The following is a 230,686-nucleotide window of genomic DNA, read 5'->3' on the forward strand; positions in this document are numbered from 1 at the left end:
ATCGCGTGTCATCGCCTCGCGTTTCAGATGTTTGATAAACTGAATACCGCTGCCACCGGGTAACATCCAGTCCAGCAAAATCAGATCGGGCCAGGGTTCAATCAGCTTGCCAACGGCGCTGTCATAATCTTCCGCCTCGATTGGCTGATAGTCGTTCTGCTCCAGAACAAAACACAACATTTCACGGATGGGGGCTTCATCCTCCACAACCAAAATGCGCTTAGCCATTATTACTCCTGCTGATTATGACGGATGTCACTGAGATTCGCGGCGCCATTATGCGTCAGATTTGTGACACTTTTATGAAAAACATAACCTGCCTGTAACCTCACTGGTAATCATTTATGACAGCGCAGCGACAATTTTTTGCTTTGGCCGCAGAGCCAGTATAATCGCCGGGCGAATCACAACGGCAGGGACTCATCATGCGCATCATTCATACTGCGGACTGGCATCTGGGGCAGTTCTTCTACAACAAAAGTCGGGCAGCCGAACATCAGGCATTTCTCGACTGGCTGTTGATCCAGATTGAACAGCATCAGGTGGATGCGTTGATCATCGCAGGCGATCTGTTTGATACCGGTACACCGCCCAGCTACGCCCGCGAAATGTTCAACCGCTTTGTGGTGGCGCTGCAGCCCAGCGGCTGTCAGCTGATTGTGCTGGCGGGCAACCACGATTCCGTTGCCACGCTGAATGAGTCGCGTGAGCTGCTCGCCTGTCTCAATACCCGGGTGATCGCCACCCCGCAGGAGAAGGATGATGTGCTGCTGCTCAACACCCGCCAGGGCGAGCCGGGCGCGCTGCTGTGTGCGATTCCCTATCTGCGGCCGCGCGATATCCTGCGCAGCCGGGCGGGTCAGTCGGGACGCGACAAGCAGACCTCGCTGCTGGAAGCGATCGCCCACCACTATCAGCAGCGATTCACCGCCGCCCAGGCGCTGGGCCATGCACTGCCGATTATCGCCACCGGCCATCTCACCACCGTCGGCGTCAGCCAGAGCGATTCAGTGCGCGACATCTATATCGGGACGCTGGATGCCTTCCCGGCCAGCGCGTTTCCCGCGGCTGACTATATCGCACTGGGGCATATTCATCGCGCCCAGCGCGTCGCGGGCAGCGAGCATATCCGCTACAGCGGCTCACCGATTCCGCTGAGCTTTGACGAGCTGGGCACAGAAAAAAGCGTCTTCCTGCTGGAACTCACCACCAGCGGCCTGCAATCAGTCACGCCGCTGGTGGTGCCACAGGCGCAGCCGATGCAGGTGCTGAAAGGATCGCTGGCGCAGATTGCAGAGCAGTTAAATGCCTTCAGCACGGCAGAGCAGGAGAAGCCGACCTGGCTCGACATCGAAGTCACCACCCAGGAGTACCTCAGCGATCTGCAGCGTCAGGTAGAAACCCTGACCGCCACGCTGCCGGTCGAAGTCCTGTTGCTCCGCCGCAGCCGTGAACAGCGGCAACAGAGCCTGGCGCGGCTCGACAACGAAACCCTGAGTGAGCTGAAGGTGGAGGAGGTCTTTGCCCGCCGGCTGGCGCTGGATGAGGAGCTGCAACCAGAGCAAATCGCCGAGATGACCACCCTGTTCCGCCAGACGCTGGCCGCCATGGAAGAGACCCAATGAAGATCCTCACGCTACGGTTCAAAAACCTCAATGCCCTGCGCGGTGAATGGTTCATCGACTTCCGCGCCGAACCTTTTGCCAGCAACGGCCTGTTCGCCATTACCGGTGCCACCGGCGCCGGTAAAACCACCCTGCTGGACGCCATCTGCCTGGCGCTCTATCACCAGACGCCGCGCCTGGGCGCGATTTCACAGAGCCAGAATGCGCTGATGACCCGCGACTGTGCCGAATGTCTGGCCGAGGTGGAGTTTGAGATCAAAGGAGAAGCCTGGCGCGCCTTCTGGAGCCAGAACCGCGCGCGCGGCACTGCTGACGGCAAACTTCAGGCACCGCGCGTTGAGCTGGCACGCTGCGCCGACAACATCATTGTTGCCGATAAAGTCGGTGACAAGCTGAAGCTGATCGAAACCCTCTCCGGGCTCGATTTTGAAAGGTTTACCCGCTCGATGATGCTGTCACAAGGCCAGTTCGCCGCCTTTCTCAACGCCAAAGCCAGTGAGCGCGCGGAACTGCTTGAGGAGCTGACCGGCACCGAAATTTACGGTCTGATTTCCGCCGCCATCTACGAGCGCCACAAAGAGGCAAAAACCCAGCTGGATCTGCTGCGCAGCCAGGCGGGAGCGATGGCGCTGCTGGATAGCGACGCACGCGCCGCGCTGCAACAGCAGCTCACCGATCTGACCGATGCGGAACAGCAGCTCAGCGCGCACTATCAGCAGGCGCAGCAACAGCAGCAGTGGCAACAGCAGGCGCAGCAGTTACAGCAGGAAGATGCGCAGGCTGACGTCGCGCTGCAGCAGGCCCAGGCCGCATCCCTGGCGGCAGAAGCCGATCGTCATCGTCTTGCACGCAGCGAACCGGCTGAAAAGCTGCGGGTAAAACTGCAGCAGCGCGACGCGTTACGCACCGATCAGCAGCAGGTCGTGAGCCGCTGTCAGCAACTCACGGCGGCGCAGCAGCAGGCGCAGAGCCAACAGCAGCAGCATCAACAGCACTACGCGACGACCCAAAGTGCCCGCCAGCAGGCGCTGCAGGAACAGCAGCAGCAGGAAAGTCTGCTGACAGAACAGGTTCTGCCGCTGGATCAGCGGATCAGCGCACTGCAGCAGCAGCTTGCAGAGCAGCAGCAGGAAAATGCCCGACAGCAGCAGCATGCTGATCAGACACAGGCCAGCCTGGCAGAGCAGAAGCGCCAGGTTGAGACATGGCAGCAGGCGATTGCCGAACAGCATCAGTTACGCCAGCAGCTTGCCGATCTCGCCCAATGGGGCGCTTCGCTGCCGGTGTGGCAGGAGAACTTTGCCCTGCTGGCGCAGCGTGAAGCGACCCTGGCCGGACTGGCGCAACAGCGCGAGCAGCAGCAGCGACAGATCGCTGCCCAGCAGGCGGAACAGCAGCAGCAGGCAGAACAGGCGCTCCCGCGCCAGCAGGCGGAGCAACAGGCCCGCCAGGCGCTCTCGCAGGCGGAGCAAGTACTAACTTCGCTACAGGAACAGCGTCCGCCTGCCGCACTGCGTCAGGCATTAAGCCAGTTGCAGAACAGCCGTCCGGCTCGTCAGCAACTGCTGCTGCTTTCAACTCAGTGGCAGCCGCTGCACCAGCAGCTGGGCCAGCGCCAGCAGCGGCTGGCTACGCTCGCAAAAGCGCATCAGCAGAGTGAAGCGGAACTCCAGGCCCTGCGCGAGACGTGGAAACGCGAGAAACAGCAGCTGGATGATGTCGAAAAAATCTGCGCGCTGGAGCAGCAGATTGTCGATCTCAGCGATTACCGCGCCCGGCTCGCCGCCGATCAGCCCTGTCCGCTGTGCGGCTCCTGCACGCATCCCGCCGTTGAGGCCTACAGCACGCTGGAAGTAAGTGCTAACCAGCAGCGCCGGGCTGCACTGCAGCAACAAACCGAGGCATTGCGCGAAGCGGGCACGGCAAAAAGCGAACAGCTGAAACAGTCAGCCGTGCAGCAGCAGACCCTGCGCGATGAGATTGCGGAGATGCAGCAACAGCTCGATCGGCTTGAGCAGCAATGGCAGGCGCTGAGCAGTGAGCTGGCACTTACCTTCCCGCTCGCCGATCGCGATGCCTTAACCGCGTGGGAGCAGCAGCAAAGCGAACGTGAAAGCCAGCTTGAGCAACAGCGACAGGCGCAGGAAGCCGCCGAACAGGCGCGTCAGGCCGCAAAAGATTACTATCTTCAGCAGTCACAGGCCTGGCAGCAGCATTTGCAGGCAGAACAGCTGGCGCAGCAGTCGCTGTCCAGCCTGCAACAGGCGCTGGATGCGCTGCAACAGCGTCAGCAGCAGGAACAGCAGGCCATGGCGCAATTGCAGAGTCGTCTGGAGCAGCAGTTCAGTGCACACAACCTTGCCCTGCCCGACGCTGCCCATCGCGATGCGTGGCTGACAGAACAGCAGCGGCGCTGGGAGCGCTGGCAGGAAAGTGAGCGGTTGCTCGCTAACCTGCAACCGCAGTTGTTAAAGGGGGAAACCCAGCTCACTGCCCTGCAACAACAGGCAGAACTGGAGCAGCAGCAGCTCACTACCCATCAGCAGCAGCAAAATCAGAACCAGATGCAGCTCAGCGAGATGCGCCGTGCCCGTCTGGTGCTGTTTGGCGATCGCGAGGTCACCCTCGCCCGTCAGCAGATGCAGGCCCGCGTTCAGCAGGCTGATGAACAACTGGCACAGCAGCTCACCGCCCTGCAACAGGCACAGGCCGAAGTCAGTCGCCTGCAGGGTGAGCTTTCGGGACTGGAAAATCAGCGGCAGACGCTCAATAGCAAACTGGCAGAGGCGGAAAGCGCGCTGCAGCAGGCACTGGAGAGCGCCGGATTCGCGGATGAAGCCAGCCTGCGCGCGGCGCTGCTGGATGAGCAGACCGCAGTGCAACTGCGTCAGCAGTTGCAGCAGCTCGATCAGCAATGCCAGCAGCAGCAGGCGCGACTGGCGGATCTGCGTCAGCGGCTCAGTCTCCATCAGCAGGCGAAACCCGCTGCGATGCCGGAATCCGCCGAGGCGCTGGCGCAACAGCTGGAGCAGTTACGGCTGGCACTGCGCGACAACGCCAGCCAGCAGGGTCAGATTCAGCAGCAGCTACAGAGCGATGCCAGCCTTCGTGTGCGCCAGCAAAGCCTGATGACGCAGATTGAACAGGATGGTGTGACGCTGGCGCAGTGGAGCCTGCTCAACGATCTGATTGGCTCCGCCAGCGGCGATAAATTCCGGCGCTTCGCCCAGGGCTTAACGCTGGATCACCTGGTGGCCCTGGCTAACCGTCAGCTCGATCGGCTGCATGGCCGCTATCTGCTGCAGCGACGGGCGCAGGATCTGCTGGAGCTGGATGTGGTCGATACCTGGCAGGCCGATGCGGCGCGCGATACCCGCACGCTGTCGGGTGGTGAGAGCTTCCTGGTGAGTCTGGCGCTGGCGCTGGCGTTGTCGGATCTGGTCAGCCACAAAACGCGCATCGAATCGCTGTTTCTGGATGAGGGTTTTGGCACGCTGGATGCGCAGACGCTCGACACCGCGCTGGACGCACTCGATGCACTCAACGCCAGTGGCAAAACCATTGGGGTGATCAGCCACGTGGAAGCGATGAAAGAGCGCATTCCGGTTCAGATTAAAGTACGCAAGATGAATGGGCTGGGTTACAGCCAGCTGGAACTGCCGCAGGGATAGCGGGCGCCAGGGCGGTAAATTCTGGTTCTGTCGACAGTCGGAGTAATGCCATAGCATTCATGATGCCGGTCTGTAGACTGTCGGCAGCATACCGGAAGATCTTTAAGGAAAGTTGGCCAGTTAAATGAATTTAATTAATATAACGATGAGAATGTTGCCGGGGGTGATTATTGCATTGTCGCTCAGCGCCTGTCAGCATCCTGTGGCAAAGCAACGGGATAGCGTGGCAAACCTCTGTCAGCCGTCGAAAGATCCTGACAGTCAATCCTGTCACTGGACTAATCAAATGCAGCCAGTACTGAACCGGCAGTTCAGCGATGCGGCGCGTTACGCCGGTCAGCAATGTCTGGTACGGATGGAGTGGCAACCACACAGCAGACATTATGCGGTGACCCAGACGCAGGGTGATGAAGCGCTCTGCCTGCGCGCCTGGCAACTGGTCGCGCAGACCCGCGATCTGCCGCCGCCGCCGGAGCCTGGACAACCGGCGTGGTTCGGCTTTGCGCCGCGCGGTTAGCTGGCCAGACCTTCCTGACGCCACTGGCGCGGACTGATGCCAAACCAGCGACGAAACGCGCGTGAAAACGCGCTGACTTCCGAGTAGCCCAGCAGCAGCGCCATCTCAGAGATGGGCAGCTGCTTCTGCTGCAGATAGTATGTCGCCATTTCGCAGCGCACCTGATCGACCAGCGCGGTAAAGCTGCTGCCCTCTTCGCGCAGCCGCCGCTGCAGTGACCAGCTCGACAGTCCGAGCTTATCCGCCACCTCTTCCAGCACCGGCTCACCCTGCATCAGCGATAAATTAACCTGCGAACGCGCCTGCTCAATCATGCTCTGCTGTGACGTCCCACGGTTAAGCCGTCGGATCGCATCCTGCATCACCATTAACAGGATCGGATCGCTCTCCGGCATGGCGCGCAGCAGATCGCGCTTGGGGATCACCAGTGAATTAAACGGCTGATCGAACCAGACCGGCGCATCAAACACTTTGCAGTGATCGTGCCACTGGCCGGGACGCGGATGTTCAAAGTGGACTTCGCGCGGTGCCCAGTGTCTGCCCGCCACGTGGCGGATCAGATTCATAAACATCCCCAGCGTCAGCTCTGCATCCTGTCGGCGCGACAGGATCGCGCCATGTCGCACCTGATAATCCAGCCGCCAGCACTCTCCCTTATCCACCAGCCGGGTTAAGGTGTCGTGCTGATGCCAGGGAAATGCGTTGACCACATTATGCAGCGCCTGTTCCAGCGTGGCGGAGCACAAACCGATGTAGCCGATCAGGCCTAATGACTGCGGTTTAAACTGCCTGCCGTAGTGCAAACCGAAGTTATCAAAACCGGAGTGACGCGCCGCCTCTTCCAGCACCCGACAGTAGTTAACCAGCCCCAGGCTGAGCGTCGGACTGGCCAGGCGCTCCGGATCGATGCCGCTGATGCCGAAGATACGATCAACATCGCCGCCCTGGGTATGAATAAAGTCGCCTAAGCCGGTCGCCGCCGCTGCCAGCACGCCGTGATTGCCTGCCCCCGCCGCTGCCGAGCAGGCCGCAAACGCATCGGGCTTTATCAGTGTCGGATTCATGGTCGCCTCAGTCAGAATTCAGGTGGATCACCCGTTACTCCTATCCGAGCAATTTCCATACCAGGTCCCTGATGCCCGACGCGCCGCCTGCGGGCTGTCCGGGCGGCGTGCAGGTTACGCGCAGGGCACTGCGGCGGCGCAGCGGCGCCCGCCGCTGGTGCATCAGACGCCGACCGGCAGCTGCTCACCTTCCAGATAACGGCGGCAGAGGCGGACCGAGTGGCTGGCCCACGCCGATCCCAGGCTGCGCGCCATTTCGGTTTCGGCATGTGATCCCACCCACGCGGTGAGCTGGATACGACGCTGGATTAACAGCGCGGGCAGCATGGCCATCTCCGCATCGCTGATATGCGCCACCTGCTCATAGCCGCGGATCCAGTGATCGATCCACTCTGGCGCGCGCGGATGATGCTCAACAAAACTGATCGCCGCCGCCAGATCGTGCAGATACCAGCCTAGCCCGCAGTCATCGAAATCGATCACCCGCGTTTCGCCCTTGTGCAGCAGCAGATTGGTCAGCCGCAGATCGGCGTGGATCAGGCCATAGCGATCCGATCCTTTACCGAATTGCGTCATCGCCGCGCCGACCTGGCTTATCGCCTGCTCTACCACGCCGTGATCGGCAGGATTCAGATTCGGCGCATCCTGCCAGCGTCCCCAGTGACTCTCTGCGCTGGTCATGGTGTGGTGATCCCAGATGATGCGCTGGAAACCCGCAGGCGGCTGCCACTGTTTACTGTGCTGATGCAGCCGCGCGGTGATCTGGCCGAGCTGCTGAAAAGCGCGGGGATCGACGTCGGTGGTCGGCATCTCTCCGTCGATCCAGTGAAACAGCACCACGTAGCGTTCACCGCCCTCCGGCAGCCGCAGCGTCAGCACGGTTTCGCCCTCTTTGTCCGGCACCGCTTCCGGCACCATAATGCCGGTTTCGCGCAGCGCATTGAGCCACAGCAGTTCGCTGACGATGTCGGCTTTTTGATGATAATCGCCGCGATGCAGTCGCAGCGCATAACGCCCGCCTGCCGCCTGCAGCAGAAACGTGGCGTTCTCTGAGCGGCACAGCAGGCTGAGCTGGCCCTGCAGCGCGGCGGGATAACAGGCCAGCGCCTGCTGCGCCATCAGGGTGAGTTGGGAATCAGTCAGGTTGTCATATTGTTTAGCGCTCATCAGTCCGGCTCCTTGTCACTTGCGTTATCTCAGCATGCGTTGCCAGAAGGTGAGCTGCTTGACTCCGGAAGAGACAAAGTTGACCGCAGCGTGCAGCTGGCCCGGTTGTTGCCTGTGAGTTGACCGTGGAGGACAGAAGTCACTGCGCCCGCGTCAAGTCGTGGCGAGTAATGCAACGGCATTATCCCCTTACTGTAGCGTAATGGCGGTGTAACGCCGCGTGAGACCAACAACGACGGGGATAACAGTATGACAAACAGACTCAAGCCCACTCTGGGCACCCTGCATCTGTGGGGGATTGCGGTTGGCCTGGTCATTTCAGGCGAATATTTTGGCTGGAGTTACGGCTGGGCCGTGGCGGGCACGCTGGGATTTCTGGTCACCACCGCGTTGATCGCCACGCTCTATACCTGCTTTATTTTTAGCTTCACCGAACTGACCACCGCGATCCCCCATGCAGGCGGGCCATTTGCCTATAGTCGCCGCGCCTTTGGCGAAACCGGCGGACTGATTGCCGGTCTGGCGACGCTGATTGAGTTTGTCTTTGCGCCACCGGCGATTGCCATGGCGATTGGGGCTTATCTCAACGTGCAGTATCCCGAACTGAACCCGAAGACTGCGGCGGTCGGGGCTTACCTGGTGTTTATGACGCTGAATATTCTCGGCGTAAAACTGGCGGCGATGTTTGAACTGGTTGTGACGGTGCTGGCGGTGATTGAACTGCTGGTGTTTATGGGTGTGGTTTCACCCGGCTTCAGCCTGGCGAACTTCGCCGCACACGGCTGGGCAGGCAGTGACAGCTTCGGACTGCCCGCCTTCTCCGGCATTTTCGCCGCCATTCCTTTTGCCATCTGGTTTTTCCTGGCCATTGAAGGCGCGGCGATGGCGGCCGAAGAGGCGAAAGATCCGACCCGGACCATTCCCCGCGCCTACATCAGCGGAATTCTGACGCTGGTGGTGCTGGCGATAGGTGTGATGCTGATGGCGGGCGGCGCGGGCGACTGGCGCAAACTTGCCGATATTAACGATCCGCTGCCGCAGGCGATGAAAATGATTGTCGGCGAACACTCTAACTGGATGCATATGCTGGTGTGGATTGGACTGTTTGGCCTGATTGCCAGCTTCCACGGCATCATCCTCGGCTATTCACGGCAGTTTTTTGCCCTGGCACGCGCGGGCTATCTGCCGCCTTCTCTGGCCAAACTTTCGCGTTTCCAGACCCCGCATCGGGCGATTATTCTCGGCGGCGTGCTGGGTATCGCGGCAATTTACAGCGATGGTGTGATTAATCTGCAGGGGATGACGCTGACGGCGGCGATGATCACCATGGCGGTATTTGGCGCGATTGTGATGTACATCATGAGTATGCTGAGCCTGTTTAAACTGCGCCGCAGCGCGCCGGAGATGGTCCGCAGTTTCCGCGCGCCGGGCTATCCGATTGTTCCGGGCATCGCCCTGCTGCTGTCGGTGGTCTGTCTGCTGGCGATGCTGTGGTTTAATCCGGTGATAGGCGCGCTGTTTTTCGCCATCATGCTGGCAGGCTATCTCTACTTCCTCGCCACCAAAGCGCAGCGCGATCGGGCGCCGCAGGACAGTATGCTGGTCGGCGAATAAAAGCGGCGCGGGTGAGTGCCTTGGGTTAACGATTCAGCGCCGGGTCTCTCTGGCGCTGAATCGTCAGCGGATGCTCGGGTAACTCAGCCGTTAAGCGGCCAGAGCCACGCCGCACCGCGTACGCCGCTGGAGTCGCCATGCTGCGCCTTCAGCACCGGCGTTTCACACTCCCCGCCAAATACCCACTTCTTCATCAGCACCGGCACGGTCTGATAGAGACGATCCACATTGCTCATCCCACCGCCCAGTACAATCACATCGGGATCGATCAGGTTTACCACCTGCGCCAGCGATTTTGCCAGCCGCAACTCATAGCGGCTCATCGCCAGTTCGGCGATCGGATCCTGCTGCGCCAGCAGCGAGGCGATCTCCGCACCTTTGCGATGTACGCCGCTCAGCCGCTGATAGTCGATACCAAAACCGGTGCCTGAAACAAAGGTCTCAATACAGCCCTGCTGCCCGCAATAACAGGGCACTTCCTGACGGTAGCGCAGCTCATCCTCATCCATCCACGGCAGCGGATTGTGGCCCCACTCACCGGCATTGCCGTTGCCCCCGATACGCGACTCACCGTTGATCGCCACACCGGCGCCCGATCCGGTGCCGATGATCACGGCAAACACCAGCGACTGTCCGGCACCGGCACCGTCGATCGCTTCCGACACCGCCAGGCAGTTGGCGTCGTTGGCGATACGCACTTCCCGGTTCAGCGCCTGCGCCAGATCTTTATCCAGCGGCTGACCGTTGAGCCAGGTGGAGTTGGCATTTTTTACCCGCTTACTGTAAGGCGAAAGCGTGCCGGGAATACCTAGGCCGACCGTGCCGGTTTCGCCGGTTTTCTGCTCCGCCAGCGTGACCAGATCGACAATCGCCTGTACCGTTGCCTGATAGTCATCACGCGGGGTATTCACCCGGTGGCGGAACAGCTCCTCTCCCTTATCCGACAATGCGATCACTTCTGTCTTGGTGCCACCCAGATCTATGCCTATGCGCAAGATTACGTCCTCGTTATTCGTTCAGGTGAGAGATACAGTAAAAGGCGTCTGCCGGAAAGGCAATGAAACCACTCCGATGTTTCGCTATCATGCGCGCTGACTCTCGCAGACTTGTGCGCCCGATCGCGCCACGGTAAGGAATCCCGATGTTGTGGTTTAAAAATATGATGGTTTATCGTCTGAATCGTGACATTCCACTGTCCGCAGATGAGATGGAAAAGCAGCTCGACGCCTTCACGTTTTCACCGTGTGGCAGTCAGGATATGAGCAAGACCGGCTGGGTCTCGCCGATGGGCAACCGCAGCGATGCGCTGACCCATGAAAACAAAGGCCAGATTGTGATTTGCGCCCGCAAAGAAGAGAAAATCCTGCCTTCGCCGGTGGTGAAACAGGCGCTGGAAGCGAAAATCGACAAGCTGGAATCTGAGCAGAGCCGCAAGCTCAAAAAGACCGAAAAAGATTCGCTGAAAGATGAAGTGCTGCACAGCCTGCTGCCGCGCGCCTTCAGCCGTTTCAGCCAGACCTACCTGTGGATCGACACGGTCAACAACCTGATTATGGTTGACTGTGCCAGCGCAAAAAAAGCGGAAGATACCCTGGCGCTACTGCGCAAAAGCCTGGGCTCACTGCCGGTGGTGCCGCTGACGCTGGAAAGCCCGATTGAACTGACCCTGACAGAATGGGTACGTTCAGGCGAGCTGCCTGCCGGATTCGCCCTGATGGATGAAGCGGAGCTGAAAGCGCTGCTGGAAGATGGCGGCGTTATCCGCTGCAAGAAACAGGATCTGGTGTGCGATGAGATCGCCAACCACATCGAAGCGGGTAAGCTGGTAACCAAACTGGCGCTCGACTGGCAGGAGCGCATTCAGTTCGTGCTGGCCGATGATGGTTCAGTGAAGCGTCTGAAGTTCAGCGACACCCTGCGCGACCAGAACGACGATATTGACCGCGAAGATTTTGCACAGCGCTTTGATGCGGACTTTATTCTGATGACCAGCGAACTGGCCGCACTGACCAGCAATCTGGTAGAAGCGTTGGGCGGCGAAGCCCAGCGTTAATCAGCCACCGGCAGAATCATCCTGACAGACGATATTTGCCAAAAAAAGGGCCGCTTAGCGTTAATGCTGCTCAGTTAAGATTAGATTTGTAAAAGGCTGTCACGGTCAGACGTGGCAGCCTTTTTTTCCGGGCGAGCGAGCCTCAGTGCGGGCCAGCGCACCTCTGCTGCTGCCGGGCCGTCCTCGCGCCGCTCACGCGGTACCTTCGGCTTTGACGTCGTGCCGACGAACCGTTCGGGGATCGGCCCTCCCTGGCCGGCCCCGAACTGTCCACGCTTCCCGGCGTGGACTTCTGGCCCGTCGTCACGCCTCAGCGCTGCGGATAGCCCTTTCAGCAGCAGAGGCGCGCTGGCCTCAACTCTCGTGCCCTTTTTAACAATACACACTGAAGTTTCAGAGCAGGCCGGGGCCGGGCTGGGGCAGGCAATCCGCAGCGCTGAACAGAATGAGTCTGCCAGGAGAGCCCGCAGGACGCGGGCGAAAGGCGGGGCGGCACAGGATGTGCCATCCCCGGCGGTCCGTCAGGCAGAGGAATGGAGTGAAGGAACCGCGCAGCGGCGCGAGGACCGCCAGCCCCAGCGCGGCACCAGACTGCGTTATCACCTGTCGCTTAACTGACTGGCATTAGGGTATTGGGTGGGATTTAATCTGTTTATTTAAGTTGCAGGATGGCAAATAAATTTCTGCCATCCTGCCGGGTTATGTTTTATCAACGGCACACAGCGGATTCATAAGGGTCCGCTATTCCGCGCACAATTTCCGCTGGCCTGCACGCAGAAAAGCGCTGACCAGAACCAGCCACAGCAGACCGCAGATCAGGTTCACCACACTGAAGCCGCCGGTGCCGTAACTAAAATACGCGGTTTTGGCTGCTTCAATGCCCAGCGCGATGATCAGAATACTCACCATGCCGAGCATCGCTGCCACGCTGCCTTTTCCGGCGCTGCTGGAAAAAAGCGTCATGCGATAAAGTCCGGCACTGACCAGCCCGGCACCGAAGCCGTAGAGGCTAATTCCGGCAGTCAGCCACAGATAGCTTTGCGGATTTAGCACGGTAGCGGTTACTGCGATTGCCAGCCCGCAGACCACCGGCCAGGCACCGAGCCGTAACGGCTGTTCAATGGGCAGACGGCTGGATAAGCGTCCCAGCGTCAGGTTGCCCGCAATCATGGCGGCGAAGACCGGCAGCTGTAACAACGCATAGCCGATGCGGCTGAGTCCCGCATCGTGGATTAATATCACCGGCGACAATGCGACCCATGCGATGCAGGGCACGGTGACCAGCCCGATGGCCAGCGAGCCGCGCATCACCTGACGATCCTTCAGCAATGCCGCGTAACCGCTGATAATCGATCGCAGCGACAGCGGTTTCTGCCGGTCACCTGCGGTTTCGGGCATTGCATACCACAGACCTGCCAGCGCCAGCGCCGCAATAGCGCCAATCAGCCAGAACAGGGTGCGCCATTCACCCACGGTAAGAAAAGCCGCGCCCGCCAGCGGACCGGCCAGCGGGGCCAGCAGGGCGACGTTGGCCATCAGCGCCATCATTTTGATACTGAGCGATTCCGTAAACGCCTCCTGCACCGCCGCGTAGCCTACCGCGCCAATAAAACAGAGGCTGACGCCCTGCAGAAAACGCAGCAGGACGAACTGCTCAATGCTTTGCACCCAGTGCGTCGCCACACACGAGAGCATAAAAAAGGCCACGCCGCTAAGTAGCACCGGACGCCGCCCGATACGGTCAGAGAGGGGGCCAAGCAGCCATTGCAGCATAATGCCACCGGCCAGATAGGCGGTGAGCGAAGTAGAGACCCACTCCGGCCCGACCTTAAATTCCTGAGTCACCAGCAGCATGCCGGGCTGGATCATGTCGTGAGCGATATAGGTAGCGAACTCAAACAACACCAGCGACAGCGGGAAGATCAGATGTCGTCGGGTCAGTTGCGCGACCGGTTCGAAAGAAACCATTACGGATACCTGCGATAAAGCCATTAAAAAAGCGGCCACCAGGGTGACCGCATAATTTCAGCGTGACGGTGTAACGCTTATCGCCAGCGGGCGATCGGGTTATTCAGCGTTCCGGCGAACTTGAGGTTCTCAGCGGGATCGGCGAGGTTTATCATCTGCTGGTTATTCGCCAACTGCAGGCGGTTCAGACAGGAGCGGGTAAATTCCGGCGCGAACATGTCATAGCGCGCGAACTTAGTGGCATGCTCCGGGTGCGCCTGCTGGTAATCCTTCACGCACTGCGCCACCGCCTGCCAGAACGCTTCCTCCGGCAGCGTTCCTGACTGATGCAGAATCGCGCTGATAAAGCGGAAGATGCAGTCAAACACATCGGTGAATATCGAGAGCAGCTTCAGGTTCTCCGGCACATCCACCGCCAGACGCTGCACGCCTTCCGGCAGCACCGCATCCGGATTCATCACGGCGATCTCTTCGCCGATATCCTTCATGTATGCACTGACCGGCACGTTGTTCTCCAGCAGCATGATGAGGTTTTCACCGTGCGGCATAAACACCAGGTCATGCTGATAGAAGCAGTGCAGCAGCGGGCTGAGATAGCAGGTCAGGTAGCGTTCTATCCACTGCTTCGCGGGCAAACCAGAATCCGCTATCAGCGCTGGCAGCAGTGCCTGCTGATGGTGATCGACGTGCAGGAAAGAGGCCATGGTCATCAGACGCTGGCCGGGCTGCAGGCTGGCCGCAGGATTATCCCGCCACAGCGCAGCGAACATCTTTTTATAGGCGGAGTCGCCTTTGATCGCCTGCTCATAGTAGCGGTTGTGATAGCCGACCGCCGCGACTTCTCGCAGGATGCGGAAATCACAGCGATTCAGCCACGCATCGCCAGCAACCAGTTGTTCCAGCCAGCCGTTTATCGCGGGCGTTGTCGCCATATAGTAGGGGGACAGTCCGCGCATAAAGCCCATGTTCAGCACCGACAGGGCGGTTTTCACGTAGCGCTTCGCGGGCTGGCTGCGGTTAAAGAAAGTGCGGATCGACTGCTGCGCCTGGTAAGCATCGTCTCCGGTGCCGAGATAAACAATATCGTGACTGGCGATGTCCGCCGCAAACACGGTCAGCAGCTTGTTCTGCCACTGCCACGGATGCACCGGCATCAGGATATACTCCTCAACCGCCAGCCCTTTATTCACCAGCTGCGCAGTAAACTGCTCCAGGGTGGTGTCGCCCAGTTCATCACGCATCAACTGCTCATAGCTCAGCTCGCTGAGGCTGGAGAAATGGGCGTTGCGGCGATGAACCGCGACCCAGATGAGGTGAACGGGCGCGGCGGCCTCGGGCGCATACGCCAGATAATCATGGGCATCGAAGCCAATACGCCCGTTGTTGGCAACAAAGCAGGGATGGCCTTCGGTCATCGCCGCTTCCACCGTCTGGAAATCGGCTGAGACCAGCGCCTGGCTGTCAGGATTATTCTTCTGCAGCTTATAAACGCTGCTGCACAGCGTGCTGCTGATCTCTTCCATGTAGGTCGCCAGCAGTGCCTGTGTAATACCGATCTCCCCGTTAAACTCCACGATAAATTTCAGCGCATCCAGCGGCAGATCACGACCGTTCTCCTGCTTGCGCAGTGAGCCGGCGTCGATTTCCCAGTGATCCAGCGCCAGCCGCGACGCCCGGAAATGGTAGCTCGCTTCACCGCCTGGCACCGCAAGCTGATAGCTGCCGTCGCCCGACTCCTGTGGCGTAATGATTTTCTCATGCGCGAACTCGGCAATCGCTTTACGGATCAGCATGCGGTTTGCCTGCGCCCATTGGTCGCCCGTCAGATGTGTACCGTTCATCAGCGAAGAGGGGGTGTTCATAGTCTGCGACTCCTGCAGTAACGCGTGTTGATAATCTTCCCGCTGGCAAAAGGCCAGCCAGGCGGTTTTATGACCCATGTCGATGGTGTGCTGATAGCGGAACCCGGCACGCTTATTCAGCACGTGAATCTTCTCATTGCGCACATCTGGCTCTACCACCACGCGGCGCACCTCGGGGCGGCTGAACATGTAGTCCATCACCAGCGTGAAGACCTGCCAGCTGAAGGCTCTGATCGGCTGGCTGGCGGGGGCAATCAGAATATGCATGCCGTAATCATCGGGTGCGGCAGGATAAAATTTGCCGACCTCATCGTCGCAGGCGCGATAGCACTCAATCAGGCAGACCGGCTTGTCGTTGCAGCAACCAATCAGCGCAGCATGGGGATCGGCTGCACTCAGCGTCTGATAGAACTCAGCGACCTGATTCAGGCTCTGCTGCTGCATGCCCCAGAAGCGGGCGTAATCGCGGGTGACCCAGCGATGAATCAGCGGCGCATCGCTGGCGAGCATGGGCCTCAGGGTGAACTGGCCTGCGGGGCGGGCGGCGCTGAACAGTGTTTGTGAACTCATCTCAGTGCTCCGATTTAGCCGGGAAGGTCTGGAAGGCAATCTGACGCTCGATCGGGTAGACCTCGCGTCCTGTCAGTTCGCGCAGCAGCACCGAGTTGCGGTAGCAGGCCATGCCGAGATCCGGCGTAACAAAACCGTGGGTGTGCAGTTCGGCGTTCTGCACGAAGATCTGATTGTGATAATCGATGCTGTAGTTGCGCTGCACGTCGTAGCGGCCTTTGTCATCCCAGCGCAGGCGGGCGTTGATGCCCTCTAAAAACATCGGTGGCTGGTAGTGATAGCCGGTCGCCATCACCAGTCCTTCGGTGCGACGGGTGAAGGTGCAATCCTGCTCCTCCTGATGCAGCGTCAGCTCGAACTCTCCCTGTGGCAGCCAGCGCATAGCGGTCAGCGCCGAGTGAGTAAACAGGTTAACGTTCAGATCGCCATCGAGCTGTTTTACATACATCAGGTCATAAATGTCGTTAATCAGGCTGCTGTTGATGCCTTTGTAGAGATTCTTGTGGCGCGCATTCAGTTCGTCCCGGGTGCTGGTGGGCAGCGCGTGGAAATAGTCGACCCACTCCGGCGAGGTCATCTCCAGCGTGAGCTTGGTGTACTCCAGCGGATAGAAGCGCGGCGCGCGGGTGATCCAGTTGAGCTGATAGCCAAAGCGGTCGATATCGGTCAGCAGGTCGTAGTAGATTTCTGCCGCGCTCTGGCCGCTGCCCAGCACGGTGATGGAACGCTTCTGCTGCAGTTCCGCTTTGTTGACCAGATAGTGGCTTGAGTGCGTCAGGCGCTGGCGGTGCGGCTGGCTGCACTCCGGCATCCAGGCTTTAGGCCCGGTGCCGAGGATCAGATGTCGTGCCAGATAGTTCTGTTTCTGACCATTCCGGGTGTCGGTCACCTGGAGTTGATAGACGCCAGCCGCCTCATCGTAGCTGACATACTCAACGTGGCTGTTCCAGCGCAGATTAGAGAGCCGTGAACTGGCCCACTGGCAGTACTGATTATACTCTTTGCGCATCAGGAAGAAGTCTTCACGGATATAAAAAGAGTATAATTTCCCCTTTTCCTTCATGTAGTTAAGCAGGCTGTAAGGGCTGGTCGGATCGGCGAGTGTCACCAGATCGGCCATAAACGGCGTCTGCAGATGGGCATTTTCCAGCATCATGCCGGTGTGCCAGTCAAAGCCCGGGTTCTCATCCAGGAAAAGACCGTTCAGTCCCTCAACCGGCTCACTCAGACAGGCCAGACTCAGGTTGAAAGGGCCGATACCGATACCAATAAAATCGTAAACGGAATTATTCATTTCAGAGCTCTCACTGTTTCGCCGCGTTCAGCGCAGACGCACGTACCTGCTCGCGGCCATAGTGCGCGATCAGGCTCAGCACATCTTCGATGTCGGCGATGGTCGTGGTGGGATTTAACAGGGTGAATTTCAGGTACTGACGCCCATCGACTTTGGTTCCGGCAATCACTGCGTTGCCGGAGCGGAAGAGCGCTTTACGGATAGCGGCGTTGATTTCGTCGATCTGTGCGTCGCTGGCGTTTTTGCCGGGCACGTAGCGGAAAATCTGGGTGGTCAGCTCAGGCGCGTGCAGCACTTCGATAGCAGGATGCGCAGTTAACCGCTCATGAGCCGCCTGTGTCAGCTCTATCAGCGTATCGAAAGCGTCTCCCAGCGCCGCCGGACCCATCACGCGAAGGGTCAGCCACATTTTTAGCGCATCAAATCGGCGGGTGGTCTGAATGCTTTTGTTGACCAGATTCGGCGTGCCTTCCTGCTGGGCGCTGAGCGGATTCAGGTAATCTGCATGGTGCGTGACATGCTTCAGATTGTGGCTGTCCCGCACAAAGAACGCACCGCAGCTGACGGTCTGGAAGAAAGATTTGTGATAATCGACGGTGACCGAATCAGCCCGTTCAATGCCATTCAGGCGTGAGCGATGATTCTCTGAGACCAGCAGCCCACAGCCGTAAGCGGCGTCAACGTGCATCCACAAACCATAATTGTCACAGAGACGGGCAATCTCCGGCAGCGGATCGATGCTGCCAAAGTCCGTGGTGCCGCTGGTGGCAACCACAGCAATCGGGATCAGCCCTTCACTGCGACATTTCTCGATCTCCTTAGCCAGGCACGCTGCGTCCATACGGTAGTGGGCGTCGTGATCAACGGCGATAACTGCGTCATAGCCCAGCCCTAAAATCGCCATCGATTTCTGGATGCTGAAGTGGCTGAGTTTTGAGGTAAACACTCGCCATTTCGACGCGGTCTCAGGCAGGCCGCGATGCTTAATCAGATGCCCCGGATGATGTGCCGCGCACCAGCTATCACGCGCCAGCAGCATTGCCATCAGGTTGGATTGGGTGCCACCGCTGGTGAAGATCCCATCAGATCCGGCAGGCAGGCCGATGCGGCCAAGCGTCCAGTCGATCACCTTCTGCTCAATCAGCGTACCGCCTGCGCTCTGATCCCAGGTGTCGACCGAGCTATTCACCGCCGCCATAATCTGCTCAGCCATCAGAGAGGGCAGTACGACCGGGCAGTTCAGGTGCGCCAGATATTTAGGGTGGTGAAACCAGACGGCGTCACGCAGATAGAGCTGACTCAGCTCTGTCAGAGCGTCATCGTTGTTACCCAGCGGACGATCGAGATCGACCTCACTGAATTCCGCCGCCAGTTCATGGGGCAGGATACCGCTGAAAGGCTTCTCAACGCCGGTAACGGTACGGGTCATCAGCGCCAGCACCTCCTGAGTCTGCTGCGACCAGGCCGCCAGTTGCTGATCGTTAAAAATAGCCGTTTCGGCACCGCTGGCATTGGATGCTGGCGCGAGATCCTGTGCCGCCTGAGTGGATGAGCGTAAAAGCATGTTCAGTTCCTGTGCGTTAATACCAGTGACCCTGCCGACGTAAGGTCAGCAGCGTTGGATGTCCGCTCAACAACTCCAGTAAACATAAAACTAACTAACCAGATAAAAACCCTGACCATTAAATGGATTAGTGTTTTCACCTTAAAAAGAGTAAATACCGCATATTATTTGTGGATTTGGCAGCGTTAAACGCTTTGTTATATGCGGATGAGAGTGTAAATGTTAATCATTATCATTCAAATGTTTTGTTGTTAAATTTTATTTATTAGTATGTCTAATATTGAAAGTGTGATGTTGATCACTTTTCTGGATCGGAATAATCCTTTTTTTACTAGGTTTAGCGCCAGCAATTCATTCAGAACTCATCTGCGTGTGTTCCATGTTGGAAACATTAGCTTTGTGGGTTAGAATGTTTCCAACATGGAAAGTTTGAGAGAAAAATGCATATCATCTCAAGAGGGCCGTTCAGGGAAGCGGCAATAATTTATCCAAATCATGCCTCCGCACTGGATGCGGCTTATCTGGTCCTAAGGGACGAAAACTTTGCCACGCCAGATGCGCTGAAAATTCGCTTTCAGAGCCTTGACCGCATGAAGTACCGGGAAAAGTGGTGGGTAATCGATGTGGGCGGAAACAGCCTGAGAATCATGTTTTATGCTGACTTTGATCGCGGCAAAATTTTTATCAAACACATCGTGACGCATGCGGAATATGACAAGCTGGTGAAGAAGTACCGGGAGAGTAAAGAATGATTACCGAAGCAATCCAGGCGACCAATGACCTGGTCAGAATTGTTCCCTTTCTGGGAGGCAGTACCGATAAAAGGGACTACGAGCAGGCGCTGGAACTGGTTGAATATCTGGTTGAGCACCAGCCGGACAGCCCGTTAGTAGAGATACTGTCTGATAAAGTCGCCCGATACGAAAACAGCGCCCCTGAGTTCGCTGCGTTTAACGCGCGTACTGATGCTATTCCGCGCGGAGTAGCACTTTTGCGAGTCATCATGGATCAGCACGGCCTGACTCAATCCTCTTTTGCGGATGAAATAGGGCAGCGCTCTTATGTCAGTCGTATCCTGCGTGGTGATCGTCCTTTGACGGATAAACATAAAGCCCGACTGGCAGCGCGTTTTAACCTGCCGTTTGAAGCATTCGCTGAATAACTTAGCCTGAACTTATATGAGTGCGGTTTTTTTTCTGGAAACTGAATGATGAAGGTATTCCGCAAACAACCAGAAAGCGCTCATTGCCCTTTCTGGTTGCCATTAAGCGTTACTATTACCCTGCATTCGTTTCTACAGGCACCTTCTTTTTAGCCGTAAAGTTATAAATCACTAACAAGCCAAAAATGCCGGTGATAATCATAGTAATGGTTCCCTTATCCATAAAGTGAGCCATATTACCCAGCAGGATGCCGGTGACGCCGAAGTCGGTATCCGAGAAGGTGGTGTTGGTCAGCCCTATCTGTCCGAGTACCGGCAGCAGGGCGACAGGCAGGAAGGTGATTAACAGGCCATGAGCAAAGGCACCGCAAATCGCACCACGCTTGCCGCCGGTCGCATTACCAAACACGCCAGCCGTAGCGCCACAGAAGAAGTGAGGAACCACACCCGGCAGAATCAATACCCAATGCAGCTGACCGAGAACAAACAGCCCCACCAGGCCACCGACAAAGCTGGAGATAAAGCCAACCAGCACCGCATTCGGGGCGTAGGGGAAGACAATCGGGCAATCCAGCGCCGGTCTGGCTTCCGGAACCAGTTTTTCTGAAAAGCCGGTAAAGGCAGGGACAATTTCAGCCAGGATTAAGCGCACACCCTGCAGAATGATAAAGACACCCGCCGCGAAAGTAATGGCCTGGATAAAGGAGTAAACCAGGTAGTTCTGACCATTGCTGAAATTAGCCTCTACATAGTCTTTACCGGCAGATACCGACAGGATTAAGTAGATAATCATCATCGTCAGAGATATTGAGATGGTACTGTCGCGCAAAAAACTGAGGTTTTTTGGCATGTTCATCTCTTCGGTGGATTTAGATCCTTTACCTACCAAAGAGCCGATCCAGCCTGATAAGACATAGCCAATTGTCCCGGTATGCGCCAGCGCGACATGATCGCCACCAATGATCTTACGCATATAGGGCTGGGCGATTGCCGGGAAGGTGGCCATCAGAATGCCCAACAGCAGTGACCCGGTGTAAATAAGCTGAATACCTTCAAAACCGGCAACCGATAAAATAATCGCGATCATACAGGCCATATAAAACGTCACATGCCCTGACAGATAGATATATTTCAGTCGGGTGAAGCGGGCGACAACGATGTTGGCGACCATGCCGAAGGCCATGATCATCGTGGTAGGCGCACCATATTTTGCCAGAGCGATAGAGACCATCGCTTCGTTATTAGGAATGATGCCCTGAACATCAAACGCATGTTTGAAAATGTCGCCCAGTGGCGTCAGTGAACCGACCAGAACGGTCGCACCGCCTGCCAGCACCAGGAAGCCCAGAATAGTTTTTACCGTGCCCTTGATAACATCAGGAAACGGCTTCTTCTGCGCAATCAGTCCGAAAAATGCCACCAGTCCGACTAATATAGAGGGCACTTTCAGCACGTCGACGACGAACTGCAAAAGATTTTGAGTAAACATATTAACCTCGAGGGTAAGGTGTTTATCTAATTATTAGCGTCACTTTTTCTCAAAATACTCACGTATTTTCTGCTCCACTTCTTTCAGGTCAATGATGTTATTAATGATGATGACCTTCTGTTCAGGAAGGTTTGCGCTATAAGCAATGTCTTTGGCCATAACAAAAACATCTGCCACATCGGGGGTGACAGAGCCGAGATCCGAATGTTCCACTTCAGCTTCAACACCGATCGTTTTAAGCACTTTCTTGATGTTCATTTCCATCATGAAGCTGCTGCCTAAACCTGAACCACACACCGCCATAATTTTCATATCAAACCTCATTAACTAATGATTAAAAGTCGCGTTTCAACGGGCAGACTAAACGCCTGATAAAATCGTCATGAGCGCTTCTTTGCTGCTCGCATTGAATATCTGCGCCATGATCTCTTCATCGGACAGCACTTCCGCCAGCTGGGAGATCATTTCGATATGGCTATTACTGTCCGGTGCGGCAAACATGAAAATAGCCTTTACCGGATCGTTTTCTTCGGAGTCAAATTTCAGTGCTGTACCCAGCAGCACAATCGACAACCCCAGTTTGTGTGCGCCTTGTTCCGGGCGTGCGTGGGGCATGGCAATCTGGGGCGCGATGACAAAAAAGGGGCCGATCTCCTCTTTTTGCTGAATAATCGCATCAATATAATCCTGCGATATTGCGCCCTCACTGAGCAGAGGACGTCCCGCAATAACTAACGCTTCCTGCCAGTCAGTCACGCTTTCGACGTACTGGATTTTCTCGTTATTTAACCACTTAGCCAGGTGTGACATCGTCTTACTCCTCCTGTTTAAATGCGCAATAAAATTTAACTAAACGCATAAACCGTGTGGCGTTTGCCTGCTCCCGGTTACGCATAACCCATCTCATATAAAATTTTCTCAACCGGAACAGGGCCTGTTATGCATTCCGATTTTTCATAAATTCCTGAGTATGTACAGTCAGTTTCCCTCAAAACCCCCGTTATCACTTTTTTAGATAAACTTTCTGTCAGCAGAGCGAGACAAAAATCGAATGTAGTAAAAGGAGGTAACATCCTTAAAAGTCATGATTTTCATGTAGTTATTAAAAAAATATTTTCTCATTGTTCAGATGGGGTTATATTTCACAACGGTCATCACATCTGTACATGTTAAAGGTGTCTAGTCATCCTGATGATGTCCTTCGACGTGTACGGACACAACATGTAAAGTTAAAATATTGCTTATCAGGCTTAACATCAGTGCCAATTTGATAAGTTGATCACATATTCAGCTAGCGGAAGTGGTACTCATCCGGCAATGTCAGGCAGAACTGTACTGACACGGATTAGAGGGAGTCTGTCCTTCACTCAAACGGGAAGAAAGCCAATGGTTGATGGCATTACTGAAAAACAAAAAGAGGTTGTTGATTACATCCTCAATAAAATTAAGGATGATGGCCTTCGACCCGGAGAGAAACTGGATACCGAAATATCAATTGCCAAAAGTATCGGCATTACTCGCGCAACGGTGCGTGAAGCCACACGCATTCTGGTGGAGCAGCAGAGAATTTACCGGGTTAAAGGGTCGGGTATTTTTGTCGGTTCCACGGAGATGAGTAGCCAGGCGAACCGATATCATGTGCTTTCACCTTTTGATTATCAGGCGCAAAGAAATGGTCATAAAGGTGTAAGAAAAATCATATCGGTCAGCATAATCAAGGTTCCTTCTGCTGATATCGCTCAGGCGCTGCGTATTAAAAACAGCGATCAGATCTATAAAATTTTACGCCTGATGTGTTTCGATGACATCCCGGTAGCTCTGGAACATATTCACCTGCCGGTTAATATGTTTAGCAGCATGGAGTTCAGCAAGCTGGAACTATCAAAATATGCCTACATTGAAGAAGTTACCGGTAAGAAAGTGCAGCTAAGGGACCAGCATTTAACGGCCGTCAATCTTACGGATACACAGTCGCTTACTCTGCTTAATTTAGCAGAAGGGGATGCTGTCATTCAGCTTAATGAAACTGTTTATCTCGACGACGGCGTTCCATGTGAAGTGAATGTGGCGCTTATCAACACCCGATTTTTCCCGTTGAAACAATATTCGCAACGGCCTTAGAAAAATAATCTTGTTTCTGGGCTCAATGCTTTGCTGTGCCCGGATATGACCCTATCAGACAGATTCCTGCCCGGTTTACACCTCTCATTACAGTAGAGGATCTTAATTCCGGATAATGTATAAGGTCCTGTAAATCATCTGGCAGTTGCAATGAGTTATCTCTGACTCAATTGCATTCTTCATATGCTTATTTATCTATCTGGCGACCCGTGCTTCAACATCCTGTGAAGAATGTATTTCAATGCCATGAATTCAGGCTGTCTGAAATTTCTGCAGTCGCGGCTAACAACAGCTGTCATCTCTCCATACGTAAGACGATTTTCTGCAAACCTTTGCCATCAAACCGATTTTACTCACCTTAATATCAGGCAACGAATAGCGTTATACGCAAAATATCTACCTGATTCTCTGTTTCAGTGCCCGTTTTCCCTCTTTCACTTCTCACTGTTCTCCATTATGACGAAATCAATAATGCATAAAACAATATGATGTTTTACCAATGATCGACTGCGCAGCACACTGGTCTGCAACCGGAATGAACAAGGACCAGGTGAATGGCATATCGATTAAGTCTGTTAGATAAAGCGCCCGTGCTGCAGGGTGAATCACCCACCGCGGCGCTGCAGCGCACGCTGCAGATGGCGCAGCGGGCAGAGGAGTGGGGTTATCACCGCTTCTGGCTGGCGGAACATCACAACACCGCGCAGCTGGCCAGTCCATCACCTGAGGTATTGATTGCCTGGATCATTGCCCAGACCCGACATATTCGCGTCGGATCGGGCGGGGTCATGTTGCAGCACTACAGTCCTTATAAAGTGGCAGAGAACTTTAATCTGCTCGCTTCGCTGGCGCCGGGCCGCATTGACCTCGGCGTGGGCAAAGCGCCGGGCGGACTTCCACTCTCCACCCATGCGCTGCAACAGGGTGTTGATGCCGCTAAAAAAGGGAGCTTTGCCGAACAGCTTCAGCTGCTGGATAGCTGGCTGAAGCCCGGTCAGGCTGATCCTGACGATGAGGGTTTAGCCGCCACGCCACTGCCGCCACGTCCGGCGAACCGTTTTCTGCTGGGTGCCAGTGAAGAGAGCGCCCGGCTGGCCGCCAGTCTGGGCTGGCAGTTTGTCTTTGCCGCTCACCTCAATGGCGACCGCCAGTTGCTGGAGCACGCACTGAGTACTTACTCCCGCCTGAGCCAGGGTCAGCGCGCCCTGGTGGCCGTGCAGGTGGTGGTGGCCGACTCACCCGCCGGGGCTGACCTGCTGGTAGCCAATCTTCGTCACTACCATGTAGCGGTGAAAGATGGCCCGAGCGTCAACGTCGCCAGTCTGGAACAGGCGGAGCGCTATGTGCGTCAGGGTGGATACCGCGATTATCAGATTGAGCCTCGCACGCCGTCACTTCTGAAAGGCACGGCGGCGCAGGTTCATGCACAGCTGGACGCGCTGCATCATAATTTTGACATTGATGAGTTTGTTATCGACACGCCGATTACCGAGCCGGTTGCACGTCTGCAGTCACTTGAACTGCTGGCCACGCATCATCTGGTCGCAGCCTGAATCCCCGTCAGTGGAGAGTCATCATGAACCCTGAGTCACAACTGATTGAATGGCGACGCGAACTGCACACCTGGCCGGAGCTGTCGGGTCAGGAGTTCGCCACCACCGCGCGACTGCGGGGCTGGTTGCAGGCGGCGGGTATCCGGCTGCTGGACTATCCACTGGAAACTGGCCTGGTGGCAGAAATTGGCAGCGGAGAGACAGTGATCGCGCTGCGCGCCGACATCGATGCGCTGCCGATCCATGAGGCGAGCGGGGTGCGTTTTCACTCCCGCCATCCTGGCGTGATGCACGCCTGCGGTCATGACCTGCACAGTGCGGTCATGCTGGGCGCGGCGTTAAAGCTCAACGCACAGCCCGATCTATTACCTGGCCGGGTGCGCATACTGTTCCAGCCCGCTGAAGAGATAGCACGCGGTGCGCGTCAGTTTATTGAGGCGGGGGTACTGGATGAGGTGCAGGCTATCTTCGGGATGCACAACGAGCCTTCGCTGCCCGTCGGCACCTTTGCCACCCGCAGCGGGGCGTTCTACGCCAATGCTGACAAATTTATTATTCGCGTCACCGGCAAAGGCGCACATGCCGCGTATCCGGAGCAGGGTGTCGACAGCATTGTGACGGCCAGCCAGATTATCCAGGCGTTACAGGGACTCACCAGCCGCAGTTTCAGTGCCCTGGACAGTCTGGTACTGAGCATTACCCGCATCGACGGCGGCAAAAGCTGGAATGTATTACCCGGCGGCGTTGAGTTTGGCGGCACGGCCCGAACCCACGATTTACAGGTGCGCGCCGAACTGGAACAGCGGGTGCGCACGCTGGTTGAGCACTTCGCCGACGCCAATGGCGCGCAGGCAACCCTGAGCTGGCATCCTGGCCCGCCAGTGCTGATCAACGATGCGCACTGGGCGACCTTCAGCAGCGAAGTGGCGCAGCAGGCGGGCTATCGGGTGCAGACCGCCGATCTCCATCTGCTGGGTGAGGATTTTGCCTTCTATCTGCAACAGGTGCCGGGGGCGTTTGTCAGCATCGGCAGCGCCAGTGACTTTGGTCTGCACCATGCCAGCTTTACCCCGGATGAGGCGCTGATTGCGCCCGCCGCCGACTACTTCGCCCGACTGGCCCGCCAGGCGCTGCAACATCTTAACGCGCGATGTCGGGAAGCCATTCTGAACTGAATTCATCTGCAACCCGCTAAAGCACGACGGTTCTGACCACCGTCGTCGGGCATCGCTACGACTAAAAAAGAGAGAGCATCATGACCACAAGACAACTTCGGCTGGGTACCATTCTGCATGGCGCATCGGGAAACATGTCCGCCTGGCGCCATCCGGCGGCGCAGGCCGATGCCAGTATTAATCTGGATTACGCCAAAAAAATCGCCCGCAAGGCGGAGCAGGGCAAACTCGATTTTCTGTTTGTCGCCGACGGGTTGTTTATTAATGAAAAGTCGATCCCGCACTTTCTGAATCGCTTTGAGCCGCTGACGCTGCTCTCAGCGCTGGCGGGCGTCACTGAACATCTGGGGCTGGTTGGCACGGTATCGACCTCTTACAGCGAGCCCTTCACCGTGGCGCGTCAGTTTGCCAGCCTTGATCACCTCAGCGGCGGGCGTGCGGGCTGGAACGTGGTGACGTCACCGCTGGAAGGCTCGGCCAAAAACTTCTCGCGTCAGCAGCACCCGGAGCACGCATTGCGTTACCGCATTGCCGATGAGTATCTGCAGGTGGTGAAAGGATTGTGGGATTCGTGGGAGCAGGATGCTTTTGTGCGTGATAAGGCCAGCGGACAATTTTTCGATCCGGCGAAGCTGCACACGCTCGATCATCACGGTGATTTCTTCCAGGTACAGGGGCCGCTGAACATCGCCCGCACGCCGCAGGGTCGTCCGATTATCTTCCAGGCGGGCGCGTCCGACGACGGTAAAAAACTGGCGGCGCGTCATGCTGACGCCATCTTCACCCATCAGCCGACGCGTGAAGAGGCGCAGGCATTTTACCAGGATGTGAAACAGCAACTGGTGGCGAATGGCCGTCAGCCAGACGATTTGCACATCTTCCAGGGTGTCAGTGTGATTGTTGGCGATGATGCAGAGGACGTGGAGCGCCAGTATCAGACCACGGCGGCGCTGGTGTCGATTACCGATGCGCTTAACTACCTCGGGCGTTTCTTCGACCATCACGACTTCTCACAGTATCCGCTGGATCAGCCGTTCCCGGATATCGGTGACATCGGTCAGAACAGCTTCCGCAGCACCACCGACGAGATCAAACGCAAAGCACAGCAGCATGGGCATACCCTGCGCCAGGCCGCGCTGGAAGCGGCAACACCACGCCCGCTGTTTCACGGCACGCCGGAAGAGGTGGCGGATGGCCTGCAGCTCTGGTTTGAAACCCAGGCTACTGACGGCTTCATCATTAATGGCGGCACGCCCGATACCTTTGAACGTTTTGTCGACCGCGTGGTGCCGATTTTGCAGGCTCGCGGCCTGACGCGCCGCGACTATCCGGGCAGCACGCTTCGTGACAGCTTCGCCCTGAAACAACCCGTTAATCAGTTCACCTCACAATAAGAGCACAAGCCATGAACAAAACATCGCGTCTTATCGCCCTGCTTATTCTGGCGGCCAGTAGCCATGCGCTGGCTGAAGATACCAGCGTCTCCTATAACGGCCAGCGCGTCAGCCTTGAAGCTAACAAAGCGCCGATCAATACCGTGAAGAATCCGGAGGCGATCGCGCAACTGCCTGCGGGTCACCATTTTGTGGTGCCGGGTTCTTTTACCGTGGCAGTCGCAGCGCTGAACTCCCCGCCGTTGACGGTGTTTTCCGATGACAATAAAACCCTGCTTGGCAGCGAAGTGGATATTGCCCGGCTGGTGGCTGACAGCCTGGGATTAAAACTCAACGTGGTGCCAGCTTCATGGGAAGACTGGCCGCTGGGCGTGGCCTCGGGCAAATATGACGCGGCGATCTCCAACATTACCGTGACCAAAGATCGTAAAGAGAAGTTCGACTTCGCCACCTACCGCAAAGATTCACTGGGTTTTTATGTCAAAACCAGCAGCCCGATAAAGTCACTGACCAAAGCAGAAGATATTGCCGGGCTGAGGATCATTGTGGGATCCGGCACCAATCAGGAGGCGATTCTGCTGGCGTGGGATAAAGAGAATCAGGCAAAGGGACTGAAAGCTTTTACGCCGGTTTATACCAAAGATGATGCCGCACAGACGCTGGCGCTGCAGGCTGGCCGGGCTGATGCCTACTTTGGTCCCAATGTGATTGGTGCCTGGAAAGCGGCACTGACCGGTAAAACCCGTCTGGTCGGCAGCGTCGATGGCGGCTGGCCCAAAGCGGCGCACATTGCCGTTACCGTGAAGAAAGGCAGCGGCCTGGCGGAACCGATCAGCACCGCGCTGAACGGCGTGATCGGCAACGGTGACTATCAGAAGGTGCTGAACCGCTGGGGTGAAGGTGTTGAGAAGATCGATCGTTCTGAAATCAATCCCGCCGGGCTGGGCGACTAAGGAGCTGACCATGAGTGAATCCACTTTTCGCGAAGTTTCACCCGACGCGCCGGAATTGCAACCGATCCTGGGCGGCCTGTTTGGCGAATATTCCGCACGCTATGGCGACTATTTTTCCCGTCGTAACGAGCTGGAACAGGAGCTGACCGAATGGTATCTGCCGCCGCAGGGGCTGTTTATCGTGCTGGAGCGTGACGGCGAGATCATCGCGATGGGCGCTTATAAACCCTATGACCCGCAGACCGCCGAGCTGAAGCGCATCTGGACCCGCAGCGATCTGCGGCGTCAGGGGCTGGCGCTGGTGGTGTTACAGGAGCTGGAGCGTCGCGCCTTACAGGCGGGATATCAGCGGCTGTTTCTCACCACCGGCTTCCGTCAGCCGGAGGCGGTGCGGCTCTATACCGGTCACGGTTATCAGCCACAGTTCGATCTCAGCGGGGATCTGGAGCGTTATGGCCAGCCGCCGCACGACGGACGACTGCGTTTTATCAAAGTGATCGGCGTCTATAACGTCGCCGCGGCAAGTTAAGAGGTGACCATGAGCAAACATCAACATCTGCAGGTGGTGCCGGCACGCTACCCGGCACGCACGGCAGGGGCTATCGTTGCGCTGTTTATTCTGGCAGGCGTGGTGCAGTCAGTGGCCTTTAATCCGCGCTGGGAATGGAGCGTGTTTGCCCGCTGGTTCTTTGACCCGGTGATCCTGCACGGTCTGGGCCAGACGCTGCTGCTGACGCTGCTGGGTACGATATTCAGTCTGTTTCTGGGTGGTCTGCTGGCGCTGGCACGTCTCTCCTCATCGTGGCTGCTGAGCACGCTGGCATGGGGTTATATCTGGCTGTTCAGGTCACTGCCGCTGATTGTGGTGCTGATCATTCTTTATAACTTCTCCTATCTCTACGACACCCTGTCTGTCGGCATTCCGTTTACCGGCCTCTCCTGGGGGGCGTATCAGACGATTAACGTGCTGGGGCAGTTTCAGGCAGCCGTTATCGGTCTGACGCTGGTGCAGGCGGCCTACAGCGCGGAAATTATTCGCGGCGGGATCCTCGGCGTCGATCACGGTCAGGTGGAAGCCGCGTCCGCGCTGGGTCTCTCCGCCACACGCCGCACCTTCCGCATCATTCTGCCGCAGGCGCTGCGCGCCATTATTCCCACCGCGTTCAACGAGATCATCAGTCTGGCGAAAGGCACATCCGTGGTTTATGTGCTGGCGATGCCGGAGCTGTTCTACACCATCCAGATGATCTACAACCGCAATCAGGAAGTAATCCCACTGCTGATGGTCGGTGCCGCCTGGTATCTGATTATCACCACCGTGTTGTCCGTGATTCAGTACAACGCCGAACGCTGGATGGCCCGCAGCGTCACCCGTGAACCGCAACCGTCGCGCTGGCGACAATGGCGCAACCGCGTCACGCCACTTCATCCGACCGAGGAGATCAGCCATGTCCGAAGCCATTGATTACCGCAACTCACACACTACCGGTGCCATCAGCATCACCGGCGTCAGTAAACGATTTGGTAAACATAAAGCGCTGGATGATGTATCGCTGTCACTGGCACCGGGGTCCGTCACGGTGATCCTCGGGCCGTCCGGCTCCGGTAAATCCACGCTGCTGCGCACCATCAATCATCTGGAACGGGTCGACGAAGGATTTATTCAGATTGATGGCGACTACATCGGCTATCAGCAGCGCGGCAATAAGCTGTATGAACTGAAAGAGAAGGCGATTCTGCGCCAGCGCATCAACGTCGGCTACGTGTTCCAGAACTTCAATCTGTTCCCACACCTCAGCGTGCTGGATAACCTGATTGAAGCGCCGATTGCCCATCGTCAGTTAACGAAACCGGAAGCGATACAGCGTGCGGGCGAACTGCTGGATATTGTAGGGCTGCGGCATAAAGCCGATGCGTGGCCGCGTCACCTGTCGGGCGGGCAGCAACAGCGCATCGCGATTGCGCGTGCGCTGATGCTCAATCCACGGGTCATGTTGTTCGATGAGCCGACCTCGGCGCTGGACCCTGAACTGGTGGGCGAAGTGCTGGATGTAATTAAAAAGCTGGCGCGTTCCGGCACTACGCTGGTGATTGTGACGCATGAGATCGGCTTTGCCCGGGAAGTGGCGGATAACGTGGTCTTTATGGTGGATGGCCGGATTGTGGAACAGGGCAGCACCACCCAGGTGCTTAATAATCCGCGTCATGAGCGCACCCGCCGTTTTCTGGCGCGCGTGTTATGAGGGCATTAACGTTAACGATTCTGACGCTGCTTCCGGCGCTGGCCTGTTCTGCGGCAGAGAAGCTCGATGTCCTGCAAAACGAGACGCCGATTCATGCCCCGGCCAATCCGCAGGCTATTGCTCAAATTCCGGACAATTACCGCTTTATTGAACCGGGCACCCTGACGGTCGCTACCTCGGCGACCAACTCGCCGCCGCTGTCGCTGCTGGCGTCTGATAACGTCACGCGGATCGGCAGCGATCCCGATATCGCCCGACTCCTTGCTGATAGCCTGGGGCTGAAACTCAGGCTGGTTCCGGCTTCCTGGGAGGACTGGCCGCTGGGCATCAGCGCCGGACGCTATGATGTTGCGATGTTCAATATTGCCGTGACCGAAGAGCGCAAGAAGAAGTTCGACTTTGCGACGTATCGCGCCGACAACCACGCTTTTGCGGTGAAAAGCGACAGTCATATCAGTAAGATTAATAGTCCGGCGGATATTGCCGGTAAGCGGATTATCGTCGCCTCGGGCACCAATCAGGAGCGTATTTTACTGAGCTGGGATGAGCAGAACCGGGCTAAAGGTTTGCCTGCGGTAACGCCGATTTACCTGACTGATGATGCCTCCGCGACGCTGACGCTACTGTCGGGACGGGCAGATGCGATGTTTGGCCCTCACTCGATGGCGGCCTGGAAAGTGGCGTCACGCGGACAGACAAAGCTGGTTGGCAGCGGACCGTTTCGCGCCTGGGTAGCCGTGACCACCAAAAAGGGCAATGGCCTGGCACCCGCGCTGCAGGCTGCGCTGGATGGCACCATCGCAGGCGGGCAGTATCAGCAGGTGCTGGCACGCTGGGGCGAACAGGATGAGGCCATCACTCAGTCCACGGTGAATCCACCCGGCATTGTTTACTGAGTCTGCAGAACCGGCTCGCCTGCTGCGGCCGGTTCTGCGGACTTCAACCTGATGAGCACAGAATTGAACTACACTCTCCAGCGTTAGTGATTTATCCTGCCCGCCTGTTTCCGTAAAATCCTCACTGCGTGGCGGATTAATTGACCTGGAAGCCCCATGAAAATCAGATTCCTTTCTGCCAATGAGCAAAAGCTGGCGGAGGTGCGCAAAATACTCGAACCTGTCGGGGTCGAAGTTCTGCCCATCGCCCGTCGCATCGAAGAAATTCAGACTGAAAACGAACTCGACCTGGTACGCGACAAACTGACCAAAGCCTTTTCGCTGATTGGGCGACCGCTATTTGTAGAGCATACCGGCCTCTATCTGGATGGCCTCAATGGCCTGCCCGCCGGTCTGACCCGCATCTTCTGGAACCGCCTGGACGCTGAGCGCTTTACCGCGCTGGTGCAGGGGCTCGACAGCCAGGCCGTGACGGCCAAAACGGTGCTGGGCTACTGCGATGGCCGCAAAATGTACCAGTTTTCGGGTGAACTGCGCGGCACTATCGCCGCGAAACCTGCCGGAACGCGTGGCTTTCAGTGGGACTGCGTCTTTATTCCCGAAGGCTATGAGCAGACGTTTGCTGAAATGGGCGAACTCAAGAATGAGATCTCGATGCGGCGCATCGCGCTGGATCGCTTCGCCACCTTTTTAAAAACCTCGCGGGGCATGGCATGAAACCTGAACTCAAACGCGCCTATGATTCCGGCAAACTGATTCTGTTTGCCGGTGCCGGTATTTCGCGCAATTTTGGCCTGCCCGAGTGGCATGAACTGATTGCGCATCTTGCTAATGAGCTGGGTTACGATCCAAAAATCTTTAATACCTATGGCACGCACCTGTCGCTGGCGGAGTATTACAAACAGAAAAAAGGTTCGCTTGGCCCGCTGCGCAGCTGGATGGATCGCGAATGGCATCGCCCCGATATTGATGTCCGCTCTTCTGAAATTCATACCATGATTACCCAGGGTAACTTTTCGCGTATCTACACCACCAATTACGATCGCTGGCTGGAAGCGGCGCATGAAGCGCACGGCGTACCCTATTATAAAGTGGCAAACGCCGCGGACCTGGTTTCTCTCACTGAAGATAAGCGTCACATCATCAAGCTGCACGGTGATTTTGATGATGACACCTCAATCGTGCTCGATGAGAGCAGCTATTTTGAACGCCTCTATTTTGATTCGCCGCTCGACATCAAACTGACTCACGATGTGATGGGCAACTCAGTACTGTTTGTCGGCTACAGCATCAGTGATTTCAATATTCGCCTGCTGTTTTACCGTCTGACCAAGATGTGGGGCCGCACCGGGCTGGCAACCGCCCGGCCAAAATCGTACCTGTTCACTAACCGGAACAACCCGGTGGCCAAAGAGGTGCTGGGGCAGTGGGGGATTGAGGTGATCGTCTCGGAAGAGGACGATCCCCGTAAGGCATTGGCGATGTTTCTTGAAGAGCTGCTGGTGTAGCCGCCGGCCCTCGCGGCGGAGAATGTGTCAGGAAAAATGAAAAAAGCCTGTGCCAGGTTAAGGTTAGCCCGTGCACAACCGATAAACTCTATTCTCTGCTGGCAAAGCAGGATCGGCATGATATACTGTATGCATACACAGTACCTGAGGGCGAGAAGATGGCTGTTGAAACAAAATTTGTAGTAGTCAGAAAGGGTGAAGAGAAGATGACGTTTGCCAATAAGAAAGAGGCCGATGCCTACGACAAAATGCTCGATATGGCCGAAGCCTTCACCGACTGGCTGTTACAGCATCAACCTGCAATGGAAGAATCTCAGGCGGAAACGCTGGGCCTGCTGATTGCAGAGCAGAAAGATGCCGTTCAGCGTATTCTGCGCACCAGCAAACTGCCAGAAACGGCAGCAGCAGCCGTCTCTCAGCCAGAAGCTGTCTCAGACGATAGCGCGGATGAGCCGCAGGAAGAGCCTGCTGCAAAGAAAGTGCGCGCCGTTAAAGCCGCGTAATCTCAACAGCGCCGGAAGCGAACCTTCCGGCGTTGCTGTTTCTGAATAGCGGTTTGAGCTGTTCTCCTGCTAACTTCTTACAGATAGTCTTCCTTCCACTCTTTTACCCTGCATAACGGGCTCTGACGCTCAACAGAACGATTTCACACATTAAGGGCTTTCCGTCCGATAAATCAAAACATTGTGATAGTGACAAAAGCGTTCAAAGCGGTGTGTTTTTAATCGCTAAATGGCAGTTAATGAACACTGCAGTCCATTAGTCGATTTTTCAGACGACCTTCCTCGCATGACCATCTTCCTTCCATAACGTGAGTTTTCATTCCACTGAGCGTCATACCCCTTTTGCTGCCCGGAACCGCACCCCGGGCTTTAATACTGGTCTCGTCCGGCGGGTATCGCCACACGCAGGATGCCTGGGTGACTGAACTCAACACGGTAGTCACTTTTTAAGTTAATAAGAGGATTTCGATCGCTGTCACGCTTTTTGCCCTGACAGATTGAGGTCACGACTAAAACTGATAGAGTTCCCGAACTGGATTGTTACTGCTTAGGCAGGCAAAACCTGACTTCTGGCCTCTGTCGGATGTCAGGTTTTTTTGTTTCTGGGGTTCCGATGAAAATCGCCAAAATTCTTAATAACAACGTGGTGATGGTTCAGGATGAGCAGGGACGCGAACAGGTCGTGATGGGGCGTGGACTGGCTTTCCAGAAGCGCATCGGTGACAGTCTCAACGCTGCGCACATTGAGAAGGTATTTGCGCTGCAAAGTGATCTGCTGGTACGTCGTCTGGAGGAGTTGTTACACCAGATCCCTCCTGAAGTGATGACCACCTGCGACCGCATTATTGATCTGGCAACACAACGTCTGGGGACATTGCAGGAGAGCTTGTATATCACGTTGACCGACCACTGCTACTTTGCCATTGAAAGGCAGAAAAAAGGTCTGGCAATTAAAAATGTGTTGCTATGGGATATCAAACGCCTCTACCCCAAAGAGTTCGAACTGGGTCAGGAGGCCAGGGCTATCATTTCACGTCGTCTGAATGTCGAACTGGCGGAGGATGAAGCCGGCTTTATCGCGCTACATCTGGTGACGGCGCAGCTCAATAATGAAATGCCGGAAGTGATGCATGTCACCCGGGTTATGCAGGAGATTCTGCAACTGGTGAAGTATCAACTGCAGCTGGAGTACATCGAATCGTCGCTGAGTTACCAGCGTTTTGTCACTCATCTGAAGTTTTTTGCTCAGCGGATGCTGACGCGTACCGTGGTGAACGATGACGATGTATCGCTGCATACAGCAGTAAAAGATAACTATCCCAAAGCCTGGAAATGTGCGGTGAAAATCGCGCAGCATCTGCAACAAAGCTATCAGCGTGAGCTGACCGCGGAAGAGATTATGTTTCTCGCCATTAACATCGAACGGGTGAGAAAAGAGGGGCAATAAGCTCTATAAACCGGATTGTTACTGCTTAACGCAGGCAAAACCTGAGCGCGAACTCTGAAAGGAGGACGTTCTCAGGTTTTTTTCATTTTTGGCTCAGTTAACTGATGTCCGCAGGCATCGGTTGTAAGGAAATCGAGATGGAATATCACACGCTGGCACAAGATATCCTCAGCCATATTGGTGGCCGGGAGAACATCGTAAGTCTGGTTCATTGTGCCACCCGGTTACGCTTCAAACTGAAAGACAACCATAAAGCCGATGCTGAAGGACTGAAGAAAAATCCGGGCGTTATTATGGTCGTTGAAAGCGGCGGGCAGTTTCAGGTGGTGATTGGCAACCACGTTCATGATGTCTGGCAGGCTGTGCGTAGTGAAGCTGGGCTGGCTGATGAGCTTTCTGCAGCAACAGAAGGGGAAAAGACCGGGGGTAATGTTTTCAACCATCTGATCGACATTGTGTCAGGTATTTTTACCCCGTTTATCGGCATTCTCGCCGCCTCAGGGATCCTAAAAGGTTTACTGGCGCTGGCCGTGGTCTGTGGCTGGCTTTCTGTTGAAAGTGGAACTTATAAAATCTGGTTTGCAACCAGTGATGCCCTGTTTTTCTTCTTTCCTTTGGTGCTGGGCTACACCGCCGGGAAGAAATTTGGCGGCAATCCCTTTATTACCATGGTGATTGGTGGGGCGCTGACCCACCCGACGATGATTGCAGCTTTTAATGCCAGCCAGCAGTCCGGTGAAATGACGGACGCGTTTCTCGGCATCCCTGTAACCTGGTTTAATTACAGTGCGTCCGTTATCCCGATTATTCTCGCCGCGTGGGTAAGTTGCTGGCTGGAAAAGCAGAGCAGCCGGCGACTTCCAGCCTCCATGAAAAACTTCTTTGCGCCACTGATCTGTCTGAGCGTCACCGTGCCGCTGACCTTCCTGGTGATTGGCCCACTGGCCACGGGCTTAAGTCAGATACTGGCGAACGGCTACCAGTGGATTTATGCGCTGGCACCCTGGCTGGCTGGTGCTGCCCTGGGCGCGTTGTGGCAGGTCTGTGTGATTTTTGGTTTGCACTGGGGACTGGTGCCACTGATGATCAACAATCTTGCCGTACTGGGGCATGACTCAATGCTGCCTATGCTGTTGCCTGCTGTCATGGGCCAGGTTGGCGCGGCGCTGGGGGTGTTTCTGCGCAGTCGGGATGCACGACAGAAGATGCTGGCGGGTTCATCCGTGACCGCAGGGATCTTTGGTATCACTGAACCGGCTGTCTATGGCGTTAATCTGCCGCTGCGCCGTCCCTTTATCTTTGGCTGCGTGGCGGGCGCTATTGGCGGTGCCATTGTCGGCCTCAGCAGCACCCACGTTTATTCATTTGGTTTTGCCAACATCTTTACCATCGCACAGATGATCCCACCTGGCGGTGTGGATTCCACGTTATGGGGCGGTATTGCCGGGACGCTACTCGCGCTGATACTGGGTTGCGGCATGACGCTGGTAGCGGGCATGCCCCGAAACACGGCGCCAGACGCAACGCTCCCGATTACCCCTGGCGAAGATGACATTCTGTCACCGATGACGGGCACCGTTCTGGGGCTTGGTCAGATTCCCGATCCAACCTTCGCCAGTGGCCTGCTGGGACAGGGTGTGGCCATCATCCCTTCTGATAATAAAGTCATTGCGCCTTTTGCGGGTGAGGTGGCCTCCCTGTTTCAGACCCGACACGCCATAGGACTCCTGAGTCACAGCGGGATTGAGCTGTTGATCCATGTGGGTATCGATACCGTCAGGCTCGACGGCAAACCTTTCACGGCACATGTAAAAGTGGGCGACACATTCAGGGCCGGCGATCTGCTGCTGGAGTTCGATCGTCAGGCCATTCTTGATGCCGGATATGACCTGGCAACACCGATCATTATCACTAACAGCGATGAGTATCCTGAGGTGATGACTGTGGCAGGGACCGCGGTCACTGCAGGTACGCCTTTACTCAGCGTCACTCGTCAATAAAAGGAGAACAGGATGAAAACTTTCCCGGATTCATTTTTATGGGGCGGTGCTGTTGCCGCTAATCAGGTAGAAGGCGCATGGCGTGAAGAGGGCAAAGGCCTCTCGACCTCTGACGTTCAGCCACAGGGAATTTTTGGCCCGGTATCGGAGCGCGTTGAGGGCAGCCAAAGCCTCAAAGACATCGCGATCGACTTTTACCACCGCTACCCGGACGATATCAGGCTGTTTGCAGAGATGGGGTTCAGCTGTCTGCGGGTTTCAATCGCCTGGACGCGCATCTTCCCGAACGGTGATGAGCAACAACCCAACGAGGCCGGTCTGGCCTTTTATGACCGGCTATTCGACGAGCTGGCCGCACACCACATCACCCCAATTGTTACATTGTCACATTATGAGATGCCCTGGCACCTGGTGAAGCAGTATGGTGGCTGGGGTAACCGTCAGGTGATTGGCTTCTTTGAGCATTATGCCCGCACGGTGTTTGCCCGCTACAGGAAGAAAGTCAGACTCTGGCTGACCTTTAACGAAATTAACATGTCGCTTCACGCGCCGATGACCGGTGTGGGTCTGCCGGAAACCAGCAGCAAAGCTGAGGTGTATCAGGCAATTCATCATCAACTGGTCGCCAGTGCGCTGGCGGTGAAAGCCTGTCGCGAGATTAACCCAGACGCCAGCATTGGCAATATGCTGCTGGGAGGGTTGGTCTATCCACTCAGTTGTAAGCCTGATGATGTGCTGGAAGCGCTGCAGGAGAACCGGAAATGGCAATTTTTTGGCGATGTTCAGTGCCGTGGTGTTTATCCGGGCTATATGTTGCGGTTCTTTCGTGAGAATAATATTCAGCTGGATATCACGGATGCCGATCGTCAGATACTCCATTCGACCGTCGATTTTATCTCGTTCAGCTATTACATGTCCGGCTGCGTTACCGCCGATGAAGCACTGAATCAGCAGATGCGGGGTAACATTCTGAGCATGGTGCCAAATCCTCACCTGCAGAGTTCTGAATGGGGCTGGCAGATTGACCCGGTGGGCTTGCGGACCTTACTGAATCTGCTGTGGGATCGTTATCAGAAGCCGCTGTTTATTGTTGAGAACGGACTGGGCGCCAAAGACATACCGGATGCAACGGGCGTCGTGCAGGATGATTATCGCATTAGCTACCTCAACGATCATCTGGTTCAGGTGCGTGAGGCCATTGACGATGGCGTGGAGGTCATGGGTTATACCAGCTGGGGGCCAATCGATCTTGTCAGCGCATCAAATGCCGAATTGTCTAAGCGTTACGGTTTTATTTATGTTGACCGCGATGATACCGGGGAAGGTTCGCTGGCCCGCAGCCGGAAGAAAAGCTTTTACTGGTATAAAGAGGTCATTGCGACCAACGGGGCTTCACTTAAAGAGTAATTCCCGCACTCAGGAGTAGATCACAACGATCGCGATGTACTCCCGGTTAGCAGTTAAAACAGCCTGGCTCAGGGCGTCTCGCGGGTGGTAACCTGATAGCGGGTACTTCTGCCTCCGCCTTCGAGCCGGTAAAGGCAGCCTTTTTCAACCAGATCGGCCAGATGACGGGTCGCGGTGGCTTTACTCACTTTGGCGACCTTCTGATACTGGCTGGCGCTGATCCCCAGTTCGAAACCCTGCTCGCCGCCATCCAGCAGCCGGTTCAGCACTTTCACCTGTTCCGGACTCAATCCCATTCCCTGATGCCGCAGCCAGAAACGCGCTTTCATCTGAGTGCGATCGATGACGTTCATCGCCTGTTGCAGACTCTCATCCAGGATATCAAGAAACCACACCAGCCAGTGGGTGATATCCAGGCCGCCTTTCTGCGTCTGCTCAAGGATGCGGTAATAACCGGCGCGCTGCGTCAGAATGGCGGGTGACATGGCATAAAGCCGGATGCTCTGACTGTCGGCCTGCGCCAGCGCCAGATCGGTTAACGCACGCGTGATACGACCATTACCATCATCAAAAGGGTGCAGGGTGACAAACCAGAGGTGGCAGATGGCGGCGCGCAGCAACGGGTCCAGCATCACATCATGCTGACTGCTGTTGAACCACTCAATAAACTGCGCCAGCTGCGGCTCCAGTCCCTGTCGCGGCGGCGCTTCAAAATGCACCGTGGGACGATCGATGCGACCTGAGATGACCTGCATCGGCTCACTGCCGCGCAGTGTGCCGACGCTCAGGCGCTGCACCGTCCACTCATCGGCCGGGAAAAGCCAGCGATGCCACTGACAGAGACGCTCAGGCGTCAGCGGCTGGCTGCGGTTGTTGATGGCATCGAGCATCATGGCAGCCAGGCCTTCTGAACGATCGGAGACCGGATAGGGCTGCTCTTCCGTCACGCCTAACCGACGCGCCAGCGATGAGCGGACCGATTGCACGTTGACCCGCTCCTCTTCAATCGCGGAAGAGGAGAGGATATTGCTGAGCAGGGTATCCAGCGTCTGGGTTTCACTGTCTGAATGCAGGCTGGCACGGCCCAGCAGCAATCCGCGCTGCTGCTGCAGATGGCGCAGGCGCGGTAACAGCACGGCGTCCTGCCACTGAAAACGGGGCCAGTTCGGCTGTTGCCAGATCCAGGTAACGCTCATAATCGGCTCACGCTAAGGGTGGATGAGCCGAATAAAGGAGGTTATTCGGCTCACAGAATGAGTCGATAATAGCGAATATTTGGCTCACAGGCCAACCCGGCTGAAGTGAGGGCAAAAAAAAGGACACGAAGGTCCTGTTTGCTTAGCGGGAGAACTGCATAAAGGTGTCTGAATAGTAGTGAACGATCCAGGCGACATACGCCAGCCAGACAACCATCCCGACAGCTAATCCTGATTTACCGATCATTGTTCTATCTCCACTGCGATAAGGGGGCTACAGCAACTGTTGACATAAACTGACAGTAATGGCGGGCACCAGTATTGTTGCAGATCAAAAAAAGGCCGTTCATTCGCAGCGCCATAATCCCTTTGCGATCAACTTCCCGTAATCACGCGCTGTGAGACCCCCATCACGGCGGGGAAATGGCCATTAAAGTTCAAAAAAACGCCGCCGATAGATGATCTCAGGAGCACCATAACTACAAGGAGGTATTGAGCCAGGTAAATTTCAGGGGAAGCACTATGGTCAGTCAGTTAACACATAAGAAAAGAATGAGTACCCGTGCCCAGATGCTGATCATGGGTGGTTTAACGATAGTGCTGGGATTTACCGTGACGATTGGGGTTCTCAGCTGGCAATCCGGTAAAGAGCAGAAGGCGCTGGCCGAACAATATCTGCAGCAGATTGCGCAGAGCCGTGCCTTACAGGTGCAGCAGGAATTGAGCCATGCCCGTGATGTCGCGAGTCACCTTGGACAAAGTCTGATTGCCTTGCCCCACGTTGGCATTACCGATCGCAAAGCGGCCGATAAGGTGATGGAGTATGCGCTGCGTGCTAACCCTGACTATCTGTCGATGTCAGTGATATTTGAACAGAATGCGTTTGATGGCCGTGATGCCGAGTTCGCTTCACAGCCGGGTCAGGCACCGCAGGGCCGTTATGCCTTTTTTGTCGATCGTGACGCATCAGGTACTTACTCGATGCATCCGCTGCTCTCCTATCTGACACCGGGTCAGGGTGATTACTATCTGATCCCGCAAAAAACACAAAAAGATACGCTCACCGAACCCTATAGCTATGCCTATAACGGCGTGCCAACATTGCTCACCTCCGTCGCCGCCGCGATTATCGATCAGGGCACCTTAAAGGCGATCGTTACCTCTGACATTTCACTGGCATCACTGCAACAGAAAGTGAATCAGATCAAACCCTGGCAGGGAAGCGGCTATGCGCTGCTGCTTTCTCACGGCGGGAATGTGGTCTCTTCGCCGGTGAAAGATGAAGCCGGGAAGCCCTGGAAAGGCGAAAAAGAGGGTTTTACGTCAAAAGTCGTCCAGCGATTTGATGCCGTGCTGGGTGAAGACGCTTTAGTCACCTGGCAGCCGGTGATGATAGGTAACAGTGACAAACCCTGGTATCTGGGCGTGGTGGCACCGGTCAGTCAGGTGATGGCCGCCTCAAACCGGCAGCTGATGTGGGCGGTGATCCTGATGGTCGTGAGCGTTCTGCTGGTCGGGACGGTGCTGGGCATGCTGTTCAGCCGTAAAGTGCTGCGTCCGATTGGTGGCGAGCCGGCTGAAGCGGCGCATATTGCGCTGGCCGTCGCCGATGGCAAGCTGGATAACGCGATTGTGGTGAAAAACGGCGATCGCAGCAGCCTCTTTTTCGCTCTGAATACCATGCAAAGCCAGCTCCGGCAGATTGTCGGGCAGATTAAAGATTCCAGTGAATCAGTACGCCAGGGAGCGGGTGAAATTGCCAGCGGAAACCTCAATCTGGCGTCACGCACCGAACAACAGGCTGCCGCACTGGAGCAGACCGCAGCCAGCATGGAGCAGATCAGCGCCACGATTCGCCTGAATGCCGATAACGCGCAGCAGGCGACCAGCCTGACTGAAAACGCTACCCACATCGCCAGTCGTGGTGCCTCGCTGGTGGGTGAGGTGGTGCAGACCATGGCGCAGATCGATGACAGTTCGAAAAAGATCGGCGACATTACCACTATGATCAACAGCATCGCCTTCCAGACCAATATTCTGGCGCTGAACGCGGCTGTAGAAGCTGCACGCGCCGGTGAGCAGGGACGTGGTTTTGCCGTGGTGGCCTCTGAAGTGCGTAATCTGGCCCAGCGCAGCGCGAACGCGGTGAAAGAGATCGGCGCACTGATTGAAGAGTCGAGCGTGCGGGTCGAGAGCGGCGTCCGGCTGGTAAATGATGCCGGTAAAACCATGCAGGAGATGATGCAGGCGGTGAATTCGGTGCAGGGGATTATCGGTGAGATTGTCACAGCATCAAGCGAACAGGCGCGTGGCATCAGCCAGGTAACGATTGCCGTCAATGAAATGGATGGCGTCACCCAGCAGAATGCCGCGCTGGTGCAGCAGATGTCGGCTGCCGCCAGTTCGCTGGAGGATCAGGCGCAGCAGCTGTCACAGACGGTAGAGCAGTTTCATCTGGCGTAATGAGGCGTATGTTTCCTGATCCAGACTCTGCTTCACAAAATAAAAAACTCGCCGCTGGCGTAATGCTGATCAGTTAAGATTAGATTTGTAAAGGCTGTCACGGTTAAACGTGACAGCCTTTTTTTCCGGGCGAGCGAGCCGCAGTGCGGGCCAGCGCACCTCTGCTGCTGCCGGGCCGTCCTCGCGCCGCTCACGCGGTACCTTCGGCTTTGACGTCGTGCCGACGAACCGTTCGGGGATCGGCCCTCCCTGGCCGGCCCCGACCTGTCCACGCTTCCCGGCGTGGACTTCTGGCCCACCGTCACGCCTCAGCGCTGCGGATAGCCCTTTCAGCAGCAGAGGCGCTCAGGCCTCCACTCTCGTGCCCTTTTTTAACAATACACACTGAAGTTTCAGAGCAGGCCCCTGCCCGGTACCAGACTGCGTTATCATCTGTCGCTTAACTGACTGGCATTAGCCGCTGGCGGGTTTATTTTTATCACTGTTCCGTCAGCCGCACACCGCTGCTGGCATCAAACAAGTGCATTTTATCCGGATTAACGGTCACCGGCAGCGTGCCGCCAGGCACGGCATCGCTACGGCCGGTCAGTTGCATATGCAGCGGGAAACCCTGCCAGTTCAGATGTAGCAGGGTCGATTCGCCGGTGATCTCAACAATATTGACCACCGCGGGTTGCCCGCTGGCATCAAAAATCAGATCGTGCGGACGTACGCCAAGCGTGACCGGCTGATCGGCCTGCTGCTGTGCCGCACTGTGCCAGCGACGCGGTAACGGCAGCCACTGCTCGCAACAGCAGACGCCAGGCAGCCCATCGCGTGTCTGGAAACGGGCATCCAGCAGATTCATCGGCGGTGACCCGATAAACCGCGCCACGAAGGTGTTAACCGGGCGGTCATAAATCGCCAGCGGTGCACCCTGCTGCACAATGACCCCTTCTTTCATCACCACAATCTGATCTGCCAGCGTCATCGCCTCGACCTGATCGTGGGTAACATAGACCATGGTGGTTTTGAAACGCTGATGCAGCGACTTGATCTCGGCCCGCAGCTCCATGCGTAACTGCGCATCAAGATTAGAGAGCGGCTCATCAAACAGAAACACCTGCGGATTGCGCACCATGGCGCGGCCCATCGCCACGCGCTGCCGCTGTCCACCCGACAACGCTCTTGGATAACGCTGCAGCAGCTGATCGATGCCGAGAATGCCGGCAATGCGGGCGATTTTGCTTTTTTGCTCCTCGCGCTTCACCTTTTTCACCTGCATGTGAAACGCCAGATTCTCCGCGACGGTGAGATGCGGATAGAGCGCATAGCTCTGAAACACCATGGCGATATCCCGGTCAGCAGGATCGAGATCGTTAATGCGTTTTTTATCCAGCATGATCGCCCCGTCAGAGACGGTATCCAGACCGGCAAGCAGCCGCAGCAGGGTTGATTTGCCGCAGCCGGAGGGGCCAACCAGCACAGTGAAACTGCCATCAGGGATGGTTAAATCCAGCGGGTGCAGCACGCTCTGTTTACCGTAGCGCTTCGCCACCTGTACAAGTTCAACACTGGCCATGGTCAGCGCACCTCATTTGATAGTTGGAGTTGTTGCCAGCTGGGATAGCGGCGCGGAGAGCTGCTTATCGCCTGTGATGCCACTTCAATGCCCCAGCGCAGCGCCGTGTGCGATGGCTGGTGATAGAGCAGTGCAGTAAGAAAACCGGCATTAAAACTGTCACCGGCACCAATGGTATCTACCACCGTCACCGGCTGGGCAGCAGCATACTGCACAGAGGCGGCAGACCAGAGACGTGCGCCCTCTGCGCCACACTTAATCACACAGCCGCCGCGACCACTGAGCCGGGCCGCCAGCTGTTTACCGCTTTGATCCAGCAGTTCTGCGCCCGATAAGCCCAGCGCTTCCACCTCATTCAGCAGCAGCCAGTCACAGTCCGCTAACCAGTTGCCAATCTGTAAGCGAAGCCCATCGCTCCAGCCCGCAGGCGGCCAGCCGGTATCCACGGCGACACAGAAGCCACGCTGTTGCAGTGCGGCCAGCAGCGCCGGGTAGTGATCATAGAGTTCCAGACAGAGAAAGGTGCCGCACAGCAGTACGATGTCGCCCGGCGTCGCCTGCGACGGCAACTGGACCAGCACATCGTCCGCGGTCAGCACGGTAATATGGCCGTGATTGCTGAGAAACGAGCGTTCGTTATCGGGATGGGTCACGCCTACCGTCAGCGAGGTCTCACAGGCATAGCGCGGCCAGTATGCAGCGCTATGAGGAAAGTGACTGGCGAGCCAGTGACTGAAGCCATCGTCGCCCTGATTGGCAATGGCCCGATGCGGCACCTGCATCGCCTCCAGCGCCAGCGCACAGTTACCTGCGGACCCACCGGGACGTAACTCGCTGTGCTGCAGCATCACTTCCGTGCCGCGCTGCGGCCAGTCGCTGAGCGTACTCATGATTAAATCAACATTTATATTGCCCACCACATAGAGGGTGGGCGTGAGGGTAGTGACCATAATTATCCCTTACTTCCGCCGCTGGTGAGACCGCTGACCAGCGTCTTCTGCAACCAGATGGCAATAAACAGTGGCGGCACCGAAGCCAGAATGCCGATAGCCGCGATCAGCCCGTCATCGGTCGCGCGTCCAGCGGTAAAACCGGCAATGGCGACCGGCAGGGTCTGTGCCGAAATATTGCTGGTAAACAGCAGCGCGTAGAAAAACTCATCCCAGGCGAGCAGCCAGCCGAACAGCGCGGCAGCGCCCAGCACCGGCTTTGCCAGCGGCAGCGTAATGCGCAGCAGAACCTGCCAGAAGCGCAGGCCATCAAGCCGTGCTGCCTGTTCGATATCACGTGGCAGTGAGTCGAACTGGTTCTTCAGCATCCAGGTCAGAAACGGCAGGATCAGCGAACAGTAGACCATCACCAGGCCGGGACGAGTGTTGAGCAGTCCCAGTTGTTGCAGCAGAAAGTAGAGCGGCAGCACAAACGCCACGGGCGGCACCATATAGATCGCCAGAGCGCCGGAAAGCCAGGCATCACGACCACTGTAGCGTGAGAAGCTGAACGCCGCGGGTATCGCCAGCAGCAGCGAGATCGCTGTGGCCACCGTCGCTACCAGCAAACTGTTGCCCAGCGCGTGCAGAAAAACGTTGCCGGGCTGATTCGGTGCCAGCGAAACCAGCCCCTGATAGCGACTGAAATCCCACTGACGCGGCAGCCACTCGAGCGGCACGCGGGAGAGATCGCTGGCAGAACTGACACTCATCAGAAACAGCCAGCCCATCGGGGCCAGAATGCTGACGGCGACCAGCAGCGCAGCCCCGTAACGCAGGACCCGTCGCAGTTTAGTTTTCATAAGCGGTACTCCGGCGGCGCTGATGCCATAACATCAGCAGATAGAGCGTGATCAGCAGGGCGCACATCAGGGTCATCAGTATCGCGTAGGCGGCACCGCTGCCGGCACGCAGATAGCTGAACGACTCCTGATAAACGAAAAAGCTCAGGGTTTTGGTGCTGTCCACTGGGCCGCCGCGCGTCATCACGTAGATGATGTCGAAGATTTTGAAAGCATCGATGGTGCGTAACACCAGCGCGACGCCGAGCGGTGCAACAATCGCCGGGAAGGTAATCGCCCGGAAACGCCGCCAGGCGGAGGCACCGTCCAGTCGTGCCGCTTCAAACAGATCCTCGGGGATCGACTGCAGCGCCGCCAGCACCAGCAGGGTGACCAGCGGATAGTTTTTCCAGATATCCGCAAACATCACCGCATTGAGCGCCGCCTCCGGCGATCCCAGCCAGCTGCGATAACCGTCAATGATACCGAGCTGGCTGAGCAGGGCATTGATGCTGCCGTAGTCAGGGTTGAAGTTGAGCCGCCACATCATGGCATTGACGATGGTCGGCAGCGCCCACGGCAGAATCACCAGTACACGCAAAACGTTGCGCCCGATGAATTTCTGATTCAGCAGCAGCGCCACCAGCACGCCGATAATCCCTTCAACGGTGACAGACACAAGGGTGAAATAGAGTGTGCGCCAGATCGACGCCCGAAAGTCGGGATCGCTAAGCGCATAGAGATAGTTTTCCAGCCCAATCCAGGCAGGCGTTTCACCACTGCCAATCAGCGCAGCATCGGTAAAGCTGAGCCAGATGGTACGCAGCAGAGGCCAGGCGGTTAACAGCAGCATCACCAGCAACATGGGTGCCAGCAGCACCCATGCCTGACGCTGTTCGCGTTGACGCAAACTCAGCATCGTGACTCCTTAACGCAGCCGGGCGGCGCTTTTATCAACCGTCGCCATCGCGTCCTGCACCGGGGCTTTACCCAGCAACACCTGCTGTAACTGCTGCTGCAGCTGGTTCGACAGACGGGAATAGTCAGCGGTCTCCGGACGTGACAGCATCACGTTTAGCGATTTGTCCGCCGCAGCAATCAGGCTCTCCTGATCCTTTTTAACTGCTTCATCCTGATAAGAGGATTTCCAGATCGGCAGGCTGAGCTTCGCATACTGATTCTGTACCGGCTGTGAGGTCATGTACTGAATGTACTGCCACGCCTCGTTGGCATGGGTGCTGCCTTTGGTGATCCCCAGCCCCATTGAGCCGTTCACCGCACCGACTTTACCAGGTGCATCGCCAGGCGCAGGCATGATCCCAACGTCGCCCGCCACTTTGCTCTGCTTCGGATCGTTGGCCATGTTGTACATGTAGGTCCAGTTCAGCGCGAAAGCCGCATCGCCATTAGAAAACGATTTACGCACATCCTCTTCCAGATATTCACGCGACGCCGGGTTACTCAGGCCCTCATCAAGCGAGCTTTTCATCAGGTTAAGCGCCTTGAGTGAAGCCGGGCTGGAGAAGTTAAGTTTGCCGTTCTGATAGAACTGACCACCAAAGCCTGAAACAAGCGTGGTGTAGTCACACACCAGCGCCTCAGCCTGGGACCAGCTCCAGACCAGCGGCCAGGTGACAATCTTTTTATCCTTGATGATCTTCGCGTCATCCAGCACCTGCTGCCAGGTCTGTGGCGGCGTGGTGATGCCCGCTTTAGCCAGCATCGCTTTGTTGTAGTAAAGGTATTTAGTGTCGAGGATCCACGGCATACCCAGCGTTTTACCTTTGTAAACCACGGTGTTCATCGCGCCCGGGAAGACCTTCTCTTTATCCTCTGGCGTAATGCGTGCGCTGACATCCTGCAGCAGATCGAAACGGGCGAATTCCGCTGGCCAGATGGCATCGAACAGCACCACATCATAGCCATTGCCGCCCGCGCCACGCGCCGCCACAATCTTGTCGTGCAGCGCCTCATAAGGAACAAACTCCAGATTGACGCTGACATCCGGGTGCTGCTTCTGAAAATTTTGCGTCATCGCGCGGATATCATTTTCGCTGTAAGCCGCCTGGGTCATAAACAGGGCATTGATCTGGCTGGCCGCCGCCGCGCTGCCTGCGCTTAACATCAGTAAGGCGGCAAAACCGGCTTTTAGTTGGGGTGTGTAACGCTGTGACATGGTCTTCTCCACTGTGCAGCAACAGGCTGTCGGTTAATTAAATCAATTTGATTGATTTAATCGGGGGCGTAATTTTGGTCAGTGGGTGAACTGACCTGTCTGAATCTAAGCAAACGGCGTGCCACAGTGCCGGAGGGCATAGCAACAAAGCCGTAACAACGCTGAAACTCAGACTGCGCTTTTATGGCAAAATTGCCTATCCTGATGCGCGAGAATTGCGTGCAGCATCAAAGATATTGTTTGCCCGAATGCATTCGGAGACCAATACTGTCGGGTCCCGCTGAAATGGAAAACAACATGAAAACCTCGGGTACCAACCTTGAACATGCGCGGGCGCACAACCGGCGTGTGGTGATTGAAGCTATTCGTCTGCACGGTGAACTGACCCGTGCCGAACTGGCCCGCATGACGGCGCTGACGCCGCAGACCGTCTCGAATATCGTGGCGGAACTGGAGCAGGCCGAACTGCTGACCAGCCGCCAGCCGCGCCGCAGCGGGCGTGGTCAGCCCTCAATTCCGGTTACGCTCAATCCCACCAGTGCCTGGTCGATCGGCATCCATCTTGATCACCAGACGCTGCTGCTGGTTCTGGTCGATCTCAGCGGCGAAGTGCGTTTCCGCCGCCTCGTTCTGGTGCAAAAGCCTCAGCCTGCTGCCACCCTGGCGTGCATTGCCAGCGTGCTGGAGGAGATGCGCGCCTTCCTGGGTACTCAGTGGCAGAAAGTGCTGGGGATTGGCGTGGTGATGCCTGGGCCTTTTGGTGTGGAGGGCATTTCATCAGTGGGGCCGACCACGCTGAACGGCTGGGAGCAGGTCGATATCGAGGCTGAACTCGCCACCATTAGCGGTCTGCCGGTGACGCTGGAAAATGATGCTACGGTCGCCGCCATAGGCGAACGCTTTCACGGCACAGCGCGCCACCTGAACTCCTTTATCTATCTCTATATCGGCACCGGCCTGGGCGCGGGGATCTTCACCGATGGTCATATCTATACCGGCCACGCTCATAATGCGGGCGAAATCGGACACATTGTGGTCGAGCCGGGCGGTCGCGACTGCTACTGCGGAAATCAGGGCTGCCTCGAGCGCTACGTCTCGCTGCAGGCCGCTTATGAATTCTGCGGTCTCGATCCAATGCGGGCGCTGCCCGAAGATCTGTTACAGATTGAACCCGCGCGTTTTACCGCATGGATTGAGAATGTGACGACGCCGTTACGTCAGGCAATCAATATTCTGGAGTCGGTGTTTGATGCTGAGGCGGTAATTATTGGCGGGATGATGCCTGCGCCGTTGCTGGAGCAGATGGTGCAGCGATTGCCGCCGCTTTATCAGTCGGTGCGCGGACGCTATCTTAACGATATGCGACTAAAAATTGGCATGACCGGCAGCGATACAGCCGCTCTCGGCGCCGCCGCTTTACCGATTTTCGATGAATTTAATCCGAAGTTTCAGGTGCTGATGAAGTAGGCAGGGAAAAGGGCGCTGCTGCAGGCAACAGCGCCACAGGCATTAACCCGGGTAGATACCGCGATCTTTACGCGCCATCAGAATACGCTCACAGGCCACGATATAGGCCGCGGTGCGCAGCGAGCAATCTTTCTCCTTCGACTTTTCCCAGACGTGTACCATCGCTTCCGTCATGATCTTGTCTGAGCGACGATTGATCTCATCTTCGCTCCAGAAGAAGCTGGCCATGTCCTGAACCCACTCGAAGTAGCTGACGGTCACGCCACCGGCATTACAGACCACGTCCGGCACCACGATAATGCCGCGGGTGGCCAGCATGTCATCGGCATCCGGATAGGTCGGGCCGTTTGCGCCTTCCAGCACGATTTTGCAACTCAGGACTTCAGCACGCTCACGGGTAATCTGACCTTCCAGTGCCGCCGGGATCAGAATATCCATCCCTGTGGTCCAGAACGCCTCTTTATCAATGCTCTGCGCACCAGGGAAACCGGCAATCTGCTTATTGGCGATCTGCCATTCGGTCAGGGCAGCCATGTTGATGCCATCGGCATTAAACAGCGTCGCGGTGTGATCCTGAATCACTACCACACGAGCACCCGCCTCATCAAACAGGCGTGCCGCTTCGCTGCCGACGTTACCGAAACCCTGGACCGCAACGCGTGCGCCTTCAATTTCAATACCTGCACGGCGTGCCACTTCGCGTCCGGTAATAAACACGCCGCGACCGGTGGCTTTTTCACGCCCCAGTGAACCGCCCAGATGAATCGGTTTGCCCGTGACAACGCCGGTAATCGTTGTGCCGTGGTTCATGGAGTAGGTATCCATCATCCACGCCATCACTTTGCTGTTGGTCCCGACGTCTGGCGCAGGAATATCTTTTTGCGGCCCGATGATGATGCCGATCTCGCTGGTGTAACGGCGGGTCAGTCGCTCAAGTTCACCGTCGGACAGTTTGAACGGATCAACGCGGATACCGCCCTTAGCGCCGCCATAAGGCAGGTTAACCGCCGCACATTTGATGGTCATCCATGCGGAGAGCGCCATCACTTCATTAAGGTCGACATCCGGATGGTAGCGAATACCGCCTTTTCCTGGGCCGCGCGAAAGGTTGTGCTGAACGCGATAGCCTTCGAAATGGCGAATTGAGCCATCATCCATCTGGAGAGGAATATCAACAATCAACGCACGTTTTGGATGACGCAAAGTATCTATCCAACGTGAAAGATCGCCCAGATAGGGCGCAACCCGGTCGATTTGCTGTAAATAGGTGGACCAGGCAGATGTGCTGCTTTCAGACGCATAAGATAACTTATCCATAAAAAACCTTTCTTAATGAAGTTATTTATTGTGTGGAGCCGTGGATTGAGAGCGCATTGCATTGCGCCGACATAATCTAACACTACTGAAACAAATAAGATGTGGCATCAGCCATGCCACATCGCTGTAATGCCCTGTTTTGGGGCAGGGTGAGTGAATAGATTAGTATTGCTGACCCCTTACAGACGAATAAAGATGCGCGTGGAGTGCGTATTTTCTGCATAGGACAGGAAATATCGCTATCTTTCAAATCTTTGAGGGCGTTCAAAAAGTTAAATAATTGATCGTAACCATGTTGACTTTGCTGCACCAATTAAGTGCATGAGAATAAGTAATCAAAGGATTACATAAAGTAATGGATTGAACGTTAATAGCGCAGGCTAATCAGGTATTTAGAAAGGAGAGAGGGTCAGGGCTGGGGAAGGGAGAATAACGGGCCAGCGCAGTGGCTGGCCAGAATGAGTTTTACTGATGCAGAGCCTGCTCGGCTTCTTTCAGTTCCTGGCGAGCGTCAGCCAGTTTATCTTCGCGCTTCTGGATCTTGCTGGCGCTGCGGCCTTCAGCTTTCGCTTTAGCCAGTTCCTGTTCGCGTTCCTGTACCTTCAACTTTTTCTCTGCCACTTTTTCCTGACGCTGCTTTAACAGACTGCTTTCGGTACAGTTCTGATTTACTTCGCTCAGCGCTTTTTCAAGGCCGGCAACCTGATGGGTATTATTGTGCTGGCGGGCAAAAGAGAGCTGGGTCTCAATCTCCTGCTTTTTGGCTGCACAACCGGTCAGGTCAGAGGCCGCGTGAGCAGCAGTAAAAGTGAGTGGTAACAGGAGAAGGCTGAAGGTCAGTAAGGTCTTTTTCATCTTAGTCTCGTCAATGAGTCAGGGTTGTGGCACCAGTATACGGAACCACCTTAAGAGATTCTTAACGAAAAAAATTATTTACTGGCGCGGAAAAACAGGGGTAAAGAAGGCGCTGCCTGCTGTCAGGCAGCGCTGGAGGCGTTGGATTGGGCAAATTGCAGGTTACAATCAGGTCCACTGAGCATTACCGGATGGCCATCCAGACTCTGCTGTTCAAAATAGTCCTGCATCTGCTGGCTGATGCCGGCACCACACCACATCACATGATGCTGATGGAGGTCGGTTTTAACGGCTGGCAGCCCGGTTGCACGCGAGTCAACCTCGACATTAAAGCCCATCGCAGTAAGACGAATGGCTTCAAGCCAGATTTCGGTTTTATCAAGTACGCTCACCGCTTCCAGAAACAGAGGAATAGAAGATTCGTTTCGCGATGAGGCGCGCATGACTTTATCCGCCTGCTGCTGCACGGTTTGCTCAAAACGGTTGAGGCGACGTGACGCTCCCCGACGGAGATCGGCGTAAAGCCAGGCGCTCAGTGGCCGCAGCAGATTAATGACGAAATCATCACCGCTATAGTGGCTGGACATCGTGTGCATCTGGCGTGAAAGCGACAGCGGTGTGCCAAATTCCAGTTGCCAGAGCAGGTCGCCTTTGCGCGCCGCCCAGCCATAGGTGGTGACCGTCGAAGCAGCCTGCTGACCTTGCCAGATTTCGTCGAGCGTCGCGCCAGTGGCTGTTAAGCCAACCAGGGTCTGGATTTCACTGAGGTGATGATCACTCCAGCGTTCCTGATACTGCTGCGGCGTCAGTAATCCCTGCTTCATCCAGCTCTTCAGGTTAGCGGGATGGGTGCCGGTTATGGCGCAAACAGTATCGGTGGTATAAGAATGCATATCGTGCCCTCTGTAGAGGGGAAGGCCGCCGGGATTAACCGGGGATGAACCACCACTATGAACCTTATAACAGCCAATTAACAGAGGCAGAGTTAAGGCAAATCGGCGCTATGTGCCTGTGACGCTACGCTTATTCGTTGTTATTCTCCGATTAAATTTATGCTGATCAGCAGGTTAAAAGCGCTGCGATCAGGCAATAAAAATACTGTTTATTTATTCAGTAAATATTCTTTACGCAAATATACCGGGAAATCGGTACTTTTAAGCCTCTTTTAAGAGCATGCCGACTCTTATCCCCCTTACATCCTCCCGCTAAATCGCTAAAATAGCGGGTTCTGATGATCAGGAGAAAGAGTGTCCAATGCGTTATCGTTTTAGTCTCGCCGTTGTAACGGTTGCTGCTGTACTGACTGGCTGTGCAAAACATGCCGCCAGCGATGCGCCAGATGAATTTGCTGCTGGCCCAACGCAGATTGATGTCTCACACATCAAGACCCGCGCAGATGATGGCTCCAGTGTATTCCTGACTGTAGATGGTAAAGACGCCGGCAGATTGCCTAACGGCGAAAGCATGCTGCTGCATGTTCCGGCCGGAAAACACCAGGTCGGTGGCTATGTACCCACTCTGTTTGGTATGGGTCGGGTGACCATTGCACCGGTAGAAGTGACCACGTCACCGGAAGATGTTAAAAAAGTGGCTTATACGGTCACACGCAACAAAGCGACCTTTGTTGAGAACAAGGACGAGCAGGGCTGAGTGGATGACGGCGGAGAGCTGCGCTCTCCGCTGGAAGGGCTGGCACTATAATCCCAGTTCGCTCAGTGAAGGATGGTCGTCAGGGCGTCGGCCCTGCGGCCAGTGAAACAGCCGCTGTTCTTCACTGATTTTCAGATCATTGATGCTGGCATAACGCTGCTGCATTAAACCTTGCTCATCAAAGGCCCAGTTCTCGTTGCCATATGAGCGATACCACTGCCGTTGCTCGTCATGCCATTCATAGGCGAACCGCACCGCAATCCGGTTCTGGTCAAAACTCCACAACTCTTTAATCAGCCGATACTGCTGCTCCCGCTGCCATTTTTGCTGCAGGAAGGCAATGATTTCTGCCCGGCCGGTCAGAAAGGTATCGCGATTGCGCCATTTACTGTCCGCTGAATAGGCCAGAGCGACTCGCTCCGCATCCCGGCTGTTCCAGCCATCCTCAGCCAGCCGGACTTTTTCAATCGCCTGTGCAGCCAGGGTAAATGGCGGTAGAGGCGGACGTGTATTTTCCAACTTTCTCTCCTTAACAGCGCAGGCAAACGCATTGTCAGCATTCGTTACAGTCGTATCAGAGTTCCAGGGCGTGAATCTGGCAGACGGCACGCGCCGCTTCCTGACCTTTTTTCACGAAATGCTGAGTATAGAAGTCGATAAACTCGGCCGATGGCTGGAAATTGTGCGGCGTGAGTGACACCGAGAAGACGGGCACATTGGTTGCCAGCTGTGCCTGCATCAGACCACTTACCACAGCCTGCGCGACGAAATCATGGCGATAGATGCCGCCATCCACCACCAGTGCTGCACAGACAATCGCATCGTAGTTGCCGGTCTGCGCCAGGCGTTGCGCCAGCAGCGGCATTTCAAAAGCGCCCGGAACATCCCATGTCTTAATCTCATATGAGGTACCGCGGCTTTCCAGTTCCTGTTCGAATCCTGTCAGAACCTGAGAAACGATTTCGCTGTGCCAGTTAGCTTTAATAAAGGCGACTTTCAACGGCTGCATGACTTACTCCAGTAAAAGGTGACATTCAGTGGTAACGGGCCAGATTTCGCCCCTGCACCCCGAATCAAAATAGTGAGCCCGGCAGGCCAGTAACCTGCTGACAGCCTTCACTATACTGTAATGTAAAGAGTCTGTGTCCATCATTGTGATTATATGTAAATAACTTAGCGATGGATTACCTGCTTATGCTGCCGCAAAAGCCCGCAACGCCTCCTGCAAGGCATTCAGCACGCACTCTTCAGCCCGCCAAACCGCCTCACACCCTGTTGTTTGCGTAACAGCTTCCAGTTACGTTATTGCTAAAATAAAATACTGGATATTTGAACAGGTGTTTGTATAATTAATCGACTGCCCGCCGGGTATTGGTAGCGTTAGCGAGGGGTGAACCCATGATGATTTCAACTGAAAGCCTCAAATCTCTGGAACAATCGGTCACAATGAGCAGTCGTGAACTGGCTCAGATGACCGGTATTACACACGGAGAAGTGAAGCGGTTAATCAAAAGTCTGGAGACGGCTCAGCGTCTCTCCCAGCCGCTCAGCGTGAATGAGTATGAGCGGGAAGGGGAAGTGCGTCAGGAGTACCGTCTGTGCAAGCGTGACTCGCTGCTGGCCGTGGCACGCCTGTCGCCAGGCTTCACTGCAGAAGTGCTGGATCGCTGGCAGGACCGTGAGAAGACGACCCATCTGCCTGACTTTACCAATCCGGCTGAAGCCGCTCGCGCCTGGGCTGAGCAGTTTGAACAGCGTCAGGCGGCGGAGCAGCAACTGGCTCTCTCGGCACCCAAGGCGGCGTTCTTTGATAACTTCGTTGAGGTTGATGACTCGCTGGGCTTTCGGCAGCTCTGCAAAATGCTGAAAGTGAAAGAACCGGAGTTTCGCCAGTTTCTGCTGGAGCGCAACATCATGTATCGCGCAAAAGGCACCCTGACGCCGCAGCACTACCATATGCAGGCCGGCTACTTTACGCTGCATACCGGCACGGGCGAAAATCAGCACGCTTTCTCTCAGGCACGTTTTACGTCTAAAGGGGTGAAATGGGTCGCCAGTCTGTGGGCAGGGCACCTCTCTGCTCAGCCAAAAGGCGCAGCTGCGTAACCGTTCCTGTGATCTTGCGGGCTGGCGCGGATGTATAAGTGCTGGCAGATGTGCAGGTAGTAGATGTGCCTGTAAAAGTGCAGATATAAAATAAGGCCGCAACAGAGTGCGGCCTTTTTGGATCGTTAATGATCGATTATCGGGCAACTCACCAGCCTTTAATCGCATCACCCTTGTAAACTTCTTCGGCTTTGGCCGCCACCTCCGGTGACTGCAGCGCTGACTTCAGCTTCTGAATTTTATCGCTGTCTTTATTATCTTCACGTGATACCAGCGCATTGACGTAAGGCGATGAGGCACTTTCCATAAATAAGCCATCGCGGTGCGCTGATAATCCAGCCTGAGCCGAGAAATTAGTATTAATGATCGACAGGGTCACGTTGGGATCGTCTAAGGTGCGGGTCAGCTGTGGGGTATCCACTTCAACCAGCTTCAGGTTTTTTGGATTTTCGATGATATCCAGTGAGGTCGGTAAATACCCCACATCCGGTTTGAGTTTAATCAGACCCTGCGCCTGCAGCAGCAGCAGGCTGCGTCCCAGCGTGGTGGCTTCGTTAGAGATGGTGATAGTGGCACCATTCTGCAGCTCACTGATGTTCTTGATTTTGTGCGAATAGGCAGCAATCGGGAAGACGAACGTTTTACCCACTACCGCAAACTTATAGCCGCGCTCTTTAGACTGTGATTCCAGATAAGGCAGGCTCTGGAAAGCGTTAGCATCAACTTCTTTGTTATTCAGCGCTTCATTTGGCAGCACATAGTCATTGAAGTTAAGCACTTCGACATCCAGCTTGTATTTATCTTTCGCCACCTGCTTTACCACCTGCCAGATTGCTTCATCAGGCCCGGTATTAATCGCTACTTTAACTTTGTTATCGTCATCTTTTGAGCAGGCGGATAATAGTAGAACAGAACTGGCGAGTAATGCCGTAAACAGACCTTTCATTATCAGAAATCCCTCAGGTGGTTGATGGCTTCAAAGATAATACAGAACTCACAGGTTGCGTACTGACTGAGGAATATATCTTATAACCACAACGCGAATATTGAACATTAATTAATCAGCAATTCAGCCAGTCCGCTAATGGCCGGTTTTCATCCTTTTGTTCGCTGGCGGAAAATTCCTGTTAACAGGCTTATTAAAACGCAGGCGGGCATCAACACAGTTTTCTTCTAAGCTTACTTATCGGTCACTACTGGCATTCTATTGATTATTAACAGGGATTAACCATGTCGAAGCAAGATAACGGGATTAACGCGGTTGAAGTAATGCGCAGCAGCCAGGCCTGGAACGGTGACGTTCTCGAGGCCTATCCCACCGGCGAACCTGAGCTGACCGTTATGCGGCTCTCGCTACCTGCCCATACGTCATTGCCCTGGCATACCCATCCAATGCCGAATGCGGCGTTTATTCTTTCCGGCACCCTGATTGTTGAGGATAAAGAGAGCGGCGAACAGCGCACCTTCCATGCGGGTGAAGCCCTCAATGAGACGGTCAACAGTGCGCATCGCGGTTACACACTGGATGAGCCAGCCGAACTGGTGATTACCTATGCCGGTGTAAAGGGGCAGGAACTGACCGAGCCACTGCCGGGCGAGCCGGAAGAGTTTTAAACGCACTTACTTCATGACGCACCACGGTAGTGTCGCCCGCTGCCGTTTAAAAACCCTGCTCAGACTTGATTCGGATCAGTAAAGGGTGCGCCTGCACAGACCAGGATTAAACGCTCTCTGCTTCATCCACACCAATTAAAAAGGAATTTTCATGGATAAGAATGTTGCTCTGCTGCTTGCCCCTGGCTTTGAAGAAGCTGAGGCTATTATCACTCTCGACATCCTCTCACGCCTGGGCGTTCAGGTTACAACCCTGGCCTGTCAGCCCTATCGCGAAGTGAACAGTTATCATCATGTGAAGGTTGTCGCCGATGAGCTGCTGGAGGCGAATCGGGAGCGATTATTTGATGCGGTGATTGTGCCGGGTGGTCCTGACGGCAGCAAAAATCTGGCGGCAAATGCGGCAGTGATAGATTTTATTCGCCGCCATGATGAGGCGGGCCGCCTGGTCTGCCCAATCTGCTCCGCAGCGGCCAGAGTGCTGGCGCCACAGGGTCTTTTAAGGGGGCGTCGCTATGTCAGTTCTGGGACGTCATCAGAAGGTGTCACCGATGGCGTTTACGTTAATGCCTCGGTAGTGAAAGATGGCAATTTGCTGAGTGGACAGGATCTGGGCGCGGCGTTTGATTTCGCCTTCGCGATCGCTTTTATCCTGACTGGCGAGGCTGATAGTGCTACCGAGCAGGCTGAACATATCAGTCACAAGCTTAAGGTGGATTTCGCTAAGCTTTAATGAGCTGTTTTTCGCGCCCTTAAAGCGACATGCTGACAGGGCGCAAAGTCATCCGCGACAGAAAAGGCATTTACTCCCCGCCAAACCCCGCTTCCCGCAGTACCTTTTTTGCCTGCTCCGATTCTAAAAAATCCGCCAGCCGACGCGCCTCTGGCGTAATGACTGCACAGGCGTAGCGCGCAACAGGATTGAAAACCGCAGGAATATCAACGACTGTCAGCCCGGCAATCTGACTCAGGGCCGCCCGATAGCTGGCATAACCGATAAACAGATCCGCCTGATCCTCCAGGATAATCCATTCTGCCGCCAGCCTGCCTGCGGGAATGGGTGCAGAGTCACGCCCACCCACCAGTGCCTTTGCACGCTGGCGCACCGCTTCACCGGCTTTGCCCATCCGGGTGAAAAGGGCCTGCGCATAGTCGCCAGAGGGATCGGCTGTGGGTGTAGAGGTTGCGATCCGCAGTGTGTCGCGGGTGAGTAGCTGATACCAGTCGTCTCCCACCTGTAGCCGATCGCTGCGAACCGTGATGCAGAGTTTATTAGTCGTGAACGGTATGACTGCCAGCGCTCGCCCAGCGTTCAGCAATTTTTGCGGATGCTCCTCACTGGCTGAAGCAAAGAGATCGCAGGGCTCACCGGCTTCAATCCGTTCGCGAAGCAGACCGGCGGGGCCAAACCGGGTTTCAACTGGCTCAGGAAAGTACGCCATCAGCGCGGGCCAGACCGCTTTCAGGCTGCCCGCCGCCAGTACGCGCATCACTCTGTTCCCTGATAAGCGGTGCGATAGAAGCGCTGATACCACTTATTGGCCAGCTTATTCATGTCCACATCCTGAAATTTCTGCGGATAGAGTTTTTTCGCCATCCACAATTCGCCAATCCCCATCGCTTCCGGCATTGGATAACCCCATGCTTTGGCGTAGTCCGGCATCAGCCAGACGCGATGATTTTTTACCGCGTCGATAGCCTGCCACTGTGGTGAACTATTGATTTCATTCACGACTGAGGGATAACGGTCCTGCACAAAAATCACCTGTGGATCCCAGGCGACGACCTGCTCCATCGACACGGTTTTAAATCCCTTTACGGTCGCTGCGGCGACATTGACCGCGCCCGCATGCAGCATCATCAGGCCGGTATATTTCCCTGAACCGTAGGTGGTCAGTTCCGGGTTCGCCATATAGGCGCGAATGCGTTTTTCCGCCGGAACATCCTTCAGGCGGTCGCTGACGATTTTGCGGCCCTCATCGATGGCCGTAATCAGCGCTTTTGCTTCTGCCGGTTTATTGATGATCTCGCCGATAAGCGTAATCCCTTCACGCAGTCCTTTGTCATAGGCCATTTCCTCGTCGCGGATAGAGGGGTTCATTTTTGCCTTTTCACCCGGCTCGTCATGACGCAGTGAGATAGCCACCACCGGAATGCCCAGCGCGGTAATGCTGTCGATCATCTCATGCGGCGCATAGTTGGTCACAAACACCACCTGCGGATGCAGCGCCACCAGTTTTTCGGGATCAACATGCGTCAGATCCCCCAGTGTCGCTTTCTGGTTCAGCTCAGGAACCAGGCGGGCATAGCTGTCGCCAAGTTGCTGCTTCCAGTTCGCCATCACACCAACGATTTTATCGGTCGCGTTCATCTGCACCAGCAGGTTCAGCGTCTGATGCTGAAGCACCACAATACGATCAACACGGTCAGGAATCGTGACCTGGCGGCCTGTCTGATCGGTTATCTGGCGCGATGCCTGGGAAGAGAGCGGAAGGAGTATCAGTAAACCGAGTGTGCATGCCTGCCAGAAACGCTTCATTAACTATCCTCAAAATTCGTTATGCAGTGGATTATATAGCGATAAGTGATGGGCGTCACGGTCCGGGTCTGCATTCCGGTATAGATGTTCAGTACGAAAAGAGACTGACTGAGGGTTCTGATATCTCTTGCCTGTCCGGCACTGATAATGTGCAACGCTCGTTACTGACTCACCATCACGGTGCCTTCTTGATTTTTCTCCTTCTATTTATCTGATTTATCATGATTTAATTTCTGGCACGCCATTTGCTGAAGTCTGAACAGTAAGCAGCGTTCGACCCAATTGATAGCAAATAGCTGGCTAGGGTTCCGGTTCACGCAGGTGAATGTCTGGTCCGAGAGCTGGCGACCTCTGCGAGGTTACACGGCGGGACAAAAGCCCGGGAGACAGCGGCACCAAATGGTGTCTTGCGCTGCTCCCGTTTTTTTTGTGCCAACCAGAGGTCAACCATGAAGAAATCACCCCTCCTGACGCTTATTCTGTCGCTGACGCTGCTGGTCAGCGCGCCATCTTTCGCCGCGGTCAAAAAAGAGTTCAATATCTGCTGGACCATCTATGCGGGCTGGATGCCCTGGGGCACCATCAGCAACGAGAAAATCATCGATAAATGGGCCAGCAAATACGGCATCAAAATTCATATCACCCAGCTCAATGACTATATTGAGTCGATCAACCAGTACACCGCGGGTCAGTTCGACGGCTGCACCATGACCAACATGGATGCGCTGACCATTCCTGCGGCGGGCGGCATTGATTCCACAGCGCTGATCACCGGCAGCTTCTCCGATGGTAATGACGGAGTGGTGCTGAAAGGCGTAAACAAAAAACTCAGCGACCTGAAAGGGATGTCTGTCTATCTTCCTGCGCTGTCGGTTTCGCACTACCTGCTGGTTCGCGGTCTTGAGAAGGCCGGTTTACAGGAAAAAGACGTTAAGGTCGTGAACACCTCCGATGCCGATATCGTCTCCGCCTTTGGTACCAGCGGCGTGCAGGCGGCGGTTGCCTGGAATCCGCAGCTTTCAGTGATCAAGAAAACCCCGCAAACCACAGAAGTATTCCGCTCTTCGGCCGTACCGGGCGAACTGATTGACATGATGGTGGTGAATACAGAGACCCTGAAAGATAACCCCGCGCTGGGTAAGGCACTGACCGGGGCCTGGTTTGAGATGATGGCGAAAATGCAGGCCGGAGATGCGCAGGCGCTGAGCGCGATGGCTGCCGATTCCGGTACTGACCTCGCCGGATACAAGGCGCAGCTGAAAACCACCCACCTGTTCTGGACCCCAGCCGAAACCCAGACATTTGTTTCTTCCCCCGATCTGGCGAAAACCATGCAACGCGTCGCCGCGTTCTCCTTTGATAAGGGATTACTGGGCGAGGGTGCACAAAGCGCTGACTTCATCGGCATGAGCTTCCCTGGCAACATCACCGTCGGTGATACAGCGAACATCAAACTGCGCTTTGACGACAGCTATCTGAAGATGGCCGCTGCGGGCAAGCTGTAATCACCGATCTCAGGAGTATTTGCCATGCGCCACATCAACCGCTATCCCCGGCAGGGAATGCGCCTGACGCTGATGCTATTACCTTTTGTATTGCTGATCGCCGTCTGGTTTATCAGTTCGGCGGTGCGTCTTGAAGCCAACCCACACGACAAGCTGCTGCCCGGCCTGTCACAGATGATCGCCGCTATTGATCGGATGGCCTTCACGCCGGACAAGCGCAGCGGTGAATATCTGCTGTGGGCGGATACGTGGATTAGCTTAAGCCGTCTGCTGACCGGCCTGGCTATCTCTTCACTGATTGGTCTCTGCATCGGTGTTGCTGCGGGCGTCTTCCCGATGAGTCGCGCGGCGCTGTCACCCTTTATGACCGTGGTGTCGATGATCCCGCCGCTGGCGCTCCTGCCGATGCTGTTTATCGTCTTCGGGCTGGATGAGCTGTCAAAAGTGATGCTGATTGTTATCGGGATTACGCCGATGCTGGCGCGCGACCTTGAACATCGGGCGCGGGAAATCCCCGCAGAGCTGTTTATCAAAGCACAAACTCTGGGGGCGAACAGCTGGACGGTGGTGCTGCGGGTTGTGCTGCCGCAGCTCTTGTCGCGGCTGATCACCTCGCTGCGGCTGTTGCTGGGATCCGCATGGCTCTTTCTGATCTCCGCCGAAGCCATTTCCGCAACCGCCGGACTGGGCTATCGCATTTTCCTGGTTCGTCGCTATATGGCGATGGATGTGATCATTCCCTATGTCATCTGGATAACGCTGCTGGCGTGGCTGATGGATCTCGCGCTGCGTCAATTGCACAAAGCCTGTTTCCCCTGGGCGGAAGGAGGCCGGGAATGAGTTTTATCGATATCAAAAATATCTGGCAGGAGTATGGCGACCACGTGGTGCTGGAACGCATCAATTTGCAGGTCAAAGAAGGTGAATTCTGCTCGCTGGTGGGCGCGTCCGGCTGTGGTAAGTCGACGTTTTTACGCCTGCTGCTGGGGCAGGAAAGGCCGACACGGGGAACAATCACGCTGGATGGCGAACAGCTGCGCGCGGAACCCGATCGCAGCCGTGGCGTGGTGTTTCAGCGTTATTCGGTTTTTCCTCATCTCAACGTACTGGATAACGTCACCATTGGCCTCGAGCTACCGGCTTCACCGTTTACTGGCCGGCTGTTTGGCACCCGAAAACGCCATGCCCGTGAGCAGGCAAAACAGATGCTGGAGAAAGTCGGGCTGGGCCATTCTCTCGATAAATATCCGGCGCAGCTTTCGGGCGGGATGCAGCAGCGGCTGGCGATTGCGCAGGCTTTTGTCATGCAGCCGCGCGTACTGCTGCTGGATGAGCCCTTCGGCGCGCTTGACCCCGGCATCCGCAAAGATATGCATGCGCTGCTGCTCCAGCTCTGGAGCGAAACCCGCATGACGGTGTTTATGGTCACTCACGACCTTGCCGAAGGCTTCAATCTTGGCACCCGGCTGCTGGTTTTCGACAAAGTGCGCATCGATCCTCAGGCCCCCAATGCCTGGGGCGCGCGTATCACTTACGACATCCCGCTTAATGAAACGCGGCTGTCGCAGCTGGCAACCGGCAGTAAAAACAACATTTATCCCTTCAAGGAGACCGCTCAATGACCGCACTTTTTCATTCAGCTCCGAGCCTGCGCGAAGAGCAGCTGCCTGGCGGAGGGCACACCTCGCTGATTTTGCGCAAAGGGCAAATCCTGCGCCTGACCGACATCGAGGGCGGCGCGAACGTCAGCATGATGATGCTCAATCCCCACGAGAAAAGTGAACGTCTGAATCTGCCGGATACCCTGAAAGGCCAGCATACGGCTCGCCTGACCACCGGGCACTGTTTCTACTCCGACATGGGACGCGTACTGGCCGCGATCGTGGCGGATAGCTGCGGCTGGCACGACCCGTTTGGCGGCGTTCTCAACGCGGCGGAAGCGCACGATAAGTATGGAGCCGGACGCTATCAGGAGCTGCGCAACGGCTTCTACCGCAACGGCACAGATAATCTGCTGGTTGAGATGGGCAAATGGGATCTGGGCCTGGAAGATCTGCTGATGGTCGTCAACTTTTTCAGCAAGGTCACGGTTGATGATAAGGGCCGCTTCCGGTTCAGCGCGGGCAACAGCCGCGCCGGCGATTTCACTGAACTGTACGCACCCATGGACGTGCTGATGGTGCTGACCGCGCTGCCACATCCGCAGGATCCCGCCGCTGACTATCTCCCGCGTCCGGTCCAGCTGAGCTGGTATCAGGCCGACGATATGCAGGCCGTCAGCGAAGCGATGGTCACGCGTGGTGAAAACCAGCGCGCGCTTCATAACACCCAACTTTTTGCCCTGTAAGGAGGCTGCGATGACCCTTATCAACTCTGATCGTCGTCCTGAAGATGCCGTCTATCGCCACGTGATACCGGCAGGCGAGCCGTGGCTGTTCGAAGTGAAAAAAGGGCAGACGCTGCGCCTGCTCGACCTCGAAGGGAATCAGGCAATTGATACCCTGTTCTATAACAGCGATAACCCGCGGGAACGCTACGATCCTCAGCGCACGCTGCGTCGTCAGGGAAACGTCTATCTGACCACCGGCAGCGTGCTCTATTCGAATCTCGGCAATCCGCTGCTGACTATCGTCGCCGACACCTGCGGTCGTCACGATACCCTGGGCGGAGCCTGCTCGCAGGAGAGCAACACCGTGCGCTATGCCCAGGATAAGCGCTACATGCACAGCTGTCGGGATAACTTTCTCTGCGCCTGCCTGCACGATGGCCGCCTTCACAAACGTGATATCGGTGCCAACATCAACTTTTTCATGAACGTTCCGGTCACGCCGGAAGGCGGTCTGACCTTTGAGGATGGGCTATCGGCGCCCGGCAAATACGTTGAGCTGGTAGCCGAATGCAATGTGATGGTGCTGATCTCCAACTGCCCGCAGCTGAATAACCCCTGTAACGGCTGGAACCCGACGCCCGCTGAAGTGCTGGTGTGGAACTGAGTCAGCGTTGCCATGGCGACAAGCGGGACTGAGTTTCTCAGCCTTTTGCGTCAGACCTCTCAACACACCACCGGCGCACGCCTGTTACGTGCCGGTCAGCCCCGGGGACGGCCCCAGGGAATATCGAATTTTGCGGGACGACCCGCATCCCTGAGAGTTCGCTTATGTTTGATACCTTACTGATTGCTAATCGCGGTGCTATCGCCTGTCGCATCCTGCGCACGCTGCATGTCATGCAGGTGAAAGGGGTCGCCGTTTACTCCGAAGCCGACCTGAGCAGTTTACATATCCGCGAGGCGGATGTGGCGCTAAGCCTTGGCGAAGGCCCGGCTGCACAAACCTATCTGGTGACGGAAAAGATCATCGCCGCCGCGCAGCAGAGCGGGGCGAAAGCGATTCATCCTGGCTACGGTTTCCTTTCGGAAAACGCCGCCTTTGCTGAGGCGTGCGAGGCTGCTGGTCTGATTTTTGTCGGCCCCACACCGCAGCAGTTGCGGACCTTTGGCCTGAAGCACACGGCCCGCGCGCTGGCGGAAGCCGAAGGGGTGCCGTTGCTGGAAGGCAGTGAACTGCTGGCGGATATCAGCGAAGCCCGCCGCGCCGCAGAGAGGGTCGGCTATCCGGTAATGCTCAAAAGCACCGCGGGCGGAGGTGGCATCGGTATGCGCGTCTGTCGTGATGCGAATGCGCTGTCAGAGGCGTTTGAAACGGTCCAGCGCCTCGGCCAGAACAACTTCAGCGATGCCGGGGTATTTCTCGAAAAATATATCGAACGCGCCCGTCATCTTGAAGTGCAGATTTTCGGTGACGGCAAGGGCGAGGTAATCGCGCTGGGCGTACGCGACTGCTCGGTACAGCGGCGTAACCAGAAAGTGATCGAAGAGACGCCAGCGCCGAATCTGCCCGCAGGTATGGCGGAGGCTTTATGCGCGGCGGCTATCGCGCTGGGAAAAGCGGTGAACTATCGCAGCGCCGGAACGGTTGAGTTTGTCTATGACAGCGTGGCGCAGCAGTTCTATTTCCTTGAAGTGAATACCCGTCTGCAGGTTGAACATGGCGTCACGGAGCAGGTGTGGGGCGTTGACCTGGTGCAGTGGATGATTGAGCTGGCAGCAGGCGATCTTCCTCCGCTTCATGCGTTAGCCGCCGCGCTGAATCCTCAGGGCCATGCCGTGCAGGCGCGAATTTATGCGGAAGATCCGGGGCGGCAGTTCCAGCCTTCGCCAGGGCTGTTAACCCAGGTCCTCTTTCCGGCAGCCGACGGTAAAACCCTGCGTATTGACCGCTGGGTGGAAGCGGGGTGCGAAGTCCCGCCATTCTTCGACCCGATGCTGGCAAAAGTTATCACCTGGCGCCCCACCCGCGAGGAAGCCATCGCCACCCTGTCACAGGCGCTGGCTGAGACCCGTTTCTATGGCGTAGAAACCAATCGTCTCTATCTGTTGCAGATTCTGGCCTTCTCGCCCTTCACGGCTGGCGAACCCTGGACCCGCTGCCTGGAGCAGCTCGCCTATCAGGCGGCAACGGTTGAAGTGGTGAGTGCCGGAACCCAGACCAGCGTTCAGGACTATCCTGGACGTCTGGGATACTGGGCGGTGGGCGTGCCGCCGTCGGGGCCGATGGATGATCGCGCACTGCGTCTGGGCAACCGTCTGCTGGGCAATGAGGAGGGTGACGCCGCGCTGGAAATCACCCTGAATGGACCCACCCTGAAATTTAACACTGAGATTCAGGCGGTGATCTCTGGCGCGCCGCTCACTGTCACACTGGATGGCGTCGGACAGTCAATGAATTCTGTTTTTACCATTCCGGCCGGGGCAACGCTGAAGCTGGGCGCGATAAGTGGCGCGGGCGTCAGAAGTTATCTCTGTCTGAGCGGCGGCATTCAGGTGCCGGACTATTTAGGCAGCAAAAGCACCTTCACCCTTGGTCAGTTTGGCGGACATGCCGGACGGGCACTGCGTAGCGGTGACGTGCTGCATCTCGCTCCGCGTTCTGCGAGCGCAACCGGAACGGAACTGCCCGTCGGACTGCAAACAGAGCTTGCCACGGTGCGCACGCTGCGCGTCATTTATGGTCCGCACGGTGCGCCTGAGTTTTTTGCGCCGGAGTATATCGAGACGTTTTTTGCCACAGAATGGGAAGTGCATTTTAACTCCAGCCGCACCGGCGTTCGCCTGATCGGGCCAAAGCCAATCTGGACCCGCGACAGCGGCGGTGAAGCAGGGCTGCACCCCTCAAACATCCATGACAACCCGTACGCGATCGGCGCGGTCGATTTTACCGGTGATATGCCGGTGATCCTGGGGCCGGATGGCCCGAGCCTTGGCGGGTTCGTCTGCCCGGTGACGGTAATCGAGGCTGACCTCTGGCAACTGGGACAGCTCAAAGCCGGTGACAAAGTGCAGTTTGTCGCGGTGGATATTCCTACCGCCCGCCGACTGGCAGAGGGCCGACGCACCGAGCTGACCACGCTCCAGCCACAGGAAACAGACTGGCAGCCTGCGCCGCTGATTTCTCCCATCGTGATGACCTGCGGCGCAGCGGATAAACGCCTGGTGGCGCGCCTCTCTGGTGATACGCATCTGCTGCTGGAGGCTGGCGAGCCGGAACTGGATCTGGTGTTACGTTTTCGCATTCATGCGTTGATGCAGGCGCTGGAAGCGCAATCCCGCAACGGTATTATTGATATCACGCCGGGGATCCGCTCGCTGCAAATCCACTTTCAGCCAGAGACGCTGACGCCCGACGTGCTGCTGATGTGGCTGCGCGGTGAGTGGGAGAGGGTCTGCATGAGTGATGACCTTCAGGTTCCCACACGCGTGGTGCATCTGCCGCTCTCCTGGGACGATCCGGCCTGTCAGAAGGCCATCGAAAAATATATGACCACCGTGCGGCAGGATGCGCCGTGGTGCCCGAGTAATCTTGAATTTATCCGCCGTATAAACGATCTGCCGGATGAGCAGGCTGTCTGGAACATGGTCTTTGAAGCCAGCTATCTGGTGATGGGGCTGGGCGATGTCTACCTCGGCGCGCCGGTCGCCACGCCGCTGGATCCCCGGCATCGGCTGGTGACGACAAAATATAATCCGGCCCGCACCTGGACGGCGGAAAACTCGGTTGGCATCGGCGGTGCCTATCTGTGTGTGTATGGCATGGAGGGGCCAGGCGGCTATCAGTTTGTCGGCCGCACGCTGCAGATGTGGAACCGGTATCATGAAGTCGCTGATTTTGGCGGTAAACCCTGGCTGCTACGCTTTTTCGATCAGATCCGCTTTTATCCGGTTTCAGCCAGTGAGCTGTTGCAGATTCGCCGCGATTTTCCCCTCGGTCGCTATCCGCTGCGCATCGAGCACAGCACGCTGCGGCTGGCGGAATATCAGGATTTCCTCGCCCGTGAAGCGCAGAGCATCGGTCTGTTTCGCGATCACCAGCAAACCGCGTTCAATGCGGAACGTGACCGCTGGATCGCCAGCGGGCAGGCCCATTTCGACAGCCAGGAAAGTGTGGCCGATGAAGGCGGCGACGCGCCGCTGCAACCGGGCGAGCAGGGGGTTGAAAGCCCGGTTTCCGGCAATTTATGGCAGGTGCAGGCGACGGCGGGCAGCCGGGTGCGGGAAGGCGATATTCTGGTGGTGCTGGAGTCGATGAAGATGGAGATCCCGCTTCTGGCGCCGTGCGACGGCATTGTTCAGCAGGTCAGCGTGCAGCCAGGCAGCGCTGTACGTGCAGGGCAATGCGTGGCGGTGATTGTTGAGGATAATGCGGAAGGATGATGACACCTGGTCACCTGGTGGCGCAGTGATAATCTGACCCTGCGCCCGCTGATGGTTCCAGACTGGCGGGCGCAGGCGAGTCCGATCACGGCGACGGGCTATCCGCAGTTCGCGCCCAGTTGGCTTAACCAGCTGATCATCGCCTCACTGCCTGGCTGGCTCAGGGTGCGTTGCGGCCAGACAAGGTAATAGGGTTTGCTCAGCGGCAGGCAAAGATCATCCACTACTACCAGATCGCCCCGTGCCAGTTCCGCCGCAATAAGGCGTCGCTGCCCCAGCAGCACACCAGCTCCCGCGACGGCCGCATCAATCGCCAGCGAGGTCAGATTAAAGCTGAACGCGGGCTGCGGCAGAGGTTCGTCCATGCCTTTAGCCTGAAACCAGCTTCGCCAGTCCGGCAGAAAACGGCCTTCATTACCCCAGTCGAGGTGGATCAGCGGCGCCTGGCTTAAGATCGTTTCCGGTGTAAAGCGATGTAACAGAGCAGGACTAGCCACCGGCAGCACGTCATCATGAAACAACTTCAGCTTATCTGACTGCGGGTAACGATCCTCACCAAAGCAGATCACAAAATCGGCGGGCATCGCGGTGAAATCGACCTGAGAATGCGTACCGTGTAACGAGAGATCGATATTCGGGCAATGGTCGCGCCAGCTCGCCAGCTGGGGCAACAGCCATTTGGACGCCAGCGCCGGCAATGTGTAAACCGTGAGTTTTGGCGCGCTGGCCGCATGGCGGATGTTTTGCTGACCGAGATGCAGAATATCAAACGCCTCAGTGACATAGCGCAGATACTCTTTGCCGGTTTCGGTCAGCATCACGCCGCTCTGCGTACGTAAAAACAGGGCACTGCCGAGTTGCTCCTCCAGCTGGCGAATATGCTGACTGACTGCCGCCGGGGTTAAGGCCAGTTGAGCGGCCGCTTTTGCCAGGCTGCCCAGTTCGGCAGCCACTTTAAATGACTGTATGACGCTGATCTTTGGCAACCTTGGCAATTGGGCAGGCATTAACTCTTCCTTATCAGGGTATTAAGTTTTTATCGTTACGCAGCGTTGCAGGCGACCGGTAGAGTAACATCACACCTGCTCATCATGAGAATTGTTGCTATGTCTGGTTCCCTTGTCCGTCTCGATCTTCATCCACTGGCCGATCATGGCTGGCGTCAACGTTGTCGTGAGCAGTTAAACCAGTCCGGCGCGCTGGTACTGCGTCAGTTTTTAAAACCACACGCTTTAGAGGCGATCATCGAAGAGGGCAATGCACAACGTCACCAGGCTTATCACACCCGCAGCATGCACAATGTCTATCTGATGAAACCTGATGACGCTTTCAGTGCTGAGCATCCGCGTAACAGGGATGTGATCAGCACCAAAGGCTGCATCACTGATGATGTTATCGCTGCCGACTCGCCGCTGCGTCAGCTTTATAATGATGAGCTGTTCAAACATTTCCTGTGCGATGTACTGGGTGAAAAAGCGCTCTATCCCTATGCTGACCCGCTTTCCTCGATCAACCTGCACTATGCATCACACGGCCAGGAGCTGGGCTGGCACTTCGACAACTCCTCATTTGCCATCACCTTACTGGTACAGAAACCGCTGGCGGGCGGCGTGTTTCAGTATGTGAAAGATCTGCGGGATGCCGATGCCGGTGAGATGAACTTTGCCGGTGTCGACGCAGTGCTGGAAGAACGCCAGACCGTTGACGCGCTGGAGATAGATGCCGGGGATCTGGTGCTGTTTCGCGGCCGTAATTCCCTGCACCGCGTGACCCCAACTGAAGGCGAGGTCACCCGGATGCTGGCCGTGCTGGCTTACAATACGCAGCCGGATATTGCGTTGTCCGAAACCGCGCGTATGACCTTTTACGGCAGACTATGACATCATGGCGTGTCTGCAAGGGCACGCCAGCCGCGCAGAAAGATTTGCTGCGTGCGGAAAGCCACCAATGCACGCCAGTCCGCATCTTCTGGCCAGAACCCCTCGACCAGTTGCTGCTTTATCACCTGGCCGCTCGCACTGGCAGGATCGCCATAGAGGTGCAGCCAGTGATCTTCACGCACCCGCTGATGCATATCCTGCCCATCGTAAGTCCCGCATTCCACCACCAGAGGCAAAATCCGGGTGTCAGCCAGCGATGTCAGCAGATAGTGCGACAGATAGCCTGTTGCCGTTGCTGTCACACCAGTTACGCTGTCACGTCCGGCGCCAGTAAACAATAAGGTCAGCCACTCACCGTAAATGGCTTTGCCCCACTCATGCGCCGGATAACGCTGCTCCGCAATAGATAGCAGCATCGGATGCCCCCATGCGCCAGCCCCGGTATGAAGGTCAAAGCTGATGATGGTTTTCGCTACAGAGAGATGCTGGTCAACGATCGCCGCCATCGTAAGGTGTGACCAGCAGGGCTTCTCACCGCCGAAAAAAAAGCCGTCAGCAAAACTATACTGTCCGGCTTCTGTGACACGTTTAACCGCCTGCCAGCCTGCGCCCTCGACTGCGTCGGCCAGTTGCCGATCGGCGCTGGCACGGTCGCCATGATAAATACCGTGCCACTGTGCATAATCCGGGTTAGCAGGAGGTGGCTGACTGAAATCGATAAAGTTACGGTTCAGATCAATATTGTCTTCGTTCACGCGCCGTAAATGCGCCGCGCCCCATGGATTGAGCAGATGAATCAGCAACAGCGCGGTATCAGCGGGCAACGCTTTTTCATCCAGGGTCTCGAGCCAGGCTATCTGGCAATCGGAACCATAATAGCCTTCAACGCCGTGAGTGCCGGAAACGACCAGCATCAGACGTGATGCGCTGGCCGGTCCTATCCGTGCCACGTCTGTATACAGAGCTTCTCCCAGAGGACCAGGCAGAGGATGCGGATAAGAGGTCGTCTCAGCACCTTTGCTCTGCGTCGCTGCCATAAAGCGCGCGCGCTGAACGTGGTATTCGGGCAACGCCATAGTCTTCATACTCCTGCGATTCTTCACGTTGTGCGGATCAGGGATAAACATTGAATTTAAAATATTTTTTGGTGAGCTGGTCATAAGTCCCGTTTTTATGAATCTCCGCCAGTGCCGCATTAATCATCTTCAGGTTTGCCTCATCTCCTTTGCGTAGCGCGATACCCACGCCATCACCAAAAATCACTTTATCCACCAGGGTCCCTTTGATGGCGTACGGCTTGCCTTCGGCTGAGGTCAGGAATCCCTGTTCAGCAGAGACCGCATTGGCCAGGCTGCCATCAAGACGCCCGGCGACCAGATCCGGATAAACTTCCATCTGGTTAGGATAGGAGATGACTTTAACGCCCTCCGGCTCCCATTTGGTTTTGGCATAGGTTTCCTGGATGGTGCCCTGTGCCACACCGATCGTCTTACCGCGCAATGAGGCAACATCGGTCGTCAGCGTGCTGGCAGCCGGTGCCAGTAAAGCACTGGGCGTGTTGTACAACATATCGCTGAAAGCCACCTGCTGACGACGCTTATCGGTCATCGACATCGCTGACAGGATGGCATCAAATTTCTTCGCCTGAAGGGCAGGGATGCTGCTATCAAAACCCATTTGCACCCACTGGCACTTCACCTTTGCCTGAACGCAGATGGCATTGCCCAGATCAACATCAAAGCCCTGCAATGATCCATCAGCCGCCTTGAATTCAAACGGTGGGAACGTAGGGTCAACGCCAAAGCGCAGGGTCTGCTGCGCCAGTGCCGCGTGACTAACTGTTGTGAGCGAAAACAGTAATGCGAGGGATAAGCTCTTTTTCATGTTTTAATTCCCGGATGCAAATGAATTTAAGCGCGACATTCAAATTTAATAACATGCGACCTGTTTTCCTGCCAGCGAATAAACCGCAATCATCCAGATTAAAATCTTATGTTATTAAGGTACTGTGCGAATTATTTATACGGCGTTAATTTTTACTTAATACTGTGCATCAAATGACTGAGCCATACCAGGGTGTGGCGCAGGTCCGGGCCTGAAGCCGCAGGCGCTGGGGATGGGATAACAAGACAAGCCCCAGCGCCAGTTTTTAGATTATCGCGCAGCAGTGATTTATCATGACAGGGAATTAAGTAATGCGCCTGCGTTAAACTGAATTGTCATTAGCCAGACAGTAAATATTTACCTTCCCGCCCTGCATAAAATAAAGTTTATGGGATTTAAATCAGTTGAGATAAATTAACGCTTAGCCCATCAGAATAATGTGATGGATGCGCTTATTTTCTGCTGTACAGCGCTAAACGTTCATGCAGGAAATCTATAAACGCGCGTACTTTTTCTGGCACATGACGAGTATTAGGGTAGAGCGCGTAAATTCCCTGACGGGGGAATTGATGATCGGGCAGTAGCCGTACTAATCCACCTTTATCAATCTCATCCTGCACCAGCCAGGCGGGCAGAATCGCCACGCCAGCACCGGCTAAAGCAAAAGCGAGTAAAGAAGAGGCACTGTCAGCCGTGATCATGGCAGGCTGAAATGCGCTCATCAGCACAGACTCGCCTTCGGGCGTGATCACCTGCCAGCTGAGTGGCGTCGATAAACGGCTATGCGCAATCCATTTTGCTGACGCGAGATGTGAAAGATCCCGGATAGACGCTTCATTCAGGCTGTTGAGATAACAAGGTGCAGCGACCGCCAGGATATCAAACTGATCGATAAGGCGGGCGTGATGACTGGAATCGGCAAGATGCCCAAGTCGTATCGCCACATCAAAGCGGCCGGCAATCAGGTCGTCGTTTTTTGATGATGAGACGTGATGTATGCGTAACTGTGGGTGTTGGGCTGCAAAGCCAGCCAGGGCAGGGACGATCACACGAGCGCCATATTCCAGAGTGGTTGTGATCCGGAGTGTCCCGCTTAATCCAGCGTGATCACTTCTCACATCCTCTAATACGCTTTCCGCATCCTGAAGAAGCTGAAGGCAACGATGATAAAATCTTTCACCCGTATCCGTGGCTGAAACACGTCTGGTGCTCCTGATGAGTAACGAGACACCCAGCTCCTCTTCGAGATGTTTAATATTGAAACTCACAACGGCTTTAGTTAACCCGAGTGTCTGAGCTGCACCTGTGAAACTGCCTGCCTCGACTACCGCGACAAAGATCCCCAGCCGTTGCATATTGATCATCGTGAACTCCGTTAACGACATCTCATTGTCAAAATATCTTTGACAGTGTAACAACGGAAAGTGAATTTATCCCGATAATTTAAGCACCTATACTGCGCGCCTTACGCTGATCTGTCTGGGAAAAAAATGAGCTATCGTGTGCGCGTAGCCAGTGTCTATTTGCTGGGGTTTTTTGTTGATCTGGTCAACATGTTTATCGCCAATGTTGCTTATCCAGAGATTGGCAGACATTTTGATGCCCCCGTTAGCCAGCTGGCATGGATCAGTAATGGCTACATCTTAGGCCTGACGCTGGTCATACCGCTCAGTAGCTGGCTGGTACGGCGCATGGGCGCAAAACGTCTGTTCATGCTCTCACTTCTTATTTTCATTGCGGGCACCTGTGGTGTGGGGGCATCAGCGTCAGTTTCTCAGCTCATCGCCTTCCGATGGATACAGGGCATCGGCGGCGGACTGTTGATCCCCATCGGTCAGACGATGACCTATGCGTTATACAGAAGCAATGAACGTGCGAAGTTATCGTCAGTCGTGATGTTGATTGCATTGCTGGCACCCGCCTTGTCGCCAGCTGTTGGTGGAATAGTGGTTGAGAGCCTTAGCTGGCGCTGGGTTTTTCTTGTGAGCCTGCCGCTCGCGGTTGCGGCATTGCTGCTGGCGGGATGCTGGCTCAAAGCAGACAAACCGGCGAACTCATCTGACCCGCTGGACCTGGTGGGTTTAGTCAGTGGTTGTGCCGCGCTCACGCTGATCCTTCTCGGACTGACATACCTGGGCGATGCTGACAGGCTTTATCAGGGGGCGATGATGCTGCTTGCTGGCGTCCTTACTCTGGCGGGCTATGTGTGGGACGCACTTCGAAAAAGCCATCCACTCATTAACCTGCATCTGATAAAGGATCCGCTCTTACACACCGCAATGCTGATCTATCAGTTTATACCAGGCGTGTTCACCGGCGTCAGTATGATCACTATGCTATACCTGCAAAATCAATTAGGTATGCATGCCAGCATTGTCGGCGCGCTCATGCTGCCATGGTCTCTGGCTTCCTTTGCGGCAATTAGTCTGACAGGTAAGACGTTCAACCTCTGGGGACCACGCCCGCTATTTATCACCGGCTGTCTGTTTCAGGCGCTGGGTATTGGCCTGCTGGCGCTGACTGGCCAGACATCGGACACCTTAGTCTTTGTACTTGCTTTCGCCTTGATGGGATTTGGCGGCAGCCTGTGCAGCAGCACGGCCCAGAGTTCTGCTTTTATTCACATCACCGACAGCGAACTTGCTGATGCCAGCGCACTCTGGAATATCAATCGCCAGCTCAGTTTTTGTCTCGGCGTTACGCTGGTCAGCCTGCTATTCAATCTGATTGCGAATAGCGGCATGCCTGAAGAACACGCTTATCACCTCTGTTTTGTTATAGCGGCATTCAGCGCTGTGATTCCGCTTCTGTGCTGTTTACGCATTTCAAATCAGAAGGTTATTTCTATGCTTAAAAGGGACCAAAAATGAACCGTTATTTTAAGGAAGTACTGGACGCCCACGAATTGATTCGCAACTGGCTGGGTAACAAAGAAGCACATGATGAGGTTTGTGAGGAACTTTTAGCGCGTTTTAGTCCTGCATATTCCATGGTGACACCGGGCGGTGCCTTACTGGATTTCACGACACTAAATGGGTTTTTCCGCACTCAGCGCGGTGCACGTCCGGGTTTAGCGATTGATATCTGCGACATGCAGATGGTTGCTGAGAGTGAAGGAAACGCCACTGTGGTATATAAGGAGTTGCAGCAGCTTCCGGGTCAGGAGGCCACGCTGCGGTTTTCTACGGTTGTGTTCGAGGTAAATGATGCTGGCAAGGTTTTGTGGCGACATCTGCACGAGACTTCATTGCCGCAGTGATAGAGGCTGTCGATTCGCAGTGTGTCAGGGCGCGACGGGCTGAGAGCAACAGCGTGCAGGCTGAACCGCGTTTCTTAAACCAGCGATGATTGCCGCTGTCTATCCTGAACCGATCGCCGTGAGAGATACAGCGGTGGTGAGGCGACGGCTTTATTGATCGCGAAAATCCCGCACCAGAGGCCGTCATACAGGGGCTTCAGCAGGTTGTCTGAAGCGCCCGAATAAGGTTAGCTTAGAGCTTTAGCCTCTATGTTACCGCATTACCTAAAGTGCGCATAATCTATCTTATGTTAAATTAACACTAACGAAGTCATCCCCTCTTATCCTGTCTGCTGCTAATCAGTTTGATAGTGCTGAAATAATGGCGAAATCTCGCTTTATGGAAGCACCAGCTCCGCATTTGACGCCCCCTGTCAAACAAGACAACCCGCGGGCAATTGTGTAATCATTCAGGAAATTTGCTGCTCTGGTTCTGCACCCATGCTCTCAGTGCCTTTTCCTGTCATTACACTTCTTTCTCTGCTGTTGCTGATGGCAACAATCTATTCCGGAAAACAACGTAACAACGGCACGCTGCGTTTTCTTTCTGCCTGCATCGTTCTTATTTCGATTAATACGATCCGCTGGGAGTATGACTCTGAGATTTTGAGAAATGTGCAGAGTGTGTTTGCAATGCTTTTACCTGCCATTGCATGGCACAGTTTCGTCCCGCTAAGTGAAGAAAGACGTAAACATGACTTACTGATTTTGCTTGTACCCGCAATAGTATCGCTAGTGATCAGGCTGGTATGGGCACCTGCTACTGACTTCATCCTCAGTATGCTTTTTTTCAGCTATGGATTCGCCCTGCTAAAAAAAGCAGTGATTAGTGGAAAACCTATAAGGCTCAATACTCTGGGCGCAATAGCTCAGCATCATACTTTGACTTTTTTCGCAGGCGGCTTTCTGTGTCTCTCCGCGCTGACAGACCTTCTCATTGCAACTGACTTTGGTATCAGCGGTGGAAAACATGCCACTTCGATCATCCTCATCACTCAACTTGCGCTCTTGCCCATTGTCGGCACGATTATTTTCGGCTTTTTAAACTCATCCCAGCGCTTTGAACCTGTTATCGGGCAAAAAACAGACAAGATCGATGATCAAGCTCCAGCGGCAGATATGACTGAGTTATATATGATGCTCGAAAAACAGGTCCATGAAACAGAGCTCTACCTGAATCCCGATTTGACGCTTGCTCTACTGGCAAGGAAAACCGGCATACCCGCCCGTAATTTCTCTGCAGCCGTTAACTCGGTTAAACAGTGTAATGTATCGCAGTGGATCAATGGTTTCAGGGTTGAACGGGCAAAAGAGCTACTGCTTAACACTTCTTTGCCCGTTACTCATATCATGCTGGAGTGCGGATTCATGACTAAGTCTAATTTCAATCGTGAATTCCAGCGCCTTTCAGGCCTCTCCCCTAGTCTATTTCGTCAGCAGGCGCGTGATAACTCAGTGCAGAATCCAGAAAAAGTGTGATTTTAGTCGTTATCAGTTGATGTAGTTCTGATCGGCTAGCACCCTTGTCGTCCTGACAAACAATGCCATCGCCCGGCGTTTCATCGTCAATAAGTTTCTCTGCACCTGGTTTACATAACTGCATAAAACTGAAATGAGTCGCCCCCTTGATGATACTGAATTGTCGCAATGATCCGCGCATTTTATCAGCAAGATACTCAGATTCCTCAGAAGCAGGCAACTGACCCAGCTTGTCATTACTGGCCGCGAGAATAAGCACGGGTATGTTAATTTTGCTCAGGCTAGCAGGGGTAAAACCTGGCGCTAATCCAGCATCAAGTGACACGACGGCTTTGATTCTTGTATCAAGATTGTCAGATGACAAAAGTTTATGCGCAGTAACGTCATCTATTCCAAGTTTGGTCGTCAGCTTACAGTCACCGCGAAGGACATGCTGCTGACAGTCATTCAGGAACAACGAAGGATCAAAACGCGCTCCAGCCAGCGACATGACTGTCCAGCCTCCAAGAGAATGCCCAATAGCCGCAATGCGCTTATCATCTACTGCGCCAGATAAGTCAGAAGATCGACCGACGAAATCAATTACCCGGGATATTTCACCAGGACGACGCCATAGTTTTCTGGTGTCTTCAGGATTCTGATTAAAGATTGTCGTACCGGGGTGATCAGGCGCAGCCACAATGTATCCCTGAGCGGCCAACGCTGCAGCAAGCCAGGAAAGATTTTTCCAGCTTCCATTAAATCCATGTGAAATCACTACAAGTGGATGCGTTCCCGAAACGGGTGTGGCGTTACGGATAATCTCAACGCCGACAAAAGCGACATTTTCTCCAACAGTTTCACTTACTCCATTCTGAATCGCCGGGTACCACACCGCTACTTTCAGAGGATCTCCCTTGGTGTCTGACACTGTCATCTGGCGAAAACCCGGGGATGCCTGGACCTGCCAGCAGAAAAGTAATACCGATGCTGCTATAAACACTGTTCTGAACATCATTGATGCCTTGCTGTGATAAATGAAGACCTGTTTGTAATCTGCCACAACGTACGAATGCGTCCTCTTACACGATCCAGGTCTTCAAATTTGCAAAATCAGTGATTATTTATCCGTCTGCTTCAGTTTTATGGTGCCGCTCACGACCAGCAATATCCATGGCGCGGCAGCCTGTAAGTCATAAAATCCGTTCTCAAATCTAAAAAAAATCCCGACACGCGACTTCACGTCATCGGGATTTCATTCATTCCAGTTACTCTTTCGCTATCGGCGTCTCGCTTACATCAATCTTAGTTTCGCCCTGAATGCCCTTAATGCGTTTCTCAACGTCATTAACCTGCTCGCTGCTGTGCAGCAAGGTGTACGTCAGATCAAATGTTGTGCTCGCACCCGGCTGCAGCTGCTTCACACGTTTTTGTTCACGTTCAATGGTGACCGGATAGGCGTAACTGGTACCAGGTTCGATGCCGGTCACGTAGCCCTGTTTCAGGGTGTCGGTATTTTTCCATAAGGTCAGCATCGGGAGCTGACGCGTATCGAACTGAATGGATGCGCCTCTGTTGCCCGCTTTATTTATCACCGCAGCGACGGTCTGATGATTGCTGTCTGAAAGTGGCTTGATGTTGAACACCATCTCATCGAAGTCTTTGGTCGGACCTTTATAGGTCTGCCACTCTTTTAACCCGGCTTTCGCGTAGTCATTGAATGGGCTGATGCCGGACATCGGCGCCAGGAAGCGTGCGCCCTCTTCCAGAATCGGTTTGCCGAAGTTGCTGTGATAGATGATCTGGTAATCGTGCGGATAGTCGGCGTGGTTGGTTAACACATCATGCAGGCTGAAACTGTTGCTGCCTGGCACGTAACGCAGCTCGGTCATGGTCTGCAAATCAGCTTTCTTAAAGGTGCTCTCTTTAATCAGGCCGCGAATACGAATTTCGTGTGGTGCCGCATCTGCCACTTCAACTTCCAGCTGAGAAACCGGCGTATTCCCTGCTTTACCGTGCAGCGTATAGATTCGGCCTTCATCGGTGACCGGATGGCCGGTCCATTCGTAGCCGCAACGCACCATCATCTCGTTGAAACCATCCAGCCAGCCCAGACCGTTGCGGCTCTCAAGATTGATGTAGGCAGGATTGACGACCTCTTTAACCGGTGAATCCCAGCCCATGCGGGTGCCAAAGCCTTCAACACGCAGTAAGTTCATGCCACGTGTCGGGCTTAGCGTAATCGTCAGGCCATCCTCACTGTGGATCGTCAGAATTTTACTGCCTTCCTGCTTGCCGCCATGCAGGACTTTCTGCTCGATGCTGAACGGTTTGCTCTGAGACTTCAGCTCACTACTCGAAATCTTCCAGTTTCCTTGCTCAGTGCCCTGTTCAGCACTCGTCAGCACCCAGGTTTTCGCCGCTGCAGAGCCTGAAACCAGCACTGCCAGTACCGTTAACGCCAGTTTAATCTTCATCCTTCACCCCATTAGCTGAATCGTTTTTTCATTGCGTAAGGGAAATTTACTTAATGGGACTGAAGATAAACGTGATGATGCTCACCTGTTGAGAAAAGGCAGCGAGTTAGCCCTATTATTGTGGGCCAAATCACAGTGATTACGGCCAGAGAGGAATAAATACAGCGAACCAGGTGAAATTTGCTGACATTAGCTTTATTCGATTCAGCTCAAAAAGAGGGATCTGATAAAAGATGGCGGATGAAGCGCTATTTAAAAAATAATTTAAAAAAATCTTCAACCGCGCAACTTTTTCCATTTTTAAACGAACCTGTTATCAGGGACGTCAGACAACTCCGTCTGTTCGTCAATGGAGAGAGTAAAGCCAATGAAAAACACCCTGAAAACCCTGGCCGTCGCTACGCTGCTGGCACTGAGTGTTCCGGCAACATCTGCTTTTGCAGCGTTACAGGTCGGTGAAAAAGCGCCGGACTTTAAACTGGAAGCCGCGCTGGCCGGTAAATCGACCACCTTCTCATTGCAACAGGCGCTGCAGAAAGGCCCGGTTGTCCTCTACTTCTTCCCTGCTGCTTTCAGTGCAGGCTGTACGCTGGAAGCACACGATTTTGCTGAAGCGACCGATGAATTTAAAAAGCAGGGTGCGACAGTCATTGGCGTGACGGCGGGCAATACCGATCAGATTGCGAAATTCTCTCAGCTTGAATGCCGTGACAAATTCACCGTCGCAGCCGATCCCGGTGCCAAAGTGGCGGCAGAATATAAGAGCACCATGGAGATGAAAGGTCAGAAACTCTCAGACCGCACCTCTTACGTGATTGCGCCCGATGGCAAAATCCTGCTGAGCTTCACCGATAAAAATCCTGATACGCATATCCAGAAAGCGATGGATGCCGTTAAAAAATACCGTCAGGCCAATCCGGCATAACTTCATCTTCAGAGCAGGTACATCATGCTGACTGCGATTGCAGCCGCCTTCCTGGGCGGCATTATTCTGAACCTCATGCCCTGCGTGTTTCCGGTGATCTCGCTGAAAGCACTGAGCCTGATCCGCCATCACGAATCACCTTCCCACGCCAGAGCCGAAGGCCTGGCCTTTCTGCTGGGCGTAGTCGTGACGATGGTCGCTCTGACCGCAGTTCTGTTGCTGGCCAGGGCGGGCGGCGCATCGGTGGGCTGGGGATTCCAGCTGCAATCGCCGCTGGTCATCGCCGCGCTGATTCTGGTGATGCTTGGGTCGGCACTGAACCTGCTCGGTCTGTTTGAAGTAGGATTATCGGTACAGCGGGTTGGTGAAGTGGGAGGCGATCGCGGTGGTTTAGTCGGTTCAGCACTGACTGGCGCGCTGGCCATCATTGTCGCGACTCCCTGCAGCGCGCCCTTCATGGCCAGCGCGGTAGGCTATGCGCTTACCCAGCCTCCACTGATCAGTCTGGTGATCTTTATTTCACTGGCGCTGGGCTTTGCTGCGCCCTTCACCCTCATCTCATTCTTCCCGGTGCTGGCGCGAATTTTGCCAAAACCGGGTGCCTGGATGATCACCTTAAAGCAGGGGCTGGCGTTTCCCATGCTGGGCGCGGTGGGCTGGCTGATCTGGGTACTTGAACGTCAGGCGGGATCGGCGGCGCTGGCTGCCATTCTGGCCTGCTGTTTACTGTTTAGTTTCGCCGCCTGGCTGTATGGCATGGCGCAGAAACGCCGTATGATGGGACAGCGTCATTGGGTGCTGCATGTGGCGACCGCATTCTTCCTGGCGCTGGTCGTAGTGCCGTTACTGAACCTGAACAGGTTTGCCGAAGCTCCGGCTGAAACGGCAACCGCCTCACAGGCTGCCGCCGCTGTGGCCTGGTCGCCCCAGAACGTTGATGCCATCAAAGGTCAGGGCAAACCAATACTGGTGAACTTTACCGCATCATGGTGTATTACCTGCCAGGTTAACGATCGTACTTCGCTTTCGACGCAGGCGGTAAAAGCGGCGATGGCGCGAACCAACACCATTTATATGGTCGCGGATTCCACCAAATACAATCCCGATGTTGAACAGGCGCTGAGCGATTTCGGACGCGGTGGATTACCGCTCTACGTGGTCTATCCGGCTGACGGCGGTAAACCTGAGGTACTGCCGCAGGTGCTGACGCCTGGCATTGTGATTTCAGCGCTGAATCAGGCAACAGAAAAAGGAAATAAATCCTGAGATTACTGATGAAACGATTGCCTGGCGCGTGGTCAGGGCACGGCGACAGCGTGCTGAACTGCTGATGATCGATGCCAGAAACTGATCAACGCGCACAGCAGTGGCCAGCATTAATGGCCCGGGCGCAGGCGGGTGACAGAGCTGCCTATAACCAGTTACTGAAAGCGATGGTTCCGGCCATCCGGGCACTGGTATGCAAAAAAATCCGTGATGAGGGACTGGTCGAGGATGTGATTCAGGAGACGCTGCTGGCGATCCATCGGGTGCGGCATACCTACGATCCGCAGCGTCCGATACTCCCCTGGGTTGCTGCCATCGCCTCTGCCCGGGCCATAGATGCGCTGCGCCATCGCGGCCGTCGCCAGGAAGTACAGGATGAGGAAGAGCTGCAACGGCAACCCGCTGCAAGTGCAGAGTCCTCAGCCGATACGGATATCCTCTCCGGTTATCTGGATAACCTTCCGCTGCGCCAGCGAGAGATCGTCGAATCCGTGCATCTGCGCGAGCAGAGCCTGGCGCAGGCAGCAGCTGAAACCAATCAGTCGCTCTCTGCGGTTAAATCTCTGTTGCATCGCGCAATGGTCAACCTTCGTAAATATGGACGGGGTCATCATGAGAAATCATGACCAGTTAATTAATCAGCTCAGCGCGTCTGCCCAGCCGGTGCAGCGCGTCTGGCCCACGGCCTGGCGCGTTGCGGGCTGGATTGCCCTTGCCCTGCCCTGTGGCGCGCTGACCAGCTGGGCATTTCACAGCCGTTTCACCGACTGGTCTCAGCCTGGCGCGTTTTTCGCGCTGGTTGCCCTGCTGCTGTCACTCATCATCGCGGGCAGCACGCTGGCGGCAGCCTTTACGCTGAGTATTGCAGGCAGAAAACCGATCAGCCTGCGCTGGCCGCTGCTGATGGCGATGATGTGGCTGGGGCTGAATCTGATCAATATGTCATCTTCAGCACCGCCATCGGGCGCGAACCGGTTGGGTGAAGGGATGCACTGCTATCTGTTTATGCTGTCGGCCAGTGTCCCGATGATGCTGATGTCCGTGTTCGCCCTGCAGCGCACCCGATCCCTCTATCCGGCGCGCAGTCTGGCGCTGAGCGGCTGCGGCAGTGCGTTTACCTCATCGATGCTGCTGTCGTTGTGCCACGATACCCATCTGCACGCCATCGATTTTTCTATGCATCTGGCTGCGGGCATCACCATCGTGGCGCTGACGGTGCTGGCAGGCCGCCGCTGGGTCAGGCTGGGAGAGTAATGGCACGCCGCTTCCGTTCCTCCTGAAGATGACTCCGCGCCCCGTTCAATGAAATTCTGTCAGGAGCGCGGATTGGGTAATTTTATGCATTCTCCCCCGCGCGGCTACGGCCCAGATCCAGGGTCAGAGAGACCGCACCGACAACCAGCATCAGCGCCATAATAAGTGAAAACGAGAAAGCGAGATGTGTGTAATGCGCCACGTAGCCAATCACGGCTGGCCCGCTCAGGACCCCCAGATAGCCCAGAGTAGTAATGGCAGGCACGGCGACCGCCTGCGGCATCACCGTCTGACGTCCGGCGGCTGAGAACATTACCGGCACGATATTGGCGCAGCCTGCGCCGACCAGGGTGTAGCCCAGCAACGCCATCGGCCAGGAGGCGATAAAGGTCACCATCGCCATGCCAGCGGCGGCAATCAGTGCGCCGCCCAGCACAACCGGTAAACGTCCCAGCGATGAGATAATCCGATCCCCGGTCAGACGCGCCACGGTCATCGCAATGGCAAAGCAGGTATAGCCCAGTCCGCCCAGTGATGCCGGAATGGCCCGGACGTCGGTCAGATAGACAGCACTCCAGTCCAGCACGGTGCCTTCGGTCAGGAAGACGGCAAAGCAGATGATGCCGATAATCAGTACGCTGCCGCGCGGAACAGCAAACACCGGGCCTTCAGCGGGGTTCGCGTAGGTCAGTAAGCCCGATGCGCTGACCAGCGTCATGATAATCACCGCCGCGACCGCCAGCAAACAGCCGGTCAGCACGCTAAATCCCATCGCCAGCAGCAGCGTCATAAAGCCCGCGCCAGCAATGCCGCCCACGCTATACATGCCGTGAAAGCCTGACATGACTGGCTTTTCCGCCTGCTTCTCCACCAGGATCGCCTGGATGTTCATGGCGCAGTCGGTTACTCCGATGCCGACGCCAAAAACCAGCAACGCCAGCGCCAGCAACAGCGGGTCGCTGAGCACCGACAGCCATGGCGTACTGATGATGACCAGCGCGACAGCGACCAGAATCACCCGGCGGCAGCCAAAGCGGCTGGTCAGCCAGCCCGTCACCGGCATCGCAATCAGCGCGCCGACGCCAAGACAAAGCAGCAAGGTGCCGAGTTGCGCCTCATTAACGCCGGTATTGCCGCGGGCGAAAGGCACAATCACCGCCCAGGTCGCGGTTATAAATCCGGCTATAAAAAAGATGATGCGTGTTGCCAGCGTGGAAGAGACGTTATTAGCCATTGCATTCCTTTGAGGGATGTCGGGGAGAGCTGACAGGACCGAGAGATCGCTATTGACTCCCTGCCCGGCAGTGAACGATTATGCTCACTATAGCTCGATTGTGAATATTTTGAGGTTTATATGCTCGATTATGCAGCTTTCCCGCAGCAGCGACAAGCGCTGATTCGTGAGATATTGCAGGACAAAGGACGGGTGGTTTGCACTGACCTTGCAAGGCAATTGGCCGTGTCAGAGCACACTATCCGCCGCGATCTTCATGAACTCAGTAAAGAGGGTTTATGTAAAAAGGTCTATGGCGGTGCGGTGTTACAGCTTCAGGAGGCGGGCAGCTTTGTCAGCCGGAAAGCTCACGATCACGCAGCAAAAGCCCTGATCGCGCAGCGCTGTGCCAGCCTGGTGAAAACCAATAGCTGCATCTTTATTGATGCCGGTACAACCAATCTGGCGCTGGCACAGGCGCTATCACCAGATTTGAATATCACCGTCGTCACCAATGCACCCGATATTGCTGCGCTACTGATCAACCATCCTGCTGCGGAGGTGATTATGCTGGGCGGGCAGATACAGAAGAGCACCGGCGGCGCGGTCGGGCAAACCGCGATCAACCAGATCCAGGGGATTCTGTTTGATCAGGCGTTTATTGGCGGCTGTGCCATGAGCCCGGAGGCCGGTCTGACCGGTTTTAACTATGCGGATTGCGAATTTAAGAAAGTCGCTATGGCGCAAAGCAATCAGATCATTGTCGGGCTGACAGCGGATAAAATCCCCGCAGTAGCGCGATTCAGCGTGGCGAAATGCCGTGAAATCTCAACGCTCGTCGTCGAAGAGAAGCTCGATAAAGAACTGCTTGAGGCGTTTGAAGCGGAAGAGATAACGCTTATTACTGTCTGATACGGGGTGATGAAATAAATCGTGTCGCAGACGAACCCGATCAACGCACCCTGCCCTGGTTGTACTAATAGTCGACAAATCCGCACCCGATGCTGCCAAATCCCAGGCTTTGGCGTAGGCTGAAAGCTGGCTGGTTTCACTACACAGGAGATCACGATGCAAAATGAAATGACAGCACAATGCCACTGTGGCGCGGTGGCGTACCGGGTGACGCTGAAGGATGGATTTAATACGGTGCGCCGCTGCAACTGCTCGTTTTGCCGGATGCGCGGCGCGGTGGTGGTATTTGCGACAAAAGTGGAGCTGACCCGCGGTGAAGCGCAGCTCACAGAGTATCGTTTCAACAGCAAAGAGGTGGGCCACTACTTCTGTTCCGTTTGCGGCATTTACACCTTTCATCAGAGCCGCTCACAGCCCGATCAGTTCGGGGTGAATGTCGCCTGCCTTGAGGGGGTTTCGCCGTTTGATTTCACCGATGTCCCGGTCTCCGATGGTATCAATCATCCAAAAGATGGCGGCGCGGGCGGTGTAGCCGGTCATCTGATCTACACCCCCACGCAATCCTGAACGATCGCAGGCTGAACTACTCCCGTGTGGGCTTGCCACTGAAGCGGGTAATCGGCTTCTGCTCTTCACGGTCGATCTGTTGTGAGAAGACTTCAAGCGCCGCGAAGATGGGGCGCAGTCCGCGCCACAGATCCTCATCATTGAGTAACCGGATAATGCCGCGGATGCCCGGCGCAGCTTTTTCCTGACGGGCCTCATCGCGCGCCGGTTTAACGGCCATCGCGGCATCGCGAACGGCCAACAGCAGATGATTAAACCGTTCTGGCGGCACGCTGCCCAGCGTCATCATCAGTAGCGAGAGATTCTGTAGCGCGTTCTGCGTACCCGGCTGATTAAGGCCCGAGACCAGGATTTTCCCCACCTCGCTGTTTGATTTAACCAGGTCGTTCGCCAGCCGCAGAAAACCGTGCTGGTGAAGATTTTCGATTAGCTCATCCATCGCCTCCCGGGCGGTCGGCTCGGTAGGTGTCGGCGGGACCTGATATTTCATCCGTTCTGCCATTAGAATTTCTCCGGTTTTTCGACATGTTCAGGCGGCTCCCGATAGCCAGCCTGCTGCCATTTTTGCTCTATCGGCAGGTGATCCAGCGGCGTACGACTGCCGTGACGGAAGTTGTGTAGTGGCACCGGATTAGGCTGCGACCGGCGATCAACGCGCTTCATATTTACGGCAATCTCTTTATAAGCCGGTGTGTTGACGTCGGGATCATGATGTTCGCCGGTCAGGGCGTTGACGCCATCTTTGCCATGATGAATCGGCATAAACAGTACGTTTCCTGCCACACGCTCAGTGATCACGACAGGCACATCCAGCGATCCGCGCCGCGAGGTAATGCGTACCCACTCTCCTTCGTTCAGCGCGCGCTCGGCGGCCAGCTCCGGCGAGATCTCAACAAAGGCATTAGGCGACAGCGACATCATGCGGCCACCCTGCCCGGTCTGATTCATCGACTGGAAATGCTCCAGCATCCGGCCATTATTCAGCAGCAGATTATACTGTGAATCCTCCTGCTCCGCGGGCGGCTGCCAGCTCAGCGGATAGAGTCGCGCTTTGCCATCCGGAAAGTTAAACCGTTCCGTGTAGAGTCGCGGCGTGCTTTCGCCTGCGGCGCTGACGGGCCAGAGCTGGGACTGCCAGCCGACCAGTTGCTCATAGCTGACACCCGCGAAAACCTCTGCGATGCCTGCCGCTTCCGCCATAATCGCGCCTGGGTTCGGGTAATGCCACGGATGACCAAGACGGGCGGCGAGATCGGTAAAGATCTCCCAGTCGGGCCGACAATCACCCAGCGGCTTCATGGCGGGTGAAAAGTGCTGGATCCGCCGCTCGGTGTTCACAAAGGTGCCCTCCTTCTCCACGCTGGGCGCACCGGGCAGCACCACATCGGCAAATTCGGCAGTGCGTGACATGAAAATGTCCTGTACCACCATAAATTCCAGCTTGCTGAAGGCGGCATGCACTGAAGTGGCATCGGCATCCGCAAACGCCGTCTCTTCACCGGTGATATACATCGCACGAATTTTGCCTTCACCGGCCTGCTGCACCATTTTAAAATTATCTGCACCAGGCTGATCGGAAAGCGCTTCAGGCGAGACGCCCCAGGCGCGCGCCCATTTTTCGCGCACCGCTGGGTCAGTGACTTTTTCATAGCCGGGATAGAGATTACTGAGGCAGCCAAAGTCGCTGGCGCCCTGTACGTTGTTGTGTCCGCGCATCGGATAACCGCCGGTGCCAGGCCGGCCATAGTTGCCGGTGACCAGCAGCAGGTTCGACAGCGCCGTACTGGTGTCTGCCCCGTGGCTGTGCTGGGTAATTCCCATCGCCCACAACACACAGGCACTGCCCGCCTGGCCGATCATTTCCGCTGCTTCAATCAGTTCTGATTCACTCAGTCCACATGTCTCACTGGCAAAGGCCAGCGTAAAGGAAGCGAGTGAGGCGCGGTACTCATCAACCTGGTTGACCCGCTGGGCCAGAAAAGCCTCATCCGCATAACCGTGATCGAACATATATTTTGCCATCGCCGAGGCCCAGACCAGGTCAGTACCCGGTCGGATGCGCAGATAGCAGTCAGCACGTTCCGCCATTTCATGACGGCGCGGATCAACGACCAGCAGTTTCTGACCGCGATGTTTGTGGCTCTGTTTGATGTGTGAAGCAATCACCGGATGGTTCTCGGCCAGGTTGCTGCCGACCAGCACGATCAAATCGGTCTGTTGCAGATCCTCAATCGTCCCGGCATCTCCGCCGTAGCCCACCGTGCGGAACAGTCCTTCTGTGGCCGGGTTCTGACAATAGCGCGAGGAGTTATCAACGTTGTTGGTGCCAAAAATTAAACGGGCGATTTTTTGGGTCAGATAGGCTTCTTCATTGCTGGCCTTGCTGGAGCCGATAAAGCCAATCGCATCGCCTCCATAATTCTGAGCGATACCCTGTAATCCTTCGGCTACCCGCTGCAAAGCTTCATCCCAGCTGGCAGGCCGGAAGTGGCCATTCTCGCGGATCAACGGCGTAGTCAGGCGCTCAGGGCTGTTGACGAAGTCCCAGCCGAACTTACCTTTAACGCAGGTCGAGATGCCGTTGGCCGGGGCTTCGGCGACCGGCTGAACTTTCAGGATATGGCGGTCGCGGGTCCAGATCTCAAAGCTGCAGCCCACACCGCAATAGGTGCAAACGGTTTTGGTGCGTTTGATCTCCGACTGGCGCAGCGCCACATCGATTTTCGAAACGCCGGTAATCGGCTCCATGCCGATGCTGTTTTCCAGCGTTTTAACAAAGTCGATCAGCGGACGCTTCAGCCCTTCATCCATCGCGGTAAAGGGGCCTGCGTCTGGCTGCATGGTTTTTTCGAGCAGCGCATTGCACGGGCAAACTGTGACGCAATGTCCGCAGCTGACGCAGCTGGAACCGGCGATTTCCGTTCCGCCATCCCAGAGCACGCGAGGATGTGCCTGGGTGTAGTCAATCGACAGCGTCTCATTGACCTCGACATTCTGACACGCTTCGACACAGCGACCGCATAAGATGCATTGGTCAGGATCGTAGGTGTAAAACGGATTGGAATGATCTTTCGCGTAGGGCTTGGGCTCATGAGGATAGTACTGAATCGGAATGTGCATATCTGCCACGGCATTATGCAGCGTGCAGTCGCCGGTGTTGTGTTCACAGACGGTACAGTAAAGCTCATGACGATTGAGCAGCCGATCCATTCCCTCCTGCTGCGCGGCCTTAAGCGCACTGCCTTCACTCTGCACCTCCAGCCCCTCTTCAGTGCGGAGCGTGCACCCGCGAACCCGCTCTCCGTTGGCATCTACCCAGCAGACATCACAACTTTGCAGCGGCGGCAACGCCGGGTGGTAACAGACATGAGGTAGTTTTTTCCCTTGAGCATCCAGAAAATCGATTAGCGGTTGATCAGCTAACCCTTTTAACCGTTCACCATTGTAGATAATGGTGCAGTAATTTTGACTCATATAAGCCTCATGACGACATTGCGACGAGCTACCGAATGGAAAATCTCCCTCTATTTAAAGGGTTGCTTCACAAGCTTAGTGAGGATTAGCAGCCACGCCATGAATACCGCTACGCTTATCAAGGTTACTCGCTGACAGGTAAGGCTTTTTTAAATGTAATGACTTCTTACCGGGTAAAAACGGGTCAGGTTTTACCCGGCTAATCGTCAGAATCTGGCACAGAGGCTTCGCGTTGATAAGCATTGGCCGCACAATGGTGAAGTTTAGGGTTAATAACCAAACATAATGTATGTTGTAACTATATAACCAACTAGCTTATTTCGCTATAAGACGCAGGGTAAAGATCGGTACGCTTATCAATCCGTCGTTTTGCCCTTAGGCAAATTAATTATCAGGACCGCCGCGAGTTAACAGACTACTTCCGAATTAATTACGTACCGCCACTAACTTATTCCAGTACATATCAGGCTGAAACGATTTAATCTGGATAACGGGTTTATGGATTATTTTAGCTATTAAACGGGACTATTCTCCTGCCCGTGAGTGAGCGAACAATTTATGGCATAGCTATGTCGATCAAATGACAGTTATCAGCATTGACGGCCAGAACAGTGGCGCTCCACCCCAGAATTGACGCTCACATTTTAGTCATACCTATCAGCCATTTATCTTAATTTTAACAAGCTGATAATTATAAGATGATAATGATAACTGTTATGGTAATATCCTGTTAACCCTGCCCGACACTTTCTCATCAGGGCCTCTTTACGCGTCATGCTTAATTAAATTATCAGTAAATACCTGGCTGAAATGAGGTCCCTATGAATCCCATCGTTTATATCGTTGACGACGATGCTGCTGTGACTGCTGCACTGCGTAATCTGCTCACTGCCGACGATTACACGGTTATCTCTTTTTCTTCGGCTGATGATTTCCTGGCTCACGCTTTTACTCCCCTTCCCTGTTGCCTGATTCTGGATATTAATCTGCCTGGTGCAGATGGATTTGATGTCGCACAGGCATTGATCGATCGTGGCTACGCCATTCCCACTATCTTCTTAACCGGCTTCGGGACTATTCCGGTCACAGTGCGGGCGATGAAAACCGGTGCTTATGAGTTTCTGACTAAACCTGTCGATCCCGATCGTATTTTGCAGGCGGTTGCAGAAGCCTTACAGATCGCCGGGCAGAATATGGCCTCTTCCGAGGAGCGAAGGGAGATACTGGAGCGACATCAGACCCTGACACCGCGTGAAAGCGAGGTCATGCTGCTGGCGATTAGCGGCCTGCTGAATAAGCAGATTGCCGCCGAAATGGGCGTCAGTGAGATCACGGCAAAAGTCCACAAGCGGCGGGTGATGGAGAAGATGAAGGCACGGTCGCTCACCGATCTGGTGCGGGCGGCAGAGCGGCTCAATATTGATCATACCCGACGCCGCTAAGGCCAGGCAGACACCTGTCCTGAATACGATTATCCCAGTGGCAGAGTGAACCAGAAACGGCTGCCGCCTTCCGCCCTGTTCTCTGCGCCTAACTCACCACAATGCTTTTTGATAATCCCTTTGCTGATGGTTAATCCCATGCCCATGCCACTTTTCTTCGTGGTGTAGAACGACTCAAAAATCCGTTCACGCACGCCATCAGGTAAGCCGCAGCCGCTATCCAGCACCTCAAAACGCAGCGTGTCCGGCGTCGGGTTCTCTGACGTCAGCCGCAAAAGCGCCGCGCGCGGTAAATCGTCGGACATGGCATCGATGGCATTGATTACCAGATTCAGCAGCACCTGCTGAATCTGAACGCGGTCGCAATAGATATCCGCCTTTCCGGCCCTCAGTTTCAGCTCCAGCGAAATTCCGCGTCGCTCCAGCTCCACTCTGGAGAGCGCCAGGATATCGCGGGCGATCAGATGCAGGTTTTCCGAGGCAAAGCTCGATTCATGATTGCGGGTCAGCGCCTGCAGGCCACGAATTATCTCTCCGGCACGTTTTCCCTCTTTGATAATTTCATCCAGACTGCTGCTGGCATTCTCCAGCATGACCGGTTCACGCTTTAACCAGCGCAGGCTGGCACCGGCATTGGCCACGATCGACATCAGTGGCTGGTTAATTTCGTGGGCGATTGAGGCAGTCAGTTGCCCGACTGTGGTGGCGCGGGTTACACGGGCCAGATCCGCCTGTGCCATGCGCGCGGCATCTTCTGCCTGGCGCTGCAAGGTGATATCTGAAATGGTGCCGAAGTACTCTTTCACCTCGGGGAAGTTTTCTACCGGCTCTCCGATGCCTTTGATATAACGGCATTCACCATCCGGCCTGAGCACACGGAACTCAGCCTGCATACTACGTCCCTGACTGACGCTGTGCGTCACCAGTTCGCTGATGCACTCATAATCATCGGGATGAACGCGGGTCAGAAAATCTGCCATCGACAACCCTTTTTGATGGGCTGGCAGGCCCAGAATACGGCCATACTCTTCAGACACCATCATCATGTCCTCTGCCACTTCCCAGCGCCAGGTGCCGGTATGACTGATCTTCTCGCCGAGCATCAGTGAGGTTTTGCTGGCGCGCAGCTGCTTTTCAACCCGTCGCCGATGGTTGTTCTCCTCCAGCAGTTCAGCGTAGAGGCGCGCCGTCTCCAGCGAAACCGCCGCCTGAGCACTCAACGTTTTAACAATGTGGGAGTGCTCAGCCGTGAACGCATCGGGCATCAGGCGATTCTCCAGATAGAGCACCCCAACCATATTGGCCTGCCTGAACATCGGAACACATAACACCGCAGCGCCCGAGGCCACCAGGTAAGGATCCTGACTGAACGGACTGAACTCTTCCGGCTTGCCAGTACGTATCTCCTGACCGGTACGGATCACCGCGGCCAGTACCGATAGCGGCAGGTCAGTTGCGACGGGGCGCTCTTTGACAATCTGCACCCGCACGCCATCAGCCGTGCTTTCTGCCCAGGCCTGCGTTTCCGGAAGCGTACCATCCAGAATCCGGATAAGCCGACAGCGCTGGGCACCGGCCCGCTCCAGCAGGATGCGCATCAGGGTATGAATCAACCGATCAAGGTTGATCTCCTCCGTCAGGGCGCGCACGGCGGTCAGCACACTCTCCAGGTCGTAGAACGAGGCATCCTGCGTAAAGGGAATGGTCGCCACCGCACTGTTTTGCATCGCCGTGGTCAGATGCGGATAGTGCTGCTCAAGCTGGCGCACCATCGCCAGTGCGCCCCAGCTCTCCCAGCTTCTCATCGACGCTTTAACGTAGGCATCGGCGGCGGTATCTAGCTGTAATGATTTGCAGTAGCGGCCAGCCAGCTGATTCGCCAGCGCATGAATGTGCAGATATCCCCCCTGGCGGGAGAGACAGATCGCATTTTCATACTGTTTCAGCGCCTCGCCCGTGTTGCCCGCAAGACGGGCACACTCTGCCCTGAGCAGGGCATATTTATCAGCAAAGAGTCCGGGATTGAGGTCGGCCCAGCCCGCAAATTTGTCCAGATCGCAGCGCAGCGTGTTGCTGTCAGCCGCACCGGGCTGCAGGCTTAGCGATAGTGCGCTGTAAAAATGCATATCCATCAGGTAGATGTAAGCGGGCACTGCGCTGGTCAGCGGACGAATTTCTGCAAAACAGCGCAGCGCCTCCCGGTATTCTGCCGCAAAGAAATGTGCCATTCCCCGATACAACCCCGCCCAGAACAGCACCATCGCTTTTGGGCCAGAGATCACGCCCGGCTCGCTGCCCGCCACCATCGGCAAAGCGCCATCGCGATCGCCTGCCCTGAACCCGTTGCTGTTCCGCAGTTGCATCACCAGTTGCTTCTGCATGACCAGCACGTTTTCAACATCGGGATAAAAGGTTTTGCGGGTAAAAGCGAGTCCGCGCTCAATGGAGGTCATGACCGACTCCAGATGATCGCCGCGTGTCAGCGTGTTCATGATCTGATGACGCAACGAGAGGCAGGCAAAGGAACGGTCTCCGTGCATCACCGCGACGCGAAAACTTTCACGGGCACTTTCTACGGCGACATCCAGCGGCTGCGTCCAGATCCCCAGCTGATCCAGAGGCAGCAGCGTGCGGGCTTTATAGCGGGTAAAGTCATGCCGCTCCACCAGCTCACGGGCCACCCGACCACAGGCATAGCCAAAATGCCAGGCCTGATAGCGTTCGCTGATCAGCACGCTGAACCAGGCGAGACCAAACGCAGAAGCACCGGTCACGCCGTGATCCAGCGTCATCTCCAGCATCCGGCAGACCAGCAACAGATGCAGCTGCGGGCAGTCGTAGGCGGAGACAAAAATGGTGCTGGCCATCAGGTTCAGCACCGACTCAGTTTCCTGATCGGTGTTGCGTGGCAGTCGGGAAAAAGCCGCTTGCGGGGAATCGCCAATCCGCGCCCTGATCGCCTGCCAGGCGGCGTCAATCTCCGCGTCGTCCGGATCACGCCTCAGATGTACACCAAATACTGCCAGCCAGGCGAGCGCAGTTTCCAGCGCCAGATGGTTATCGGACTGGCGCATATGAATTTCGGCAGAGAGACAGGCTGCCATCGATTTTTCACTGAGCGTGCCTGGTTCACTCAGCAGTCGGGTACAGAGCTTTTGCGCGGTCGTCAGATTACCGTGCAGAAATTCGCACTCCGCCTCATCGATGCCCAGCATAAAGTCATTGCCGGTCACCATCCGCTGGCTGAGTTGCTGGGCGCTGCGCAGATAGCGCAGCGCCGAGAGATAATCTCCGGCACGTTTCGCTCCCTGCGCAGCACGTAAACAGAGGGGATAATAGCGTTCACGGTCTGCGACACTAAGCGGCAGTTCAGCAATCATGCCGATGTGATAAGCCGCGCGGAACAGCGTCTCACTGTGATCGGCATTTACAACCGCGGCCGACAGCCATGCCGCCGCCTGTTGATGAAGAGAGTGTTGCTGCCGGAGGTCGAGCAGTAAAAACGCCGCGTTATGCACCCGGTCATGGGTAAAGGCGTAGTTCCCGCCAGTCAGGGTTATAAAACGGCCGCTGACGGCAGGCTCAAGCTGCTGCTGAATCCGCGATAAGGACGTGGCGTTGATATGACTTAACAGCGACAGTTCACCGCTGGCCCCCAGACAGGCCAGCGAACCCAGCAGCTGGCGTGTTGCCTCCGGCATCCGCGCCAGCTGATTTAATACCAGCGTCGCCACATTGTCGGTGTACTGACGCGCAATCAGCGCCTGGCTGTCGTAATGCCACTTCAGCGGGTTCTGGCGATAGACAATCACCCCATCATCTACCGCCTGACGGAAGAACTCCTGCATCGAGAGCGGATTACCGCCGGTTTTCTCAAAGATAATCTGTGCCAGCTCACGATTGCCGCCGGGACGGGTATGCAGCATCCCCGCCAGCCAGCGGGTGATACTCTTAACGCTGAGCGGCTGCGGCGTCAGCGCCACGACCCGTGCCGCTGACGCTCTGAGGCGCAGAAGAAACCCGGCAATCATCGGACAGGGCATCGACTCACCCTCCCGGAAGGCGAGCACCAGCATAAAAGGCAGATGCTCATTACGGGTAATCAGATTTTCCAGCAGTTGCAGCGTGGCATTGTCTGCCCAGTGAACATCATCAATCAGCATCACCAGTGGACGGCCCGGCGTGGCAAAGGCCTGGATAAGCGCAGACGCCATCTGATTAAACTGCTCGCGGGCGTCCGGAGCATGGCGCACCACCGGCTGCACTGTCCGGATATTCAGCAGCTGTTTTAGTTCAGGCACCAGTTCAATGGCTAAATCGGTATAGCCACCCAGCAAGCGCAACAGGCGAACCCGCCATTTGCTTAGCTCCAGGGCTGACAATCCCAGCAGATAAAGCGTGACCGTGCGAAACGCTGAGGCGACTGCGGCATAAGGTGCGGCAGGCGAATGTTGATCGGCCTTGCTGGCGGCCAGCAGAATCTGACGGTGCTGCAGGGTTTTCAGGGCGGAAGCGATAATGGCGGACTTACCCGAGCCGGGCGCACCGCTCAGCATCACCAGGCTCTGCGTGCCGGTACGGTTGACTGCATCCAGCGTCGTCAGCAGCACGCGAGCCTGCGGATGTTGCGTGAACAGTGTCTCGGGCCGGAAACTGGTGCTGAACCGCTCCTGCAGACCGGGCGTGAACGGCGCAATAGTGTTTTCTGCGGTCAGCGTCGCCTGACAGCGGCGTAAATCAGCCATCAGCCCCTGCACGGTCTGATACCCGTCAGCAGGTGACTTTGCCAGCAGACGCAGCAGAATCACAGAGAGCATCGGCGGCACATCCTCTCTGACCTGTCCGGCTGGCCGGGGTGCACTGGCGATGTGATGATGAATCCACTCCGCCTCCCCCGCATCCGGTGAGCCAAACGGCAACTTACCGGTGAGATATTCATACAGCACGACACCCAGACTGTAGAGATCGCTGAGGCTACTGACCGGATGCGGCGTGCGGCCGGTATGTTCAGGTGACATATAGGCCAGCGTACCGCCAGAGACGCGCAGGCTGTTTTTTTCCGCCGATTGCGCTGCCAGCGAGGCGAGACCAAACCCGCCCAGCCGGAACCGGCCATCATCACTGATAAAAAAATGGCCTGGCTTGATATCCCCATGCACGATGCCCTGATGATGCGCCTGGCCGAGCGTGTAGCAAAGCTGCAATGCAACCTGCAGGAAGTCAGCGATTTTATCGGGAGGGGTCGCGAGGTTATTCGCCAGGCTGCGAAACGGAAACGTGGGGTAGATCAGCGCATAGCGGTTGAGGTAACGGGTGGTGCCCGTCGCGGTGATGGCCCAGCGGGGCGAAAGATAAGCGGCCAGCGCTCGTTCATTTTTCAGCCGCTGCGTCGCCTGAAACGTGACGTCGTCACTCTGTCCGGTGGCGATTATCAGTGACTCACCTGAGTGACGGCGCGCCAGCATCCAGAGCAGACAGCCATCCTGCGCCAGCGGCGTTAGCGTGTCGAAATCTTCAATCGCGATCCCTGCGTCGTCACTCTCCTGAAAATTAACCGAAAGCATGCTCATCAGCGCACCTTTCCCTGAGATAACTCGCAACGGATCAGTGTCAGCAGCGTATCAACATCAATCGGCTTTCGCAAAAAAGTCACGGCACCTAAGGCAATGGCATACCACAGGGTGGTCTCTTCCAGATCTGCCGAGATAAAAATCACCGGTGGCAGACCTGCCCGCTGTTTCAAAATAGTGAACAGCTCAAAGCCGGACATGCCCTTGAGTCCGACATCGATGATCAGCATGCCCACCTCTGAAAGCGCATCGTCATCGCTCAGCAGCGCCTCACCTGACTCAAATAATCGGGTCGAATAGCCGTCTGAATGCAACAGATTGCTGAGTCCACTGCGGACCGCGCGTTCATCATCCACAATGACAATACGCTGTGACAGCGCCATGCAGTTATCCTCTGAAACGCCTCATCGTACGGCACGCGAGGACTTAAGGGTGGTTATCGCCATCGGGTGGCGGTGTCCCACTGATTTTTGGCACACACTCATGGCGAAACCACTTCAGCGTCACCGGCTGCCGGCGGAACAGACGCGTACCCAGCGGGATCAACTGCTCGCCCACCAGCATGCCAAACAGCCCCACTAAAGCAATAACCGGAGGTGCCGGAGAGTTGACGTTGATCAGGGCATAGATTACCCCGGCAAGCAGCCCCACCGTGAGAGAAATAATGTAGGATTTCAACATGTTCAGCTTACCCGCGAAACAGGTGTAACAAACGGCGCATCGGATTGCTGCAGGGTGGTCGCATGCTCTGCGGGCAAGACTGCGTGCACCAGCGCCCCACCCAGCAACATCCCCAGCAGCCCCACCAGCGCAATCGCGGGCGGAGCCGGTGAACGCACCTTTAGCAGGCCGTAAAGCAGGCCAATCAATACCCCTGCAGCCAGAGAAAGTAGTAAAGGATTCATAACCGGACTCCTGTTATGCCTGCTGACCGGCAGACGTAAGCCGATCAGCAGGACGCCCCTTAGCGGACCGGTGCGTGAACCGGTGCCAGGGTACGGTGTTCACTTTTCTGACGTGACGGCGCTTTGTGTACCATGGTGTAGGCATAATCCACACCAATGCCATAGGCACCTGAATGCTCTTTGGCGATGTTCATCACCGCATCGTAAGTGTCACGGTTGGCCCAGTCACGCTGCCACTCCAGCATGACCTGCTGCCAGGTGACCGGCACCACACCCGCCTGAATCATGCGCTGCATCGCGTAGTCGTGCGCTTCTTTGGTGGTGCCGCCTGACGCATCCGCCACCATATAGATCTCGTAATCCCCTTCCAGCATTGCGCACAGCGCAAAGCTGTTGTTACACACTTCCGTCCAGAGACCGGACACCACCACTTTTTTCTTGCCGTTCGCGGCCAGCGCATCACGCACTTTCTGGTCATCCCAGGAGTTCATTGAGCTGCGCTCCAGAATGTCCTGACCCGGAAACACATCCAGCAGTTCAGGATAGGTGTGGCCCGAGAAGCTTTCGGTTTCGACGGTGGTAATGATGGTGGGGATATTGAAGACTTTCGCCGCCTTCGCCAGCGCAACGGTGTTGTTTTTCAGCACCTGGCGGTCAATCGACTGCACGCCAAAGGCCATCTGCGGCTGCTGGTCGATGAAAATAATCTGGCTGTTATGTGGCGTGAGGACTTCAAGCTTAGCGTTGGACATGCGTTCACCCATAGAGGTTATGTAACGGAATTTTCGCCAATTGGCGCGGAGCAAAAGGACGGTCAGTGCAGGTTTAACGTCCTGCTGCTGGCTGTCTGGTCGCAGTGTAGGGCGACGGGCGAAGGCAAACTATTATCTCTGCGTATAACTATACGAAGGTATAGGTATCCCTCTGTATAACTAGACGACGCATTAACCCGCTCACCATAATCCGGCTTATTCGTGCCCTGTTATCTGCGGCACTTCCTGTCCCGCACTACGTCGGACAACCCCGTTGAGGAGGATCTATGGTTACGCTGGGTAAAGCAGAACTGATACTGACCCATGGCAAATTTCATACTGTTGACCGCAGCAATCCGGTGGCAGAAGCCGTTGCGATTCGTGATGGCAAATTCGTTGCGGTAGGCACACTGGCAGAGGCGATGGAGTATCACTGCGACGGCACCAAAGTGATCGATCTTAAAGGTCACACCGCCGTACCGGGCCTGAACGATTCCCACCTGCACCTGATACGTGGTGGTCTGAACTACAACCTTGAGCTGCGCTGGGAAGGGGTGCCGTCGGTTGCCGATGCGCTGCGAATGCTGAAAGAGCAGGCGCTGCGCACGCCGTCACCGCAGTGGGTGCGTGTGGTAGGCGGCTGGACCGAGTTCCAGTTTGCCGAGCGCCGGATGCCGACGCTGGATGAGATCAACGAGGCGGCCCCCGACACGCCGGTCTTCGTGCTGCATCTTTATGACCGCGCCCTGCTCAACCGCGCAGCGCTGAAAGTCGTCGGCTACACCAAAGAGACACCGAACCCGCCGGGTGGCGAAATCCAGCGCGACAGCAACGGCAATCCCACCGGTCTGCTGATCGCCCGTCCCAATGCGATGATCCTCTACGCCACCCTGGCCAAAGGACCGAAACTGCCGCTGGAACAGCAGATCAACTCGACCCGTCAGTTTATGCGCGAGCTGAATCGACTGGGTCTGACCAGCGCCATTGATGCGGGCGGCGGCTTCCAGAACTATCCCGAAGATTACGAAGTGATCGCTGAACTGCATCAGAAAAAGCAGATGACGCTGCGTATCGCCTACAACCTCTTCACTCAGCGTCCGGGGCATGAACTGGAAGATTTTGAGAAGTGGACGGATATGCTGACGCCAGGCCAGGGCAGCGACTATTTCCGTCACAACGGCGCAGGCGAAATGCTGGTGTTCTCGGCCGCCGACTTCGAAGATTTTCTGGAGCCACGTCCGGACTTAGCGCCTGGCATGGAGGATGAGCTGGAGCGCGTGGTGCGTCATCTGGTGGAACATCGCTGGCCTTTCCGTCTGCATGCAACCTATGACGAGTCGATCAGCCGGATGCTGGATGTCTTTGAGAAGGTCAACCGCGATATCCCGTTTAATGGTCTGCACTGGTTCTTTGACCACGCGGAAACCGTCACTCAGCGCAATATCGATCGTATCAAAGAGCTGGGCGGTGGCATTGCGGTGCAGCATCGCATGGCATTCCAGGGCGAATACTTTGCTGAACGCTACGGCATTGAAGCCACCCGCCATACCCCACCGGTTCAGAAAATGCTGGAAACCGGCGTTCCGGTCGGACTCGGCACCGATGCAACCCGCGTCGCCAGTTATAACCCCTGGACCGCGCTCTACTGGCTGGTTTCCGGTCGCACCGTGGGCGGCATGCAGATGTATGACGTCAATGCCCGCCTTGACCGTGAAACGGCGCTGATGCTCTGGACACAGGGCAGCGCCTGGTTCTCCAGCGAACAAAATAAAAAAGGTCGGATTCAGGTAGGTCTTCTGGCGGATCTGGCCGTGCTGAGCAAAGACTTCTTCAGCGTGCCGGAAGAGGAAATTAAAGGCATTGAGTCAGTGCTGACGGTGGTGGATGGCAATATTGTCTATGCCGCCGGATCGTTCAGCGCGGATGCGCCGCCCGCTATTCCGGTTCTGCCAGAGTGGTCACCGGTGGTGAATGTGCCAGGTCACTATCGCAGCGCCCCGCCGGTTGTGCAGAGCCGTGCGGGTATGATGCCCGCCGTGCACCACTGCAGCGGCCCCTGCGGTGTTCATCGCCACTCGCATGAGATCGCCCGTGGTTCCAGCGTTCCGGTTGCCGAAGATAACGCCTTCTGGGGCGCGCTCGGCTGCAGCTGCTTCGCGTTTTAATCATGAATAACGCTATCACTCAATCGCCCCGCATCAACGCGGGGCTGTTCTTCCTGCGCCTGACCGGCAGCCTGCTGCTGTTACAGGTGCATGGACTGCCGAAAATTCTGCATTTCAGCGAAGAACTGACGCGTATAGAAGACCCGTTTGGTCTGGGACCGATGATGAGCCTGCTGCCAGCGATAGTGGCAGAAGTCATCTGCCCGATCTTTATTATTCTCGGCTGGGGTACCCGGATTGCCTGCCTGCCGATCATCGCGGTGCTGCTGGTCGCGATGCTGGTGGTACACCCTGGCTGGTCACTGGCGGAAGGCCAGTTCGGCTGGCTGCTGCTGATTATCTTTACCACGCTGGCGCTGACCGGGCCTGGCGGCTGGCGAATCGGCGCGGTGAAACATCAGGGGGTTCGTCATGGCGCAGGTTAATGATATCCACCAGCTGGAGCAGGAGCAGCCTGAGGTTCAGGCCGCTGGCGAGATTTCGCCGTTACAGCCGCTACGCAGGCCGGTGTTCCGCATGCTGTGGATCGCCACCGTCGTCTCCAATATCGGTTCATGGATGAACGATGTGGGTGTGAACTGGAGCATGCTGACGCTGAGTGCCGATCCGCTGGCCGTGGCGCTGGTGCAGGCGGCCAGCAGCCTGCCGATGTTCCTGTTCGCGCTGCCATCAGGCGTGATGGCGGATATCGTTGACCGCCGCAAATATCTGCTGTTTTCCCAGCTATGGACCTTTATCGCCGCCTGTGGACTGACGGTGCTCGCCTGGACCGGCCATGTTACTCCCGAGGTGCTGCTGGTGGCAGCCTTCTTGCTGAGCGCCGGTGCCGCCATGAGTTCACCGCCCTTTCAGGCGGTAGTGCCGGATCTGGTGTCGAAACCGGAGCTGGGCGCGGCCATTGCCCTTAACTCACTCGGTATTAATATCAGTCGAGCCATCGGCCCGGCGCTGGGTGGCCTGATCCTCTCGTTCACTGGTCCCTGGATGGTCTTCCTGCTCAATGCGCTCTCAGTGCTGGGCGTCACCTGGGTGCTCTGGCGCTGGAAGGCGGAGCCGAGCGTGCAGCGCCTCCCGCCCGAACACTTCTTTCCGGCGGTGCGTGCCGGACTGCGCTACGTTCACGCGGCACCGGTGTTGCGTAACGTGCTGGTGCGAACCTTTGCCTTCTTCCTGTTTGGCAGTGCGGGCTGGGCATTGCTGCCGCTGGTGGCGCGTCGTGAACTCGGCCTTGGCCCTGGCGGCTACGGCATCATGCTGGCCTGTATCGGTGTTGGCGCGATTACCGGCGCGGTGCTGTTGCCACGTCTGCGTCGTCGCCTGAGCTCCGATCGCCTGATGGTACTCGCCAGTCTTGTTTTCGCCCTGACCATGCTGGCGCTGGCTTTTGTACGCCACTTCTGGCTACTGAATGCGTTTGAATTTTTTACCGGATTTGCCTGGATTGCCGTGCTCTCGACGCTGAATCTCGGCGCACAGCGCAGCGCCGCGAAATGGGTAAAAGCCCGCGCGCTGGCGGTCTATCTGACGGTGTTCTTCGGCTCCATGACCGCTGGCAGCGCACTCTGGGGACAGCTCGCCTCGCACTTCAGCATTCCGCTGTCGCTCTGCATCGCCGCACTGGGCATGGTGCTGGCCAGCAGCACCGTCTGGCGCTGGCGTCTCGACCAGGATCCCGACCTCAATCTCGATATGATTGGTGATGGCGTTAACGCGCCCGCACTGGATATTCGTCATGAACGCGGCCCGGTGATGGTGAATTACGAATACCGGATTACTATTGATGATGCACATGCCTTTACCGTCTGCATGCAGGATATGCGGCGGGTCAGGCGTCGCGGTGGCGCCATCAACTGGTCACTGTATGAAGATATTCTGCAGCCCGGCATTTTCGTTGAGACCTTTGTCGTCGGCTCCTGGGTTGAGCATCTGCGTCAGAAAGAGCGCTACACCATCAACGACAAAAAGATAGAGCGACGGGTTTTCGCTTTTCATCAGGGTGAACATTCACCCGAGGTTCGCTATCTGGTGGCGCCAGCGTGACTGGCACACCATCTTTTCATCCATCACGTCATACAGAGGGCAATACCATGAGCACCTTTAAAACGACCGACGGCACACAGATCTACTTTAAAGACTGGGGCACCGGTAAGCCGGTTCTGTTCAGCCACGGCTGGCCGCTGGATGCCGATATGTGGGACAGCCAGATGAACTTCCTGGCGGAGCACGGTTATCGGGTTATCGCCTTTGACCGTCGTGGATTTGGTCGTTCTGATCAGCCCTGGACCGGTAATAACTACGATACCTTTGCTTCTGACATCAACGATTTAATCACCCATCTCGACCTGCAGAATGTGACGCTGGTGGGTTTCTCAATGGGTGGCGGCGACGTCACACGCTATATCGGCAGCTATGGCAGCGATCGCGTCGCGGCACTGGTGCTGCTGGGTGCCGTCACGCCAATCTTTGGCAAAACGGCAGACTACCCGCAGGGTGTCGATATGTCGGTGTTTGAAGGGATTCGTGATGGCCTGCTTAAGGATCGCGCGCAGTTTATCAAAGAATTCGCTACGCCGTTTTATGGTACCAATGCCGGACAGACCGTTTCTGATGGCGTCATGACGCAGACGCTGAACATCGCGCTGCTCGCTTCGCTGAAGAGCACTGTTGATTGCGTCACCGCTTTTGCTGAGACCGATTTCCGTGCTGATGTAGCGAAAGTGAATGTGCCGACGCTGGTGATTCATGGCAGCAACGACCAGATCGTTCCGTTTGAATCCACCGGCAAAGTGGCAGCGGAGATGATTGAAGGTGCTGAACTCAAGGTTTATGACAATGCGCCGCACGGTTTTGCGGTGACGCATCAGGATCAACTGAATCAGGATCTGCTGGCGTTTCTTAACGCGCAGTGATGCAAAAAAACTGCGCGGTGACAGCCGCGCAGTTTTCATTTTAACGGGTTGGATGATTCACTTCGTTGGGACGCAGATCGAATAACAACACCTCCGCTCCTTCACCGTGACTGAACGACAGCGTTTTCTCATTGCGAACCCGCGCACCGTCTCCGGCACTAAATTGCAGGCCATTTACCCTGACACTGCCGCGCGCCACATGAATATACGCATAGCGGTCGTCCGGCAGAGTGATTGTCTGCTGCTCATCCCCCTGGAACAGTCCCGCATAGATGCGAATATCCTGGCGCACCCGCAATGCCCCGTTTTCACCTTCCGGCGAAATAATCAGTCGCAGATTACCGCGTTTATCCGCTTCGCTGACGGAGACCTGCTGGTAGCCTGGCGGACTATTTTTCTCTGCCGGCACCACCCAGATTTGCAGAAAGTGAACACCCTCGGTGCCCGAGTGGTTGAACTCACTGTGAGTCACACCGCTACCGGCACTCATCAACTGCACATCCCCGGGAACAATCACAGAGCCGGTGCCCATAGAATCTTTATGCTCCAGCGCGCCCTCCAGGACATAGGAGATAATCTCCATGTTGCTGTGAGGATGGGCGCCAAAACCGCGACCTTTGGCTACCCGATCATCGTTGATCACCAGCAGATCTGAGAAGCCCGCCTGCTTTGGATCCCAGTAATTTGCAAAAGAGAAGGTGTGACGTGAATTCAGCCAGCCGTGATCGCCCACGCCGCGTTGCTCTGACAATCTTTGCTCAATCATATTCTGCCCCTTCGTTGATTCGGGAAGTGCGAATGCCCTTCGATGGAAACAGCATATAAGTAAACCAGGTAGTCACACAATGGCGTGAACTGGCAATGACTGTCGCGTTTTAGTAGACAATAAAGACGAGGTTATAGCGGGGCCAGGTTTTGCGGATTAATCCTTCAGCTACTGGCTCGCATCACCAGCTCTCCCTGCATGATCACACATTGTGGCGGAGAGTCTGGCCGGATGATTTTTTGCAGCACCAGCTCACAGGCACGACGGCCAATCTCCCTGGAGGGCTGAGCCAGAGTCGTCAGCGGCGGCGATACCATGTCGGCCAGTTCACTGCCGTCAAAACCCACCACGGCAATGTCCTGAGGTATCCGCAGACCCGCCTGCTGTATCGCCGCCATGGCACCCGCTGCCAGCGTATCGGAAACCGCAAACACGGCGTCCGGTCGTGTCTCGCCCGCCAGCAGCTGATTCATCGCGGCTTTACCGGCGCTGAAGCTTAACTCACAGGCGTAAGCGATGGCCTGCCATGCGAGTTGTTGCTCTTTGAGTTGATGTGCGTAGCCCTGCTGACGCAGGCGGGCATATCGGTAACGGAGGTCGTGATTAATCAGCGCAATGCGCTGACGTCCCTGTCCGGCCAGATAGTGCACCACTGACTGCGCAGCGACGTCATCATCAATCCCGACGCAGGAGATCTGGCCATTATCATCATGTTCGGCGCACTGAACCCAGGGTGCCGTGCCTATCAGCTGGCTCAGCTCCGGCAGCTTGCTGAAAGCATCCATGGTGATAATGCCATCCACCATCTTGCCGGAGAGCAGTTGCAGGCTGGATCGCGAACGGGCAATATCGGCGCCCGAGTTACACAACAGGATGCGATAGCCATTTCTCTCCGCCTGCTCCTCAATGCCTTTGACCACCTCTGCGCAGAATGGGTTAGAGATATCGGAAACCAGTACCAGAATCATCGAGCTGCGCGCCGTACGCAGCTGGCGCGCCAGCAGGTTAGGCTGATAGTTGCTCTCTTCGATTGCCTCAAGGACTTTCTGCCGGTTAGCCGGTTTTACGCTGTCGCTGTTATTCAACACACGGGAAACGGTGGCAACCGAAACACCCGCCATCCGGGCGATTTTCTGAATAGACATAGCGATCCCTCTTTTTTAAAACTCACCCACAGAAAACCTTTGAATCCATGCCGCCTCAGACGTCGCGATCCAGACCCAGCTGATGGCGCACCGCAGGGGCGTTCTCTGATAAAGCAAAATCATCAAAAGCGCGGTCAGCCACCGGGATGATATGCCGGCGGATGAATTCTGCCCCTTCACGCGCCCCGGTCTCGCCATCCTTCAGACAGCACTCCCACTCCAGCACCGCCCAGCCGTCATAGTCGTACTGGGCAAGTTTGCTGAAAATGCGGCTGAAGTCGATCTGGCCATCGCCCGGCGAGCGGAAGCGTCCGGCGCGCGCCAGCCACGGCTGATAACCGCCATATACTCCGCTGCGTCCATTTAACTGGTACTCCGCATCCTTAACGTGAAAGGCTTTGATACGCGGATGATAGAGGTCGATGAACTGCAGATAGTCGATGTGTTGCAGAAGAAGATGGCTGGGATCGAACAGGATATTGCAGCGCGGGTGGTGATTCACCTCTGACAAAAAGCGCTCAAACGTGACACCGTCATGCAGGTCTTCGCCGGGATGTATCTCATAGCAGAGGTCCACACCGTGATGGTCAAAACTATCCAGCACCGGCAGCCAGCGGCGCGCCAGCTCAGCAAACGCCTCATCAAACAGGGCTTCGTGGTGTGGCGGCCAGGGATAGAACCAGGGCCAGGCGAGCGAGCCGGAAAAGGTGGCATGTGCGCGCAGGCCGAGTTTTTCAGACGCGGCAGCCGCACGCTTCAGTGTAGCGATGGCCCATTCGGTGCGCCGGGCAGGATCGCCTCGCAGCGCAGCAGGCGCAAAATTATCAAAAGCGAGATCGTATGCGGGGTTCACGGCAACCAGTTGCCCTTCCAGATGCGTTGAAAGCTCACTGATCTCCAGCCCGAAACCGGCCAGTGTTCCCCTCACCTCGTCGCAGTAAGTCTGGCTGACCGCTGCCTGCTCAAGGTTGAAAATAGCGGGCTGGTGGCAGGGGATCTGCAGTGCCCGGTATCCCAGCCCGGCGGCCCACTCCGCAAGCCCCGTCAGCGAGTTGAAAGGCGGCTGGGTGGTAATGAACTGAGACAGGAAGATGCCGGGTCCCTTAACTGTTTTCATCTGTGACTCCTGATTTCAGTTACCGCTTAATCACGGTATTTGAATGAGAAGAAGAAAATAATCGCAATCACCGCAGCTGCCACGGCAGGGATCCACCAGAATATTGCCCAGTTCTCTGGGCTGGCGTTACCCGCCACCAGCTGATTGTAGAGCGCACCTGAGATTTGCGATCCCAGCAGCATGCCGATGCCGTAGGTGAACATCACCACCATGCTCTGCGCCTGCCCCTTAACCTTTTCACCGGCGATCCGATCGGTGTAGATGAATCCCACCACAAAGAAGAAGTCATAGCAGACGCCATGCAGCAGAATGCCAATGTAAATCAGCGTGCGCGTCTCATCACTCATGCCCAGCGCAAACAGTGCATAGCGGACAAACCACGCTGTCATGCCAATCAGCAGCATGACTTTCACGCCAAGACGGCGGAACAGCAGTGGAATGATCAGCATGAAAACAATTTCAGACATCTGACCCAGTGACATCAGGGTGCTGACTTCCCGAATGCCGGCATCCGCCAGCCAGGAGGCGGTAAAGGCGTAGTAGGTGCCGAGCGGAATAGAGATCAGGGTGGCACATACAGCAAAGACCAGGAAATGACGCAATCGCAGCAGTGCGAAGGCATCGGCGCAGAAGAGATCGCGGACTTTTAACGGCAATCCTTTGGCTGGTGCCGGCGTATGTGGCAGCGTCAGGCTGTAGATCGCCAGCAGTACCGAACAGAGCGCCGCCAGCTGGAACACTGCCACGCTGTCAGCAATGCCCGTTACGCCGATAAAGATCCCCGCCACGATCCAGCCGATGGTGCCGAAGACTCTGACGATGGGAAAGCTTTTCTCGCTGCTGGCGAGGCTGTGAAAGGCGATGTTATTTGAAAGCGCCAGCGTCGGCATAAAGCAGAGCGTATAGCCAAATAACAGTGCGATCAGCTGCGCCCCGTTCTCCGCGATTAGCGCCTGGGGCACGAACCAGAGAATCGCTGCGCCCGCCAGGTTCATCACCGCCATCACTTTCTGTGAGGGAAAAAAGCGATCCACCAGCATGCCGAGCACAAACGGCGAGAGAATCGAGGCGATGGGCCCGGCCGAAAACGCATCCCCAATCAGCAACGGCATGTTGTGACGAGTCATTACCAGCCCCAGCGTCACCGACCAACTGCCCCAGATAAAGAACTGCATAAACATCATCAGAGAGAGGCGCGGCACCAGCAGCTTATGCTGCACCTGCTGGCCTGCTCTCTCCTGCACTGTTGCAATCATGGGAACCTCACGAATAAGTAATCGATTACATTCTGATTGCTCACAACGTAAACGAATGCAGCCGACTGTTCCTTCGCCGCGATCACAAATTATTAACTCTGCGTTATCACTCTGTAAATAACAAGGCGATGCCGGGCGGGCCGATCAGCGACTGGCATTAACTACCCGCGCTTTACGGAAGCGGTAACGCTCATACAGCACCGAGTAAAGGCCGCCTGCCACCACCAGAATCGCACCCATCACCGTGGTGGAGGTTGGCAGATTGCCGAGCAGCAGATAACCCACCGCCACTGACCAGATTAAGGTGGTGTAGTCGAACGGGGCCAGCAAGGACGCTTCAGCATAGCGCAGGCTCAGAGTCATCAGAATCTGAGTAATACCGCCCAGCAGCCCACATCCCACCAGTAACGCCAGCTGATTGCCATGCGGCACTTTCCAGCCGCCTGGCAGCGTGACCAGCGACGTTAAGGCCGTGGTGATAGCGAACCAGAAAGCGATGGCGCCCGGCTTCTCTTTGCCGTTAAGAAAGCGGATCTGCACCAGCGCACAGGCCGTACAGAAGGCCGCCATCAACGCCAGCAGAATACCCGCCGATGCAGAAAGGGAAAATGTTGCCTGGCGCGTCAGTGTGAGATGCCCGGAGAACATCACCAGAATGCCACTGAAACCGGTAAAGACCGCGACCCAGCGATGGTGACGCACTTTTTCGCGCAGAAATAGCGCCGCCAGCAGCACGGTAAACAGCGGCGCGGCATAGTTGATAGCCGTGGCGTCGGTCAGAGAAATGTAGAGCAGCGACAGATAACTGAAATAGAGTCCACCGGTTCCGGCCAGCCCGCGCACAAAATGCCCCCGAATATTGCGGGTGCGAATGCCGTCCAGCACGCTGCCCTGCAAGCGCAGCCAGATTAACAGCGGCACCAGTGCCAGCAGCGAGCGAAAAAATATTACTTCGCCGACCGGTATCGCCCCATCGAGTTCTTTTACACAGGCCAGCATCAGCGTGCTACTTAATGTAGCGGTGATCTTCATCGCTATGCCAGCGGAAGCGTTCATACGGTTTTTGTTCTCTCAAAGGGAAAATAAGCAGGGGAATCAGCACACTCCTTATCCATATTGTCATAATGTCGTACATCAATCTGCCGCGATTACTCTGCAGACGGCATTTTATCTTTTTTTGCCGCAGCATCACGGCATGAAGAGGCATGTAGTCCCGTTTCCCGGCTGGTACACTCTGCCTTCTGCCCTGCTTTATGGGCCTCTTCTCTTAAGGAACGGGAGTCACCGATGTCCACGCTGCGTTTACTGTTATCTGAATCCAACGATCCCTGGTTTAACCTGGCGGTAGAAGAGTGCATTTTCCGCCAGATGCCGGCCACCCAGCGGGTGCTGTTTTTGTGGCGTAATGCGGAGACGGTGGTGATAGGGCGGGCACAGAATCCGTGGAAAGAGTGCAACACCCGACGCATGGCCGAAGATGGCATCCGGCTGGCGCGTCGCAGCAGCGGCGGTGGCGCGGTATTTCACGATCTCGGCAATTGCTGTTTTACCTTTATGGCCGGCAAGCCAGAGTATGATAAAAGCGTCTCGACTGAGATCATCCTGCGCGCACTGACTTCGCTTGGCGTACCCGCGGAGGCCTCTGGCCGTAACGACTTAGTGGTGAACACCGCTGACGGACTGCGCAAAATATCCGGTTCAGCCTACCGTGAAACGCCGGATCGCGGTTTCCATCACGGCACTATTCTGATGGATGCCGACCTCTCTCGCCTGGCGGATTACCTTAATCCGGATGTGAAGAAATTGCAGGCGAAGGGGATTACCTCAGTGCGCGCCAGAGTGACCAATCTGGCGGAATTAACGCCGGGTATCAGCTATCAGGCGATCTGCTCCGCGGTGACGGACGCATTTTTCAACTATTACGGTGAGCGCTGTGAGCCAGAGAGGATCTCTCCCGACGCCCTGCCCGATCTGCCGGGTTTCAGAGAGCAGTTCGCAAAGCAGAGTAGCTGGGAGTGGAATTTCGGTCAGGCACCCGATTTCTCGCATCTGCTGGACCAGCGTTTTGTCTGGGGTGGTGTGGAGATTCATTTCGATGTAGAACGCGGCGTGATCAGCCGCTGTCAGATTTTCAGCGACAGCCTCAACCCTGCGCCGCTGGAAGCGCTGGCGCAGCGGTTGCAGGGTGTGACCTATCGGCCCGATGCCCTTGAACCGGTGCTGAATCAGCTTATTGCGGATTTTCCGGAGCAACGCGCGGAGCTGACAGAATTGCAGCAGTGGCTGGTCGCCAGCGTGCGCTGAACATTTTTTTACTGGCCTGCGCCGATATCTGGCGCGGGCAAAAAACATCGCGTAAGCATCAGGCAAATCATAAACGCAAAAAACCCGCACAAGGCGGGTTTTAATTAATTATCAATATCAGGCTTATCTGCTGAGGCTATTGCATCACGCGTTGATAAGCACTATTGATAATTAAGGCTTACATAGGGACAACGTTTGCCGCTGAAGGACCTTTAGCGCCGTTTTCAATAGTGAATTCGACCTGCTGACCTTCGTCCAGAGTTTTATAATCGTTGCTCTGAATTGCAGAGAAATGTACGAATACATCTTTGCTGCCATCCTGAGGAGAGATAAAACCGAAACCTTTACCAGCGTCAAACCATTTTACTAAACCAGTCATTTTATTAGACATCGATAATTCCTTAATTTATGAGCCACAAAGTGGCGAAGATGGCCTGTCTTTCAGAAGGTAACTTACCAGGCTTTTAGGAGGAGACTCATGAATAAGGGTATCTTGTGATATCGCTTGCACTGAGGACTGCTTTACTAAAACTGCTTTGATAAGGTCTGTGTTCCAAACCGATGACGCTATTAAGCCACGCCTCACCGACATTAGCAAACATTATTTTAATTTACTTTTAACATCCAGACGTCCGGAGCGCCCTTGTTGATTTTCCGAGCATTTTGAAATATCAGGGCTGACAGAATGATAATTTTCGCTGAACGGTCAGAGAGTAAATAATAATGCGGTTAATCATTGCTGAAAAATAATACGGCGGCCCTGTACTAATAAAGCGCAGCGATAAACAGTATCGCTGCGCCCTGCTTTACTCATATCAGGCCAGTTGAGTCTGCTGACGGGCAGCATGACGCGCCGTGAGCACAAAGACCATCAGACCGGCCACGCCCAGCGCAACACCCACCCACGCGGTGGAGATCCAGCCATAGCCCAGCGACACCGTCAGGCCCCCAAGATACGCGCCCATCGCATTGGCAATGTTCAGCGCCGAGTGGTTCATGGCAGCCGCCAGGGTTTGCGACTCATTGGCGACATCCATCAGGCGAATCTGCAACGACGGCAGCAGCACTGAGCAGGTGCCGATCAGGAACGTGGCCAGCAGGCCGGTTGCCACATGCTGAACCAGCACCGGGAAGGCCAGCATCACCAGCACGTTCCATAACAGCGTCCAGCCAATAATATTCAGCACCGGGCCATCAGCCAGACGGCCTCCCACCAGATTACCGATGATCATTCCCAGCCCAAACGCCACCATCGCCCAGGGGATCAGCGAGGGGGAGATGCCAGCAATGTTAATCAGCGTCGGCGCGATATAACTGAAGATGGCGAACATCCCGCCAAATCCTACCGCCCCCACCAGCAGGGTCAGCAGCACCTGTGCGTTTTTCAGCGCGCCCAGTTCCCGCAGCGGATGCGCATCCACATCGCCAGGCGTGTAAGGAACATAGCGGCCAATCAGCAGGCAGGTCAGCAGTCCTATTGCGCCCACAAAGGTGAACACCACGTGCCAGCTAAATAATTGACCTATCCAGGAGCCCAGCGGCACACCAATCAGGGTCGCCACCGTCAGTCCCAGCATCAGTGACGCCAGCGCGCGGCCACGACGTTCAATCGGCACCAGCGAGGCGGCTACCAGCGATGCCACACCAAAGTAGGCGCCGTGAGGCAGCCCGGTCAGAAAACGCGCCACGAGCAGGCCGTGATAGCTGTCGGCCATCGCGCTGGCAACATTACCGATGCTGAACAGCGCCATCAGGATCAGCAGCAGCGATTTACGTGCCATTCGCGCCGCCAGCACCGCAATAAACGGCGCACCGACCACCACGCCCAGTGCGTAACTGGCGATAGCGTTGCCCGCCTGCGGCTCGGTAATCGCAAGGGAGCGTGAAACATCTGGCAGCAGGCCCATCATGATGAACTCACCGGTACCGATGCCAAAGCCGCCCAGCGCGAGGGCCAGTAATGCCCAGCGGACAAAACCGGCATCGTCGGTTTTATGATTTTTTCTTAACAAAATTGATTCCCAATGGCCAGAACTGAAAAAACTGAAGTGAGGCGGAGAGAGAAAGCAGAGCGTGTTCCCGTCCGGTTGAAGCGGGCAGACTATAAAAAGTCAGGCTGCGCTTAGCAACCCATTTATGTGATCTGGCGCACAGTGAAGGCTGCGGTAACATGGGTCTTTATCCGTGCAACTCTGGCGCATAGCGACCTGTTTAAGATCACAATCCGGGAAGCTACGCAGGCCTGAGTCGTGAATCTCTGTTTAACTGACCTCTCAGCGCTTCTTTTGCATAACAGGATCAGCAGATGACGACCAGAGTTATCCTTCTTACCGGTGCCAGCGGGCGCATCGGGCGCACTTTCTTTGCGGCCAGCCAGAACAACTACCGTTTTATCCTGACCGATTTACGTGAGCCGGATTACACGATACCCGCACCCCATCGGTTTATTGTGGCGGATCTGTCACAACCTGGTGCGGCGGAGAAATTACTGGCTGAAGAGCCTGTCGATACCGTCATCCACCTCGCCGGTATCCCGGATGCGCAGGCCAGTTTCGACGATCTGCTGCCCGCCAATATTCTCTCTACGACCTGGATACTCAAGGCAGCAGCTGAGCACCGCTGTCGTCGTCTGGTCTTTGCCAGCAGTGCGCAGACCATTGAGGGCTACCCGGCGGATGTCCAGATACATCCCGGCATGGCTGTCTCTCCCGCGAATCTGTATGGCGTCACCAAATGTTATGGTGAAGCACTTTGCGCCTTCTATGCCAGCCAGCACGGCTTGAGCTGTGTGGCATTAAGAATCGGGGCGTTTGAACCTGCACTGGATAACAGCCTGCATAATGCACGGGATTACAGCGCATGGCTGAGTCCGGAAGATGCCGTCAGATTGCTGACTGGCGCTGTCGAGGCAGAGAAGATCACCTTCTTTATTGGCTACGGCATTTCCGATAACCGCTTTAAGCGCTTTGATCTGACACAGACGCGAGAAGTGCTGGGCTATACGCCGTCTGATAACGCTTTCAGAGCATTTGCGCCAGGTGAGCTGGATTATTAGCCCCTCCCCTGAGCCGTGATCGCTTTCGGTCCCGAGTCGGCTCGTTAATTCTTCACCTCCGTTGCCGCCGGCCCGTCCGGCGGCTGCTTCAGCCCTCAACTGAGACAACGCCCAAAAGAAGGCAGCGGCTGAATCGGCCAAATCAGTGTGTGCCGGTATTCACCCGGCGACCTATGTCTTTCAGCTGGGAATATTTTTCCAGCAGTTGTGGGCCATCATCCAGGCTCATGGCAAACATCCACATATAGGTCATCACCGAATAGATGTGACCCGCATTGGTCCCGCTACGGTTCGACATTACCGCAATGGTGACAGCAAATAGCAGTGCCGCCACGCTACCGATGGCCAGATAACCCCAGGCTTCCCGATCGGAGAGGCGGATCCGCAGGCTGGCCAGCACGCCATAATGACGGTCCAGTGACGCAGCGTTAGCGTTGCTGACAAAGCTCACCTCTTTCTCCAGCCGGTTATTCAGACGACCAAACAGCGCATCGTTTTTGCGGGTAAATCCCGGCAGGAAACAGGCGAAGAACAACAGGATCGCCAGACAGCTCGCGCCGGTCCAGAACTCGATAGCCAGCAGCATCACCGCGGCGCCGGTCATAGAGGCCAGCGAGGTAATCAGCACCGGCAGATGTTTCTCAAAAAAGTCGACAAACTCGCGTGACAAGGCCACCCGCGCGGCAATGGTTGACGCGCTCTGGTTTTCGCTACGCTGTGCCACAATCACCGGCACGGCCAGCCCGGCGTAAATACGGGCAAAGGTGCGGGTATCGACGCTGCGTCGTGCCGCTCCGATGGCCCACATGGTAAACACCATCACCGCATAGAGCACCGCATGCCAGGTCCTGCCGGAGAGAATCGCATTAATAGCGAAGCCCGCCAGCAGCGGATAGAGGAGATACATGACATTTTCCGCCACCACCAGCAGCAGCGTGAGGAACAGCTTGCGGCTATGGCGACGGCCGAGCATTTTTAATGTCAGAATAGCGCTGCGGGGTTTTGCTACCGGCAGGATCGTTTTTGAGGAATGCATAGTTTCTGTTTCTGATATCATGAGTCTTGAGCGGTTGCTCAAGAACGAAAAGCAGTCTATTTGAGCAGTTGCTCAAAGTCAACGTGACACTCATTGAGAGAGAGATGAAAGAGTCAGCTGAAGCACTGAGAACCAAAATCCTGGATGCCGCGATAGTGTTATTTATCGAGAAAGGGATCGAAAAAGTGACCACTCGGGAACTCACTGAGTCGGTGGGCATTTCACGCAGTCATATTTATCACTATTTCAGCAACTGGCAGACGCTCTGCCTGGCAGCGCTTGAACGCTTTATGCACGTGGATTTAGAAAATTTTGCTGACTCCCTGACTCTAATCACACCCCGCCAGAGGTTGCTGACGCTGTTCGAAAGTCATCTGCCGAGCGCACCGGATGCAACCTGGCAACTTTATGCTTCATTTTGGCAGATGGCTGCGCATCACGAAGCCTATGCCGCGCTGGCAGAAGAGATGACGGCTGCGTGGCAGGCACTCGTGGAGGAGATAATTCGTGACGGCGTCACAGATGGAACGCTGCGTTGTGCCGATATACCGCGCACCGCCCGGCAAATCAGTGCGATGCTTAACGGCTATGCCGATTTGCTGACTATCAATCCGTCGGAGAAAAAGGCAAGCGAAGGGATGGCTGACTTAACGCAGTTTATTGATCATCTCCTGTCATAACGTGGATCTGACGCGTTATAAAGGCTTTATCACCGCCAGATTTTAATTAAATGTTAATAAAAGGTTTATTATTTTAATTGGTCTGCGCTTTTAGCCCGCTATAAATGCAGCTTCTTCAGTCAAACTGACTTATGCTTTTTCCCTCTGAAAAAGCCCCTTTTTGATAGCGTTTTGCCCCGGAAACAGCTATTTACACAGATTATTATCATTGACTTAGCACGCCCCCCGCCGGGTAAGCTGGTGTTTTTACGCCATTTATTAACAACGGACTAGCGAAGCGGCAATAATGTATACGTTCACAAACTCACCAAATGATTGATTCCTATAACAAAGAATCTGTTATCTGCCGATAAAATTAAACGTTGAGTCGGACCTTAAAAACACCTATATTGGCCGCGCTTAAAACACATACCCCCATTTAAATACATTTATTCAACTGCGACGCTACGCCCGTCCCGGTTGTAGGAGAGATATGATGACGGATAAAGTCCGTATTGATAGTTTGAATGCACAGAACTTAAACGCAACCAATGAAACCTATTTAGCCCGTCAGGCTGAATTTGAATCAAACGTTCGAAGTTATCCTCGCAAATTGCCGTTCGCGATTGCGAAAGCACAGGGTGTCTGGATCACAGACGTCGAGAATAATCAGTATCTCGACTGTCTTGCAGGTGCCGGAACGCTGGCATTGGGTCATAACCATCCAGACGTTCTGCAGAGCATTCAAAATGTCATTACCAGCGGCTTGCCGTTACATACTCTTGATTTAACCACGCCGTTAAAAGATGCGTTCTCTGAGTATCTGCTCTCGTTATTACCGGGTCAGGGCAAAGAGTACTGCCTTCAGTTTACCGGCCCGTCGGGCGCGGATGCCGTTGAAGCGGCGCTGAAACTGGCGAAAAAACACACCGGTCGTTCCGGCATCATCAGCTTCTCTGGTGCGTATCACGGCATGACCCACGGCGCGCTGTCGGTCACCGGCAACCTGTCACCGAAAGAAGCGGTCGACGGCTTGATGCCGGAAGTGCAGTTCATGCCTTATCCGCACCTCTACCGCTGCCCGCTGGGCATTGGCGGTGAAGCGGGCGTGAAAGCGCTGACCTACTACTTCGAAAACCTGATCAACGACGTTGAGAGCGGCGTTCGCAAACCGGCAGCCGTCATTCTGGAAGCGGTTCAGGGCGAAGGCGGTGTTAACCCGGCTCCGGCTGAGTGGCTGCAGCGCATCCGTAAAGTGACCAAAGAGCATGGCATTCTGCTGATCATCGACGAAGTGCAGGCGGGCATTGCCCGTACCGGTAAATTCTTCGCCTTTGAGCACGCCGGTATTGAGCCGGACATCATCGTGATGTCAAAAGCGGTCGGCGGCGGTCTGCCACTGGCGGTACTTGGCATTAAGAAAGAGTTCGACGCCTGGTCTCCTGGCCACCACACCGGCACCTTCCGTGGCAACCAGCTCGCAATGGCGACCGGCCTGACTACGCTGAAACTGCTGAAAGATAACAACATCGCTGACAAAGTCGCTGCACAGGGCGAATGGCTGAAAGGCAAACTGGGCGAGCTGCAGCAGCGCTACCCGGTGATCGGCAACGTGCGTGGTCTGGGTCTGATGATCGGCATTGAGCTGGTGAAACCTGACGAAGCCGCTGATCACATGGGCAGCTTCCCGGCAGACGGCGAGCTCTCCGCGCTGGTACAGAAAAAATGTTTTGAGAACGGCCTGATTCTGGAGCGTGGCGGACGTCACGGCAGCGTATTACGTCTGCTGCCTTCCCTGCTGATCACAGATGCAGAACTGGACGTGTTTATGGATAAATTTGAAAACGCCCTGCTGTCAGCTGGCGTGAAACCAGTTTGAGTGGAGTGAATGCAATGTCCCGGTTAAACCCGATTCTGGCGGCCTCAGCACAAAGTACCGAGGCCTACCAGCAGGCGATTGCCCAGAGTAGCGCGGCCGTCGTGAAGTGGCTGGAACAACCTGAGATGTATCAGGGAAAAACCGTCGCAGAGCTGCGCGAGCGCATTAAGCTGGACTTCAATCCTCAGGGCCTGGGCAACCAGGCAGCTATTGAACGCGCCATTGAGTACTTCCTCAAAGACAGCCTGTCGGTTCATCACCCGCAGTGTGTGGCGCATCTGCACTGCCCGAGCCTGGTTATCAGCCAGGCGGCGGAAGTGCTGATTAACGCTACCAACCAGAGTATGGATTCGTGGGACCAGGCACCTTCAGCCACCCTGATTGAGATGAAGCTGATTGAGTGGCTGCGTTCCCAGGTCGGTTATCAGCCCGGCGACGCGGGTGTCTTCACCAGCGGCGGCACCCAGAGCAACCTGATGGGTCTGATGCTGGCGCGTGACGCCTGGTTTGCCCGCCAGGGTCATTCTGTTCAGCAGGATGGTTTAACCGGCGATCTGAAGAAGATTAAAGTCTTCTGTTCAGAGAATGCGCACTTCTCGGTTCAGAAGAACATGGCGCTGCTGGGTCTGGGCTATCAATCCGTGACGCAGGTGAAATGCGATCGCTTTGCCCGCATGGATATGGATGACCTGCGCCATAAGCTGGCAGCCTCCAAAGCCAACGGTGAAAACATTCTGGCGATTGTTGCCACGGCGGGTACTACCGATGCCGGTGCGATCGATCCCCTGCGCGAAATCGCGGCGCTGGCGGCCGAAGAGAACATCTGGGTGCACGTTGATGCGGCCTGGGGCGGCGCGCTGCTGCTCTCTGAAAAGTATCGTGACTATCTGGATGGCATTGAGCTGGTAGATTCCATTACCCTGGATTTCCATAAGCAGTTCTTCCAGACCATCAGCTGTGGTGCTTTCCTGCTGAAGGAAGCACGCCACTATGAGCTGATGCGCTACCAGGCGGCCTATCTGAACTCTGAGTTTGATGAAGCGCAGGGTGTGCCGAATCTGGTATCCAAATCGCTTCAGACCACCCGCCGTTTCGATGCACTGAAACTGTGGATGGGCCTGGAAGCGCTGGGTCAGAAACAGTATGCCGAAATCATCGATCACGGTGTGACACTGGCGCAGCAGGTTGCACAGTACGTTGATGAGCAGCCTGCGCTGGAGCTGGTGATGAAACCGCAACTGGCCAGCGTGCTGTTCCGCTATCGTCCGGCGCATCTGGCGCACTTCAGCAGTGCAGATATCGCGCTGCTGAATCAGCGTATCGGTGATGCCCTGCTGGAATCGGGCCGCGCCAACGTTGGTGTGACCGAGTTCGATGGCGTGACCTGCCTGAAGATGACCCTGCTGAATCCGACAGTGACGCTGGAAGATATCAAAGTGTTGCTGACATTGGTGGAAACCACGGCACAGCAGCTGGTGTAAATAGTGGCGTCAGGGTTACTATCAGAGGCGCCTCAGGGCGCCTTTTCTTTTTCTGTGTTTATCCCTTTCATTCATCGGTGAGGCTACAGTGCCTGTGCGCTGGTTTGCCGGACACCTCTGCCTCTGACCCTTTTGTGTAGCCCCTATCCGATCTTGTATTGACTCACCCATTCGGCACAAAACTCCAGATACGCGAGTGTGATGGCTGAAGGATGTTTGTGCCGGACATAGACCAGATGTAAGGGCATCGAGTGAGTCGGATAATCGGACAACAACCGCACCAGCTTCCCGCTCTCCACATCAGGTTTCACTAAAAAATCAAACAACAGCGATACTCCGGCACCGCTCAGTGCGTAATGGCGCAGGCCGTGCGTATTGTTGGAGGAAAAAAACGGCTCAAACTTTACCTTCTCGTCTCCGGATACCCACTCAAAGGAACCACTGTTAAGCCCTTCCCAGCTGGCTATCGGACACGTCGCCAGCGCCGCGAGCGTCTGCGGATGACCAAAGCGTTCAGCCAGTTCAGGCGTGGCAACAAACCATGCCTCGACATTCATAACCGGTTTCGCAATCACATCCTCGGTATGCAACTCGCCCAGCCTGAGTGCCACATCAATGCCATCTTCAAACAGATCCACCACTCTTTCGCCTGAGTGGCAAAACACTTTGATATCAGGATAGCGTTGCTGAAACGCATGCAGCAATTCCCACCAGATGGTGAAGTCAGGCGGCACCGATATTCGCAGTTTGCCCGCCAGTTTGTGCGCAGACCTGACCGTTTTGGTGGCCTCTTCCAGCAATTCCAGGCCAGGTCGCGATTGCTCAAAGAACTGTTGTCCTTTGTAGGTCGGCCTGACCCCTTTCTTCGATCGCTCCAGTAACTGCACACCCAGTGCCTGCTCCAGCTCGTTCACTTTCCGCACCAGCGTAGAGATGGGGATAGCCGTTCTCTCGCTTGCCGCTGAAAAGCTGCCTGCCTGAACGACTGCAATAAAGAGTTTTGTCGCGTTGAGATCCATTATCTTTCCATATCTGGCAAACATGTACCCAATTCTGACCATTTACTTCTTATTTTCAACTATTAAACTCCCTGTTTTGGCTAAGAGAATAAAAATAAAACGGCCTGTAAAAAAATTCTTATTTTAACGAATAAGTCTGGCTACACCGTATCCGGATAAGGAAAAAGCGATGAAAAACCGTGTGACAGAAATTCTGAATATTCGCTATCCCATTATTCAGGCACCCATGTACTTTCTGACCAATGCAACGTTTGTTGCCGCAGTATCAAACGCAGGCGGATTAGGCATAATTGGCCCCAACGCCGGGCAGGATACATTGCCAGACTCTCGTTTCATGGCGCTGGAGCGCATGCGTGAGCAAATCAGAAAAACCAAACAGCTGACCGATAAACCTTTTGGGGCAACCCTGATCAATGGGCCGGATATGAGTTTCTGGCGGCCAACAGCTGAAATGTTTGTTGAAGAGAAGGTAGAGGTCGTTTTAGTTAATGAAGTGCTTGATGCCGAAATATTCGATTTTCTGAAACAACATCGCATCAAAATCCTTTATCGTGCGCTGACGCCTGACGTAGCGAATTCTCAGCAGGCTGAAAAGCTTGGCGCCGATATCATTGTCGCCACCGGATTTGATGAAGGCGGCACCGTGCCATCACGCATTATCGGAACGTTCAGCATCGTGCCTATGATCGCTGACAGTGTGAAAATTCCGGTGCTGGCGGCAGGCGGGATTGGGGATGTGCGTGGCGTGCGTGCAGCCATGGCGTTAGGTGCAGAAGGCGTCTGGATAGGCAGCCTGTTTTTAACCGCGCAGGAGAACCCGGCGGATGAGAAGGTCAAGCAGCTGATTGTTTCATCGAGCGCAGAAGATCTGCTACTTTTTCGCACCCTGCCCGCTTATTACCGTACATTGCCCACGCCGCTCAGCCCCAGGCTGGCAGAACTTGATGCGCACGGCGCTGACCGTGAAACCCTGTTCACTGCAATGAATGGCTACCACTCTTTATGGCAGGCGATGCGACTGGGCAATTTTGACAAAGGCGTCGTTTCGACAGGCACCGGCATCTCGATGATCAAATCGGTGCGAACCGTTGCAGCCATCGTCGCCGATCTGGCACAGGATTTCATCACTCAGCCGGAGAAACAGAAATCTGACGACACCGTTCTCAGTCTGTAATCTGTTTAAAGTTAGTGATGACTGCCGCCACCCTCGGGATCCGGTTGTCGGATGAGTCCGGACCGGGTCCAGCGTGCTGCCCGCAGTGTTCAATTGTGGGCCGTTATTCAGCTTTTTATCTTCGCAGCCTGCTGCCATACAGATTCAACCCTTTTCAGTCAAACAGACACAAGATAAAATAACAGCTTTTATTCCCTCATTTAGATTTCGTTTATTTAAGAATTTGCATGACGGCTTTATTTCAGCAGAGTCTGGAAAACCGCATCGCGATCAATGAATAAAGATGTTACTTCAGCCATAATTAATCAACACTTACGTTAAGTCACTGATAACAGTGAATAACATATTACAGATAAGAATAGTTTAATTTCACAGGAATTAACGCTTATGCTCCTGCGTAAAATAGTTATCATTCTTCTCGGTATGATTATGGCTGCTGTCATCATTATTGCCGACAACCATGCTCATAAAGTTAATTGCCGTGATCAGGTTTTCAGTTTGCCATCATCGCAAAGTGAATGACCTTGTCTGAATCCTTCTCCCCAGCATCCTCTTTGGCTTCAGACCTGTTGACGGTGTTGATGAAGCGTGAAGACCAGAAACTTTGATCCGGCTGAATCGCTTACGGGATAAAACCCTGTTACATCGGCCTGAACAGAGCGGCACGTTACGCCAGTGATATTACAGCTGCATTTCTGATAAGCAGGCTTGTTTGTTGCCCTTCCCGGCAGACCTGTCAGTAAAAAAGGCTGCATAACACTTATGCAGCCTGAATTTCCCGCTCAGCTTGCTTGCCGACACTTAGCGCGACGGTGGCTCATCCAGTAGCCGCAGATGATCATCTTTGTTCAGGGTCATCAGCGCGACAATACTGACCAGCGCAGTCGCCATCACATACCAGGCGGGGATATCGGGATTACCGGTCTGTTTAATCAACCCGGTGATGATCAATCCGGCACAGCCAGAAAACACCGCGTTAGAAAGCGAATAGGCCAGACCCAGTCCGGTATAACGCACCCGCGTCGGGAACATCTCTGCCAGCATCGCAGGTCCCGGTCCGGCCAGCAACCCGACCACTCCGCCCGCGATAAACACCACCAGCGCTTTCAGCAGCAGCCCGGTGCTCTCTGCCTGAAGTATGTTAAGCAGCGGCAGAGAGAGCACCAGCAGCAATACCGCCGCTGTCACCATCACCGCACGGCGGCCAATCCTGTCACTCAGCATGCCGGCCGGGATGATGGTGGCAGCAAAGCCCAGGTTCGATATCACCGCAATCAGCAACGCCTGGTTAAAGCCGGTGTGCAGCGATGCCTGCAGGTACGTCGGCATAATCACCAGCCAGGTGTAACCGGCCGCCGACCAGACCATCAGCCGACAGATACCGAGCAGGATCGTTTTCAGCGTATCGCCAAGGCTGGCGTCAACTTTTGTAACGGGTTTTGCCTGCTGCTGAATAAACGCCGGGGTCTCCTCCATCTGAACCCGCAGCCAGAGCGCGATAACACCCAGTGGCAGGGCAATGAAGAACGGGATGCGCCAGCCCCAGCTCAGCATCTGCTCAGGCGACAGCAGCAGTGAGAGCAGCGCTACGATGCCCGCGCCAGCCAGTAATCCCAGCGCCACAGTAAAAGATTGCCACGCCCCATAAAGGCCCCGCTTACCGCGTGGTGCAAACTCGGTCATCAACGATACCGCCCCGCCATACTCACCCCCCGCGAACAGGCCCTGCAGAATACGCAGACCGGTCACGATCAGCGGCGCCAGGATGCCCAGATGGGCATAGGTGGGTACCAGGCCGATAGCCGCCGTCGCCAGCGTCATCATGATTAACACAAAAATCAGCGTGGGTTTGCGCCCGATGCGATCACCCATCCGGCCGAAAATGATTGCTCCGAGTGGACGGAAGAAAAAGGCGATGGCAAATGACGCATAGGTCAGCAACAGCCCGGTCAGCGCTGACTCCCCTTCCAGCCGGAAAAAGTTCTGCGCTATCACGGTGGCAAGAAAGCCATAGACGGCAAACTCATACCATTCAATGAAATTACCTACCGAACCGGCTATCAGAGCACGTTTACGGCTGGCGGAGCTGAGCAGATTATCGACGGGCACAGACATGGCAGGGGATCCTTTTTGAGCATCATCAGTCGCTTATGATTAGCACAATCGCCGCACGCCTGCGCACTCTTCTGCCTGTCACGTTAACTCAGACACAGAAATCTGCGCTTAACGCGCCACGGCACGCCCTTTTTCACCTTCACGCCTTGCACAACGGCTTTACGATTGTCAGGATGTGCGGCATTGAATGAATCAGGCGGATAGATGATGAACGCACAAACCTCAAAAGATCCTCTGCATGGCGTAACGCTGGAGATGCAGATAAACAGTTTAGTCGCGCAGTATGGCTGGGCGGAGCTGGGAAAACGGATCAACATTAACTGTTTCAAAAGCGATCCGAGTGTTAAATCAAGCCTGAAGTTTTTGCGGCGCACGCCCTGGGCGCGGGCTGAAGTCGAAGCGCTTTATCTCGCCTCGTTAAAAGAGGAACCGGCCTCCCGCGAAGAAGCGTCTGAAGAGGCGGATCAAGCACCCGCAGAAGATCCCTGGGGCAACTGGCGCGGTAACCAGCCGGAGTAACGGGCAGAAAACGCAGCAATAAAAAAGCCCGCGCAGGATAACCTGTGCGGGCTTTTTTTAAGTCAGGTCGCTGTTACAGCGCCATGTCGTGCTTAGCTGAAGGCGCTGCCTGCTCAGGCTGTGCTGCTGGCGCCTCGGCTGCTTTGCCATCCATGTTGATAACCGGCGGCGTGGTCAGCTGCAGAGTTGCAGCGGTGTCATTCCATACCTGCTGCAGCATCGGCACATTGTCATTCAGTTTCTGACCGTAGCCTGGGATCATCTTGTGGATTTTGGCCTGCCATTCCGCTGACTTAAACTCTTCCGGGAACAGTTTCTGCATCACGCTTAACGCGATAGGCGCAGCGGTCGATGCACCAGGAGAAGCACCCAGCAGTGCCGCCACGGTTTTCTGCTGATCGGTCACAATTTCTGTACCCAGTTTCAGCACGCCACCTTTGTCAGCATCTTTCTTGATGATCTGTACGCGCTGGCCAGCCTGAATCAGTTTCCAGTCCTCTTTCTTCGCGTCCGGATAGTACTCTTTCAGCGCTTCGAAGCGATCTTCTTCTGTCAGCATCACCTGGCCAACCAGGTATTTCACCAGTTCGAAGTTATCCATACCCACATCGGTCATTGGCACGATGTTATGGGTAGTGGTGGTGCTCAGCAGGTCAAACAGTGAACCATTTTTCAGGAACTTGGTTGAGAAGGTCGCGAACGGTCCAAACAGCACGACGCGTTTGCCATCCAGATAACGGGTATCCAGATGCGGAACGGACATCGGTGGTGCACCGGTAGACGCCTGACCGTAGACTTTCGCCAGGTGACGATCGGCAATCGCCTTGTTTTCGGTTACCAGGAATGAACCGCCGACCGGGAAGCCTGCATAGTTTTCCGCTTCCGGGATGCCGGTTTTCTGCAGTAATTTCAGCGCGCCGCCGCCAGCACCAATAAAGACATATTTCGCGTCAACTGCACGCTCGTTGCCGTTTTTGGCATCTTTAATGGTGACGTGCCATGAGTTATCACCGTTACGTTTGAAATCGGTGACTTCAGACGAGGTTTCCAGACGGAAGTTGTCATTCTTCTTCAGGCTGCCGATTAGCTGACGGGTAATTTCACCGTAGTTTACGTCGGTGCCAACTGGCGTCCAGGTTGCGGCCACTTTCTGCTGGGGATCACGACCTTCCATCACCAGCGGTGCCCACTGCTCGATCTGCTTGTGATCGGTAGAGAACTTCATGCCCTGGAACAGCGCGGTTTTCTGTAACGCCGCATAGCGTTTAGTCAGGAAGTCGACGTTGTCGCCCCAGACGAAGCTCATGTGTGGCGTTGAGTTGATGAAAGAGCGCGGATCGTGCATCACGCCCTCTTTGATCTGCGAACTCCAGAACTGGCGTGAAACCATGAAGGCTTCGTTGATTTCCAGCGCTTTCGTCACGTCGATCGAGCCGTCTTTACGCTCTGGCGTATAGTTCAGCTCCATATTGGCAGAGTGACCGGTACCGGCGTTGTTCCAGCCGTTAGAGGATTCCAGTGCCACACCATCCAGCTTCTCAACCATGATCTGTTTCCAGCCAGGCTGCAGCTCTTCCAGCATGGTGCCCATTGAGGCGCTCATGATGCCGCCACCAATTAACAGGACGTCGGTTTTTTCTGGTGAAGTTTCAGCATGCAGTGCTGAAGAAACTAACAAGGCCGCGAGGGAAAGAGTGGGGATTACTTTCTTTGAATTCATCATTTTAATCTACAGCTCAGACGGTACTGGTTAAAAAAAGTCCTTAAAGTTTAAAATAATGTTATTTGTGAGTTAATGTGAAAATAGTTATAAAATTAAAAATAGCAATTTAGCCTTAATTTAATTACAAAAGGCTTACCGAATTGCTCACATATTTTAACCACACATTAAGGGTGTCCTTTGAATTATACAATCCCCTAACACAAATATTGTTCTCCGGCGATTGCCCGCGCGCAGACCGCTAAAACTGTACTGATGCGGTCAGTTAGCGTATGTTTCCGGGCGATCTCCCACCCGTGCTGAACGCCAATGACAAGCCAACCACAGAACCGACATGCCGTGACTAAACGACCCATGAAACTCAGTACCCTGACCACCCTGATGATGACCGCGGTTATCGTCACCGTGCTGCTCGCTGTCCATCTGCTCTATTTTGTGCAGATCGATAACTTTGCTCAGTCGCATCTTAAAGATAAGGCGATGGCAGTGGCACGCACTCTGGCAGACAGCCCTGAAGTGCAGCGTGGGTTACTGTTACCGGACGGCAGCAGCCAGATTCAGCCACTGGCTGAAGCTGCGCGCAAACGCAACGGCCTGCTGTTTGTGGTGGTGACGGATATGCGTGGCATTCGCTTTTCACACCCGAACGCGGCGGTGATTGGCAAACATTTTGTCGGCAACGATATCTATCCGGCCCTCAGCGGGCGGGAAAATGTGGCAGTAAATCACGGCGTGCTGGTAGAGGCACTGCGGGTATTTACCCCGGTCTATAACGCAGAGCATCAGCAGATTGGCGTGGTGGCGATCGGCATCGCACTAAATGATGTGGCGGCGCAGATTGCCAAAAGCCGCTGGAACATCGTCTGGACTGTCTTATTTGGCGGCCTGGTGGGTCTGCTGGGGATTCTTATTCTGGTCAGACGCCTGAAGAGCATATTGCTCGGGCTGGAGCCGCATGAAATCTCCAGCCTGTTCGAGCAGCGTCAGGCGATCCTCAATTCTATTAAAGAGGGTGTGATTGCGGTAGATGATGAGTCACGCGTCAGCCTGATTAACCACGCGGCGCAGCAGCTGCTGCATGAGACCACCCGCAAGATGCCATTAAGCGGCGATCTGATTGCTGAAGAGAGCGTAATGCACCGCCATCAGCAGGATGCGCTGCATGCGGGCAAAGCCTGGCACGATCAGGAGCTGACGCTGGGTAATCGCATCCTGATCAGCAATACCGTGCCGGTTCGCAGTCGTGACCGCATTATCGGCGCGGTGACCACCTTCAGGGACAAGACCGAAATCAGCCAGCTGATGCAGCGTCTGGACGGCATGGTAAACTATGTAGACGCGTTACGTGAACGTTCCCATGAGTTCATGAACAAGCTGCATGTCATTCTGGGCCTGCTGCATATGAAAAACTATGCGCAGATGGAAGAGTACATCCTGAAAACCGCCAACGCCTATCAGACGGAGATTGGTTCGCTGCTGCAAAAGATCAAATCGCCCATCATTGCGGGTTTCCTGCTCAGCAAAATCAACCGGGTGACCGATGAAGGCCATCAGCTGATTATCGATGAGGCGAGTTTTCTGCCCGACTGCGGCAGCGAGGAGCAGAGCGCGGTACTGATTACGGTGCTGGGCAATTTAATTGAAAATGCGCTTGAGGCGCTGGACCCGGAAACCGAAGGGGAGATCCACCTCATGCTGCATTATCAGAATGGCTGGTTAGCCTGTGAAGTGAGTGATGACGGACCCGGGATCGACGCTACGCAGCTCAGCGCCATTTTTGAGCGTGGCGTCTCGTCAAAAGGCGAAGATCGCGGTGTCGGATTGTTTCTGGTTAAGCAGCAGACCGAAAGCCTGGGCGGCAGTGTCAGTGTCGAGTCGGAACCGGGTGTATTCACCCAATTCTTAGTACAACTTCCGTGGGAGAGAGGAATGATTACCCAATGATCAATGTGTTAGTTGTCGATGATGACGCCATGGTAGCCGAGCTGAATCGCTGTTATATCGGGCAGATCCCAGGCTTTACCTGCTGCGGCACCGCCTCAACCTTACAGCAGGCCAAAGAGCGGCTGGCGCAGGCCGAACCTCAGGTTGATCTGATCCTGCTGGATATCTATATGCAGCAGGAGAACGGTCTCGACCTGTTGCCGGAACTGCGCAGCGCAGGACGTCCGGTTGACGTGATTATTATCTCGTCAGCAGCAGATGCCGCCACCATCAAAACCTCACTCAACTACGGTGTGGTGGATTATCTGATCAAGCCTTTCCAGTTTGCCCGCTTTGAAGAGGCGCTGACTGGCTGGCGACAGAAAAAATCGCTGATGGATAATCATCAGTTCTATCAGCAGTCGGACGTTGATCAGTTGTTGCATGGCAATCCGCCGGGGGCCAGCGAGCAGAAGCGACTGCCGAAAGGATTAACACCGCAGACGCTGCGCACGCTGTGTCTGTGGATCGACGCCCATCCGGGTACCGAGTTCTCCACCGACGAACTGGCAACCGAGGTGAATATCTCTCGCGTCTCCTGCCGCAAGTATCTGATCTGGCTGGCGCAGATTAATATTCTGTTCACCAGCATTCATTATGGGGTCACGGGCCGTCCGGTTTATCGCTATCGCCTGCAGCCGGAGTATCACACTTTACTCAAACAATATTGTCAGTGAACCAGCCGGTAATCGGTGTCCAGTAACTGAAAAGAAAAGTGACGTTGTGACGAGCAGATCACCTGCCTGTCACGGGTCACAAATATCGCTTCAATGCCCGGTTGCTCCGCCAGGCAGGCAATGCCCTGTTCAACGCCGAGGCCGTAAAGCAGTGTGGTGTAGATGTCGCCATCCAGTGAACGTTCAGAGATCACGGTGACGCTCAGCAGGTCGTTATCCAGCGGATAACCGCTACGCGGGTCGAGGATATGGTGATAACAGACGCCATCCAGCTCGAAATAACGCTCATAGATACCGGATGTCACCACCGAGCGATTATTCACCCCGATCACCCCGATCAGCTCATCGGCCTCACCAAACGGTTTTTTCAGGCCGATTGACCAGCCCGCCTCTTCTGGCGGCGCACCCACCGTCTGCACGTTTCCGCCCAGATTAATCAGCGCACTGCTGACCTGCTGCTGGCGCAAAAAAGCCTGCACAACATCGGCGATATAGCCTTTGGCGATGGCGCCCAGGTCGATCTCCATCCCCGGCAGGGCCAGCATGACACTGCGGCTTACGTCATCAAGAATAACATCATGCGGATTCGTCAGCGCCATGCGCGCCTGAAGTTCTGTCTCTGATGGAACACGGTGGCCCTGAAAGCCGATTTTCCAGCACTTCACCAGCGGGCCGATAGCCAGATTAAACAGGCTGTCGGGCAGCAGGCTCACCGCATGCGCGCAGGCGATCAGGTCAAACACCGGCTGACTCACGACCACCGGATGCTGCCCTGCCGCGTGATTAATCGCCATCACTTCCGACGCCCCGCGGTTAACCGTGAAGAGATTCTCCTGCTGTTTAATCAGACGGAAGACCTGTCCGGCCAGGGTCTGATTATCGTCGAAGAGTTTGAGCAGGATGGGTGAACCCATTAAGACAGCGGAGTAAGCATAGACACGCGCATCAGTTAACATAGGCGACTCTGCTTGAAAAAGAAAAGAGCGGCATCCGCAGAGCGCGGATGCCGGAGACGACCCTTAACGTCGGGCGTAAGCGGCGGCGTTACCACCGGCCAGAATGCCAAAGATAATGATATCGGCGACTGCGTTACCGCCGATGCGGTTCGCGCCGTGGATGCCGCCAACCACCTCGCCACAGGCCCAGGCGCCGTTAATCACCTGTTTCTGGCTGTCCAGCACCGCAGTGGTGGTGTCGATGGTGACGCCGCCCATGGTGTGGTGTACGCCCGGTGCAACACGAATCGCGTAGAACGGCGCTTCACTCAGAGGATGACGCAGCGCGGTCTGACGACCGAAGTCTTCATCTTTCTGCATGATAACGAAGTTGTTGTAACGGGCCAGCGTGGCTTCCAGCGTATGATGCTCACTCATGTTGAGTTTCACCGCCAGTTCTGCCACGGTTGGCGCGCTGACCACAAAGCCTTTGGCGATATATTCGTCAGCCGCTTTGTTATTCATCCGCACCTGCTCGTCAAACACAATCCAGGCACTCTTCTCTGGCAAGGCGATAATCTGCGCCGAGACTTTATCGCGGGTTTCCATTTCGTTGTAGAAGCGCTCACCCGCCTGACTGACCAGGATAGCACCGCCGCCACGAATGGATTCGGAGACCAGATAAGAGGTGGTCTGTTCAACCGTTGGGTGAATCTGGATTTCGCCCATGTCCACGGTTCCGGCACCAATTTTTTCCAGCATGGCAATACCGCTGCCGGTGGCGCCTTTGTGGTTGGTGGTGACAAAGCCATCGAGTTCAGGGCGATATTTTACTACAAGTTCCCGGTTCGCACTGAATCCGCCGGTCGCCACAATCACGCTTTTCGCGTTCAGGATACGGCTGTCGTTGTACTCATCGACCACTCTCACACCCGCTACCGCGCCGTTCTCATAGAGGATTTCTGAGACTGAGGTTTCCAGCAGGACTTCGATGTTGCGGCTGTTGATGTTTTTAACCAGACCGCTGATCAGGAAGCCACCCACCGCTGAACGATCCGCCGGACGGTGGGTACGATCGATGCTCATCCCGCCGGTAATGGTGATGTCGTTAAGCTCAATGCCGTGATTCGCCAGCCACTCAATCGCCTCCGGTGCCAGCTCTACAAACTCACGTAGCAGCACCGGATTATTTTTAAACTGACCGCCTTTCAGCGTCTCCTCGTAGAACAGCTCTTTGCTGTCTTCGATGCCTTTGAGTTTCTGGAAACGGGTTTCCGCGGCGTTCATGCCCACTGAAGCTTTAATGGTGTTACCGCCGATGGTCGGCATCTTCTCGATGATGACCACGCGCGCACCTTCATCGTGCGCCTGAATCGCCGCCGCAAGACCGGCGCCGCCGCTGCCCACAATCACCACATCGTAATTCTGCGGTGCGTTAGGGTTGCCGCCCTCTTCAATCACATGCTCTTTGCTGGAGGTGGTCAGCGCGCGTGAAACCGCTTTTTTCAGCGCCTCACTCTGGGTAGTCGCCCCGGTAATCGCATCGACGTGCGGGCTGTTAGCCACCAGGATGCGGCTACGCAGGCTTTCAAAGGTGGTGGTGAAGTCCACATCCAGGGTGTCATCCGGCACCAGCGAGATGTCGGTGATACGGTCAGTATCCAGCGTGACGTTGATTTTCAGTTTCAGCGCTTCGGCTTCGACTTTTTCCTGATAGACGCCCGCTTTGTATTTACGGCCCGATTCACTCATGTCGCGGATCATCGCATCGACCAGGGAGAAGCGCCACAGCGGTTCCGGGATCTGCAGCTCTTCGCGTTTGTTGCTGTCGATGTAGAGATCAAGGTGTTCGTTATTGATGATGCGGTCAGCCCAGTTCGGGTAAGCGATGCAGGCTTTACCAATCGCCACCAGATCGTAGCCTTTCTCCAGCGCCAGCTCGGCATCGGCTTTATTGACGACGCCGCCAACACCAATCACCGGTACTTTTGCCAGCACAGGCGAACGCATCGCGACGAATTTCTCAATCAGCGGCGTCGGATCCTGAGTATCGACAATTGACGGACGCAGCAGCTGACCTACCGAGAAATGGACGTAATCGAGTCCACGCGCCGCCAGTTTTTCCAGCAGATAGAGTGTGTCGTCAAAGCGAATGCCGGGCACTTCGATCTCTTCCGGGGAGAAGCGATAGCCGATGATGAAAGAGTTATGGGCGAAGCGCTCAGCCATCTTGTGGGTGATTTCCAGCACTTCCAGCGGGAAGCGTGCGCGGTTATCGCGGCTGCCGCCCCACTTGTCATCGCGCTGGTTAGAGTTCGGCGAATAGAACTGCTGAATCAGGTAGGTGTTAGCACCATGAATTTCGACGCCATCGAAACCGGCCTTGATAGCGCGGTTCACCGCATCACCAAATTTGGTGATCATGGTTTCGACTTCTTCGGCGCTCAGCGCCAGGGGTTTGGTTGCACCTTCACGCGGTGCCGCGATGGCGCTTGGCGCAACCGGCGTTTTGCCACCAATCAGCTCCGGTTCCACCATACGGCCGCCGTGATAGATCTGCAAAATGGCCGTAGAGCCTTCAGATTTAATCGCGTCCGCAATGCGTTTCAGACCAGGGATTTTGTTGTCGCTGTCGATAGCAATGGCACCCGGAAATGCCGGGCCACGGTTGTCAATGAAGCAGCATTCAACGATCACGGTTCCGATGCTGCCTGCACGTGCGCGATAGTACTCGACCAGCTCACTGGTGACCGTACCGTCATAAAAGCCGGTACAGGTGGTCATCGGTGCCATTACCAGTCGGTTTTTCAACACAGCGCCATTAGGCAGGGTCAGTGGATTAAGGATAGGGGTGAGAGATTTCATTGCGATAAACTCCAAGATTTAAAAGTCTGGAAATTTTTTAGCGGACGCAAATTATCGCTTAATTAAGTGGTCCGATGTCATGAGACTAATATACCCTTTTCTTTGCTTTCATAAGCGATAAATTTACTTTTTTAACTTTTAAATGATTTAGAGTTTTTATTTGCCGAATGCATAAAGTGAAGTTATATTAATTGTTAACCATGGGTAACCAAAAATCAACCATTCGTTTACATAAAAAATAAATCGTTTATCATCATGCAGTTAAAGCAAGGCATTCAGTTTGCGTGAGCTGGTGATTTGTCGACCAGCTTCACATAACTGTCAAAATGTCGATGCCGTAAATATAAATAAAAAATAAATGTTAAAAATGGGGAATAATGAATTAATTTCTTTGATCTGGATCAAAATCTATATTTGCAAAAATCGCATCATATTTACATGGATTTAAAAATGCAGCTCAATAGCTAAGCAGTCGATTAAAAAATCAGTGCATCGCGGTTTATTCACACTATTAAGAATAAGAAAGAAAGTCATCAGTGAAGGTCCGGGGCGCAAATCGCATTCTTCTTAACTTGCAGATAAAATACTATGAAACCACTCTCAGCTGTAACTGAACCCCCAAAAGTCGCACCTGCGGCGCCGGGTAAAAAGAAAGCTATCATGCTTGCTCTGCCGGTGCTCGTTGCCGTGTTGCTGTTGCTGGTGCCCACACCAGCCGGACTCGAACCCTACGCCTGGCACTTCTTCGCCATCTTCGTCGGCGTGATTGTCGGATTGATCTTTGAACCCCTGCCAGGCGCGGTGATCGGCCTGACCGGCGTGGTAGTCATCGCGCTGTTCAGCCAGTTTCTGCTCTTCAGCCCGGCTGAACTGGCTAACCCGAAATTCAAAGTCGCCAGTGAGTCGTTCAAATGGGCGGTAAGTGGGTTCGGCAACTCCACGGTCTGGCTGATCTTCGGTGCCTTTATGTTCGCCGCAGGTTATGACAAAACGCAGTTTGGTCGCCGCCTGGCCCTGATTCTGGTGAAGTATCTGGGTCGCCGCAGTCTGACGCTGGGTTATGCCATTACCTTTGCTGACCTGCTTCTTGCGCCCTTTACGCCGTCAAACACCGCGCGCAGTGGCGGTACCATCTACCCGATTATTGCCAACCTGCCGCCGCTTTACGGCTCTAAACCTAACGACCCGAGCGCCCGTAAAATCGGTTCCTATCTGATGTGGGTGGCGATTACCGCGGCCTGTATTACCAGCTCCATGTTCCTCTCTGCGCTGGCACCCAACCTGCTGGCACTGGCACTGGTAAAAAGCATCGTCGGTTTTGATATCTCATGGGGCATGTGGTTCCTGGCCTTCCTGCCGCTGGGTGTGCTGCTGATTCTGACCATGCCGCTGCTGGCTTACTGGTTCTACCCACCTGAAGTTAAAATCAATGATGAAGTGCCGAAATGGGCCATCGCTGAACTGGAAAAACTGGGCAGACTGACCCGCAATGAAATCCTGCTGCTGGTGTTTGTAGTCTGTGCACTGCTGATGTGGATTTTCGCCACCTCGTGGATCGAACCTGCCATGGCGGCGCTGTTGGTGGTCGTTCTGATGTTGTGGACCGGCGTACTGACCTGGAATGACATCACCAGTAATAAACCGGCCTGGAACACCTTTGCCTGGTTCGCCACCCTGGTGGCACTGGCCGATGGTCTGGCCCGCGTTGGCTTTATTACCTGGTTAGGTAAAGAGGGTGGCATGCTGCTGCAGGGTTATGACCCACAGGTTTCGGCCGTGGTGCTGTTAATCGCCTTCTTCCTGCTGCACTACCTTTTTGCCAGTACCACCGCACACACCACCGCGCTGTTACCGGCCATGCTGACCATTGCAGCCTCCATTCCGGGCATCAATATGCCGGTCTTCTGCCTGATGTTGTGTACCTCTCTGGGTGTGATGGGCATCATCACGCCATACGGTACTGGTCCAAGCCCGATTTACTACGGCAGCGGTTATCTGCCTACCAAAGACTACTGGCGTCTGGGAACCATCTTCGGTGCCATCTTCTTAGGCTCCATGATGCTGATTGCCTATCCGTGGATGGTGTGGTTGTTCTGACGGATACAACATGCAGATCAACGCGTTATAAGATACCATTCCTGCACTTCCCCACCGCACCCGCGGTGGGGAAGCATAATAAACAATTAATTCGCCTATGATGTTGCGCCCCGCAGCCTGTCCGCGGAGGTTCAGCCGGTCATTAAGTGAGAAAAAATGTCGAACAAGCCTTTTGTCTATCAGAACCCTTTCCCGCTGTCCCACGAAGATACCGAATACTATCTGCTGAGTCGTGAGCATGTCTCCGTCTCCGAGTTTGAAGGTCAGGAAATCCTTAAAGTCGATCCGCAGGCGCTGACGTTACTCAGCCAGCAGGCGTTCCACGACGCCTCTTTTATGCTGCGTCCGGCCCACCAGCAGCAGGTCGCCTCCATCCTTGATGACCCGGAAGCCAGCGACAATGATAAATATGTCGCCCTGCAGTTTTTAAGGAACTCTGAAATTGCCGCCAAAGGCGTGCTGCCAACCTGTCAGGATACCGGCACCGCGATCATCATGGGCAAAAAGGGCCAGCGCGTCTGGACCGGCGGCGGTGATGAAGCTGCGCTGTCACAGGGTATCTACAACACCTATATCGAAGATAACCTGCGCTATTCGCAGAATGCCGCTCTGGATATGTATAAAGAGGTGAATACCGGCACTAACCTGCCAGCGCAGATCGACCTCTACAGCGTGGATGGCGATGAGTATAAGTTCCTCTGTATCGCTAAAGGTGGTGGTTCCGCCAATAAAACCTATCTCTATCAGGAAACCAAAGCGCTGCTGAGCCCGGGCAAGCTGAAAAATTACCTGGTAGATAAGATGCGTACCCTCGGCACCGCAGCCTGTCCGCCCTACCATATTGCGTTTGTCATCGGCGGCACCTCGGCAGAAAGCACCCTGAAAACCGTGAAGCTCGCCTCAACTCACTATTACGACGGGCTGCCCACTGAAGGCAACGAGCACGGTCAGGCGTTCCGCGACGTTCAGCTGGAGCAGGAACTGCTGGAAGCGGCGCAGCAGCTCGGTCTGGGTGCGCAGTTTGGCGGCAAATATTTTGCACACGATATCCGCGTGGTGCGTCTGCCACGTCACGGCGCCTCCTGCCCGATCGGTATGGGCGTCTCCTGCTCGGCTGACCGTAACATCAAAGCGAAGATTAACCGTGAAGGTATCTGGATTGAGAAACTGGAAGCCAACCCAGGCCGCCTGATCCCGGAAGCACTGCGTCAGCAGGGCGAAGGTGAAGCGTTGCAGGTTGATCTCAACCGCCCAATGGAAGAGATTCTGGCGCAACTGTCCGCTTATCCGGTTTCAACCCGCCTGTCACTGACCGGCACTATTATCGTGGCGCGCGATATTGCACATGCAAAACTCAAAGAGCGCATCGATAACGGCGAAGGATTACCGCAGTACATCAAAGATCATCCGGTCTATTACGCTGGCCCGGCGAAGACGCCTGAAGGTTATGCTTCTGGTTCACTCGGCCCGACCACTGCCGGTCGTATGGATTCCTACGTGGATCTACTGCAGGCGCACGGCGGAAGTAAGATCATGCTGGCCAAGGGCAATCGCAGCCAGCAGGTGACGGATGCCTGTCATAAACATGGCGGCTTCTATCTCGGCAGCATTGGTGGTCCGGCAGCGGTGCTGGCGCAGCAGAGCATCAAAAGTCTGGAATGCGTGGAGTATCCCGAGCTGGGAATGGAAGCAATCTGGAAAATCGAGGTGGAGAACTTCCCTGCCTTTATCCTGGTCGATGACAAAGGTAACGATTTCTTCCAGCACATTGAGCGCGCGCACTGCGCGAAATGCGTTAAGTAACGAAAAAGACCTTTAATCGAACAGCCTCCGAAAGGCAGGACGCAGGAGATTTTAAAAATTTCCCCGGCTAATCAATTTCAGGTTGGCCGGGGAACCCAACATAAATTCGCAACTCTTTTATCTGACAACTTTTCCCGGGATAGCTAACCCCCCTTCAGAACTCACGGGAAAGTGTCAAATATCCGTTGAATCGGACAGAGCACTCATCGTTATTTAGTATACTGGAGACAATATATACATTTTTTGCGCCTTTCACGTTGGTATAGGTGTATTTAACCGTCAGGTTCATTGCGCCGTTATTGTGGTAAATATCGAAGTAATCTTTGAGCAAGAGACCTTTACCTGTTTTAGCGTCTTTCTGCGCAAACTGATGCGCTAACGCATCGGAAACGAGGGAAAGATTTAGCACTTCAACTGTTGTTTTATCTCGCTCAATCCCATTAACACCTTCTTTGGTTATAGCAGATAAGAGCATCTCCTCCGCATAATGACCCCGAGCGGCGCATTCACTGCCAGGTGTATCTGCTGTGTAACCAGCGAACGGTAACAGGGCCAGGGCCAGACTCAGCACATAATGATTAATCACCGCACCACCTCCAGAATTGCGCCGTAATCTTTACTAACCAGTAAGCGTGTTGATGGTCCCATAATTATGCAGCCAGCAGAGGCAAAACCTCTGATGCCGTGGCGTTTGTCTCCGTGCATCCTGAATGTACCCATATCACGCTCATAAGCGTTGACGCTGAGCGGAACCAGAGTAATTGTGAGCGGGCCTTTGCTGGTTCCGGCACTGCCGATTCTCCAGGTTCCTCGCGGGATTGGACCCATACCACGAACCTGCTCGCGGTCAGGATTATTTTTGTTTGTAAGAATACCAGAGTAGCCTGTTTCAATTAACTTGCCATCGCGATATAACTCACCCGTACTTTGTTTATAAATCCATTTAGCCATTGTGATTTCCTTATGCTGTTTTCTGCTCTTCCAGGCTATCGGTGTGTTTAATATTGCCATCTGTATAATGCCAAGCTATTTGTTCATAACGCAGCCCGACATGCTCTACGTGACCGTGCCTTTCAAAATCCGGGTCTTTAGTATCGAACATAACCGTCACGACGTGACAAACCTTCACACACTCGAGTTTCGTTACGAAATACTCCTCTTCCTGACCGTTGTAATTGATGCGGTAGAAGCTGAACACTGCTTTTGCTAGCGTTTCCCCTGTTGTTAGCGCTTTATACAATTGCGGCGATGCGCTATCAATAGTTTTTTCAAAAGTATAAGCCTCATGTTGCCGCGCGCCTGTCACTGCACCTGTTGTGTCGTCCGTTGGAATAAATAAATTATGCTGCATCCCAGTTACCTCAATGCTTCCTTCGCGTTCAGTGACATCGACAGAGCCTTTTATTAATTTCCCTTCTTCATCGTAAAGCCACAGATATACTGGTATAGCCATTTAACACACTCCTTTGTCATATGAAGAGTGATAGTATCCTCCGCCTGCGCTCCCATTATGAAATGCTGAATGACATTTAATTAATGGCAATCAATAAAAACGCATATATTCCTCCATTTTCGGTCTGCTCACGCATCCTATCTTTGCCCTCAGGACACCCTCTTTTATTGTAATCTGAACTTAACCGGGCTGAAGCTAATGAGACGCAGACTGATGCGTTCAGAGTTATAGTGGGGAGCCCAGTGTCTATGACCTTCCTCTGCACAACTAATACTATCTGACTCCTCCAGAATGAAGTCCAGGGATTAAAGCGTGACGAAAAAGCTTTCAGCTATAGCGTTATTAAAGCAGTTTCACTTACACGAAGGAATCTGCACCACATATGCTGACCGAAGCTTTTAATGATAAGTTGTCATCTGGATCTGCAACCGCAGATTGATATGAAGCACAGGTGAATCAGCCGCTGATAGCCGCGTAAATGCCTTGACTGACATTTATTAACTCGCGCCGTGGCGGGAATTTCTGAACGACTTTCGGACATGACTTCAGTACTGAAGGGGTAAATTATCGGAGAGAGTTAACGCTTTTCGCCGCTAACATAAAATTCAGCTACCTCATTGCCTTCTTTTGATTAACGCTGCCACCGGTGCAGTCACGCTGTAAAATGCCTACGACCGGCCATTTCCATGAGCGATATTTTCAGACGGGATAACTACATGGCATATCATCGGCGTTCAGCCTTCAATTTGGCATTTGGCTGTTTTTCAGATAAATAATTGATGAATAACGGCGTGGGATTAACAGTCTAATAATGAGCAGAGATTCGGCGACCAACAACCTTACGCCAACGACATGACGGGCAGCAGCTTCACGGTAGCCATCCCTCTTATTCCTGGTAATGTCTGACTACCGTAAAACGTTATTCAGGAAAAGAGCCTGGACTCTTCCCTGAACTGCATCTGAATAAGTTGAGTTTCCAACTTTTTGAGGCAGTTTTTTAGCCTCGCTGCAGCCGCTGCAACGCCACATCAATCTGCACATCACCTTTGGTGAGTTCGATGATCTGATACTTAATCGCCGGATTTTCGATCAGGCCGACCAGTGTCGCCGCCACATCTTCGCGCGGGATCTCACCATACGGAATCGCCAGATCGGCATGAACCCGGCCGGTACCGGCTTCATCGGTCAGCGTACCCGGTCGCAGGATCACCCACTCCAGCTTACTCGCTACCAGCTCCGCATCCGCCAGACGCTTCACCCGCATGTAATTCTCAAATCCCTCTGAGGGAGTTTTACCGCGGCCCGCATCCGGGAAAGCGGAAACCAGCATAAAGCGTGATACTCCCGCCTGCTCTGCTGCGGCAACCGCCAGCTTCAGTCCTTCTCCGTCGATGGCATTGGTCAGCTCGATCCCGGCACCGCCCGCACCCGCCGTGAAGACAGCCACATCGTGACCGGTCATCAGATCTGCCAGTGCCGTCACGCTCAGTTGCTGAATATCGCCAGCCACTGGTTCAGCACCTGCGGCCTGCAGCGTCTCTGCCTGTTCCGGTTTGCGATGCAGCGCCGTTACTGTATGGCCTTTACTGCTCAGCTGACGGGTCAGCTTTTGGCCCACTTTGCCCGCTGCGCCGATAATGAAACATGTCGCCATAGAATCCAATCCTCCATTTACTGATTGAGTGCCAGAGTATAGCTAGCAGCCTGAAACAAAACAGGCGCCTGATGCGGCGCCTGCTGGGTTATTGCGGGATCACTTTTTCCGCTTTCAGCTTATCAAACAGCTGAGTAAAGGAGTCAAGCGTGCTGCGATAGCCGGTGAAGCCCGCTTTACGGCTCTTACTCATATCGGTAAAGGCTTCCATCGGACGTCCCAGGTCGGCATCGGTATGCCACCAGGAAGCCAGTCTGGTGACATCCGATTCACGCAACTGATGCTGCTCTGCAATCGCCTGCCACGCACTGGCGGCTTCCTGCATGCGATCTTCCAGCGGCATCATCTGCGCCGGGTATTCTGCTGCTTCAATGCCGAAATAGTCAGCCAGTTTTGGCCACATCCAGTTCCAGCGGAACACATCGCCGTTTACCGCATTGAAATCCTGATTAGCGGCATTAGGTGAGGTCGCCGCCCAGTGCAGTTGCTCAGCCAGCAGACCCGCATCGGTCATATCAACGACACCGTTCCACTGCTCAGGTGAGCCAGGGAAAATAAACGGCCAGCCTTTCTCTTTACACAGCGTTGCGTAGACCGCCAGCGTCTGACCCATATTCATCGCATTGCCCACGGCATAACCGATGATGGTGTGTGGGCGATGCACACTCCAGCGGTAGTCATACTTCTCTGCACCAGCGAACACTTCATCTTCCTGCGCGTAGTAGAAGTTATCGACCGGCTGACGGCCCTGCTCTTCACGGAACGGCGTGACAGGCACAGCGCCTTTGCCGTAAGCTTCAAACGGCCCCAGGTAGTGCTTCAGTCCGGTTACCAGTGCCACGTGCGAACCCTGTAAGCGGTCACCGAGTGCTTCAATCACATTCCGCACCATGCCGCCGTTAACGCGGATATTCTCTTTTTCATTTTCCTGACGCGCCCAGACGCTAAAGAACAGCGCATCCGGTTTCTCTGTTTTCAGCGCGTCCCGGACGGCATCCGCATCGGTCAGATCGGCCGTCAGGCTGGTGACACCTTCAGGTACCGCGCCACGTCCGCGTGACAGACCGCTGACCTGCCAGCCTTCCTTCTGTAATTTATCTGCCAGTCCGCGACCAATAACGCCACTGATGCCCACAATCAAAGCATGCTTTTTCATTTGATTTCTCCTCGTTTTGCGTAATGCTAAGCCTAATAGAGAATTCAGTTCTTATCTCTGGCATTTATTCACAGCATTCTCAACCTGAGTTCATTAATCGATGCACGATCATCGCCTCAAAGATATTCTGCCGTTTGTTGCCAGCGTAGAGTCTGGCAGTTTTACCGCCGCTGCGGAGCGTCTGCACGTGACGGGATCGGCGGTCAGTAAAAGCGTCAGCCGCCTGGAGACGCGATTAGGTTCGCGACTGCTGGAGCGCACCACACGGAGCCTGCACCTCACCGACGCGGGCAGCGCCTATTACCAGACCTGCCTGCGCATTCTGGAGGATCTGGCCGAAGCCGAAGCGGTGCTGGCGGCACAGCGAACCATTCCTTCCGGTCGCCTGCGCCTGGCGGTGCCCACCACCTATGGCCGCCTCAATGTGATGCCGCTGCTGATGCCCTTTTGTCAGCAACACCCGGAACTGGCTCTGAGCCTGAGTTTTTCTGACCGCTTTGTTGACCTGTTTGAAGAGGGCGTGGATGTGGCGGTACGGATCGGCGGCGCGCCCGACCTGCCTGCTTCGCTGGGCTGGCGCAATATGGGCCGCGAGCAGATGCAGTTCTGTGCCTCACCCGCTTATCTGGCACGTGAAGGACGACCTGAAGATGAGGCGGCGCTGCTGAACCACCGCGCCATCCTTTATGAGCGTGTAGATGGCAGCACCAAACCCTGGCTGTTCACCACCGAAGATGGTCAGCCGCACTGGCGCGAGGTGCCGTACCGGCTGGCACTGGGCGACGTCGATGCCCAGCTGCAGGCTGTCATCGCCGGGCTGGGTGTGGCACAAATGCCCTCGTGGCTGATTCAGCATGCCGTGAAACAGGGCGATCTGGAGATAATTTTGCCGCAGTTGCAGCCCGAGGGGCTGACGCTGAGCGTGGTGTGGCCACGCCGTAAACAGTTCCTGCCTAAGGTCGATGCACTGTTATCGGCGCTCACCGCGCTGGAAATCCGCTAACCCACCCTGCTATCTGTTTATCGCGGTTGGGATGTTTCATCCTGACTGCGATCATTTAATCTTTCTACACGCTGATTTCCCCCTGTTCTTCCCTGCCTGAACCGCCGGTAACTTATCGATCTCCCCTATAACCCGCTTAAATTTAATGTTTTTATTTTCGCCCTGATGGAATCCCATCAAAATAAAAATGGCGGAAGGGTTGAGCTCACATAATGAAAACTAAGTTTCAAATATAATTTAACCCGAAATAAAAATATCAGTAGGGTGATGTCTTCTTCATGTTCTGACGTTTTGTCTTTGCCGTTATTACCAGGAGTATTCATGGAAAAAGAACTTTATATCTCGTCGAACCCGGCATCCGGTCCAAATAGCACCACCCGCACCGAGCCTTTTGTGAAGATTATTGCGCTGGTCGCCACCCTGGGTGGATTGCTGTTTGGTTATGACACCGGTGTGGTCTCAGGCGCGTTGCTGTTTATGCGCGGCGATCTGCATCTCACCCCATTTACTACCGGGCTGGTCACCAGTTCCCTGCTGTTTGGTGCAGCCTTCGGCGCGCTGGCAGCCGGTCATCTGGCTGATGGCCTCGGCAGACGACGCATTATCATTGCGCTGGCGCTTATCTTCGCTTTTGGCGCTGTCGGCTCGGCGCTGGCGCCTGATGTCACCTGGATGATCGCTTCTCGCCTGTTCCTGGGCTTTGCCGTGGGGGGTGCTGCCGCGACCGTGCCGGTCTACATCGCAGAAATCGCCCCCGCCAATAAACGTGGCCAGCTGGTCACCCTGCAGGAGCTGATGATCGTCAGCGGTCAGCTGCTGGCGTACATCTCCAACGCCACCTTTAACGATATCTGGGGCGGCGAAAATACCTGGCGCTGGATGCTGGCGCTGTCGATTGTCCCCGCTGTTCTGCTCTGGATCGGCATGATTTTTATGCCTGAAACCCCGCGCTGGCACGTAATGAAAGGCCGCAGTCAGGCAGCGCGTGAGGTACTGGAAAAAACCCGCGCCGCCGACGATGTCGAGTGGGAACTGGAAGAGATTGAGGAAACCATTGAAGAGAACCGTCAGCGTGGCAAAGGCCGCCTGCGCGATCTCGCCACACCCTGGCTGATGAAAATCTTCCTGCTGGGCGTGGGTATTGCCGCCATCCAGCAGCTGACCGGGGTGAATACCATTATGTATTACGCCCCCACCATGCTGACCGCCGCCGGACTGAGCAACGATGCCGCGCTGTTCGCCACCATCGCCAATGGCGTGATCTCCGTGGTGATGACGCTGGCGGGTATCTGGCTAATCGGCAAAGTGGGACGCCGTCCGCTGGTGTTAATCGGACAGATGGGCTGCACCTGCTGCCTGTTCTTTATCGGGCTGGTCTGCTGGCTGATGCCGGAATACCTCAACGGCACGGTCAACCTGCTGCGGGCTTATCTGGTGCTGGCGGGGATGCTGATGTTTCTCTGCTTCCAGCAGGGCGCATTGTCACCCGTTACCTGGCTGCTGCTGTCGGAAATCTTCCCCGCCCGGATGCGTGGCATCTGTATGGGTGGCGCTGTCTTCTCACTGTGGATCGCCAACTTCGCCATCTCCATGGCCTTCCCGCTGTTATTAGCCGCATTTGGTCTGGCCGGAGCCTTCTTTATATTCGCGGCTATCGGCATCGGCGGTTCTGTTTTTGTTGTGAAGTTTATTCCCGAGACCCGGGGAAGAAGTCTTGAGCAGGTCGAGCACTATTTCTATGCGCTTTATAACGGCAACGGCAAGAAATAGTGCCTGAAACGTCCGTATTGAAAAACTCACGGCCCGCGTCATTACGCTGACTACCCGATTGCTATTAACACTGTACCCCCTACATTCAAGGAAATTATTATGAGCCTGAATATTCCCAACGCGCGCTTTTGCATCAACCGTAAAATTGCGCCCAGCCTCACCCTTCCGCAGTTCTTTAAACTGGTCAGCCAGCTCGGTATCCATAATGTCGAACTGCGTAATGATATGCCCAGCGGCCGCGTCACCGACGATCTCAGCGGCGACGAGGTAAAAGCTCTGGCGCGTGAGTCAGGCATCCGGATTGTGACCATCAATGCGCTCTATCCCTTTAATCAGCTGAATGAAGAGGTGCTGCAACGCACCCGCCAGCTGTTAAGTGATGCGCAGGCGGTCGGCGCTGAATCGCTGGTGCTCTGCCCGCTTAATGACGGCACGCCGATTAGCGCTGCAGACACCGTAAGCGCGCTGAAAACCCTGGCCCCGCTGTTCGCTGAGGCAGGTATTCAGGGGCTGGTGGAGCCGCTGGGCTTTCCGCAAAGCTCGCTGCGTTCGGCTACTCAGGCTCAGACGCTGATCCATGAAGCGGGTGTGCCATTCAGATTGCTGATCGATACCTTCCATCATCATCTGTTTGAAGATGCGGAACAGACTTTCGAACAGGAGATCGATATTCAGCAGATCGGTCTGATTCACCTTTCCGGCGTCACCGACCCGCGCCCGGTTAATCAGCTAACCGACGAAGAACGCATCATGCTCAGCGCGGAAGACCGCTTGCGCAGCAAGCAGCAGGTCGAGCGACTGGAGAAGATGGGTTACACCGGCCTTTACGCCTTTGAGCCGTTCTCCTCAGTGATGAACAGCTGGCAGGAAGCGGACATTGCCCGCGAAATTCGCGACAGCATCCAGCTGTTAAACCACTCAGCTTAAGGAATTATCATGACTATTAATATTGGCGTCATCGGCACCGGCGCAATCGGTCGCGAACACATCCGCCGTTGCAGCACCGTGTTACAGAATGCGCGCGTGGTGGCGCTTAACGATATCAACCGTGAAAACTGCCAGCAAATCGTTAATGAGCTGACGCCGGAAGCGCGCATTTATGACAATGCGATTGATCTGATTAACGATCCGCAGGTCAATGCGGTGCTGGTCACCTCCTGGGGCCCGACGCATGAAGCCTTTGTGCTGGCCTGCATTGAGGCGGGTAAAGCGGTGTTCTGCGAAAAACCGCTGGCGGTTACCGCGCAGGGCTGCATGAACATTGTGGAAGCAGAAATTAAGGCAGGACGTCAGCTGGTGCAGGTCGGGTTTATGCGCCCTTATGACAGCGGCTATCGTGCACTAAAAGCGGTGATCGACAGCGGCGAAATTGGCGAGCCTTTGATGCTGCACTGCGCACACCGCAACCCGGAAGTGGGCGACAGCTACACCACCGACATGGCGATCACCGACACCCTGATCCACGAACTCGATGTGCTGCGCTGGCTGCTGGATGATGATTATGCCAGCGTGCAGGTGATCTTCCCGCGTAAAACCCGTAAGGCGTCGTCACATCTGCGCGATCCGCAAATCGTGCTGCTTGAGACCACCAAAGGGGCGCGCATTGATGTCGAAATCTTCGTGAACTGTGAATATGGTTACGACATTCAGTGTGAAGTGGTGGGTGAAAGCGGCATTGCTCGTCTGCCGGAGCCGGTCTCTGTGCAGCTTCGCAGCGCGGCTAAGCTCTCCACCACCATTCTGACTGACTGGAAAAAGCGCTTTATCGATGCGTATGACGTGGAGTTACAGGCATTTATCAACAACGTCATCAGCGGTGAGATGACCGGTCCCTCCGCCTGGGATGGTTACGCCGCCGCGGTGGCCGCTGATGCCTGCGTCGCGGCCCAGACTTCCGGTGAGATTGTGCCGGTCACTATGCCAGCAAGACCGGCTTTTTATCGCTGATAGCAACGCTGCACGGCGGGTTCCGCCGTGCATTTCCCCCTCCGTTTCATCTTTTCCAGCGGCTCTTCACGCATCATCGGTAACCGGATAAAGCCGCCAGGCAGGATATTGAGTCATACCGGCCTGAGCGTGCAGCACTGCTCACTGCTAACTCATTATCACGGCGCAGTAATCACAATTGCCACACGCCGATTTTGCGCGCGTCCCTGTGCACTATTGTTACTGGTAACCGGTGCACTCATGCCTAATCCACGTGTGATAATATTTTCGCGCGGTATAGCAGCCCCTTCCGCCCACTGTGACGCGACTGCGTTAGCTCTTTTTAGCGACAGCTGTTGGTTATAATCCGGTTTGCCGTAATTATCGGTGTGCCCGTCAATTCGCACATGCTTAATACCGGTCGACGCCAGGTTTTTTGCCATCCCCTGAATGTTACTTTTGCTGGAGGGTGTAAGTTCTGATTCGTTTACACCAAACAGGATCTTGTCTGATAAGCCTAATCCCCAGCCTTCCCTATTTTGAGTGAATCCCGCACGCTTCATCGCTGCGATCTGCGCCTCACTAAAACGTTCTTTAGACTGACAACCGACCAGCGCCAAAATAAGCAGCATCAGGGAAATATTTTTTTTCATCTTTAAGCCTTATTTGTTCGCTTATTTTTGTACATATTCATGTCAGCGCGTTCGAGAATAGACTCAACCGTATCGCCGTGTTGTGACCAGGCGTAGCCAATGGTAACCGAGGTATTTATCGGCGTACCTTCTGCAAGGATGATTTTTTCCATGATGAGGTCATGGATGTCCTGCATGAGTTGCTGTAATTGCTCCTCACTGACCTGACTGCTCACCAGCATGGCAAATTCATCCCCACCTAACCGGGCAACTAGATCCTGTTCAGATGCCAGTGATAACAGCCGTGCTGCTATCGCTTTTAATACCTCATCCCCGGCGGCATGGCCCCAGTTATCGTTGATGCTTTTAAAGCGATCGCCATCAAGAAAGAGTAAGGCAAAACGCTCCTCAGCATATTGCTGGTCGAGAAGCCGCGAAAGGTGAGCAGCAAACGCGCTGCGGTTTGCAAGACCGGTTAACGGGTCCTCCAGCGCTTTGGCTGCCAGCGAGCGATTATCCCGCATAAGCGAAGCCTTCAGCGATTGCATTTCCCTCAGCAACGAATTCAGATCATCTGAAAATAGCTGAAACTCACTCGTCGTGCTCTCCGGTATACGCAAGGAAAAATCACCGGAATGAATCACATAGTGAATCGAACTGGTAATGTTGCGCAGCGTAGCGAGCATACCCCGATGCAGAAATTCACTCAGCAAAAGGGAGATAATCAGGACACATAGCATACCGCTGGTCAGAATCATGAAGGAGTATCGAATGAAACTCACCGCGCCGGTCACGGTGCCTTCCAGCGTTAATGTACCGACAGCAACGTCAGAGTGAATGATACTAACGTTAAGCGGTTTAAGATAAATCCACTCACGTAATAACCGCGAATACCAGCCCGTCTGCTCCTGCTGAGCATGCCAGTTGACCAGAACAATGTGATCTTTAGTGACCAGTTTCGCAGACGCGTACATCCCTTCATTGCCGAGCCGTGCAATCTTATTGTGCGCATCGTAACTGTCGGAAAAAACGGTCGCAGCGGTTAGCGTGGTGCTGAGGGTTGCGCCGATTAATTCAAGGTTTCGCTTCTCGTAATTTTTAATAAATAGCAGCGACGTCGAGGAGAGCAACAGCCAGCACAACAGTAATATCACCGCAGCGTTGATGGTGCTTATTTTTCGCAGTTTATTGCGTATCGATGATTTGTCATTTCTTAATTTATCGAATTTCATTTTATTCGCTTCTCTCGCGGGACAGCAAAAGCACGTCCGGACTCACCCTGACACCGCTTCTGGCAAGCGAATCAAGGTTAACGGAAAAAAGCGTGTGGCCCGGATGAAAAATCAGGCAAAACGCGGCGCCCCGCGTGCAATCCGCATTGTTCTCCGCGAGGGTAAGAACGGCTCTGCCCTTAAACTGCTGAATAAGGTCCACCTGCTGTTGTGACGTCTGATCGCCGAAATAGACGGCGTCGCATCTGTGCGACGGCAGGTCGCCTGCGCTGGCAAGATAAACAACGGTGAATGTGGATGCCGCAGAGGAGGCTGTGTCCGGCAAGGAGAGATGCCGGGCTGAAGAAAAAATACATAATTGAGGCGGTTGTTTTAAGCCCGTCCATTGAGTGAAGCTGATAATACCACTGACGATATCATTGGCTTTGTCATCTTTTATTTCGGCACTGGCAATATGAGGAATAAGCAGCAGCAAAATAAGTCCCGTATAAACGAGTTTGCAGATGTGGCGTATGAAAAGCAGCACATCGACGTCATGATGAATTTGATATTTATCGATCATACTGCGTTCCCAAAAATTCTACGCATGGCAGGACGCCTTAATAAGCGTGGAAATATTAGCATAGCGCTGGTTAAAATTGTACTTCTGGTTTGGTTCGCCACATACCCTGTTGGTGTACTTTTATCTGGCGTAAGAATCACTGTGCTATCAGTCAAAATAAGGTTTTAAAATTTCTTCTGTCCAGTGCATAAAGGCTCTGACACGCCGCGACAGATTTCGTCGGTGTGCGACAACAAAAAAGGCACTGAGCGGCTCAGGACGCAGATTGGGAAGGACTTCAACCAGCGCACCGCGTTCAATATAGGGCGCGAGTGTGGAGTAACCGCCCTGGATCAAGCCCAGCCCGGCCAGTCCCGCCTCATGATAGGCCGGTACGCTATTTACCCTTATGGCGCCGGGTAACATCAGCAATTGGTAGCCGTCATCCGCCGGATACTCCCAGCCATCTGGCTTCGAACCAAAGCTCCGCTGGTAATAGACCATCTGGTGTCCCTGATTGAGCAGATCATCAATCGTCTGCGGTACCCCGAAGCGCGCCAGATAGCCCGGACTGGCTGCATTGATCATGCGCAGCTGCCCCAGCGGGCGAGCAATAAGCGTGTCATCAACGATTGGCCCCAGACGGATGACACAATCAAACCCTTCATGAACTAAATCAACGCGCCGATCGGTACTTGAAAGCTCGATCTCCAGTTCAGGGTGTGCCTCCAGCAACTGAGGCAGCGCGGGGATTACCACGCATTGTGCCAGCACGGCAGGCATATCAACGCGTATCCTGCCCCGCAGTGACATCCCCTCGTGAGAGAACATGGACTGTAATTCTTCGGCTTCCGATAACAGATCGCGGGCGCGTGAGTAAAAAGCCCGTCCATCTTCCGTTAACTGCACTGTTCGCGTGGTGCGATGCAGAAGCGTGGCGCCTGTCTCCCTTTCGAGTTCGCGCACTACTAATGAGGCGCGTCCTTTCTGAATTCCCAGGCTTTCAGCTGCCTGAGTAAAACTCTTCATTTCCGCCACGCGTGCGAAAATAATCAGCGCCTCAAGGTTTTTCATTCATTGTTCCCCTTCAGAGTAACAGTGCGTTATTTCTTACGTTATTTATCACCATATTAATGGGTAATAGACTGCTTTCATACCGCGGATATTGCAGAACGCGATCTGAACGTTATGAAGGTGAATCGTCTCTCGGACGGCTTAACGCCGTTGCGAACTGCCATGCAGGTTTATGTACATAAGCACTGGCTCAGATCCCCGCATCATTCAGATCACTGTCGGTTCCGCGACAAACATGACCCAGGGTATCGGGAAGCACTCAGTGAAAAGGTTGTTACTCACCACTCAATCCGTTGACCCGAAGGAAGATTTGAAAGCTTAGCCCCCATTCCGGGTTTGGTGCACGCCAGTCGCGCTGCCTTACGCTGGATTTTATCCCCCTGTCAGGAAGGAAAAGAGAAATGAACAAAGGTTATTTAATCGCTCACGTGACCGTATCGGACCCTGTCGCATACGCTGACTATGCCAGAGCTGCAGGCGAAGCCATGCAGGCGTTTAATCCGAAGATCGTTGCCTGGTCAGGGCAGTATGAAAATCTGGAGGGAGAGGCGCATGAACGGCATGTGGTATTTGAGTTCGAATCTTTTGCCGAAGCCAAAGGTTTTTATGAAAGCCCTGCGTATCAGGCTGCCAGGCTGTTGCGTGCAGGGGCTGCGCACGGGACGTTTGTGCTGGTTGAAGGGGCAAGCCTTTAAACACTTCTCCGTCATGTGCCGCTGCAGACTCCAGCGGACCTGGGGCCCGCAGGATGTCATCAGCATGCAAAGTGGTGCCGGGATTTACCCGAGAAAGTGACAAGGTATATTCTGGTAATTGACGCTACCTGACCACCGTGCCGGTTAGGTAGCGTGTAACAGGCAAGGGGGTGGCTGTGTCTGACTTTATGACTTCCGCAGCTCGCTTCCATCCCCTTCTGCTTTCATTAAAGCAGCACGGATGAGGTTTTTCGTACAGACACTCACTTTCGGGGCAGGCGCAGGCCAAAGATATTGTGCCCGTTCTCATGCCGGTAGTAAGCACTTCCGCCATGTAAAGCGGCGATTGCGCTTACCAGCGACAGTCCCAGCCCGCTTCCGGCCGTATGACGGACGTTATCGCCCCGCCAGAAGCGTTCAAATAATTTTTCAGGCTCCTCCAGCGCTTCGCCCGCGTTCAACACCTCAATCTCAACGTAGTCAGCGTGATGACAGGTACTGACCTGAATCGTGCCTTTTTCTGGCGAATAACGAATGGCGTTGATCAGCAGGTTACTCATCGCACGCTGGAACAGCATTTTATCCGCGGTGAGGCTGCCTGCGGCGCTCAGCTCAATGGCCTTCTCCTGCTCTTCCGCAACCGGTTCAAGAAAGTCGATCAGCGATTCCAGCGCGTCCTGCAGCAGGAAGTCCTGTTTATTGAGTCTGATATTGTGGTGCGTGGCGCGAGCCAGGAAGAGAATGTTTTCAGTGAGACGCGACAGACTCTCCAGCTCTTCAATGTTGCCTTCGAGCAGCGTCTGATATTCAGCGGCAGAGCGTTCATGACCCAGCGCGACCTGATTCTGGCCCAGTAACACATTAATGGGCGTGCGGATTTCGTGGGCCAGATCGTCGGCAAATTGGGTCAGACGGATAAAGTCCGTGGATAAGCGCTGACGCATAGCGTTAAGCGCATTGCCAATCGGTAGCAGCTCCTGCGGGATAGCCTGAAGCGGCACGGGCTGATTTAACCGGTCACTGGCCGTTTCTGCCACGATCTTACTTAACCGGCCGATCGCCCTTAGCCCTCTGCGAATCAACAGCGGACTGACTGCGGCGCACAGCAATATGGCCGCCAGTGAAACCAGAATGCTTTGCTGGCGATAACGCTCCAGCATCAGTGCTCGCTCCCGCGCGACCCGGGCAAGCGTAATAGTTACCGGCCCGAGCGAGGAGTTTGCCTGCAGGCTTAACGCCGACGCTTCCGTCTTATCCGCACTGATCCAGCGGTGCAGCTGTTTCTCACTGGGTGGCATGCTGACCGGCGTGGGCGAGATTGCGGGCAACGATATTCCGGTATGATTAATACTGACGTTTTGCTCATGCTGCGAGCGGATGCTGAGAATGTCCTGATGGATATCGACCATTCGATTGAAGTAAAGCGGTAGCGAGCTGGGATGGGCTCCATCTTCAAGCAGTTGTCTTAACTGCGCCGCCCGGTTGATCAGCGTTTGATCGTCCCGCCAGACCAGTTCACTGCGTAATGCTTTATACAGAATCAGGCTGATGCCGCCACAGGCCATCGCCATGATCAGCGTAAAAATCGCCGTCAGCCGCAGCGTCAGAGAAGGGCTAGTCACCCTCGCCTCCTTTTTCTGACAGGCAATACCCCATGCCCCTTACCGTAGTGATGAGCTTTTGAGGAAAGGGATCGTCGACTTTACGGCGCAGGCGACGGATAGCAACATCGACGATGTTGGTTTCACTGTCGAAATTAACGCCCCATATTTCGCTGGCCAGCAGCGTCCGCGGCAGAATCTCACCGTGACGGCTGGCGAGCAGCCATAACAGCATGAACTCTTTGCGCGTCAGTGCAAGAGTGACACCGTCACGCACAACCTGAAAGCGCGCTGAGTCCAGCACCAGATCGCCTACCCGCAGGACGCTACTGTGCGGCTGCTGCTGCCGGAGCTGATTCCTTATGCGAGCCAGCAACTCCGCAAAAGAGAACGGCTTAACCAGGTAATCATTGGCCCCCAGTTCCAGCCCTTTCACCCGATCATCCACCGAGTCTCTGGCAGTCACGCAAATCACCGGAATCTGACTGGCGGTACGCAGGGTTTTCAGCACCTGCCACCCATCCATTCCCGGCAGCATAATATCCAGTATCACCAGGCTGTAGGGATGTGACAGCCCCAGATGCAGGCCATCCCGGCCGTCTGCGGCGTAATCCACGGTATAGCCCGCTTCTTCCAGCCCCTTACGCACCCAGGCGCTCGCCTTCTGGTTATCTTCAATCAGTAATAGTTTCATCGGCGCAGTTTGCCATGAAATTTATGACCGCCCCAGCGTTTCAGCGCCAGATGACAATATGGTCATCTTTCTGACAGGCAGAACGAACAACCGTACAGGTATAACAGCGGGGTGATTAACACCGGAGTATTAAAAAATGAAAAAGAGCCTCACTGCCCTGACCCTCGCCACGCTGCTTGCCGTTCCCGCGGTCACCTTCGCGGCCAGTAAAAATCCGCTGAGCGTTCATGTGCTGAACCAGCAGACCGGGCTGCCGGCCTCAGAGGTTGAGGTGATGCTTGAGCAGAAACAGGGAGAAAGCTGGAAAGTACTGAATACCGCCAATACTAACCAGCAGGGTCGGATAGATGCACTTTGGCCAGCAAAGCCCTTTGAGGCGGGTGACTATCGGGTGATTTTTAAAACCGGTCACTATTTTGCGGCACATCAACAGCAGAGTTTCTTCCCCGAAATCCCGGTGGAGTTCCATATCACCAATACCACTACCACCTATCACATTCCGTTGCTGCTGAGCCAGTACGGTTATTCCACCTATCGCGGGAGCTGAGATAAATGAAACGTTTACTGCTGGCATTGATGCTGACTACCGGACCTGCCGTGGCGCTCGCTGCTGAGCCAGCCTCCGTCTATGACATGACGCAGGCGCTGAGTAATTAACTGGCAACGGAGGCCTTGTCCGCCTGCCATAATATGAATCGTCAGGGCGTCGTCGCCGTGGTAGATCGGGGTGGAAATCTGGTCACGCTGATGCGGGATGACAACGTGGGTCCCCACAACACCCAGGCAGCCTGGCGTAAAGCGTTTACTGCGCTCTCCACCAAAACGCCAACCAGACAACTGACCATAAAGGCGCAATCCTCACCGGAAAGCGTCAATCTGAATACGGTTAATGAGCTATTGCTGCTTGGCGGCGGCGTGCCGGTGCAGTATCGCGGCCAGTGGATCGGCGCTATCGGCATGGCGGGCACCGGCGGCGCGGAATCCGACGATCAATGTGGGACCGAAGCGATTAATAAAGTGCTGGGTAACAGCAAGCAACCGTAATCATGATGAACGCGCGGCAGGTTTTATTCCTGCCAGACACGGGGAATAAACTGTTCCCCGTGTTGTTTAATTAAGTCGCCGCCAGAACGGCTGCTTTGTGCCAGAAGCGGACTCAGAGTAACAAAGGTTAAGATTTTCTTTTTACACTATGCCTCTGGTCAGATTTTTTGACTGTTCCACTCTTGCCTGGTTATTTCCCATAACTCAGAATCCAGTTCGCCTTCGATATATTGTTTCTTGCAATTCTGAACAAGCCGCATTCCGTTATTCAACGATATTTTTTTTGATGCGCTATTTGCGCTTGCTTTTGGCGCTCGCAAAACTTCCCGATGAAGAGTATTAAACCAAAAATCAGTAACTACGTAACATGCTTCAGACATATACCCTTTACGCTGCCACTCAGGCACAATCCAGAATCCACGGTTGTTATCCTTTTCATCTGAAAGGCTTATCAGCCCAATCATAGCTGATGGTTCTTCTTTACGTCTTATGGTCCAGAACCAGGCTAATCCTTTGGCTGATGCAGGTAGCGCGAGCATGTTGACATAACGACTGGCTCCATCGTCAGGGAAAGGCCAGGGAAATCCTGCGGCAAGATGGCGAACAATTTCCCACTGCGGAAAAATCTTCTGGATTTGAAGAGCATCTTCGGCTTGAAGTGGACGAAGATAAAGGCGCGAAGTTTCCAATGCAGGTGTTTTCATATGTTCCCCTTAATAAAGAAAGCTGCCATCTCGTAGACCAGTAACATATTGCTTGAGCATAAACCTTTATTATCTACTTCTGTTATAGGGTTCAACCATTTGAAGCCTTGTAGCAGGTCGCTGTATTACGCGTAATCAACGACCGCTTTTCGCTCTTAGCGGACATCTGACTGTTACCCGCCCCTTTTTTTCAGGAGCGAACGTTCATGATTTTAAGATAAGCATAAAAGTGCATACGATTTCAGAAAGCATTAACTGCCTGGTACAGATTACAGAGACAGGCCGGACTCACCAATAAAATCGACAAAGCAGCGTATTCTCGGTGAGAGATACCGGCTGGCTGGCCAGAGTGCCGAGAAAACCCCCTGCCTGGTACAGCTACCTGGCAATACCTCTTTCAGTTGCCCCGTGTTCAAAGATTCGCGAACGACAAAACCGGGCACATAGCAAATCCCCATACCTGACAGGCTCAGGCGAACAGAAGCCTCTATATTATTTACGGTCAGAACAGAGGCTGTCCTCAAATCAGCACCCGGGCACATACCGCGCAGTTCCCAGGGCTGGAGCAGCCCCGTTGAGGGAAAACGAAAAGAAATGCACCTGTGCATCGTTAAATCCGCTGGCGAGCCGGGTACGCCATATTCATTCAAATAGGAAGGGCTGGCGCAGAGCACAAAACGAAAATCACCAACCTTTTTAGATTTCAGTCGGGAGTCCGTCAGTTCACCGCTTCGTATGGCTACATCAAATCCTTCATCAATGATGTTTACCAGCCGGTCGCTGAAATCGAGATCGAGTTCTACATGAGGATAACGGCGGGAAAAGTCCGGCAGAAGAGGAAGGATCAACCTGTAGCCAATGACAGGAAGTGAAACCCTGAGCTTCCCGGAAGGCTGCGCTAAGCTGCTCGTCAGTTCTGACTCCGCCTCCTGTAATTGCTCAAGAATCTGCTGGCAGCGGATTAATAAAGCAGCCCCCTCCGCTGTCAGACTCACGTTTCTTGTACTGCGGTTTAAGAGACGTACGCCCAGTTTATGCTCAAGTCTGGCGACATTCTTCCCGACCGCTGAGGCAGAAATCCCAAGCAGCCTTGCGGCCTGTACAAAACTCAGCGTCTCCGCTGTCCGGACAAACGAAGTAAGAGAGGTCAGACTGTCCATTGATTATAAACTTAATGTCCGTTAAGAAGAGATTTTCAGTGTATTTATTCACTCTGATGTCTGCAATAACATTACTGAAGTTTGTTAACCCATCCGCTTTTCGGAAACATAAGGTCACCCAATGGCAACTTCAGCCAGAACACCCAGTCCAATGGCCAGGAATATGGCAGCCTTTTCTGTCTATCTGGCGGCTATATTGCTGCCGTTAAGCTTTACCGGTGGTGTAATCTCCACGCCGGCAATACAACAGGCGCTTGGCGGCTCGCCTGCCGCGCTGTCATGGCTGACGAATGGATTTATGCTGACTTTCGGCAGTTTTTTGTTGTCAGCCGGTGTTGCTGCGGATGTTACTGGCAGAAAGCGCATTTTTACCGCAGGCTCAGCCCTGTTTTGCCTGAGCAGCGTTATGATCTGCCTGACTCAGGATATCTTTATGGCTGGGTTGTTCAGGTCACTGCAGGGTCTTGCGGCGGCCTTGATATTGGCCAGCGGCAGCGCCGCACTGGCCCGTCTCTATGAAGGTCCGGACAGGACACGGGCCTTCAGCATACTTGGCACTATGTTTGGCGTGGGCCTGGCGTTCGGCCCTGTGTTGATGGGTTTCATTACGGATGCTTTGGGCTGGAGATGGTTGTATGCCATGTTAGCTCTGCTTTCAGGCATTGTACTTTTGACCGGTGCTGCGTTTCTGCCAGCATCAGAAGAGAGCGGACATCAGAAACCAGACGGCACAGGATTAATCATGTTTACTGCAGCCCTGATGTTATTTACATCAGCGGTGATGCTTATACCTGCCTTTGGGTTTTTATCGTTTCCCACACTCGCCCTTTTCATTTCCGCCATGCTGCTTTTCAGCGGGTTTGTAGTGCGTTGCCTGGGGGTTGAAAATCCTGTTCTGGATATCTCTCTGCTGCTGCGCCCGCGCTTTGCCGGCGTTCTGCTACTGCCGATAGCAACATGCTATTGCTATGTTGTGCTGCTGATTATTATTCCGCTGCATTTTATGGGCGGTGACGGGATGAGTGAGTCCCGGAGCGCTTTTTATCTTATGGCGCTGACGTCTCCAATGCTGGTTTTCCCGTCCATTGCCGCACTGCTGACAAGGTGGTTTTCTCCGGGAACCGTTTCAGCTGCGGGACTTATTATTGCATCAGTCGGGCTGCTTTTCCTCGGATACGCACTACCGGGTAACAGCAGTAATTTTCTTGTGCTTTCACTTATTATGACGGGTACCGGCGCTGCGCTTCCATGGGGACTGATGGATGGTCTGGCACTTTCAGCTGTATCTGTGGAGAAAGCGGGCATGGCCGCAGGCCTCTTTAATACCGTTCGCGTTGCTGGAGAAGGGATCGCTCTGGCGATGGCGTCAGCATTTTTAACAGAAATGAATGATTTGAATCTGAAAAACACCGTTCACGGGTATGCGCCAGAGGTCATTCACCAGGCTGCCGCATGGCTGGGGGGCGGCAGTACTGAGCAGGCCGCTGCGATGTTACCCGGTATTTCACGATTATTGCTTCAGGACAGTTATGACACTGCGTATACGTTTCTTTTTAGAGTTCTGGCTGCTGTCACGCTGATTTGCGCGCTGATGGTCTGGATCACGCTGGGTCGGCAGAGGCAAGGCTGTGCTGCAGGCAATACGCTGGCCAGAGATGAGTGAAAAATCCTGATCGAATAAGGTCGTAAGCGTTCATTTCATCACGTCCGCTTTTCGCTCATAGCGGGTATTATCCGATGTCAGACTGCTCTATGCCAGGAGCGGCCCCTCGTAAAGCTGATTCTTTTCACGGGACAAACTTAGTCAAAATCACCCATGAGGTAACGGTTAAACCCGTTGTGATTAAGAGGCCGTTCTTTTCTCAGCGGGTTATGGAGAATAATGCAGTGTGTCGTAAAAAATATTTCCTCAAATGTGTATTATGAGGCGCTGCACGGCGGGATCTTTAAAAAAGATATTCTCTTTGGCTACTGGTAAGAACGCTTTATTAAATTATTTATTTTAAATTTTGAGACATATTGATGCCGGTAATATGAAAGCCATTCTTCTGATACAGTGCTTTGGCTGAGGCATTATTCGGAGCTACCCTAAGTCCGACTTCATCGATGTTCATTATTTTTAGCAATCTTTTCATTTCGCATAAGGCCAGACCACCGAATCCACGGCCGCGCCAGTCAGGATAAATGTAGAAATCACTTATCCAGGCTGATGACCCGGTGATCGACAGCCAGAGGATGCCAATAACGTCCTCTGGTTCATCAGGCTGTTGGATACACCACAGCTGATTAGCCGGGGTCACAACTCCCTTTGTTAACACTGTATCAATAGATTCTATGGCTTTGATTCGTGCTTTTTCGGAAAGATATCCGCGATTGTTTTGCAGATCCTGCGAATATTCATGGATGAAAAGAGAACGATAATTTACGAATTCTTCTTCATTCATATTCCTGAGAGTAATCACACTGTCTTCCTGATGAGGTAGTTATGTGTTGAAGATATCACCTGGAAACTGTTTTTCAAGCGTCTCTGTTAAGGAATGTTTTCTCTGCACGTTTGAATCACCACTGAGAATGGTGATATTTCAGAATAGCGAGTAAACGGCACTTACTGATTATTGCTAAGCGCCGCTTTTTGCCGTAGCGCCTGTTAACCAGCTTCAGAAGTTAACCCGCCCCTTTGCCAACAGACTCAGCCAGCAGGCCCGGAACGCTGTGCGGTCCGGGGATGTTACGCTGTTCGATTGAGGTGTCCCAACATATTAAATGTCACTGAAATGGTCAGTTTTGCGTTCCTTCAGCTGATGACGAGACTCTGACCCGGAATGCAATAACCAGCGCGGCAGTAAGCATGATACAGGCAGCTGTAATGAATACCCCCGTCACCCCGTTGAGGCCATATATCAGACCACCTATTGCTGCACCCGCGGCAATGGAGGATTGAACGGCGGCGACCACCATACCCCCTGCGCTCTCGGCCTCATCGGGAAGAGTCCGGGCGACCCAACCTGACCATGCCACCGGTATGCCACCAAATGCCAGCCCCCACAGCATGACCAGCGCCGTAAGCCCGGCGATTGATAACGGCAGAGTGATCATACCCAGTGCCGCAGCTCCCACCAGAGCAGGCATAATAATCAGCGTAAAACGCAGGCTGCGTTCCATCAGCCACCCTGCCGACAGTGTCCCGATAAAGTTAGCAACGCCAAACACCAGAAGTATTAACGCCAGCCCTTTTGCATCTATGTGTGCGAGTCCTTCCAGCGCAGGCCGTATATAGGTAAACAGCGCATACTGGCCGGTGTGTGCAAGCACGCACCCCAGCATGCCCACGCTCACGCCCGGCCTCTGGAGCAGAGAAAATACGGATGCCGTCCTGGTCCTGACTACCGGCGGCATTCCGGGCAGCGTCAGCCACTGAAAAATGAAAGAGAGTGCGCCAACCGCAGCAGCGGCAATAAACGCGCTACGCCAGCCAGACATCTCGCCCAGATAACTTCCCAGCGGTACGGCAACAACAGTACCTACCGCGATTCCACTAAAAATGATCGACAGCGCCCGCGGTACCAGCCTCTCCGGCACTAGCCTCATCGCAACCGCCGCTGCCATACTCCAGAATCCACCCAACGCGATACCCAGCAGGATGCGCATTGCCAGCAGCATGACAATACCTGAAGAGAGCGCCACGAGCAGATTTGAGAAGATCATAAGGGCAGTAAAGCTCAACAACACGATGCGCCGGTCCAGCGCACGCGTTAATCGCGGTATCAGTAATCCGGCAAATAACGCAATCACCGCCGTCACTGTTACGGCCTGTCCTGCAAGAGACTCTGACACACCCAAATCCCGGGCAATAGGCGTTAATAAGCTGGCAGGCAGGTACTCTGCGGTGAGCAGGCCAAAAACACCCATGGTTAAAGAAAAAACCGCAAGCCAGGCTGGCTGGATTTTCTCATCTCTTTGCACTCTTTCTTTGTGAACCCTGATAGAAGTTTCATCCGTCATTTCTAAGTCTCCTGGAAAGTCGTTTCAGGAGAAGAAGTCTATTCAGGCGCAGCTGGATGATCTATGCTCTAAAACCCTCACTTTTTTACCCAAAACCCGGAAAGGCATATGACTTCATCCTTCGCTCTGTCATCAGAACTCATCAGCGAGTTGCTTTCCGGCCTGCGGCTATACGGCGTGCGATATCAGCGTATCCAGACGGGAGATACGTTTGGCCTGAACTTCGCAAGCAGGCCCGGTCATGCTTATCTGCACTACGTCGCTGTGGGGGAGATGGTGCTCCATAGTGCAAACGGCGAAGTTCTTACGCTTTCAGCCGGAGAGGCTGTATTTCTTCCCCACGGCGAACGGCATCAGCTTTTGTCGGCAACAGCCGCCGACGTGCTGGATATCGACAATATTGAAACGGCACCACTGGATGAAAAAGTGAGTGGCATTGATACCTGCCCGAGTACTCAGGAAACGCCAGGCGCTGTGCTGTTTTTTGGTTGCATGAAAATTGATCTGGGAAGCATGCAGCGGCTGGCGGATGTGCTGCCTGAAATTATGCATGCCGATGCAAAGGGGATTCAGTGGCCGGGACTCATGCATATCCTTGATGCGATGAAGCGTGAGATATGCTCCGGACGCGTGGGTTATGCAGGTATTCTCGCCAGGCTTGCCGATGTGGCTGGAGCGATGTTTATCAGAGGATGGGTGGAAGATGGTTGCGGCAATAGCCCTGGCCTGGCTGCAGCACTGCGCGATCCGCGTCTGGCTCAGGCCATCCTGGCGATTCATCGCGAACCGGGCCGGGACTGGAGCGTGGCAGAACTCGCTGCCGAATCGCATATATCCCGCTCCGCATTCGCCGAAAGGTTTCAGACCACCATCGGCGTCCCACCGCTACGGTATGCAACAGAAGTAAAGATGCATCTCGCTGTCCGCTGGCTGTCGTCAGAAAACATCACCGTCGACACCGCATCGCAACGGTTGGGATACTCCTCTCAGGCTGCTTTCAGCCGGGCTTTTAAGCGTGTAACGGGCAAGTCTCCGGGCGCGGTACGTTTGCTTAGCTAATGGAGTTTTATCCCTGGCGGGGATAGCAGTAATCGCGACGTAGCTTGACTTCCTTTGTGCTCCAGGAAGTGCAGAACAAAATGAAATAAATCATATTAAAAACAGTATCCGCTACTGGCATATGGCGGTCATCAGCCCGATGGCAGTTTACTTTGTGACAGGAGCGGGCCTTGCAAACATCATTGTTTTAATAAGCAGATAACGGGTTAGGCCATGTGGACTTCATTGACCGCGCTCCATTAACTCTAGCGTCTGCCCATCGGGACTTTGTAAATATATTACTCTGGTTCCCTGCATGGGGCCTGATAAGACCGTCTGAGGTTTACCTGGTGTTTTCCAGCCATACTCCGATACTTTGCTCAAGAGCGTATCAAGGTCTTCAACTATAAACGCAAGGTGAGCATAGCCAGGGATGTAGGGTGCTGAAGGTTCTTCTGGCTGTTTAATGTTATCGTATTGCAGTAATTCAATTTTAATACCAGCCAGTTCAAGTAACGCCATTCGTACATCAGCCCCCCTTGCGCCTGTGACTTCATCAATGATAGGCCCAGACATTTTCCCTTCGCGTAATAACTCCCCTCCAAGAATATGAGTCCAGAAGAGTAATGACTCTTGAATGTTTTTAACTGAAAAACCGACGTGATCAGCTCTTTTTATCATGAAATTACCTGCTGAGTTTCAAAAAATGAGCACCAAACTATCTGAAATCTGTATTTTAGTACTTCACGATAAGTGTGGAGGTAATTTACTCATCAAAACATAGAGTTAAGACTGGCCTGAATGATATCTTTATGATTATCTACCGTGAGAGCTATGCACGTTAACTAATCCCTGTAGAAAAATACGCGACTGCGTCGCAAGCCTATATCAATTATAGAAAACCTGCGCTGGTCCGCTGTCCGCTCATAGCGGACACTCACCACATGTATCTTCTTTTTATGTTGCGATCCTTAATATCCTGGCCTGATAAGAACGGCTTTCAGCTCTAATGCAACATAACATCTGTGACCAGCATGCCGCGATTCAACCCGTTCCCCTGCAGAAGAGGCCGGGGTTATGTCACAGGAGTCGGCAGAGGCCGGGCGGGAAATGGATCGTTGGGTGGTGCCGGATAAACTGCCATCACTCAGGCTGACACTATGCGATGTCTTTTAAGGAAGATCGGGATTTACTGGTGCCGGTAAAAACGACTGATATGACTTCACCGGCTTTGCAGTTCAGGCCTGGCAACCCGGTGTCTCAGCATTGCCTTGCTGTCTGCTTAGTCTGTATGCATGAAGTCGCCGGGGTCATCAATCTCCGGCAAACCACGTTAACGGCATAGGGATAACTATTTAGCTCCACTCATCCCGGGAGAACCATCATGTCCTCCCTCATTCCCGCCACTGCCACCCTGCCCGCCGACGCCGCCAGGACCCGCATCGCCTCCGTTTCCGCCATTACCTGATCCGTCACCATTACCGCCGTTCCCTCCATTTCCTCCGTTTTCACCACCATTACCGCCGTCGCCGCCATTTCCGTTGCTGCCAGAACCAGCATTCCCTCCGTCTCCCCCGTTTCCGTCACCGCCACCGTCACCACCGTCGCCACCGTCGCCGTCTGCCCATGCCGCAGTGCTGAATATTCCGGCCGCCAGAGAAGAGGTTACCGTGAGTACGACCATGAAAGGTCTCAGTAATGCTGAGGTGAGAATAATGAGATATACAGCTTTCATGAGAAGGTTTTTCATATCATCCTCTGCGCTATGACTTATATGCCGCCGCCGCTATCACCGCCATCACCACCATCACCACCATCACCACCGGATGAGTTGTTCCCGCTTCCTCCGTTGCCACCATCCCCTCCATCGGCTCCGTTAGTGCCGCCATTTCCGCCATCTCCGCCATTTGAGTTGGAGCCTGTACCAGCATTACCGCCGTTACCGCCATCCCCTCCGTTTTCGCCCGGACCACCGTCCCCGCCGTTTCCACCATCAGAAATCAGTGATAAGGAATCAGGAAAAGGAATCGGGGAGGCCGGAGAGGCATAACCGCAGTGTGTAAAAATCACCAGTATCAGAGTGGAGCACCTTAGTAGGGTACGGTATCGTTTACAGATGTTCTGACTGGTCATTGTTACCTCCATCACCGCCAGCACCTCCGGGCGCATTGTCAGTTGAACCACCATCACCCCCGTTGCCACCATTGGCGCTACCCTGTCCATTTTTATGATGTTTGTGGTGTTTATGGTAGGGTTCAGTCGCGGCGCCTGCCCCATTTCCCCCATTTCCGCCGTTACCACCTGTAGCAGAACCGTTACCGCCGTTACCTCCGTTCAGACAGCCTGTACCGGGCACGCCGTCTTTACCACTTTCTCCATCAGGCGAACTGCCGTTCCCATCTTGTCCGTTCAGGCTCTCACAGGCAGACAGCTGAATAGTGTCCTGCGGGAGTGTCTGACTGAATACCGGCAGGGAAAGGAGCAGCCCTGCAGATAGTGGAAAAAAAATCAGCGTGTTGTGTAGCTTTGACATAGAAGTTTCATCCTTTAATTAATGGCCGCCTTCATGAGGCGACCATTTTTAGTTAGATTCTGCAGCCTGATTACGCACCGCCGCCATCACCACCATCGCCACCGCTATCACCACCATCACCGCCGCCGTCACCGTCTCCGGAACCATTACCGTTAGCGGAGCCGTTGCCAGTGCCGTTATCATTACCGCTGCCATTCCCGTTACCGCTGGCGCTGTTATTTCCTCCATCGCCGCCAGGGCCACCAGGAGAATTAGAACCAGAACCCCCGTTGCCGCCGTCACCTCCATTAGCATCGCCGACAAGTAAGAAGGTCTGTGGGGAGTGATTCGTAAACGGTTGGTTATGTAACGGTGCAGCGACTGCAAGTCGCGCCGCAGAGAGAACAAAAACAGCCAAAGCAAGCGTTAATTTTTTATGTCTCATAATCCATCCTTAAAGATAATAAATACATGAGATAATCGCTGGCCCACCCCATAGCTAATGAGCTATTTCATTAAAAGTAAATTATCTAAAAAATAAAAACTATGGAGTGTAATGAAACGTTTTTCGTTGTTTTAGAATGTTTTCGTTTAATTTTAAAAAAAATTTTCGGGGATGCTATTTTTTAACTAACTCGTTAATAGCTAATGACATTAAAGGCTAATAATCACCCTGCTAACAATTTACTCTTTTCATGAAATAATACATATTGCATTTTTATTAAGGCACTTTTTTCATAAGCAGGGAATGACAATCCTGAACTCAAAAAAAAGCAAAAGCATATATCATTTTCTATAATTCATCTGACTTTTAAGAGGTATGGTAAGGGGACACTGTTTAACCACTCAGAATTAATTTTCCTGAACCTCAGAAATCCGTAATTTCAGGAAGCACTACCCTAACTGCTGCAGGCAGGACCTCGCGGGGCTGAATAAAGGTGAAACCCGTAACGCGCAGATGCATGCGATATTTATGCACCGGCTGGAAGAAATCAGGGCCCGAAATCCGGCAAATCAGAGCTGCATGTTGCGCAGTAAAGTAACTGCCCCGCTTCCCATTGATAAAAACCGCCTGTTTCGATGGTGTGCTGACATGCGGCAGAGCGGGCTGAAGCCCGCCCCTGTAAACGCCTGTCGTCAGACATAGCCCATCATTTTCAGCAGCGACTGCACCTGATTCATTGCTTCGCTGCGATGGGTGACGCCCAGCTTCTGATAGAGATTGCGGATATGGGTTTTGATGGTGGTGGAGGCCACCGCCAGCTCACCGGCGATTTGATCGTTGCTGTAGCCAGAATAGATCAATCCCAGCACCTGCCATTCACGCTGCGTCAGCGGACTGGTTCGGATCAGCTCCGGCACGTCAGGATGGTTAAGCAACCGGCTGACAAAGCCTTCATCGAAATGGGCGAATTTGTGACGGTGATATTTGTTGATCTCCAGCAGGATGCGCCGGGCACGGTGGCTGTCCAGTTCATTCAGGGTATTCAGCTGAATCAATTGCCGCAACTGCTGCGCCATCATCTCGCCTTCAATCACAAAATGGCTGATAAAACCGGTGCTGCGCGCCAGTTTCAGCGCCTCAATCAGGACACGCTGCGCCTCCGCTTTGCGGTCGGTCTGCCAGTAGATCTGATTCAGCAGCAACAGATTGCGGTTTAAATCGCTCATCAGGCGCAGGGCACGGGCATTCTCATTCAGCTCCTCCAGCACCACTTCCGCCTGGCTGACATCACCCAGCAGGATCTGCGCGCGGGCGATGTTCCGCCATTGTCCCTGCAGAAAATGGTTATTGGCGAAGGCGGGTTTAGGCGTCTGCCGCATCCAGTCACGGGCGTTCTGGCTGTCGCCGGTCAACTGCCAGTAAATGACCCGGACTTTGTCAGCATTGGCTATCCAGTCGCTGTGCCAGTTGCCATTGTTCAGCAGGTTTTCCAGCCGGTTCAGGTAGCTGCGGGCGTTATCCAGATTGCCACGTGCCAGTGAGCACTGCACCAGCAATCCCAGACACTGAATCTGCTGCTGCGGCTGGAAACCGTTCAGTACTTTGATGCCTTCCCGGGCCGCCTGCTCCGCCTCTTCCAGTCGTCCCCAGGCCCACAGCAACTGAGCGCGGATGCGCAGCAGAAACTCATGCAGCGGGAACTGCGCCAGGTGCTGCTCGTCGACCAGCACAAAGGCGCGGCTCTGGATCTCATAGGCTGCCTGCAAAAAGCCCTGAGCAAACAGAATCTCGCTCTGCTGAATCAGGCTCCAGAGGGCGTAGTGCCACACTTCATCGCGCCGCGCCATCTGTTCGGTCTGCCGCATCAGTTTGAGTGAATCATCCAGCTCGCCTTTGCAGTGCATCACTTCACCATGCACTGAGGTTGCCACAATGCGGCTGTAGTGACGGCTCGCTGGCAGGGTGTCGAGCGCCACTTTCGCCAGCCGCTCCGCTTCATCGGTATTACCATCGTTAATCGCCACCTGGGCGCGCAACGCATTAAATTCACCGCGCAGTGCTGTATCGATCTCGCAGCGGCTGGCCTGTTCAAAACGCGCCAGCAGACTGTCGACTTCGGAGAAGCGATGCTGACTCTGCATCAGCCACGCCTGCAGCAGTACCAGCATTGGATTTTCCAGCATCATCTCCCACGGCAGTGCTTTCAGGGAGTTCTCCAGCAGCGGCAGCTCGCTCTGATTAAACAGCGTCCAGGCGTGCTTCAGCAGCACGTCCCGCAGCATAGTGGCGTCGCCAGAGGCGAGCGCATGATGAATCGCCTCGCCGGGAAAGCCCTGCGCCATCCAGCTCTCAGCCGCAGCCCGATGCAGCGCAGGCAGTTCCGCCGCCAGTTCCCACTGGCAGCGCTGACGCAGGAAGTTACCAAACAGCGGATGGTAGCTGAACCAGCAGCCGGAATCGTCCATGCGCTGCAGAAACAGACCCTGACGCTCAATCTCTTCCAGCCGCATCTGGCCGTTCTCTTCGCGGGTGACACAGGCGATCAGTTCATCGTTCATTGAACGCAGCAGCGCGGTTTTCAGTAAGAAATGGCGGGTAGGCAGATCGACGTTATCCAGAACTTCCTCAACCAGATAATCGGAGAGGTGGCTGGCATTAATACCAGAGAGACGCCGCGCGGAGTGCTGAGCCGAACTGGCCCCCTGTCGCGCCGACAGCACGATCAGTTGCAGCGCCGTAGCCCAGCCCGCTACATCATCACAGAGTCGGCTGCTCTCTTCGCTTTCCAGCGGGGCCGCCAGTCGGCAGTCAAAAAACTGTCGCGCCTCCTGGTGGGTAAAAGCCAGCTGCTGGCTGCCCAGCTCAATCAGTTGCTCACGCACCCGCAGGTTGGCGATACCGAGTTGCGGCAGGTTACGTGACATCAGAATCAGCGTCAGATTTTCAGGCTGATGGCGCAGGAAAAAGCGCATCGCGTCGTGGATCACCGGATTGGTGATCAGATGGTAGTCATCAACGATCAACCACAGCGGCTGCTGCCACTCCACCAGCTCGATAAAGAGTTGAGAAAACAGGGCATTGAGATTGACATACTGCCGTTTCTGGGCCAGCAGCTCACTGCGCGGACAGCCACCGTGGGTGGCCTGTTGCAGTGCAGCGATCAGGTAATCGGCAAAGCGCTCCGGCTGATTATCGCCCTCATCTAAAGAAACCCACCCCAGATCGCTTTTCCCTGCCGCCCACTGCGACACCAGTGTGGTTTTACCATAGCCAGCCGGACTGGTGACCAGCACCAGCCGATAGTTACCGGCAGCGGTGAGTTTTTGCAGCAATCTCTCCCGAATCACAGTGCCTTCAAGACGCACCGGGCGGCTGAGTTTAGCGGGTATTAACATGGGCGCGCGTTTCTCCATTTGTCGAGCGCATCATTATTTTACGCTTCGTAATTATTCCTTACACAGGTTCAGCATTTCGTCAGATGAATGCAAGCAAACCCATTAACTAAACTTTACAAAAGCGTGCGCAATCACACTCCTTCAACGATTTCGGATTAGCCTCATCCTCTCCACCCTCCCCATCCTCCTCCGCTAATTCTTTGCAGGAGGATGAGCGAGGGTTTCCGCGCGGGCAGACTGTCGCCACATTGATCCATTTTCCGTTTTACAGGACATCAACCATGACACAGCCCGATTTCAACCCGATTCAGTTCAATGCTGCCCTGACCCGTCAGTGGCAGCGTTTTGGCCTGCGCGATGCGCAGGAGATGACCACGACACAGTGGTGGCAGGCACTCAGCGGTGCGCTGGCCGATATGCTGGCTGCGCAGCCTGCTCCCCCGGCCCCGACAGAACTGCGCCATGTTAACTATCTGTCGATGGAGTTTTTGATCGGTCGCCTGACCGGCAACAACCTGCTGAACCTGGGCTGGTATGACGCGGTCAACGAGGCCCTGGCCGCCTGGAATATCTCACTCACTGATGTGCTGGAAACCGAAACGGATCCGGCGCTGGGTAATGGCGGCCTGGGTCGTCTGGCAGCCTGTTTCCTGGATTCCATGGCGAATGTGGGTCAGCCCGCTACGGGCTACGGTCTGAACTATCAGTACGGTCTGTTCCGGCAGCGCTTCGAACAGGGCGCGCAGATTGAAGGCCCGGATGACTGGCAGCGCGACCGCTATCCGTGGTTTAACCACAACGCCGCGCTTAACGTGCGGGTCGGACTGGGCGGTAAAGTGGTGACGGTTGCGGGTCAGCCACAGTGGCAACCGGCGTTTGAACTGCTCGGCGAAGCCTGGGATCTGCCGGTGGTGGGTTATCAGAATGGTATCAGCCAGCCACTGCGTCTATGGCAGGCGAAACATGCCCAGCCGTTTAACCTCAGTCGCTTTAACGACGGCGACTTTCTGCGCGCTGAACAACAGGGTATTGATGCTGAAAAACTGACTAAAGTGCTCTACCCCAATGACAATCATCAGAACGGTAAAAAACTGCGTCTGATGCAGCAATATTTTCAGTGCGCCTGTGCGCTGGCTGACATTCTGCGTCGCCATCATCGGGCCGGCCGCAGCATCGAAACCCTGGCCGTTCATGAAGTGATCCAGCTTAATGACACCCATCCGACGCTGGCCATCCCGGAGCTGATGCGTCTGCTGCTGGATGAGCATCAGCTGAGCTGGGATCGCGCCTGGCAGATCACACAGCACACTTTTGCCTACACCAATCACACCCTGATGCCGGAAGCGCTGGAGTGCTGGGATGTGCGTCTGGTGCGCAGCCTGCTGCCGCGCCATATGATGATCATCAATACCCTGAACGCGCAGCTAAAAACGGCTGTCACCGCGCGCTGGCCGGACGATGAAGCGAAGTGGGCCAGACTGGCGCTGGTGCATAATAACCAGCTGCGGATGGCGAACCTCTGCGTGACCAGCGGGTTCGCGGTCAACGGTGTGGCGGCGCTGCACTCGAAACTGGTGGTGCAGGATCTCTTCCCGGAATATCACCAGATGTGGCCGGAGAAATTCCACAACGTGACCAACGGCATTACGCCGCGCCGCTGGATCAATCAGTGCAACCCGGCGCTGAGTGCCCTGATCACCCGGACATTGCAAAAACCCTGGCTGAACGATCTCGATGCCTTGCAGGGGCTGGAAGCCTTTGCGGATGACGCCGCCTTCTGCGCGGAATATCGCGCCATCAAGCAGCAGAACAAAGTCGCGCTGGCGCACTGGGTGAAACAGCGGACCGGCATTGAGATTGACCCCACGGCGCTGTTTGACGTACAGATCAAACGACTGCATGAGTACAAACGCCAGCATCTGAGCCTGCTGCACATCATTGCGCTGTGGCAGACGCTGGTCACCGATCCGCAGGCTAACCGGACGCCGCGCGTGGTGCTGTTTGGTGCCAAAGCCGCGCCCGGCTATGCACTGGCGAAAAACATCATCTATGCCATCAACAAAGTGGCCGAGGTGATCAATCAGGATCCCCGTATCGGTGACCGGCTGAAAGTCGTGTTTATTCCCGATTACAACGTCTCCGTCGCCGAGCGGCTGATTCCCGCCGCCGACCTTTCTGAGCAGATCTCCACCGCCGGTAAAGAAGCGTCCGGCACCGGAAATATGAAACTGGCGCTGAATGGCGCACTGACCATCGGCACACTGGATGGAGCGAACGTCGAGATCGCTGAGCAGGTTGGCAGCGAGAACATCTTTATCTTCGGGCATACCGTGGAACAGGTGGTGGCGCTAAAAGCAGACGGTTATGCCCCGGCGCAGTGGCGCAAGAAAGATCCGCAGCTCAATCAGATCTTACTGGCGCTGGAAGATGGCACCTTCAGCCAGGGCGACTGCCACGCCTTTGATGCGATGTTGCAGAGTCTCGGCCCGAAAGGCGGTGATCCCTATCTGGTACTGGCTGACTTCCAGCCCTACCTTGACGCACAGGCGCAGGTAGAAGCGCTGTGGAGCGATCAGGAGGCCTGGACACGTGCCACCATCCTCAATACCGCACGCTGTGGCATGTTCAGCTCCGATCGCGCTATCCGCGATTACCAGCAGCGCATCTGGCAAGCGAAACGCTAAGGAACGCCATGAAAACAGATCCGGTTATGGACGATTTCTCCCGGGCGGGCATCGCCGCTGAGTATATCAATGCTCACGGCAAGCCACAGGCGATCCCGACCCTGACCCGCCAGCGTTTGCTGGCGGTGATGCAGCCTTCCCATCCGCTGAGCACGCCGCTGCCACCGGTGGTGATTTTTCGCAGCGGCGATCTTCTGAGCCTGTCGCCACAGCTCGCTGACGATGCCCACTGGCATCTCACCAGTGAAGCGGGTGAAATCCGCTCAGGTCGCTGCCAGCCCGCTCAGCCGCTGCATCTGCCGCCGCTGCCGGAAGGCTATCATCAGCTGACGCTGCAACAGGGCGCGCAGCAGTGGTCGTGCCGGATAATAATTGCCCCGGCCCGCTGTTATGAACCCCCGGCCCTGCTGGCAGGTGAGTCATTATGGGGGGCCTGCGTGCAGCTCTATACCCTGCGTTCGGCGGAAAACTGGGGAATCGGCGACTTTGGCGATCTGCGCCGGATGCTGCCGGAGGTGGCCGCACGCGGCGGCGCGTTTATCGGTCTTAACCCTATCCATGCGCTGTTTCCCTCCAGCCCGGAGAGTGCCAGCCCTTACAGCCCCTCGTCCCGGCGCTGGCTTAATGTGCTCTACATCGATGTGGGCGCAGTCGCTGACTTCCGGCAGAGCGCTGCCGCTCAGGCCTGGTGGCAACTTCCGGAAACAGAACAGGCACTGGAACAGGCTCGCGCAGCAGATTGGGTGGATTATGCGGCGGTGACCCGGCTGAAAATTGACGCGCTGAGACTGGCGTGGCCGCATTTTACTCAGCGTGACGCCAGCGATCCCGAGGTGCAGGCGTTTAATGGATTTATACGTGAAGGAGGCGAGAGTCTTCAGCATCAGGCGCTGTTTGATGCGCTGCACGCCGATCAGATAGCACAGGATAGTGATCGCTGGGGCTGGCCGGTGTGGCCGGAGGCGTTGCAGGATCCCGGCAGTCCGGCCGTGCAGGCCTTCCTGCAACAGCACGCCGATCAGGTGCGCTTCTGGCTCTGGCTGCAGTGGCTGGCCGCGAAGCAGTTTGCCGACTGCTGGGACATCTGCCAGCAGCAGCAGATGCCGATTGGACTTTACCGCGATCTGGCGGTGGGTGTTGCGCAGGGTGGCGCAGAGACCTGGAGCGAGCGCGATCTCTACTGCATGGAGGCCAGCATCGGTGCGCCGCCCGATATTCTCGGCCCGCGCGGCCAGGACTGGGGATTGCCGCCCATGGATCCGCAGGTGATGCGTCAGCGCGCCTGGGAGCCGTGGATCGCCCTGCTGCGCGCCAACATGCGTCACTGCGGCGCACTGCGCATTGACCATGTGATGGCGCTAATGCGGCTGTGGTGGATTCCGGCCGGTGAAAGCGCGATGCACGGTGCCTACGTGCACTATCCCATCGACGATCTGCTGGCGATTCTGGCGCTGGAAAGTCAGCGTCATCGCTGCATGGTAATTGGCGAAGATCTCGGTACGGTGCCGGAAGCGATTGTCGATAAGCTGCGCGATGGCGGGGTCTACTCCTATAAGGTGCTCTATTTTGAGCAGGAGTCAGCCCAGCGTTTTCGTCCGCCCGCCGAATGGCCACGGCAGGCAATGGCGGTCGCCACCACTCACGATCTTCCGACGCTGCGTGGCTGGTGGCAGAGCGATGATTTGACCACCGGCGCACAACTCGGCCTCTATCCTGACAAAGTGGTGCTGGCCGGGCTGTATCAGGATCGGCTGCGGGCGAAGCAGGCGCTGCTGCAGAGTCTGCATCGCGTTGGTGCCCTGCCGAAACGTCCCGGACGCGATGCACGTCGCACCGGCATGAGCAAGGCATTAAACCGGGCGATGCAGCGCTATCTGGCTGATAGCCACAGCGCCCTGCTGGGACTGCAACCGGAGGACTGGCTGGATATGGCGACGCCGGTCAATATTCCGGGCACCAGCGATGAATATCCGAACTGGCGACGCAAGCTCAGCGCCACGCTTGAAACGCTGTTCAGCGATCCTGCCACTGACACGCTGCTGCGTGATCTGACGGCACGCCGGAAGCGACTACTGCGCAATTGAAGGTTAACGCGCGACTCAGACTCGTGTCTGACGCAGCCTGTTTTACATCATTTTCAGTTATTACAGCGTGCGGGCCGGCAACGGCTCGCACTCTGCTACTGTAATCAGCGCCTCTCAACAGTGATAAGATCACCCTGAGCACGAGCGTCTGAAAACACTAACCGGATTCTGTTCAGGATTTAATGAACTTAAGAATTTATCTTCGCCCAATCCTGAGATTGCTTTAACAGCAATGCCCAGTCGTCAGGTGGATAGCCGTTATGCAACATTCCTGAAAATACTTTATAGGCGTCACGCATACTGCCATAAGCACGTTTGGTCTCAGCGTCATTCATCCATGCAAGGATGATGGTTTTATGTTGCTCGCTGAATCTAAAGAACAAACGATACTGCATCAAAAACTTTGCACGGAACCAATGCTTATTTTGTTCTCCCAGCGTATCGCCCTGGCGAAACTTTGCCTGATGTGGATCGGCGCAAATCTCACTATTGATAACTTTAAACACAGCGGCTAAAAGCTTAGTCGTCGCTTTTCGCTGGTAACTTTCAGGATATTTAGCCCTGAGTAACTCCACTTCATTGGTCAGCGCAATCAGCTGCGATTCAAAACAGGGATGAACATAAACGTGCCATCCATTTATAACCGTGCTGTCTTCCATACTTAATTACTCATCGTCCATGAGTGGAGCATCCAAATCAACGTCCATACCTTCGGTCAACGATGTAATGCGAGTTAATAATCCTCGATCCAGCGTTTTAATATTTGCAGGCGTGTTGCGTATGTCAGCAGCAAGAAAACTCAGAAAGCTCGCGATCACTGGATCATCATCAGTCACCGTTTCCTGACGGGTAATAAGGACTTTGCCGCCCGGCAGAACAGCGTATTCGATATTCTCACCCGGTTGCAGATTCATCGCATCACGAACTGCGGCAGGGATAGTGGTCTGGCTGCGCGCTGTCAGTTTTGATGAAGCACGCAGAGAGATGTTTGCATGAGTCAGAGTTCCCATTGCGGATTCTCACTAGAAAAAAACAAGATAGCGCAACAGTAATGCAAGTGCATTGGCAATGCAAATGCATTGATCGCGATAAGAGCGAATGTTTTGTTACTAAGTCTTCATTAAAAGTTTTTGATTACGCTTTTCCGTATCGACTGAAAAATTGGCACCCTGTTTTATTTCCTGCCAGACATCAAACTCTTCGCGACTGATAAGCACAGCAGCAGAGCCGCCCCGGCGGGTGATAATCACAGGCTCACCCGCCCTCACGATATCCATGATTTCAGCAAGATATTTTCGGGCCTGTGTTGTCGTGTAACTTCGCATATAGCCTCCAGAAAAGTCATCCCTGAAACAGCTTAGTTAGCCTATATTCATCAAACGCTATTGCCCACAGCATGACTTACGCAATGCGTAAAACCACGCAAAAAAATCATGCAATCAGGATCTCTGCAACAAAAAAAGGTGCGCCGCAGCGCACCAGATGGAACAACATCAGTATTGTCGGGGCAGCTTCACCCCTTGCCTTTAACACTACTGATAAAGGTCTGCCGTGCAGAGGTGGAACCCAGCCGCTCGGCTTCATCCAGCAGTTTCAGCGCCTTATCGATATTGCCGCTGTTCACCGCCTGTCTGATCTTCTGGTTAAAGTAACTCTCGGTGTCGCTCATGATCGGTTCCGCACGGGCTTTTGGCGCGGGCGCTGCGGCGGGTGCAGGCGCCGGTGCTGCGCTGTACGCTGCCGCAGGTGCGGTATTGCCGACGGTCACCGCGCTCGGGCCGGATGAACCAAACAGCGGCCCGACCAGAATGGATGAGCCGGAACTGGTCTGCATCTTCAGCTTGATTGTCCCTTCCCGGCTGTGGCGGGCGACGGGATCGGGAATATCCGGTACCGCATGACCGGTGCCCTGCGCGTAGGCCTTGGCCGGGTCAAGCAGCGTGGTGGTTTGTGTCAGATCGCTGTCGGTGGTGAACACCAGCAGGTAGATTTTTTGCTGACCCAGCGCCGGGGTTAATTTCATCACCCCTTCCAGTCGATCTGCCGCCATCACGCCCGGCTTCTGATAGGTAAAGTAGCGGCTGGGGAACCAGGCCGCGGGACGCAGGTTTTCATCCAGCACCAGCACGTTCGGCGCGAAAACCTGACCGTTCGCCACTTCACTGCTCAGCGTCAGCGTCAGTTCGCCGATATTGGCGGGCAGACTGTAGGCCGCGACCGGACCGGCAATGTGTGGCGCATTCAGCATCTGTCCGCTGTTAGCGAGTTTTGTGGTCTGTGTCTGAGAAGCAGCCAGCGGTTGCCAGCTCAGGCGTTGCAGTGTCTCGGGTGCCACGACCGGTGCGGACGAGAGATCCTGCGGCACCAGATTGACATCCGCCAGGGCGGGAAGCGCGTGTCCTGTCAGTAACGCCGCACTCAGGCAGAGTGCAGCCAGTTTTTTCATTTTCATTATGTCTACCTTATTGCAGGTCGCGGCGTGAACCAGGCAATGGCACACCGCGACCAAAGAGATCCATCAGGCGCAGGCGCGCCTGTCAGAAAAGGTGCTGGCTTACCACCAGATTTCCATCTGCGCGCCGAAGGTCACTTCATCGTCTTTACCACGGCTGTTGGTCAGGATGCCGTTGCCGCTGGTGTCCGCAGAGGCGAAGGTGGTGAGATCGCCTGAGTTATCTTTGTTGTAACCCCACTTTTCATCCCATTTGGCGTAGGTCGCGAACAGACGCAGAGCCGGACGTGACCAGATGCTGTCGCCCGCCTGCCACTGCTGCGCCAGCGTCACTTTGTACTGGCCGTTGCGCTCGTTAGCCTGCTGTGATTTGACGTTGTCGTAGCCCAGTTCCAGCAACGTGCTCATAATCGGCGTCCATTTGTACATCGGACGCACACCCACGGTGTACCACTCGGTGCCGCGGTTGTTGTCCAGATCGATGTTCTGGTACATAGCGACGTACATCAGATCCCAGCGTTCGGCCAGCGAGATCGCACCGTGGTCGAGGATGCGGTACATGTCACCATTGTTATTGAGGCTGGTGCCCTGCGGCACGCCTTTGCCCTGAGAGGTCAGCGCATCGGTGGCATACTGCAACACGAATTTGTTGTAGCCCTTCAGCATGCTCTGGGTATGTTCAGCAGTGAACATCCAGCCATCTTTAGAGGCACCCTCTTCCAGACGATAGTCGTCACGGGCGTTGGCACGACCGTAATCGACACCCAGCTCCAGCACGCCGTTGGTGTTGGTTTCCAGACCGGCCAGACGCACATCAAACACGTCGTTGGCAGTACTGGTGGCGAAGTCACGGATACGATCGCTGGAGAAGGTGTAAGAGCCGCCCGCTTCAGATGAACGGGTTGCGGCGAAAGAGAGTTTACCGAAGCCGAGATCGACATCTTCCAGACCGGCACCCGGACCGGAAATATCCCAGTAGTAGAAGTCGATCATATGGACGTCATGACGCTGATAGAAACGCTTACCGGCCCAGATGGTAGAGCCTGGCAGCGCGTCGATCAGGTTTTTACCTTTTACGTTGGCTTCACGGAAGGCGGGCGATGTGGCTTCCCAGTCATTCTGCTGTGCCACGGAGTAAGCCACGTTGGTGTCGAAATAGAAGCTTTTGTCGCCCTCTTTCCACACTTCCTGGCCTAATTTCAGTTCGGCGTAGGTTTCACATTCGTTGCCCAGACGGTATTTACTTTGGGCACCGGTGGCCTGGAAACATTGCTGTTCACCACCGCTGCCGGTCCAGCCAATGCCGGAACGGGCGTAACCGGTAAAATCAACCGCCATCGTCGGGGCGGAGAGGGTTCCCACCGCGACGGCAACGGCGATGGGAAGTTTGCGCAGAGTTAACATTTTCTATCTCCTGAGGTCATTGCTTTTATTGTTTTTGGCAGGGCTATACACCCGGCTCCTGATACAGCCTGCGGCACGCGCTCCCGTCCTCGCGGAACAGGTGACAACGCTCGGGCGGCAGGCCAATACCGAGGATGGCGCCCTCTTTTACCAGCACGACGTCCTCCTGGCGGTAAACCAGGTTCTGACGGATAGCGGGAATCTCGATGTGGATCTGTGTTTCATGCCCCAGCTGTTCCACCACCTGCACTTCCCCTTCCAGGGTGACGTCGGCGATATCGCTGGAGAGCAGATGTTCCGGGCGAATACCCAGTGACATGTTGCTGCCGACCTGCACACCGGCGCTGTCAACCGGCAGCCAGACCAGCTGCTGATTCGGCAGCCGCACCTGAACCTGATCGATGGCGGTGGCGGTCACTTTGACCGGCAGGAAATTCATTTTTGGTGAGCCGATAAATCCGGCGACAAAGCGGTTGGCGGGATAGTGGTACAGCTCAAGCGGCTTGCCGACCTGCGCAATGCGTCCGGCATCCAGCACCACGATTTTGTCGGCCAGCGTCATCGCTTCGATCTGATCGTGGGTCACGTAAATCATGGTGCGCTTCAGGCGCTTATGCAGACGGGAGATCTCAATGCGCATCTGAACGCGCAGCGCGGCGTCAAGGTTCGACAGTGGTTCATCCAGCAGGAAGACGCGCGGTTCCGCCACCAGCGTGCGGCCAATCGCCACGCGCTGACGCTGCCCGCCAGAGAGAGCTTTAGGACGGCGATCGAGCAGATGCGCCAGTTGCAGAATCTCCGCCACCTGATTAACCCGCTGCTGGATCTCCGCTTTTTTCACCCCGGCCAGTTTGAGGCCAAAAGACATGTTCTCCGCCACCGACAGATGGGGATAGAGCGCATAGGACTGAAACACCATGCCGATGCCGCGTTCGGCGGGTGGCACTTCATTCATGCGCCGGTCGCCGATTAATAGCTCGCCGCTGGTGATGGTCTCCAGTCCGGCAATCATGCGCAGCAGCGTCGATTTGCCACAGCCTGATGGGCCGACGAAAACAACAAATTCCCCTTCACGAATAGTGAGATCGATATCTTTCGACACCACCGTATCGCCCCAGGCTTTCGTGACATTGCGTAACACAACGCTCGCCATGATCCCTTCCCTCTTAGCTGCATAGTCGTGTCTGCCCAGCGGCAGACGAGTTCCGGGGCTCACTATGCGAGAGGAAACTGACGGTAACATCCTCCACCGCAATGCATTCCGCTGGGGGAGGAGGCGGGAGGAGGAGAAACGCGGGCTGACGCCGCGGCCCGCACGCTGACGCGCTTTTTTGTGATCGCTAACGCAGACCCGCAGGAATTTTTGCCGCGTAAGCGCCCGCTTGAGGGGCTTTTTGCCAGCGCGATCACAGCGGCAAGCCGAGGGGCGTAGAGCAGAGGAGGATGAGAAGCCGTGGCGGATAAGCACAATGATGCCGGTACAGCATTCACCACTTCCGCTAACAGGATGGATTTATGACGATGAAAACCGGAGCAAGAATTCTGGCCCTTTCTGCCCTCTCTGCCGTGCTCTTTTCGGCCAGCGCGATGGCAAAAATTGAGGAAGGTAAACTGGTCATCTGGATCAACGGTGACAAGGGCTACAACGGCCTTGCCGAAGTGGGTAAGAAATTTGAGCAGGAGACCGGCATCAAAGTCACGGTCGAACATCCTGACAAAATGGAAGAGAAGTATCCGCAGGTCGCAGCGACCGGCGATGGCCCGGATATTATCTTCTGGGCACATGACCGTTTCGGCGGCTACGCGCAGTCCGGCCTGCTGGCTGAGATCACGCCGGATGCCAGCTTCCGCGAGAAGATTTTCCCGTTCACCTGGGACGCGGTGCGCTTTGACGGCAAGCTGATTGGCTACCCGATTTCCGTTGAGTCGCTGTCACTGATCTACAACAAAAAGCTGCTGCCGAACCCGCCAAAAACCTGGGAAGAGATCGCCGGTCTCGACAAGCAACTGCGCGCCAAAGGCAAAAGCGCCATCATGTTTAACCTGCAGGAACCCTACTTCACCTGGCCGCTGCTGGCCGCAGGCGGGGCTTACGCCTTTAAGCTCACCGACGGACATTATGACGTGAAGGATGTCGGCGTCGATAACGCCGGAGCTAAAGCGGGCATGCAGTTCCTGGTCGATCAGGTTAAAGCCAAAACCCTGAATGCGGACACCGATTATTCGATTGCTGAGGCCGCCTTTAACAAGGGCGAAACCGCCATGACCATTAATGGTCCGTGGGCGTGGGGCAACCTCGACAAAAGCGGCATCGACTATGGCGTCACCGAATTGCCAACCCTGAACGGTAAACCGTCGAAAGCCTTTGTCGGCGTGCTGAGTGCCGGGATCAACGCCGCCAGTCCTAACAAAGAGCTGGCGAAAGAGTTCCTGGAGAATTATCTGCTGACTGACACCGGTCTGGATGCGGTCAACAAAGATAAGCCGCTGGGTGCTGTGGCGCTGAAATCTTTCCAGCAGACGCTGGAAAAAGATTCGCGTATCGCCGCCACCATGAACAACGCCCGTCAGGGTGACATCATGCCGAATATCCCGCAGATGGCGGCATTCTGGTATGCGATGCGCACCGCTACCCTGAACGCGCTGGGCGGTCGTCAGAGCGTCGACGCCGCACTGAAAGATGCTCAGGCCCGTCTGAAGAAGTAATCTCCCCTTGCAGCCGGGGCAACCCGGCTTGAGTGACCGTTAAGGAAAACCGCATCATGTCAGGAAAACCGAAAACGCGCAGTGTGCTGTTGAAAAGCGTTCTCATCGGGATCTGCTGTCTGCTGGTCGGCTATCTGCTGGTGCTGATGTACGCGCAGGGCGAATATCTGTTTGCGTTGCTGACGCTGATCCTCAGTGCGACCGGACTGTGGATTTATGCTAACCGTCGCGCCTATGCGTGGCGTTATGTCTATCCCGGCGTGGCGGGAATGGCGCTGTTTGTGCTGTTCCCTCTCGCCTGCACGATTGCCATTGCCTTTACCAACTACAGCAGCAGCAACCAGCTCACCTTTGAACGGGCGCAGCAGGTTTTGCTGGGCCGCACCTTCCAGTCGGGTGAAGCAGTCAGTTTTTCTCTGTTCCCGGCCGGCGATCGCTGGCAGCTGGTGCTGAATGATGGCAAAGACTATGTTTCGCCGCCGTTTCAGTTTGGCGCTGAACAGATACTGAAAATGGCCCCTGCCGCACCACCTTCAGGTGAACGGGCGAACTTCAGAGCGATCACGACCCATCGTCAGGCGCTGAGCCAGATCCGGGCGGAAATGCCGGATGGTCGTCAGTTACGGATGAGTTCGCTGCGCCAGTTCTCCGGCACCCAGCCGCTCTATCGGGTGGGTGCGCAGGATGAGCTGATCAATCAGCAGAGCAACGCGCGCTATCGCGCTAATCCGCAGACCGGTTTCTATCAGGCGATTAACGCCGACGGCAGTTGGGCGAACGAAACCCTGAGCCCCGGCTTTACCGTGAATACCGGCTGGAAAAACTTCGTGCGGGTGTTTACTGACGAAGGGATTCAGAAGCCGTTCCTGGCGATATTTGGCTGGACGCTACTCTTCTCGCTGATCACCGTGGTGCTGACCGTCGCGGTGGGAATGGTGCTGGCGTGTCTGGTGCAGTGGGAGGCGTTGCGCGGCAAAGCGGTCTATCGGGTGATGCTGATTCTGCCCTATGCCGTTCCGGCGTTTATCTCGATCCTGATTTTCAAGGGGTTGTTCAACCAGAGCTTTGGTGAAATCAACGTGATGCTCAGCGCGCTGTTTGGCGTGAAGCCGGCCTGGTTCAGCGACCCGACGCTGGCGCGCACCATGCTAATTATCGTCAATACCTGGCTCGGCTACCCCTACATGATGATCCTCTGCATGGGCCTGCTGAAGGCGATTCCGGACGATCTCTATGAAGCCTCGGCGATGGACGGTGCAGGACCGCTGCAGAACTTCTTCCTGATAACTCTGCCGCTGCTGCTGAAACCACTGATGCCGCTGATGATCGCCAGCTTTGCCTTTAACTTTAATAACTTTGTGCTGGTGCAGTTACTCACCAACGGCGGGCCGGATCGCCTCGGCACCACCACGCCAGCCGGTTACACCGATTTGCTGGTGAACTACACCTGGCGCATCGCCTTTGAAGGCGGCGGCGGGCAGGACTTTGGGCTGGCCGCCGCTATCGCCACGCTGATCTTCCTGCTGGTGGGTGCGCTGGCGGTGATTAACCTGAAAGCCTCGCGGATGAAATTCGACTAAGCGCCTGGCCCGACAGGCGTCATGGTTGCAGGCAGTCCGGACGCGAAGAGCGTGGAACAACCGCAACCTGGGAGGTGAGGATTGTGAGCACTGCCCGGGTTCAGACTGACAAATAAAATAGCCTGATGGACCAGGCTCAGAGGAGTTGTTATGGCTATGGTACAACCGAAATCGCAACGGCTGCGTCTGTTCACCACGCATCTGCTGCTGCTGTTATTTATCGCGGCGATTCTCTTTCCCCTGCTGATGGTGATTGCGATTTCGCTGCGTGCCGGGAACTTCGCCACCGGCAGCCTGATCCCGGAGCAGATCTCGTGGGAGCACTGGCGTCTGGCGCTGGGTTTCAGCGTGGAACATGCGGATGGCCGGGTGACACCGCCGCCCTTCCCGGTGCTGCTCTGGTTATGGAACTCGATCAAGATTGCGGCAATCAGTGCGCTGGGCATCGTGGCGCTCTCTACCACCTGCGCCTATGCCTTTGCCCGTATGCGCTTTACCGGCCGTGCCAGCCTGCTAAAAGGAATGCTGATTTTCCAGATGTTCCCGGCGGTGCTGTCGCTGGTGGCGCTCTATGCCCTGTTTGATCGTCTCGGTCAGTATCTGCCTTTTATCGGACTGAATACCCACGGTGGGGTGATCTTCGCCTATCTGGGCGGTATCGCGCTGCATGTCTGGACTATCAAAGGCTATTTCGAAACTATCGACGGGTCACTGGAAGAGGCGGCCGCGCTGGATGGCGCAACGCCGTGGCAGGCGTTCCGGCTGGTGCTGCTGCCGCTGTCGGTGCCGATTCTGGCGGTGGTGTTTATTCTGGCGTTTATCGCCGCGGTGACTGAAGTGCCGGTCGCCTCGCTGCTGCTGCGCGATGTAAACAGCTACACCCTGGCGGTCGGAATGCAGCAGTACCTCAATCCGCAGAACTATCTGTGGGGCGATTTCGCCGCTGCGGCGGTGCTCTCCGCGATTCCGATCACCCTGGTTTTCCTGCTGGCGCAGCGCTGGCTGGTGAGCGGTTTAACCGCAGGCGGGGTGAAAGGCTAAAACGATCATCATTGTACGTTGCCACTACTTACACAACGCCTGTTGTGGTTGAAGGATTCGGCGGCCTGCGGGCCGCCTTTTTTATGCTAATCCGATTCCGACGCACGGCTGCCTGCCACCAGCGCCACGACCATGGCAGTGATCGCCTGTTCTCCTTCCCGTTTGCTGACATCGCCGCGTGCCACCGCACCTGCGATGGCATCCGCGCCCCCCAGCAAGCCCCACATGCCTGCTTCCGGAATACCGCTGCTGCCTGCCAGAGGGACAAACCAGCGCTGACAGCGGGCGATAAAGTCGAGCTGATAGTGGCGTTTGACGGCAGCCAGTTCTGGTGAGGTGCTGAGCGCTGACAGCAACTCCGGAATCTCACGCCCCTCCGTCATCACACAATCCACATAACAGGCCGCAAGCACTTCCGCTTTTTGTTGCATCACCATCGGTGCGGCATTCATCGCCGCTTCCATCTTTTCGGTCTGGCGACGATCAAAATCGTCATACAACGCCGCCAGCAATCCATGACGGGTGGTGAAGTGGTCATAAACCACCGGTTTACTGACCCCCGCCGCGTCGCCGACTCTGGCCAGCGTCAGTGCCTCGCTGCCTTCGGTTTGCATTATCTGCCACGCGACGTCTGACAACTGCCTGCGTCGTGCCTCGCGTGTCAGACGCTTACGGGGTGTTTTTTCAACGGTCATGTTTTTCCTGATGGGCGAACAGACGCTGGCCCAGTTGATGCGCCAGCTGATAGTGTGACTCAGGATAACCTTCATCGCCGCTAAGCAACAGTTCACTGGTCACCACCGGCGCACCGCAATAGTCAAAGATGCCGTGATCAATCTGATTCCGCATGCTGGCGAAATAGCCGCGCCGCAGAAAGGTTCGGGTATCAGCCGCGCCAATCGCAACCAGATGCACGGGAAGATGGCCGAGGCGTTTTACGATATGGCCATCCTGCTCATCAAAGGCCCAGCCCGCGATGAAGACGCGGTCTATCCAGCCTTTAAGCTGTGCCGGAAATGACCACCAGTAGACCGGATAGACCAGCACCAGTGCATCGGCACGATCCAGCCGCTGCTGTTCTGCCAGCACGTCGGGAGGCGTCGGCGCCAGACCGTTGAAATGTCTGTGATCGCTGAGCGTAAAACGTGGATCAAACCCTTCTGCCGCCAGATCGGCCTTTTCAGCCGTATGGTGGCCTGTCGCGATAATGCCCTGCGCCAGCTGGCCCGCCACGCGGTGGGTGTGAGCGTCCTGATTGGGATGGGAAGTCACTATTAATGCATGCATCGTCGTCACCTTACCTGATTAGTCATTAAGCTACTAAAGGTAAGTTACTATTGGTAGGTTAGCAAGCGGCGACCACTGATCAATTCGCTCACCGCACTTACTGTTTAAACGCAGAAGTCGCCAGCAAGGCCTGCTCCAGCAGAGGGTGATCGAACGTAAAGGGAAGGTGCGCCAGGCTGGCGGAGGGGAAATGGATCTGCTGCGCAATCTCTCTTACCCTGTCCTCGTTAATTGCCGCAGGCAGCGTCAGGGGCGAGTGGAAATGGCGCAGCAGCGCCAGCAGTTCAGGCTCCACCTGCTTACCCTGCTGTTCAATCCAGGATTGTACCAGCAAGCTGAAACCGACCTTTTCACCATGCAGCCAGTGATGCAGCTCTGGCTGGTGAGTCAGGCGATCGTGGATGATATGGGCAAAACCGGGGGTTGCCATCTCATCCTGAATACTGTTAGCCAGCCCCGCCAGCACAATGTTGGCTTCAATCACTTTCTCCAGCGCCGGGGTGACCTGCTGCCTGATGTTATCGGCCACTGCCGTGTCTCCCCAGCGTTTCAGCACCGTCACCGCCTGCCAGGCGGCTGCGACTTTAAGATCCAGCGCCAGCTGGTGCGGCGTCTGTCGCTGATAAGGCTCAAATTCAAACCATTTGGCCAGCGCATCCACGATCCCGGCCCGCAGATAGCGTACCTCGCTGCGGGCGATAACCTCGCTGTCCACCAGAATCCGCTCAGGCATGGCATTCAGTGGCTGGCTGCGCAGATGGCCGCCGCGCTCATCATAGATAATCGCCAGCGGAGACCAGGCGGCACAGGTGGCGGCCAGCGTGGCGAAGTTAACCAGCCGGATATCCGGCAACGCGTCGTTGACCGCTTTGGCACAGTCCAGCACCCGCCCGCCACCCACAGCCAGAATCAGGGTAGCGCCATGCGTCTGCACCTGCTGTTGCAGCGCAGCAATCGCCGCATCGGTACACTCACCGGTCAGCGTATCGAGCTGCCAGCGGATCCCCGCCCGTTCCAGACTTATGCTCATGTCAGGATTCACCGCCTGCCAGGCCCGCGGCGAGGTGAAGATGTGAATATGCGAGGCAAGCGGCCGGATAATTTCTCCCACCCCGGCCCGCAGCCCTGGCCGTTGCAGATAGCCTTTCGGCGACATCACGCGAAACATCGTTCCCCCTTATCGACGATAAGCCAGCGAGCGCACCAGCCGGTCGCCGAGTTTCTGAATCAGCATCACCAGCGCCAGCAGCACCACAATGGTGGCCGCCATGATTTGGTTATCAAAGCGCTGATAACCGTAGCGAATCGCCAGATCGCCCAGCCCGCCACCGCCAACCACGCCCGCCATCGCCGAGAAGCCAATCAGCATCACAATCGTCAGGGTAACGCCCGCCACCAGCGCGGGAAGCGCTTCCGGCAGCAGCACACGGCTGACGATATGCCACAGGGTACCGCCCATTGATACCACCGCTTCTATACGGCCGCGGTCGACCTCATCCAGCGCGTTCTCCACGATGCGGGCAAAAAAGGGAAATGCCCCCAGCGTAATCGGCACAATGGCGGCAGTGCTGCCCAGCGTGGTGCCGACCAGCAGACGGGTAAAGGGGATCAGCGCGATCAGCAGCACCACAAATGGCAAAGCGCGTCCGGTATTTACCAGCGTATTGAGCAGCAGTGAAATTGCGCGATTGGGCAGAATGCCTTTTGGTCGGGTCAGAAACAGCAGCACGCCCACCGGCAGCCCTATCGCGACCGTGAAAAGGGCCGCCAGCAACACCATATACAGTGTTTCGCCAGTGGCGTTCAGCAGCAGTTCCTGAAACCGCTCACTACTCATGCTACGCATCGGGTTAACGCCTCATGCTGATATTTTTCGATAAACGCCCGGTCTGCTTCGCCATCCTTCAGCAGCATTTTGCGCAGGCGTCCCTCTTCACGTCCCATGATCTGGCTCAGGCTGCCGCTCTCAACCAGCTGGCCATTCTCAAGCAGCGCCGCCCCGTCACAAATCCGCTTCACCACCGCCATTTCATGGGTGATCAATACAATGGTGATATTGAGCTGCTGCTGAATATCGGCCAGCAGATCGAGAATCGAAGTGGTGGTTTCGGGATCCAGCGCGCTGGTCGCCTCATCGCACAACAGATAACGGGGTCGGGCGGCCAGCGCGCGGGCGATGCCGACGCGCTGTTTCTGTCCACCGGAGAGCTGCGACGGCCAGGCCGCAGCAAAGGAGGCCAGCCCCACCAGTTTCAGCAGCGATGCGACCCGCTCGCGACGTTCAGCCGCAGGCACACCGGCAATCTCCAGCGCCAGATCGACGTTGTCCTGCACGTTGCGCGAATGCAGCAGATTGAAGTGCTGGAAGATCATCCCCATCTGCTGTCGCTGCTGACGCAGTTGCGCCAGGCTCATCGCAGCGAGATCCTGCCCGTCAATTTCAATCAGGCCGCTGGTGGGACTCTCCAGCCGATTGAGGCAGCGCAATAGTGTACTTTTTCCCGCTCCGCTCCGACCGAGGATGCCAAAGATGGTCCCTTCTTCGATGGTGAGTGAGATGTCGTCTAACGCTGGCGCAGATGCGCCAGGATACTGTTTGCTGAGATGACTGAGTTTAATCATGCTGCTGGTCCGCAACCGGAATCACTGAGCCCTGATAATTTTTACGGATAAACTCCGCTACCTGCGGCGAGCGCAGATCTTTCGCCAGCTGTAACACGCGGGGATCTTTCGCCAGTTCTGGCGTCGTTACCAGCAGGTTGGCGTAGGGATTATGTGCTGCAGACTCCAGTCCCAGCGCATCTTTCGATGGGGTCAGACCTGCTTCAAGCGCGTAGTTGCCGTTGATAATTGCGGCATCCACATCATCCAGCGAGCGTGGCAGTTGCGGCGACTCAATCTCAACGATCTTAATTTTCTTCGGGTTATCACTGATATCTTTCGGCGTCACCAGCGTCGAACCCGTTTCACCCTGCGCGTTGAGTTTGATCACCCCTTTGTCCTGCAACAGCCAGAGTGCGCGGCTCAGGTTAGTGGTATTGTTCGGTACCGCAATGCTGGCCCCTTCAGGTAGCGCCGCTAAACTTTTCACTTTCCGCGAATAGATACCCAGCGGCTCGATGTGAACACTGGCGGCCACGGCAAAGGTTTTCCCCAGCGCCTTCTCCTGATCTTTCAGGTAAGGCAGATGCTGGAAGTAGTTGGCATCCACATCCCCGGCGGCCAGCAGCTCATTGGCATTCACGCCCCCGCTCAGCTCAACAATTTTGAGATCCAGTTTCGGATCCAGGGTTTTTACATACTCCAGGATTTCCGCATGTGGCAGCGGATCGGCCGCTACGCGCAGCGGCGCGGCCTGTAAACTCTGGGCAATCAGCAGTGAAAGACCGGCAAGGGCCAGAAAGCGCTTTTTAATCATCATCATTTATCTCTTATCGTTATCAGTGGGTGTTGTGTTCGGGGTAGAAACGCTGGGCAACTTCCGGATGCGAACGCAGCCGGCCTTTAAGGTAGTTCCAGCCCACTTCGCGCAGCAGCGGATTAAGCGGATCGCTGCTCGGTCCCTGTGCCAGTTCAGCCAGCTGAGGAGGCAGTTGATAGATCGGCACCACGGCGTCGAGTTGCGCGCCAAGGAAAAAGGCGATGGATAAGCGCTCGCTGCTCTGCGGTGGCGACACCACACGGTGCACCGTTGCGCGAAGATAACCGTTGGTTGCCAGCTCCAGCAGCTCGCCAATGTTCACCACAAACGCGCCCGGCAGTGGTGAGGCATCGATCCAGTTGTCCGGCGTCACTTCCACCTGTAAGCCCGGCTGATCGTCCTGCAGTAACATCGTCAGGAAGCCTGAATCTTTGTGCGCGCCAACACCCTGGCGTGATTCGCCCTCCGTGCGTCCCGGATAACGGATCAGTTTGATATGTTCGTTGGGATAGTCGCCATAGAGGTTATCGAAGGCGTTGCGCGGCAGATTCAGTGCCCCGGCAAAGGCGCGCAGCAGCTCCAGCGCCACCGCTGTCATCTGCTGCTGCCAGCGGGTGACCACCGTTTGCAGTTCAGGTAAAGCTTCAGGCCACTGATTCGGCCCCTGCATCCGTTGCCAGGTGGGTGAATCGGCGGTAACGGGCAGCGCTTCCCGTTCCGCACCAATATCAAACTGCTCGCGATAGTCAGGCTGGCTGCGGGTTATTTCAACCCCCGCCAGGTTATAGCCGCGAAAATGCGGCGAGTTCGCCATCGCCACTGCGGATTTATCCGCCTGTGGCAGGGCAAAAAATTTCCGCGCGACGTGCTGAACCTCATCTAATAGTTCACGGTCGATGCCGTGATTGATTAAATAGAAGAAACCGACATCACGCGCGGCCTGGCTTAATTTTTCCAGGACCTGTTGCTGCTGCTGTTGATTACCTGACAATAATGCGAAATCAATTACCGGCAATTCTGCTGTGGTTAACGCGCTCATGATTGACACTCTGTTGGCATGGAATCGCTTTACACTGCCATTTCATTTATGCGTTAACTACCAACTAATCCTGCTATGTATATGCGACGGATGGGAATATCCCACCACGCCGCGGGCTTTAAACCCGCAGATTACTCTGCGCTCCACGCCACGAATGCCGGCGGTAACCATGCCGTAATCTCAGGCAAAGGCTGTTGATAAAGCGCAATCTCGACAAAACAGGTCTGCGCACTGCACCCCTGGCCGAGTCGTGAACTGCCGCTATCCTGGGTCAGCACATTGGGATTGCCGTGTTTATCCAGCGGCTGGCCCTCCTGCTGATCGAGCGGGTCATACCAGGCGCCGGTCGACATCTGTACGACACCCGGCAGGATATCCTGCGTCAGATGCACACCCGCCAGCAGCGCGCCGCGTCCGTTAAAGACTTTTACGATGCTGTTCTCCTCAATGCCGCGCGCAGCAGCATCTTCAGGATGCATCCAGAGTGGCTCACGCCCGGCAATTTTGGTGGCCCGGCTGACCCGTCCATGATCGTACTGACTATGCAACCGGGTCCGTGGCTGGCTGGAGAGCAGATGCAACGGCCACTGCTGCTTTTCCTGCTGTTGCGCCTGGTATTCCGGCGCATACCAGCAGGCAAATCCGGGCGCTTCGTCATACCCGAAATCGGCCACCTGCTGAGAAAAAAGCTCGATTTTCCCCGACGGCGTGCTGAGCGGGGCTGACTCCGGGTTATCGCGAAACGCTTTTAGCAGGATCTGCGGCGTCTCTGGCGCGGGATACTCCACCACTCCCTGTGACCAGAACGCCTCAAATGGCGGCAGTTCGATGCCCTGCGCTGCCGCGCGTGGCCGGGAATCTTCATAGAGTGACTGAAGCCACTGGCGCTCATCACGCCCCTGCGTAAAGGCGTCAGCAAAACCGAGCCGCTGCGACAGAGCGGCAAAAATTGCGTAATCCGATTTTGCAGCTGCAAACGGCGGCAGATGCTGCGGCATGGCGATGATAAAACCGTCGTTGCTGGCGCTGCCAATATCTTCACGCTCCAGCGACGTGGTCGCAGGCAGCACGATGTCGGCAAATTTTGCCTGCGCCGTCCAGAACTGCTCATGCACAATTACAGTGTCCGGCCGCTGCCAGGCGCGTATCAGCTTGTTGATATCCTGATGATGATGAAAGACATTGCCGCCCGCCCAGTAGACCAGCCGGATGTCGGGATAGACCCGCTGTTGCCCATCAAACTCATAGTGCCCTCCGGGATTGAGCAACATGTCGGCGATGCGTGCCACCGGAATCGTCTCCTGAACCGGATTATGACCGGCGGGCAGACGAGGCCCGGAAAACTGTCGCCGGGCGGCACCGGCCAGATTGGTTGAGGCGTAACCAAAGCCCAGCCCGCCGCCGGGCGTGCCGATCTGACCCAGCAGAGCGCTAGTCGCAACGGTGGCCCAGAAAGCCTGCTCGCCCTGCCGCGCCCGCTGCACTGACCACGCAATATTCACCATCGTTTTATGCGCCGCCATCTGCTGTGCCAACGCACGGATTTCCGCGGCCGCCAGCCCGGTCAGCGGAGCGGCCCATTCTGGCGTTTTAGCTATACCGTCGCGTTCACCCAGCAGGTAGGCGGCATAGTGGTCAAAGCCCACCGTGTAACGTTCTGTGAATGGCGCGTCATAGAGAGATTCAGTAATTAACACCTGCCCGATTGCCAGTAACAGCGCCGTATCGGAGCCGGGCTGTATCGCCAGCCACTCCGCATCCGCCACCCCAGCGAGATCGTTTCTGACCGGACTGATGTTGATAAACCGGGTGCCATTCTGCCGTAGCGTGGTTAACCAATGAGAAAGCGCATGGTCATTAGCCCCGCCGCCATTGACCTGCGCATTGCGCAGCGGCAACCCCCCGATAGCCACAAACAGTTCGCAATGCTCTGCCAGAACCGGCCAATGGGTATGGTGACGTTGTAACTCATCGAGGTTGCCGATGATGTGCGGCAGCGTGCGTTCACCGGCCGCAATGCTGTAGGTGTTGGTGCTGGCGATATAGCCGCCATAGTGGTTAAAGAAACGATGAAGCTGGCTCTGGGCATGATGGAAACGTCCGGCACTCGACCAGCCGTAAGAGCCGGCGTAGATCGCCTGATTGCCGTGCTCTGTTTTGACACGCCCCAGCTCCTCCGCCACCAGTTGCAACGCAACATCCCAACTCACTTCCACAAACGGCTCTTTGCCGCGCCCGTTGCGGGATGCGCTTCTGTTCTGGAGATAACCGAGCCTGACGGCCGGATTTTTGACCCGGGTTTCGCTTTGCACCGCGCCCGGTAACGACTGCCCGATCGCAGAGGGATTACGGTCCCACGCCACCGGCCTGACCGACGTCAGCGTATCCCCATCGGTGGTGACGTGATACGTGCCCCAGTGCATAACGGCTAAATCATTCTTTTTCATGGCTCACTCGCGTCGGATACGGCGCGAGAGACGCGTACCCAGGGTTTGCAGTAGCTGGACAATGACAATCAGCACCAGCGCAGTCGAAATCGTGGCAAAGGCATCAAAGCGCTGATAGCCGTAAGTGATGGCGAGGTCGCCAATGCCGCCGCCGCCCACCGTGCCCGCCATCGCCGTCGCACCCAGTAGGCCGATAGTGGCGGTGGTCAGGGCTAACACCAGCGACGAGGCGGCTTCCGGTATCATGAAATACCAGATAGTCTGCAGCGTGGTGGCACCCATCGCATTGGCTGACTCCAGAATGCCCTCATCCACCTCCAGCAGCGCATTCTCCACCAGCCGCGAAATATAGGGCGCAATAAATATCACCAGCGGCACAATGGCCCCCGCCGTACCGATGGTGGTGTTCACCAGCAGGCGCGTCAGCGGCAGAATAGTGATCAGAAGAATAATAAACGGCAGTGAACGGATGATATTCACGATCGGGTTCAGCAACTGATGTACCAGTCGATTCGGCTGTATCCCACCCGGACGGCAGATCACCAGCACAATGCCAAGCGGCAGGCCCAGCAGCGAACCAAAGCCCAGCGACAACGCAACCATGATCAGCGTGTCCTGCATCGCCGTCAGGAACTGATCGCCGGTAACGGCGGTTTCAAAGAGTTCTGACATCACTGATTTTCACTCCGGTCGCGATGAGAAACTGGATGGCCGCCTCGCGTCGGGCGGGCTCGCCTTTGATCTGCACAATCATGAAACCCAGAATGGTACGCTGTACTTCTGTCATGCTGGCGAACAGGATATTCACTTCAACCTCATGTTCACGGATCAGGCGATTGATGATCGGCTGTTGTGCCGTGCTGCCGACAAACTCCAGCCGCAACACGTCGACAGCCGGATGCTGGCTTAACAGCGCAAGGGTCTGCTGTGGCAGGCGATCGTGGATAACGGACTGCACAAAGCTGGCGCTCACCGACTGTTGCGGTTCAGCAAACAGCGACAGGACATCGCCCTGTTCAACGATACGGCCCTGCTCCATCACCGCCATCCGGTTGCAGATCTTCTGGACCACCGACATCTCATGGGTGATCAGGACAATGGTGATGCCGTAACGCTGATTAATCTCCTGTAACAGCAGCAGAATCTGTACCGTGGTCTGGGGATCCAGCGCGGAGGTCGCCTCATCACACAACAGAATCGCGGGATTGGTTGCCAGCGCGCGGGCAATTCCGACGCGCTGTTTTTGTCCGCCGGAGAGTTCATCCGGGTAGCTGTGGGCTTTGTCGCTGAGGTTAACAAACGCCAGCAGCTCCGCTACACGGGTGGCGATAAAATCTTTATCCCGGCCCTGTAAAATCAGTGGGATGGCGACGTTGTGAAACACCGTTCTGGCATTGAGCAGATTGAAGTGCTGGAAGATCATGCCAATCTGCTTTTTGACCTGAATTAAGCGCTTTTTGCTGATCCCTTGTAACGCTTCACCCTGCACCTCAACCGAGCCGGTTGTGGGAGTCTCCAGGTGATTAATCAGGCGCAGCAGCGTACTTTTTCCGGCTCCACTGGTGCCGATGACGCCAAAGATGTCACCCTGGTTGATGCGCAGATTAATCTCCTTCAGCGCCTGCACTTCTGCACCGTTTCGCGCAAACGTTTTGCTGACATGGCGAAACGCAATGGCTACCTGACTCATTTGAAATAATCTGGCAGCAGATAGCCCGCATACTGCGCATTACCGGTGATATAGCTTTTAAATTCTGCTGAGTGGTAGCCGGCAATAATGTCACGGGCAAACTGAGCCTGCTTATTTTTACCGGCAACCGTCACCACGTTAATAAACTGGCTGGTTGCCGCTTCCAGTTTCAGTGCCGAATTGAGTTTCATGCCACTGGATACCGCGAAGTTGCCCTGAATGACTCCATAGTCAACGTCGGGAAGTGCACGCACCTGCTGAGCGTTATCCATCTCTTTGAGCACGATTTTGTAGGGATTTTCCGTGATATTTTTCTGCGAAAAAGTGGCAGCATCGCTATCGGGGCTGATTTTGAGCCAGCCGATGCTCTGGAGTAACAGCGCCGCCCGGTACTCATTTGAGGGCTGATTGGGCACAGAGACCGTGCTGCCTGGCGCGGGTTGAGTCAGCGTTTTCACGCGCCCAGAGTAGAGCCCCATTGGCGGGGTCGGCACCTGCACAATCCCAACGTTATCAATGCCAAGCCGGTCATTAACCGACTTAAGATAGACGGGATGCTGCATGATATTGGCGTCAATCGTCCCGCGGTGAACGGCATCATTAACCTGAATCCCATCACTGAAATCTTTATATTCCAGGGTATACCCCTGCCTGATTAATAAGGGCGCGACGCCTTTTTCAAATTGCTCTTTATAAGGCCCTGGATTAAATCCAATCCGTATTTTCTTCTGGTCGGCTGCCTGAGCGGCAGAAATAAAAAGGCTGGCGGTGGTCAGCGCCAGAATAATTCCCCGGGATGTGATCTGCATTGTTTGCCCTGATTCATTATTGTGAGAGCGATCGATTTAATCACAGCCATCGCGGAGAGGAACAGGCAAAACCCAGCCCCGACTTTGGCTTATTTATGCTAACGATAGTCACACGCTGGATATTCGAATCCTTGCAAAGAACAGCGTTATTTCTGCTAAAGATTTTAATGTCAGCTGTGTCATCCTTCCTCGCTTAACACTGTTTATTGCGGGAGAGATATGGCGGAGTTTGCAGCTTCAGAGATGGTCGCAGGGCTGGAAGAGAACCTCTTCAGCATGCTGGAAAAGCAGGCAGCACAACTGGATGATGCGCTGTTACCGCTGATCGATCTCTCCTCCGGCAGTCCGCGTCAGCCAACGCCGCCCGCGGTAATCGCTTCATTACAGGCTGCGGCAGCGAAACCGGAGAACCATGAGTATCCCTCGTTCTGGGGCAAACCCGCGCTGCGCCGTGCTATCGCAGCCTTTTACCAGCGTCACTACGGCGTCACGCTCGATCCTGAAACTGAAGTGGCGCTGTTCCAGGGCGCGCACATTGGCGTCAACGGTTTTCCCCGCGCCCTGCTCAATCCGGGTCAGGTGTTGATCTCTACCGATCCCTGCTATCCGCTCTACCGCTCAGCGGCCCGTCAGGCAGGTGCCGATTTTTATGGCATTCCGCTGGAGGCGCGCAATGCTTTCCTGCCCGATTTCACCCTGGTGCCGGACGAGATCGCGGCGCGTGCCGGTCTGCTGCTGCTCAATTATCCCCATAATCCCACTGGCGCACTGGCGACAGCCGCGCTGTTCGCCGACGCGCTGGCCTTCGCCCGCCAGCATCATGTTCCGCTGATTCATGACTTCGCCTATGCCACGCTGGGCAGTGAGTCGGGCGAACAGCCGCTGAGTCTGCTGGCACAGCCCGATGGCAAAGCCTGGGGCGTGGAAATCTACACGCTGTCAAAAAGCGCACTCATGGCAGGCTGGCGGGTGGGATTTGCGGTGGGAAACGCCTCGATGATTGCAGCATTTAAAAAACTTCATACTCATAGCTACAGCACGGTGTATGGCGCGGTGCAGGATGCCGCCATCACCGCGTTGTCGCTGCCCGCTGAACAACTCAGCTTGCTGGCAGAGCATTACCATCAGCGGCGCAGAGTGATTTTAGCCAGGCTGGCAGCAATGCACTGGCCGGTTCGCGCCCGTCAGGGCACCTTTTTCCTCTGGCTGGCAGCGCCAGCTGGTTTCACCGGGGAGCAATTCGCCGCCCTGCTACTGGCCCGGTGTCATCTGCTGGTGGCACCGGGTAACGGGTTTGGCGCAGCGGGTCGTGATTATATTCGCATCAGCCTGACAACCGGGACGGAGCAATTACTGCAGGCGCTGGATCGCATCGACGAACTGAAACTGTTTAAGTAGCGCGTTAGTACCGGGAAAATCAGTTCCAGATATAACAAGAGCACCAGCCGCAAGTTATTACCAAATGTTCAGACCCGTAAGCAGGCGTGAATAAGTTCACTATGCTGGGTTTGTCAGTAAATGCAGTTATTTCGGCTGAAAACTTGCAAAAACTTACAATCGTAGTCTAGAGTTTACCGGCTGCGGTTTCTGCCGCTTCACTTAAAAATTATTCGGCTTCTTATAGCTTTCATTTCCACGGTTTCTTCTGAACATTGTTTGCGGCTGCGAAAGCTATAAGACTCCTTCATTGATGCACCTGAGGAGAATATGGACACCAGAAACTCATCGTCTGAACACCCAAAGAAACATTTCTGGAACAGGAAGCCAAAAGAGCTGACTGTTGACGACATTACCGTAATCGACAACGACATGCTGAAGCGTGCAGTTGGCGCAGCTGCGTTAGGTAATGCGATGGAATGGTTCGACTTTGGCGTATACAGCTATCTCGCCGTGATCATCGGCAAAGTCTTCTTCCCGGATGCCAACAACGCGGTGCAGCTAATCGCCACCTTTGGTACGTTTGCCGCGGCCTTCCTGGTACGTCCGATTGGCGGCCTGGTATTTGGCCCGCTGGGTGACCGCATCGGACGGCAGAAAGTGCTGGCGATGACGATGATCATGATGTCGATTGGTACATTCTGTATCGGTCTGATCCCGGCTTACTCTTCGATAGGCATCATGGCACCGATTCTGCTGCTGGTGGCACGTCTGATCCAGGGCTTCTCAACCGGTGGTGAATATGGTGGCGCAGCGACCTTTATCGCGGAGTACTCTACCGATAAACGCCGGGGCTTTATGGGCAGCTTCCTGGAATTCGGCACCATCGGTGGTTACCTGCTGGGTGCCAGCCTGGTCACGGTGATGACCACCGTGATGTCGAATGAGGCGATGATGTCCTGGGGCTGGCGCGTGCCGTTCTTTATCGCCGCGCCGCTGGGCCTGTTTGGTCTCTATGTGCGACTGAAGCTGGAAGAGACTCCGGCTTTCCAGCAGCACATGGAAAAACAGGAAGCACTGGAGCAAAGCAAGCCGCGTCTGACGCTGATGCAGATGCTGAGCAAATACCGCGCACCGATGATGAAATGTATCGGTCTGGTGCTGCTGTTTAACGTCTCTAACTACATGCTGACCTCGTACATGCCGAGCTATCTGACCGGCGTGCTGGGTCTGCCAGAGTTAAGTGGCCTGCTGCTGGTGATGGTGGCGATGTTCGTGATGATGCCGCTGACGCTGCTGTGGGGTCGCTGGACCGACCGCATTGGTCGTCGTCCGGTGATTGCCTTTGGTGCGGTGGGTCTGATCCTGCTCGCCATCCCGAGCTTTATGCTGATCGGGTCCGGTAATATGTGGGCGGTATTTGGCGGCCTGATGATTCTGGGTGTACTGCACACCTGCTTCAGCGGCACTATGCCTTCGACGCTACCTGCGCTGTTTACTACCGATATCCGTTACAGTGCGCTGGCCATCGGTTTCAACCTGTCGGTTTCGCTGTTTGGGGGTACGACACCGCTGATTACCGCGTGGCTGGTGGATACCACTAAAAACAATATGATGCCAGCTTACTACATGATGGGCGCGGGCGTGATTGGCCTGCTCACCATTCTGACGGTACGTGAAACAGCCCGTCAACCGCTGACCGGTTCATCCCCTGCGGTAGCGACCAAAGCGGAAGCGCATCGCCTGATCGACAAGCTGCGCAAGCGGCACAAGCCATCAGCGACCACTGCGAAATAACTGTTCTGACACCCTGCTCTGCAGGGTGTTTTTTTATCTGCCATCCGATCTGTTTACCCAGCTGATTTAACTGCCCTGAAACGCGCCACTTTCGCCCGATTGCCACACAGCGCCATGCTGCACCAGCGGCGGCGATGCGCTTTGGTGCGATCGTAAAACCACAGTGTACAGGCGGGATATTCACAGCCACGGACTCTGCTGAAATCCTCCTGCGCCAGCAACATCGCAGCCTGTTCCGCAACCTGTCCCAGCCGCTGCATCACACTCTGGCCCGCATAGACCCGCCTGATTTTTAAGGCACCCGGCTCCCCGGTCATTTGCAGATGGCTGGTCGCTTCACCCAGCCAGGCGTTCAGCGCCTGAATATCAACGCCCTCTCCCGCTTTGTGCTGCTGCACGTTATCACGAATGATCTGACGTAAGTGACGCGCTGCTTCCAACAGCGCACCCGGTTCATGCTGCGGAGCCGGGGCGTCTGGTGCCAGTCCGGCCTGGTGTAGCCAGGCTTCAACATCCTGATCGGTTTGCCAGAAGTCGTGCGGCTGGCCTTCCACGATGGCCAGGGTATTGATGAAATCCAGCGCCGGATGATCGGCCAGAAACCACGGTCCCTGGGCGGTGTGTGATTGCGTTTCCGCCATGATATTGCCTCCCTTGTTAACTCTGCTGATGCCACTGTAACCGACAAAGGATTATTTGAATAGTTACACCGCCCTTATTGTAACCGTTATAAATTGATTTGACAGGTTACATTCTGGCTGCATAATGACTCTTAGTAACCCCATAAATACCACTTAACCAGTTACAGGAGTTCAGCATGCGTGATCAATCCATTTCGTATCGTTACCAGCAGGCCGATGGCGTCAATATTTTCTATCGCGAAGCGGGCGATCCTTCCCTACCGGTACTGCTGCTGTTGCATGGCTTTCCCACCTCTTCACATCAGTTCCGCAATCTGATCCCGCTTCTGGCCGATAAATTTCATCTCATCGCACCCGATATGCCGGGCTTTGGCTTCACTGAAGTGCCTGCTGAGCGCAACTATTCCTGGACCTTCGACGCGCTGGGCCAGACGCTGACCGCCTTTGTCGATGCACTGGGGCTGGAACGTTATGCGATGTATGTTTTCGACTATGGCGCACCTGCCGGTCTGCGACTGGCACTGGCTTACCCCGATCGCGTCAGCGGACTGATATCACAAAACGGTAACGCCTATCTGGAGGGATTAGGAGAGGCCTGGGCGCCGGTCCGCGCCTACTGGGACGATCCCAGCGAAGCAAATGGTCAGGTGATCCGTGACGCCATCCTGACGCTGGAAGGGGTGAAGTGGCAGTATCTGCATGGGGTGAGCGATCCGCAGCAGATCGCCCCGGAAACCTATACCCTGGATACCCTGCTGATGGAGCGCCCCGGTAACAAAGATATTCAGCAGGCCCTGTTTCTCAATTACGCCAGTAACCTGAAACGTTATCCGGAATTTCAGGCGTTCTTTCGCCAGCAGCAGGTGCCAACGCTGGTGATCTGGGGCAAGCACGATCCGTTCTTTATTCCACCGGGCGCAGTGGCCTGGCAGCGGGATAATCCACAGGCGGTGGTCGAGATGCTGGATAGCGGCCACTTCGCGCTGGAGACACACACGCATCACATTGCGTCGCGCATCCGCGAGATGTTCAGTGGCGACTGACCCGCTGCGCAGAGGCAGGCTGTTCAGCGCTGCCTCTGCAAGCGTGCAGGTCACTCATTGCTAAAGCGGCCAACGGTGCTGGCCGCGCCCAGCGCATGGCCTTTCAGCTGTGCCACCAGCTCTGCCTGGGTTAACCCCGCTTTCAACTGACCTACCGGCAAATCGGTGGCGATCAGCACAAAGTTATAGTGATGCAGCCCACTGCCTGCAGGCGGACAAGGGCCATAATAGTGCAGCGTCCCTGGGGTATTTTTTCCGCCGGTGTAGTCCTTGCCCTTTGTCAGAGCCCCCTGCGCAAATGACGAGCGGCTGGCGGGAATGTTATAGGCCACCATGTGGGTAACGCCGAGCCCTTTGGCCCCGACCGGATCGGTCATCAGAAGAGCCAGACTGCGGGTGCCCGCCGGAATCGCAGACCAGTTCAATTCGGGAGAGATATTCTCACCGGTACAGGAAGGATTACTTTTATTGGCACCGGCAAACTTTTTATCCAGTAGCGCATTATCGCTGAAGTCTTGTGATTGCAGCGTAAATACCGACGCTGCCAGCGTGGTCATTGGCAAAACGGCCAGCACCGTCGCGCAGAGTAATTTTTTCACCAGCCACTCCTTATCAGATTACTCAAGAGATTATGTTCCGTATGGATTGCGTCACTGCCTGATTACTATAACGGCTTTAACGCGATTGACCCGACTGACCGCCTGTTCAGGGGTAAGGAAACGGCAAATCTATGATCTCCGTCGCGCTGGCTGAGAGAGCTGACGCGTTGCCCTGTGACGCATTACCCGATATAAGTTAACGCATCTGGCTGAAGTTTCGCCTGAATCATCGTCACTGTCACCGATAAGTGGACACTATGCAGATTGAAGATCTCCGGATTTACGTTGCGGTAATGCATGCTGGCAACTTTACTGCAGCAGCTGAGCATCTGATGCTATCGAAACAGTATGTCAGTCGCCGTATGGCTGCGCTGGAGGCATCATTAGGGGTACGACTGTTGATCCGTAACACCCGTAAGCTGTCTGTAACGGATGCAGGTTTACTGTTCGCGCAACATGCTCAGCGCATTCTGGATGAGATTCAGGAAGCGCAACTGGCGGTGTCAGAGCAGCAGCAGGCGCTGCGCGGCACCTTCCGAATCAATCTGCCGATGTCCTTTGGCATGAGCCACCTCTCCCCCCTGATTGCCGAATTTCTGAGCCACCATCCGTCATTGCAGTTTCATATTGAGCTGGCTGACCGCTATGCCGATGTGATTGGCGAAGGCGTTGATATGGCGATTCGCATCGGTACGCTGGCTGATTCCACGCTGATTGCCCGTCCGCTCGGCGAGCTGAAGCGGGTTATCTGCTGCAGCCCCCGCTATCTGGAACGGGCAGGCGTGCCGCAGCAGCCAGAAGCCTTGCTGCAACATGCCTGTCTGCGCTACGGACGTGAAGGTCAGAATGGCTGGGAACTGCAGGTCAATGGTAAACCGAAGTGGCTGGCGGTTCAGGGCCCGATGGTGAGTAACAATGGCGAGGTTCTGCGTGATGCCGCACTGGCAGGCTTAGGACTGGTATTGTTACCCGCCTTTATCGTTGAGACAGCCCTGCAACGCGGTGAGCTGGTGACCGTGCTGGACGACTATCTGCCGCCCCCGCTCTCCCTGAATGCGGTTTACCCGCAGCACCGTCAGCGCAGCGAAGTAAACCGCCAGTTACTGGCCTTTCTCCAAACGCGTTTAGCGTCGTGACAGCACTAAAGTTTTTTTAATGCCGCAAAGACCCTGGCGACAGCGACGGCACCCGGATCAGACACGCCGTTGAGGTTAGCACTGTTAAGATAAGATGATCGGCCCGCTTTTGCTTTCCCCATGCTGGCGGTTGCATCACTGCCCTGCTGTGCCGCATCAGCCGCCTCTGCCAGCGATTTACCCGCCACCAACGCCTCGATTGCCGGTTGCAGCGCATCAATCAGCGTGCGATCTCCTGGTTGTGCCCCGCCATACTGCTTCATCTTCTCCAGACCCTGTTGCAGGGCCGCGGGCAGCGCATCCCCTTCGGCCAGCTGCTGCGCAGCAGCAGTGAAAAAGATCGCCATCAGTACGCCGCTGGAGCCGCCCATCACCGTAGCCAGTCGCTCACCCGTCACCGCGAGCAGATCGGGCAAGGCATTTAACGGCAGCTGATTATCTGCACATTCGCGCTGGATCTGGCGTGCGCCAGCAGCAAAGGTCGAACCGGTATCGCCATCACCGACCTGCGCATCCAGTTTGTTCAGCTCGCTTTCGCTGGCGATCAGGGTTTCACAGATGCTGTTAACAAACGCAGCGACGGTCGGGTTATCTGAGGGTTGCGCCGGATGCGCTGTTGCCTCTTTTGTCGCGTTAACCGGCTGCAGCGGCGCGACTTTAACCGCCTGAACCCAGCCGGTGACCTCAACCGGCGCGCAAATCGCCTCCTCGAACAACGGCGTCAGCGTCATGGAGGTGACGGAAAAGCCCTTCATGTCCAGCGCGGTCATCAGCGGAGCCGGGCCAATCAGATAATCACTGCCCCGGCTGAGCGGCGACTCAATCAGGTCACGCGTGACCAGACTCATCTCCAGCGCGGACATGCCGCCAAGATTATTGATTAACAGCGCGCGTGGCTGATCGTTGTCCGGCATCACTTTCTCCAGCAGGTGCTGCACAATCTGCTGACTGTTTTGCGTCTGCATGACGTCAACACCCGGTTCGCCGTGAATCCCCAGCCCCATTTCAACGCTTCCGTCTGGCACCCGCTGGCCGGTCTGTTCATCCGGCAGATGGCAGCTTGAGAGCGCAACGCCCATGGTGGCGATAGCACGACTGGCTGCCTCTGCTGCCTCGGTCACCGCCGTCAGGTCATCACCCCGCTCTGCGACGAAGCCCGCCACTTTATGCACCAGCAACGTGCCCGCGACGCCGCGTGGCTGAGGGTTATCGGGCAACGCAACATCATCACCGACAATCACCATATTGACGCTGAATCCCGCTTTGCGCGCTTTTTCTGCCGCCAGACCGAAGTTGAGGCGATCCCCGGTGTAGTTTTTCACAATCAGCAGACATCCCGCCTCACCGGTAATATTGATGATGGCGTTGTAAACCGCGTCAACGCTGGGGGAAGCAAAAACATCGCCACAGACGGCAGCCGTCAGCATCCCTTTGCCGATAAAGCCGACATGGGCCGGTTCATGGCCTGAACCACCACCGGAAATGAGCGCGACCTGCTGTTTTTGCCAGTCATTACGCATCACGATGCGAATGCGCGGATCAACCTGCAACCGGACCAGATTGCGCCACGGGCTGGCGTAAATCATGCCATCTAACGCGCTGTCGACGAGATCATCCTTTTTATTCATTACGAATCGGGTCATGTCTTCTTTCCTCATAGGCATGCGGGTTTGCTGATGACCCAGTGTTACATACCACTGACGACAGTGAGAAATCCATCAACAGGTCAGTAGCCTGATTTCAGACATACCGCACGAAAACCAGCTGACACAGGCGCAGTGATTTTTACTAATTGATTGATTTTTATCAAATGTCTTTACCTGAAAGTGAGAGGTTCTGCGCAGAACATGAACCGGGGATCACGGATGGTAAAAATTCATTTGTTAACAGAGGATGTTTTAATGACCCAACGTATGATTCTCAATGAAACCGCCTGGTTTGGTGCTGGTGCTTTGCGCCATTTGCCGGAAGAGGTACAACGTCGCGGGATGCGAAAAGCACTGATCGTCACTGACAAAGCGCTGGTCGCGGCGGGTGCGCTGAAGCGGGTGACCGATCTGCTGGCGCAACATCAGCTTGACTGGGCGGTGTATGATGAGGTGGTGCCGAATCCTACCATTCGGGTTGTGCAGCAGGGTGTTGCGGTGTTCAGAGAGTCAGGTGCCGACTACCTGATCGCCATTGGCGGGGGCTCACCACAGGATACCAGCAAGGCGATCGGCATTATTATTAATAACCCTGAGTTTGAAGATGTCCGCAGCCTGGAAGGCGTCAGCCCCACCCGTCATCCGTGCGTGCCGATCATCGCTATCCCGACCACGGCAGGCACCGCCGCAGAAGTGACGATTAATTACGTCATTACCGATGAAGAGAATCGCCGTAAGTTTGTCTGTGTCGATCCCCATGACATACCGAAAGTGGCGATCATTGATGCGGAGATGATGGCGAGCATGCCAGCGTCGCTGAAGGCTGCGACCGGTATTGATGCCCTTACTCATGCCATTGAAGGCTACATCACACGCGGAGCCTGGACCCTGACCGATATGCTACACCTCAAAGCCATTGAGATTATCAGCCAGTCACTGCGCGAATCGGTGGCAGGAAATATTGAGGCAGTTGAGCAGATGGCGCTGGGACAATATGTGGCCGGTATGGGTTTCTCTAATGTTGGCCTTGGTCTGGTGCATGGCATGGCACACCCGCTGGGCGCCTTTTACAATGTCCCGCACGGCGTAGCCAATGCCATTTTGTTGCCGCAGGTGATGGCGTGGAATGCCTCAGGCACTGGCGAAAAATATCGCGACATTGCCCGCGCAATGGGTGTGAAACAGGTTGAGTCATTGTCGCTTGATCAGGCGCGGGAAGCGGCGGTCGCCGCGGTGCGTCAGCTCTGTCGCGATGTGGGTATTCCCCGCTCGCTGCTTGAAGTAGGCTTAAAGGAAGCGGATATCCCTGCACTGGCACAGGCGGCGCTAGATGATGTCTGTACCGGCGGCAACCCACGTACGCCGGACCTGGAGGACGTGATGGCGTTATACCGCCAGAGTTAAAGCGCATATCCTGTAGTGATGCACTGCCGATAACAGGCCCGTCCTCGCTGGCGGGCTTTTTTACGTCATGGCAACGCTTAATCCGGGAGCCTTCGCCAGAGGTTGTTCAGTCTGACTTACGGCATCAGCCAAGGTTTTAGCCGCGTTTATCCTGCCTGGTTTCAGCCTGAAATCGCCCGCTGTTACGATGAAGTTCAGCGAGCGAACCAACTGCCCTTACCCATGATTTCTTTAGATGCTAAACCCTGATTCACTTGATCTGGATCACAAAAATCCGCATCATGCGCAGCGAAAACCTTAATGACGCTGCGGAGATATCAATGACACTGTACCAGGGTATGCTAATTTTCTATGCCGTTGTTGCATTGATCGCTACGCTGATCACGTTCTTCATCGCCAAAGATAAGCTGAGCATCAAACTGCTGAGCGCCTTTCTGGTGGGGGCCACCTGGCCGATGAGTTTTCCTGTCGCGCTGATGTTTGCTCTGTTTTAATTGACATTATCCCCTTAGATACCACACTCAGGTAAGACGTCCCTGACCTGCAAACCGCCGATCACCGACGTGGCCTTGTTCATGACGGTTAATAAGGAGCGGATATGCGCGTTATCAGTGTGATGATTCTGGTTTCTCTTCTCAGTGCCTGTAGTGCCCCGTGGCACGCTGAAAAACCGGTTCCGGCGGCCGAAACCCGCCAGCAGACCTGCCAGCCAGGCTCCAATCCCAGCCAGAACGACTGCGGTCATTTCCCTGAACCTGAATTCCATTGATCCTGTCACAAGGCGATCGCTGCTGTGAGATCTCAATTACGCTATTTCATCGCATAACAAGGCTTTACACGCTGCTAACCGGTCAGTAAAGTAGCGCCCAGACATCAATTCTGATGCGTAAGCGTTAACGTCAACCAACGCCCCCGCAGCACTGCTGCATGTGATGATCCCTGCCATGATGCCTGTACAACACCCAGCTAAACCTCTCGCTGCGTATTCCAGCGCCACATTTTTTTTGTTCGTCCTGCTGCTGACCGCGGCTAATCTTCGTGCGCCCATTACTGTCATCGGCCCGGTACTACAGGATATCCGCCAGACCTTTGGCCTGAGTGTCGGTGAAGCGGGTCTGTTTAACTTTATTCCACTGATGCTGTTTGCCCTGCTCGCCCCACTGGCCGCCTGGCTGGGAAATCGCGTCGGGCTTGAGCGCAGTTTATGGGGCGCGCTATGCCTGATCACTGCCGGTTCGCTGTTGCGCTGGCAGCCTGCGGAAGCGGCGCTGTGGAGCGGAACGCTGTTGCTCAGCGCAGGCATTGCCGCCGCCAACGTGCTGCTGCCGCCACTGATTAAACGCGATTTCACCGCCCACACCGCTAAATATATTGGCCTTTATGCCGCCACCATGTCGATTACTGCCAGCCTGGCATCTGGCATTGCCGTTCCGCTGAGCCAGCTTTCAGCGGCAGGCTGGCGACTCTCGCTGGTTGTCTGGGCGCTACCGGGGCTGATTGCGCTACTCGTCTGGCTGCCGCTGTTACGTCAACGGCGGTCAACCGCAGCGTCCGCCGACGCGCCCGTTACATATCGCCATCCGTGGCGAACGCCCGGCGGCTGGCAAATCGCACTGTTTATGGCGCTGCAATCGCTGGCGTTTTATACCCTGATTGACTGGTTTACGCTGTTTGCCCAGGATAACGGCTTCAGTCAGGCCCACGCAGGCTGGCTGCTGTTCTGGTATCAGGCAATTGCGATCGTCGCTAACCTGGGCTGCATGGTGGCGCTGAAGCGGGTAAAAGATGCCCGGCTTACCGCGTTCATTGCTTCATCAGGCATTTTCCTCGGCATGCTGGGCCTATTGCTCAATCCGCAGTGGGCCGTCATCTGGCTGACACTGGCCGGACTAGGCGCAGGCGCATCACTGGTGCTCTGCCTCTCACTGTTTAATCTGCGAGCCACCCATCACCGTCAGGCGTCACAACTGTCGGGCATGGCACAGTGTGTCGGATATGCGCTGGCGGCACTCGGCCCTTTGTTCTTTGGCGTGCTCCATGAGCAGAGCGGTAACTGGACGCTGCCCTTCAGCGTGCTGGCAATGCTGAGCCTGTTACAGATGCTGCTGGCTCCGCTGGCAGCGCAGTCAAAACCCATTAGCTGAAAATGCGGCGGAGCCGTTAACAATAAATGACTCGCCGATCGCGGATGCTTAGCATCACGGGTCGGCGGGAATCGACGGGAGAATGTGCGTGTCTGAACTGAATAATGCTCTGCTGCAGGAGATCCTGGATCAGGTGCGTCCGCTGATCCATCAGGGAAAGGTGGCTGACTATATCCCTGCGCTGGCGGATGTGGCTGCCGATCATCTGGCAATAGCGGTTTGCCTGCGTGATGGCACCCTCTTTCAGGCGGGCGATGCTGAGACGCGCTTTTCGATTCAGTCGATCTCCAAGGCGCTCTCTCTGACCGTAGCACTGACCCGCTATGAGGACAGCGAAATCTGGCAGCGGGTCGGCAAAGAGCCTTCTGGCCAGCCATTTAATTCATTGGTTCAGCTGGAGCTGGAACAGGGCAAGCCGCGTAATCCGTTTATTAATGCCGGTGCGCTGGTGATTTGCGATCTGCTGGAAACCCGACTGACCGCCCCGCGTCAGCGGATGCTGGAAATTGTGCGCCAGCTGAGTCAGCAGTCCGATATCAATTATGATCGCCACGTTGCCCGCTCTGAGTTCGAACATTCGGCCCGCAATGCAGCGATCGCCTGGCTGATGAAGTCGTTTGGAAATTTCGATAACGATGTCACCAGCGTGATGCAGACCTATTTCCACTACTGTTCGCTGTCGATGAACTGCGTTGAGCTGGCCCGCACGTTTATCTATCTGGCGAATCAGGGCAAAACGCTGGATGGCAGCCAGATGATTACTCCACGTCAGGCGCGGCAGATTAACGCACTGATGATCACCAGCGGGATGTATGACGGCGCAGGCGAATTCGCGTGGCGGGTCGGGATGCCCGCAAAATCGGGCGTGGGTGGCGGGATTATTGCCATTATCCCAGGTGAGATGAGCATTGCCGTCTGGTCGCCTGGGCTGGATAGCGCGGGCAATTCTCTGGCCGGTACCGCAGTGCTGGAATTGCTGACCGAGAAGCTGGGGCGATCGATATTCTGAGTCTGAGCGCGCAAGTCACAGGCTCGCCGTGGTGAAATGCGACGGGGTTCCCTTGATTTCAGGAAGCTGATTTTGCATTTTCCGTGTAGTGCGCTGGCGATTTGAGTCGTCAGCGATAATCAGAACTCAAAAAATTAATTAGTGCGAAATCTGTGCCAGGTCCTCTTCATTCAGACCAGTCATCTGCATAACGGTATTGCGATCCATGCCACTCTTCAGCATGGTGTGGGCAATTCTGAGGCTTGCTCCACGACTACCTTCTGTACGTCCCTGTTCAATACCCTGTTCAATGCCTTTCTCAAGCCCTATCTGCTCAAGCTGTTGTGCGATAGTCATAAGTGCGTTCTCGTGTTGGGGCACACGCTGTGCCAGCTCCCGTACAAAGGCTTTGGCGTCCGATGTTTCACCTGCCTGTACAATGTAGTGTACCAGCGTTATCACCTGTGATGAAGAGTGATAGCCAGCCTGCAAAATGGTTACCAGCCTGTCCATCATTTCAGCCAGATCACGCTGCCGGATATGCTTCTGCAACAGGGTCAGAGCCGCCATGCTGCGATGTTGCATGATCTCATCGTCAGGAATCACTGTGACATCGACCAGCGGAAAACTGCGGCTGTAAAGCCTGTCCGCCAGCGCCAGGTCGTCGAACTCATCCAGCCACCGGGTCGAATAGGGATAGGGAGTGCGTCTGCCAGTGTAAAACAGTACGGGAATTACCAGCGGCAACCGCTTATGCCCTGCTTCAAGATGGCGCTGCATGGCAGCCACTGCATAGCGCATCAGCCGAAATGCCATATGTTTGTCTGGCACAGATTGATGCTCAATGAGTACATGGATATATCCATCGCCAGCGGTTGTTTTAAGACTGTAAAGCACGTCGCTAAAGTACTGCCGAAGGTCATCCTCGACAAATGACCCCGACTCCAGTTTCAGCGTGCTGAGATCACAGCATATGCGCAGCTCTGGCGGCAAATGCAGCTCCATGAAATCCCGGGCAATATCCGGCTGAGTCAGAAATTGCCGGAAAGTGGCATCATGAGGCACAGGCGTGCTGTTCTTCTTTTTCACTGGCCAGAATCCTTTCTGTTCCTGAAGCGCTTACAACGGCTGATTCAGCCAGTAAAAGACGCTAATTCCTGTAGCGCACGAACGTTTAAAGTCCTGATGGAAATAACGAAATTAATACCCTGATGACTAAAGCGCGTAAAAGGCTTTTCCTGAAATCTACGAGGTTGCTCTGAATATCAACCCCTGTCGGGCATTAAAAACTATTCCATCTGACTCAGCTCACCACATTAATTGGCTCGCCCTGAATAAAGGCCGCGATATTGGCCATCACGCCAGCCACCAGATTCTCCACGCCGCTGCGACTTGCCCAGGCGATGTGCGGTGTCAGCAGCAGCGTTGGCAGATCCGCCAGCAGCGGATTATCCGGAGCGGGCGGCTCGCTGCTCAGCACATCCAGCGCCGCACCACCAATCAGCCCCTGCTTTAACGCGGCAGCAAGATCGGCTTCGTTAATCAGTCCGCCACGTGCCGTGTTTATCAGCAGCGCCTGTGGCTTCATTTTATCCAGCGCCTCGCGATCAATCATCTGGCGGGTGCTGTCACTCAGCGGGCAGTGCAGCGAAATGATGTCGCTGGTCGCCAGCATCTGCTCAAAGCTGATATAACCGTCACGCACCCTTTCACTGCCTTTTCGCTCGGCGTACTGCACCTGCATTCCCAGCGCCTGGGCCAGCCTGCCGACCGCCTGGCCGATGTCGCCTTTGCCCGCGATGCCCAGCGTGGCACCGCCAATATCCCCTATCGGCTGATGATGCACACAAAAGTGCTTAGCCTGGGGCCAGTCGATGCGGGTATTGCTGGCATAAGCCATCAGCTGACGGCGCAGGGCAAAAATCGCGGCTATCACCGCCTCTGAAACGCTCTGAGTTGAATAGCCTGGAACATTACTGACCACGATGCCGCGTGCGCGGCAGGCATCAAGATCGATACAGTCATAGCCCGTCGCTGCGACACAGATAAAACGCAGTTCAGGCAGTTGTTGCAGTGTGTCAGCCCGCAACGGCACCTTATTGGTGATAGCGACCGTTGCGCCCGCCAGCGAAGATACAATGTCATCAGCCGGAGTCTGCGCGCGCATCTCCCAGTCAGCCTGCTGTTGACCGGTCGGCAGGGGTACAGGCAGCGTGTCACCATCCAGCATTACAATTTTCATTTTTTTTATTCCTTCATTGGGTTTGGTTAAACCGCAGGCGAATGATTAATGTTATTTGTATGTGCACCGCGAGTAACAACTAAGTTAAATGATGCTGAAATTAAAGTGAAAATGTTCAAAGAGTGCGAATTTTTTCGGAACAGATGCCACTTTATTTAACCCTTTTATTCCCTTCGCGTTACACTGCCGCCCTGAATTCAGACCCCTTACATCCGTTAAAATAATGCCGAGATCTTCACTCAGACAACGACTCACCGCCGGTATTGCGATACTGGCCGTGCTGCTGTTGTTTGTCGCACCGATGATCTCAAAGAATCTCGCTGAACATCATGCCACGATGCAAGGCGCTTCGATCATGAGCGCAGAGATGCCGATGATGGATCATCATAGCGAGATGTCGATGGCGGACCACGGGATGATGATGGGCCCGGGCTTTGCCTGTGGCTACTGCGATCTGCTGGTGCATGTTCCGCTGATGCTCTGGGTTTTTATCCCGTTTATCTGGTGGATGTGCCTGATCAGCCGCGCCCCGCCGCCAGCGGCTATCAATCCCCCCCAATGGCGACGGCTGTTGCGTCTTCATCGACCGCGCGCACCACCCTTTATCGCGTCACACTCACTGCTTACTAATCCGACTGCGTGACAACGTCACCTGATCGTCTTTGTCTTTTGAAAAGTGTGGAATGCTATGTCCTCTTCTCAGGAAATGTCCCCTGCACCGCGCGGCACGGTGTTTAATCTCTTTCGCCGCCTGCATTTTTATATCGGCCTGTTTATTGCGCCGTTTATTTTTGTCGCGGCACTCACCGGCACGCTCTACGTTCTGACGCCGCAACTGGAACAGGCTATCTACCATGATGCCCTGACCACCGATGCGCAGGGTGTGGCACAACCGCTGTCCGCCCAGATTGCCGCTGCGCGAGCCCGTGCCGGTGAATCAGCTCGCATTTACGCTGTGCGTCCGGCACCCGGCCCGCAGGATACAACCCGCGTGCAGTTTGCCGAGCCACAGCTTGGCCCATCGGAATCACGATCGCTGTTTATTGATCCCTACACCCTGCAGGTGAAAGGCGATATGACGGTGTATGGCACCAGCGGTGTGCTGCCGCTGCGCATGTGGCTGGATCAGCTGCATCGCGGCCTGTTGCTGGGTGATTTTGGCCGAAACTACAGTGAACTGGCAGCATCCTGGCTGTGGGTCGCTGCGCTGGGTGGGATTGTCTTATGGTCCGGCACCCGGCCGCCGCGCACCCGCAGTAAAGCACGGAGCGGCTTCGCGGCAACCCGTCACTGGCATGTCACGCTGGGGCTGCTGCTGGCAATCGGACTGGTGTTCTTTTCAGTAACCGGGCTGACCTGGTCACAGTGGGCGGGCAATAATATTGAAAAGATGCGCAGCGACTTTGGCTGGAAAACGCCGCAGGTTAATACCGCGCTAAACGGTAACGCGCCCGCTGAAGCCGCCGATCCCCATGCTGACCATCGCGGTGCGATGGAAGGGATGACGATGTCCGGAATGACCATGCCAGCGAAAACCGCTGCGCCGGTGATTCTCAATCAGCCGAATGCCAGCTGGGATCAGGCGCTGGCAGCGGCGCGTCAGGCCGGACTGCACGCAGCGAAACTGGAACTACGTCAGCCTAAGAACGCCGAACAGGCGTGGACGGTTTCGGAGATTGACCGCAGCTGGCCAAGCCAGGTCGATGCGGTTTCAATTAATCCGACTGATTTTAGCGTGGTCGACCGCGTTGAGTTTGCCAGCTTCCCGCTGGTGGCGAAACTGACCCGCTGGGGCGTGGATGCGCATATGGGCGTGCTGTTTGGCCTGCCTAATCAGCTGATTCTGGCGCTGTCTGGCTTTGGACTCTGCACAATGATTGTGCTGGGCTACCGCATGTGGTGGATTCGTCGCCCGGCTGTTCCGCAGCTCAACCCCTCGCAGACGCTGTTATCCGCCTGGCTGGCGCTGCCGCGCTATGCGCAGGGCACCAGCCTGATAGTGATGCTGGCGCTGGGATATGCGCTTCCCGTTATGGGTATCAGCCTGCTGGTGCTGGTGCTGCTGGATATTCAGCGCTGGCGCAGCGCACAGCGCGCCGCGGTCGTCCGCGTGGATGTCGCTCCGGACAAACAGTCGCCGCTGGCCATCGTCCAGTCGCGTTTTGCCGGGAAGCGCAAAGAGATGCGCTATTTTCTGCGCAGCGTGACGGTGCTGGCGCTGATTGTCATTACGGTGATGGCGAATGCGATGATTGGCGGAGTGATTGATCAATATCAGATCCCCTTCAGTCACTGGTCGCTGACCATGTATATCACCCAGGCGATGATGATCCTGCTCTACTCCACGGTCTTTACCGGGCTGTTGTCGATTCCACTCTGGTATTTCTTCCTCGGTGAGAGCGACGAACAGGGCAAGTAGGCTGGCAAGACGCCGAACACTCTGTTATTCAAAATAACTGACGAAGCCGGGCAAAACTCCCGGCTTCTCATTCTACGCCTGAGGTCTATGATCGTTGTTATGAGTCACTTTATTTGAGAGCAAATCATGAACATTGTGCGAGCTAATCCTGAACAACTGTTTGAGTACGGTCCTTTTACCGTCCGTCGCCAGCGTCCTGGCGAGGCGTTAAGCCCGCTGGTCAGTGTTGATCTGATGTCGCTAAAACTTGATGCCCGCATTCCGATGCAGCAGCATCAGGATGAAGAAGTTTTCACCTACCTGTGGCGTGGTTCGATGCAGCATCAGGACAGTAATGGCGAACGTACCCAGCTTTCTGCAAAACGCGTGATGGTGGTGAACGCGGGTGATGGCGTTCAATACGAAGAGTCGGTGCCGTTATATGAAGCGGAGCTGTTACAGGCGGTTATCCGACCGGCACTTCGGGGCGGTGAAGCAATGACCCAAGTGCTGGAGCGCGATCAGGGCATTATGACCAATGGCTGGACCGAACTGGCCGGGCCGGAAGAGTCTGATGCGCCGCTGGAACTTCGCCAGGAAGTCTACATCTTCGACACACTGCTTGAGCGCAACCATACGCTGGACGTGCCGTCGATGCCGGGCTTTGTCGCTTATCTCACCGTGCTTGAAGGGATTATTCGCGTCGGCGATCTGCGACTGAGTCGCGGTGATGCCGTCAGCGGGCTGGATTCCAGCATTGAGATCGTGGGCGATCGGGATGCCAATCTGGTCTGCTTCCTGATAAAGCCCGATAATTTTGCATAAAAAAGCGCGGGAACTTCCCGCGCTCATCTCTTGCTTTAAGCAGATTAAAGCGTGCTCCGTTGCTGCATCGCCTGAACCCGTTTATAGGCATGATCGAACTGACGTACATCATCGCGCAGCCAGTGGCGTTGCGTCAGCGGAGCATCATCCAGCGCCTGCGGCAGCGGTACACCCGCCAGCGATCCCCGGCAGCAAAAGGCGCGCGCCAGCGTTGGGGTGGCAATGCCGATATAACGGGCAAATTCAGGTAATGTCATCAATGCTGTACTCATTTCCCACCTCCTGCAAACACAATCTCCCCTGCATTTTCAGGCCAAATCCTGAATGCTTTTATTGATCTGAAACATAGATGTGGTACTAATCTTCTGCCTGCTAATGAGAGCGTTCACCGCGTCTGACGCAAACCGAGAAAGAAGTGAGGAACCCGTGCGCCATTATGGATTGATGATTGCCCTGCTGTTTTCCGGCTTTGCCACCGCTCACACCCTGACCCCTGGTCAGCCTGTACCACCTGTCTTCGTTGCCGATAAAGGCGAAATGGTGCTGAATCAGGGCGACATAAATTATCAGCGCTGGAACAGTCAGACTCTGACCGGAAAAGTGCGTCTGGTGATTCATGTGGCGGGTCGTCTCTCAGCGAAGGATCAGAGTGCACGATTAATCGAAGCCATTCAGCAGGCCAGCCTGCCGCGTGACCGTTTTCAGACCACCACCATCGTGAATACTGACGATGCGCTGCCTGGCAGTGCCATTTTTGTGGTGCGCAGCATCGCTTCCAGTAAAAAAGCGGCACCGTGGCAGCAATTCATTATCGACAGCAGTGGCGTAACCGCGCACAGCTGGCATCTTAAGCCGGAAAGCGCGTCCGTGGTGGTGATTGATCCGGCAGGCATTGTGCGCTTTGCTAAAGATGGCGCATTATCTGCGGAGGATGTCGCCAGCGTGATGAAACAGCTGCGCGCATTACTGGGTTAATTCACGCATAATGCCCGTCCGGCTATCGCCGCAAAATGCGGAAGGCTGCTGAATTCTCCGACATTTTTATTATCGTGAACTACTCTTAGATGTAATGAATTAACCCGCCGTTCTTTGAAAACCTGCCAACTATGCTATGGCAGTCGGGGACGATTATTGAAGATGGCATCGAATCATTCGACCTGCTGTGACTTCCTCTGTAGATAAGGACAGCCATGATGACGGTCTGTGCAGAACAACACGTCAATTTCATACACAGCGATGCAGCCAGCCTGTTGAACGACATTGAGCAACGGCTTGATCAGCTTTTACCGGTTGAAAGCGAACGTGACTTAGTGGGCGCTGCCATGCGCGACGGTGCGCTGGCACCAGGAAAGCGTATCCGTCCACTGCTGTTGTTGCTGGCAGCGCGCGATCTGGGCTGCAACGCCACGCCTGCCGGCCTGCTTGATCTCGCCTGCGCGGTAGAGATGGTGCATGCCGCATCACTGATTCTGGATGACATGCCCTGCATGGATGATGCGCAACTGCGTCGCGGACGTCCGACCATTCATTGCCAGTATGGTGAACATGTCGCGATTCTGGCCGCGGTGGCCCTGCTGAGTAAGGCATTCGGCGTGGTCGCTGCGGCAGAAGGCTTAACGGCAACCGCCAGAGCCGACGCTGTGGCAGAATTATCCCACGCAGTCGGCATGCAGGGGCTGGTGCAGGGGCAGTTTAAGGATCTCTCCGAAGGTGACAAGCCACGCAGCGCTGACGCCATTCTGATGACCAATCACTATAAAACCAGCACCCTATTCTGCGCCTCCATGCAGATGGCTTCTATCGTGGCTGAAGCCTCAGGTGAAGCCCGCGAACAGCTGCACCGTTTTTCGCTTAATCTTGGTCAGGCTTTCCAGCTACTGGACGATCTCACTGACGGCATGGCCGACACCGGTAAAGATGCCCATCAGGATGACGGGAAATCAACGCTGGTGAATCTGCTGGGGCCACAGGCGGTTGAAACGCGACTGCGCGATCATCTGCGCTGCGCCAGCGAGCATCTGTTATCGGCCTGCCAGGACGGTTATGCCACACACCATTTTGTTCAGGCCTGGTTTGAGAAAAAACTCGCTGCCGTCAGTTAAGGATGCTGCATGAGCCACTTTGCGGTCATTGCACCGCCCTTCTATAGCCATGTGCAGGCGCTTCAGCACCTTAGCCAGGCCTTAATCGCACGCGGACACCAGATCACTTTCATCCAGCAGACGGACGTTAGCGCGCTACTCACCGATAGCCGTATCGGCTTTTTCCCGCTGGGTTTAGCCTCGCATCCGGCGGGCAGTCTGGCACACACCCTGCAACTGGCGGCGCATCCTCTCGGCCCCTCAATGCTGAAACTGATCAATGAGATGGCCCGCAGCACCGATATGCTCTGTCGTGAACTGCCCGTGGTGCTGAGCACGCTGGCGATTGATGGCGTGATCGTCGATCAGATGGAGCCTGCCGGTGCACTGGCGGCAGAAGCGCTGAACCTGCCTTATGTTTCGGTTGCCTGTGCGCTGCCACTTAACCGTGAAGCGGATTTCCCGCTGGCCGTGATGCCGTTTGACTATGCCAGGACCGATCAGGCGCGCGAACGCTATCGCACCAGTGAAAAAATCTATGACTGGCTGATGCGACGTCACGATCGGGTGATCGCCCGCAACGCTCATGCGATGGGATTAGCGCCACGGGAAAAACTGCATCACTGTTTTTCACCGCTGGCGCAGATCAGCCAGCTGATTCCGGAACTGGATTTTCCCCGCCAGGCGTTGCCCGATCATTTCCATTCGGTTGGCCCGCTGCGTACCACTGAACCGGCACCCGCCGCGTCGCAGCCTCGCTACTTCCCGCATGGTGACAGACCGCGCATTTTTGCTTCCCTCGGCACGCTGCAGGGACATCGCTACGGCCTGTTTAAAACCATCGTCCGCGCCTGCCAGGAGATCGATGCTCAGTTATTGCTGGCGCACTGCGGTCGGTTGTCACCTTTCCAGGCGGAGAAACTGGCGCAGGCCAGCCATGTTCAGGTGGTCGATTTTGCCGACCAGGCAGCTGCACTGGCTCAGGCCGATCTTGCCATTACGCACGGCGGCATGAATACAGTGCTGGATGGGATTAACCACCTGACGCCGCTGCTGACGATCCCGCTGGCCTTTGATCAGCCGGGTGTGGCTGCCAGAGTGGTCTGGCACGGTATCGGACGTCGCGCCTCACGCTTTACCACCAGCCACTCCATGGCGCGTCAGCTCCAGACTTTACTGGCTGATGAAAGCTACGTTCAGCAGATGAAAACGCTGCGTAGCGCACTTCGTCAGGCGGGCGGAACCACCCTGTCGGCGGACATCGTCGAACAGGCGATGCTGACCCGCCAGCCAGTGCTCACCAGGAGAGACTATGCCGCGGTATGATCTGATTCTGGTGGGCGCGGGACTGGCCAACGGTCTGATCGCCCTGCGCCTGCGGCAGCAGCGGCCTTCCCTGCGCATTCTGCTGATTGACGCCGAACGTGAACCGGGTGCCAATCACACCTGGTCGTTTCATGCGGAAGATCTCATCGAAACGCAGCATCGCTGGATCGCTCCGCTGGTAGTACATCACTGGCCTGGCTATGAGGTCCGCTTTCCCCAACGCAGTCGCAGTCTGAACAGTGGCTATTTTTGCGTGACTGCGGAGCGCTTCGCGCAGGTCATCCGCGACAGGTTTGCGCCGGATCTGCTGCTGAATACCCGGGTTGCGGGCATCGCTTCACGCACGGTTACGCTGGACGATGGCCGGGTGCTGGAGAGTGACGCAGTGATTGATGGCCGTGGCTACCAGCCCGATGCCGCGCTGCGCATGGGCTTCCAGTCGTTTGTCGGACAGGAGTGGCAGCTCAGCGAGCCACATGGCCTGACCGCGCCGATCATCATGGATGCCACGGTAGATCAGCAGGCAGGCTATCGCTTTGTCTACAGCCTGCCCTTTTCTGCAGACACCCTGCTGATTGAAGATACCCATTACATTGATAACGCCACGCTGGAAGGCGATCGCGCCCGTCAGAATATCCGCGACTATGCCGCGCAGCAGGGGTGGCGATTAGACCGGCTGCTACGCGAAGAGCAAGGCGCATTACCCATTACGCTGACCGGCGACGTGGCCGCCTTCTGGCAGAAACGCGAGCTGCCCTGCAGCGGTTTGCGTGCCGGGTTATTCCATCCGACTACCGGCTATTCTCTGCCGCTGGCGGTCGCGCTGGCTGACCGGCTGGCGCAGATGCAGACGTTTACCTCTGAGACCCTGCACGCCACCATTCAGCAATTCGCCAGTCAGGCCTGGCAGCAACAGCGCTTCTTCCGCATGCTGAACCGTATGCTGTTTCTGGCGGGTCCGGCTGACCAGCGCTGGCAGGTTATGCAACGTTTTTACGGCCTTCCCGAAGGTCTGATCGCCCGTTTTTATGCGGGAAAACTCACTTTGCCTGATCGGCTGCGCATCTTAAGCGGCAAGCCCCCGGTCCCCGTTCTGGCGGCGTTACAGGCTATTATGACTCCTCACCGTCAACAGGCGATGCAATGAATAGAACTACAGTAATTGGCGCAGGCTTTGGTGGTCTGGCCCTGGCAATTCGCCTTCAGGCGTCAGGCGTTCCCACCCGACTGCTGGAGCAGCGTGACAAGCCGGGCGGCCGGGCTTATGTCTATCAGGATCAGGGCTTCACGTTTGATGCCGGCCCCACGGTAATCACCGATCCCAGCGCCATTGAAGAGCTGTTCACCCTCGCGGGTAAAAAGCTCTCTGACTATGTCGAGCTGATGCCGGTGAAGCCGTTTTATCGCCTCTGCTGGGAGTCCGGCAAGGTGTTCAGTTATGACAACGATCAGCCCGCGCTGGAAGCGCAGATTGCCGCGTTTAATCCGCGTGACGTTGAAGGATATCGTCGCTTTCTGGCCTATTCCCGAGCGGTGTTTGCTGAAGGCTATCTGAAGCTTGGCACCGTGCCGTTTCTGTCATTCCGCGACATGCTGCGGGCCGCGCCTCAGCTGGCAAAACTTCAGGCGTGGCGCAGCGTTTACAGCAAAGTGGCGAGCTACATTGAAGATGAGCATCTGCGTCAGGCCTTCTCTTTCCACTCACTGCTGGTGGGCGGAAATCCGTTTGCCACTTCCTCAATCTATACTCTGATTCATGCGCTGGAACGTGAATGGGGCGTCTGGTTCCCGCGCGGTGGCACGGGCGCGCTGGTGCAGGGCATGGTGAAACTGTTTGAAGATCTGGGCGGCGAAGTGGAGCTCAATGCCAGCGTTGCCCGGCTGGAGACCCAGGAAAACAGAATTACCGCGGTGCACCTGAAAGATGGCCGGGTCTTCCCGACCCGCGCGGTTGCCTCCAACGCAGATGTGGTTCACACCTACCGCGAACTGCTGAGCCAGCATCCCGCTTCGCAGGCGCAGGGACGATCACTGCAAAACAAACGCATGAGCAACTCACTGTTTGTGATCTATTTTGGCCTGAATCATCATCACGATCAGCTGGCGCACCACACGGTCTGCTTTGGTCCGCGCTATCGTGAGTTGATTGATGAGATCTTTAACAAAGATGGCCTGGCAGAGGACTTCTCGCTCTATCTGCATGCGCCCTGCGTGACCGATCCCTCACTGGCGCCGGAGGGCTGCGGCAGCTACTACGTGCTGGCGCCAGTACCGCACCTCGGCACCGCTGATATCGACTGGGCCGTTGAGGGTCCGCGCCTGCGCGATCGCATTTTCGACTATCTGGAACAGCACTATATGCCGGGCCTGCGGAGCCAGTTGGTCACGCATCGCATCTTCACGCCGTTTGATTTCCGCGATGAGCTGAATGCGTATCAGGGCTCGGCCTTCTCGGTGGAGCCGATCCTGACGCAAAGCGCCTGGTTCCGGCCTCACAACCGCGATAAAAATATTAATAATCTCTATCTGGTCGGTGCAGGTACCCATCCTGGCGCGGGTATTCCAGGCGTGATTGGCTCGGCCAAGGCTACCGCAGGATTGATGCTGGAGGATCTGGCTTGAATAGTCCGTCACTGCTCGATCATGCCGTAGACACCATGGAGGTGGGATCGAAAAGCTTTGCCACCGCGTCAAAACTGTTTGATGCCAAAACCCGACGCAGCGTGCTGATGCTCTACGCCTGGTGCCGTCACTGTGATGATGTGATTGACGATCAGGTACTGGGATTCAGCAACGATACGCCATCGCTGCAATCCGCCGAACAGCGCCTGGCGCAGCTGGAGATGAAAACGCGTCAGGCCTATGCCGGATCCCAGATGCATGAGCCCGCCTTTGCGGCCTTTCAGGAGGTGGCAATGGCGCACGATATTCTGCCTGCTTATGCTTTTGATCATCTGGCGGGCTTTGCGATGGACGTGCATGAGACACGCTATCAGACGCTGGATGATACGCTGCGTTACTGTTACCACGTCGCGGGCGTGGTTGGCCTGATGATGGCGCAGATTATGGGCGTACGCGACAACGCCACGCTGGATCGCGCCTGCGATCTCGGTCTGGCGTTTCAGCTGACCAATATTGCGCGCGATATCGTTGAAGATGCTGAAGCGGGACGCTGCTATCTGCCCGCTACGTGGCTGGCTGAAGAGGGGCTTACCCGAGAGAATCTCGCCGATCCGCAAAATCGCAAGGCATTAAGCCGCGTCGCCCGCCGGCTGGTGGAAACGGCAGAGCCCTATTATCGATCGGCGTCGGCTGGCCTGCCGGGTTTACCGCTGCGTTCAGCGTGGGCGATTGCTACCGCGCAGCAGGTCTACCGTAAAATCGGTATGAAGGTGGTTCAGGCGGGTTCACAGGCGTGGGATCAACGCCAGTCCACCAGCACACCAGAGAAACTGGCACTGCTGGTGGCGGCATCGGGTCAGGCGGTTACTTCCCGGGTGGCGCGTCACGCTCCACGCTCCGCTGATCTCTGGCAGCGCCCCGTTTAACGCCATGACGTTCTCGCAGCGTCGCCTGCAGTTTTGACAGCGGCGGCGCGTAAAGAAAGCCAAACGAGACACAGCCCTCTTTGCCTCGTACCGCATGATGCATGCGGTGCGCCATATAAAGCCTGCGTAAATAACCCCGGCGCGGAACATAGCGGAATGGCCAGCGCTGATGCACCAGGCCGTCATGCACAATAAAATAGAGCAGGCCGTAGAGCGTCATACCCGCGCCGATCCACTGCAACGGCCAGACACCCGTGCTGCCCAGATAAATGAGCAAAATCGACAGAGCGGCGAACACTACGGCATAGAGGTCATTAACCTCAAACCAGCCTTTATGCGGTTCATGATGTGACAGATGCCAGCCCCAACCCCAGCCATGCATAATGTATCTGTGCGCCAGTGCAGCCGTTATCTCCATTCCGATAACAGTGACCAGAACAATCAGGGCATTCCAAATCCACAACATAGTTTCTCCCGAACATGCATCCTGCAAAGTGGCGCAGAGGTTCAATTTTAACAGAGATTGGGGAAAACAGTGTTCAGGAGAAAAATAAGGGAACACGCTGTTGAAGCTTGAGTGAGGACCATCCTGATGTTTGTGTAGGACGCAGCCTTTAAAGCAGATCGTGATTCAGCGGGGTGCGAAAAGCGTGGCGTGCCGCGGTCATTAACTGACTGGCGGTGACGGTCGTGGGTAATCGCATCAGAATTTTGCTCGCCTGCCAGTAACAGAGCAGCATAACCTCATCCTCCTCTTTTTCAGCCAGTTCATGCAGGCGGGCGCGCAGTGATAACACATCAATGGTCTGCTGCTCGTCAAGCATGTCAGAGATCGTCTGATTGATGACGTGATGGAGAGTTTTCCAGGTGAGATCGGTATGCAAAATTAACCTCTTCTAACGCTTATCAGCTCCGGGCAAACAAACAGCAGTGAAGCAGCTTAAATGGCTGCATCCTGCAAAAGATTGCACACTGCTGACAACTATAGCTGTTCGTGGGCGGCTACGCCGTGCCAGCAGTTGAAAATGCCAAAGTTGGCAATTCTAACGACTAATGGACCTGCCTGTCGCGTATTACACGCGACTCATCAGCTGATTGCTGTTTTTTGTAACAATTGCAGCTGATTCTTAACTGGCTGATGTCAGAGGGATTTGCCAGGGTAAACAGGTTTCCCGTCTCGTTAATGTTCAAGGAGTTGTCGATGAGTCAGCACGCTGATGTACTGGTATGGGGCCACGGCCCTGAGATCTTTGAAGTCTTTCTGGAACCCACCTGTCCTTTTTCGGTGCGCGCCTTCAATAAATTCGACGCGCTACTGGCGCACGCGGGTGAAGAGAACATCACCCTGAAGATCCGTCTGCAATCACAGCCGTGGCACCTCTATTCCGGACTGATAGTGCGCTATATCCTTGCCGCCGCCTGCGAAAGTAAAGAGGCCGCGAAAAAGGTGATGCAGGCGGTGGCCGATCACCGTGAAGAGTTTGAGTTCACCGATCACTGTACCGGTCCGAACCGCGATGCCACGCCGAATCAGATCCTCGCCCGCCTGAAAGAGGTCAGCGGCGTGAATGCCAGCGCCGCATTTGATCAGCCCGACCTGCAGAACGCCATTAAATGGCACTGCAAATATGCCCGCCAGAATGGCATTCACGTTTCACCAACCTTTATGGTTAACGGTCTGGTACAGCCCGAAATCAGCAGCGGTGACGATATAGCGCACTGGGCAAGCTTTCTGATTCGTTAATATTAGTGCGCGGCTGTGCCTGGCCGCGCCAGACTGAGTCTCTCCTTTGCGACCCCACTCACGCGCAAACTCAATATCCTGATAATTAAGCCTGTTTTCCCATGTGGAGGCCGGGTAAGCTGTACCGCTATCAGCAGCAGACGGTGGGATTAAAGCCGCTGCTGTTGTTCATCTTAACGGCACCGCTGGCCTGCATGGCGATAACCTGACCTTACGCCGGGCCCGCACGCCTAATTCATTGAGGATTTGCTGATGACGATGACGCTGCAACAACTGCAGGACAAATATCCGGGTGCCTTCACAGATGCATTTGGTGACTCCCCGGAATTAGCCAGCGAGCTCGCAACGCTGATTATTGCCGGTAAGAAAGTAGCTACCTGCGGGTCGTTGCGGAGCTGGCAGGATCAGGAAGCATTGCCTCAACCGGGCGGTTACAGCATTGTTCTCAACGGCGAACAGCAGCCCGTCTGCGTGATCCGCACCACCGGATTGTTTCTGACGCGCTTTGATCGCGTCACGCCAGAGATGGCGATGCTGGAGGGTGAAGGCGATCTGAGCCTCGACCACTGGCGTCAGGAACATCAGCGCTACTTCGAGCGTGAAGGCTATTTTCACAGCGAAATGGAGCTGATCTTCGAGACGTTCCAGCTGGTCGAGGTGGTCTAAACCGGCACGCTACAGCGTGTTTGCCGCCACCAGCGCAAGCCGCGCAATCCCCCGCGCGGCAAGGTTCTCAGCCGCCTGGGCTGCGCGCATGCCACTGGCACACACCAGTACCACACGCTGATTGACCGGCGGTTGCCAGGCCGCTATCTGCTGCGGCAGAATTCGCACCACCCGCTCGGCCACACTGACCGGTGCCTCTTCCAGGCTGCGCAACTCCACTATGCAATCATCCTCCATCAGCATGGCCCGATCGATAAAGGGCGTGCCGGGCGCGTCAGGTTCAGGTGCGTCATCAAAACGAAACTGCCTGATATGCCAGTCAACAAAGTCACAGTGGATCATGCAGCCGAGCGGCGATGGCGTTAGTTTTAACAATACGCTCAGCGCCATCTGTGCCTGCATTGCGCCCAGCGTCGCTACCGCCGGTCCCATTACGCCTGCCGTATTGCAGTTACCCGAGGCCGTGGGTAGCTGCGGGAACAGCGCGCGATAGCCAGGCGCACCGCCACAGAATCCGCCAACATAGCCTTTGCGTCCCAGCACCGAGGCGCAGATCAGCGGCAGGCCTGCCGGATAACAGACATCGGAGAGCTGATAAGTAATAGCGAAGTTATCCGCCGCATCCACCACCAGATCGATTCCCTCCAGCGCCTGCGGCAGTTGACTGGCGCTTAGCGCGTGTGGATGCGCCTCAACGTGGCAGTCAGGATTGCGCTGCGCCAGCGCACGCTGAGCGCAAAATACTTTCTGCTGGCCCACATCGTCGACGCCAAACAGCGTCTGCCGGTGGAGGTTGTGCAGTTCAACCCGATCGCCATCGTAAAGACGGATAAATCCCACACCCGCGCCTGCCAGTAACGGCAGCAGCGTCGCACTAAGCCCGCCCGCCCCCACCACCAGCACCTTTGCCCTGCTCAGCCGCTGCTGCCCCGCTTCACCAATCTCTGGCAACATCGTCTGTCGCTGATAACGCTCCATCGCTGCTCCTTAACTGAATTGTGCCAGACCAAAAATAGGCGTAGAGGCAGACGCCATGTCGCGCTGCTCCATCAATCCCGCCTGAAACGCTTCGTGTCCGCCGTGGATCGCAGCAGCAAAGGCACCGGCCATGCGCACCGGATCGCGCGCTTTTGCCACCGCCGTGTTGAGCAGCACGCCATCAAAACCCATCTCCATCGCCTGAGCCGCCTGGCCAGGTGCGCCAATGCCCGCATCAATAATCAACGGCACATCTTTAAACCACGCACGCATAGCGCGCAGCCCCTCGATATTACGCAGCCCCTGGCCGGAGCCGATCGGCGCGCCCCAGGGCATCAGCACTTCACAGCCCGCTTCCAGCAATTTTTCGCCGACAATCAGATCTTCCGTGGTGTAGGGAAACACCTGGAAGCCGTCAGCGCACAGAATCCGCGCGGCTTCAACCAGCGCAAAAGGATCGGGCTGCAACGTGTCGGCATGGCCAATCACCTCCAGCTTGATCCACGGTGTGTCGAACAGTTCACGCGCCATCTGCGCCGTCGTCACCGCCTCTTTCACCGTGTGGCAACCCGCCGTATTCGGCAGAATACGTTTGTTGAGCTGTTGCAGCAGCGTGCGGAAAGCGCCGCCTTCACTGCCTTCCCGCCGCAGGCTGACGGTAATAATCTCCGCGCCTGACGCGTTGATCGCCTGATGCAGAATGTCCGGTGACGGATAACCGGCCGTGCCGAGCAGAAATCGGGATTGCGGAGTAAATTGATAGAACATGGTTAACCTCCCTGCATCGGTGACAGGATTTCGAGCTGGTTGCCCGCCTCAAGTTGCTGGCTGGCATAGCGGCTACGCGGTACAAACTCCCCGTTCAGCGCGGTGGCGACGGTCCGCGGATCGATCTCCTGCTCCGCCATAAGCTCCGCCAGCGTCGTTGCGCTGGTTTCAATCGTGCGTCCATTCAGTTCAACGCGCATGAGTCATCTCCTGAGTCAGTTGCAGCATAAGTTTTTCAGCCATGATCGGGGCCAGCAAAAAGCCGTGGCGGTAGAGGCCGTTAAGTGAGAAACGCCCATTTTCGTAGCGGACTTCCGGCAGGTTCTGCCGGTAAGCAGGACGCAGACCGGTGCCGCTCTCCACGATCCGCGCTTCGGCCAGTGCCGGATGCAGGCTGTAAGCGGCGCTGAGCAGTTCCATCATCGCCCGGGCGCTGATCGGGCTGCTGTCGTGGCTTTCGACCATGGTGGCACCCAGCATGAAGTGGCCCCCGGCACGCGGTACCAGATAGCAGGGAAAGCGCGGGTGCAGCAGCCGGACAGGACGGGAGAGTTGTACGTCGGATGTGTGCAGGATCACCATTTCGCCTCGCACGGCGCGCAGGGCTGGCTGCCGATCGGTGGCGTGGATGCCACGGCAGTCGATGATTTTGCCGCCGGGTTTACCGCTGTGAAAGGGGACGCCAGCCTGTTGCAGTTTGTCGCGCAGTTGCTGCAAGGCGCGGCGCGGATCGAGATGCGCCTCTGCGGCGAAAAACAGGCCGCGGGCAAAGCGGTTTTCCAGTGCGGGTTCAATGTCACCGGGAGAGACCCACTGATGATGCTGCGTCATGCTGGCGAAGCGCGTGAGTTCGCGGCTGTCACGCGGCGGAGCAACCACCAGCGTGCCCTGCTGTTCCACGCCATCAACGCGTTTCGCCCACCAGCTGGCCGCGTGCTGGCCCCATTCGATCACCTGTGGCGGTGCGCTTTCTGCTTCACACCAGGGCGCGAGCATGCCGCCCGCCCAGTGCGAGGCCGCACGGCAGTCAGGCTGGGTAATAACTTCGACCGTTTCTCCCCGCTCCAGCAGCAGCGTGGCGACACAAAGCCCGGCAACGCCGCTGCCGAGCACCGACCAGCGGCTCATGGTGTCCACCGGACAGGAAAAGAAAGATTCAGGATGAGATTTTTCAATTTGGCCTCGTTATCTGTTAACGAAGACCCGTGATACAGAGGGAAAAGGCAGGAACGTTGCGAATGCGCCCCTGCGGCAAGTATCTGATGAGATACCCGTCTTCCTACGCCAGTATCAACTGGGTCAGGTTCTAAGGGTCGCTAAGCCGCGCGGTGCGCTATTAGCCTCTCAGTCTCTCTGGCGAGACTCCCCTGACGGGTTTAGTTGTAAGTTAAGCAGACAGCTTCGTCAAGCAGACTGCATGGAACCGGGTCAGAAAATCGGACTTAACCGGCAGAACCGAAATGCCAGTCAGTTGCGGTTGCCAGCGTCACAAAGGGGCCCGCCAGCGTCTGGTTGTGATGCGCAATAATCTTCTCCGCAGAGAGGTGGGGATTATCGACGGTGGTGTGCGCATCGGAAATCAGTACGACGTTAAAACCCAGCTCCGGGGCTGCCCGACAGGTAGTATCAACGCAGAACTCCGTTTTCATCCCCGCAATCACCAGTTGCTTAATGCCCTTTTGCTTCAGCTGAAGCTGCAGGCCAGTATCCCTGAAACAGCTGGGATATCTTTTGGTGAAGACGACATCACTCTGCGGGTTAGCCTGCAATTCCGGGATCAGGCGCGTCAGCGGGCTTTGCTCGTTAAAAGGGGAATCATCCGGGCCGATATGGCGTGCGAAAAAGAGGGGGACGGCAGAAGCCCGGGCTTTAGTAATCAGAAGTGAGATGTTCGACAAGATCGAATTTGCGGCAAAGGGAGCCTCGGGACCATTAAAAAGGCCCTGCTGCATGTCGATAATTAAAAGTGCACTTTCAGATGTAACCATGACCTGTCTCCATTCAGTTTTAAGAACGGAGAACAGCTCCCCGTCCGGTTCGGCGGGGAGTGAGAATCAGTTGTGTCAGGTGCCAGTCACAGAGTCGCTCACGCCGCCGCCAGAGGCGGTGGTGGTGGTGGTGGTGGTGGTGGTGGTGGTGGTGGTGGTGACGGTTGTGAAAGACTGAACTGACATAAACATTTTCTGACCCTGAGTTAATGCGTTCGGTGAGGTCACCCTCAGAAGGATGGCGCTGACATCTACATTACCCTGTACGCCGTCGCTTTTAAAGCGCCTGCAGCGATTGGGTTACCGCATCGGTTATTTCACGAATGCGCGGTTCGGCACGGCGATAGTAAGTCCATTTCCCGACTTTGCTGGCTTCAACCAGCCCCGCATTGTGAAGTGCTTTCAGGCATAACGAGGTGGCGGGCTGTGATAAGCCCGCCTTGTCCTGTATGAGGCTGGCACAGACGCCATACTGATCGAAGGGATAGAGCTGGGTATAGCCCGCAAACGCTTCGTCAGGATCTTTAAGCCACTTCAGCACTGCCACTCTGGTCGGGTTGGACAGTAACTTCAGGGCATTTTCGGGGGACATGCCGCCTCACAGAATATCAGGATGGATAAAATGGATAGTCAGTATAGCCTTTCTCAGTGCCGCCATACAGGGAGGCGTGATCGACCTCATTCAGCGGATATCCTGATTTAATCCGCGCGGGCAGATCGGGATTAGCGATAAATGAGCGACCAAAACCAAACAGATCGCCCCAGCCTTTTTCCAGCACATGCTGCGCTTTTTCAGCCGTGTAGCGACCCGAATAGATGATCGGAGAGCAGAATGTTTCCCGCAGCGCGACACGGAAGCTCTCTGGCATCTCCGGACTGTTGTCCCAGTCGGCTTCGGCAATGGAGAGATAGCCAACTTCCAGCTCGTTCAGCAGGGCTGCTGCGCGGATGTAGGTCGCATGTGGATCACTTTCAACCAGGCCGAGATAGACGCGCTCTTCGTCGGTACTGGTAAACAGAGGCGCAAATCTGACGCCAACGCGGTGGCTGCCAAATACCGAGCTGACCGCCTCAACGACTTCTCGCAGGAAGCGCAGACGATTCTCAGCAGAGCCGCCATATTCATCCGTACGGAAGTTGGTGTGCTCAGAAATAAACTGGTTAATCAGATAACCGTTGGCGGAATGCAGTTCCACACCGTCGAAACCGGCCGCTTTGGCATTCTCCGCCGCGCGTCGGTAAAGCTCTACAATCTCTTTAACTTCCGATGTAGTCAGTGCGCGTGGCTCGCTGGGTGCGGTCAATATGCCGGCGCCAGGCCCGGTTTCAATAAATACCCGGACGTTATCGGCTGCAATGGCTGAAGGGGCAACGGGTGCCTGCTTGCCCGGCTGAAGTTCATTATGCGACACGCGGCCAACATGCCAGAGCTGGCAGAAAATCGTGGCCCCTTGCTGATGTACTGCCTCTGTAACCTTTTTCCAGCCGGCGATCTGCGCTTCGCTGTGGATCCCCGGCGTCCATGCATAGCCCTGCCCGCGAGGCTCAATCTGGGTGCCTTCGGTGATCATCAGCCCCGCGCTGGAACGCTGGCGGTAATACTCCACCATCATCTCGCCGGGAATGTTGCCCGGTTGTTCACTGCGGCAGCGCGTCAGTGGCGGCAGTACCATGCGGTTACGAAGCTGAAGGTCGCCCAGACTCAAGGGGGTAAAAAGTGACGGCATGACAAAAAATCCTCTGATGTGTGAAGAGGCGACATTATATTTACACATTTAAATTTGTAAATGTGTAATCTGTGCTTTTTGTCCAGGGCGGTATCTGCAGTTTCTGGCAGATAGTCACTTTCTGGGTGGAGTGCTGACAGCGCGTGGGATTAACAGTCTCTCAGCGCAGCGCCTGACTGCGTAAAGTCAGGTGGAGATCCTGCAGACGCCGCTTTCAGGCAAATTGCTTCGCCGGGACGGAGGTGCTGCCTGCAGGATCATAAGAACATTAAGAAGCGTATTTTTCAGTGAACGCCTGCCACTGCTGGCGATAAACCTCCAGTTGACTGAGTGCGCCATCAATCGAGGGCTGTGCTTTGTTGTCAGGATTCGGCGTGGCACGAATCAAATCGGCAAAGGTGCTGAAGACAGAGTCCATATCACGGCCCGACTTCATGGCTTCCATCATCCCGGCCAGCTCCACCTGTGGCCGTGCGGTTGCGCTCTTAACCTGGCTTAGATAGTCACGTGCGCTCTCCTGCATGTCGCGTGTTCCATGACGTATGGCTAACGCCAGCGTATCCTGTGCTCCCAGCAACGTCTGACGTTCACGAATGGCGACTTTGACGCTTATCATCTCATCAGCAATCTCATTCGCCTGCTTCTGGTTATCGCCGGAGACATATTTTTCTATCAGTTTATGGAGCTTAGACTGCGTCAGGGTCAGCGCCATGGCTTCCGAGGTATCCGAATTATCGTACTGATTACGGCCCACCTGGCCTTCAGCCAGCACCTCATGGAGTGCAGCGGCAAACTCATCCATAGCGGTCTGCGTATTGGCAGCCGTCATACTCAGAAGCGGAGTAAATGTTCTGGCGTCCCAGCTGGTGTAGGGATCGTTGAATAACGCATATCCGAGGTTGACGGACGGTCCCTGACCGGATGACTTTGTCTTTGCCAGTTCCTCTGAATTTTTGGCCTGCTGCTCTGCCGCAATGGGCTCAGCGATAGCCTGCACCAGGCGCGCTCTTGCCTCGGGCGAGATCACCACCACACTGGCAGGTAATTCTTTTCCGGTGATAGTTTCTTTAGTCGTGTTCTCAGATCTGTTTGTTACGGTGAGCGTGGCTAAATATCCTCTTGCCACCTCTGTTGTCACGCCATTGATTAACCCCATAATGCCCTCTACGGTTTGATTGGTTGAACAATTTATCGGCAAAATGTAACCAATCTTTACCGAAATCTTATTGCTGCCTGGGTTAAGACGTCTCAGGGCAAGTCTGGCTATCATCGCCGCTGCGGCCTGACTTTGATCCAGAAAAGGTTCAAAATCCTCAGGCTGACCAGCCAACGGCTCCCGGCAGCGTTTAAGACTTTGCGGGGTGCACAGGAAAGTTTCAGAGCAGTACGCATTTATCCATTTTCAGACAGGGTTAATTCAGAGGAAACGTTGTGAATAGTGCACTTCCATTAGACGCGCTTGGGCCACGCATTTGTATTATGGGTCCATCGAACAGCGGAAAATCGACCTTAGCTGAGGCCATTGCTCGCAAAACAGATCTACCAGCAGTTCATCTGGATCAGCTTCACCATATTCCGGACAGTCAATGGGTGCCCAGAGCACCGGCAGAATTTCTCCGTTTGCATGCTGAAGCGGTGAGCCAGGAAAGATGGGTGATGGAGGGTAATTACACCAAATGCATTGAAGAACGATTCGCTCGTGCCACAGGCTTAATTCTGCTGGATGTAAAAGTGACAGTGGCACTGCTGCGGTACATTCGCAGATGTTACTCATCCACTCCGCGTATTGGCGGTCTGGGGATGGGCAGAGAGCATATGAACCTGGAGATGCTGAAATATATTCTCCGTACTGCCCCGCAAAATCGAAAGCACCATAAAAAGCTTTACGACCAGGTCAGACTGCCAAAACTTCTGCTTCCTTCTCCCCGCGATGTTAAAGCCTGTTCTGACTACTGGGGATTACAGCTAACGAATAATGATCGATGAACACAGGCTGTCGGAATAATTTGTGTTTTCCGTTAATAGGGTCGCTCTGACTCAGTAACCCTTTTTGAATAACAAAGAAGCACCACTGCCATCAATCAATAAGCTTTAAGCTCGTCAGAAGAGAGTCCAGCGATTCTACCGGTCCGGAATGATTTGTCTTGGAACGGATTGTGTCCCAGGGCATGGCGTCATCAGTACAATAATCACCTGTGCACTGCATATCGGCAGGCTCACTGAGTAAACCAACCGGAAGCCAGATATAAGGCCTGCCACGCAACCGGTTAGGCACTGTGGAGCCACAGCTGGCGCAAAAATCGTTGCGATAACCGGTGGGTTTGCGCCATGACGCGATCTGGCTCTCACCGGAAATCCAGCTAAAGTCACTCTCTTTTACGATCGTTGCCAGGTTATAGCCGGTTCCACTCTGTTTTCTGCACAAAGAACAGTGACAACGGTAATAGCGCGTGGGGGTTACTGATATTTCGAAAGCAACGGTTTCACACAGACATGCGCCTTTCATTTCATCATCCTGTTCACTCAGATTCCTGGTTTGTCTGACTACTTGCCTGATCATAGTGGTGTTAAAGTAAGGGGCTGCTGAAGCGCTACCGCAACCTTGTTAATTTAATGCCGCTCCGGCTCATTACATGATCTTTTGCGGATTTGAGCCAGAAGCGGATAACCCCTCGTACACCTTCATCAGTATTAACTGCGGCTGAATACCAGTTTCAGCCCTGCCAGCGCAAAGCAGCAGGCTAATAGCGCATCGAGTCCGCGACGAATGCGACGGTAGAATGCGCCCATCATGGCGGTTGAGAACAGCAGAGCATAACCGCCGAACACAACCACGCAAATCACCGCACAGCCGCAGATGATTATCGGCAGCGTGGCGGCGACCACATCCGGCTTCAATGCAAACGACATAATGGCCACCCAGGTAAGAATCGCTTTGGGATTGCCGATATGCATCAGGATACCCTGACGAAACAGTCTGCCATATGCGACCCGCTCATCGCTGGCTTTAAAATCGCTGGCCTCAGTGCGGCGTAAAGCAGATTTGCCGGCTTTAAACGCCAGCCATAACAGATATAACCCTCCGCCAATTTTTAACACGATCAGCAACTGTGCGAAGGTGGCCAGCACTGTCAGCACACCGCAGGCGGCCAGCAGCGCCCAGAGCATCGAACCACTCACGACACCCGCAGCCAGCGCCAGTGCGGCACCCCTGCCCTTTTTCATTGCCGTTCCCATTATCGCCATATTACTTGGCCCGGGACTGGCTGTAGCGACAAAGTAGGTGGTGAAGATCAGGATTAATTCGTGCGAAAGCGCCATGATGTCCTCTGCGATGGGTTGTTATTTATCTGTTATATCGGCTGACGTGCAAATTTGCTATCTCCTGGTTCGCTGCGGCTTCGTTTCTCGCTTTAAACGATCTGCGCAATCAAACGTTTTCCAGACATAGCTTTCTTCTGCGGGGATCGGCATCCTGCCGGAAGTATCATCAAAGGATTCGCTTTAAGGGACAACTCAGGGTCGTTTACGGTCATCCAGACGCAGCTGCAAAAATGTCAAATCCAGCCAGCGTCCAAACTTAGTTCCAACCTCCGTCATTCTGCCAGACTCAATAAATCCCAGTTTTTTATGCAGGGCAATGGATGCCGCATTTTCCGATTCAATCGCCGCCACCATAATGTGCTTCCCGGCTTCGCGAGCAAGCTGGATAAGCCCCTGCATCAGGGCGGCACCCACGCCTTTACCTCGTGCATCTTTATGAACATAAACCGAATGCTCAACCGTATGACGATATCCGTCCCAGGGACGCCAGTCACCATAAGAGGCATATCCCAGCACGGTATCATCATTGTCGTCTGTCGCCACAATCACAGGAAAACCGGCCTGCTGGCGGCTGTTTATCCACGTGATGCGGTTAGCCACATCAATACGATTTTCATTCCAGATGGCTGTGGTGTTAAGCACCGCATCGTTATAAATCTCTGCGATGATTTCAGCATCGCTTTCTACAGCCGCACGGATAATCATGGTGGACACCCCTTTGCTCACTCACTAAAGTAGATGAATTGTTCACTATGATAGTTATCCATTATGTTAGATAAAAAGTCCAGCAAAGAAGACAGCCTGAACTTCCGCATCGGTCAGAAGGTAAAAGAGGAAAGGGAAAAACGCGGCTGGTCACTTACCGAGCTGGCTGATAACTCAGGCGTTTCACGAGCGATGATCCATAAGATTGAGCGTGGGGAGAGCAGCCCGACGGCGGTTCTGTTAGCGCGCCTCTCAGGCTCGTTTGATATGACCATCTCTCAGCTGCTTGCTCAGACTGAAGTGCAAACCGGGACGCTGGTCAGGCACGAAAATCAGCCGGTGTGGCAGGATCCGGAAACCGGCTATCTGCGTCGCCACGTTTCACCGGGCGAGATGCCGGTCGATCTGGTCAGTGTCGAACTGCCGGCAAATACCGCTGTGCCGATGCCGGCAATCTCCTATGTTTCAAGACGCCAGCTGATATGGTTAATTGAAGGGACACTGACTTTTGAAGCAGGTTCCAGCACCTATGAGATGGCTGCTGGCGACTGTCTGCAACTGGGCGATCCGGCTGACTGCGTGTTCAGAAATAAAACGACTCAGGGCTGTCGATATGCCGTTATCGTACTCCGGCCTGCCTGATTAACCAGTGACGTACACAAACAAGTGATACGTAAAAAATGACTCGATTGGAGGAAGAACATAATGGCTGATAACTTTTTAAAAGCAGCGATTACCGGTATCAGCAGGACTATATTTAAAAATAAGAGTTGCTGATTAAAAATGAAATAGTTTTGACTCCATAAATATCGTCCGGGGGATAATTAATGAAGCTTTTGACCCATGGAATTACGCAGGTCTTTGCAGTCGATGGTGGGTAAAATACACCGAAGTTCTTAAGTTCGTTATGGCACATACTCAATATATTCGGTTAAACAGAGAAGGTAAAAAAAAACCGGGACAGAGGCCCCGGCAAAACACAACAATACTCATGGAATCTTTCATATTCGCTGGCGTCTGATATTTTCCTGTCTTATCTGTTATCAGGCGAATTCCTTATAAATATGAGGCAGGAAGCGTCCCAGCGACGTAAATTCTGTCATATCATGCACTGCCATTTCATATGCAAATAACTCTAACGATTCTGCGTTCATACCTGCCCTGGTAATGTATTCTTCAGAAAGCTTTGCTCCGTTTGGAAAATTTGAAAAGCGATTCCACGACGGATGTGTCCCTATCCAGTAACGGTTTATCATTTGCATACCAGTTGGAGTATCGCGCCCAAGATGAATCATCATGACCAGTGGTGTTAAGGGATGATCATAAGGGGTAATTATGCCACTCGCGTTAAAGGTGAAATTGTTTCGTCTCAGTAGTTCACTATCTAAACCCAGGCTTTCCGGAGCGTCAAAATTAATAATTCCATCGAGATAGTTCTCACCGATATATTCAATTATGTGATTAGGGTTTCCGTATAGGCGCTTATCATAACTCAGACTGCTATCAGCTAATCGCTTAGGATCTGCAACAGAATTATGAATATGTGCATGAGGGAACCACAGATAATAACGCTCACTTTCAACTGGATGCCAGGTAAACCACCACCTGAACATATCCGTTGTTACTCCAGGAAAGAGATGCTGGCTTTGCGCATAAGCACATGGCCCATCTTCAACTACACCGTATCCGGATGGTGGATATTTATCAAAATCTTCTAATAAAACCTTTAGCCCCTCAATTGTCGGAGGCAGGATGTGATTTTTTGCTAATGGGCCCTTTTCCAGAGAAGTAACCATTTCGAGTGGAGCATCAAGTCTGCTGTTAAAGAAGTGCGAATAGGGCTTTCCCTGTATCTCTTTTTCATTGACCCTCAAACGTTTTTGCATAGGCACCTGAAAATAGGTTATGAGAGTTTTGTTTAATGAAGCCCCTGCATTAAATAAATTTTCAGTTACTGATGAGTTGTTATAAACAGACGAACCGCTCGTGGCATAAACATTATTAAGTAACGAATGTGATAAAAGAGCGCTACCCGTCAGTAAAGGAATACTTCTTAGTAATTTACGGCGTGAGAGTTTTAACTTCATGTTGTAGCCTTTTAAAAATGCGAATAGATAAAACTGCATAAGAACCGAAATTATTACTACAGCCTAATAAATTAGTATATTTTAGGAGTGCCCGGTTTTTTCAGAGTCATGAATTGCTTCATAAGAAACCCATCAGGATTAGCTAAATCATCTAATATGGTGAAATGGGTTGCCATGGGAAGAGTAAACATTTTCACTGATTTATCAATCCTGACTAATTCGTCTGCATAACAGCTTGACTGCCTTATAAGTTCAGGTAACTCATCGCCACCAACCGAAACCAGCGTTGGAGCACCTTTTTCCAGATGAAAAAGTGGGCTATATAATTTTATTTCTACAGGCGTTAACTTTAATTTATCTTGCAACCAACACATACTTATCGGATTAAGATCCACGAGTGCACTGATCATATGTACCCTGGATATAGCATGATGTGAGCGGTAAAGTGAGGCAAGATGTCCACCTGCGGAATGACCAGCCAGGTATAGCGGACTATCGCGGACCCCTAGAAAATCCTGATCGTCTTTGATTTTCTTAATCAGGTGCCCGATTTCATTAACGATTTCTGTCATTGTTGCATCAGGTGCAAGAGTATATTCAGCCAGAATGACATTCATGCCGTTTGCGTGAGGTCCCTGCGCAATAAAGGCAAAATCTTCTTTATTACAATTTGTCCAATACCCACCATGTATAAAAATATAAGTAGGCGAGTTTTTTATACCAGATGACAGGAAGTCGTAGCGTTGCCGGGGCTTACGGCCATAAGACCGATCACGGATCCAGTGATACTTTTTGTAGAGCGGCCGACTTCTCGCTTGTAGTTTTTTTAATAATCCATCGAAGTCTTTGACAATTGCAGTATTGTTGTAAGCATTATTAAGTTCGGTTTCAATCATGCCCCGGTACAATTTATTTTGCATAACTACCCCATATTCATAAGTAAAGGTTAGATTTTTTCAATTAGTCACCATGTAAATGGTTTACTTAACCAAGCTAGATGTTGAAACAGTCAAATATTATGCTGCTCACTCATCTCATTCTTAGCAATGAAGTCTGAGAAGCAATTTTAAGTCCACCCCCATTTTTCGGCAAATCGATTGGTAAATATTGTAAGATTTTTTTAAGTTAACATTTAGAATTGTAGATATTCTTTTTATTGAGTTACCATTAAGAATTAGAGATATGAATTTAAATTCAAGGTTGTTAAGGGCTTTAATGCTAGTATTTTCCTTGGTTATATATTTGCTGGCAGGATAAGTACTAATGCTTCCCAATTCATTGAAAACGTTTTTGGCAAAGAGAATTGTGTAGATAATCGATTCTTGGAGGTACCAGAATGCTGCCAGTGGGGCCATTATGGGATCACAGATAATGATGACTTTTAAACCTAGAGATTTCAGGAGCTGAATCCAGTCCCTATTAGTAAAATAACGAATATTATATAATGAAAAATCGAGAAAAATATGTCCACGGCAAAAGATCCGGGTCTCCTCACGAAAAAGAAGATGATGTAAACCTTCTCTGAAATAAATATTGTTGTCAGGCCAAGATATTGCCTTTTTTAAATTGCAATGATAAATGGGTTCAGCACTTCCATTAATTAATTGACAGTTATAGTTACATGCGAAACACGTTACTTTATTAGTGTAGTGGTTAGCCATTCTTAAGGCACCTTTTCCTTGATTTTTACTATTTTATCTAAGAATTTTGATAATCCTGGAATGTGCCGAAAGCGAGAGAATCTATTATCAGTAGTCTGATAGATGACATACGGAAATTAATTTCAACTTTCATATTCTCGTTTGTGTTCAGGATTATTTGTTGTATTTAACAATAACTCCATAATCATTTACATATTCAAAAGAAGTTATTTTCTGGTTAGCCGTGATGCTTGAAGGAATATTCACTATTGTATTTGAAAATGGTGCAATCAAACCATCGTTAGGTAGATTATTTAATACCATTCCATCTTTAAAACTAACACTGATTAGTGTTATAAAAAAAGGTGAACGATTGGATATTCCCATTTCAGGTTTTTTGGCATCAACTGTGGGGATGAATTCTATTTTACCCACAGCATCTTCAATAGTGCTTTCCTTTAAAAAGTCAGGGCGAAGTAGTAGTTTCACTCTTGTTCTAAATGCTAACTGAAAATTAATCTCATCTGATGAGCTTTTTTTAGTCGGAACTTCAAGGACGTTTAACCAAAATAGCCTTTCAGTATTTTCTCTGCCGTTTCCAAAATAAATGATGCGCAGAGCATGTGATTTTTTTGCATCTAATCTGAATGTCGGAGGGAGAACGATAAAAGGTACCTTCAACCTTCCTGGATCTATGTTTTGATCCCCTTCGTCAACCCAGCTTTGTATCAAAGCCGGATTGGTTCCATCATTAATAATGTTAAACGTTTCTTCTTTAGAATGTGCATATATTATTACCCTGGTTTTATTAACGTATGTTTTTGCTAGCCCGCTATTCATAGTCAAAAGTGTAATTAAAAAAAGAATAGTTATATTCTCAGTGAGCCCGTTTATTTTTTTCATATAATCAGTTTATTTATAACTTACTGTAAAGGTTGCTGCGCCACTTATCTTACCTGATGAGACATTATTCTGAATCTGATAAAGCCCAACTTTCAAAGGAACATCATAATTGGCGTTATCCTGATTAGGATCGTAATTATCCAGTAAATAAACAGTATTGAATGTGACAGGAACATCTTGTTCATTAAGCATCTGAAATGCAACACCGCTTGCAGTCGAATTTGAATCTGGTGCAAATAGACCATTATTGCTATCGAGTATCGCAGTAACAGGGGTTAGTGAGTAGCCTATACTAGCAAGGCCTGCCGGGCATTGCCTAAAATTAAGGCTAAAATTAGTCATGGCAGTGGTATATCCAATGCCTGTAAATTCAGACCTGCTTACCGCAGGTAAATTGACATTAACATCAGGTGTGGTACATGTTCCTCCTGTTGTTGAAATATTCAACCCTCCAGCTAAAAACTCAGAGATCATGTAACTTAAAGTTCCATAATCTGTACTGCCTTCACTGATCTGCATATGCCGCAAATACATGGGATCAAATACTGCCATAGTACCTGCTCTTAAGCTATCAGCCGTCTTTACAAATCTGATTTGTATATCAATACCGATAAAGTAAGGTTGGCCATCATCATAAGTGACAGTAAAAAGCTCAGCCGGCGTCTGATATACGCCATTTGATACAGTAAGCGGGTACCACTCACTGGCTTGGCCTTTAATTTTATAGCGCCAGCGGGCGATGTAACCTAACCCAGCTTTGACGGCAGTTACATAGACATTATAGGTTTGCCCATCAGCCTGTGTTGTGCCCCATACCCGAT

At 54.9% G+C, this 230,686-nt stretch carries 209 protein-coding genes and 2 riboswitches (2 of these 211 running past the window's edge); of the genes, 96 read left to right on the top strand and 113 right to left on the bottom strand.

Annotated elements, in window-relative coordinates; genetic code table 11:
- A protein-coding gene (phoB, locus tag ACO6VX_RS10025; protein WP_003852491.1) for a phosphate response regulator transcription factor PhoB crosses the window boundary here: on the bottom strand, positions 1 to 228 show its 5' end (the start). It extends 462 nt beyond the left edge of the window; 228 of the gene's 690 nt are visible here — the first part of the coding sequence; it begins with the start codon at positions 226 to 228; its stop codon lies beyond the left edge, outside the window.
- A 197-nt stretch (positions 229 to 425) separates the two neighbouring features.
- On the opposite strand from phoB, the gene sbcD reads away from it, so the two are divergent.
- From sbcD to ACO6VX_RS10040, 3 genes are all read left to right on the top strand, one after another.
- Positions 426 to 1,625: an exonuclease subunit SbcD gene (gene sbcD / locus ACO6VX_RS10030; protein ID WP_010255305.1), complete on the top strand. Its 1,200-nt coding sequence runs from the start codon at positions 426 to 428 to the stop codon at positions 1,623 to 1,625.
- A complete protein-coding gene (locus tag ACO6VX_RS10035) occupies positions 1,622 to 5,296 on the top strand; it encodes an AAA family ATPase (RefSeq protein WP_346556332.1) in 3,675 nt (1,224 codons plus the stop codon). The genes sbcD and ACO6VX_RS10035 overlap by 4 nt, the downstream gene beginning before the upstream one ends.
- Before the next feature lie 145 nt (positions 5,297 to 5,441).
- Positions 5,442 to 5,813 carry a cell envelope integrity TolA C-terminal domain-containing protein gene (locus ACO6VX_RS10040; RefSeq protein ID WP_422458098.1) on the top strand — a complete coding sequence of 124 codons (372 nt, stop codon included), beginning with the start codon at positions 5,442 to 5,444 and terminating at the stop codon, positions 5,811 to 5,813.
- Here ACO6VX_RS10040 and qhpR read toward each other — a convergent pair.
- Together qhpR and ACO6VX_RS10050 are read right to left on the bottom strand one after the other, a co-directional pair.
- Positions 5,810 to 6,877: an AraC-like transcriptional regulator QhpR gene (gene qhpR / locus ACO6VX_RS10045; RefSeq protein ID WP_033779673.1), complete on the bottom strand. Its 1,068-nt coding sequence runs from the start codon at positions 6,875 to 6,877 to the stop codon at positions 5,810 to 5,812. The two genes, ACO6VX_RS10040 and qhpR, sit on opposite strands and share 4 nt — an antisense overlap.
- Positions 6,878 to 7,039: 162 nt before the next feature.
- Positions 7,040 to 8,044: a phosphotransferase enzyme family protein gene (locus tag ACO6VX_RS10050; RefSeq protein ID WP_346532134.1), complete on the bottom strand. Its 1,005-nt coding sequence runs from the start codon at positions 8,042 to 8,044 to the stop codon at positions 7,040 to 7,042.
- 249 nt (positions 8,045 to 8,293) lie between these two features.
- On the opposite strand from ACO6VX_RS10050, the gene eat reads away from it, so the two are divergent.
- Positions 8,294 to 9,658, top strand: a complete 1,365-nt coding sequence (eat, locus tag ACO6VX_RS10055) for an ethanolamine permease (RefSeq protein WP_033766618.1) — start codon at positions 8,294 to 8,296, stop codon at positions 9,656 to 9,658.
- 83 nt (positions 9,659 to 9,741) lie between these two features.
- On the opposite strand, the gene mak is transcribed toward eat, so the two are convergent.
- A complete protein-coding gene (gene mak, locus ACO6VX_RS10060; RefSeq protein ID WP_022625152.1) occupies positions 9,742 to 10,653 on the bottom strand; it encodes a fructokinase in 912 nt (303 codons plus the stop codon).
- Between the two features lie 146 nt (positions 10,654 to 10,799).
- Between mak and rdgC the strand changes: the two genes are divergently transcribed.
- Positions 10,800 to 11,711 (top strand): recombination-associated protein RdgC, encoded by a 912-nt coding sequence (gene rdgC, locus ACO6VX_RS10065; protein ID WP_022625153.1) that lies wholly within the window; start codon positions 10,800 to 10,802, stop codon positions 11,709 to 11,711.
- A gap of 741 nt (positions 11,712 to 12,452) precedes the next feature.
- Here rdgC and ACO6VX_RS10070 read toward each other — a convergent pair.
- The 4 genes from ACO6VX_RS10070 to ACO6VX_RS10085 all read right to left on the bottom strand — a co-directional run bounded on the left by ACO6VX_RS10070 (position 12,453) and on the right by ACO6VX_RS10085 (position 18,969).
- Entirely contained in the window at positions 12,453 to 13,679 is a 1,227-nt protein-coding gene (locus ACO6VX_RS10070; RefSeq protein WP_179256484.1) for an MFS transporter, read from the bottom strand.
- Positions 13,680 to 13,756: 77 nt separating this feature from the next.
- Positions 13,757 to 16,111, bottom strand: a complete 2,355-nt coding sequence (locus ACO6VX_RS10075) for a GNAT family N-acetyltransferase (RefSeq protein WP_422458099.1) — start codon at positions 16,109 to 16,111, stop codon at positions 13,757 to 13,759.
- Position 16,112: 1 nt separating this feature from the next.
- On the bottom strand, positions 16,113 to 17,405 hold the full coding sequence (locus ACO6VX_RS10080; protein ID WP_422458100.1) for a lysine N(6)-hydroxylase/L-ornithine N(5)-oxygenase family protein: 1,293 nt from the start codon (positions 17,403 to 17,405) through the stop codon (positions 16,113 to 16,115).
- Positions 17,406 to 17,415: 10 nt separating this feature from the next.
- On the bottom strand, positions 17,416 to 18,969 hold the full coding sequence (locus ACO6VX_RS10085; protein ID WP_010670382.1) for a pyridoxal phosphate-dependent decarboxylase family protein: 1,554 nt from the start codon (positions 18,967 to 18,969) through the stop codon (positions 17,416 to 17,418).
- Between the two features lie 440 nt (positions 18,970 to 19,409).
- On the opposite strand from ACO6VX_RS10085, the gene ACO6VX_RS10090 reads away from it, so the two are divergent.
- Positions 19,410 to 19,721 carry a type II toxin-antitoxin system HigB family toxin gene (locus ACO6VX_RS10090; protein ID WP_010247063.1) on the top strand — a complete coding sequence of 104 codons (312 nt, stop codon included), beginning with the start codon at positions 19,410 to 19,412 and terminating at the stop codon, positions 19,719 to 19,721.
- Positions 19,718 to 20,131, top strand: coding sequence for a helix-turn-helix domain-containing protein (locus ACO6VX_RS10095; RefSeq protein ID WP_010247064.1), 414 nt, complete (start codon positions 19,718 to 19,720; stop codon positions 20,129 to 20,131). Before ACO6VX_RS10090 ends, ACO6VX_RS10095 begins: the two co-directional genes overlap by 4 nt.
- A gap of 115 nt (positions 20,132 to 20,246) precedes the next feature.
- Here ACO6VX_RS10095 and ACO6VX_RS10100 read toward each other — a convergent pair whose 3' ends face one another.
- From ACO6VX_RS10100 to ACO6VX_RS10110, 3 genes are read right to left on the bottom strand one after another with little or no spacing between them, the layout of a single operon-like run.
- Positions 20,247 to 21,620, bottom strand: a complete 1,374-nt coding sequence (locus ACO6VX_RS10100; RefSeq protein ID WP_033773374.1) for a PTS ascorbate transporter subunit IIC — start codon at positions 21,618 to 21,620, stop codon at positions 20,247 to 20,249.
- A gap of 39 nt (positions 21,621 to 21,659) precedes the next feature.
- Positions 21,660 to 21,932, bottom strand: a complete 273-nt coding sequence (locus ACO6VX_RS10105; protein WP_010247066.1) for a PTS sugar transporter subunit IIB — start codon at positions 21,930 to 21,932, stop codon at positions 21,660 to 21,662.
- A 48-nt stretch (positions 21,933 to 21,980) separates the two neighbouring features.
- Complete coding sequence (locus ACO6VX_RS10110) at positions 21,981 to 22,430, bottom strand: PTS sugar transporter subunit IIA (protein ID WP_422458101.1); 450 nt, start codon at positions 22,428 to 22,430, stop codon at positions 21,981 to 21,983.
- A gap of 576 nt (positions 22,431 to 23,006) precedes the next feature.
- On the opposite strand from ACO6VX_RS10110, the gene ACO6VX_RS10115 reads away from it, so the two are divergent.
- From ACO6VX_RS10115 to ACO6VX_RS10185, 15 genes are all read left to right on the top strand, one after another.
- On the top strand, positions 23,007 to 23,741 hold the full coding sequence (locus ACO6VX_RS10115; protein ID WP_422458102.1) for a GntR family transcriptional regulator: 735 nt from the start codon (positions 23,007 to 23,009) through the stop codon (positions 23,739 to 23,741).
- A gap of 554 nt (positions 23,742 to 24,295) precedes the next feature.
- Positions 24,296 to 25,294 carry an MsnO8 family LLM class oxidoreductase gene (locus ACO6VX_RS10120; RefSeq protein WP_022624350.1) on the top strand — a complete coding sequence of 333 codons (999 nt, stop codon included), beginning with the start codon at positions 24,296 to 24,298 and terminating at the stop codon, positions 25,292 to 25,294.
- Positions 25,295 to 25,317: 23 nt separating this feature from the next.
- The gene (locus ACO6VX_RS10125) at positions 25,318 to 26,469 is read left to right on the top strand and encodes an amidohydrolase (RefSeq protein ID WP_346532324.1); all 1,152 of its coding nucleotides are present in this window, start codon (positions 25,318 to 25,320) and stop codon (positions 26,467 to 26,469) included.
- A gap of 80 nt (positions 26,470 to 26,549) precedes the next feature.
- Positions 26,550 to 27,863, top strand: a complete 1,314-nt coding sequence (locus ACO6VX_RS10130; RefSeq protein ID WP_022624348.1) for an LLM class flavin-dependent oxidoreductase — start codon at positions 26,550 to 26,552, stop codon at positions 27,861 to 27,863.
- Positions 27,864 to 27,874: 11 nt separating this feature from the next.
- A complete protein-coding gene (locus ACO6VX_RS10135) occupies positions 27,875 to 28,816 on the top strand; it encodes an ABC transporter substrate-binding protein (RefSeq protein ID WP_031590717.1) in 942 nt (313 codons plus the stop codon).
- A 10-nt stretch (positions 28,817 to 28,826) separates the two neighbouring features.
- On the top strand, positions 28,827 to 29,345 hold the full coding sequence (locus tag ACO6VX_RS10140) for a GNAT family N-acetyltransferase (protein WP_010247073.1): 519 nt from the start codon (positions 28,827 to 28,829) through the stop codon (positions 29,343 to 29,345).
- A 9-nt stretch (positions 29,346 to 29,354) separates the two neighbouring features.
- Positions 29,355 to 30,281 carry an amino acid ABC transporter permease gene (locus ACO6VX_RS10145; protein ID WP_010247074.1) on the top strand — a complete coding sequence of 309 codons (927 nt, stop codon included), beginning with the start codon at positions 29,355 to 29,357 and terminating at the stop codon, positions 30,279 to 30,281.
- Positions 30,265 to 31,059: an amino acid ABC transporter ATP-binding protein gene (locus tag ACO6VX_RS10150; protein WP_022624346.1), complete on the top strand. Its 795-nt coding sequence runs from the start codon at positions 30,265 to 30,267 to the stop codon at positions 31,057 to 31,059. The genes ACO6VX_RS10145 and ACO6VX_RS10150 overlap by 17 nt, the downstream gene beginning before the upstream one ends.
- Entirely contained in the window at positions 31,056 to 31,955 is a 900-nt protein-coding gene (locus ACO6VX_RS10155) for an ABC transporter substrate-binding protein (protein WP_346554210.1), read from the top strand. Before ACO6VX_RS10150 ends, ACO6VX_RS10155 begins: the two co-directional genes overlap by 4 nt.
- A 156-nt stretch (positions 31,956 to 32,111) precedes the next feature.
- Positions 32,112 to 32,672: a non-canonical purine NTP pyrophosphatase gene (locus ACO6VX_RS10160; protein WP_010247077.1), complete on the top strand. Its 561-nt coding sequence runs from the start codon at positions 32,112 to 32,114 to the stop codon at positions 32,670 to 32,672.
- Positions 32,669 to 33,463, top strand: a complete 795-nt coding sequence (locus ACO6VX_RS10165; protein ID WP_010247078.1) for an SIR2 family protein — start codon at positions 32,669 to 32,671, stop codon at positions 33,461 to 33,463. The genes ACO6VX_RS10160 and ACO6VX_RS10165 overlap by 4 nt, the downstream gene beginning before the upstream one ends.
- A 158-nt stretch (positions 33,464 to 33,621) precedes the next feature.
- Entirely contained in the window at positions 33,622 to 33,966 is a 345-nt protein-coding gene (locus tag ACO6VX_RS10170; protein ID WP_422458103.1) for a YebG family protein, read from the top strand.
- A gap of 613 nt (positions 33,967 to 34,579) precedes the next feature.
- Positions 34,580 to 35,413 carry a BglG family transcription antiterminator LicT gene (gene licT, locus ACO6VX_RS10175; RefSeq protein ID WP_010670373.1) on the top strand — a complete coding sequence of 278 codons (834 nt, stop codon included), beginning with the start codon at positions 34,580 to 34,582 and terminating at the stop codon, positions 35,411 to 35,413.
- 137 nt (positions 35,414 to 35,550) lie between these two features.
- On the top strand, positions 35,551 to 37,413 hold the full coding sequence (gene bglF / locus ACO6VX_RS10180; RefSeq protein WP_422458104.1) for a PTS beta-glucoside transporter subunit IIABC: 1,863 nt from the start codon (positions 35,551 to 35,553) through the stop codon (positions 37,411 to 37,413).
- 12 nt (positions 37,414 to 37,425) lie between these two features.
- Entirely contained in the window at positions 37,426 to 38,820 is a 1,395-nt protein-coding gene (locus ACO6VX_RS10185; RefSeq protein WP_422458105.1) for a glycoside hydrolase family 1 protein, read from the top strand.
- 68 nt (positions 38,821 to 38,888) lie between these two features.
- On the opposite strand, the gene ACO6VX_RS10190 is transcribed toward ACO6VX_RS10185, so the two are convergent.
- Entirely contained in the window at positions 38,889 to 40,016 is a 1,128-nt protein-coding gene (locus tag ACO6VX_RS10190; RefSeq protein WP_422458106.1) for a Fic family protein, read from the bottom strand.
- Positions 40,017 to 40,538: 522 nt separating this feature from the next.
- Between ACO6VX_RS10190 and ACO6VX_RS10195 the strand changes: the two genes are divergently transcribed.
- Positions 40,539 to 42,479 carry a methyl-accepting chemotaxis protein gene (locus tag ACO6VX_RS10195; RefSeq protein WP_187506794.1) on the top strand — a complete coding sequence of 647 codons (1,941 nt, stop codon included), beginning with the start codon at positions 40,539 to 40,541 and terminating at the stop codon, positions 42,477 to 42,479.
- Between the two features lie 478 nt (positions 42,480 to 42,957).
- Here ACO6VX_RS10195 and ACO6VX_RS10200 read toward each other — a convergent pair whose 3' ends face one another.
- The 5 genes from ACO6VX_RS10200 to ACO6VX_RS10220 are packed head-to-tail and all read right to left on the bottom strand — an operon-like array spanning position 42,958 to position 47,987.
- Positions 42,958 to 44,040 (bottom strand): ABC transporter ATP-binding protein, encoded by a 1,083-nt coding sequence (locus tag ACO6VX_RS10200; protein ID WP_422432077.1) that lies wholly within the window; start codon positions 44,038 to 44,040, stop codon positions 42,958 to 42,960.
- Between the two features lie 2 nt (positions 44,041 to 44,042).
- Positions 44,043 to 44,990, bottom strand: a complete 948-nt coding sequence (locus ACO6VX_RS10205) for a carbohydrate kinase family protein (RefSeq protein ID WP_022624336.1) — start codon at positions 44,988 to 44,990, stop codon at positions 44,043 to 44,045.
- A 2-nt stretch (positions 44,991 to 44,992) separates the two neighbouring features.
- Positions 44,993 to 45,832, bottom strand: a complete 840-nt coding sequence (locus ACO6VX_RS10210; RefSeq protein ID WP_033760458.1) for a carbohydrate ABC transporter permease — start codon at positions 45,830 to 45,832, stop codon at positions 44,993 to 44,995.
- A complete protein-coding gene (locus ACO6VX_RS10215; RefSeq protein ID WP_022624334.1) occupies positions 45,822 to 46,730 on the bottom strand; it encodes a carbohydrate ABC transporter permease in 909 nt (302 codons plus the stop codon). The genes ACO6VX_RS10210 and ACO6VX_RS10215 overlap by 11 nt, the downstream gene beginning before the upstream one ends.
- Before the next feature lie 9 nt (positions 46,731 to 46,739).
- Positions 46,740 to 47,987, bottom strand: a complete 1,248-nt coding sequence (locus ACO6VX_RS10220; protein WP_022624333.1) for an extracellular solute-binding protein — start codon at positions 47,985 to 47,987, stop codon at positions 46,740 to 46,742.
- 297 nt (positions 47,988 to 48,284) lie between these two features.
- Between ACO6VX_RS10220 and ACO6VX_RS10225 the strand changes: the two genes are divergently transcribed.
- Positions 48,285 to 49,454, top strand: a complete 1,170-nt coding sequence (locus ACO6VX_RS10225) for an ROK family transcriptional regulator (RefSeq protein ID WP_010247093.1) — start codon at positions 48,285 to 48,287, stop codon at positions 49,452 to 49,454.
- A gap of 42 nt (positions 49,455 to 49,496) precedes the next feature.
- Here the strand turns inward: ACO6VX_RS10225 and ACO6VX_RS10230 are convergent, their stop codons facing one another.
- From ACO6VX_RS10230 to ACO6VX_RS10240, 3 genes are all read right to left on the bottom strand, one after another.
- On the bottom strand, positions 49,497 to 50,771 hold the full coding sequence (locus ACO6VX_RS10230) for a Glu/Leu/Phe/Val family dehydrogenase (RefSeq protein ID WP_010247095.1): 1,275 nt from the start codon (positions 50,769 to 50,771) through the stop codon (positions 49,497 to 49,499).
- Between the two features lie 465 nt (positions 50,772 to 51,236).
- Positions 51,237 to 51,626 (bottom strand): DUF1090 domain-containing protein, encoded by a 390-nt coding sequence (locus ACO6VX_RS10235; RefSeq protein WP_050679344.1) that lies wholly within the window; start codon positions 51,624 to 51,626, stop codon positions 51,237 to 51,239.
- Between the two features lie 122 nt (positions 51,627 to 51,748).
- The gene (locus tag ACO6VX_RS10240) at positions 51,749 to 52,519 is read right to left on the bottom strand and encodes a MerR family transcriptional regulator (RefSeq protein WP_064690786.1); all 771 of its coding nucleotides are present in this window, start codon (positions 52,517 to 52,519) and stop codon (positions 51,749 to 51,751) included.
- A gap of 361 nt (positions 52,520 to 52,880) precedes the next feature.
- On the opposite strand from ACO6VX_RS10240, the gene ACO6VX_RS10245 reads away from it, so the two are divergent.
- Positions 52,881 to 53,276 carry a hypothetical protein gene (locus ACO6VX_RS10245; protein WP_010247102.1) on the top strand — a complete coding sequence of 132 codons (396 nt, stop codon included), beginning with the start codon at positions 52,881 to 52,883 and terminating at the stop codon, positions 53,274 to 53,276.
- A gap of 45 nt (positions 53,277 to 53,321) precedes the next feature.
- On the opposite strand, the gene ACO6VX_RS10250 is transcribed toward ACO6VX_RS10245, so the two are convergent.
- Entirely contained in the window at positions 53,322 to 53,795 is a 474-nt protein-coding gene (locus ACO6VX_RS10250) for a DUF1348 family protein (protein ID WP_010247104.1), read from the bottom strand.
- Between the two features lie 55 nt (positions 53,796 to 53,850).
- On the bottom strand, positions 53,851 to 54,285 hold the full coding sequence (locus ACO6VX_RS10255) for a 6,7-dimethyl-8-ribityllumazine synthase (protein WP_010247107.1): 435 nt from the start codon (positions 54,283 to 54,285) through the stop codon (positions 53,851 to 53,853).
- 389 nt (positions 54,286 to 54,674) lie between these two features.
- Between ACO6VX_RS10255 and ACO6VX_RS10260 the strand changes: the two genes are divergently transcribed.
- Positions 54,675 to 55,382: a phage antirepressor KilAC domain-containing protein gene (locus ACO6VX_RS10260; RefSeq protein WP_010247108.1), complete on the top strand. Its 708-nt coding sequence runs from the start codon at positions 54,675 to 54,677 to the stop codon at positions 55,380 to 55,382.
- 148 nt (positions 55,383 to 55,530) lie between these two features.
- Here ACO6VX_RS10260 and ACO6VX_RS10265 read toward each other — a convergent pair whose 3' ends face one another.
- Positions 55,531 to 56,328, bottom strand: coding sequence for a MetQ/NlpA family ABC transporter substrate-binding protein (locus ACO6VX_RS10265; RefSeq protein ID WP_010247110.1), 798 nt, complete (start codon positions 56,326 to 56,328; stop codon positions 55,531 to 55,533).
- Between the two features lie 284 nt (positions 56,329 to 56,612).
- Between ACO6VX_RS10265 and ACO6VX_RS10270 the strand changes: the two genes are divergently transcribed.
- Together ACO6VX_RS10270 and ACO6VX_RS10275 are read left to right on the top strand one after the other, a co-directional pair.
- Entirely contained in the window at positions 56,613 to 56,996 is a 384-nt protein-coding gene (locus ACO6VX_RS10270; RefSeq protein ID WP_010247112.1) for a cupin domain-containing protein, read from the top strand.
- A gap of 151 nt (positions 56,997 to 57,147) precedes the next feature.
- Positions 57,148 to 57,729 carry a DJ-1/PfpI family protein gene (locus ACO6VX_RS10275; RefSeq protein ID WP_089414774.1) on the top strand — a complete coding sequence of 194 codons (582 nt, stop codon included), beginning with the start codon at positions 57,148 to 57,150 and terminating at the stop codon, positions 57,727 to 57,729.
- 70 nt (positions 57,730 to 57,799) lie between these two features.
- On the opposite strand, the gene ACO6VX_RS10280 is transcribed toward ACO6VX_RS10275, so the two are convergent.
- Together ACO6VX_RS10280 and ACO6VX_RS10285 are read right to left on the bottom strand one after the other, a co-directional pair.
- The gene (locus ACO6VX_RS10280) at positions 57,800 to 58,486 is read right to left on the bottom strand and encodes a molybdate ABC transporter substrate-binding protein (RefSeq protein WP_089414775.1); all 687 of its coding nucleotides are present in this window, start codon (positions 58,484 to 58,486) and stop codon (positions 57,800 to 57,802) included.
- Positions 58,486 to 59,535, bottom strand: coding sequence for an ABC transporter substrate-binding protein (locus ACO6VX_RS10285; protein ID WP_422432088.1), 1,050 nt, complete (start codon positions 59,533 to 59,535; stop codon positions 58,486 to 58,488). The genes ACO6VX_RS10280 and ACO6VX_RS10285 overlap by 1 nt, the downstream gene beginning before the upstream one ends.
- A 289-nt stretch (positions 59,536 to 59,824) precedes the next feature.
- A riboswitch (guanidine-I (ykkC/yxkD leader) is annotated at positions 59,825 to 59,923 on the top strand.
- 61 nt (positions 59,924 to 59,984) lie between these two features.
- Between ACO6VX_RS10285 and ACO6VX_RS10290 the strand changes: the two genes are divergently transcribed.
- From ACO6VX_RS10290 to uca, 6 genes are all read left to right on the top strand, one after another.
- Entirely contained in the window at positions 59,985 to 61,040 is a 1,056-nt protein-coding gene (locus tag ACO6VX_RS10290; RefSeq protein WP_422432090.1) for a putative urea ABC transporter substrate-binding protein, read from the top strand.
- Positions 61,041 to 61,064: 24 nt separating this feature from the next.
- Positions 61,065 to 61,880, top strand: a complete 816-nt coding sequence (locus ACO6VX_RS10295; protein ID WP_010247123.1) for an ABC transporter permease — start codon at positions 61,065 to 61,067, stop codon at positions 61,878 to 61,880.
- Complete coding sequence (locus ACO6VX_RS10300) at positions 61,877 to 62,662, top strand: ABC transporter ATP-binding protein (RefSeq protein WP_064690780.1); 786 nt, start codon at positions 61,877 to 61,879, stop codon at positions 62,660 to 62,662. Before ACO6VX_RS10295 ends, ACO6VX_RS10300 begins: the two co-directional genes overlap by 4 nt.
- A complete protein-coding gene (locus ACO6VX_RS10305) occupies positions 62,659 to 63,387 on the top strand; it encodes an urea amidolyase associated protein UAAP1 (protein ID WP_256843843.1) in 729 nt (242 codons plus the stop codon). Before ACO6VX_RS10300 ends, ACO6VX_RS10305 begins: the two co-directional genes overlap by 4 nt.
- 10 nt (positions 63,388 to 63,397) lie before the next feature.
- Complete coding sequence (locus ACO6VX_RS10310) at positions 63,398 to 64,033, top strand: urea amidolyase associated protein UAAP2 (RefSeq protein ID WP_010670353.1); 636 nt, start codon at positions 63,398 to 63,400, stop codon at positions 64,031 to 64,033.
- Between the two features lie 164 nt (positions 64,034 to 64,197).
- A complete protein-coding gene (gene uca / locus ACO6VX_RS10315) occupies positions 64,198 to 67,809 on the top strand; it encodes an urea carboxylase (protein WP_422432094.1) in 3,612 nt (1,203 codons plus the stop codon).
- A 98-nt stretch (positions 67,810 to 67,907) separates the two neighbouring features.
- Here the strand turns inward: uca and ACO6VX_RS10320 are convergent, their stop codons facing one another.
- Entirely contained in the window at positions 67,908 to 68,816 is a 909-nt protein-coding gene (locus tag ACO6VX_RS10320) for a LysR substrate-binding domain-containing protein (RefSeq protein WP_422432096.1), read from the bottom strand.
- A gap of 99 nt (positions 68,817 to 68,915) precedes the next feature.
- On the opposite strand from ACO6VX_RS10320, the gene ACO6VX_RS10325 reads away from it, so the two are divergent.
- A complete protein-coding gene (locus ACO6VX_RS10325; protein ID WP_033780229.1) occupies positions 68,916 to 69,689 on the top strand; it encodes a HalD/BesD family halogenase in 774 nt (257 codons plus the stop codon).
- Between the two features lie 2 nt (positions 69,690 to 69,691).
- On the opposite strand, the gene ACO6VX_RS10330 is transcribed toward ACO6VX_RS10325, so the two are convergent.
- The 3 genes from ACO6VX_RS10330 to ACO6VX_RS10340 all read right to left on the bottom strand — a co-directional run bounded on the left by ACO6VX_RS10330 (position 69,692) and on the right by ACO6VX_RS10340 (position 72,937).
- The gene (locus ACO6VX_RS10330; protein WP_422432098.1) at positions 69,692 to 70,765 is read right to left on the bottom strand and encodes a DUF2817 domain-containing protein; all 1,074 of its coding nucleotides are present in this window, start codon (positions 70,763 to 70,765) and stop codon (positions 69,692 to 69,694) included.
- 37 nt (positions 70,766 to 70,802) lie between these two features.
- The gene (locus tag ACO6VX_RS10335; RefSeq protein WP_045140108.1) at positions 70,803 to 71,573 is read right to left on the bottom strand and encodes an ABC transporter substrate-binding protein; all 771 of its coding nucleotides are present in this window, start codon (positions 71,571 to 71,573) and stop codon (positions 70,803 to 70,805) included.
- Positions 71,574 to 72,025: 452 nt separating this feature from the next.
- Positions 72,026 to 72,937 (bottom strand): LysR family transcriptional regulator, encoded by a 912-nt coding sequence (locus ACO6VX_RS10340; protein WP_122459806.1) that lies wholly within the window; start codon positions 72,935 to 72,937, stop codon positions 72,026 to 72,028.
- Positions 72,938 to 73,063: 126 nt separating this feature from the next.
- On the opposite strand from ACO6VX_RS10340, the gene ACO6VX_RS10345 reads away from it, so the two are divergent.
- The 3 genes from ACO6VX_RS10345 to ACO6VX_RS10355 all read left to right on the top strand — a co-directional run bounded on the left by ACO6VX_RS10345 (position 73,064) and on the right by ACO6VX_RS10355 (position 76,350).
- Entirely contained in the window at positions 73,064 to 74,443 is a 1,380-nt protein-coding gene (locus tag ACO6VX_RS10345) for an MFS transporter (protein WP_346551522.1), read from the top strand.
- Positions 74,440 to 74,832: a DUF4440 domain-containing protein gene (locus ACO6VX_RS10350; protein ID WP_124890575.1), complete on the top strand. Its 393-nt coding sequence runs from the start codon at positions 74,440 to 74,442 to the stop codon at positions 74,830 to 74,832. Before ACO6VX_RS10345 ends, ACO6VX_RS10350 begins: the two co-directional genes overlap by 4 nt.
- A gap of 480 nt (positions 74,833 to 75,312) precedes the next feature.
- Entirely contained in the window at positions 75,313 to 76,350 is a 1,038-nt protein-coding gene (locus tag ACO6VX_RS10355) for a helix-turn-helix domain-containing protein (RefSeq protein ID WP_397324616.1), read from the top strand.
- Here ACO6VX_RS10355 and ACO6VX_RS10360 read toward each other — a convergent pair.
- Together ACO6VX_RS10360 and ACO6VX_RS10365 are read right to left on the bottom strand one after the other, a co-directional pair.
- The gene (locus tag ACO6VX_RS10360; RefSeq protein WP_082787936.1) at positions 76,292 to 77,347 is read right to left on the bottom strand and encodes an alpha/beta hydrolase family protein; all 1,056 of its coding nucleotides are present in this window, start codon (positions 77,345 to 77,347) and stop codon (positions 76,292 to 76,294) included. The genes ACO6VX_RS10355 and ACO6VX_RS10360 overlap by 59 nt on opposite strands.
- A 250-nt stretch (positions 77,348 to 77,597) precedes the next feature.
- The gene (locus ACO6VX_RS10365) at positions 77,598 to 78,806 is read right to left on the bottom strand and encodes an aldose 1-epimerase family protein (protein WP_422432106.1); all 1,209 of its coding nucleotides are present in this window, start codon (positions 78,804 to 78,806) and stop codon (positions 77,598 to 77,600) included.
- A gap of 367 nt (positions 78,807 to 79,173) precedes the next feature.
- Here ACO6VX_RS10365 and ACO6VX_RS10370 point away from each other — a divergent pair, with 367 nt between their 5' ends.
- From ACO6VX_RS10370 to ACO6VX_RS10385, 4 genes are all read left to right on the top strand, one after another.
- Complete coding sequence (locus tag ACO6VX_RS10370; protein ID WP_010670341.1) at positions 79,174 to 79,731, top strand: peroxiredoxin; 558 nt, start codon at positions 79,174 to 79,176, stop codon at positions 79,729 to 79,731.
- A gap of 24 nt (positions 79,732 to 79,755) precedes the next feature.
- Positions 79,756 to 80,997, top strand: a complete 1,242-nt coding sequence (locus ACO6VX_RS10375; protein ID WP_010247150.1) for a protein-disulfide reductase DsbD family protein — start codon at positions 79,756 to 79,758, stop codon at positions 80,995 to 80,997.
- A 71-nt stretch (positions 80,998 to 81,068) separates the two neighbouring features.
- The gene (locus ACO6VX_RS10380) at positions 81,069 to 81,623 is read left to right on the top strand and encodes a sigma-70 family RNA polymerase sigma factor (RefSeq protein WP_010247151.1); all 555 of its coding nucleotides are present in this window, start codon (positions 81,069 to 81,071) and stop codon (positions 81,621 to 81,623) included.
- Positions 81,610 to 82,251 (top strand): NrsF family protein, encoded by a 642-nt coding sequence (locus ACO6VX_RS10385; protein WP_033780220.1) that lies wholly within the window; start codon positions 81,610 to 81,612, stop codon positions 82,249 to 82,251. Before ACO6VX_RS10380 ends, ACO6VX_RS10385 begins: the two co-directional genes overlap by 14 nt.
- Before the next feature lie 82 nt (positions 82,252 to 82,333).
- Here the strand turns inward: ACO6VX_RS10385 and ACO6VX_RS10390 are convergent, their stop codons facing one another.
- Positions 82,334 to 83,485, bottom strand: a complete 1,152-nt coding sequence (locus ACO6VX_RS10390) for an MFS transporter (protein WP_050679360.1) — start codon at positions 83,483 to 83,485, stop codon at positions 82,334 to 82,336.
- A gap of 120 nt (positions 83,486 to 83,605) precedes the next feature.
- Here ACO6VX_RS10390 and ACO6VX_RS10395 point away from each other — a divergent pair, with 120 nt between their 5' ends.
- On the top strand, positions 83,606 to 84,376 hold the full coding sequence (locus ACO6VX_RS10395; protein WP_422432110.1) for a DeoR/GlpR family DNA-binding transcription regulator: 771 nt from the start codon (positions 83,606 to 83,608) through the stop codon (positions 84,374 to 84,376).
- A gap of 156 nt (positions 84,377 to 84,532) precedes the next feature.
- Positions 84,533 to 84,943 (top strand): GFA family protein, encoded by a 411-nt coding sequence (locus ACO6VX_RS10400; RefSeq protein ID WP_033769017.1) that lies wholly within the window; start codon positions 84,533 to 84,535, stop codon positions 84,941 to 84,943.
- A gap of 16 nt (positions 84,944 to 84,959) precedes the next feature.
- Here the strand turns inward: ACO6VX_RS10400 and ACO6VX_RS10405 are convergent, their stop codons facing one another.
- Both ACO6VX_RS10405 and fdhF read right to left on the bottom strand, forming a co-directional pair.
- Complete coding sequence (locus ACO6VX_RS10405; protein ID WP_050679362.1) at positions 84,960 to 85,445, bottom strand: DUF1641 domain-containing protein; 486 nt, start codon at positions 85,443 to 85,445, stop codon at positions 84,960 to 84,962.
- Positions 85,445 to 88,417, bottom strand: coding sequence for a formate dehydrogenase subunit alpha (gene fdhF / locus ACO6VX_RS10410; protein WP_422432113.1), 2,973 nt, complete (start codon positions 88,415 to 88,417; stop codon positions 85,445 to 85,447). The genes ACO6VX_RS10405 and fdhF overlap by 1 nt, the downstream gene beginning before the upstream one ends.
- A gap of 821 nt (positions 88,418 to 89,238) precedes the next feature.
- Here fdhF and ACO6VX_RS10415 point away from each other — a divergent pair.
- Positions 89,239 to 89,859 carry a response regulator transcription factor gene (locus ACO6VX_RS10415; protein WP_033760375.1) on the top strand — a complete coding sequence of 207 codons (621 nt, stop codon included), beginning with the start codon at positions 89,239 to 89,241 and terminating at the stop codon, positions 89,857 to 89,859.
- A 29-nt stretch (positions 89,860 to 89,888) separates the two neighbouring features.
- Here the strand turns inward: ACO6VX_RS10415 and ACO6VX_RS10420 are convergent, their stop codons facing one another.
- The 5 genes from ACO6VX_RS10420 to ACO6VX_RS10440 are packed head-to-tail and all read right to left on the bottom strand — an operon-like array spanning position 89,889 to position 97,086.
- Positions 89,889 to 95,429 carry an AAA family ATPase gene (locus ACO6VX_RS10420; RefSeq protein WP_422458107.1) on the bottom strand — a complete coding sequence of 1,847 codons (5,541 nt, stop codon included), beginning with the start codon at positions 95,427 to 95,429 and terminating at the stop codon, positions 89,889 to 89,891.
- A complete protein-coding gene (locus ACO6VX_RS10425; protein WP_010670332.1) occupies positions 95,429 to 95,812 on the bottom strand; it encodes a response regulator transcription factor in 384 nt (127 codons plus the stop codon). The genes ACO6VX_RS10420 and ACO6VX_RS10425 overlap by 1 nt, the downstream gene beginning before the upstream one ends.
- A 43-nt stretch (positions 95,813 to 95,855) precedes the next feature.
- Positions 95,856 to 96,110, bottom strand: a complete 255-nt coding sequence (locus tag ACO6VX_RS10430) for a XapX domain-containing protein (RefSeq protein ID WP_033780211.1) — start codon at positions 96,108 to 96,110, stop codon at positions 95,856 to 95,858.
- Positions 96,111 to 96,112: 2 nt separating this feature from the next.
- Positions 96,113 to 96,334 (bottom strand): XapX domain-containing protein, encoded by a 222-nt coding sequence (locus tag ACO6VX_RS10435; protein WP_022624301.1) that lies wholly within the window; start codon positions 96,332 to 96,334, stop codon positions 96,113 to 96,115.
- A 59-nt stretch (positions 96,335 to 96,393) separates the two neighbouring features.
- Positions 96,394 to 97,086, bottom strand: a complete 693-nt coding sequence (locus ACO6VX_RS10440; protein WP_010670331.1) for a hydrolase — start codon at positions 97,084 to 97,086, stop codon at positions 96,394 to 96,396.
- A gap of 287 nt (positions 97,087 to 97,373) precedes the next feature.
- Between ACO6VX_RS10440 and ACO6VX_RS10445 the strand changes: the two genes are divergently transcribed.
- From ACO6VX_RS10445 to ACO6VX_RS10460, 4 genes are read left to right on the top strand one after another with little or no spacing between them, the layout of a single operon-like run.
- The gene (locus ACO6VX_RS10445) at positions 97,374 to 99,251 is read left to right on the top strand and encodes an amidohydrolase (RefSeq protein WP_207253917.1); all 1,878 of its coding nucleotides are present in this window, start codon (positions 97,374 to 97,376) and stop codon (positions 99,249 to 99,251) included.
- Between the two features lie 2 nt (positions 99,252 to 99,253).
- Positions 99,254 to 99,676, top strand: a complete 423-nt coding sequence (locus ACO6VX_RS10450) for a DoxX family protein (RefSeq protein WP_033769030.1) — start codon at positions 99,254 to 99,256, stop codon at positions 99,674 to 99,676.
- Positions 99,663 to 101,291 (top strand): MFS transporter, encoded by a 1,629-nt coding sequence (locus ACO6VX_RS10455; RefSeq protein WP_033769033.1) that lies wholly within the window; start codon positions 99,663 to 99,665, stop codon positions 101,289 to 101,291. The genes ACO6VX_RS10450 and ACO6VX_RS10455 overlap by 14 nt, the downstream gene beginning before the upstream one ends.
- Before the next feature lie 47 nt (positions 101,292 to 101,338).
- Entirely contained in the window at positions 101,339 to 102,160 is an 822-nt protein-coding gene (locus ACO6VX_RS10460; protein WP_010247190.1) for an alpha/beta fold hydrolase, read from the top strand.
- Between the two features lie 40 nt (positions 102,161 to 102,200).
- On the opposite strand, the gene ACO6VX_RS10465 is transcribed toward ACO6VX_RS10460, so the two are convergent.
- The 5 genes from ACO6VX_RS10465 to ACO6VX_RS10485 form a co-directional block, all read right to left on the bottom strand.
- Positions 102,201 to 102,926, bottom strand: a complete 726-nt coding sequence (locus ACO6VX_RS10465; RefSeq protein ID WP_010670327.1) for a pirin family protein — start codon at positions 102,924 to 102,926, stop codon at positions 102,201 to 102,203.
- A gap of 164 nt (positions 102,927 to 103,090) precedes the next feature.
- On the bottom strand, positions 103,091 to 104,071 hold the full coding sequence (locus tag ACO6VX_RS10470) for a LacI family DNA-binding transcriptional regulator (protein ID WP_422458108.1): 981 nt from the start codon (positions 104,069 to 104,071) through the stop codon (positions 103,091 to 103,093).
- 55 nt (positions 104,072 to 104,126) lie between these two features.
- A complete protein-coding gene (locus ACO6VX_RS10475) occupies positions 104,127 to 105,188 on the bottom strand; it encodes a sugar phosphate isomerase/epimerase family protein (protein WP_422458109.1) in 1,062 nt (353 codons plus the stop codon).
- Positions 105,189 to 105,214: 26 nt separating this feature from the next.
- Entirely contained in the window at positions 105,215 to 106,444 is a 1,230-nt protein-coding gene (locus ACO6VX_RS10480) for an MFS transporter (RefSeq protein ID WP_346464158.1), read from the bottom strand.
- A 144-nt stretch (positions 106,445 to 106,588) separates the two neighbouring features.
- Positions 106,589 to 107,500, bottom strand: a complete 912-nt coding sequence (locus ACO6VX_RS10485) for a DMT family transporter (RefSeq protein WP_422458110.1) — start codon at positions 107,498 to 107,500, stop codon at positions 106,589 to 106,591.
- 231 nt (positions 107,501 to 107,731) lie between these two features.
- On the opposite strand from ACO6VX_RS10485, the gene ACO6VX_RS10490 reads away from it, so the two are divergent.
- Positions 107,732 to 108,748 carry a lipoate--protein ligase A gene (locus ACO6VX_RS10490; RefSeq protein ID WP_010247208.1) on the top strand — a complete coding sequence of 339 codons (1,017 nt, stop codon included), beginning with the start codon at positions 107,732 to 107,734 and terminating at the stop codon, positions 108,746 to 108,748.
- A 178-nt stretch (positions 108,749 to 108,926) separates the two neighbouring features.
- Here ACO6VX_RS10490 and cspE read toward each other — a convergent pair whose 3' ends face one another.
- Positions 108,927 to 109,139 carry a transcription antiterminator/RNA stability regulator CspE gene (cspE, locus tag ACO6VX_RS10495; protein WP_003855207.1) on the bottom strand — a complete coding sequence of 71 codons (213 nt, stop codon included), beginning with the start codon at positions 109,137 to 109,139 and terminating at the stop codon, positions 108,927 to 108,929.
- Positions 109,140 to 109,563: 424 nt separating this feature from the next.
- Complete coding sequence (locus tag ACO6VX_RS10500) at positions 109,564 to 110,760, bottom strand: MFS transporter (RefSeq protein ID WP_033760352.1); 1,197 nt, start codon at positions 110,758 to 110,760, stop codon at positions 109,564 to 109,566.
- A 293-nt stretch (positions 110,761 to 111,053) separates the two neighbouring features.
- Between ACO6VX_RS10500 and ACO6VX_RS10505 the strand changes: the two genes are divergently transcribed.
- Positions 111,054 to 111,803: an NAD-dependent epimerase/dehydratase family protein gene (locus ACO6VX_RS10505; RefSeq protein ID WP_052271581.1), complete on the top strand. Its 750-nt coding sequence runs from the start codon at positions 111,054 to 111,056 to the stop codon at positions 111,801 to 111,803.
- A 142-nt stretch (positions 111,804 to 111,945) separates the two neighbouring features.
- Here ACO6VX_RS10505 and ACO6VX_RS10510 read toward each other — a convergent pair whose 3' ends face one another.
- Entirely contained in the window at positions 111,946 to 112,839 is an 894-nt protein-coding gene (locus tag ACO6VX_RS10510; protein ID WP_422458111.1) for an ABC transporter six-transmembrane domain-containing protein, read from the bottom strand.
- Positions 112,840 to 112,943: 104 nt separating this feature from the next.
- Here ACO6VX_RS10510 and ACO6VX_RS10515 point away from each other — a divergent pair, with 104 nt between their 5' ends.
- From ACO6VX_RS10515 to ACO6VX_RS10525, 3 genes are all read left to right on the top strand, one after another.
- On the top strand, positions 112,944 to 113,519 hold the full coding sequence (locus tag ACO6VX_RS10515) for a TetR/AcrR family transcriptional regulator (protein WP_422458112.1): 576 nt from the start codon (positions 112,944 to 112,946) through the stop codon (positions 113,517 to 113,519).
- A 472-nt stretch (positions 113,520 to 113,991) separates the two neighbouring features.
- Positions 113,992 to 115,377: a diaminobutyrate--2-oxoglutarate transaminase gene (locus ACO6VX_RS10520; protein WP_022624771.1), complete on the top strand. Its 1,386-nt coding sequence runs from the start codon at positions 113,992 to 113,994 to the stop codon at positions 115,375 to 115,377.
- A gap of 14 nt (positions 115,378 to 115,391) precedes the next feature.
- Positions 115,392 to 116,858, top strand: coding sequence for a pyridoxal phosphate-dependent decarboxylase family protein (locus ACO6VX_RS10525; protein WP_010670318.1), 1,467 nt, complete (start codon positions 115,392 to 115,394; stop codon positions 116,856 to 116,858).
- Positions 116,859 to 117,001: 143 nt separating this feature from the next.
- Here the strand turns inward: ACO6VX_RS10525 and ACO6VX_RS10530 are convergent, their stop codons facing one another.
- On the bottom strand, positions 117,002 to 117,877 hold the full coding sequence (locus tag ACO6VX_RS10530; RefSeq protein WP_266093732.1) for a LysR family transcriptional regulator: 876 nt from the start codon (positions 117,875 to 117,877) through the stop codon (positions 117,002 to 117,004).
- A gap of 169 nt (positions 117,878 to 118,046) precedes the next feature.
- Here ACO6VX_RS10530 and ACO6VX_RS10535 point away from each other — a divergent pair, with 169 nt between their 5' ends.
- Complete coding sequence (locus ACO6VX_RS10535) at positions 118,047 to 119,051, top strand: NAD(P)H-dependent flavin oxidoreductase (protein ID WP_033760338.1); 1,005 nt, start codon at positions 118,047 to 118,049, stop codon at positions 119,049 to 119,051.
- Between the two features lie 801 nt (positions 119,052 to 119,852).
- Here ACO6VX_RS10535 and ACO6VX_RS10540 read toward each other — a convergent pair.
- A complete protein-coding gene (locus ACO6VX_RS10540) occupies positions 119,853 to 121,166 on the bottom strand; it encodes an MFS transporter (protein ID WP_111534113.1) in 1,314 nt (437 codons plus the stop codon).
- Positions 121,167 to 121,373: 207 nt separating this feature from the next.
- Here ACO6VX_RS10540 and ACO6VX_RS10545 point away from each other — a divergent pair, with 207 nt between their 5' ends.
- Positions 121,374 to 121,685, top strand: coding sequence for a VF530 family DNA-binding protein (locus tag ACO6VX_RS10545; RefSeq protein ID WP_010670314.1), 312 nt, complete (start codon positions 121,374 to 121,376; stop codon positions 121,683 to 121,685).
- Positions 121,686 to 121,758: 73 nt separating this feature from the next.
- Here the strand turns inward: ACO6VX_RS10545 and mqo are convergent, their stop codons facing one another.
- Positions 121,759 to 123,408: a malate dehydrogenase (quinone) gene (gene mqo / locus ACO6VX_RS10550; RefSeq protein ID WP_422458113.1), complete on the bottom strand. Its 1,650-nt coding sequence runs from the start codon at positions 123,406 to 123,408 to the stop codon at positions 121,759 to 121,761.
- A gap of 351 nt (positions 123,409 to 123,759) precedes the next feature.
- Between mqo and ACO6VX_RS10555 the strand changes: the two genes are divergently transcribed.
- Complete coding sequence (locus tag ACO6VX_RS10555; protein ID WP_045140131.1) at positions 123,760 to 125,349, top strand: sensor histidine kinase; 1,590 nt, start codon at positions 123,760 to 123,762, stop codon at positions 125,347 to 125,349.
- Positions 125,346 to 126,065, top strand: coding sequence for a two-component system response regulator DcuR (dcuR, locus tag ACO6VX_RS10560; protein WP_009093030.1), 720 nt, complete (start codon positions 125,346 to 125,348; stop codon positions 126,063 to 126,065). The genes ACO6VX_RS10555 and dcuR overlap by 4 nt, the downstream gene beginning before the upstream one ends.
- Here dcuR and ACO6VX_RS10565 read toward each other — a convergent pair.
- Both ACO6VX_RS10565 and ACO6VX_RS10570 read right to left on the bottom strand, forming a co-directional pair.
- Entirely contained in the window at positions 126,059 to 127,021 is a 963-nt protein-coding gene (locus ACO6VX_RS10565; RefSeq protein ID WP_422458114.1) for an FAD:protein FMN transferase, read from the bottom strand. The genes dcuR and ACO6VX_RS10565 overlap by 7 nt on opposite strands.
- A 63-nt stretch (positions 127,022 to 127,084) precedes the next feature.
- Positions 127,085 to 129,865: a flavocytochrome c gene (locus ACO6VX_RS10570; protein WP_031592419.1), complete on the bottom strand. Its 2,781-nt coding sequence runs from the start codon at positions 129,863 to 129,865 to the stop codon at positions 127,085 to 127,087.
- A gap of 588 nt (positions 129,866 to 130,453) precedes the next feature.
- Here ACO6VX_RS10570 and ACO6VX_RS10575 point away from each other — a divergent pair.
- Complete coding sequence (locus tag ACO6VX_RS10575) at positions 130,454 to 131,962, top strand: anion permease (protein ID WP_010247273.1); 1,509 nt, start codon at positions 130,454 to 130,456, stop codon at positions 131,960 to 131,962.
- A 156-nt stretch (positions 131,963 to 132,118) separates the two neighbouring features.
- Positions 132,119 to 133,765: a class I fumarate hydratase FumA gene (gene fumA / locus ACO6VX_RS10580; protein WP_022624760.1), complete on the top strand. Its 1,647-nt coding sequence runs from the start codon at positions 132,119 to 132,121 to the stop codon at positions 133,763 to 133,765.
- Between the two features lie 154 nt (positions 133,766 to 133,919).
- Here fumA and ACO6VX_RS10585 read toward each other — a convergent pair whose 3' ends face one another.
- From ACO6VX_RS10585 to ACO6VX_RS10605, 5 genes are all read right to left on the bottom strand, one after another.
- A complete protein-coding gene (locus tag ACO6VX_RS10585) occupies positions 133,920 to 134,351 on the bottom strand; it encodes a Shiga toxin A subunit (protein WP_235038343.1) in 432 nt (143 codons plus the stop codon).
- Positions 134,348 to 134,716 (bottom strand): DUF2778 domain-containing protein, encoded by a 369-nt coding sequence (locus tag ACO6VX_RS10590; protein WP_045140134.1) that lies wholly within the window; start codon positions 134,714 to 134,716, stop codon positions 134,348 to 134,350. Before ACO6VX_RS10590 ends, ACO6VX_RS10585 begins: the two co-directional genes overlap by 4 nt.
- 10 nt (positions 134,717 to 134,726) lie before the next feature.
- Complete coding sequence (gene tssD / locus ACO6VX_RS10595) at positions 134,727 to 135,218, bottom strand: type VI secretion system tube protein TssD (RefSeq protein ID WP_033760320.1); 492 nt, start codon at positions 135,216 to 135,218, stop codon at positions 134,727 to 134,729.
- Between the two features lie 997 nt (positions 135,219 to 136,215).
- A complete protein-coding gene (locus tag ACO6VX_RS10600) occupies positions 136,216 to 136,872 on the bottom strand; it encodes an SDR family oxidoreductase (protein ID WP_033768487.1) in 657 nt (218 codons plus the stop codon).
- An 88-nt stretch (positions 136,873 to 136,960) separates the two neighbouring features.
- Positions 136,961 to 138,028 carry an SDR family oxidoreductase gene (locus ACO6VX_RS10605; protein ID WP_010247277.1) on the bottom strand — a complete coding sequence of 356 codons (1,068 nt, stop codon included), beginning with the start codon at positions 138,026 to 138,028 and terminating at the stop codon, positions 136,961 to 136,963.
- A gap of 100 nt (positions 138,029 to 138,128) precedes the next feature.
- Between ACO6VX_RS10605 and ACO6VX_RS10610 the strand changes: the two genes are divergently transcribed.
- From ACO6VX_RS10610 to ACO6VX_RS10625, 4 genes are all read left to right on the top strand, one after another.
- Positions 138,129 to 139,031 (top strand): LysR family transcriptional regulator, encoded by a 903-nt coding sequence (locus ACO6VX_RS10610; RefSeq protein ID WP_033786949.1) that lies wholly within the window; start codon positions 138,129 to 138,131, stop codon positions 139,029 to 139,031.
- 321 nt (positions 139,032 to 139,352) lie between these two features.
- A complete protein-coding gene (locus ACO6VX_RS10615) occupies positions 139,353 to 140,801 on the top strand; it encodes a sugar porter family MFS transporter (protein WP_022624758.1) in 1,449 nt (482 codons plus the stop codon).
- Positions 140,802 to 140,900: 99 nt separating this feature from the next.
- Complete coding sequence (locus ACO6VX_RS10620) at positions 140,901 to 141,728, top strand: TIM barrel protein (RefSeq protein ID WP_064690751.1); 828 nt, start codon at positions 140,901 to 140,903, stop codon at positions 141,726 to 141,728.
- A 9-nt stretch (positions 141,729 to 141,737) separates the two neighbouring features.
- Positions 141,738 to 142,748 carry a Gfo/Idh/MocA family protein gene (locus ACO6VX_RS10625; RefSeq protein WP_010670304.1) on the top strand — a complete coding sequence of 337 codons (1,011 nt, stop codon included), beginning with the start codon at positions 141,738 to 141,740 and terminating at the stop codon, positions 142,746 to 142,748.
- Between the two features lie 158 nt (positions 142,749 to 142,906).
- Here ACO6VX_RS10625 and ACO6VX_RS10630 read toward each other — a convergent pair whose 3' ends face one another.
- The 4 genes from ACO6VX_RS10630 to ACO6VX_RS10645 all read right to left on the bottom strand — a co-directional run bounded on the left by ACO6VX_RS10630 (position 142,907) and on the right by ACO6VX_RS10645 (position 146,206).
- Complete coding sequence (locus tag ACO6VX_RS10630; protein WP_172609058.1) at positions 142,907 to 143,380, bottom strand: OmpA family protein; 474 nt, start codon at positions 143,378 to 143,380, stop codon at positions 142,907 to 142,909.
- A 2-nt stretch (positions 143,381 to 143,382) separates the two neighbouring features.
- Positions 143,383 to 144,591: a diguanylate cyclase domain-containing protein gene (locus ACO6VX_RS10635; protein WP_033760306.1), complete on the bottom strand. Its 1,209-nt coding sequence runs from the start codon at positions 144,589 to 144,591 to the stop codon at positions 143,383 to 143,385.
- A 1-nt stretch (position 144,592) separates the two neighbouring features.
- A complete protein-coding gene (locus ACO6VX_RS10640) occupies positions 144,593 to 145,153 on the bottom strand; it encodes a YfiR family protein (RefSeq protein WP_187500461.1) in 561 nt (186 codons plus the stop codon).
- 147 nt (positions 145,154 to 145,300) lie between these two features.
- Entirely contained in the window at positions 145,301 to 146,206 is a 906-nt protein-coding gene (locus ACO6VX_RS10645; protein WP_422458115.1) for a LysR family transcriptional regulator, read from the bottom strand.
- A 401-nt stretch (positions 146,207 to 146,607) separates the two neighbouring features.
- On the opposite strand from ACO6VX_RS10645, the gene ACO6VX_RS10650 reads away from it, so the two are divergent.
- A complete protein-coding gene (locus ACO6VX_RS10650) occupies positions 146,608 to 146,901 on the top strand; it encodes a DUF1330 domain-containing protein (protein ID WP_010670299.1) in 294 nt (97 codons plus the stop codon).
- A gap of 263 nt (positions 146,902 to 147,164) precedes the next feature.
- On the opposite strand, the gene ACO6VX_RS10655 is transcribed toward ACO6VX_RS10650, so the two are convergent.
- A complete protein-coding gene (locus ACO6VX_RS10655) occupies positions 147,165 to 148,523 on the bottom strand; it encodes a heavy metal sensor histidine kinase (protein ID WP_422458116.1) in 1,359 nt (452 codons plus the stop codon).
- A complete protein-coding gene (gene hprR, locus ACO6VX_RS10660) occupies positions 148,516 to 149,196 on the bottom strand; it encodes a response regulator transcription factor HprR (RefSeq protein WP_422458117.1) in 681 nt (226 codons plus the stop codon). The genes ACO6VX_RS10655 and hprR overlap by 8 nt, the downstream gene beginning before the upstream one ends.
- Positions 149,197 to 149,332: 136 nt before the next feature.
- Here hprR and uraH point away from each other — a divergent pair, with 136 nt between their 5' ends.
- Together uraH and ACO6VX_RS10670 are read left to right on the top strand one after the other, a co-directional pair.
- Positions 149,333 to 149,743 carry a hydroxyisourate hydrolase gene (uraH, locus tag ACO6VX_RS10665; protein WP_064702938.1) on the top strand — a complete coding sequence of 137 codons (411 nt, stop codon included), beginning with the start codon at positions 149,333 to 149,335 and terminating at the stop codon, positions 149,741 to 149,743.
- Between the two features lie 110 nt (positions 149,744 to 149,853).
- Positions 149,854 to 150,240 carry a GlcG/HbpS family heme-binding protein gene (locus ACO6VX_RS10670; protein WP_422458133.1) on the top strand — a complete coding sequence of 129 codons (387 nt, stop codon included), beginning with the start codon at positions 149,854 to 149,856 and terminating at the stop codon, positions 150,238 to 150,240.
- Between the two features lie 158 nt (positions 150,241 to 150,398).
- On the opposite strand, the gene ACO6VX_RS10675 is transcribed toward ACO6VX_RS10670, so the two are convergent.
- Positions 150,399 to 150,944 carry a GNAT family N-acetyltransferase gene (locus ACO6VX_RS10675; RefSeq protein WP_052271598.1) on the bottom strand — a complete coding sequence of 182 codons (546 nt, stop codon included), beginning with the start codon at positions 150,942 to 150,944 and terminating at the stop codon, positions 150,399 to 150,401.
- Positions 150,945 to 151,213: 269 nt separating this feature from the next.
- On the bottom strand, positions 151,214 to 152,104 hold the full coding sequence (locus tag ACO6VX_RS10680) for a LysR family transcriptional regulator (protein ID WP_422458118.1): 891 nt from the start codon (positions 152,102 to 152,104) through the stop codon (positions 151,214 to 151,216).
- Between the two features lie 121 nt (positions 152,105 to 152,225).
- Between ACO6VX_RS10680 and ACO6VX_RS10685 the strand changes: the two genes are divergently transcribed.
- Entirely contained in the window at positions 152,226 to 153,767 is a 1,542-nt protein-coding gene (locus ACO6VX_RS10685; RefSeq protein ID WP_164480419.1) for an MFS transporter, read from the top strand.
- Between the two features lie 334 nt (positions 153,768 to 154,101).
- On the opposite strand, the gene ACO6VX_RS10690 is transcribed toward ACO6VX_RS10685, so the two are convergent.
- Positions 154,102 to 154,548 carry a GNAT family N-acetyltransferase gene (locus ACO6VX_RS10690; protein ID WP_157353375.1) on the bottom strand — a complete coding sequence of 149 codons (447 nt, stop codon included), beginning with the start codon at positions 154,546 to 154,548 and terminating at the stop codon, positions 154,102 to 154,104.
- A 334-nt stretch (positions 154,549 to 154,882) separates the two neighbouring features.
- Complete coding sequence (locus ACO6VX_RS10695; RefSeq protein WP_010670290.1) at positions 154,883 to 156,106, bottom strand: MFS transporter; 1,224 nt, start codon at positions 156,104 to 156,106, stop codon at positions 154,883 to 154,885.
- Between the two features lie 108 nt (positions 156,107 to 156,214).
- Here ACO6VX_RS10695 and ACO6VX_RS10700 point away from each other — a divergent pair, with 108 nt between their 5' ends.
- Complete coding sequence (locus ACO6VX_RS10700) at positions 156,215 to 157,165, top strand: AraC family transcriptional regulator (protein WP_031592446.1); 951 nt, start codon at positions 156,215 to 156,217, stop codon at positions 157,163 to 157,165.
- Between the two features lie 222 nt (positions 157,166 to 157,387).
- Here ACO6VX_RS10700 and ACO6VX_RS10705 read toward each other — a convergent pair whose 3' ends face one another.
- The 6 genes from ACO6VX_RS10705 to malT all read right to left on the bottom strand — a co-directional run bounded on the left by ACO6VX_RS10705 (position 157,388) and on the right by malT (position 163,496).
- On the bottom strand, positions 157,388 to 157,825 hold the full coding sequence (locus ACO6VX_RS10705; protein ID WP_337030011.1) for a VOC family protein: 438 nt from the start codon (positions 157,823 to 157,825) through the stop codon (positions 157,388 to 157,390).
- A 684-nt stretch (positions 157,826 to 158,509) separates the two neighbouring features.
- Positions 158,510 to 158,755 (bottom strand): hypothetical protein, encoded by a 246-nt coding sequence (locus ACO6VX_RS10710; RefSeq protein WP_022624743.1) that lies wholly within the window; start codon positions 158,753 to 158,755, stop codon positions 158,510 to 158,512.
- Between the two features lie 152 nt (positions 158,756 to 158,907).
- The gene (locus tag ACO6VX_RS10715) at positions 158,908 to 159,138 is read right to left on the bottom strand and encodes a hypothetical protein (RefSeq protein WP_033760254.1); all 231 of its coding nucleotides are present in this window, start codon (positions 159,136 to 159,138) and stop codon (positions 158,908 to 158,910) included.
- Between the two features lie 116 nt (positions 159,139 to 159,254).
- Positions 159,255 to 159,677 carry a hypothetical protein gene (locus tag ACO6VX_RS10720; RefSeq protein ID WP_010247334.1) on the bottom strand — a complete coding sequence of 141 codons (423 nt, stop codon included), beginning with the start codon at positions 159,675 to 159,677 and terminating at the stop codon, positions 159,255 to 159,257.
- Between the two features lie 48 nt (positions 159,678 to 159,725).
- Positions 159,726 to 159,872 (bottom strand): hypothetical protein, encoded by a 147-nt coding sequence (locus tag ACO6VX_RS10725; protein ID WP_241197653.1) that lies wholly within the window; start codon positions 159,870 to 159,872, stop codon positions 159,726 to 159,728.
- A 921-nt stretch (positions 159,873 to 160,793) separates the two neighbouring features.
- Positions 160,794 to 163,496 (bottom strand): HTH-type transcriptional regulator MalT, encoded by a 2,703-nt coding sequence (malT, locus tag ACO6VX_RS10730; protein ID WP_132498995.1) that lies wholly within the window; start codon positions 163,494 to 163,496, stop codon positions 160,794 to 160,796.
- 281 nt (positions 163,497 to 163,777) lie between these two features.
- Here malT and malP point away from each other — a divergent pair, with 281 nt between their 5' ends.
- A complete protein-coding gene (gene malP, locus ACO6VX_RS10735) occupies positions 163,778 to 166,180 on the top strand; it encodes a maltodextrin phosphorylase (protein ID WP_422458119.1) in 2,403 nt (800 codons plus the stop codon).
- Positions 166,181 to 166,188: 8 nt separating this feature from the next.
- On the top strand, positions 166,189 to 168,264 hold the full coding sequence (malQ, locus tag ACO6VX_RS10740; protein WP_422458120.1) for a 4-alpha-glucanotransferase: 2,076 nt from the start codon (positions 166,189 to 166,191) through the stop codon (positions 168,262 to 168,264).
- Positions 168,265 to 168,452: 188 nt separating this feature from the next.
- On the opposite strand, the gene ACO6VX_RS10745 is transcribed toward malQ, so the two are convergent.
- The 6 genes from ACO6VX_RS10745 to malK form a co-directional block, all read right to left on the bottom strand.
- Positions 168,453 to 168,923: a type II toxin-antitoxin system YhaV family toxin gene (locus ACO6VX_RS10745; RefSeq protein WP_045140153.1), complete on the bottom strand. Its 471-nt coding sequence runs from the start codon at positions 168,921 to 168,923 to the stop codon at positions 168,453 to 168,455.
- 6 nt (positions 168,924 to 168,929) lie between these two features.
- Complete coding sequence (locus tag ACO6VX_RS10750; protein ID WP_033768537.1) at positions 168,930 to 169,274, bottom strand: type II toxin-antitoxin system PrlF family antitoxin; 345 nt, start codon at positions 169,272 to 169,274, stop codon at positions 168,930 to 168,932.
- A gap of 99 nt (positions 169,275 to 169,373) precedes the next feature.
- Positions 169,374 to 169,589 carry a type II toxin-antitoxin system Phd/YefM family antitoxin gene (locus ACO6VX_RS10755; RefSeq protein WP_010247349.1) on the bottom strand — a complete coding sequence of 72 codons (216 nt, stop codon included), beginning with the start codon at positions 169,587 to 169,589 and terminating at the stop codon, positions 169,374 to 169,376.
- Between the two features lie 188 nt (positions 169,590 to 169,777).
- Entirely contained in the window at positions 169,778 to 170,716 is a 939-nt protein-coding gene (gene malM, locus ACO6VX_RS10760) for a maltose operon protein MalM (RefSeq protein ID WP_167433094.1), read from the bottom strand.
- Positions 170,717 to 170,818: 102 nt separating this feature from the next.
- Positions 170,819 to 172,120, bottom strand: a complete 1,302-nt coding sequence (locus ACO6VX_RS10765; RefSeq protein ID WP_033760237.1) for a maltoporin — start codon at positions 172,118 to 172,120, stop codon at positions 170,819 to 170,821.
- A gap of 43 nt (positions 172,121 to 172,163) precedes the next feature.
- The gene (gene malK, locus ACO6VX_RS10770; RefSeq protein WP_010247360.1) at positions 172,164 to 173,273 is read right to left on the bottom strand and encodes a maltose/maltodextrin ABC transporter ATP-binding protein MalK; all 1,110 of its coding nucleotides are present in this window, start codon (positions 173,271 to 173,273) and stop codon (positions 172,164 to 172,166) included.
- A 362-nt stretch (positions 173,274 to 173,635) separates the two neighbouring features.
- Here malK and malE point away from each other — a divergent pair, with 362 nt between their 5' ends.
- The 3 genes from malE to malG all read left to right on the top strand — a co-directional run bounded on the left by malE (position 173,636) and on the right by malG (position 177,447).
- Positions 173,636 to 174,826, top strand: a complete 1,191-nt coding sequence (malE, locus tag ACO6VX_RS10775) for a maltose/maltodextrin ABC transporter substrate-binding protein MalE (RefSeq protein WP_010247363.1) — start codon at positions 173,636 to 173,638, stop codon at positions 174,824 to 174,826.
- A 56-nt stretch (positions 174,827 to 174,882) separates the two neighbouring features.
- The gene (gene malF, locus ACO6VX_RS10780) at positions 174,883 to 176,406 is read left to right on the top strand and encodes a maltose ABC transporter permease MalF (protein WP_422458121.1); all 1,524 of its coding nucleotides are present in this window, start codon (positions 174,883 to 174,885) and stop codon (positions 176,404 to 176,406) included.
- A gap of 150 nt (positions 176,407 to 176,556) precedes the next feature.
- Entirely contained in the window at positions 176,557 to 177,447 is an 891-nt protein-coding gene (gene malG, locus ACO6VX_RS10785) for a maltose ABC transporter permease MalG (protein WP_010247369.1), read from the top strand.
- 86 nt (positions 177,448 to 177,533) lie between these two features.
- Here the strand turns inward: malG and ACO6VX_RS10790 are convergent, their stop codons facing one another.
- The 11 genes from ACO6VX_RS10790 to ACO6VX_RS10840 form a co-directional block, all read right to left on the bottom strand.
- Positions 177,534 to 178,142: a TetR/AcrR family transcriptional regulator gene (locus ACO6VX_RS10790; protein WP_061902229.1), complete on the bottom strand. Its 609-nt coding sequence runs from the start codon at positions 178,140 to 178,142 to the stop codon at positions 177,534 to 177,536.
- Positions 178,132 to 178,734 (bottom strand): NAD(P)H-dependent oxidoreductase, encoded by a 603-nt coding sequence (locus ACO6VX_RS10795; RefSeq protein ID WP_158132270.1) that lies wholly within the window; start codon positions 178,732 to 178,734, stop codon positions 178,132 to 178,134. The genes ACO6VX_RS10790 and ACO6VX_RS10795 overlap by 11 nt, the downstream gene beginning before the upstream one ends.
- 97 nt (positions 178,735 to 178,831) lie before the next feature.
- Positions 178,832 to 179,902 (bottom strand): iron-containing alcohol dehydrogenase family protein, encoded by a 1,071-nt coding sequence (locus ACO6VX_RS10800; RefSeq protein WP_422458122.1) that lies wholly within the window; start codon positions 179,900 to 179,902, stop codon positions 178,832 to 178,834.
- Positions 179,903 to 179,911: 9 nt separating this feature from the next.
- The gene (locus ACO6VX_RS10805; protein ID WP_022624728.1) at positions 179,912 to 180,580 is read right to left on the bottom strand and encodes a methionine ABC transporter permease; all 669 of its coding nucleotides are present in this window, start codon (positions 180,578 to 180,580) and stop codon (positions 179,912 to 179,914) included.
- Positions 180,568 to 181,356, bottom strand: coding sequence for a methionine ABC transporter ATP-binding protein (locus ACO6VX_RS10810; RefSeq protein ID WP_050498567.1), 789 nt, complete (start codon positions 181,354 to 181,356; stop codon positions 180,568 to 180,570). Before ACO6VX_RS10810 ends, ACO6VX_RS10805 begins: the two co-directional genes overlap by 13 nt.
- A complete protein-coding gene (locus ACO6VX_RS10815; protein ID WP_033780393.1) occupies positions 181,349 to 182,152 on the bottom strand; it encodes a MetQ/NlpA family ABC transporter substrate-binding protein in 804 nt (267 codons plus the stop codon). Before ACO6VX_RS10815 ends, ACO6VX_RS10810 begins: the two co-directional genes overlap by 8 nt.
- Positions 182,153 to 182,174: 22 nt before the next feature.
- Positions 182,175 to 183,194 (bottom strand): isopenicillin N synthase family dioxygenase, encoded by a 1,020-nt coding sequence (locus ACO6VX_RS10820; protein WP_010670745.1) that lies wholly within the window; start codon positions 183,192 to 183,194, stop codon positions 182,175 to 182,177.
- A gap of 131 nt (positions 183,195 to 183,325) precedes the next feature.
- Entirely contained in the window at positions 183,326 to 185,641 is a 2,316-nt protein-coding gene (locus ACO6VX_RS10825; protein ID WP_422458123.1) for a molybdopterin-dependent oxidoreductase, read from the bottom strand.
- A gap of 3 nt (positions 185,642 to 185,644) precedes the next feature.
- Positions 185,645 to 186,313 (bottom strand): methionine ABC transporter permease, encoded by a 669-nt coding sequence (locus ACO6VX_RS10830; RefSeq protein WP_010670743.1) that lies wholly within the window; start codon positions 186,311 to 186,313, stop codon positions 185,645 to 185,647.
- Positions 186,297 to 187,331: a methionine ABC transporter ATP-binding protein gene (locus ACO6VX_RS10835; protein WP_010670742.1), complete on the bottom strand. Its 1,035-nt coding sequence runs from the start codon at positions 187,329 to 187,331 to the stop codon at positions 186,297 to 186,299. The genes ACO6VX_RS10830 and ACO6VX_RS10835 overlap by 17 nt, the downstream gene beginning before the upstream one ends.
- On the bottom strand, positions 187,328 to 188,140 hold the full coding sequence (locus ACO6VX_RS10840) for a MetQ/NlpA family ABC transporter substrate-binding protein (RefSeq protein ID WP_010247400.1): 813 nt from the start codon (positions 188,138 to 188,140) through the stop codon (positions 187,328 to 187,330). Before ACO6VX_RS10840 ends, ACO6VX_RS10835 begins: the two co-directional genes overlap by 4 nt.
- Before the next feature lie 219 nt (positions 188,141 to 188,359).
- On the opposite strand from ACO6VX_RS10840, the gene ACO6VX_RS10845 reads away from it, so the two are divergent.
- Together ACO6VX_RS10845 and proP are read left to right on the top strand one after the other, a co-directional pair.
- The gene (locus ACO6VX_RS10845) at positions 188,360 to 189,538 is read left to right on the top strand and encodes an aminotransferase class I/II-fold pyridoxal phosphate-dependent enzyme (protein ID WP_010247402.1); all 1,179 of its coding nucleotides are present in this window, start codon (positions 188,360 to 188,362) and stop codon (positions 189,536 to 189,538) included.
- Between the two features lie 309 nt (positions 189,539 to 189,847).
- A complete protein-coding gene (gene proP, locus ACO6VX_RS10850; protein ID WP_010670739.1) occupies positions 189,848 to 191,314 on the top strand; it encodes a glycine betaine/L-proline transporter ProP in 1,467 nt (488 codons plus the stop codon).
- 53 nt (positions 191,315 to 191,367) lie between these two features.
- On the opposite strand, the gene ACO6VX_RS10855 is transcribed toward proP, so the two are convergent.
- Positions 191,368 to 191,955 (bottom strand): CGNR zinc finger domain-containing protein, encoded by a 588-nt coding sequence (locus tag ACO6VX_RS10855; protein ID WP_422458124.1) that lies wholly within the window; start codon positions 191,953 to 191,955, stop codon positions 191,368 to 191,370.
- Positions 191,956 to 192,131: 176 nt separating this feature from the next.
- On the opposite strand from ACO6VX_RS10855, the gene ACO6VX_RS10860 reads away from it, so the two are divergent.
- Positions 192,132 to 192,998, top strand: a complete 867-nt coding sequence (locus ACO6VX_RS10860) for an alpha/beta fold hydrolase (RefSeq protein ID WP_010247407.1) — start codon at positions 192,132 to 192,134, stop codon at positions 192,996 to 192,998.
- A 50-nt stretch (positions 192,999 to 193,048) separates the two neighbouring features.
- Here the strand turns inward: ACO6VX_RS10860 and ACO6VX_RS10865 are convergent, their stop codons facing one another.
- Positions 193,049 to 193,597, bottom strand: a complete 549-nt coding sequence (locus ACO6VX_RS10865) for a YbhB/YbcL family Raf kinase inhibitor-like protein (protein ID WP_010247409.1) — start codon at positions 193,595 to 193,597, stop codon at positions 193,049 to 193,051.
- A gap of 257 nt (positions 193,598 to 193,854) precedes the next feature.
- Between ACO6VX_RS10865 and ACO6VX_RS10870 the strand changes: the two genes are divergently transcribed.
- Positions 193,855 to 194,733, top strand: a complete 879-nt coding sequence (locus tag ACO6VX_RS10870; RefSeq protein ID WP_010247411.1) for a LysR family transcriptional regulator — start codon at positions 193,855 to 193,857, stop codon at positions 194,731 to 194,733.
- 5 nt (positions 194,734 to 194,738) lie between these two features.
- Here ACO6VX_RS10870 and ACO6VX_RS10875 read toward each other — a convergent pair whose 3' ends face one another.
- On the bottom strand, positions 194,739 to 196,376 hold the full coding sequence (locus ACO6VX_RS10875) for a dihydroxyacetone kinase subunit DhaK (RefSeq protein ID WP_010247413.1): 1,638 nt from the start codon (positions 196,374 to 196,376) through the stop codon (positions 194,739 to 194,741).
- Between the two features lie 258 nt (positions 196,377 to 196,634).
- Here ACO6VX_RS10875 and fucO point away from each other — a divergent pair, with 258 nt between their 5' ends.
- The 5 genes from fucO to glsB all read left to right on the top strand — a co-directional run bounded on the left by fucO (position 196,635) and on the right by glsB (position 200,936).
- Positions 196,635 to 197,783 carry a lactaldehyde reductase gene (gene fucO, locus ACO6VX_RS10880; protein ID WP_346454815.1) on the top strand — a complete coding sequence of 383 codons (1,149 nt, stop codon included), beginning with the start codon at positions 196,635 to 196,637 and terminating at the stop codon, positions 197,781 to 197,783.
- A gap of 320 nt (positions 197,784 to 198,103) precedes the next feature.
- Positions 198,104 to 198,277, top strand: a complete 174-nt coding sequence (locus ACO6VX_RS10885) for a GhoT/OrtT family toxin (RefSeq protein WP_010247416.1) — start codon at positions 198,104 to 198,106, stop codon at positions 198,275 to 198,277.
- Between the two features lie 104 nt (positions 198,278 to 198,381).
- Positions 198,382 to 198,552, top strand: coding sequence for a hypothetical protein (locus ACO6VX_RS10890; RefSeq protein WP_010247418.1), 171 nt, complete (start codon positions 198,382 to 198,384; stop codon positions 198,550 to 198,552).
- Positions 198,553 to 198,727: 175 nt separating this feature from the next.
- Positions 198,728 to 199,927, top strand: a complete 1,200-nt coding sequence (locus ACO6VX_RS10895; protein ID WP_064690958.1) for a CynX/NimT family MFS transporter — start codon at positions 198,728 to 198,730, stop codon at positions 199,925 to 199,927.
- Positions 199,928 to 200,009: 82 nt separating this feature from the next.
- Positions 200,010 to 200,936, top strand: a complete 927-nt coding sequence (gene glsB, locus ACO6VX_RS10900; RefSeq protein ID WP_010247422.1) for a glutaminase B — start codon at positions 200,010 to 200,012, stop codon at positions 200,934 to 200,936.
- Positions 200,937 to 201,074: 138 nt separating this feature from the next.
- On the opposite strand, the gene ACO6VX_RS10905 is transcribed toward glsB, so the two are convergent.
- A complete protein-coding gene (locus ACO6VX_RS10905; protein WP_422458125.1) occupies positions 201,075 to 202,004 on the bottom strand; it encodes an Rpn family recombination-promoting nuclease/putative transposase in 930 nt (309 codons plus the stop codon).
- A gap of 214 nt (positions 202,005 to 202,218) precedes the next feature.
- Positions 202,219 to 203,157, bottom strand: coding sequence for a D-2-hydroxyacid dehydrogenase (locus ACO6VX_RS10910; protein WP_010670734.1), 939 nt, complete (start codon positions 203,155 to 203,157; stop codon positions 202,219 to 202,221).
- Positions 203,158 to 203,380: 223 nt separating this feature from the next.
- Between ACO6VX_RS10910 and ACO6VX_RS10915 the strand changes: the two genes are divergently transcribed.
- The 3 genes from ACO6VX_RS10915 (at position 203,381) to ACO6VX_RS10925 (ending at position 206,380) form a co-directional block, all read left to right on the top strand.
- Positions 203,381 to 203,800, top strand: coding sequence for a DUF2946 domain-containing protein (locus tag ACO6VX_RS10915; protein ID WP_406549158.1), 420 nt, complete (start codon positions 203,381 to 203,383; stop codon positions 203,798 to 203,800).
- Between the two features lie 45 nt (positions 203,801 to 203,845).
- Positions 203,846 to 205,576: a DUF2534 family protein gene (locus ACO6VX_RS10920; protein ID WP_033773814.1), complete on the top strand. Its 1,731-nt coding sequence runs from the start codon at positions 203,846 to 203,848 to the stop codon at positions 205,574 to 205,576.
- A 126-nt stretch (positions 205,577 to 205,702) separates the two neighbouring features.
- Positions 205,703 to 206,380: a pirin family protein gene (locus ACO6VX_RS10925; protein WP_158132261.1), complete on the top strand. Its 678-nt coding sequence runs from the start codon at positions 205,703 to 205,705 to the stop codon at positions 206,378 to 206,380.
- A gap of 44 nt (positions 206,381 to 206,424) precedes the next feature.
- Here the strand turns inward: ACO6VX_RS10925 and ACO6VX_RS10930 are convergent, their stop codons facing one another.
- Positions 206,425 to 206,652, bottom strand: a complete 228-nt coding sequence (locus ACO6VX_RS10930; RefSeq protein WP_010247439.1) for a hypothetical protein — start codon at positions 206,650 to 206,652, stop codon at positions 206,425 to 206,427.
- Positions 206,653 to 206,824: 172 nt separating this feature from the next.
- Here ACO6VX_RS10930 and ACO6VX_RS10935 point away from each other — a divergent pair, with 172 nt between their 5' ends.
- The 6 genes from ACO6VX_RS10935 to crtB all read left to right on the top strand — a co-directional run bounded on the left by ACO6VX_RS10935 (position 206,825) and on the right by crtB (position 213,335).
- Positions 206,825 to 207,355: a YtfJ family protein gene (locus tag ACO6VX_RS10935; protein WP_010247442.1), complete on the top strand. Its 531-nt coding sequence runs from the start codon at positions 206,825 to 206,827 to the stop codon at positions 207,353 to 207,355.
- A gap of 218 nt (positions 207,356 to 207,573) precedes the next feature.
- A complete protein-coding gene (locus ACO6VX_RS10940; RefSeq protein ID WP_010247444.1) occupies positions 207,574 to 208,482 on the top strand; it encodes a polyprenyl synthetase family protein in 909 nt (302 codons plus the stop codon).
- 9 nt (positions 208,483 to 208,491) lie between these two features.
- Positions 208,492 to 209,787: a glycosyltransferase gene (locus ACO6VX_RS10945; protein WP_061902247.1), complete on the top strand. Its 1,296-nt coding sequence runs from the start codon at positions 208,492 to 208,494 to the stop codon at positions 209,785 to 209,787.
- A complete protein-coding gene (crtY, locus tag ACO6VX_RS10950; RefSeq protein ID WP_422458126.1) occupies positions 209,774 to 210,934 on the top strand; it encodes a lycopene beta-cyclase CrtY in 1,161 nt (386 codons plus the stop codon). Before ACO6VX_RS10945 ends, crtY begins: the two co-directional genes overlap by 14 nt.
- Positions 210,931 to 212,409 carry a phytoene desaturase gene (locus tag ACO6VX_RS10955; protein ID WP_010670728.1) on the top strand — a complete coding sequence of 493 codons (1,479 nt, stop codon included), beginning with the start codon at positions 210,931 to 210,933 and terminating at the stop codon, positions 212,407 to 212,409. The genes crtY and ACO6VX_RS10955 overlap by 4 nt, the downstream gene beginning before the upstream one ends.
- Positions 212,406 to 213,335, top strand: a complete 930-nt coding sequence (crtB, locus tag ACO6VX_RS10960) for a 15-cis-phytoene synthase CrtB (RefSeq protein ID WP_010247456.1) — start codon at positions 212,406 to 212,408, stop codon at positions 213,333 to 213,335. Before ACO6VX_RS10955 ends, crtB begins: the two co-directional genes overlap by 4 nt.
- Here the strand turns inward: crtB and ACO6VX_RS10965 are convergent.
- Complete coding sequence (locus ACO6VX_RS10965; protein WP_010247467.1) at positions 213,274 to 213,801, bottom strand: sterol desaturase family protein; 528 nt, start codon at positions 213,799 to 213,801, stop codon at positions 213,274 to 213,276. The genes crtB and ACO6VX_RS10965 overlap by 62 nt on opposite strands.
- Before the next feature lie 148 nt (positions 213,802 to 213,949).
- A complete protein-coding gene (locus ACO6VX_RS10970) occupies positions 213,950 to 214,219 on the bottom strand; it encodes a hypothetical protein (protein ID WP_010247470.1) in 270 nt (89 codons plus the stop codon).
- Between the two features lie 317 nt (positions 214,220 to 214,536).
- Between ACO6VX_RS10970 and ACO6VX_RS10975 the strand changes: the two genes are divergently transcribed.
- Together ACO6VX_RS10975 and ACO6VX_RS10980 are read left to right on the top strand one after the other, a co-directional pair.
- Complete coding sequence (locus tag ACO6VX_RS10975) at positions 214,537 to 215,079, top strand: DsbA family protein (RefSeq protein ID WP_122889319.1); 543 nt, start codon at positions 214,537 to 214,539, stop codon at positions 215,077 to 215,079.
- Between the two features lie 252 nt (positions 215,080 to 215,331).
- Positions 215,332 to 215,745, top strand: coding sequence for an ASCH domain-containing protein (locus ACO6VX_RS10980; protein WP_010247476.1), 414 nt, complete (start codon positions 215,332 to 215,334; stop codon positions 215,743 to 215,745).
- Between the two features lie 9 nt (positions 215,746 to 215,754).
- Here the strand turns inward: ACO6VX_RS10980 and ACO6VX_RS10985 are convergent, their stop codons facing one another.
- The 8 genes from ACO6VX_RS10985 to ACO6VX_RS11020 form a co-directional block, all read right to left on the bottom strand.
- Positions 215,755 to 216,723 carry a HesA/MoeB/ThiF family protein gene (locus tag ACO6VX_RS10985; protein WP_045140169.1) on the bottom strand — a complete coding sequence of 323 codons (969 nt, stop codon included), beginning with the start codon at positions 216,721 to 216,723 and terminating at the stop codon, positions 215,755 to 215,757.
- Between the two features lie 9 nt (positions 216,724 to 216,732).
- Complete coding sequence (locus tag ACO6VX_RS10990; RefSeq protein ID WP_010247482.1) at positions 216,733 to 217,491, bottom strand: thiazole synthase; 759 nt, start codon at positions 217,489 to 217,491, stop codon at positions 216,733 to 216,735.
- A 2-nt stretch (positions 217,492 to 217,493) separates the two neighbouring features.
- The gene (thiS, locus tag ACO6VX_RS10995) at positions 217,494 to 217,691 is read right to left on the bottom strand and encodes a sulfur carrier protein ThiS (RefSeq protein ID WP_033780144.1); all 198 of its coding nucleotides are present in this window, start codon (positions 217,689 to 217,691) and stop codon (positions 217,494 to 217,496) included.
- Entirely contained in the window at positions 217,681 to 218,619 is a 939-nt protein-coding gene (locus ACO6VX_RS11000; protein WP_422458127.1) for an FAD-dependent oxidoreductase, read from the bottom strand. Before ACO6VX_RS11000 ends, thiS begins: the two co-directional genes overlap by 11 nt.
- 131 nt (positions 218,620 to 218,750) lie before the next feature.
- A riboswitch (TPP riboswitch) is annotated at positions 218,751 to 218,870 on the bottom strand.
- 63 nt (positions 218,871 to 218,933) lie between these two features.
- Positions 218,934 to 219,479: a cysteine hydrolase family protein gene (locus ACO6VX_RS11005; protein ID WP_033760158.1), complete on the bottom strand. Its 546-nt coding sequence runs from the start codon at positions 219,477 to 219,479 to the stop codon at positions 218,934 to 218,936.
- Positions 219,480 to 219,756: 277 nt separating this feature from the next.
- Positions 219,757 to 220,071 (bottom strand): ArsR/SmtB family transcription factor, encoded by a 315-nt coding sequence (locus ACO6VX_RS11010; protein WP_033786852.1) that lies wholly within the window; start codon positions 220,069 to 220,071, stop codon positions 219,757 to 219,759.
- Positions 220,072 to 220,087: 16 nt separating this feature from the next.
- A complete protein-coding gene (locus tag ACO6VX_RS11015; RefSeq protein WP_422458128.1) occupies positions 220,088 to 221,206 on the bottom strand; it encodes an alkene reductase in 1,119 nt (372 codons plus the stop codon).
- A gap of 268 nt (positions 221,207 to 221,474) precedes the next feature.
- Positions 221,475 to 222,362: a hypothetical protein gene (locus tag ACO6VX_RS11020; protein WP_422458129.1), complete on the bottom strand. Its 888-nt coding sequence runs from the start codon at positions 222,360 to 222,362 to the stop codon at positions 221,475 to 221,477.
- 275 nt (positions 222,363 to 222,637) lie between these two features.
- Between ACO6VX_RS11020 and ACO6VX_RS11025 the strand changes: the two genes are divergently transcribed.
- Entirely contained in the window at positions 222,638 to 223,192 is a 555-nt protein-coding gene (locus ACO6VX_RS11025) for an AAA family ATPase (RefSeq protein WP_262419638.1), read from the top strand.
- A gap of 91 nt (positions 223,193 to 223,283) precedes the next feature.
- Here the strand turns inward: ACO6VX_RS11025 and ACO6VX_RS11030 are convergent, their stop codons facing one another.
- The 3 genes from ACO6VX_RS11030 to ACO6VX_RS11040 all read right to left on the bottom strand — a co-directional run bounded on the left by ACO6VX_RS11030 (position 223,284) and on the right by ACO6VX_RS11040 (position 225,235).
- On the bottom strand, positions 223,284 to 223,712 hold the full coding sequence (locus ACO6VX_RS11030) for a GFA family protein (RefSeq protein ID WP_072008782.1): 429 nt from the start codon (positions 223,710 to 223,712) through the stop codon (positions 223,284 to 223,286).
- Between the two features lie 185 nt (positions 223,713 to 223,897).
- Entirely contained in the window at positions 223,898 to 224,527 is a 630-nt protein-coding gene (locus ACO6VX_RS11035) for a LysE family translocator (RefSeq protein WP_010247507.1), read from the bottom strand.
- A gap of 195 nt (positions 224,528 to 224,722) precedes the next feature.
- Positions 224,723 to 225,235: a GNAT family N-acetyltransferase gene (locus ACO6VX_RS11040; RefSeq protein WP_163852305.1), complete on the bottom strand. Its 513-nt coding sequence runs from the start codon at positions 225,233 to 225,235 to the stop codon at positions 224,723 to 224,725.
- A gap of 63 nt (positions 225,236 to 225,298) precedes the next feature.
- Here ACO6VX_RS11040 and ACO6VX_RS11045 point away from each other — a divergent pair, with 63 nt between their 5' ends.
- Positions 225,299 to 225,877: a helix-turn-helix domain-containing protein gene (locus tag ACO6VX_RS11045; RefSeq protein WP_422458130.1), complete on the top strand. Its 579-nt coding sequence runs from the start codon at positions 225,299 to 225,301 to the stop codon at positions 225,875 to 225,877.
- Between the two features lie 401 nt (positions 225,878 to 226,278).
- Here ACO6VX_RS11045 and ACO6VX_RS11050 read toward each other — a convergent pair whose 3' ends face one another.
- The 4 genes from ACO6VX_RS11050 to ACO6VX_RS11065 all read right to left on the bottom strand — a co-directional run.
- Entirely contained in the window at positions 226,279 to 227,322 is a 1,044-nt protein-coding gene (locus ACO6VX_RS11050) for a DAPG hydrolase family protein (protein ID WP_249654783.1), read from the bottom strand.
- A gap of 71 nt (positions 227,323 to 227,393) precedes the next feature.
- Complete coding sequence (locus tag ACO6VX_RS11055) at positions 227,394 to 228,242, bottom strand: alpha/beta hydrolase (RefSeq protein WP_422458131.1); 849 nt, start codon at positions 228,240 to 228,242, stop codon at positions 227,394 to 227,396.
- Between the two features lie 894 nt (positions 228,243 to 229,136).
- Positions 229,137 to 229,865 carry a fimbrial biogenesis chaperone gene (locus ACO6VX_RS11060; RefSeq protein ID WP_163852297.1) on the bottom strand — a complete coding sequence of 243 codons (729 nt, stop codon included), beginning with the start codon at positions 229,863 to 229,865 and terminating at the stop codon, positions 229,137 to 229,139.
- Between the two features lie 9 nt (positions 229,866 to 229,874).
- On the bottom strand, positions 229,875 to 230,686 hold the 3' portion of the coding sequence (locus ACO6VX_RS11065; protein WP_163852295.1) for a fimbrial protein. The gene runs 280 nt beyond the window's last position; only the last 812 of its 1,092 coding nucleotides appear in the window; the start codon falls outside the window, past its right edge; the stop codon is at positions 229,875 to 229,877.

Source organism: Pantoea sp. BJFS-204, from assembly GCF_049310725.1.
In the GTDB taxonomy this organism is placed as follows: domain Bacteria; phylum Pseudomonadota; class Gammaproteobacteria; order Enterobacterales; family Enterobacteriaceae; genus Pantoea; species Pantoea agglomerans.

Coding starts and splice junctions, on each gene's coding strand:
- sbcD (WP_010255305.1), top strand. CDS start 426: ATGCGCATCATTCATACTGCGGACTGGCATCTGGGGCAGTTCTTCTAC.
- ACO6VX_RS10035 (WP_346556332.1), top strand. CDS start 1,622: ATGAAGATCCTCACGCTACGGTTCAAAAACCTCAATGCCCTGCGCGGT.
- ACO6VX_RS10040 (WP_422458098.1), top strand. CDS start 5,442: ATGAGAATGTTGCCGGGGGTGATTATTGCATTGTCGCTCAGCGCCTGT.
- qhpR (WP_033779673.1), bottom strand. CDS start 6,877: ATGAATCCGACACTGATAAAGCCCGATGCGTTTGCGGCCTGCTCGGCA.
- ACO6VX_RS10050 (WP_346532134.1), bottom strand. CDS start 8,044: ATGAGCGCTAAACAATATGACAACCTGACTGATTCCCAACTCACCCTG.
- eat (WP_033766618.1), top strand. CDS start 8,294: ATGACAAACAGACTCAAGCCCACTCTGGGCACCCTGCATCTGTGGGGG.
- rdgC (WP_022625153.1), top strand. CDS start 10,800: ATGTTGTGGTTTAAAAATATGATGGTTTATCGTCTGAATCGTGACATT.
- ACO6VX_RS10070 (WP_179256484.1), bottom strand. CDS start 13,679: ATGGTTTCTTTCGAACCGGTCGCGCAACTGACCCGACGACATCTGATC.
- ACO6VX_RS10075 (WP_422458099.1), bottom strand. CDS start 16,111: ATGAGTTCACAAACACTGTTCAGCGCCGCCCGCCCCGCAGGCCAGTTC.
- ACO6VX_RS10080 (WP_422458100.1), bottom strand. CDS start 17,405: ATGAATAATTCCGTTTACGATTTTATTGGTATCGGTATCGGCCCTTTC.
- ACO6VX_RS10085 (WP_010670382.1), bottom strand. CDS start 18,969: ATGCTTTTACGCTCATCCACTCAGGCGGCACAGGATCTCGCGCCAGCA.
- ACO6VX_RS10090 (WP_010247063.1), top strand. CDS start 19,410: ATGCATATCATCTCAAGAGGGCCGTTCAGGGAAGCGGCAATAATTTAT.
- ACO6VX_RS10095 (WP_010247064.1), top strand. CDS start 19,718: ATGATTACCGAAGCAATCCAGGCGACCAATGACCTGGTCAGAATTGTT.
- ACO6VX_RS10100 (WP_033773374.1), bottom strand. CDS start 21,620: ATGTTTACTCAAAATCTTTTGCAGTTCGTCGTCGACGTGCTGAAAGTG.
- ACO6VX_RS10105 (WP_010247066.1), bottom strand. CDS start 21,932: ATGAAAATTATGGCGGTGTGTGGTTCAGGTTTAGGCAGCAGCTTCATG.
- ACO6VX_RS10110 (WP_422458101.1), bottom strand. CDS start 22,430: ATGTCACACCTGGCTAAGTGGTTAAATAACGAGAAAATCCAGTACGTC.
- ACO6VX_RS10115 (WP_422458102.1), top strand. CDS start 23,007: ATGGTTGATGGCATTACTGAAAAACAAAAAGAGGTTGTTGATTACATC.
- ACO6VX_RS10120 (WP_022624350.1), top strand. CDS start 24,296: ATGGCATATCGATTAAGTCTGTTAGATAAAGCGCCCGTGCTGCAGGGT.
- ACO6VX_RS10125 (WP_346532324.1), top strand. CDS start 25,318: ATGAACCCTGAGTCACAACTGATTGAATGGCGACGCGAACTGCACACC.
- ACO6VX_RS10130 (WP_022624348.1), top strand. CDS start 26,550: ATGACCACAAGACAACTTCGGCTGGGTACCATTCTGCATGGCGCATCG.
- ACO6VX_RS10135 (WP_031590717.1), top strand. CDS start 27,875: ATGAACAAAACATCGCGTCTTATCGCCCTGCTTATTCTGGCGGCCAGT.
- ACO6VX_RS10140 (WP_010247073.1), top strand. CDS start 28,827: ATGAGTGAATCCACTTTTCGCGAAGTTTCACCCGACGCGCCGGAATTG.
- ACO6VX_RS10145 (WP_010247074.1), top strand. CDS start 29,355: ATGAGCAAACATCAACATCTGCAGGTGGTGCCGGCACGCTACCCGGCA.
- ACO6VX_RS10150 (WP_022624346.1), top strand. CDS start 30,265: ATGTCCGAAGCCATTGATTACCGCAACTCACACACTACCGGTGCCATC.
- ACO6VX_RS10155 (WP_346554210.1), top strand. CDS start 31,056: ATGAGGGCATTAACGTTAACGATTCTGACGCTGCTTCCGGCGCTGGCC.
- ACO6VX_RS10160 (WP_010247077.1), top strand. CDS start 32,112: ATGAAAATCAGATTCCTTTCTGCCAATGAGCAAAAGCTGGCGGAGGTG.
- ACO6VX_RS10165 (WP_010247078.1), top strand. CDS start 32,669: ATGAAACCTGAACTCAAACGCGCCTATGATTCCGGCAAACTGATTCTG.
- ACO6VX_RS10170 (WP_422458103.1), top strand. CDS start 33,622: ATGGCTGTTGAAACAAAATTTGTAGTAGTCAGAAAGGGTGAAGAGAAG.
- licT (WP_010670373.1), top strand. CDS start 34,580: ATGAAAATCGCCAAAATTCTTAATAACAACGTGGTGATGGTTCAGGAT.
- bglF (WP_422458104.1), top strand. CDS start 35,551: ATGGAATATCACACGCTGGCACAAGATATCCTCAGCCATATTGGTGGC.
- ACO6VX_RS10185 (WP_422458105.1), top strand. CDS start 37,426: ATGAAAACTTTCCCGGATTCATTTTTATGGGGCGGTGCTGTTGCCGCT.
- ACO6VX_RS10190 (WP_422458106.1), bottom strand. CDS start 40,016: ATGAGCGTTACCTGGATCTGGCAACAGCCGAACTGGCCCCGTTTTCAG.
- ACO6VX_RS10195 (WP_187506794.1), top strand. CDS start 40,539: ATGGTCAGTCAGTTAACACATAAGAAAAGAATGAGTACCCGTGCCCAG.
- ACO6VX_RS10200 (WP_422432077.1), bottom strand. CDS start 44,040: ATGGCCAGTGTTGAACTTGTACAGGTGGCGAAGCGCTACGGTAAACAG.
- ACO6VX_RS10205 (WP_022624336.1), bottom strand. CDS start 44,990: ATGGTCACTACCCTCACGCCCACCCTCTATGTGGTGGGCAATATAAAT.
- ACO6VX_RS10210 (WP_033760458.1), bottom strand. CDS start 45,832: ATGAAAACTAAACTGCGACGGGTCCTGCGTTACGGGGCTGCGCTGCTG.
- ACO6VX_RS10215 (WP_022624334.1), bottom strand. CDS start 46,730: ATGCTGAGTTTGCGTCAACGCGAACAGCGTCAGGCATGGGTGCTGCTG.
- ACO6VX_RS10220 (WP_022624333.1), bottom strand. CDS start 47,987: ATGTCACAGCGTTACACACCCCAACTAAAAGCCGGTTTTGCCGCCTTA.
- ACO6VX_RS10225 (WP_010247093.1), top strand. CDS start 48,285: ATGAAAACCTCGGGTACCAACCTTGAACATGCGCGGGCGCACAACCGG.
- ACO6VX_RS10230 (WP_010247095.1), bottom strand. CDS start 50,771: ATGGATAAGTTATCTTATGCGTCTGAAAGCAGCACATCTGCCTGGTCC.
- ACO6VX_RS10235 (WP_050679344.1), bottom strand. CDS start 51,626: ATGAAAAAGACCTTACTGACCTTCAGCCTTCTCCTGTTACCACTCACT.
- ACO6VX_RS10240 (WP_064690786.1), bottom strand. CDS start 52,519: ATGCATTCTTATACCACCGATACTGTTTGCGCCATAACCGGCACCCAT.
- ACO6VX_RS10245 (WP_010247102.1), top strand. CDS start 52,881: ATGCGTTATCGTTTTAGTCTCGCCGTTGTAACGGTTGCTGCTGTACTG.
- ACO6VX_RS10255 (WP_010247107.1), bottom strand. CDS start 54,285: ATGCAGCCGTTGAAAGTCGCCTTTATTAAAGCTAACTGGCACAGCGAA.
- ACO6VX_RS10260 (WP_010247108.1), top strand. CDS start 54,675: ATGATGATTTCAACTGAAAGCCTCAAATCTCTGGAACAATCGGTCACA.
- ACO6VX_RS10265 (WP_010247110.1), bottom strand. CDS start 56,328: ATGAAAGGTCTGTTTACGGCATTACTCGCCAGTTCTGTTCTACTATTA.
- ACO6VX_RS10270 (WP_010247112.1), top strand. CDS start 56,613: ATGTCGAAGCAAGATAACGGGATTAACGCGGTTGAAGTAATGCGCAGC.
- ACO6VX_RS10275 (WP_089414774.1), top strand. CDS start 57,148: ATGGATAAGAATGTTGCTCTGCTGCTTGCCCCTGGCTTTGAAGAAGCT.
- ACO6VX_RS10280 (WP_089414775.1), bottom strand. CDS start 58,486: ATGCGCGTACTGGCGGCGGGCAGCCTGAAAGCGGTCTGGCCCGCGCTG.
- ACO6VX_RS10285 (WP_422432088.1), bottom strand. CDS start 59,535: ATGAAGCGTTTCTGGCAGGCATGCACACTCGGTTTACTGATACTCCTT.
- ACO6VX_RS10290 (WP_422432090.1), top strand. CDS start 59,985: ATGAAGAAATCACCCCTCCTGACGCTTATTCTGTCGCTGACGCTGCTG.
- ACO6VX_RS10295 (WP_010247123.1), top strand. CDS start 61,065: ATGCGCCACATCAACCGCTATCCCCGGCAGGGAATGCGCCTGACGCTG.
- ACO6VX_RS10300 (WP_064690780.1), top strand. CDS start 61,877: ATGAGTTTTATCGATATCAAAAATATCTGGCAGGAGTATGGCGACCAC.
- ACO6VX_RS10305 (WP_256843843.1), top strand. CDS start 62,659: ATGACCGCACTTTTTCATTCAGCTCCGAGCCTGCGCGAAGAGCAGCTG.
- ACO6VX_RS10310 (WP_010670353.1), top strand. CDS start 63,398: ATGACCCTTATCAACTCTGATCGTCGTCCTGAAGATGCCGTCTATCGC.
- uca (WP_422432094.1), top strand. CDS start 64,198: ATGTTTGATACCTTACTGATTGCTAATCGCGGTGCTATCGCCTGTCGC.
- ACO6VX_RS10320 (WP_422432096.1), bottom strand. CDS start 68,816: ATGCCTGCCCAATTGCCAAGGTTGCCAAAGATCAGCGTCATACAGTCA.
- ACO6VX_RS10325 (WP_033780229.1), top strand. CDS start 68,916: ATGTCTGGTTCCCTTGTCCGTCTCGATCTTCATCCACTGGCCGATCAT.
- ACO6VX_RS10330 (WP_422432098.1), bottom strand. CDS start 70,765: ATGGCGTTGCCCGAATACCACGTTCAGCGCGCGCGCTTTATGGCAGCG.
- ACO6VX_RS10335 (WP_045140108.1), bottom strand. CDS start 71,573: ATGAAAAAGAGCTTATCCCTCGCATTACTGTTTTCGCTCACAACAGTT.
- ACO6VX_RS10340 (WP_122459806.1), bottom strand. CDS start 72,937: ATGATCAATATGCAACGGCTGGGGATCTTTGTCGCGGTAGTCGAGGCA.
- ACO6VX_RS10345 (WP_346551522.1), top strand. CDS start 73,064: ATGAGCTATCGTGTGCGCGTAGCCAGTGTCTATTTGCTGGGGTTTTTT.
- ACO6VX_RS10350 (WP_124890575.1), top strand. CDS start 74,440: ATGAACCGTTATTTTAAGGAAGTACTGGACGCCCACGAATTGATTCGC.
- ACO6VX_RS10355 (WP_397324616.1), top strand. CDS start 75,313: ATGCTCTCAGTGCCTTTTCCTGTCATTACACTTCTTTCTCTGCTGTTG.
- ACO6VX_RS10360 (WP_082787936.1), bottom strand. CDS start 77,347: ATGATGTTCAGAACAGTGTTTATAGCAGCATCGGTATTACTTTTCTGC.
- ACO6VX_RS10365 (WP_422432106.1), bottom strand. CDS start 78,806: ATGAAGATTAAACTGGCGTTAACGGTACTGGCAGTGCTGGTTTCAGGC.
- ACO6VX_RS10370 (WP_010670341.1), top strand. CDS start 79,174: ATGAAAAACACCCTGAAAACCCTGGCCGTCGCTACGCTGCTGGCACTG.
- ACO6VX_RS10375 (WP_010247150.1), top strand. CDS start 79,756: ATGCTGACTGCGATTGCAGCCGCCTTCCTGGGCGGCATTATTCTGAAC.
- ACO6VX_RS10380 (WP_010247151.1), top strand. CDS start 81,069: ATGCCAGAAACTGATCAACGCGCACAGCAGTGGCCAGCATTAATGGCC.
- ACO6VX_RS10385 (WP_033780220.1), top strand. CDS start 81,610: ATGAGAAATCATGACCAGTTAATTAATCAGCTCAGCGCGTCTGCCCAG.
- ACO6VX_RS10390 (WP_050679360.1), bottom strand. CDS start 83,485: ATGGCTAATAACGTCTCTTCCACGCTGGCAACACGCATCATCTTTTTT.
- ACO6VX_RS10395 (WP_422432110.1), top strand. CDS start 83,606: ATGCTCGATTATGCAGCTTTCCCGCAGCAGCGACAAGCGCTGATTCGT.
- ACO6VX_RS10400 (WP_033769017.1), top strand. CDS start 84,533: ATGCAAAATGAAATGACAGCACAATGCCACTGTGGCGCGGTGGCGTAC.
- ACO6VX_RS10405 (WP_050679362.1), bottom strand. CDS start 85,445: ATGGCAGAACGGATGAAATATCAGGTCCCGCCGACACCTACCGAGCCG.
- fdhF (WP_422432113.1), bottom strand. CDS start 88,417: ATGAGTCAAAATTACTGCACCATTATCTACAATGGTGAACGGTTAAAA.
- ACO6VX_RS10415 (WP_033760375.1), top strand. CDS start 89,239: ATGAATCCCATCGTTTATATCGTTGACGACGATGCTGCTGTGACTGCT.
- ACO6VX_RS10420 (WP_422458107.1), bottom strand. CDS start 95,429: ATGAGCATGCTTTCGGTTAATTTTCAGGAGAGTGACGACGCAGGGATC.
- ACO6VX_RS10425 (WP_010670332.1), bottom strand. CDS start 95,812: ATGGCGCTGTCACAGCGTATTGTCATTGTGGATGATGAACGCGCGGTC.
- ACO6VX_RS10430 (WP_033780211.1), bottom strand. CDS start 96,110: ATGTTGAAATCCTACATTATTTCTCTCACGGTGGGGCTGCTTGCCGGG.
- ACO6VX_RS10435 (WP_022624301.1), bottom strand. CDS start 96,334: ATGAATCCTTTACTACTTTCTCTGGCTGCAGGGGTATTGATTGGCCTG.
- ACO6VX_RS10440 (WP_010670331.1), bottom strand. CDS start 97,086: ATGTCCAACGCTAAGCTTGAAGTCCTCACGCCACATAACAGCCAGATT.
- ACO6VX_RS10445 (WP_207253917.1), top strand. CDS start 97,374: ATGGTTACGCTGGGTAAAGCAGAACTGATACTGACCCATGGCAAATTT.
- ACO6VX_RS10450 (WP_033769030.1), top strand. CDS start 99,254: ATGAATAACGCTATCACTCAATCGCCCCGCATCAACGCGGGGCTGTTC.
- ACO6VX_RS10455 (WP_033769033.1), top strand. CDS start 99,663: ATGGCGCAGGTTAATGATATCCACCAGCTGGAGCAGGAGCAGCCTGAG.
- ACO6VX_RS10460 (WP_010247190.1), top strand. CDS start 101,339: ATGAGCACCTTTAAAACGACCGACGGCACACAGATCTACTTTAAAGAC.
- ACO6VX_RS10465 (WP_010670327.1), bottom strand. CDS start 102,926: ATGATTGAGCAAAGATTGTCAGAGCAACGCGGCGTGGGCGATCACGGC.
- ACO6VX_RS10470 (WP_422458108.1), bottom strand. CDS start 104,071: ATGTCTATTCAGAAAATCGCCCGGATGGCGGGTGTTTCGGTTGCCACC.
- ACO6VX_RS10475 (WP_422458109.1), bottom strand. CDS start 105,188: ATGAAAACAGTTAAGGGACCCGGCATCTTCCTGTCTCAGTTCATTACC.
- ACO6VX_RS10480 (WP_346464158.1), bottom strand. CDS start 106,444: ATGATTGCAACAGTGCAGGAGAGAGCAGGCCAGCAGGTGCAGCATAAG.
- ACO6VX_RS10485 (WP_422458110.1), bottom strand. CDS start 107,500: ATGAACGCTTCCGCTGGCATAGCGATGAAGATCACCGCTACATTAAGT.
- ACO6VX_RS10490 (WP_010247208.1), top strand. CDS start 107,732: ATGTCCACGCTGCGTTTACTGTTATCTGAATCCAACGATCCCTGGTTT.
- cspE (WP_003855207.1), bottom strand. CDS start 109,139: ATGTCTAATAAAATGACTGGTTTAGTAAAATGGTTTGACGCTGGTAAA.
- ACO6VX_RS10505 (WP_052271581.1), top strand. CDS start 111,054: ATGACGACCAGAGTTATCCTTCTTACCGGTGCCAGCGGGCGCATCGGG.
- ACO6VX_RS10510 (WP_422458111.1), bottom strand. CDS start 112,839: ATGCATTCCTCAAAAACGATCCTGCCGGTAGCAAAACCCCGCAGCGCT.
- ACO6VX_RS10515 (WP_422458112.1), top strand. CDS start 112,944: ATGAAAGAGTCAGCTGAAGCACTGAGAACCAAAATCCTGGATGCCGCG.
- ACO6VX_RS10520 (WP_022624771.1), top strand. CDS start 113,992: ATGATGACGGATAAAGTCCGTATTGATAGTTTGAATGCACAGAACTTA.
- ACO6VX_RS10525 (WP_010670318.1), top strand. CDS start 115,392: ATGTCCCGGTTAAACCCGATTCTGGCGGCCTCAGCACAAAGTACCGAG.
- ACO6VX_RS10530 (WP_266093732.1), bottom strand. CDS start 117,877: ATGGATCTCAACGCGACAAAACTCTTTATTGCAGTCGTTCAGGCAGGC.
- ACO6VX_RS10535 (WP_033760338.1), top strand. CDS start 118,047: ATGAAAAACCGTGTGACAGAAATTCTGAATATTCGCTATCCCATTATT.
- ACO6VX_RS10540 (WP_111534113.1), bottom strand. CDS start 121,166: ATGTCTGTGCCCGTCGATAATCTGCTCAGCTCCGCCAGCCGTAAACGT.
- ACO6VX_RS10545 (WP_010670314.1), top strand. CDS start 121,374: ATGAACGCACAAACCTCAAAAGATCCTCTGCATGGCGTAACGCTGGAG.
- mqo (WP_422458113.1), bottom strand. CDS start 123,408: ATGATGAATTCAAAGAAAGTAATCCCCACTCTTTCCCTCGCGGCCTTG.
- ACO6VX_RS10555 (WP_045140131.1), top strand. CDS start 123,760: ATGAAACTCAGTACCCTGACCACCCTGATGATGACCGCGGTTATCGTC.
- dcuR (WP_009093030.1), top strand. CDS start 125,346: ATGATCAATGTGTTAGTTGTCGATGATGACGCCATGGTAGCCGAGCTG.
- ACO6VX_RS10565 (WP_422458114.1), bottom strand. CDS start 127,021: ATGTTAACTGATGCGCGTGTCTATGCTTACTCCGCTGTCTTAATGGGT.
- ACO6VX_RS10570 (WP_031592419.1), bottom strand. CDS start 129,865: ATGAAATCTCTCACCCCTATCCTTAATCCACTGACCCTGCCTAATGGC.
- ACO6VX_RS10575 (WP_010247273.1), top strand. CDS start 130,454: ATGAAACCACTCTCAGCTGTAACTGAACCCCCAAAAGTCGCACCTGCG.
- fumA (WP_022624760.1), top strand. CDS start 132,119: ATGTCGAACAAGCCTTTTGTCTATCAGAACCCTTTCCCGCTGTCCCAC.
- ACO6VX_RS10590 (WP_045140134.1), bottom strand. CDS start 134,716: ATGGCTAAATGGATTTATAAACAAAGTACGGGTGAGTTATATCGCGAT.
- tssD (WP_033760320.1), bottom strand. CDS start 135,218: ATGGCTATACCAGTATATCTGTGGCTTTACGATGAAGAAGGGAAATTA.
- ACO6VX_RS10600 (WP_033768487.1), bottom strand. CDS start 136,872: ATGGCGACATGTTTCATTATCGGCGCAGCGGGCAAAGTGGGCCAAAAG.
- ACO6VX_RS10605 (WP_010247277.1), bottom strand. CDS start 138,028: ATGAAAAAGCATGCTTTGATTGTGGGCATCAGTGGCGTTATTGGTCGC.
- ACO6VX_RS10610 (WP_033786949.1), top strand. CDS start 138,129: ATGCACGATCATCGCCTCAAAGATATTCTGCCGTTTGTTGCCAGCGTA.
- ACO6VX_RS10615 (WP_022624758.1), top strand. CDS start 139,353: ATGGAAAAAGAACTTTATATCTCGTCGAACCCGGCATCCGGTCCAAAT.
- ACO6VX_RS10620 (WP_064690751.1), top strand. CDS start 140,901: ATGAGCCTGAATATTCCCAACGCGCGCTTTTGCATCAACCGTAAAATT.
- ACO6VX_RS10625 (WP_010670304.1), top strand. CDS start 141,738: ATGACTATTAATATTGGCGTCATCGGCACCGGCGCAATCGGTCGCGAA.
- ACO6VX_RS10630 (WP_172609058.1), bottom strand. CDS start 143,380: ATGAAAAAAAATATTTCCCTGATGCTGCTTATTTTGGCGCTGGTCGGT.
- ACO6VX_RS10635 (WP_033760306.1), bottom strand. CDS start 144,591: ATGAAATTCGATAAATTAAGAAATGACAAATCATCGATACGCAATAAA.
- ACO6VX_RS10640 (WP_187500461.1), bottom strand. CDS start 145,153: ATGATCGATAAATATCAAATTCATCATGACGTCGATGTGCTGCTTTTC.
- ACO6VX_RS10645 (WP_422458115.1), bottom strand. CDS start 146,206: ATGAAAAACCTTGAGGCGCTGATTATTTTCGCACGCGTGGCGGAAATG.
- ACO6VX_RS10650 (WP_010670299.1), top strand. CDS start 146,608: ATGAACAAAGGTTATTTAATCGCTCACGTGACCGTATCGGACCCTGTC.
- hprR (WP_422458117.1), bottom strand. CDS start 149,196: ATGAAACTATTACTGATTGAAGATAACCAGAAGGCGAGCGCCTGGGTG.
- uraH (WP_064702938.1), top strand. CDS start 149,333: ATGAAAAAGAGCCTCACTGCCCTGACCCTCGCCACGCTGCTTGCCGTT.
- ACO6VX_RS10675 (WP_052271598.1), bottom strand. CDS start 150,944: ATGAAAACACCTGCATTGGAAACTTCGCGCCTTTATCTTCGTCCACTT.
- ACO6VX_RS10680 (WP_422458118.1), bottom strand. CDS start 152,104: ATGGACAGTCTGACCTCTCTTACTTCGTTTGTCCGGACAGCGGAGACG.
- ACO6VX_RS10685 (WP_164480419.1), top strand. CDS start 152,226: ATGGCAACTTCAGCCAGAACACCCAGTCCAATGGCCAGGAATATGGCA.
- ACO6VX_RS10690 (WP_157353375.1), bottom strand. CDS start 154,548: ATGAATGAAGAAGAATTCGTAAATTATCGTTCTCTTTTCATCCATGAA.
- ACO6VX_RS10695 (WP_010670290.1), bottom strand. CDS start 156,106: ATGACGGATGAAACTTCTATCAGGGTTCACAAAGAAAGAGTGCAAAGA.
- ACO6VX_RS10700 (WP_031592446.1), top strand. CDS start 156,215: ATGACTTCATCCTTCGCTCTGTCATCAGAACTCATCAGCGAGTTGCTT.
- ACO6VX_RS10705 (WP_337030011.1), bottom strand. CDS start 157,825: ATGATAAAAAGAGCTGATCACGTCGGTTTTTCAGTTAAAAACATTCAA.
- ACO6VX_RS10715 (WP_033760254.1), bottom strand. CDS start 159,138: ATGGTGGAAACGGCGGGGACGGTGGTCCGGGCGAAAACGGAGGGGATG.
- ACO6VX_RS10720 (WP_010247334.1), bottom strand. CDS start 159,677: ATGTCAAAGCTACACAACACGCTGATTTTTTTTCCACTATCTGCAGGG.
- ACO6VX_RS10725 (WP_241197653.1), bottom strand. CDS start 159,872: ATGGCAGCGGTAATGATAACGGCACTGGCAACGGCTCCGCTAACGGTA.
- malT (WP_132498995.1), bottom strand. CDS start 163,496: ATGTTAATACCCGCTAAACTCAGCCGCCCGGTGCGTCTTGAAGGCACT.
- malP (WP_422458119.1), top strand. CDS start 163,778: ATGACACAGCCCGATTTCAACCCGATTCAGTTCAATGCTGCCCTGACC.
- malQ (WP_422458120.1), top strand. CDS start 166,189: ATGAAAACAGATCCGGTTATGGACGATTTCTCCCGGGCGGGCATCGCC.
- ACO6VX_RS10745 (WP_045140153.1), bottom strand. CDS start 168,923: ATGGAAGACAGCACGGTTATAAATGGATGGCACGTTTATGTTCATCCC.
- ACO6VX_RS10750 (WP_033768537.1), bottom strand. CDS start 169,274: ATGGGAACTCTGACTCATGCAAACATCTCTCTGCGTGCTTCATCAAAA.
- ACO6VX_RS10755 (WP_010247349.1), bottom strand. CDS start 169,589: ATGCGAAGTTACACGACAACACAGGCCCGAAAATATCTTGCTGAAATC.
- malM (WP_167433094.1), bottom strand. CDS start 170,716: ATGAAAATGAAAAAACTGGCTGCACTCTGCCTGAGTGCGGCGTTACTG.
- ACO6VX_RS10765 (WP_033760237.1), bottom strand. CDS start 172,120: ATGTTAACTCTGCGCAAACTTCCCATCGCCGTTGCCGTCGCGGTGGGA.
- malK (WP_010247360.1), bottom strand. CDS start 173,273: ATGGCGAGCGTTGTGTTACGCAATGTCACGAAAGCCTGGGGCGATACG.
- malE (WP_010247363.1), top strand. CDS start 173,636: ATGACGATGAAAACCGGAGCAAGAATTCTGGCCCTTTCTGCCCTCTCT.
- malF (WP_422458121.1), top strand. CDS start 174,883: ATGTCAGGAAAACCGAAAACGCGCAGTGTGCTGTTGAAAAGCGTTCTC.
- malG (WP_010247369.1), top strand. CDS start 176,557: ATGGCTATGGTACAACCGAAATCGCAACGGCTGCGTCTGTTCACCACG.
- ACO6VX_RS10790 (WP_061902229.1), bottom strand. CDS start 178,142: ATGACCGTTGAAAAAACACCCCGTAAGCGTCTGACACGCGAGGCACGA.
- ACO6VX_RS10795 (WP_158132270.1), bottom strand. CDS start 178,734: ATGCATGCATTAATAGTGACTTCCCATCCCAATCAGGACGCTCACACC.
- ACO6VX_RS10800 (WP_422458122.1), bottom strand. CDS start 179,902: ATGTTTCGCGTGATGTCGCCGAAAGGCTATCTGCAACGGCCAGGGCTG.
- ACO6VX_RS10805 (WP_022624728.1), bottom strand. CDS start 180,580: ATGCGTAGCATGAGTAGTGAGCGGTTTCAGGAACTGCTGCTGAACGCC.
- ACO6VX_RS10810 (WP_050498567.1), bottom strand. CDS start 181,356: ATGATTAAACTCAGTCATCTCAGCAAACAGTATCCTGGCGCATCTGCG.
- ACO6VX_RS10815 (WP_033780393.1), bottom strand. CDS start 182,152: ATGATTAAAAAGCGCTTTCTGGCCCTTGCCGGTCTTTCACTGCTGATT.
- ACO6VX_RS10820 (WP_010670745.1), bottom strand. CDS start 183,194: ATGAGCGCGTTAACCACAGCAGAATTGCCGGTAATTGATTTCGCATTA.
- ACO6VX_RS10825 (WP_422458123.1), bottom strand. CDS start 185,641: ATGAAAAAGAATGATTTAGCCGTTATGCACTGGGGCACGTATCACGTC.
- ACO6VX_RS10830 (WP_010670743.1), bottom strand. CDS start 186,313: ATGTCAGAACTCTTTGAAACCGCCGTTACCGGCGATCAGTTCCTGACG.
- ACO6VX_RS10835 (WP_010670742.1), bottom strand. CDS start 187,331: ATGAGTCAGGTAGCCATTGCGTTTCGCCATGTCAGCAAAACGTTTGCG.
- ACO6VX_RS10840 (WP_010247400.1), bottom strand. CDS start 188,140: ATGCAGATCACATCCCGGGGAATTATTCTGGCGCTGACCACCGCCAGC.
- ACO6VX_RS10845 (WP_010247402.1), top strand. CDS start 188,360: ATGGCGGAGTTTGCAGCTTCAGAGATGGTCGCAGGGCTGGAAGAGAAC.
- proP (WP_010670739.1), top strand. CDS start 189,848: ATGGACACCAGAAACTCATCGTCTGAACACCCAAAGAAACATTTCTGG.
- ACO6VX_RS10855 (WP_422458124.1), bottom strand. CDS start 191,955: ATGGCGGAAACGCAATCACACACCGCCCAGGGACCGTGGTTTCTGGCC.
- ACO6VX_RS10860 (WP_010247407.1), top strand. CDS start 192,132: ATGCGTGATCAATCCATTTCGTATCGTTACCAGCAGGCCGATGGCGTC.
- ACO6VX_RS10870 (WP_010247411.1), top strand. CDS start 193,855: ATGCAGATTGAAGATCTCCGGATTTACGTTGCGGTAATGCATGCTGGC.
- ACO6VX_RS10875 (WP_010247413.1), bottom strand. CDS start 196,376: ATGACCCGATTCGTAATGAATAAAAAGGATGATCTCGTCGACAGCGCG.
- fucO (WP_346454815.1), top strand. CDS start 196,635: ATGACCCAACGTATGATTCTCAATGAAACCGCCTGGTTTGGTGCTGGT.
- ACO6VX_RS10885 (WP_010247416.1), top strand. CDS start 198,104: ATGACACTGTACCAGGGTATGCTAATTTTCTATGCCGTTGTTGCATTG.
- ACO6VX_RS10890 (WP_010247418.1), top strand. CDS start 198,382: ATGCGCGTTATCAGTGTGATGATTCTGGTTTCTCTTCTCAGTGCCTGT.
- ACO6VX_RS10895 (WP_064690958.1), top strand. CDS start 198,728: ATGATGCCTGTACAACACCCAGCTAAACCTCTCGCTGCGTATTCCAGC.
- glsB (WP_010247422.1), top strand. CDS start 200,010: ATGTGCGTGTCTGAACTGAATAATGCTCTGCTGCAGGAGATCCTGGAT.
- ACO6VX_RS10910 (WP_010670734.1), bottom strand. CDS start 203,157: ATGAAAATTGTAATGCTGGATGGTGACACGCTGCCTGTACCCCTGCCG.
- ACO6VX_RS10915 (WP_406549158.1), top strand. CDS start 203,381: ATGCCGAGATCTTCACTCAGACAACGACTCACCGCCGGTATTGCGATA.
- ACO6VX_RS10920 (WP_033773814.1), top strand. CDS start 203,846: ATGTCCTCTTCTCAGGAAATGTCCCCTGCACCGCGCGGCACGGTGTTT.
- ACO6VX_RS10925 (WP_158132261.1), top strand. CDS start 205,703: ATGAACATTGTGCGAGCTAATCCTGAACAACTGTTTGAGTACGGTCCT.
- ACO6VX_RS10930 (WP_010247439.1), bottom strand. CDS start 206,652: ATGAGTACAGCATTGATGACATTACCTGAATTTGCCCGTTATATCGGC.
- ACO6VX_RS10935 (WP_010247442.1), top strand. CDS start 206,825: ATGATTGCCCTGCTGTTTTCCGGCTTTGCCACCGCTCACACCCTGACC.
- ACO6VX_RS10940 (WP_010247444.1), top strand. CDS start 207,574: ATGACGGTCTGTGCAGAACAACACGTCAATTTCATACACAGCGATGCA.
- ACO6VX_RS10945 (WP_061902247.1), top strand. CDS start 208,492: ATGAGCCACTTTGCGGTCATTGCACCGCCCTTCTATAGCCATGTGCAG.
- crtY (WP_422458126.1), top strand. CDS start 209,774: ATGCCGCGGTATGATCTGATTCTGGTGGGCGCGGGACTGGCCAACGGT.
- ACO6VX_RS10955 (WP_010670728.1), top strand. CDS start 210,931: ATGAATAGAACTACAGTAATTGGCGCAGGCTTTGGTGGTCTGGCCCTG.
- ACO6VX_RS10965 (WP_010247467.1), bottom strand. CDS start 213,801: ATGTTGTGGATTTGGAATGCCCTGATTGTTCTGGTCACTGTTATCGGA.
- ACO6VX_RS10975 (WP_122889319.1), top strand. CDS start 214,537: ATGAGTCAGCACGCTGATGTACTGGTATGGGGCCACGGCCCTGAGATC.
- ACO6VX_RS10980 (WP_010247476.1), top strand. CDS start 215,332: ATGACGATGACGCTGCAACAACTGCAGGACAAATATCCGGGTGCCTTC.
- ACO6VX_RS10985 (WP_045140169.1), bottom strand. CDS start 216,723: ATGGAGCGTTATCAGCGACAGACGATGTTGCCAGAGATTGGTGAAGCG.
- ACO6VX_RS10990 (WP_010247482.1), bottom strand. CDS start 217,491: ATGTTCTATCAATTTACTCCGCAATCCCGATTTCTGCTCGGCACGGCC.
- thiS (WP_033780144.1), bottom strand. CDS start 217,691: ATGCGCGTTGAACTGAATGGACGCACGATTGAAACCAGCGCAACGACG.
- ACO6VX_RS11000 (WP_422458127.1), bottom strand. CDS start 218,619: ATGAGCCGCTGGTCGGTGCTCGGCAGCGGCGTTGCCGGGCTTTGTGTC.
- ACO6VX_RS11005 (WP_033760158.1), bottom strand. CDS start 219,479: ATGGTTACATCTGAAAGTGCACTTTTAATTATCGACATGCAGCAGGGC.
- ACO6VX_RS11010 (WP_033786852.1), bottom strand. CDS start 220,071: ATGTCCCCCGAAAATGCCCTGAAGTTACTGTCCAACCCGACCAGAGTG.
- ACO6VX_RS11015 (WP_422458128.1), bottom strand. CDS start 221,206: ATGCCGTCACTTTTTACCCCCTTGAGTCTGGGCGACCTTCAGCTTCGT.
- ACO6VX_RS11020 (WP_422458129.1), bottom strand. CDS start 222,362: ATGGGGTTAATCAATGGCGTGACAACAGAGGTGGCAAGAGGATATTTA.
- ACO6VX_RS11030 (WP_072008782.1), bottom strand. CDS start 223,712: ATGAAAGGCGCATGTCTGTGTGAAACCGTTGCTTTCGAAATATCAGTA.
- ACO6VX_RS11035 (WP_010247507.1), bottom strand. CDS start 224,527: ATGGCGCTTTCGCACGAATTAATCCTGATCTTCACCACCTACTTTGTC.
- ACO6VX_RS11040 (WP_163852305.1), bottom strand. CDS start 225,235: ATGATTATCCGTGCGGCTGTAGAAAGCGATGCTGAAATCATCGCAGAG.
- ACO6VX_RS11045 (WP_422458130.1), top strand. CDS start 225,299: ATGTTAGATAAAAAGTCCAGCAAAGAAGACAGCCTGAACTTCCGCATC.
- ACO6VX_RS11050 (WP_249654783.1), bottom strand. CDS start 227,322: ATGAAGTTAAAACTCTCACGCCGTAAATTACTAAGAAGTATTCCTTTA.
- ACO6VX_RS11055 (WP_422458131.1), bottom strand. CDS start 228,242: ATGCAAAATAAATTGTACCGGGGCATGATTGAAACCGAACTTAATAAT.
- ACO6VX_RS11060 (WP_163852297.1), bottom strand. CDS start 229,865: ATGAAAAAAATAAACGGGCTCACTGAGAATATAACTATTCTTTTTTTA.